This is a genomic window from Variovorax sp. CCNWLW225 (assembly GCF_037204045.1).
Taxonomy (GTDB): domain Bacteria; phylum Pseudomonadota; class Gammaproteobacteria; order Burkholderiales; family Burkholderiaceae_C; genus Variovorax.
This window is the reverse complement of record NZ_JBBCBV010000004.1, coordinates 171,063-397,879: the sequence shown is the minus strand read 5'-3', so window position 1 is coordinate 397,879 and position 226,817 is coordinate 171,063. Positions and strand designations below refer to the sequence as shown.

Below are 226,817 nucleotides of genomic sequence, written 5' to 3'. Positions count from 1 at the left end.
AACGGTTGCTCATCGAGAACCCCGCGCTGCCCGGCGACGATCCGTACCTGGCTTGTGCTGTCGGGGACGAGGCTGGCCTGCGTCGCGCGACATTGCAGGATCCCGCATGGGTCCACCGCGAGGGTGGGCCGCTGCGGCTGCCTCCGCTGGTGGCAGTCACCCATTCAGGACTGGCGAGCCGGCCCGGCTTTCGAGAGCGGTTGCGCAGTTGCGCGAGTTTCCTGCTGGCCGCCGGCGCGTCGCCCGGCCAGTCCGTCGGCAACCGTTGGCCTCCGGCTTCGCTCGAGGCGCCTTCGGCCACCGAGCGGCTGTCGGCGCTCTACGGCGCCGCGGGCAAGGCTTTCGATCCGGAGCTGACCCGGCTTCTGCTCGAGGCTGGTGCCGATCCGAACGACGGCGAGTCTCTCTATCACTCACTCGAAGCGCCCGCGTGCACCAAGCTGCTGCTCGATGCCGGCGCGCGGATTACCGGTTCGAACGCGATGTATCGCGCGCTCGATCTCGACGACGCCAGCGTATTGCAACTGCTGCTCGATCACGGTGGCGATCCCAACGAGCCACCGCTGGGTCCGCCGACATCCGATTGGGGATCGCCGCTGCTGTGGGCGATCCGCCGCCGCCGCTCGCCTGCTCATGTCCAGGCCCTGCTTGCGGCCGGCGCGAAGGCGGACGCGTGCACACCGGATGGCGTTCCGGCCCGCACACTGGCGCTTCGCTTCGGGCAAGCCGAGGTTGCCGCGCTCCTGGAGCGTGCAGGCGCGGACCGTGAGCCGCTTGCAATGGCTGAAGCCTTTGTGGCTGCCTGCGCGAGCGGCGACACGGAAACAGCTCGCGCAATTCAGGAGGCCCATCCGGGCGTGATCGACGCCCTTGACGATGCCCGGCTGCGCATGCTCCCCGAACTCGCTGCGCAGGGGTGCGTTGCCGCGGTCAAGGCGATGGTGACGTGCGGTTGGCCGATCGAGGTCCGCGGTGGCGACATCGACGCCTCAGCGCTCAACCACGCTGTTTTTCGTGGCGATGCGGCGCTCACGCACTTTCTGCTGGAGCATGGCGCCGATTGGCGGACGCTGCACGGCTTCGGCGACAACGTTTGCGGCAGCCTGTCCTGGGCATCGCTCAACGAACCGGTCGAAGGCGGCGACTGGGCCGGCTGCGCAAGAGCCTTGTGCGCACATGGCCTGCCGCCTGCGCGGCCGGACCCGACCGGCTCGGACATCGTGCTGATCGGGGAGAAGCGCTATCGGTTCGCGGACGACGTCACGGATGCGCTGCTCGGCGCCGCTGCTTAGCGCTCTTGGCGATTGCCGCAGAAGCAAGTAGCCGTTCTCACCGCAGAGGTGCACAGCAATCAGCGCCTTCGTCCCAAGCTCTCATTCCCCGCCTCGATCGTCCTCCGGCGCATCGGCGCGAGGAGGAGCTTGGCTGCAATGCCGGCGCCGATCGACACGACGGCAGCCACCAGGAATACGCGGTCCCAGTTGCCGCCCGCGGCGAGTACAGAGCCCAGCGGCACGAACAGCGACGCGGTGCCCTTGGCCGTGTACATGGTGCCGGCGTTGCTAGCGGCATTCTTGCCGCCGAAGGTGTCGGCCACCAATGCCGGAAAGATCGAGTAGATCTCGCCCCAGAACAGGAACACGAGCGCCGCAAAGGTCATGAAGGCCGCAGGTTCATGGCCGTACAGCTTCAAGCCGAGCAGCGCCAACCCTTCGCCGACGAAGACCAGCAGCATCGTGTTCTCGCGGCCGATCCTGTCCGAGACGAAGCCGCACAACGGCCGGGTGAAGCCGTTCGCCAGGTTGTCGATGGCAAGCGTCATGGTCAGCAGCGGCATCGACATGCCGAGAAAGTGCATGGGCAACTTGTCGATGTGAAAGTCTTTCGCAATGGGGCCGATCTCTGCCGTCGCCATCAGTCCACCGGCGGCCACCAGCACGAACAGCAGATAGGTGAGCCAGAAGACGGGCGTCTTCATCATCTGCGCGGGCGTGTAGTCGACCTTGGTCATGACCAGGCGGGTTTGCGCGGCCACGCCTTTGGGCGCGAAGGGCTTCGCCATGAACATCGCGAGCACGAAGATGCAGCCTCCCTGGAGGATGCCGAAGTACACGAAGGTGTGTTCGTAGCCCGTGCTCTGGATCATGTTCGCAATCGGGATCACGGTGAGCGCCGCGCCGGCACCGAACCCGGCCGCCGTGAGCCCCGCGGCCAGGCCGCGCTTGTCAGGAAACCACTTCAGCGCGTTGCCGACGCAGGTGCCGTAGACGCAACCGGCGCCAATGCCGGAGATCACGGCGGCCGTGTAGAGCATGGCCAGCCCGTCGGCATAGGCATTGAGAATCCAGCCCAGTGCGGCGAGCACGGCGCCCGCGGCTACAACAGGGCGCGGGCCGAAGCGATCGACAAGCCAGCCTTCGACGGGCACCAGCCAGGTCTCCACCACGACGAAGATCGAGAAGGCAATCTGGATCGCGCCCAGGCCCCAGTGATGCTTGGCTTCCATCGGGGCGACGAACAGGGTCCAGCCATACTGGACGTTGGCGATCATCGCCATGCAGACGATGCCCAGTGCGAGCTGCACCCAGCGCAACGAACTGCTCGGGGCGGTAGTGGTGGTGGTGGGAGTAGTGGCCGTGGCGGCCGCGTGGGGGGTGGTTGCGATGGCTGCGCGCGAAGGCGTGCCATCCCTGGTCTGAGGGATCATGACAAGAACCTTTCCTTTGTCTCTTTTGTGGAGTCTGTAGTTGTGGAAAGCCATCGAATCGCCGCACTTGCGTGCAATCGATCCGAAGGGGCAATGTCCGGGCGATCGCAGGAAAAACTCTTGACCTGCGTCAAGATTGCCGTCGCCTGTCACAAAACAATGTGCCCGCGCGTCTAAGAGGTGATTCCCCCAACCCTCAAGCTACAAGGAGCTCACAATGTCCTCAGCCCGACTCGACTATCACGCGCTCGCGCCCGCCGCAGCACGCGCCGGTGCCCAGTTTTCGCACGCCGCCGGCAGCACGCTGGACAAGCGCCTGCGTGAATTGGTGAACTTGCGCATCAGCCAGATCAACGGCTGCGCTTTTTGCATCGACATGCACTGGGCCGACCTGATCAAGCAGGGCATGGACCCACGCCATGTCAACGCTGTCGCCGGTTGGCGCGAGGCGGCGCGCTTTTTCAGCGAAGCCGAGCGCGCCGCGTTCAACTGGGCGGAGGCCGTCAATGCGGTGCCGCAGCGCACACCCAGCGACGCGGACTTCGAGGCCGTGAAGCGGCACTTCAGCGATGCGCAGATCGCGGACCTCACGTTCGCGGTCTGCGCCATTCGCTCGTGGAACATGCTCAATGCCAGCTTCCACATGCAGGTGCCCGAGATGCCGTACACAGCCGGTTGAATTCGCCCGGGCGGCGGCGACGGCCGACGCCTCCACCGCGCGGCAGAGGTGGCTTTCGCGGTAAATTGCGTTCAAACCACAGGAGACAACGCATGCCCGCCAATCCGCAGTTCAACCGGTTCGCCATGCGGGCCGCCTTGTACTCCTGCCTCGCGATGCTCGCGTTGACGAGCAGCGCCGCCGACTACCCGCCGCCCAAGGAGGGCAGCTGGATCGCGAAGGACTTTCGCTTTCACACCGGCCAGGTCATGCCGGAACTGCGCCTGAACTACGTCACCATTGGCGCGCCCAGCGGCGAGCCGGTGCTGATCCTGCATGGAACCACCGGCTCGGCAGCAAGCATGCTGACACCCGCATTTGCCGGCGAGCTGTTCGGCGTGGGCCAGCCGCTGGACGCCACCCGCTACTACATCATCATTCCCGACGGTCTGGGAACCGGCAAGTCGGCCCGGCCCTCCGATGGCCTGCGTGCCAAATTTCCCCACTACAACTACGACGACATGGTGGACGCGCAGTACCGGCTCGTGACCGAGCACCTCGGCGTCAAGCACCTCCGGGCGATCGTCGGCAATTCAATGGGGGGCATGCACGCGTGGATGTGGGGCGTGAAGTACCCGAACGCCATGGACGCGCTGGTGCCGATGGCGTGCCAGCCCACCGAGATGTCCAGCCGCAACTGGATGATGCGACGGCTGCTGACGGAGTCCATCCGCAGGGATCCGGAGTGGAATAACGGCAACTACACCGTCCAGCCTCGCAGCGCGCAGTTTGCCTCCGTGTTCTTCGCCACGGCCACCAACGGCGGCAACCTGGCGATGTACAAGGCCGTGCCGACGCGCGCCCAGGCCGACAAGCTGCTGGAGACGCGCCTGAGTGCACCTTTTGCCGCGGACGCAAACGACATCCTCTACCAATGGGAAGCGTCCGCCGACTACAACCCGTCACCCGGGCTGGAGCGCATTCAGGCTGCCGTGCTTGCCATCAATGCAGCCGATGATGAACGCAACCCGCCCGAGACCGGCATCATGGAACGTGAGATGAAGCGCGTGAAAAATGGCAGCTACTACTTGATCCCCGCCAGTGACCGGACGACCGGGCACGGAACCACAGGGCAGGCAACGTGGTGGAAGGCACAGCTTTCGGAACTGCTGCAAAAAGCGCCGAGACGAGGGCTGTAGTCAGTCTTGCTCCATGAGAAGCGCGCGGGACGCCTATCCGGCACGAACGCACTGGCGCAGTTTTTCGCGCGCGTCATGCCCGCCGTTCCATCCAATGTTGGAAACAGTCCTGCCGTCGATCAGCAGTTCGAAATGCTCGACATCGAGCATCGTATCGATGGCCTTGTCGATGTCGGGCACTGTGAGCGCGATGGCTCCGAAACGAAGTCCCGGCATTGAGTAGTTGACCGCTTTCACTGTTTGTGCCGGATAGCGCGACTGTTTCATCGTGACCGTGATCGTCTGGATATCCGCCGGCTGCGGAATATCCGCGCCCCAGAAGGTCAGCATTCCGCCGTCATGTTGGGGGCCTGGCCCCGAGATGCTCACCAGCTGCCCCTGTTTCTTCCAGGCGGCGGTGCAGGTCTTGCCGGGCCTTGCCTTCGGATCGACCCGGAAGACCTCCCACCCGCCCAAGTACATTCGCTTGAACGCCGGATCGCGCGCCATCTTCTCCTCGATCGCGGCCATTCGCGCCTTTTCAGTAACGACCGCGTTGTGCTGCGCCTTGATGCTGCGGACCATCCGCTCCATCTCCGCGTCATAGAAGGACGTGGTGTCGACCGATGCGGCATAGGCGTCGCGTGGAGCGCTCGGCGCGGGCGCGGGGCCCGCAACGCAGAGCGGGAACGGGCCGACGCCGTGAGAGCCGCCTGCCATGCCCACACGCCGCTCGCCTGGCGAGCCGTTGCACGGATAGGCCGCCGCCGCCAAGCCGGGCAGCAGGAGGATTGCCGCGGCCGCACCGGCCGAGGAGAGGAAGCGAAGGACAGCGTTCATCTTGAATTCTTATAACGTGTGGCGAAGCGCGAACGGGCAATGGCGGTTGCTGCCTTCACGGCGTCTCAAACGCAGCCCGGCGCCTGACGCGCCGCATTCTTGCATCAAAGCATGGCGCTACGATCACCCATCTACCGACAAACCCAAGAGAGACAACTCCTATGCCATTGAACCTCGACACCTCCTCGAGCCTCCCGCAAGACGCCGCGCGTGCCACGCTGGTCGGCCGCCTCTGGCAACCCGGCGTCGGGCCGGTGCTGGTGGCCGTCCATGAGGGCGGGCTGCACGACCTTTCCAAGCTCGCGCCCACGATGAGCGACCTGCTCGAAGCCAAGGAGCCGCCGTCCGATGCGGTGCGGCGCGCGCTGCAGGGCGGCCAGGCGCCGCGCATCGCCTCGCTTGACGACGCCATCGCCAACAGCGATGCAACGGCGCGCGACGAATCCAAGCCCTGGCTGCTCGCACCTTGCGACCTGCAGGCGATCAAGGCCAGCGGCGTGACCTTTGTCGAAAGCCTGCTCGAGCGCGTGATCGAAGAACAGGCGCGCGGCGACGCATCGCGGGCCGAGGCCACGCGCGCCGCGCTGGGCGGTGTGCTAGGCGACAACCTCGCGGGCATCGTGCCGGGCTCTGCCGAGGCCGCAAAGGTGAAAGAGGTGCTGCTGGCGCAGGGCGCATGGTCGCAGTACCTCGAAGTGGGCATCGGCCCCGACGCGGAGATCTTCACCAAGGCTCCGGTGCTCTCTTCGGTGGGCACCGGTGCCGACATCGGCATTCACTCGGCGTCGGTGTGGAACAACCCCGAGCCTGAAGTCGTGCTGGCCGTGAACAGCCGTGGCCAAACGCTGGGCGCGGCGCTCGGCAACGACGTCAACCTGCGCGACTTCGAAGGCCGCAGCGCACTGCTGCTCGGCAAGGCGAAGGACAACAACGCTTCCTGCGCCATCGGCCCGTTCATCCGCTTGTTCGATGCGCACTTCGGCATCGACGACGTGCGCCGCATCACGGTTGCGCTCGAAGTCACGGGCCCTGAAGGCTTCAAGCTCGAAGGCTCGAGCTCGCTGTCGAAGATCAGTCGCGATCCGCTCGACCTGGTGTCGCAAGCCATTGGCGTGCACCATGACTACCCCGACGGCCTCATGTTGTTTCTCGGCACGATGTTCGCGCCGACACAAGACCGTCATGGTCCTGGGCAAGGATTCACCCATGTCGTCGGCGATCGCGTCCGCATCGCCGCGCCGGAACTCGGCGCACTCGTGAATCGCGTGGTTCATTCGGACCAGGCGCCGCGGTGGACTTTTGGGTTAAGCGCGTTGATGCGCAATCTTGGTGGGCGCGGATTGCTGTAATCGTTCTTTCTACGCTTTAAAAGGAGTTGTACTCCTTTGTAATTCATAGGCAGCACGTAGCAATGTGTTGCTGTTGACCGCGCTTCGCGTTCCCCTCAAGATAACCATTGTTGATGGTTGTTAATAAAAGGGAGATGGCGTTGCCGCCAAGCGAGATCGAACTACTGCAGTCGCCTGTTGAAGGCCCGCTTCCGTGCGGCGAAGACCTCGAATACGACCCCGATTTCATGGCGTTGCAGCAGGCAACGACCGGAAAGCGGGAGCAGCAGTTCGGCTCGACCATCATTCCGGCCGAGCCGCCCGACTGGGCTCGCGTCGAGCGCATCGCAAAGCAACTGTGCCAACGCACGCTCGACCTGCGCGTACTGGTTCCGCTCACGCTGGCGTGGACCGAGAGCCGCGGGCTGCCCGGCTATGTCGACGGCTTGCAAGTGGTCGACGGCGTGCTGCAAAAATTTTGGGACGACGTGCATCCGCGCGTGGTCGATGATGGTTTCGAAGACCCGCTGCCGCGCATGAACGCGTTGGCCGCACTGGCCGAAGCCGAGGGATTGGGGCGCAGCGTGCGCGATGCGCGCCTGCTCGAAGACGCCGGCGTGTCGATGAGCCTGCGGCAGGTCGAGGCGCTGCTCGATTCGAGCAAGGCCGACCAGATCGACTACCCGGGCGGCATCGGCCGGCTGCGCGAAGTGGCGCGCCGTGCGCAGGAAAAGTCGGCCCCGCCGGTGCTGGCATTGCATGCGGCGCTGGAACTGTTGCAACGAATTCGCGAGACCTCGGAGCGGGCCCTGGGGCAAAGCTGGGCGCCCGATTTTTCCAGGCTCGAACGTTCTCTTCGCACCGTGGTGCAGCTGCTGCCTGAGCAGGCCCAGCAGGCACTGGCCGAAGCATCGGAAGTTCCGCAAGGCAGCGAGGCCGCGCCATCGGCCTCGCCGGGGCAAGGCTCTGCCAGTGCTGCCAATGGTGCGAGCGGCCAGCGCGTAGCGGGCATTAAAGATATTGAAATATCGAATCGTGATGATGTGCAGCTGTTGCTGGAAAAGGCGTGCCAATACATGGAACGCACCGAACCCAGCCACCCGGCACCCATGCTCATCCGAAGAGCGCAAAGACTGCTGGACCTCAACTTCTTCCAGATCATCGAAGAACTCGTACCCGAGGGCTTGCAGAAGATTGAAAGCCTGGCGGGGCGCTCGCTGAGTACCGGCACCGAATAGAAGTGCCGACAAAAAAAGTGGCAGGGCGACAAGCAGCGCGAGAACGCAAGGTCAGATTGGTCAGAGGCAACTCCGACCCACACGCATAGAGATTCAAGAGGAAGCTTATGGCAGACAACCGTGTCAGAAACAGTGGTCAGAAGTTCATTGCGCGCAACCGCGCGCCGCGCGTGCAGATCGAGTACGACGTCGAGATCTACGGCAGCGAACGCAAGATCCAGTTGCCCTTCGTGATGGGCGTCATCGCCGATCTCGCGGGCAAGCAGGTCGATCCGATGCCCGACCTGGCGGAGCGCGACTTCATGGCTGTGGACATCGACAACTTCGATGACCGCATGAAGGCCATCAAGCCGCGCGTGGCCTTCCAGGTGCCGAACACGCTCACGGGCGAAGGGCAGATGAACGTCGACATCACCTTCGACAGCATGGACGACTTCTCGCCCGCGCGCATTGCACGCCAGGTGGGCGCGCTGCAGCACCTGCTCGAGGCGCGCACCGAGCTTTCCAACCTGCTGTCCTACATGGACGGCAAGAACGGCGCCGAGCAACTGATTGCCCAGGCGCTGCAGAACCCGGAGCTGCTCAAGTCGCTCGCGTCCGCACCCAATCCCGCCGTTGCCAAGGCGGTGGAAGCGGCAAACGAGAAGTCCGGCGGCCCCGGCACCTCTCCCGAATAAGCAGCGCAAGCCGACAGGACGTCCATCATGAGCACCGCACCCAAACAGACAGCGCGCGCACAAGCCGCCACCATCGAAGCGCTCGAACCCAACGAGTTCTCCGACCTGCTGCAGCGAGAGTTCAAGCCCAAGACCGACCAGGCCCGCGACGCGGTGCAAAGCGCCGTCAAGACGCTGGCGGTACAGGCGCTCGAAAGCACCGTCACCATCTCGAACGACGCCTACCGCACCGTGCAGGCGATCATCACCGAGATCGACCGCAAGCTCTCCGAGCAGATCAACCAGATCCTTCACCACGAAGACTTCCAGCAGCTCGAAGGCGCATGGCGCGGCCTGCACTACCTGGTCAACAACACCGAGACCGACGAGCAGCTCAAGATCCGCGTGATGTGCGCATCCAAGCGCGAAGTGGCGCGCTCGCTCAAGCGCCACAAGGGCATCGGCTGGGACCAGAGCCCGCTGTTCAAGAAGATCTACGAGGCGGAGTACGGCCAGTTCGGCGGCGAGCCATTCGGCGCGCTCATCGGCGACTTTCACTTCGACCACAGCCCGCCCGACGTGGAAATGCTCGGCGAAATGGCCAAGATTGCCGCGGCCGCGCACTGCCCCTTCATTGCCGGCGCATCGCCCACGGTGATGCAGATGGATTCGTGGCAAGAGCTTTCGAACCCGCGCGACCTGACCAAGATCTTCCAGAACACCGAGCACACCGCATGGCGGTCGCTGCGCGAATCGGAAGACGCGCGCTACATCGGCCTGGCCATGCCGCGCTTTCTTGCGCGCCTGCCGTACGGTGCGCGCACCAATCCGGTCGACGAGTTCGAGTTTGAAGAAGAAACCGATTCGGCCCTGCACAACCGCTACACATGGGCCAACTCGGCCTATGCCATGGGCGTGAACATCAACCGCTCGTTCAAGCAGTTCGGCTGGTGCACGTCGATTCGCGGCGTGGAATCGGGCGGCGCGGTCGAGAACCTGCCCACCCACACCTTCCCGACGGACGACGGCGGCGTGGACATGAAGTGCCCGACCGAGATCGCCATCAGCGACCGGCGCGAGGCCGAGCTGGCCAAGAACGGCTTCATGCCGCTGGTGCACCGCAAGAACTCCGACTTTGCGGCCTTCATCGGCGCGCAGTCGCTGCAGCAGCCGGCCGAGTACTACGACGCCGACGCCACGGCCAACGCCAACCTGGCGGCGCGCCTGCCGTACCTGTTTGCATGCTGCCGCTTCGCGCACTACCTGAAGTGCATCGTGCGCGACAAGATCGGTTCGTTCCGCGAGCGCGAGGACATGGAGCGCTGGCTCAACGACTGGATCATGAATTACGTGGACGGCAGCCCAGGCACGTCGTCCCAGGATACGAAGGCAATGAAGCCGCTGGCGGCGGCTGAAGTCCAGGTGGAAGCCATCGAGGACAACCCGGGCTACTACGCCGCCAAGTTTTTTCTCCGGCCGCACTATCAGCTCGAAGGGCTGACGGTGTCGTTGCGGCTGGTTTCGAAGCTGCCATCCAACAAGAAGGACAGCAGCTAGTTCAACGGTGTCCCGAAATCGGGCATATATAACTTTGGGGGTTAATCATGGCAGTAGACATGTTCATGCGCGTCGAGGGCGCAAACGGCGAATCCAAGGACTCGAACCATAAGGACTGGACGGATATCAAGTCGTTTGCATGGGGAGCGACGCAGCCTGGAAACATGGTCAGCGGCGGTGGCGGCGGTGTGGGCAAGGCAAGCTTCAACGACCTGCAGGTTCTTGCGCGCATCGACAAGGCGGCCCCGTCCGTCATGAAGAACTGCGCCAGCGGCAAGCACCTGAGCAAGGTCGAAGTGTCGGTGTGCAAGGCCGGCGGCTCGCAGATCGAATACACCCGCGTCACGCTCGAAGAAGTGCTGGTCACCTCGGTGCAATACACGGCCGAGCAGGGCAGCGATGCGGTGCTGGTGCAGTTCGCCTTCCAGGCCGCCAAGGTGAAGCAGCAGTACTGGGAGCAGACGGACAAGGGCGGCAAGGGCGCCGAAACCGTTCTGGCCTGGAACATCAAGGAAAACCGGGAAGCCTGATTTCCGTTTTTGCCTGACCGAACCCGCGCGCGCCGCATGGCGGCGTGCCGCGGGGCTCCGGTCACCCGCAGATATTCACCGGCGGCCCACGGCCGCATGCGAGTCAATGAGGAAGTTTCATGGGCGATGGGTTTGCAGTGCTGGGCGAGCGCTCCGTGGCCGAGCACACCGAATGGGTACAGCGGCAGATTCGCGCGCAGCCCCAGAACGCCAGCCTACGGCTTGCTCTTGGCCACTTTCTTGCGTTGCGCGGCGAATGGCAGCGGGCTGAAGACCAGCTCAAGCTCGCCGCCAAGATCGATCCTTCTTTCGCTCCTGCCAGCGCCACTTGTGCGATGGCCCTGGCAGCCGAGCGCCACCGAACCGAATTCTGGAACGGCGGCCGTGCGCCGGCCGTCATTGCCGGCGATGCCGATTGGGTCGCGGGGCTGATTGCCGCCGCGGCGCTGCCGCCCGATCAGGCCGCGCAAGCGGCCGACCTGCGCGAAGCCGCGCGCCAGGCGGCGCCCGCCTTGCAGGGCACCTTGAGCGCTGTCGACCGGTCCGATTCGCGCGCTGCGCAGGCCATCGACGGCGAGCCGGTGCAAAGCATCGAGTTCGCATGGCTTTGCGACGGCGACGTGCGCATTGGCGCCGTGCTCGAACTGCTCACGCCTTCGGGCTACGCGTGGCTGCCGCTGCCGGCGGTGCGGCGCCTCAAGTTTTCGCGTCCGCAGCACCTGGTCGACCTGCTGTGGGCGCCAGCCGAAATCGTGCTGCACGACGGCCGCGGGCTCAACGGCCTGGTGCCGGTGCGCTACCCCGGCGCGCTCGAGGCGCTGGAAGACGAAGCGGCACTGGGCCGCCGTACCGACTGGCTGCAACTCGCCGGTGAAGAGCAGTACGCCGGCGTGGGCCAGCGCACGCTGATCAGCGAAGCCGGCGACCATTCGCTGCTCGACATTCGCCTGGTCGAGTTTGCCGCCGCGGAGAGTGTTGCCCAGTGAGTTCACTCCTGCCAGCCAGCCGCTTGCCCATGGAGGCCGAGGGCGATCACCAGCAAGAAAGCGTTGCACGCGACCGCCTGCAGCCGGTGCTGCTCGACCGCCTGACCGACAAGCAGCCGCAGACCCGCCAGGAGCGCGCGGGCGCGTTCCTGATGAGCGGCAAGCTGCTGCGCGATTCGGTGCTGCGCGACTTGCAGTGGCTGCTCAACACCACCAACTTCGGCGCTGACCACAACATCAACGCCATGCCGCGCGCGCGCCGCTCGGTCGTGAACTACGGCGTGCGCGGCTGGGCCGGCGGGCGCATGTCGGAGGTCGACTTTGCCGACGTCGAGGCCGCCATTCGCGCGGCCATCATCGACTTTGAGCCGCGCATCATGAAAGACAGCATCGACGTGCGCTGCGTCACCGACTCCACCGATCTGGAGCACCACAACCTGCTCGCGCTCGAGATCCGCGGCACGCTGTGGTCGGTGCCTTACCCCATCGAATTCATCCTGCGCTCAGAGCTCGACCTCGAAAGCGGCCACATGGTCCTTCGCCCGACGGGAGGGCTCTGATGGACGCGCGGCTGCTCGACTACTACAACCGCGAACTCACCTACATGCACGAGCTCGGTGCCGAGTTCGCGCAGCGCTATCCCAAGATTGCCGGCCGGCTGGGCATGCGCGGCATCGAGGTGAGCGATCCGTACGTGGAGCGCCTGCTCGAGGGCTTCAGCTTTCTTACGGCACGCATCCAGCTGAAGATGGATGCGGAGTTTCCGCGCTTCTCGCAGCGGCTGCTCGAAGTGGTGTACCCGAACTTTCTTGCGCCGCTGCCGGCCATGGGCGTGGTGCAGATCGACGGCAACCTGAACGAAGGTTCGCTGAAGGCCGGCTACGAGCTGCCGCGCCACACCATCCTGCGCGGCCGCATGATCAAGGGCGAGCAGACGGCCTGCGAATTTCGCACCGGCCATGCCGTCACGCTGTGGCCCATCAAGATCGCAGAGGCGAGCATTGGGCCCGTGCCGGCAGAGATTGCGCACGCGATGCCCGTGGTTGCGCGCCAGGCCAAGAGCGCCATCACCATCAAGCTCGAAGCGGTGGGCGGCGCCCGGTTTGCCGAAATGCCGCTCGACCGGCTCGAGTTCTTTCTTTCGGGCGCCGAGCTGCATGCGCTGCGCGTGCTCGAGCTGGCGGTTCACCACAGCGTGGGCACCGTGTGCCGCAGCGGCCCAGGCAGCACCGCGCGCATCGTGCCGCTGGGCGACGAGGCCATTCGCCACGAAGGCTTCGACCCCGACCAGTCGCTGTTGCCGTATGACGCGCGCTCGTTCCAGGGCTACCGGCTGCTGCACGAGTACTTCGCGTTTCCCGATCGCTACCTGTTCTTCAGCGTGAAGAACCTGCGCGCGGCGGCCGCCGCCATGAGCGGCAGCACGATGGAAATCGTCATCATGCTCGATCGTGCCGACAGCGACCTGGAACGTGTGGTCGATGCGCGGCACTTCTCGCTCTTCTGCACGCCCATCATCAACCTGGTGCCGCGCCGCAGCGACCGCATTCCGGTCGGGCCGGGGCAGCATGAGCACCATGCGGTGATCGACCGCACGCGTCCGCGCGACTTCGAGATCTTTACCGTCGAGCGCGTCACGGGCCACATGAGCAACGGCTCCGAGGAGCGGGAGTTCAGGCCGTTCCTAGGCTCCTTCGCCGCCGACGACGGCGACTTCGGTTCTTATTTTTCGCTGCGCCGCGAGCCGCGCCTGGTGTCCGACCGCGCCCGCGCGCAAGGCACGCGCACCAGCTACACAGGCAGCGAGGTGTATGTGTCGCTGGTCGACCAGCACGATGCGCCGTTTCCGCACAGCCTGCGGCACATCACCATCGATGCGCTGTGCACCAACCGCGACCTGCCGCTGTTGCTGCCCACCGGGCTCGAATCCGATTTCACCCTGCGCGTCTCGGCGCCGGTGCGCGCGGTGCGCATACTGCGCGGCCCGTCGCGGCCGTATCCCGCATTGGCGGAAGGCGCGCTCACCTGGCGCCTCATCAGCCACCTGGGCCTCAACTACCTGAGCCTGACCGACGTCGATGCCAACCAGGGCGCGGCCGCGCTGCGCGAGATGCTCGACCTGTACGGCAACCTGGCCGACCCCGCGGTGCGCCGGCAGATCCAGGGCGTGCGCTCGATGGCGCTGGCGCCCGTGTTTCGCCGGTTGCCCGAGCCGGGACCGATCGTCTTCGGCCGCGGCGTGGAGGTGGCGCTGAAGATCGACGAGGTCGCCTTCTCGGGTTCGAGTCCTTATCTTTTTGGTGCCGTGCTGGAGCAGTTCTTCAGCCGGCATGTGTCGCTCAACGCGTTCACCGAGTTCGCGCTCTCCAGCCTGCAGCGCGGAGAAATCGCGCGATGGGCGCCACGCATCGGACGCCGCCCCGCCGTATGAGTGCGCTGCACGTTACCGACGATTCATCGGCACCATCGGTCGTCCCCGATGAGCCGGCTGAGGTGGCCCCGCCCGCGCGGCGCGGTGCGCCGGAGGCCGATCCGGTGTTGTGGGCCGGCCTCGTCGACCAGCCTTTCGAGCATGACCTCTTCATGCTGCTGCGCCGGCTCGATGCGCAAGGCGGCCACCCTTTGCTGGGCCGCGCGCCGCGCCCGCTCGATGAGCCGCTGCGCCTGGGGCAGGAGCCCTCGATGGCGTTCGCGCCGTCGAACGTCTCGGGCGTGGATGTGGACGGCGATGGCCCGCCGCGCATCTCGATCTACGGCTTTGGCCTGTTCGGCCCCAACGGGCCGCTGCCGCTGCACCTGACCGAGTACGCACGCGAGCGCAAGCGCCATCACAGCGACAACACGCTCAGTGCGTTTGCCGACCTGTTCCATCACCGGCTGATCCTGCTGTTCTACCGCGCCTGGGCCGATGCGCAGTCGGTCAACAGCCTCGACCGTCCCGACGGCCACCGCTTTGTCGACTACGTGGCCAGCCTCATGAACATGGGGCAGCCGGGCCTCAAGGAGCGCGACCGCATTGCCGACCATGCGCGTACCTTCATGGCCGGGCACCTTGTGCGCCAGACGCGCAACCCCGAAGGGCTGATCCAGATCCTGAAGCTGTACTTCGGCGTGCCTGTGCGCGTCGACGAATTCGTGAGCGGCTGGGTGATGATCGACGACCGGCAGGTGAGCCGGCTCGGCCTCTTCGGGCGCAACCACCAGCTGGGCGGCGGCGCGACCATCGGCCTGGCGGTGCGCGATGCGCAAAGCAAATTTCGCCTGGAGCTGGGCCCGCTCTCGCAAGACGAGTTCCGCCAGTTCTTGCCAGGCAGCAAGCGGCTGCAGCAGGTGGTCGACTGGGTGCGCCAGTACGTCGGCATCGAGTTTGCGTGGGAGCTGCGGCTCGTGCTCAAGAAAGAAGAAGCCCGCGGCATGCAGCTGAGCGGCGGGCAGCGCCTGGGCTGGGGCAGCTGGCTCGGCACGCGCCTTTCAGACACCGATGCAGGCGACATGGTGTTCCAGCCCGAAGCATTGTTTTCCCGTCCCGCATCGGCAGCTTCCGTGGCGGCTGAAGTTTCTTCCATGGCCTTATGACCGATATTCGCCGCGTCTCTCTTTTTTCCAAACTGAACCCGATGCTCTACAAGGCATTGGAGACCGCCACCGCGTTTGCCAAGCTGCGCGGCAATGCCTATGTGGAGCTGGTGCATTGGCTGCACCAGATACTGCAGCTGCAGGACAGCGACCTGCTGCGCATCGTCAAGCGCGCGGGCCTCAACATCGATGCGGTCGAGCAAGACCTGGTGCGGGCGCTCGACCGCCTGCCGCACGGCGCCACGTCGATCAGCGACATTTCCGAGCACGTCGACAACGCGGTGGAGCGTGCCTGGGTGTATGCCAGCCTGCGCTTCGAGGCCACGTCGATCCGCGGTGCCTACCTGCTTGCGGGCATCGTGAAGACGCCGGGGCTGCGGCAAGTGCTTTCTGGCATTTCGCGCGAGTTCGACAAGATCGTGCCCGACGTTCTCATCGCCCAACTCCCCGCGTGGACCGAAGGTTCGCCCGAAGATGATTTCGACGCCGCACCGCAAGGGCAGGGCGCCGGCCATGGGGCCCCTGCGGCGGCTCACCAGGGCGACGGTGCGGCGGCCGGCGGCTCCGCGCTGGCCAAGTACGCAAGCGACCTGACGGCCAAGGCGCGCGCAGGCGAACTCGATCCCGTCTATGGGCGCGACGACGAGATCCGCCAGATCATCGACATCCTCATGCGCCGGCGCCAGAACAACCCGCTGCTCACCGGCGAGGCCGGCGTGGGCAAGACGGCCGTCGTCGAAGGGCTGGCGTCGCGCCTTGCCGCCGGCGATGTGCCGCCGTCGCTCAAGGACGTGTCGCTGTGGGTGCTCGACCCCACGCTGCTGCAGGCGGGTGCGGGCGTGAAGGGCGAGTTCGAACAACGCCTGAGGCAAGTGATCGACGAAGTCGAGAAGAGCCCCAAGCCCATCGTGCTGTTCGTCGACGAAGTGCACACGCTGGTCGGCGCGGGCGGCACCGCCGGCACCGGCGACGCGGCCAACCTGCTGAAGCCGGCGCTCGCGCGCGGGCGGCTGCGCACCATCGGCGCCACCACGTGGTCGGAGTACAAGAAGTACATCGAGAAAGACCCGGCGCTCACGCGGCGCTTCCAGACCATCCAGGTGCACGAGCCCACCGAGCCCAAGGCCGTGGTCATGCTGCGCGGCATTTCGGCCGAGCTCGAGAAGCACCACGGCGTGCTCATTCTCGATGCCGCGCTCGAAGCGGCCGTGAGCCTGTCGCACCGCTACATTCCCGCGCGGCAGCTGCCCGACAAGGCGGTGAGCCTGCTCGACACGGCGTGCGCGCGCGTGGCGCTGAGCCAGCATGCGCTGCCCGCCGCCATCGAAGACCTGCAGCGCCGCATCGAAGTGCTGGGCATCGAGCGGGGCATTGCGCAACGCGAAGCCGCCATTGGTGTCGGCGAGGCGAAGCGCGTGGACGACATCGCGGCCGAGGTGGCTGCCGCGCAGGCGGAACTCGACCTGCTGGAAAAGCGCCGCGTGGAAGAAGCGACGCTGGTCGAGCGCATCGTCGCGCTGCGCAAGCAGCTGTCGCCCGCTGCCGTGCCCGTGCAGGCAGAAGAGGCTGCGGCGGAAGACGTGGAGGGCGACGATGTCGAGGCAGCGGCACACGTCGAAGCCGCACTGGCCGAGCCCGAGCGGGCGCCCGAAGAGATTCGCGCCGAACTCAACCAGGCGCAGGACAAGCTCGCGCAGCTGCAGGGCGAGTCGCCGCTCATCCTGGCCGCGGTCGATGCGCAGGCCATTGCCACCGTGGTGGCCGACTGGACGGGCATCCCCATCGGCCGCATGGTGCGCGACGACGCGCAGTCGGTGCTGCGCCTGGGCGAGATTCTTTCGGCGCGCGTGGTCGCGCAGCCCGATGCGCTAGAAACCATTTCGCGCCGCATCCGCACCGCGCGTGCGCGGCTCGACAACCCGAACAAGCCGGTGGGCGTGTTCCTGCTCTGCGGCCCCTCTGGCGTGGGCAAGACCGAGACCGCGTTGGCACTTTCAGAGGCGCTCTACGGCGGCGAGCAGAACCTCGTCACCATCAACATGAGCGAGTTCCAGGAGTCGCACACCGTCTCCACGCTCAAGGGTGCGCCGCCCGGCTACGTGGGCTACGGCGAAGGCGGCGTGCTGACCGAAGCCGTGCGCCGCAGGCCCTACAGCGTGGTGCTGCTCGACGAGATCGAGAAGGCGCACACCGACGTGCACGAGATCTTCTTCCAGGTGTTCGACAAGGGCTGGATGGAAGACGGCGAGGGCCGGCACATCGACTTTCGCAACACCGTGATCATCATGACCTCGAACGTCGGTACCGACCTGGTCATGCAGCTGTGCGAAGACCCGACCCTGCGCCCCGACCCCGAGCCGCTGGCGGCCGCATTGCGCGAACCGCTGCTCAAGGTGTTTGCGCCGGCGCTGCTCGGGCGGCTGGTGGTGGTGCCTTATTACCCGCTGCATGCCGATGCGCTGCATCGCATCATCCGCCTGCAGCTAGACCGCATTGCCGCGCGGCTCGATGCGAACCACGGCATTGCCCTGCACTACGACGACAGCGCCGTCGAACTGGTGGCGCGCCGCTGCACCGCCATCGAGTCGGGCGGACGGATGATCGACGCCATCCTGACGCACACCATTCTTCCGCGCTTGAGCGAAGAAGTCATTGGTGCAACGGTCAGCGCGCGCAAGCTCGCAGAGGTGCGGCTGAGCGCGGCGAACGACGACTTTCACTACGAATTTTCTGAACGCTGAGCGAAGAAAGGGAGTAAGCCATGGCCACCCGAATCGTCAAAGCCCACACGCCGCTGGCGGAAGACCAGCTGATATTCCGCTCGATGCACGGCGCCGAGGGGTTGTCGCAGCTGTTCGAGTTCGAGGTGGATCTGTTGAGCCCGAGCGTGTCGCTCGACATGAAGTCGGTGTTGGGCAAGCCGCTTTCGCTCGAAATACAGACGGTCGGCGAACCGCGTTTTCTCAACGGCCAGATCGTGCGGTTCACCATGGTGGGCAGGGAGAGCAGCACGTCGCGCTACGTGGTGTACCGCGCCACCGTGCGGCCCTGGCTCTGGTACCTGACGCGCACCAGCGACTGCAAGATCTTCCAGAACAAGTCGGTCGTCGACATCCTCGAGGAAGTGTTTGCGGACTACAACTTCGCGTTCGAAAAGAAGCTCAGCGGAAGCTACCGGCAGTGGGAGTACTGCGTGCAGTACCAGGAGACCGACTTCGCCTTCGTGAGCCGGCTCATGGAGCACGAGGGCATCTACTACTACTTCAAGCACGAGAAGAACCAGCACACGCTGGTGCTCGCGGACGACATCGGCGCGCACGAAACCCTGCCGGGCTATCCCAAGATCAGCTATCTGGCGGCGGACCGCGACCCGGACCCTTTCCAGGAAGTGATCGACCAGTGGCAGGTGACAGAGGAAATCCGCCCCGGCACCTACGTGGTGGACGACTACGACTTCAAGAAGTCGAAAGCCGACCTGATGGGCATGCGAAGCCAACCGCGCGGCAATCCCCACGACACCTATGAGATCTATGAATGGCTCGGCGGTTTCAGCGAGGCCGAGCAGGGCGAGCATTACTCCCGCATCAGGCTCGAAGAGGCGCAGTCGCAGGCCGAGCGGGACATTGGCCACAGCAGCGTGCGCGGCATGGCGCCGGGTTATCGCTTCACGATGCAGAACTGCCCGCGGCAGGACGACAACCGCGAATACCTGATCGTGTCGGTGTCCTATGCACTGCGCGAAGGCGGCTACGAGAGCGGCGCCGCCGACAGCCACTACAGCTTCAGCTTTGCGGTGCAGCCGACCTCGTACCCGTTCCGTCCGCCGCGCGTAACGCCGATGACCCGCACCAATGGGCCGCAAACCGCCACCGTGGTGGGCAAGGCCGGTCAGGAGTATTGGGTCGATCAATACGGCCGCGTGAAAGTGCAGTTTCGCTGGGACCGCTATGGCAAGAGCGACGAGAACAGCTCCTGCTGGGTGCGCGTTTCCAGTGCCTGGGCCGGCTCGAACTACGGCGCCGTGAACCATCCGCGCAAGGGGCAGGAGGTGATCGTCGATTTCATCGGCGGCCACCCTGACCGTCCGATCATCATCGGCCGCGTCTACAACTCGGACCAGATGCCGCCGCTCGAGCTGCCCGCGAAGGTCACGGTGAGCGGCTTCGTGAGCCGCAGCCAGGACGGCACGCCGGCGAATGCCAACGAGTTCATCCTGGACGATGCGCCGGGCTGCGAGCTGGTGCGGATTCACGCCGAGAAGGATTTCGAGCTCGACGTAGAGGCGGACGAGCGCGACACCATCGCCGGCGACCGCACGACCACGGTCTCCGGGAACGACACGCTCACCGTCGGCAAGGCGCGCACAACCACGGTGAAGGCGGGGCTCGACCACGCGAAGTACCAGACCGGATCGAAGCTCGAGGTCTCGGGTGGCCTGACTGAGCATTTCTTCAACAACAGAATAGAGATCACGACCAAGGGAGGCGCGAAGGAAACCGTTGAAACCGGCACCTCCGAAGTCATCGTGACGGCCGGGCAGCGGCACGAGACTTTCAAGAGCGGATTCCTCGTCGAAGTCGGAGGCGGAATGGAGGAGAAGGTCAAGGGCGAGTCCAAGCTCACAGCCGTGGATTCGCTGCGCACCGAGCGCTACAACGCCAACTGGGATCGCAAGGTTACCGGCACGGCGGTCGACCACATCACGTCGACGCTCACCGAAACCATCGACGGCACGCACACCACCACTGTGACGGGCGGCGACTACGTCGGCAAGGCGAAGAGCGTGTACATCGAGTCGACTGCCGGCAACGTCGAGATCAAGGCGAAGGGCGATGTGATCATCGAGGGCGAGCACGTCAAGCGTATCAATCGGGCAAGCATCTGGGACTCGGCGCCGACGCGGTTCACCAGCTCGGGGCTGAACGTCGGGTTCAACGGCCTTCTCACCAGCAGCTCGGGGCTCGCCAACTTCAACAACGGCATCCAGATATCGACCAACGGTGCCAAGGGTGAACTGTTCGGCATCTCCTATGCCTTCGGCCTGTACACAACCACGCAGTCGATCGCCCATACCGGAAATGCCGGCTATGACGTCAACATGGGCGGCGTGCTGCTGTACTTCAAGATGCTGACGGGCATTGCCTGATGGGCCATGGCATCGAGCAACTTCTGGTTTCTCCTCATCCCTCTGGCCGCGCTGGTCGTGGTGGTAGCCGGCGGGCTTGGCATCCTCAAGCTGCAAAAGGCAGCGAATGCCAAGGCAGCAGGCACCGATCGGGCGGCCCATGTGTTGCGGGTCGGACTGCCGACCACCGGCAAGGTGCTGGACAGCACCGATACCAGGACACGCATCGATCGCATCTACATACTCACGCGCCTGCGCCTGCATGTCGATGCAGTGGGAGAGGTGCCGGATTTCGAGACGGAGCTCACTGTGCCCCTGTCGCCCGTGAAGATGCCGCAGTTCGCACCAGGCCGCATGGTGCGGATCAAGGTGGATCCGGCCACGCGCGACATCGCCATCGACGAGCCGAGGCAATGAAGAACCCGCGGTTCCTGCTTGCCGCCGAGGCATTGCCAAAGGGCCGCAGCACGCCATGAAAACGGTCAAGCCCTTTCGGCTCAGCGCTTTGACGCGTCCCTACCGTTGGCAGGGCCGAGATACGCTGGGCGTTTCAGTGCTTGGGCTTGTCAGTCTGGAAGCACAACCGATGCTGCTGCCCGAGCAGGAGCTCTGGCAGTTGGCGGCCGAGGAGATCGGGCCCGGCAACGTATTGGATCTCGGGGTTCCAAAGCTGGTGCCTGAAATGCTCGTGAGCGGCCACGCGTACACCGCTCACCAGCAGGAAAAGACAATCTGCGCCGTCAAGGTCCGGTTGGCCGAAAGGGAGAAGGCGCTGACTGTGTCCGGCGACCGTTTCTGGCTCGACGGCCGCGCCACTGCGCCGCAGCCGTTCGACAGCATGCGGCTCGACTGGGCGCATGCGTACGGCGGCCCCGATGTTCCAGAGAACCCATACGGCATGGGCCGGGTCGACGAAATCGTCAATGACGTGCCGGTGCGCCGCATGCCCAATGTGGAGGCGCCGGATGCACGCGTGGCCTCTCGCGGCCAGCACGTCCGCCCCGCCAGCATGGGCGCGATACCGCCCGATTGGCCGCAGCGCATGCGGCTGCTGGGCACAGCCTACGGAACGCAGTGGCTGCAGGAGCAATACCCCGGTTTCGCCGATGACATGGACTGGCGATTCTTCAACGCTGCGCCGCCCGACCAGCGTTGGCCCGATGCGAGCGAACTGCCGGCGGGCGCCGGCTATGAAATCTGGAATATGCACCCCACCGAGCCGGTGCTGCGTGGCGCCTTGCCGCGCTGGCGGGCGCGGTGTTTCGCGAGCTGGCGGAAAGACGGCGGCGACTTGCAGGAAGCGCCGCTGCGGCTGACCACCGCATGGTTCTTCCCCCATGTGCGGCGCGCAATCCTGATCTGGCACGGGAGCTTCGCGATTGCCGAGGACGATGCCGCGGATGTGAAGCACCTGATGCCCGCGCTCGAACTGGAGTCGGACCCGAGGCCCGTTGCACACTACGAAGAGGTGCTGCGGCTGCGCCTGAATCCCGAGACGGCGATTCACGCGGTGCGCGACAGCGACCTCGTACCCAAGGCGATCATGGGGGCATGGGCGGCGGACCAGATGCCCGATGTGTCGAATCGCCCAATGGTGCGCAATCAGCGCGCCGGCCAGCTTCGCGACTACGAGAGACAGCGCGCAAAGCTAGAAAGCGAAGGGCTCGACCCCTCGAAGTTCCTGCCGCCGCCGGTACAGATCGAAGGCACGCTGCAGCTGGAGGATCTGCCGGAATACAGTGCCCGGGTCGAGCAGGAGATTTCACAGGCGCGCGATGAGCTCAAGGCTCGCAGCGAAAAGGCGATGGCGGAATCGGGCATGGAAGGCTCGGATCTCACCGATGCGACGGGCCGCCGCCGATTTGATCCTGACCAGATGATCGAAGAGTTGGCCCGGCTCGAGGAATTCGGGCGTCAGGGCCGACCTGAAAGCGCGCTGGAGGCTGACCAGGCAGCGCTGGCGCGCGAGCGCATGGCATCGCAGATTCGCCAGGGACATCTCTATACGGCGCATCTGCTCGATCCGGCCCCGGCAATGACCACCTTCCGCGCTGCCAAGCTGCGCCGGCGCCTGGGCGCGGCCGAACCGGGGCAGCGGCGGTTTGCAGGCGCGAACCTCACAGGCGCCGATCTGTCGGACATGGATTTGAGCGGCTCCGACTTCTCGGGCGCAAATCTCGAGGATGCCAATCTTGCCGGTGCGCGCCTGGATGGATGCGACTTCACGCGGGCCGTGCTCGCACGCGCCAGGCTGGAACGCGCAACGCTCACCAACGCGCGGCTCGACTACGCAAACCTGGGTGGCGCGCAATGCGACGGCGCCAACTTCAGCGGTGCGAGCTTGCGCCATGCGAACTGCCACAAGACTGCTTTTCGCGCCTGCGTGCTGGCCGACGTGGACTTCGAGACGACGAATACCCATGAAAGCGCCTGGCAGCAATGCGACTTGCGGCGTTCCCGCTGGCAGCAGGTCGCAATGATGAAGATGATGCTGGAAGATGTCTCGTTCGACGACGCGCAGTTTCGACAGATGGGCTGGATCGAATGCACGCTGAAGGGCGTGTCCTTTGCACGGGCTGCCATGAACAGCTGCGGCTTTGTCGCAATCAGCGGGTCGGAGGGCCTGGACTTCACGGCCGCCACGCTCGCTGCCTGCAGCTTTTCGAGCGACAGCACGCTGGCCGGCGCGGTATTGCGCGATGCGACTTTCAAGCACTGCGGTCTGCGTGGTGTCACGCTGGCGGGCGCGGATCTGAGCGGCGCGCGACTCGAGGGATGCGATTTGTCGAACTGCGATCTGCGCCACGCGCGTCTCGATCGGTTGGAAGCCGGTGAAAGCCTCTTCGTGCGTGCAGACTTCTCGGGAGCCTCGCTGGCCGGCGCAAACCTCATCGATGCCAATCTGTCCAAGGCGGATCTGCGCATGGCGGATTTCCACAACGCGAATCTCTTTCGCGCGGACGTGTCGCAAGCCATGATCGATGGTTCGACTCTGCTCGGCAATGCCTATACCCAGAATGCCAAGGTGTGGCCCGCCCGGCGCACCGAGACGACTCGATGACGCGTGACGAACTGATGGACAACATTCGCCATGGTGTGGCTGTGACCGATCTGGACTGCAGAGGCTGGGACCTGCGCGGGCTCGATCTTTCGGGGGCGGTGTTGGAGCGCGTGGATTTCACCGACGCACAGCTCGCAGGCTGCAGCCTGGAAGACGGCATGCTGTCCAACTGCGCTTTCGTGCGCAGCGATCTGAGCCATGCGCGGCTCAAGGATGCGCGGTTTTTCCGAAGCCGCCTCGAGGCCGCGCGTTTCGATCACGCGCTGGTGCAGGACGCCTCTTTCATGGAGTCGGCCCTTGACGAGGCCATATTTGCAGACGCACGCCTGGAGCGGGTCGCGTTCTTCAAATGCCGCATGTTGCAGATGAACCTGCAAACACAGCTGTGCGACCGCGTCACGGTGGGCGAATCCCAGGTGGACCGGATGGACTGCTCGGGCGCCTCTCTCACATTTGCGACCTTCTTCCGGATTGATCTTCGCCAGGTGGCGTTGAGCAGCGCGCGATGCGATAGCACGACGTTCATGGAGTGCGAGCTGACGGACCAGCGCTTCGCGGGGCAGGAGTTCGTGCTCTGCCAGTTCACCGACAGCCGCATGGACGGCGTGGATTTCAGCGGTGCAGTGCTTACCCAGAGCAATTTCAAGGGCGCGTTGCTTCGCAAGGCAAACTTCTCCGGCGCCGATGCGTGCAACACCCTTTTTCCCGAAGCCGACATGAGCGGCGCGAACTGCAGCGGCGGGCGCTTCGACCAATCCATCTGGATCGACGCCAGAGTCGAAGGCGTCGACTTCGGTGCAGCCCGGTTGCCTTTGAGCGTCTTTCATCGTGCACGGTGTACCGATGCGAATTTCCGGGAGGCCGAGCTGCAGGATGCCGACTTTTCCTACGCGGAGCTTTTGAATGCCGACATGCGCGGCGCGCACTTTCTTCGCACGCGCTTTCACCGCGCGTTGCAGCAGGGAACTCGTTTCTCGGGGCGCGGCGGCATCATCGAGAACGATCCGGACCTGTTCAAAGCCCAGGCATGGAGCGATGCCCATTGAAGCGCAGCTCCGTATGCAACCCACATCGAAAAGGAAATAGATCATGAATGTCGTTTCACTGCGTGCAGCCATGAATGACTCGACTCCGGTCCATTTCATGGGGCGGCTCTCCGCGCTGATGCCAGACGGGCGGATCGCCGTCGAAGACGAGCAGGGCGCGGTCCGGCTTTGCCGTCGCGCTGCGAGCTGCCTGCTCAGGCCCGGTGTCGGAGACCTTGTGCTGGTGTCCGGGCCGGACAGCACCAGGGCCTACGTGATCGCGGTGATCGAACAGGCCGACGGGACGGTGAGCCACATCGACTCAGCCGGGGAGCTGAAGCTGGGCGGCGGAGCTGGCGTATCCATCGAGAGTGCCGGTGACGTCCGCATCCGCAGCGGTGCCACGCTGGACATGAAGGGCCTTCACTGGGGATTGCGAGCGGACAAGGCGCGCTGCCATGTGGACGAGATGCGCTATACGAGCCAGGAGGTCGATGCGACGGTGGGGCGTTTCCGCCTGGTCGGGAAGGTGTTCGAAGTAGTGGCCGATCGAATCGTTCAGATGGCGCGCAATGCGCTGCGGCTGGTCGACGAGGTCGACCAGGTTCGCGTCGGCCATCTGGACTGCAAGGCAACCGAGACGGTACGGATTCATGGAACCCACACCGTGGTAACAGGCAAGGACCTCGTCAAGGTCGATGCCGCGCAAATCCACATGGGCTGACAAGGGGGATCAAGCGATGTTTGCAAATTGCCAGCTGATGGGAATGGACCTGGCCTTTCCCGACGTGTGCAGGACACCGGTTCCCATTCCGTTTCCGAACATGGCCCTGGGGCCCATGGCCATACCCAATGCCTGGAACATCCTCTTCATGGCGATGCCGGCCCACAACATGGCAACCACCACGCCTATTACCTTGGGCGACCAACCTGGGGTGCTGGGAGGCGTGGTGTCGCAGACCTTCATGCAGCAGTCTCGCCATGTCACCGGCGCATTCACCGTGCTCCTCAAGGGAACGCCCGCCACGCGTGTGACCAGTCTCACGCTGCAAAACCGGTGCAACATGGTCGGCATGCGAATCGTGCCGAGCCAGTTCAAGGTGCTGATCCTCGCGCCCTGACTGGTCACCCTAGGCGGCAGCGCGCACCGTCGCCGTCCCAGCCAGCGTCACCTGCTGCGGAAACCCCACCCACACGGCCAGCGCCGAGTAGTTGTCGCGCGATTCGTCGGCCTTGGCTTCGGCCGCGCGCCGCAGCAGTGCGAGCCACTCTTCGGCGCTGTCGGCGAGCTGCAGCGAGCGTTCCATCACTTGCTGCGAAATAAGCTGCCACAACCCGTCCGTGCACAGCAGGAATGCATCGCCGTCGGCGAGCCGCTGCGGCGTCGACACAGTGGTTTCCGCCGTCGCCCTTGCGCCGAGCGCGCGGTACAGCAAATTGGTTTTCACCAGCCGCTCGCCGCCATTGGCTCCGTTGCCCAGCGCAGCCTCGCCGGAGCGCTCCGACAGGCTGTGGTCTTCGGTGCGCTGCATCAGCGCGCCGCGGCGAAACCAGTAGAGGCGGCTGTCGCCCACGTGGGCCCAGCAGGCCTGGCCGCTGGTGCGGTCGACGAAGAGCGAGACGATGGTCGCGCTCATCTTGCTCTGGTCGGCAAGCTCCCGCTGCTTGGCAAGGATGGCGTCGTTGGCGGCTTTTACCGCGTGCTGGATGTCTTCTTTTTCGACCGACGGGTTGTCGACGAAGGTGTTGAGCGCGGTGTCGACCGCAATGCGCGCGGCCAGCTCGCCGCCCGCGTTGCCGCCCACGCCGTCGCTCACGACGAAGCAGGCGTTGTATTCGTCGAGGTGATAGCCGATGGCGTCCTGGTTGCCGCTGCGTTCGCCCACGCAGGAGAACTGCGAGGTGGAAATTGGAACCGCGAAAGCACGGGTGGTTTCAAGCACGGCGTGCCTCCTTCAGTCGTTCCATTTCCTTGTCGTAGGCCTGCTGGAAGGCGCGGCCGAAGACGGCCTGGAAATCATCCTCGACCGCCGCCGTGGTTTCCGCATGCAGCTTTTGAAGCTGGCGCCACAGGCGCGCCTCGCGGCCACCGGGCAGCAGCTTTTCGCCAAGGCCGCCGTCGTGCGGCGTGGCGTCGTTCAGTGCGGTGGGGTCGAAGCGCTTGAGCACGGTGAGCAGCGCGGCGCGCATGCCAGCCACCATGCCGAGCTGGTGCGACTGCAGGTCGCCGAGCGCGTCGTGCACGGCGGCTTCGGGCGACAGGAAGCCGGGCATGCGGGCGCCGAACATCTGCATGAGCACGGCGCGGCCGTTGGGAAGAATCTTGAACGGGTTGTTTTCCTCGTCGACGATCATCGTGATCTCGGCACGCACTTCGCGCTTGAGCATGGCGCGCGACGAGAGCAGCTCGATGGTGCCGTCGGTGAACGCGCGCATGAGCCGGCCGAGTCGCCGCATGGCTTCGGCGTCCAGCGGCTGCTGGCCGGCGACGTCCGGGACGCCGGCGCCTTCGAGAAAGGCCCTGAAGAGATCGTCCGACGAGGATGACGGCGATGTGGGCGCTGCCAGCGGCGCAGCTGCGGTGGCCACCGGCGAGGGGACAGCCAGCGGGGGAGCGACAGGCTGGGGCGGCGGCATCGTCGCTGGCTCAGGCGGTGCGGCAGGTTTCGATGCCGATACTGCTGGTGCTGGTGGCGGTGGCGGTGGCGGTGGCGGCGTCTCCACCGGCACTGCAGCCACCTCCGCTTTCTTCGGCTTCGCGGCAGGCGGCGGATCGAAGGCCACCGGGTTCGGCGGCCTGAACTGCGCGGACACTTCGCGCGCATGGTTCGAATGGCTGTGTCCTTGCGGCGCGGCGACCGGCCTGGCCAGCAGGTCGAGTGCGGGATGCACCTCGCGCAGCGGGTCTTCTTGGGTCAGCGCGGTCGGGCGCGGATCGGAAAGCGGCGAGGGCGCGTTGCTGTCGGCGGCAAAGAAAGAGAGCGGGTCCACGCCGCGCTTCAGCGCCACGTCGGACATGTCGGTGGCCGCGTGGGGATTCAGTTCGGAGAGTGGATCGACCGGGTTCCGGCGCGCCTGCGAAGGCAGCTCGAAAGGTTCGTGCGCCATGGGGTCGGGCATGGGCTCGGGCGCAGTCTTTTCGCGGCGCGGCGCATTGGCGAGGATGGCGTCCCAGTCAGCCGCGGAGGGAATCTGCGAGGCGCTCGTGCGAGCACTCACCGGCGATGGCGATGGCGGCGGCACCGGTGCAAGCGGTGAAGCAAACGCAGGTGCGGCAGCAGGCATCGCCGGCAACGGCGCGGCCACAGGAGCCTCAGCGCGCGGCGGTGGCGGCGGTGGTGATGTGGGCGGCGGCATTGCCACAGTGACAGGTTGTGCATCGCCGATGGGCAGTGCGCCCGCGCCGAACAGGTCGGAGAACACGTCGGAAACCGGCGCCGCCGGCAGCAGCGAATCCATGGGCGCCTGCGCCATTGCACTGGGCGCGGGGACATCGCGCATCGGCGCGGCGGGTGGAGATGGCATGGGCACCGCGGCCGCGACAGGTGCGACTGCGGCCGTGCGATGGCCGCTTGCCGCTTCGAGCACGTAGCTCCCGATGGTCACGCGGTCGCCATCGGCCACTGGCGATTCTTCCTCGTGCTGCAGCGTGCGTCCGTTCACGCTGATGGGCAGCACCGCGCTCATGTTGCGAAGCACCTCGACGCCCTGTTCGTCGAAGCGCACGGTGGCCTGCAGGCGCGAGATCTGCCGCTGCTCGTCGGGCAGCACCAGGTGGTTGTCGGGGCTGCGCCCGATGGTTCCGCCCGGCGCAGCGAGCAAGGCCGAAGGCCCTGATGTCACCGGCTTGCCGGCATGTTCGATCACCGTCCAACGCATGGCATCTCCGTGTTCATGTCGAGCTGCGGTGTGCTGCCGCTCAAAGCGCTCCAGGCGCTCAACGCTTCATCCGCTTGGCAGCCTCGAACGCGGGGCCCCACACCGGGTGCTTGCGTTCGGCAACGCTCAGGTCGAAGTTGGGAAAAGCATCAAGCAACTTGCGGAACTGCGTGCGGCATTCAGGCACCTGGTTGGCCACGCAGTAGCTGAACGCCTCGAGCTTCATCGCGTCGAGCCGCGTGCCGGGCTCCGCCGCGTCGAACACCGAGACGCCGCCGCTCTTCAGCGTGGTCACGGCCTTGGCATAGTCGCCTTCGTCATACGCCTGCTGCGCGCGTTCGAGCGTGGTGCGCGCCACTTGCTGGCTCAGGCGTTCGGGTTGCGGCGGTTCGGGCGGAGGCGTGGTGGTGCAACCGGCAGCGACAAATAAGGTGAGCGCCAAAGCAGGCAGACATGACTTCAATCTTCTCTCCAACCTTGCGAAAGGCAATGAAAGGCAATGCTTGATAAGACTCGCGATGTTGCACGAGATATGCGACTCCGTTCGTGCGCACGACTTCGATAATATAGGCCGCGAACCATTGAGGGAGATCCCATGCATCGACGAACCTTGCTTCAAGGCGCACTTGCAACCGCACCGTTGTTTGGTGGCCTCAGTGGATGCGCCTCGACTGCGAAGTCATTGCCCACACCCTATGCAGTCACCATTCGCATCGACGATGGCGTCAACCCCGACGGACGCGGCCAGCCGGCGCCGATTCTCGTCAAAGTCTTCGAACTGAAATCTTCCGGTAACTTTGAGACGGCAGACTACTTTGCACTACAGGACCGTGACCGCGAAACGCTTCTGACAGAGCTCGTGAACGCCGACCAGGCCATCATGCGCAGCGGCGAAGAGCGTGTCTTCAAGCGCGAAGCGGGGCTCGACTCGCGTGCCATCGGCATCATTGCCGGCTACCGCAAGCTGGAGGCTTCGCGCTGGCGAATCGTCTTGCCGCTCAAGGAGCCGAAGCAAACCAATCTCTACAAGGTGTGGCAGTTTTCGCCGAGCGAGCAAAGCGTGCGCGTCGCCATTCGCAAGACGGGCATCGAGTTACTACCAAGTCGTTAATTTCTCTGCTTTGTAGCTAAAAAGTGCGAGCAATTCGCACGAGAAATTCGGTGCAAAACGTAAGAAGCGCCGTGTAGCATCAGAGAAAAATAATGATCAATCGGGAGGACGTCAGCAAGCGCCTCCCGCTTCAGTGTGGGCACTCCCCAGGAGGTTCTTTGGTGACAGTTCGCAATCCGGGCGCTGGCAGGCAGGGCGCCCACCCGCAGGCGTTGGCGAATCGTGTGGTGTGGTCCGAAGGCATGTACCTGCGGCCCCAGCACTTCCAGCAGCTGGAGCGCTATGTCGAGCAGTACGTCACTCGCCGCACGGCGGGCCTGCAAGGCGCCTATTGGGGATGGCTTCACCTGGACATCGACCGCGACGCCTATGCGCTCGGCCGCGTGTCATTGCTTGGCGGTGCCGGCGTGCTGCCCGATGGCACGCCGTTCTCGTTCGGCGCCGAAGATGCGCCGCTGCCTTATGAAGTGCCGAGCGACCTGACCGATGAACTCATCGTGCTCGCATTGCCGCTGCGGCGCACCGGCAGTGAAGAAGTCATCTTTTCCGAAGACGAAGGTTCTGCCGCGCGCTTCGGCGTGATCGAGCGCGAGGTGGCCGACGGCAACGCCGTGGCGCTCGGCCCCGCGGTGCTGCAGCTCGCAAAGCCGCGCCTTCGCCTGGCGCGCGCATCGTCGTTGTCGGCGGAGTGGCAGGCCATTGGCGCGGTGCGCGTGATAGAGCGCCGCACCGACCACAAGCTGGTGGTCGATGCCAACTACATTCCGCCGGTGCTCGATGCCTCGGCCCACGCCATGCTGCGCAGCATGATCGCCGAGCTGCATGGCCTGCTCACGCAGCGCTCCGAAGCCTTGGCATCGCGCCTTTCGCAGCCCGGCCGCGGCGGCGTGAGCGAGGTGTCCGACTTTCTTTTGCTCGAGCTGGTCAACCGCTATCTCGCGACCACATGGCATGCACAGCAGGCGGTGCAGGTGCACCCCGAGCAGCTGTTCACCGATTGGCTCAAGCTGGCGTGCCACCTGGCCACGCACACATCGCCCACGCGGCGCCCCGTGGTGTGGCCGGTGTACGACCACGACAACCTCAACGAAAGCATCCGGCCGCTGATGGAAGAGCTGCGGCGCTCGCTCTCGGCGGTGCTCGAGCAGAGCGCCATCGCCATCGAGCTCGAAGAGCGCAGCCACGGCGTGCGCGTGGGCCGCATGCCCGACCCGGTGCTGGTGCGCAACGCGGGCTTCGTGCTCGCGGTGCATGCGGACCTGCCCGCCGATGCCATCCAGCAGCGCTTTCCCACGCAGGTCAAGATCGGTTCGGTCGAGCGCATTCGCGACTTGGTGCAGCTGCAGCTGCCCGGCGTCACGGTGCGGCCGCTGCCGGTGGCGCCGCGGCAGATTCCATACAACGCGGGCTACCACTACTTCGAGCTCGACAAGACCGGCGACATGTGGCGCCAGCTCGAAAAATCGGGCGGCGTTGCAATGCACCTGGCCGGCGACTTTCCAGGCTTGGCCATGGAGTTCTGGGCCATTCGTCCGTGAGGGACCCTATGAACGGTGTCAACGACATGGCTGTCGGTCCGGGTGGCTTCGTGCCTCCGAACCCGGGCGGCGGCAACAACGGCAATAGCGGCCACGGTGGCGGCATTGGCAATGGGGACGCAGCGGGCATGTCCCCGGCATCGCGCGGCCTCGGCCAGCAGCCCCAGTCATTCACCGCATGGCACGACGCGCGGCGTCCGCATGCGGGCGACACGGCGCTCGCGGGCAACAACCCGCTCGTCGCGGCGGCCAACCCGCTGCTCGACCTGATTCCACAGATTCGCGCCACGGGCCACCACGACGCGCCCGCGCAACTGCGCGAGCACTTGGTCGACGAAGTCAGGCGCTTCGAAACACGCGCGCAGCAAAGCGGCATTGCGCCCGAGGTGATCATCGGTGCGCGCTACTGCCTGTGCACCGCGGTCGACGAGGCGGCCGCGCTCACGCCGTGGGGCGGCAGCATCTGGTCGTCGCAAAGCCTGCTCGTGATGTTCCACAACGAGACCTGGGGCGGCGAAAAGTTCTTCCAGTTGCTGTCGCGCCTGGTGCAGAACCCCCAGCAGCATCTGCAGCTCATCGAGCTCATCTACTTCTGCCTGGCCATGGGCTTCGAAGGGCGTTTCCGCGTCATCGACAACGGGCGCACGCAGCTTGAAACGCTCAAACAGCGCCTGCTGCAGATCATTCGGCAGACGCGCGGAGAAATTGCCGTGCCGCTGTCTCCGCACTGGCAGGACGCAAGCGCGCCGGTGCGCCGCACGCGCAACTGGCTGCCGCTGTGGGCCGTGGGCGCCGTGGCGGCAGTGCTGCTGGTGCTGGTGTTCGGTGTGCTCACCTTCAGCCTGGCCGGCCGCTCCGACGGTGCGTTCTCGGCCGTGAACGCGGTGCGCCTGCCGCAGACCGCGCGTGCTGTCGCCTTGCCGGCGCCGCAGCCGCGCCTGCAGCGTTTTCTCGAACCCGAGATCCGCGACGGTTTGCTGACCGTGCGCGACGAGGCCGACCGCAGCGTGGTGGTGCTGCGCGGCGACGGCCTGTTCGCATCGGGCTCCGACCGCGTGCTCGACCGTTATGCGCCCGTGCTCGCACGCGTGGCCGATGCGCTCAATTCGGTGGAAGGCAATGTGCTGATCAGCGGCTTCAGCGATGACCAGCCGATTCGCAGCGTTCGCTTTCCGTCCAACTGGCAGCTCTCGCAGGCGCGTGCCGATGCCGTCAAGAAGATGATTGCCACGCGTGTCACGCGGCCCGAGCGCCTGCGCGCCGAAGGCCGGGGCGATGCCGACCCGCTGGTACCCAACGACTCACCCGCCAACCGTGCGCGCAACCGGCGTGTGGAAGTGACGCTGCTCGTGGCGCCCGTGGCAGGCGGTGCCAACGCCACAGCGCCGCAGGGAGGAGCCCGCTGATGCTGCGCGCGATTTTCCGTTTTCTCGTGAGCCGCGACCTGTGGGTCTTTTTCGGTCTGCTGGCTGTCGCGTTCCTGATCTGGGTCATCGGCCCCGTCATTGCGGTGGGCCGCTACCGGCCGTTCGAAAGCGAGTTCGTCCGCATCGTGGTCATCGCGCTGATGTTCACGATCTGGATTGCGCGGGTGCTCTACCGCAAGTGGCGCGAGCGGCGGCTCAACGCGCAACTGCTCAACCAGCTGCGCACCCCCACCGCGAAAGAAAAGGCTGCCAAGCCCGAAGACGCACCCGAGATCAAGGAGCTGCAAAGCGGCTTCACCGATGCCACGGCCATACTGAAGAACATGCGCTTCGGCTCGGGTGCCGAAGGCAAGGCCGCGGGCCGCTTTGCCGTGTTCGACCGGCAGTACCTGTACCAGCTGCCCTGGTACATCTTCATCGGTGCGCCGGGCTCGGGCAAGACCACCGCGCTGGTCAACTCCGACCTCGACTTTCCGCTGGCCGACCAGCTCGGCAAGGCCGCGGTGCGCGGCATTGGCGGCACGCGCAACTGCGACTGGTGGTTCACCAACGAGGCGGTGCTCATCGACACCGCCGGGCGCTACACCACGCACGAGAGCAACCGCGAAACCGACGAGAGCGAGTGGAAGGGCTTTCTCGACCTGCTGAAGAAGTTCAGGCCGCGCCAGCCGATCAACGGCGCGATTCTCACCATCAGCATTGCCGACCTGCCCCTGGCCGACGACGCACAGCGCGCGCGCCACGCCATGGCGCTGCGCAAGCGGCTGCTCGAACTGCGCAACGACCTGGGCATCAACTTTCCGGTGTACGTGCTGGTTACCAAGACCGACTTGCTGGCTGGCTTCAACGAGTACTTCGGCTCGCTGGGCCGGGCCGAGCGCTCGCAGGTGTGGGGCTTTACCTTCCCCATCGATGCCAACCCGGCGGACCCGGCCAAAGCCGACCTGCGCGAACGCTTCCACCAGGAATACAAGCTGCTCCACCAGCGCCTGGACGAGCGCCTGCCCGAGTTGCTGGCGGCCGAGCCCGACCAGATGCGCCGCGCGCAGGCCTATCTGCTGCCGCAGCAGTTCGCAAGCTTCGAGGACATCCTGGGCACCTTCCTGGCCGACGTGTTCAACCCGTCCAAGTTCGAAGTGGCGCCGATGCTGCGGGGCGTGTACTTCACCAGCGGCACGCAGGAGGGCACGGCCTTCGACCGCGTGATGGGCGCCATCAAGCGCTACCTGCAGGTCAACGCGCCGCCGGCGCCGCCGCCGGGGCCGGGCAAGAGCTACTTTTTGAAGGAGCTGCTGCAGCAGGTGATCTTCCGCGACGCGGGCGTGGCCGGCACCAACCTGAGCTGGTATCGGCGCAAGCGGGCCATCGACCTGGCCGGCTACAGCCTCATCGGCGTGCTGCTGGTGGTGTTGCTGGGCGCCTGCGTGAACAGCTGGCGCAACAACAGCGACTACGTGGCCGAGGTCGACAACAACGCGAAGGCCTTCAACAAGGCCGCGGCCCGCGGCGAGCTGCCGACGGTGGTCGATTCGAACAGCGACATCGCCAGCTCGCTGCTGGTGCTCGACCGGTTGCGCGACCTGCCCAAGTCGAGCCGGTTCGACATCGGCGATCCGCCGGTGAGCTACCGCTTCGGCCTTTACCAGGGCGACAAGCTGCAGGCCGCAACCGATGGCGTCTACCAGCGCGCGCTCGAAAGCGTGCTGCTGCCGCAGGCGGCCCAGCGCGTGGAGCAGGCGCTGCGCGAAGCCTCGAAGACCGATGCCGAATACAGCTACGAGGCGCTCAAGGCCTACCTCATGCTGTATGACGCCGAGCGCTATGACGCCGATTTTCTGCAGGCCTGGCTGCTCACCGACGTCGACCGCAAGATCGGCGCTGCCCTCACGCGCGAGCAGCGCGCCAATCTCGAGACGCATCTGCAGGCGCTGTTCGCGGGGCGCGTGGTGACATCGCCCTTTGCCAAGGACGACCGGCTCGTGATCGAGACGCGCGACCGCCTGGCCGGCGTGCCGCTGGCGCAGCGATCCTATGCGCGGCTGCGGCGCATCCTGCTGCAGACCAGCCCGCCCAACGCGTTCAGCATTGCGGAGGCGGCGGGGGCCGAGTCGGCGCTGGTCATCAAGCGCGCAAGCGGCAAGCCGCTGACCGACGGCATCCCGACGCTGTTCACCTACCGCGGCTACTGGGACATCTTCGACAAGCGCATGGCGGAAACCACGCTTGCGCTCGAGCAGGAAGACCGCTGGGTGCTGCAGATCCGCGCACCGGGCATGACCGACATCACGTCGCGCGAGCTGCTGCTGCGCGAGGTGCGCCGGCTGTATCTCACCGACTACATCCGCATCTGGGACGAGTACCTGGCCGACGTCCGCCTGGCCGACAGCCGCTCGCTGCTGCAGAGCATCCAGATGACGCGCGTGCTCTCGACCTCGGAGTCGCCGATGTCGCGCCTCATTCGCGGCGCAGCGCGCGAGACCGACCTGCTGCGCAACCACGACGAAGCTGCGCGCAGCCTGCTCGACCAGGCGCAGAACCGCGTGGCCAGCACGCGCGAGCGCATCGAGCAGCTCATTGGCCAGCCCGACGGCAGCCAGCGCCGCAACACCGCGCCGGACCGGCCCGAGTCGCTGGTGGACAACCACTTTGCGCCGCTGCGCCGCATGGTGACCGCGCCCAAGGCCGGCGGGCAGGCGCCCATCGACGCCACCGCGGCGCTCATCAACGAGCTCTACACCTTCCTTACCGCCACCGACACCGCCTTGCGCAGCGGCAACATTCCGCCCTCGGGCGACGCGGTCACCAAGGTGCAGGCGGAGGCGGGCCGCCTGCCGGTGCCGTTCCAGGGCATGCTGAACGATCTCTCGGCCACCGCGTCGTCCAAGGCCGCGGCCGTGACGCGGCAGAACATCGGTCAGAGCGCGGCGGCCACCATCGGCCAGTTCTGCAACCAGGCCATTGCGGGGCGCTATCCGTTTTCGCGCGGCTCCAACCGCGATGTGGCGGCCGGCGACTTCGCGCAGCTGTTTTCGCCGGGCGGCATGATGGACGACTTCTTCCAGAAGAACCTCGCCTCGCAGGTCGATACGTCTGTCAACCCATGGGCCTTCAAGAAGGGCGTGGACGGCAGCTCGCCGGGGCGCTCGTCGTATCTCGACTCGTTCCAGAAGGCGCAGGCGATCCGCGATGTGTTCTTTACCGGCATGGCCGGCGGCCGCACGCCGTCGTTCACCATCGACATCCGGCCCGAGGACATGGACGCCGCGCTCACCCAGTTCACGCTCGACATCGACGGGCAGACGGTGCGCTATGCACATGGCCCGCAGGCGCCCAGCACTGTGAAGTGGCCCGGCCCGCGCAACAGCAACCAGGTGCGGCTGCAGGTGACCACCGCCAACGGCACGCCGGCCGGCGGCATCGTGACCGAAGGGCCGTGGGCGCTGCACCGGCTTTTCGACAAGGCCTCGGTTTCGGCCGGCCGGTCGCCCGAGTCGTTCAATGCGACCTTCGACATGCAGGGCAAGAAGGTGGTGCTGGCGGTGACCGCGAACAGCGTCTACAACCCGCTGCGGCTGAGCCAGATGAGCGGCTTCTCATGCCCGGGAAAGTCGTGAGATGAACAGCGGCTTTCCTTCGCCGCACGCGTGGGTGCCGGCCGACGAGCAGATCGGCTGGTACGGCAAGCTGCCCGCGGCGGGCGACTTTCTTTATCGGCGCATGCCGCGCGAGCTGCAGGCCTGGTGGGACCGCTGGATGCAGAACGGCCTTGGTTCCTTCAAGCGCTGGCCCGACGCCATGACGCGGCACTACGTTGTCGCGCCAGTGTGGAACTTTGCGATTCCGGCCACCCAGGGCGTGGACGCGGTGCAGTTCGGCTGCATTGCGCCAAGCTGCGACCGGGTGGGGCGCTACTACCCCGTGTGCGTGACGGTGCAGGTGGCGGCGTCGAGCTATCGGCCTTCCATGCTCGAAGGCTCGGCCGCCTGGTACTGGCAGTGCGGCACTGCCTTGCTGCAGGCCATTCGCCACAGCGTGGCGCCCGACCAGTTCGACCAGCAGGTGCTGGCTGCCGCACATGGCGGGTTCCAGACCGCGAGCGGCGGCTCGGACGACATCCTGTCGATCCTCGGGCCCGCGGCCGGCGGCGCCGGCGCGGCGGCGCAGCAGCGGCTGGGCTGGCCCGAGCTTCCGCTGTGCTTCGATGCCTTCGGAAGCACCAGCTACTGGTGGACCAACCAGGCGGATGGCTCGCCGCTGCGCACCGCCGCGCATGGCGGGGGCCTGAACACGCCATTGTTTTCGAAGTTGTTTTCACAGGGGCATGTGCCATGGGCATGAGTAATGAGACCCCCGCCGCGGGAGGAGATGCATGACGACCAACGCCAGCAGCAGCGCGCCGGCCGATCCACAGGAGCGGCCGCATCCGCTGGGCACGGGCCACAGGCTGGACGAGTTCGAGCTGCTCGAAGTGATCGGCGAAGGCGGCTTCGGCATCGTCTACCGCGCCTACGACCACTCGCTGCAGCGCGAGGTGGCCATCAAGGAATACATGCCTTCGATGCTCGCGCGCCGCGTGGGCGACGACAGCGTGCATGTGCGTTCCGACCGGCTCACCGCCACCTTCCAGGCGGGACTGCGCAGCTTTATCAACGAGGCGCGTACCCTCGCGCAGTTCAGCCATCCGGCGCTGGTGCGGGTGCATCGCTTCTGGGAGGCGAACAGCACCGCCTACATGGCCATCCAGTTGTATCGCGGCCGCACGCTGCGCCGCCTGGCCGAGGAAGAGCCGTCGAAGATCACCGAGGCCTGGCTGCTCGGCATGCTGGGGCCGCTGCTCGGCGCGCTCGAAACGCTGCATCGCAGCCAGTGCTTTCACCGCGACATCGCGCCCGACAACATCTTCATCCAGCAGGACGACCTGCCGGTGCTGCTCGACTTCGGCGCGGCGCGCAAGTCGATTGCCGACCTGGTCGACGAAGTGGCGGTGATGGTGAAGTCGGGCTATTCGCCCATCGAGCAGTACGCCGACGACAACACGTTGCTGCAGGGCGCGTGGACCGATCTTTATGCGCTGGGCGCCGTGCTGTACCGCGCGGTCACGGGGAATCCGCCGCCTTCGGCCGTGGTGCGCAGCGTGCAGGACGCGTATGTGCCGCTGTCTTCGCTCGGCCGCAGCGACCTGAGCCCGGCGTTCTGCGCCGCGGTCGATCACACGCTGGCGGTGCACAGCAAGGACCGCACGCAAACAGTGGCGGCGTTCGCGGCCGAGCTGGGCCTGGCCAAGCTCGGCGACACCTATGTGAGCGGGCTGGCGGCGCCAACAGTCATTGTTCCTCCACCTGCCAAGGCCGCGCCTGCGGTGGTGCCGCAGCCGCAAAGGGCCGCGCCCGCACCGGCACCCGCCGTTGTGAAGGAGACCGCTGCATTGGCCGGCACGGTACGCGCCGAAGCCGCCTCGCCGGAACCGGTCAAGCCCAAGCCACCGCAGCCCGAGGCCAGCCCGGAGCGGGCTCCCGTGCCCCCACCCAAGGCCGCCGCACCGCGCGAAACCGCCCCCGCGCGCGGGGCAACGGCCGCTGCCAAGCCGCCGTCTTCGCCCGCCAGGAAATCGTCGCAGCCGCCATGGAAGCTGGTCGGCGTGCTGGTGATCGCACTGGTGGCCGTGGGCGGCTGGATCGGCCTGCACCTGAGTTCCGGCCGGCAGGAAACATCGACCGCCATGGTGCCGGTGCCGCCGCCTTCGGGGCCGATGTCTGCCGACGCACCCCCTCCGGCCGTGCCGACAGGCGAAAGCGCGCCGGGTGGCAACGTGGCGACCGCACCTGGTGGCGCCGCGCCGCCCGCGCCGGCGGCCAGTGCGCCGGCCGGTTCGCTGACGCCGCTGGACAACGTGCCGGTGATTGCGCCCGTGCCTGCGGCGCCTCCCACGGCGGCCGTGCCGCCCACGGCCACCACACCGGCTACACCGACCACGCCGCCGGAGCCCGCTCTTGCCACCTCCGAAGTCGAAGACTGGAACCTGGCCCAGGCCGAGAACACGCGCGAAGGCTACGAGGCTTACCTGCGCCGGTACCGCCGCGGCCTACATGCACGGGAGGCGCGCAACGCCATCGCCGAGCTGAACCGGCTCTCGCCCACCATCCCCGCAGCCCCCGGCACCACGCCGACCAACGCGGTTCCCACCGTGGTGGCCGGTGGCGCCACGCCGCCTGCCCCGCCGGCCGCTCCGCCCGGCAACGGGCGCGTGGTGCTCAACATTCGTCCGTGGGGCCAGGTGTTCGTCGACGGTGCCGACCGCGGCGTGAGCCCGCCGCTCAAGTCACTGTCGCTGCGGCCAGGCATCTACAACATCGAAGTGCGCAACGGCGACCTCGATGTGTACCGGCAGCGCGTGACGGTGCAGGACAGCCGCTCGGCGCCTGTGGTCAGCCACGAGTTCAAGTAGCAGGCGTGCCCGGCACGCGGCGCCAGCGCTGCGCGCCGACCAGTGCCAGCACCGCGATGACGCTGGCCGCCAGCAGCACCCAGAGGCCCAGCGTGTAGCCGGTGCCCGGCTGCCACAGCACGCCGAGCATCAGCGGCGCCAGGGCGCGGGCGATGGCGCTCGGCAGCCCCAATGCACCGTTGAGCGTGGCGACGTGATCGCGGTTCACGTATTGCGCAATCGCGGTGCCCTTCACGATGGTGAGCATGCCGTTGCCCATGCCGTAGAAAAACACGAACAGCAGCGCCGCGCCCGGATGGCCCGCGCCCGCAAGCAATGCGAGCAGGCCGAGCGGAATCAGGCAGGGAATCAGCCGGTTCGCCAGATGCAGGTCGAAGTGGTGCTCGAAGAAATAAAGTAACGCGCGCCCCAGCACCTGCACCAGCCCGATGCTCGCGGGCACGGCAATGGCCCACGATTCGCTAAGCCCCGCGCCGCGCAGCAGGCTCACCATGTGCGGCGGCAACGCGGCCGTGACCGCCATCAGCAACACGGTGAAAACGCCCACCAGCAGGAACGGGGCGGTGCGCATGTAGTGGCTGGCGGGCGCAACGGCCGCGGCTTCGCCTGCGCGGGGCCGCCCGGCTTTCGAACCCGCCGCGGGAGCGGGCGCATGCCGCAGCACCCGCGCATGCAGCGGCGCGCAAATGAAAAGGTGAATGGCCGCGAGCACCCACAAGGCATGGCGCCAGCCGAGCTCCGCTATGAGCCAGGCCACGAGCGGAATGAACACAGTGCTCGCCAGCCCGCCGAGAAAAGTCAGCGTGATGATCGCGCGGCGAAAGTCATGCGGAAAGCGCCGCGTGACGATGGAGAACGCAGGGCTGTAGAGCGTGGCCGCCAGCCCCGCGCCGAGCAGCGTCCAGGCCGCGTAGAAGCCCAGGGCGCTGTGCACCATGCTCTGGAGCAGTAGGCCGGCCACGATGACCAGCGAGCCGCCCGTCATCACCGCCCGCTCATGGCCGCGGTCGATCCAGCGGCCCACCGGCCATGCCAGTGCGCCTTCGGCCAGCAGCGCAAGGCTGAACGCCAGCGACGACTGCGCCCGGCTCAATCCCAGCTCGCGCTCGACCGGCTCCATCAGCAGCGCGAAGCCATAGAAGACGCTGCCCCAGGTGATGAGCTGGCCGAGCGAAAGCCAGCCCACCATGCGGCGGTTGTAGAGCGTGGGGGCGGGTGGGTTCACTGCCTGTCAATTTCGCAAACCCCGACGGTACTGCACCGCCTCCGCCACGTGGGGGAGGATCACGGATTCGGAGCCGGGCACCTTGTCATGCACGGGCCGTAACCAGCCTGAAGTCTGGCCAATGCGGATCGCGAGAAACAGCTGGACCAGATGAGGGGCCTCAGGTTCGCAATTGCCGAACGTCAGGATCCGCGTGTCGCATTACGGCGCTCTTGTGCGCCCGCATCCGGGGCGCGTCCTATCGAGGAGATAGCTTGTGCGCCGCTTTCCGGAATCAAAGATCCTGTCGTCGCTTGCACGCTTTGCGACCAATCCACGCATCTCTGAATGCAGGCTCGAGCGGTAAAAGCGTTGATGAGCCTGCGGTTATTTCCGAAACCGTCAGCGCACACTGCATGCCTAGAACTCGCCCATTCAGCACGTATTGCGCACCTGCCGTCGTCGCATGAAATGAAGCAGACACATTGCACGTCATCACCCCGGAATCACGGGCGTAGCCGATGAGGATGTCCTTGTTTATCGGGATCTTGTACCTGACCTCACTGCGCTCTTGAGTGGCTGGCTCGGGTTTGACGAAGTTGCCGCAGCCTTGTTCGTTCGCGATTGCGAAATTCAATGTCGTGGAGCCGACGCTTCCTGGCCGCCAACTCGTGATTCTTGAAGGGACAACCAGTGTCGCGAATGGTTGTCCATCTTCGACAGGTACGTATGGTGCGAACGACGCGCAGCCACCCACCAAAGCGGCCATCACGGTGGTCAAGACTTGTTTCAAGCGATCTCCGCTAAGCAGTTGCATTCCATTTACACAATCGATTGTGGCGAATCATTATTGGGATCAGTTTTTCAACCCCCGACGGTACTGCACAGCCTCCGCCACATGCACAGCCTGCACCGATTCGGCGCCGGCCAGTCGGCGACCGTGCGCGCCACCTTGAGCGCGCGGTGCGTGCTGCGCGCCGACCAGCCGAGCTTGGCTGCGGCGTTGACCATGAACTTGCGCGCGGCCTCGTCCAGCGCGGCGTGCTGGTCGATGGCGCCGGCCTGCAGTGCCTGGTTCGGGCTGCCTTGGCGCTGCACCGCAAAGTTGCGCGCGGCGACCACGCGGGCGCGGATGCTGCCGGTCGCCTCGCCGGCCGGCGCACCGAGCAGTTGGTGCGCCGACACCGCGGGCACTTCGATGTGCAGGTCGATGCGATCGAGCAGCGGGCCGCTGAGCTTGCTCTGGTAGCGCGAAACCTGGTCTGGCGTGCAGCGGCAGGCTTTCAGTGCCGAACCCTGGTAGCCGCAAGGGCAGGGGTTCATGGCCGCAATGAGCTGGAAGCGCGCGGGAAACTCGGCGCGCCGGGCGGCCCGCGCAATGGTGATGGTGCCGGTTTCGAGCGGCTCGCGCAGCGCCTCGAGGGCGGACCTTGCGAACTCCGGAAACTCGTCGAGAAAGAGAACGCCGTGGTGCGCCTGCGAGATTTCGCCCGGTGGGCACCGTCACAAATAGCCGAAATTCTCGTCACAGTTAGCCGCAATTTTTGACTTTACCGGATGCGCCGACCGGTAGGTAGTCGGCCGGCCGCGCGCTTGATTCATCTCTCCGTAGAGCAGCTCATTTTCTGTTGATTGCCGCCGAAAATTGACCCGGCTAACGCACTAATTTCCGTCTAAGACTGACCCACGTAAAACTCTACCCTGCTCATTTTTAAGGCAGGGGATCCTAGGAGTGATAGACGTGGCGACATTGAGTGTCATCAGACGCTGGGCCCTGCGCGAGCAGATGTCCATCCGCGAGATTGCAAGGCGTACAGGCCTGTCTCGCAACACCGTAAAGAAGTACCTGCGAGCGGGCGACGAAGCGCCGCGCTACGCCAAGCGGGCGAGCTCGAGCAAGTTCGACCCCTATGCCGACAAGCTCGCGACCTGGCTCGCGATCGAGGCCACCAAATCGCGGAAACAGCGGCGCAATCTGCGGCAGATCCACACAATGCCACATTCTGGAGACCGGAAACGACAGCTTCCGGTTCAAAACCAGTTCCGCAAAGCCTCAATCTAAAAAGGAGAACATCAAGCACTTATCCACATCGTGAGGCCTTCGGGCTCACAAAGCGGGTGGGTCAGTATTCGATGGAAATCTCGGGTCAGAGTTCGGTGGAATCAAACAGGGAGGCTAAGCTATTGATTTAGTTCGTTTTGGCCTGCGTTTATTTATGACGCTGCCCACCCGGTCGCGGAGGGGAGCCGCCGCCCACCAGCGCCACCGCGCTTGACGTGTGGTGCGGCGCAGAAGTCGGCCGGCTCATCCAACGCTCGGTCGAGAAGCTGCCGCCCAGGCTGGCCACGGCGGCGGTCTCCAGCGCCTCGTCGATGCTCATCGGCGGCAGCAGCCCGGCAAAGCGCTGCGCCAGCATCGACTTGCCCGAGCCCGGCTCGCCGACCATGAGCAGGCTGTGCCCGCCGGCGGCGGCAATTTCGAGCGCGCGCTTGGCGCTCGCATGGCCTTTTACGTCGGACAGGTCGGCATACAGGGGCGCGGCCCCGGCCGCAGCGGCGTGGATGCGGGCCCAGCCGTCCGCGCCGGGCGGCCCGGCTGGCTCGGCCTGCTGTGCGGCGGCGTCTGCCGGCATGAAGCGCTGCACCACATCCAGCAGGTGCCTGGCGCCGTACACCTCGCCGCCGGGCACCAGGGCCGCTTCTTTTGCGCTTTCGGTAGGCAGCACCAGCCGTGTCGCGATGCCACGGGTGTGCAGTGCAAGCGCCATGGCCAGCGCGCCGCGCACGGGCCGAAGCTCGCCTGAAAGGGAAAGCTCGCCGGCAAATTCATGCCCCGCGAGGCCGGCGGCCTGGATCTGCCCGCTGGCGGCCAGGATGCCGAGCGCAATGGGCAGGTCGAACCGGCCGGAGTCCTTGGGCAGGTCTGCCGGCGCCAGGTTGACTGTGATCCGTTTGTTATTCGGAAACTCGAGGCCGGCGTTCTGGATGGCCGAGCGCACGCGTTCGCGCGCTTCCTTGACTTCGGTTTCGGCCAGCCCGACCAGCGTAAAACTGGGCAGGCCGTTCGCCAGATGCACCTCGACCGTGACACTGGCCGCTTCCAGCCCAAGCAAAGCGCGGCTTTGCACCAAAGACAAGCTCATTCTTATTACTCTCCCCATTATGGTGCGCCCGTTTTTGGTCGGGCTTGTGCACCGCGGCGCCCGGAAGGGCGTCGCACCTGAACACTCTTGTAACTTTTCAAGCAGATTGCGGATGACGGGGCCGCCGCCTCTCGGCTGGAAGAACGAGCACTTTGGCACGCTCCCTGCTATGAGACGGTGTCCCCCAACTATCCAACCAACTCCGAGGAGTCTCGATGATGCACCGTAAATTCGCCCAGGCAGTGGCCGTGGCCGGCCTTGCAGTCCTGCCGATGCTGGCGAGCGCCCAGCTCTCGGGGAATGTGGCCCTGACCAGCAACTACAAGTTCCGCGGCCAGGACCAGGACATGATCGGGAACAACGACTACGCCAAGACCAAGGGCTTCAAGCCCGCCATCCAGGGCGGCTTCGACTACGCCTTCGGCGAAAGCGGCTTCTATGTGGGCAACTGGAACTCCAGCGTCAACTGGCTCCAGGGCAACAGCATCGAGAGCGACCTCTACGGCGGCTATAAGTTCAAGGCCGGCCCGTTCGACCTGGACGTGGGCGCGCTGACCTACATCTACCCGGGCAACTCCATCGGCAACACCACCGAGCTGTACGGCGCGGGCACCTGGGCCGACGAAGCCATCGGCTCGTTCACCCTGAAGTACTCGCACACGGTCTCCAAGGACTACTTCGGCTACGCCGGCTACAAGTCGGGCTCGGGCCTGAAGGGCCGCAACACCGGCTACCTGAACCTGGCCTACAGCAAGGAAATCGTGCCCAAGCTCACGCTGAAGGCGGCCGTGGGCTACACGCACATGTCTAGCGACATCCGCAGCCTGGGCTACAAGAGCTACGTGGACTACAACGTGGGCGTGTCGTATGACTTCGGCAACGGCCTGGCACTGGCCGGCTCGGTGCAGGGCGCCAACAAGAAGAGCTCTTACCTCGCGCTGAGCAACCCGGGCGTGGACTTCGGCTTCGGCCCGATCGGCGAGCAGTACTACTCGCCCAACAAGGCGCGCTTCATCGTTACGCTCAGCAAGACCCTGTAAGCAGGCACAAGAACAAGGTGCGGCCCAAGCTGCCGCACCATTCATTCCATCCAAGAAGGAGAAAGTCATCATGAAGCTGGTCACAGCCATCATCAAACCGTTCAAGCTCGACGAAGTGCGCGAAGCGCTGTCGGCCATCGGCGTGCAAGGCATCACGGTCACGGAGGTCAAGGGATTCGGTCGCCAGAAGGGCCACACCGAGCTGTACCGCGGCGCCGAGTACGTGGTCGACTTCCTGCCCAAGGTCAAGATCGAAGCGGCGGTGTCCGACGACCTCGTCGACCGCGTGATCGAAGCCGTCGAAGGCGCTGCCCGCACCGGCAAGATCGGCGACGGCAAGATTTTTGTCTACAACCTCGAGCAGGTCGTTCGCATCCGCACCGGTGAAACCGGCCGCGAAGCCCTCTGATCAGCCCGGAAAAAAACAACCATGAAAAAACTGCTTGTTTCTCTTGCGCTCGGCTTGAGCGTGCTCGCTGCCGGCACCGCCTCGTTCGCACAGGCGCCGGCGGCTGAAGCGCCGGCTGCCACGGCACCGGCTGCAACCGCCCCGGCTCCCGCTGCAGCCCCCGCGGCCGCGGCACCTGCCGCCGCCCCCGCTGCTGCTGCCGAAGCAGCACCCGCCGCGGCTCCCGCTCCTTCGTTCAACAAGGGTGACACCAGCTGGATGATGCTGTCCACGCTGCTCGTCATCATGATGACCATTCCCGGCCTGGCGCTGTTCTACGGCGGCCTGGTCCGCAGCAAGAACATGCTGTCGGTGCTCATGCAGGTGATGGTCACCTTCTCGCTGATCGTCGTGCTGTGGCTCATCTATGGCTACAGCCTGGCGTTCACCGAGGGGAATGCCTTCATCGGCGGCTTCGACCGGCTCTTCATGAAGGGCGTGTTCGATCCGGCCACCGGCGTGTTCGCGCCCGGCGCCACCTTCAGCAAGGGTGTGTACATCCCCGAGCTGCTGTTCGCCGCCTTCCAGGCCACGTTCGCCGGCATCACCTGCTGCCTGATCGTGGGTGCCTTTGCAGAGCGCGCCAAGTTCTCGGCCGTGCTGCTGTTCATGGTGATCTGGTTCACCTTCAGCTATGCGCCGCTGGCCCACATGGTCTGGTTCTGGCTTGGCCCTGACGCCTACACCGCCGCCAACGTGGTGGATGCGAACAACGCCAAGGCCGGCCTGATCTGGCAATGGGGCGCGCTCGACTTCGCGGGCGGTACCGTGGTGCACATCAATGCAGCCGTTGCAGGCCTGGTCGGCGCGTACGTCATCGGCAAGCGCGTCGGCTACGGCAAGGAAGCCTTCACGCCTCACTCGCTCACGCTCACCATGGTCGGCGCCTCGCTGCTGTGGGTCGGCTGGTTCGGTTTCAACGCAGGTTCGGCCCTCGAAGCCGGCACCAGCGCCGTGCTCGCCTTCATGAACACCTTTACCGCCACCGCAGCCGCCGTGCTTGCATGGTGCATCGGTGAAGCGCTGATGCGCGGCAAGGCCTCGATGCTGGGTGCCGCTTCGGGCGCCGTTGCAGGCCTCGTGGCCATCACCCCGGCCGCCGGAAACGTCGGCCTGATGGGCGCCATCATCATCGGCTTCATCGCCGGCTTCGCCTGCCTCTGGGGCGTCAACGGCCTCAAGAAGCTGCTCGGCGCGGACGACTCGCTCGACGTGTTCGGCGTGCACGGTGTCGGCGGTATCGTCGGCGCGCTGCTCACCGGCGTGTTCAACACCCAGGCTCTCGGCGGCCCCGGCCTCGTGGGCGACTGGGTCACGGCCAGCATCGTCTCCAACGGCATCGGTGCGCAGGTCTGGATTCAGCTCAAAGGCGTGCTGCTGACCATCGTCTGGTCTGGCGTGGTGGCGTTCATCGCCTTCAAGATCGCCGACCTCACCATCGGCCTGCGTGTGTCGGAAGAAGAAGAGCGCGAAGGCCTCGACATCTCCTCGCACGGCGAGACCGCATATAACCGTTAACCCCCCAGTCTTCGCGCACTTCGTGTCGCTTCGCCAACCCCCCTGCTGGGGGCAACACCAGAGGCCCGGCAAAGCCGGTTCCTCGGTGTTCCACGAAGGGGGCATACGACGCGAAGACTGCTTATAAGAACTACACGGACAAATTTTTTCGGCAAGGTCTCCTTTGGATGTTCAGCCCGCGAGCGCTTCGGCGTCAGCGGGCTTTTTTTTGGCCTTCGGGGGAGCGGATGCACAATGCCGGGATCATGTGGACCACCCTCGAAGACAGCCTTTGCGAGCTCGGCGAATCGCCGTTCTGGCACCCGCACGAACGCTCGCTTTACTGGCTCGACATTCCGGGGCGCGCGGTGCTGCGCACGCGCGGGGAAATCGGCACGCCCGGTGCCAAGGTGGAGCGCTGGGCCCTGGCCACCGAGGCCGGCTGCATGGCTCCGGCGCGGAGCGGCGGGCTGGTGATTGCGTTGCGCGACGGCATCTACCGGGCCCGCGAATGGGGCGGTGAACTGGTTGCGGTGGCGCGTGTGGAGCACGACGCGCGCACCATGCGCTTCAACGACGGAAAATGCGATGCGCTGGGCCGTTTCTGGGCCGGCTCGCTCAACGAGGCCAAGGACAAGGCCAACGCCGCGCTCTATTGCTTCGATGCCCGCACCGACACCGGTGTGTCGCCCACGTTGACGCAAATGGCCAACGAGTCCACCACCGGCAACGGGCTCGCGTTCTCGCCCGACGCACGCACGCTCTACTGGGCCGACACCGCCGCGCATGTGGTGTGCGCCTGGGACTGGGACACCGAGGCCAATTCGCTTTCGCGTGCCCGCGTGTTTCATCAATTCGAGCACAAGCCCCAAGGCTGGACCCCCGACTCGCCCGTGCGCTACCAAGGCCGTCCCGATGGCGCGACGGTCGACGCCGAGGGCCACTACTGGGTTGCGATGTTCGAAGGTGCACAGCTGCTGCGCTTCGCGCCGTCCGGTGAAATCGTGGCTTCTGTTCCCGTTCCTGTTCAGTGCCCGACCATGCCGTGTTTTGGTGGGGACGACTTGAAGACGCTCTTCGTCACCAGCGGGCGCAAGGGCCGGCCTGCTGCAGAGATCGAGCGGTTGCCTGCATCGGGTACGGTGATTTCCATGCGCGTCGATGTGCCTGGATTGCCGGTCAGCTTCTTTGAGGACTGAGATGGGTCATTCAGGGGGCGCACCCGCCGACGGGATACCTTTCTCCGCGAATGTCCCCCGGCCTGCGGCCTCCTCCTTTATTTCGCTGCGCAAGGCACCCCATCGACGTGTGCGTCTTAAGCGGCGGTCGTTGATCGGCGTTGCACGAGCAGCGTGCCCAAGTGCACAGGGCATCGGGTGCTCCGCGCAGCGAAATAAAGGAGGAGCCGAAGGCGGGGGACATTCGCGGAGGGGAGTACCCGGTGGCCTGTGCACGCGCCCCGAACAGCAGCGCCAACAAAACCTCCAAGGAGGTTAGGCAAAAGTGGCCCTCCAGCACATCCCACCCATCCAGTGCCTCCTGACCTTCGAAGCCGTGGCCAGGCTGCGAAATGCCGGACGAGCTGCAGACGAACTGTGCGTCACGCCCAGCGCCGTGAGCCACCGCATCCGGCAACTCGAATCGCACGTCGGCTTCAAGCTCTTCGGGCGCAGCGACTTCAGCCTCACGGCCGATGGCGCCGCCTACCTTGCCAACGTGCGCACCGGCCTTGCGGCGCTGCAAGCCATGCCCACCGGCAATGCGGCGCAGCAGCGCGCCACACGCCTACGCATTGCCGTCACGCCCACCTTCAGCCGCCAGTTCCTTATGCCGCGGCTCGAACTGTTCCGCAACATCTACCCGGACATCGAACTCGTGCTGCAGGTGTCCATCCCGTTGCTCGACGTGACCGCCGAGCAGGCCGATCTCGAAGTGCGCTATGGCACCGGTGCGTACGCCGATTGCGAACACCGCCTGCTGCTCGAAGAAGAAGTGGTGCCCGCCTGCAGTCCGAGCTTCCTCAACGAGTTCGGGCCTTTCGACGGGTTTGGCACCGCGGCCGAAATTGCGAGCGCGCGCCTCATTCGCAGCCCGCTCGAGCCCTGGAGCACCTGGTTCGCAAGCTGCGGCATCGACCAGCCCGAACCGCACGTCGGCTCCCAGTTCAACGACCTGGGCCTGGTCTACGACGCAGCCGCCAGCGGATTCGGCGTGGCGCTCGTGCGGCTGAAAATGGGCGCCGCATGGTTCGAGTCGGGCCGGCTGGTGCCGCTTTCGGACCGGCCCGTGCCCTCGCCGCACCGCCACACCATCTGCTGGCAGCCCGGCACGCTCGATCGCTGGGAATGCGCTGCCTTTGCCGACTGGCTGGCGCAAAGCCTGCGCTGAAGAAAAATAAAAAGAAAAGGCGCCGAGCGGCAAAGTTCTCTCAAGCGCCGCGCAAAAAAGCTTCAACCCGGCGCCGCCGCATTTGCGTAGAGTGCGCTACACCACGAGACACTTTGCCCGACTAAAGAGGCTTGCCGCATGAACGCGCCGCTTACCCCTGCCCAGCACGATTCGCTGCAGAAATCCGAACGCCAGTCGCAGGTCGTGCGCGCCCTGCAGGCCCACCTGCCGGCGCATGCGCTCATCTGGCACGCCGAGGACACCACGCCCTACGAATGCGACGGCCTCACCGCCTACCGCCAGCGCCCGCTGGTGGTGGCACTGCCCGAAACCGAGGCCCAGGCGGCGGCCGTGCTCAAAACCTGCCACCAGCTCGGCGTGCCCGTGGTGGCACGCGGTGCCGGCACCGGACTCTCGGGCGGCGCCATGCCGCATGCGCTCGGGGTCACGCTCTCGCTCGCCAAGTTCAACCGCATCCTGAAGATCGACCCGGTGAGCCGAACGGCCGTGGTGCAGTGCGGCGTGCGCAATCTCGCCATCAGCGAGGCCGCCGCGCCTTTCAATCTCTATTACGCGCCCGATCCGTCGAGCCAGATCGCCTGCACCATCGGCGGCAACGTGGCCGAAAATTCGGGCGGCGTGCACTGCCTGAAATACGGCCTCACGCTGCACAACGTGCTGCGCGTGCGCGGCTTCACTGCCGAGGGTGAAGCCATCGAATTCGGCGGCGAGGCGCTCGATGCACCGGGGCTCGACCTGCTGGCATTGGTCATCGGCAGCGAAGGCATGCTGGCCGTGACCACCGAGGTCACCGTCAAGCTTGTGCCCAAGCCGCAGCTCGCGCGCTGCATCATGGCCAGCTTCGACGATGTTCGCAAAGCCGGCGACGCGGTGGCGGCGGTCATTGCTGCCGGCATCATTCCCGCGGGGCTCGAGATGATGGACAAGCCGATGACCGCCGCGGTCGAAGACTTCGTGCGCGCGGGCTACGACCTGGATGCGGCGGCCATTCTGCTGTGCGAATCCGACGGTACGCCCGAAGAGGTGGAAGAAGAAATCGGCCGCATGACCGCCGTGCTGCGCGGTTGCGGCGCCACCGCCATTGCGGTGAGCAACAGCGAAGAAGAGCGCATGAAGTTCTGGAGCGGGCGCAAGAACGCCTTTCCGGCGTCGGGCCGCATCAGCCCAGACTACATGTGCCTCGACTCGACGATTCCGCGCAAGCGGCTCGCGGACATCCTGCTCGCCATTCAGCAGATGGAGCAGAAGTACAACCTGCGCTGCTGCAACGTGTTCCACGCGGGCGATGGCAACCTGCACCCGCTGGTGCTGTTCGATGCCAACGACCCCGATGAGCTGCACCGCTGCGAGCTTTTCGGCGCCGACATTCTCGAGACCAGCGTGGCCATGGGCGGCACCGTGTCGGGCGAGCACGGCGTGGGCGTCGAAAAGCTCAACAGCATGTGCGTGCAGTTCACAGCGGCCGAGAACGAGCAGATGTTCGGCGTCAAGCGCGCCTTCGATCCGGCCGGCCTGCTGAACCCCGGCAAGGTGATTCCCACCCTGCAGCGCTGCGCCGAATACGGCAAGCAGGTGGTGCGCGGCGGGCAACTGCCGCACCCCGATCTGCCGCGTTTCTGAAAAAAACAAAAGAGACACATGGATCAAGCCCTCAGCCAGATCGTCGAGCGCGTCCACGCCGCCGCCTCTGACGCCACGCCGCTGCGCATTCGCGGCGGCGGCTCCAAGGACTTTTACGGTGAGTTGCTGCAAGGAGAAATCCTCGGCACCAGCGCCCTCGCAGGCATCACCAGCTACGAACCCAGCGAGCTGGTGGTTACCGTGCGCGCCGGCACGCCGCTCGCCGAACTCGAAGCCGCATTGGCCGAAAAAGGGCAGTGTCTTCCTTTCGAGCCGCCGCACTTCGAGAGCGGCGGCACGGTGGGCGGCATGGTCGCCGCCGGGCTCAGCGGCCCGGCGCGCGCGAGCGTGGGCGCGGTGCGCGACTACGTGCTCGGCGCCAAGCTCGTCAATGGCCGCGCCGAGCTGCTCACCTTCGGCGGGCAGGTCATGAAAAACGTGGCCGGCTACGACGTTTCGCGCGTGCTCGCGGGTTCGCTCGGCACGCTGGGCGTGATCGCGGAGGTCAGCCTCAAGGTGCTGCCCGTCGCACCCGCCGAAGCGACGCTCGCATTTGCCTGCAGCCAGGCGGATGCGCTGCGCCTGCTCAACGAGTGGGGCGGCCGTCCGCTGCCGCTGAATGCGAGCTGCTGGGTCGAGCAAGCCGGTGCGGGCACCTTGTACCTGCGCCTGCGCGGCGCGGTTGCGGCAGTGGAAGCCGCTTCCGCGCATCTGGGCGGCGAGCGACAAGACAATGCAAGTGCCGCCTGGTGGCAATCGCTGCGCGACCAGCAGCACCCTTGGTTTGCGGGTGATGAGGGCTCCACGGCGCTCTGGCGCCTGTCGGTGCCGCAGACCGCGCCGGTGCTCGCCATCGACGGCAACACGCCGCTCGTCGAATGGCACGGCGGACAGCGCTGGTACAAGGCGCCAGCCGAACAAGCCGCATACATCCGCGACATCGCGCATGCAGCCGGCGGACACGCCACGCTGTTCAGGATGCCCGCTTCCCGTGCAGCGGGTGGAGACGTTCCGCGCTTCGATGCATTGAGCGCCCCCGTGGCCCGCATCCACTGCGCGCTGATGCATGAGTTCGATCCGCACCGCATCTTCAACCGCGGCCGGCTCTTCGCAGCCGAATAAAACAAACGACACCCCACCCGCGATGCAAACCGAACTCGCCCCCGAATTCCGCGGCACCGACGAAGGCCGCGAGGCCGAAGCCATTCTGCGCAAGTGCGTGCACTGCGGCTTCTGCACCGCCACCTGCCCCACCTATCAGCTGCTGGGCGACGAGCTCGATGGTCCGCGCGGACGCATCTACCTGATCAAGCAGGTGCTCGAAGGCAAGGAACCCACGCGCAGCACGCAGCTGCACCTGGACCGTTGCCTGACCTGCCGCAACTGCGAAAGCACCTGCCCGAGCGGCGTGCAGTACGGCCACCTGGTCGACATCGGCCGCAAGATCGTCGACGAAAAAGTGCCGCGACCGGCGATGGAGTCGGCCACGCGCTGGCTGCTGAAAGAAGGGCTGCCGTCGCCGCTTTTCTCGCCCGCGATGAAGCTCGGCCAGGCGGTGCGCGGGCTCTTGCCCGATGCGCTCAAGGCCAAGGTTCCGGCCAGGCAGGAAGCGGGCGCCTGGCCCACCGCCACGCACGCACGCAAGGTGCTCATGCTTGCGGGCTGCGTGCAACCGTCGATGATGCCCAACATCAACACCGCGACCGCGCGCGTGCTCGATGCGGCGGGCATCCAGGCCGTGGTCGTGAAAGAGGCGGGCTGCTGCGGCGCCGTGAAGTTCCACCTCAACGACCAGGAAGGCGGCAAGGCGCAGATGCGCGCCAACATCGACGCCTGGTGGCCGCAGGTTGAACGCAACGAGATCGAAGCCATCGTGATGAATGCTTCGGGCTGCGGCGTCACCGTGCGCGAGTACGGCCACATCCTGCAGCACGACCCGGCCTATGCGGCCAAGGCGGCACGCATCAGCCAGCTGACGCGCGACCTGAGCGAACTGCTGCCCGACCTGGTCCCGGCGCTGAAGGCGCGCGTGCGTGCCCCCGAGGGCGTGGTGGCCTACCACCCGCCCTGCACGCTGCAGCATGGGCAGAAGCTGCGCGGCGGTGTCGAGACGCATCTGCGCGCGCTGGGCTTCGACGTGCGCGTGGCCATGAACGAATCGCACCTGTGCTGCGGCTCGGCGGGCACGTATTCGGTGCTGCAGCCTGAACTGGCGTATCCGCTGCGCGACCGCAAGCTCGGCCATCTGCGGCAACTGCAGCCGAGCGTCATTGCCTCGGCCAACATCGGCTGCATCACGCACCTGCAAAGCGGCAGCCAGGAAACGCCGGTGCGCCACTGGGTGGAACTGCTGGACGCCGCACTGGCGGCGGCCTGAGATCGCACACCGAAGAGCGCTCTGGTCCGACTCGCCCGCAAGTCACTTGCGCCGCATCATGGCGGCACCGATTCTTTCAAGGAGCAAGCCCCATGTCTTCCGTTCAAGCTTTCATCGTCCAGGCGGACTTGCGGCGTGCCATGCTGGCCCTTGCCTGCGCAGTGGTTGCCGTTGGCGCGCAGGCCCAGTCGGCCATGCCGCAGTGGAAGGGGGAGGGCGCGGTGCGCTACGTGTGCGGTGGCATCGGCTCGGACGAATCGAACGCCATGCGCGCGGCCATGAAGGAGCATCCGCTGGCCCTGCTTTTTGCGCGTTCCGACGGCGCTTATCTCGCGGATGTGCAAGTCGACATCAAGGGCACCGGCGGCGCGCCTTCGCTGGCATTGCGCGCCAGCGGACCGGTGTGCCTGGTCGATTTGCCCGCGGGCCGCTACACGGTGGATGCCGTCACGGCAGGCGGTAGCGCCCAGAGCCAGTCGGTGACGGTGGGCGGCAGCCCCAAGACCGCCAGCTTCCGGTTCTGACCGGGGTTCTTGCTGTGGGGGTCAGCCCGCCGCCAGCGCCGCCTCTATGTCCGGCGCGAGCGAAGCGGGCGTGTCCAGCGGCGCATAGCGCTTTTGCACCTTGCCGTCGCGCCCCACCAAAAACTTGGTGAAGTTCCACTTGATGGCGGTGCTGCCCAGGAGGCCCGGCTTCTCCTTGGTGAGCCACTGGTAGAGCGGCGCGGCGTTGCTGCCGTTGACGTCGATCTTCTCCATCATCGGAAAACTCACGCCGTAGTTGGTGGTGCAGAAGGCGCCGATTTCCTCGTTGCTTCCCGGGTCTTGCGAGCCGAACTGGTTCGACGGAAAACCAAGCACCACCAGCCCCTGGGCCGCATACTTTTCGTGCAGCGCCTCGAGGCCCGCGAACTGAGGCGTGAAGCCGCACTTGCTGGCCGTGTTCACGATCAACAGCACCTTGCCCCGGAAGTCGGAGAGCTTCACGCTCTTGCCGTCGATCTGCCTGGCTTCGAAGTCGTAGATGCCGGTCATGCGCGTACCTCAGGTGGTGGAAGACGAAAGGCGATCATCGCCCTGTGCCGGCGTTCGCGCAAACGCCGACCACACGGCCGCCAGCACGATCAGCGCGCCGCCGGCCAGGATGCGCGGGCTCATGTCGGCGGCGCCTAGCGCCACCGACGAAACGCTGGCGAACAGCACCTCCGACAGCATGATCACCGCGGTGGCGCTGGCCGCCAGCCGGGCCGCGCCGTACTGCAGGCAGAAGTTGGCCGCCACGAAGCCCACGCCCAGCAATGCGGCCCAGCCGATCCAGCCCGGCTGCACGGCGAGGGGAGACGCAAACGCACCAAGCAGGGTGCCCGCGGCCGCGGCAATGCCGGACACCAGCGCGCAGCCGCAGAACATGGCCAGTGCGCGCGATTCACCGGGCGCGCCGTGCAGGTGGCGCAGCAGGATGTTGGTCACTGCAAAGCTGAAGCCGGCCGCCACGCCCAGCCAGTCCGGCAGGCTGGAAGGCACGGGCCAGTCGACGCCCGGCGCCTTGAGCACCACCACCACGCCGATGAGGGCCAGCGCCACGCGCGCAAGCGCGCCGGCCGTGGGCCGCTCGCCCAGCACGGCCCAGCCCAGCAGCACGCTCCACAGCGGCATCAGGTAGAAAAGCAGCACCACCCGCACCACGTCGCCCTGCGTGACGGCCCAGTTGAAGCCCAGGTTGGTAAAGCCGGCCGCTAGGCCCAGCGCCACCAGCATGGGAAACGCCGCAAAGCCGCGCCAGGCGTGGCGGCGAAAGAGGGCCATCGCGAGCGAGATCGCCACGTAGATGAGGCAGGTGGTCCACACCGGGTGCAGCCCATGGCTTTCGATGTGCCGGAACGGAAACCACGAAACGCCCCATACAAAGGCGTTGAAGATGAGTGCAAGCGCTGGCATAGGGCGGAGTTATTCGTGGAACACCGTGGAACCGGCTTCGCCGGGCCACCGGTGTTGCCCCCGGTGAGGGGGTGGGCGAAGCGACACGAAGTGCGCGCAGCCTGGGGGAGGTCAATGATGCTTGTCGCTACGGGCGATGGCGAGCAGGTGCTCGACTTCTTCTGGGTATTTGCGCAGGTTGTGATGATGCCAGCGCTGGATGATCCACATGCAGCCCGCGACCACTCCGCCGAAAGCGCCGATGGCCGCATACGCCGACAGGCCCAGCCCGGTGCAGGCGCTGTAGAAGCCGCCGAGCAGCAGGATGCAGGCCTGTTCGTTGAAGTTCTGCACCGCAATGGAACGGCCCGCGCCCATGAGGTTGTGACCGCGGTGCTGCAGCAGCGCGTTCATCGGCACCACCAGAAAGCCGCCCAGCCCACCCAGCAGAATGAGGAACGGCACGGCGATCCACACGTTGCCGATCAGGTTCATGCTGATCACCAGCAGGCCCATGGCAATGCCCATCGGGATCACGCGGGTGGCCATGTCCAGGCGCATGCGCATCGACGCGACGATGGCGCCCACCGCCATGCCGATGGTCACCACGCCGGTGAGCGCGGTAGCCTGCGTGGTGTTGTAGTTGAGCGCGAGCGAGGCCCAGGCCAGCACGATGTACTTGAGGTTGGCCCCGGCGCCCCAGAAGAGCGTGGTGGTGGCCAGCGAAATCTGCCCCAGCTTGTCGCGCCACAGGCGTGCGTTGCAGTGCCAGAAATCAGGCAGCAGCGCCAGCATGTTGCGCGCGAGGCCGTGCTCCGGAATGGCGCGCAGCGGCCGCATTTCGACGCCGGTGTGCGGAATGCGGGTGTTGAACCAGGCCGCCAGCGCGTAGACGAAGATCAGCACCGCAATGGCCGCCTCGGCCGGCGAATCGATGCCGGTGTCGATGAGCGGCATGTCGAAGGACAGCAGCTGGGTGGACACTGCGTGCCCCACCAGCGAGCCGCCGAGCACGATGCCCAGCAGGATCGAGGCGATCGTGAGGCCTTCGATCCAACCGTTGGCTTTTACCAACTGCGAAGCCGGCAGCAGTTCGGTCAGGATGCCGTACTTGGCCGGCGAATACGCTGCGGCGCCAAGCCCCACGATCGAATAGGAGAGCAGCGGGTGCGAGCCGAACAGCATCATCAGGCAGCCGACCACCTTGATCGCGTTGCTGATGAACATCACCCGCCCTTTGGGCAAAGCGTCGGCAAAGGCGCCCACCAGCGGCGCCAGCACCACGTAGAAGACGGCGAAGATCGGCACCAGCGCCGCTCTCTGCCATTCGGCCGCTCCCGAGCTGCGCATGAGCTCGACCGCCACGACAAAGATCGCGTTGTCGGCCAGCGACGAAAAGAACTGGGCCGACATGATCGTGTAGAAACCGCGCTTCATCGATGGGCTGGCTGGCCAGTGGGGTGCTGGCAGTAGTGAGAAAGTGTCGCGTCTTTTTGGCGAATGGGCGGTTATAGCATGGGGGTACGACCGGGAAATCAGCGTTGCCACCCTGGACGTTTCTTCCCGGGAAGATGCTAAAACCCATCTATTACCAATCGACGTCCCCCATGCCGCGTCCCATCCTTGCTACCGTCCACACCGCCGCACTTCGCCACAACCTCGACCGCGTGCGCCGCGCCGCCGTCGATGCCCGCGTCTGGGCTGTGGTCAAAGCCAATGCCTATGGCCACGGCATCGAGCGGGTGTATGAAGGCCTTCGCGGCGCCGACGGCTTTGCGCTGCTCGACCTGGCCGAAGCCGAACGGGTGCGCGCACTCGGCTGGCGCGGCCCCGTGCTGCTGCTCGAAGGCGTGTTCGACGCGCGCGACCTGGAGCTGTGCTCGCGCCTCGACCTCTGGCACACGGTGCATTGCGACGAGCAGATCGACATGCTCGCGGCCCACAAGACGCTCAAGCCGCAGCGCGTGTTCCTCAAGATGAATTCCGGCATGAACCGCCTGGGCTTCGCGCCCGAGCGCTTCGGCTCGGCCTGGACGCGCCTCAACGCGCTGCCGCAGGTGGACGAGATTTCGCTGATGACGCATTTCAGCGACGCCGACGGTCCGCGCGGTATTGCGCACCAGCTCGAAGCTTTCGAGCGCGTCACGCGCGACCTGCCGGGCGAGCGCTCCATTGCGAACAGCGCCGCCACCTTGCGCCATGCCTCGCAGACCCGCGGCGACTGGGTGCGCCCCGGCATCGTGCTGTATGGCAGCGCTCCCGACTTTCCGCAGCACGACACCGAGCATTGGCAGCTGCAGCCCACCATGACGCTCGCGACCAAGCTAATCGGCGTGCAGCAGCTGAAGGCGGGCGACACCATCGGCTACGGCTCCAACTTCACGGCCGACGGGCCGCTCACCATCGGCGTGGCAGCGGTTGGTTACGCCGACGGCTATCCGCGCCACTGCAACACCGGCACGCCGGTGCTGGTGAACGGCGTGCGCACGCGCATGGTGGGCCGCGTGAGCATGGACATGATCACCGTCGACCTCACGCCCGTGCCCGACGCGAAGTTTGGCGCCGAGGTCACGCTGTGGGGCCGTTCGGCCGCAACCGGCGCCGTGCTGCCCATCGATGAGGTCGCTCAGGCGGCCGGCACCGTCGGCTATGAACTCATGTGCGCGGTGGCGCCGCGCGTGCCGTTCGCTCCCGCCGACGAATGAAGGTTCTCTCCGACTGGCGCTCGGTGCGCCTGTGGGAAACGCAGCTCGAGCGCGACCTTCATCGCAACTACAGCCTGCGCACGCACGGCATCCTGATCGGCACCTTCACGCTGCTGCTGATGTGGGGCGTGTCGGCGGTGCAGATGCACGTGCTGGATGTGCAGTCTCTGGCCGTGCGCTATTTCCTCACGCTGGGCGTGGGATATCTCGGCTACCTGCTGGTGCTGCGCTGGTGGGCCAGGCGATTGGTCGAGGGACGCCGCGCCGACTTCGACGTCGATGCGCCCGACGTCGACCTTGGCGGCGGCTCCAACAATCATCCATCCGCAACCGGCACCGCCGAGGACGGCGGCGCGCTCTCCGATGCCGCCAGCGGCGCGCTCGAGGTCGCGGGCGGGGCCGACGAAGGCGCCATCATCGTGGTGCCCGTGGTCGCCATCTTCCTGATCTGCGTGGCCGTCGTGCTCGGCGCCGGCTCGCTCGTGCTGCTTTACTTCAGCTGGGACGCGCTGCTGGCCGTGGCGATCGAACTGGCGTTCTCGTTCGTATCGGCCCGCGCCGCGGTGCGTGTGGCGCGCGAAGGCTGGCTGATGGCCGCCGTGCGGCTGACCTGGAAGCCGCTGCTCGGTGCCATGCTGTGCGCCGTGGTCCTGGGCGCGGCGCTCGACCGCTTCATGCCCGAGGTCGATTCGCTGCCCGAAGCAGTACGGGCGCTGCTGAAGAAAAAGAACTGAAGCGGCGGCTCAGTACAGCCCGAGCTGCCGCATCCGGAGCCGCGCCAATCCCAGCAGCGCGTCGGTGAACGGCGTGGCCACCGCGGTCAGTTCGCCCAGTTCTCGCACCACGGTCACCAGCGCATCGAGTTCCACCGATCGCCCGGCCTCCACGTCCTGCAGCATCGAGGTCTTGAACGCGCCGAGCTTCATCGTCACCGCATGCCGGTCTTCGGGGCTCTGCGTGATCTCGATGCCGATGCGGCGCCCGATTTCTTTCGCTTCGAGCATCACGGCCGAGATGAAGCCGCGCACGTAGTCGTCGCCCATGATCAGGTCGGTGGTGGTGCCCGTCAGCGCGCTGATGGGGTTCACGGTCATGTTGCCCCAGAGCTTGAACCACACGTCCTTCTGGATTTGCGGCGACAGCGTGGCGTCGAAGCCGCCGTTCTTGAGCAGCTCGACCAGCTTCTTCACGCGCGGCGTGGCTTCACCCGAGGGCTCGCCCACGATCAGCCCGTTGCCGAAGTGATGTCGCACCACTCCCGGCGCATCGAGCGAGCAGCTCGCGTGCACCACGCAGCCGATCACGTTGCGCGCAGGAATGGCCTTGGCAATCGCTCCGTCCGGATCGACCGCCCCCAGGCGGTGGCCGGTGATGGCGCCACCGAAGCCGCCTTCGAGAAACCACCAGGGCACGCCGTTCATCGCGACCAGCACGATGGTGTCGGGCCCGATCAGCGGGCCGATGCGCTCGGCCACGCCGGCCAGCGCGGGCGCCTTCACGGCAATGACCACCAGGTCTTGCGTGCCGAGCGATTCCGGGTCGGCCACCGCGTTGACGGGCATGCGCGTGCGCACGTCGCCGCGCATCAATGAGAGGCCGCCCTGCTGCAGCGCATCGAGCGTGGCGCCGCGCGCCACCACATTGAGCCGCTCGCCGGCCTGCGCGAGGCCGGCGCCGATCCATCCGCCGATTGCGCCGGCGCCGTAGATGCAAATCTTCATGAAAAAGGCCGCCTCAGTTCTTGTAGCTCGGGTCGATGCGGTCGACCTGGCGCACCAGCGCATCGAACACGTCTTGCCCCGCGCCATGCTCGGGACTGAACTGCAGCGCATCGCGCGTGCAGCGCTCGGCGATTTCCTCGCTCACGGGAATGGCTGCGCCCATCGAGAAGGTGGCCATCTGGACTTCGCAGGCGCGCTGCAGGGTCCACAGGATGGCGAAGGTCTGGGGCAGCGTTTGTCCCCAGGCCAGCAGGCCGTGGTTGCGCAGGATCACCGCGTTGCGGTTGCCGATGCTCTTCAGCAGGCGCGGACCTTCGTCGGCATGGATGGTGATGCCCTCGAAGTCGTGGTACGCCACCATGCCGTGCAACTGGGCGGTATAGAAATTGGTCTGCTGCAGGCCGCCCTGCAGGCAGGCCACGGCCACCCCGGCCGTGGTGTGGGTGTGCATCACGCAGTGCGCGCCGGGCAGGCCGTCGTGAATGGCGGCATGCACCGTGAAGCCGGCCGGGTTCACCGGGTAGGTCGAACCGTCGAGCACCTTGCCCTGCAGATCGATCTTCACCAGGTTGCTGGCTGTGACTTCGCTGTAGTGCAGCCCGAAGGGGTTGATGAGGAACTGCTTCTCCCCGCCCGTCACACTGTCAGGCAGCCGCAGCGTGATGTGGTTGTAGATCATCTCGGTCCAGCCCAGCATCGCGAAGACGCGGTAGCAGGCCGCAAGCTCTTCGCGCGCGGCGCGCTCGTCCGGATGGATCGAGGGATGGACCAGCGCCGAGGGCGCCACGGGGGTGGAGAGTGTGTTCATTGCAGTTCCTTCATATGGGTTTATCCCTCCGCGGTGAAGCCGACTTCCTTGACGATCGGCGCCCACTTGGCGGTGTCTTTCTTGAGCAGGTCGGTCAGCTCGCCCGGCGTGGAAGACATCGCCTCCAATCCGAAGTTGCCGAGGCCTTCGATCACGTCCTTGTGCGCCAGCGCGGTCTTCATGGATGCGTTCAGCCGCGCGACCACGTCCGGCGAGGCCTTGGCAGGCAGGAAGAAGGCGAACCATTCGCTGTGCGCCATGTCCTGGATGCCCTGTTCGCCGAAGGTGGGTACGTCGGGCGCGAAGCGGCTGCGCTTGGAACCCGAAACGCCCAGGATGCGCACCTTGCCCGAGGCCAGGTGCTGCGTGATGTCGCCGATGGGGCCCGACACGGCCGAGATGTTGCCGCCCAGCAGGTCGAGCATGGCCGGCTGCGTGCCGCGGTAGGCGGCATGCTTGAGCTCGACGCCGCCCTTCTTGCCCAGCAGCGCGCCGATGAAGTGCGGCGTGGAGCCCGCGGCGGGTGAACCGAAGTTGGCGCCGGTCGGGTTGGCCTTGGCCCAGGCGAGGAACTCGGGCACCGTCTTCACGCTGGCCGGCACCGAGGGGCCGACTGCAAAGCCGAAGTCGAAGATGCACGCGATGCTGACCGGCGTGAGGTCGACCATCGGGTCGTAGGGCAGCTTCTTGTAGATGTGCGGGTAGATCGTGAGGATGGAGGTCGGCGTCTGCAGGATGGTGGCGCCGTCGGCCGGGCGGCCCTTCACGTAGCTCACCGCGATCTGGCCGCCAGCGCCGGTGCGGTTTTCGACCACGGCCGACTTGGCGTAGTCGGGGCTGAGCTTCTGCGCGATGCGCCGGCAGGTGGTGTCCGAGGTGCCGCCGGCCGCAAAGCCGGTGACAATGGTGGCGGTTTCGAGCGACGCTTGCGCGAAGGCGTGCTGGCCCAGGCTCGCGAGCAGCGCCGAGGCGCCGGTGGTCTGCAGCATGTGGCGGCGGGTGAATGTCATGGTGTGTCTCCGGGTGTTGGTAATTGGTTGCGGTTCACGACTCGTCGCGCAGCCAGGTGACTGCGCCCGAATGGGTCACTGCGCCCTGATGGGCAGGACGCACCGTGAGCGCGTATTTTTCCAGCAAGCCGCGGTGCGCCACCCCCGCGTTTACCTCACGTTTGGAGAGCCGGAGCGCAATTTCTTCCGCCGTGAGTTCCACCGAAATGCTGCGCGCATCGGCGCGCGCGTCGATGGCCACCACATCGCCATCGCGCAGCACCGCGATCGGACCGCCGTCGGCTGCTTCCGGGCCCGCATAGCCGATGCACAGACCCCGCGTGGCGCCCGAAAAGCGGCCGTCGGTCAATAGCGCCACCTTGTCGCCCATGCCCTGGCCATAGAGCAGGGCGGTAATGCCCAGCATCTCGCGCATGCCGGGGCTGCCCTTGGGGCCTTCGTTGCGGATCACGATCACGTCGCCGGGCTCGTAGCGGCGGTTTTGCACGGCCGCCTGGGCTTCTTCCTCGGAGTTGAAGACGCGCGCCGGGCCGCGGTGCACCAGCGTCTGCAGGCCCGCGGTCTTGAGCAGCGCGCCGTCGGGGCAGAGGTTGCCCTTGAGCACCGCCAGCCCGCCATCGCGGGTGATCGGGTTGCCGGCTGCGCGCACCACGCGGCCGTCGGGCGCGGCGGCATCGGCCAGCTCCTCGGCCATGGTGCGGCCGGTGAAGGTGAGTGCGTCGCCGTGCAAGAAGCCTTGCTCCATCAGCGTGCGAAGAATGACGCCCGCGCCGCCGATGTAGAACACGTCTCGCGCCAGGTATTGGCCGCCCGGGCGCAGGTCGGCGATGAGCGGCGTGCGCGCGAAGATCTCGGCCACGTCGTCCAGGTGGAACTTGATGCCGGCCTCATGCGCAATGGCCGGCAGGTGCAGCGCGGCATTGGTCGAACCGCCCGTGGCCGAAACCACCGCGCAGGCGTTTTCGAGCGCCTTGCGCGTGACGATGTCGCGCGGCAGGGGGCTGTCGCCCATCACCGCCTTCATGAGGTTCTTCGCGGCGCGGCGCATCAGCGGCGCCCGCTCGCTGAACACCGCCGGCACCATGCTCGAGCCGATGGGCGCAAGCCCCAGCGCCTCGGACACCATGCCCATGGTGTTGGCCGTGAACTGGCCTGCGCAGGCGCCGGCCGTGGGCAGGCAGGCGCGGCTCATGGCGTCGAGTTCGCCGTGGGTGGCGGTGCCGGCCAGCACCTTGCCGATGGTTTCGTACGTATCGACCACGTTGAGGTCGCGGCCATCCGGTCCCGGCATCTGCCCCGGCAGCGCCGAGCCGCCATGCACGAATACGCTCGGCACGTTGCAGCGCACCATGCCCATCATCAGCCCCGGCAGGTTCTTGTCGCAGGCGCCAATAGCGAAGATGCCGTCCCACTGGTGGCCGCGCGTGGAAGCTTCGACGCTGTCGGCAATCAGCTCGCGCGAGATCAGCGAGAAGCGCATGCCCGAATGCGCCATGGTGAGCCCGTCGCTCACCGACACCACCGGGCATTCGTGCGGCGTGCCGCCGCCGGCGTAGATGCCGGTCTTGGCGTGCTGCGCCTGCTCGCGCAGGTTGAGGTTGCACGGGCTCATCTCGCCGCCGGTGTGGAACACGCCGATGTGCGGACGTTCGATGTCCTCGTCGTCCTGGCCCAGCGCATGCAGAAAGCTGCGCGTGGTCGCGCGGATCGTGCCTTCGCGGATGGTGGCGGAGCGGAAGCGCGGCGGGGAATCTTTGGGCGTGGTCATTCGGCTGGCGTGGGCTGGCTCGTGGATGAAGGATGAGGCGTCAGAACATGCCGTTCTTGTTGGCGGCGGTCTCGGGAACGGGCTGCACCACATCCCAGTGCTCGACGATCTTTCCGTTCTCCAGCTTGAAGATGTCGACGATGGCGCTGCCGCGCGTACCCGGCTCGCGAACCGCGTTCACGTGCAGGATCACGTAGTCGCCGTCGACAAAGCTGCGCTTGATGTCGCTGCGCGAATTCGGAAACTTCTCGCGCAGGAAGGCGATGAACTTGCGAAAGCCCTCGGGCCCGTCGGCCGCCGTGGGGTTGTGCTGCACGTAGCGGCTGCCCACGTACTGCAGGGCTGCGTCGGCGTCCTTCTGGTTCAGCCCCTTCTCATAGAAGGCGAGCACGGTCTGGCGGTTGGCTTCCTGCTGGGCGGGGATGGTGCCTTGCTTGCCGGCGCCCATAGGTGTGCAGGCGGGGAGTAAAAAGACGGCTGTGGCGGTGATAGCCAAGAGTGGGTAGCGTGGCATCGATGAGTTCAGGTACATAAATCAATCTGTCTTGAGGGTCATGACTAAGACGCGCTCCTCTCTTGGTAAAGCCAAGAGATACTTTTCATCGCCTGTTTTGCTCCAATCAGAAGCTGCTTGCATCACACGTTGAAAGACTTTGGCGAATTTAGCGGTCATTGTCCCGCTGCTTGTTAGGTCGGAAAGTGCATTGAATATCTGCTCGCCTGAGCGGATTGCTCCTTCGACACTCGTCGCGTCTGAAGCCGCGCGAAGTAGCGCGAGAGCTGCGTGTGCGGGAAATTTCACCAATTCCTTCGCGAGCGCAGCTGCTGCAAAGTTGCCTTTGGCCTCGTTGAGAAGAGTCAGTCCGAATGTGGCCTTCAAAAGCTGCAGGTAGATCGAGAAGGCATTCGATTTGGAAAGCCAGCGACCATCCTCTTCGATGGACTCGGCCAGCGCCTCTGAATATGCATCGAGCTCAACTTGGATTTTCGGCTCTAAGCTGGGCGCGAAGCTGAGAGTTCCTAGGAGGATCACTGCACGGAGCCTTTTGGACAAGCGATTGGATGGCTCGATCAATGCAATCTCACTCAGTATCCGCTCGAATTCACTCCTGTTTCCCGTATCCATACTTTCGACGAGGGCCTTGAATTGGGTCTCGAAGATGACGTCGATACGGTTGTCTTGCTTAAGCAAAACGAGTGCACGTTCGACGTAGCGTGCTTCGAGACTTCCTGTGCCAGCTGCTCTGTCGAGCCACTCCCGCAACTCTGCTTCGGTGTACCAGATGCGCAAAATTTCTACAAACAAGCCAATGGGCTCACCCCGCTGTTGCTTCACTTCCATGCAAAGACGCATCAACGGCTCAGTGAGCTCGTAGTAGCTTTCGCGTCCCTGCTCGATGGACCGAACGTAGCGCTTATCGCGCAGCTGTTTGAGTTGCCCCGAGCAGGTTTGATGCGTGATGAAGCAGGCTTTCGCGATCTGTTTGACCGGCGCCGCACCGCGATAGTTGACTAAGTACTCCACGATCTTTCGCTGTTGCCCCGACAGCTCTTTCATTCGCGCCTGGTAGTAGGGCGTCAGCTCGTCAAGCGTGTGCATCACAGCTTGTACCAACTCATCGAGCGCCTCGCGACTCAGGAACTGCGCAAAAATTACGTAGATACGTGGGTTGCCTTCCGCGAGGTGATGCACCGCTCGGATACGTGCATGCCCTTCAGGTGTTTCGATGAATTCCGCTAATGCACTGTCACCGCGTTCCATTGCGATTTTTGTTAATAGCTCGACGACGTCTTCAAGGCTGAATTCATGCAGCGCCTGAATATCGAAGAAACCATAAAACGGCGATTTCTGGAGGCTTACGCCAGCGAACAACGCAGGCGTGGTGGTGATCAAAACCACTTGCGGGTGATTCTGGATGAATGCTCTGAACTGCCGCTGCCCGGCATCGCCCAACTGATCGAACAGGTCGTCCAGGTTTTCAAGCAGTACGACCAGCGTCTTATTGCCCAGAATTTCCAGCAGTAGCGACGTGCCTTGTGCCTCTGCTTGCTTGAGCGTCAATTCATATAGTGGTGTTGTCTGGGCTGCAATGTCGAGTTCCGGGTTTTTCTGGTCCAGCGTGCGAAGAATGCGTAGCACCAGTTCGAAGAAGCTGGTCACGCCCCATTCTTCTTCGCGCATCCAAGCGATCAAGCCATGCGCACGAATGTCTTTCGACAGCGAAAGCCGGTGATGCAGCAGAGAGATCAAATGGGTCTTGCCGATGCCACGCGGCCCGACGAAGAGATAGTGGTGCTTGGCACTGGTTTTCACGCTGTGCACGATGTCGTCATAGCAAGCATCGATCAGAGGCTGTCGCTGCACTAGCATCTGCTGCAGCGTTTCGGGCGGCATCATGCTGGGCGTGAAATGCGAGAGGTACAGCGCTTTCTGCGCCATTGGCGTGGGCGCGGCGGATGGAGTCTTCTTCATGCGGTACCGCCTTTGTTCACCGAAATGCCGCGGTGCCAGCGCCACCAGCGTGCCACGATACTGAACTTGTAGCGAAGCTCGCCGCTCTCGGGGTCGCGCACGACGTAGTAGTCGCGTTCGAGCAGGTGCGTGAGTTCCAGCCAGCTTTCACTGTCCACCGTAGGGACGACGCTTTTGGCCCGGTTGATCGCGGACTGCATTGGCATCGAATCTACCGAGGACGCCACAGCATCGAGCAGCGCGTGGCATGCCGCGCGATCGCCAGCGTAGTACTCGCGCGTTCGCTCTTCGTAGTGCTTCAGGTTCCAGGTGTCGAGCGCGGACCGGATGGCATCGGCGACCTCCTTGTGTACGTCGTCGGCCGTTACGCGGTGCGTCGATCCTGCATGCTTCGACCTGAGCTTGCTCAGTACGTGGTGGATGTAGTAAGGGATGTTGTCGACCTCAGCCGCTACTACACCGGCTACGGCGTTTTCAGCCAGGGCAATGCGGTTGTCCTGGAACAGCCGCAGTGCGAGCGACACGGCGTCGGCATGCGCGAGGGGCGGCACTTCCATCGTGACCATGTCGTTGACCGGTGCATTGACATAGCCTTGCTGCTTCAGATGGCGCACGACGTGATGCAGCCCGATCGAGCCAGTGAAGACCATGCGTACCTTGGCATTTTCTTGGCGAATGCTGCGCAACACATCCAGCAGTTCCATGGCGTCTTGCGGCGACGTTTTGGACAGGTTTTGCAGCATCATGGGCAGCTCGTCCCATAAGAAGACAACACGTTCTGTCTGCGGTGAGTCCCCTAGATGCGCAAGGGTATCGACCAATCCCTGCTTCCAAGTCTTGGCCGTGAAGTTCGGCAGTGTGACCGGACCGATCTTCAGGCCTGCGGCTTCCGAGCCGATGCTCGCGAGCCAATCCCTGAACTTCTTGACCTTGCCGAGCACAGGATGCAGGTCGGCCATCACGTACTGAACGAATTCGTTCGCACTACGCACGCCTTCGAGGTCGCGCTTGACCATGATCCAACCGTCGCGCTGTTGTGCTTCGAGCTTGCTGAGCACATGGGTCTTGCCCATGCGTCGCTCAGCGACGAGTTGGAGACTCTGGATTTCGAGAGCGTCCATGATCTCGCCCACTAAGGAGTCTCTGCCCACGATGTCTTCGAGCGCCAGCGCTCCACCTGGATTGATTTTCATTATAGTACGATGTATTTAACGTACATCAAATCTATCATGTATTTCTATTGGGGCGGATCTGTATGCAGCTCAGTAGCCCGACGAGCCCGGGTTCTCTGCGCGGTTTTTGTACTTCGCACACAGCTGCTTCGCCGCCGCCGTGAGCAAGATGGTGTCCACACCCACGGCCACGAACTGCGCGCCGGCCGCCAGCCACTTGCGCGCCTGCTCCTCGGTGGTCGAGAGAATGCCCGGCGCCTTGCCGGCCTTGCGGATGCGCGCAATGGCGTCGGCGATCACGGCCTGCACCTCGGGGTGGTTCGGCTGGCCGACGAAGCCCATCGATGCCGACAGATCGGCCGGCCCGATGAACACGCCGTCCACGCCGGGCGTGGCGGCAATGGCGTCGAGGTTCTTCATGGCTTCCACCGTCTCGGCCTGCACCAGCAGGCAGGTCTGCGCGTTGGCTTCGTGCAGGTAGTTGGGATAGGCCTGCCAGCGCGAGGCGCGCGCCAGGGCGCTGCCCATGCCGCGAATGCCCTCAGGCGGGTAGCGCATGCCCCGCACCATGCGTGCGGCCTGTTCGGCGGTGTCGACCATGGGCACCAGGATGGTTTGCGCGCCGATGTCCAGGTATTGCTTGAGCAGCGTGGTGTCGCCCACCGGAACGCGCACCACGGGGTGCGAGCGCTCCGACTCGGGCTGCGCCGACCACGTACTGGAGATGCCCTGCAGCTGCGCGAGCACCGAACGCACGTCGTTGGGCGCATGCTCGCCGTCGACCAGCAGCCAGTCGAAGCCGGTGCCGGCCAGGATCTCGGCCACGTAGCCATCGGCCAGGCCGACCCAGAGGCCGATTTTCTGTTCGCCGGCCTGCATGGCCTGCTTGAAGGTGTTGAGCGGTGTTTGCATGGAAGTCTTTCAAGCGAAACGAAAGGCGATGTTGCCGAGCGGGCCGTAGTCGGCGTGGAAGGTGTCACCCGGCAGGGCGGTGGTCGGCCGGGTGAACGAGCCGCCGAGCACCACTTCGCCGGCTTCGAGGTATTCGTCCCACGGCGCGAGCTTGTTGGCCAGCCAGGCCACGCCCGTGGCCGGATGGTTGAGCACGGCCGCGGCCACGCCCGATTCCTCGATCACGCCGTTCTTGTAGAGCAGCGCGCTCACCCAGCGCAGATCGACCGCATCGGGCTTGACCGGACGTCCACCGAGCACGATGCCCGCATTGGCCGCGTTGTCGGCGATGGTGTCGAACACCTTGCGCGGCGCCTTGGTGTGGCGGTCCAACTGCTCGATGCGCGCGTCGATGATCTCGATGGCGGGCACCACGTAGTCGGTGGCAGCCAGCACATCGAAGATGGTCACGTTCGGACCCTGCAGCTTCTTGCCGAGAATGAAGGCCAGCTCCACCTCGATGCGCGGCGCGATGAAGCGCTTGAAGGGAATGTCGCCGCCCTGCTCGAAAAACATGTCGTCGAGCAGCGTGCCGTAGTCGGGCTCGTCGATCTGGCTGGACAGCTGCATGGCGCGCGAGGTAAGGCCGATCTTGTGGCCCTTGACGGTGCGGCCTTCTGCAATCTTGGCCTTGACCCATTCGCGCGAGATGGCATAGCCGTCTTCCACCGTCATTTCGGGAAAGCGCTTGGAGAAGTGCTCGACCTGCACGCGCGACTTCTCGCTCTCGTGCAACTCGGCCGCGAGCCTGGCGATGGTGTCGGAAGTGAGCATGACGTTATTTGTTGAAGAGGGGATGCAGGTTGCTGTGCTTGCCGTCGTACACCTGGCCCGGGCTTTCGTCGATCTGCAGCGTGATGCCGATGTGGCGCTTGTCGAAAATCGGTTCGAAATGCGCGCGCACGTCGGCCAGCAGTTCGTCGCCGGCCTTTTTCTTCACGGCTTCGGAGCGCCCGCCCGCCATGCGGATGTTGAGGTACACGAAGGCGTAGTCGGCCTTGCCGTCTGCCACCGCATAGTGCGCGGCCGGGTAGGCCAGCACGCGCGTGCCGCCGATGGGAAACACCGGCTTGCCGGCCTCGTCCTGCTGCTTCAGCATGGTGTCGGCCAGCGTGCGGCAAAGCGCCGACATGTCGGTTTCGGCTTCGATGTTGGGTGTGTACAGAATGACGAGGTGCGGCATGCCGGTGTTCCCTCAACTTATTCAATGGACATCGTCGCGGCGGTGCATGTCACCGCGAAGATGGGTATGGCCTTCATGTGCAGGATCTTGCCCTTGCCGCGCGCGGCGGCTGCCACGCTCAGGAAGGTGCGGATCTCGAAGCCGCCCTGGCCTGCTTCGCGGTAGGTGGCTTCGTCGTTGTAGTCGGCCTGCGAGAGCAAGGCTTCGCGGTCATTGGCGCACCAGCGGCGCATGAACTCGGCGTCCCACTCGGCATTCACCTTGCCCGAATCGGGCGTGGCGGGCCAGTGCGAAATGCCGCCGGTGCCCACCAGCGCAATGCGTTCGGGCGCCTTGTCGCAGGCACGGCGCAGTGCCTCGCCAAAGGCCCAGGCGCGGTGCAGCGGCGTGAGCGGCGGGCCCTGGCAGTTGATATTCACGGGGATGACCTTGGTGTCGAACTTCGGCGTGAGAAAGTGCAGCGGCACCATGATGCCGTGGTCGAACTTCCATTCTTCCGCATAGGCCACATCCACCGTCTGCATCACTTCGCGGATCAGGCGCTGCGAAAGTGCGGCATCTCCCAGCACCTTCGTTTTCTCGATGCCGAGCCACTTCGGGTCTTCGATCGGCCCTTCGTAGCTGTCGGCCATGCCGATGGCGTAGGCGGGCATGTTGTTCATGAAAAAATTTGCGAAATGCTCGGCCGCGACAACGATCACGGCATTGGGCCTGGTCGCGCGCATGGCTTCGCCGAAGCGGTGAAACTGCGCGTGAAATTCGTCTTTCACGGCCGGATCGGCCAGGTGGGCGCGTCCGGTGATGCCGGGGGCGTGGCTGCAAACGCCTGCAAATACAAGACTCATACGCCTGCCACCTTTTCGTCTGTGCCCGTTGTCATCGCGTAGATGCCTGCGCGCACGGGACCGTATTTGCGTACGCCTTCGCGCATGGCTTCGAGGTAGTCGGCCCATGCAATGCCCAAGAGCGGCGCGAAGTGCATGAGCAGTTGTCCGTTGCAGCCGAGCACGTAGAGCTTTCCGATGTCGCCTTTGTCTATGGCTTCACGCTCTTCTTCGTTGAAATCATAGGCTGCCAGCAAGGCTTTGCGCGTTTCGCCGGCTTCTGCGTAGCGGCGCTGCACGTCGGTGTCGCGGTTGAGGGCGAACAGGAATTTCTGCATGGCGTAGAGGCTCATTGCGATTGCTCTGCGTTGTGGTTCAGGGCGTGTGCAAAGGCCACCGGGCACTCCCCTCCGCGAATGTCCCCCGGGGCTGCGCCCCTCCTCCTTTATTTCGCTGCGTGGAGCACCCGATGCCCTGTGCACCAGGGCACGCTCTGGGTGCGCCCCCAAGAAGGTATCCCGTGTTCATCTCACATCCCCCAATGCGGAATATGGTGCGACCCCATCGACACCGCAACATTCTTCGGCTCGCAGAACACTTCGTAGCTCCATGTGCCGCCTTCGCGCCCGGTACCAGAGGCCTTGGTGCCACCGAAAGGCTGTCGCAGGTCTCTTACGTTCTGGCTGTTGACGAAGCACATGCCGGCCTCAACTGCAGCCGCCACCCGGTGCGCACGGCCGATGTTCTCGGTCCATACGTAGCTCGAGAGGCCGTACTCGATGTCGTTGGCCAGGCGGATCGCATCGGCCTCGTCCTTGAACGGAATCAGGCAGGCGACCGGGCCGAAGATTTCTTCTTGCGCAATCCGCATGCGGTTGTCGACGTCGGCGAAGACCGTGGGCATCACATAGTTGCCCTTCTTCACGCGGTCGGGCAGGTTGCTTGGGACCTCGAGTCCGCCGCACAAGAGCGTCGCGCCTTCCTTCGGGCCGAGCTCGATGTAGCTGCGCACCTTTGCCAGGTGCCCTTGCGAAATCATCGGGCCGACGATGGTCTTCTCGTCGAGCGGGTCGCCCACGGTGATGCGCTTCGCGCGTTCGGCAAACTTCGCTGCAAAGTCCGCATAGATCGACTGCTGCACCAGGATGCGCGAGCCGGCGGTGCAGCGCTCGCCGTTGTTGCTGAAGATCATGAACACCGCCGCGTCGAGCGCGCGGTCCAGATCCGCGTCATCGAAGATCACGAACGGACTCTTGCCGCCCAGCTCCATGCTGAATTTCTTCAGGCCCGCGCTCTTCACGATGCGGTTGCCCGTGGCAGTGGAGCCGGTGAACGAGATTGCGCGCACATCGGGGTGCGCCACCAGCGGCTCGCCCGCTTCCTTGCCGTAGCCGTGCACCAGGTTCAGCACGCCCGCCGGAATGCCCGCTTCGAGCGCGAGCTCGCCCAGCCGCGCAGCCGTGAGCGGCGAGAGCTCGCTCATCTTCAGCACCGCGGTATTGCCGAAGGCGAGGCAGGGCGCGACTTTCCATGTGGCCGTCATGAAGGGCACGTTCCACGGGCTGATGAGCGCGCACACGCCCACGGGATGGAACAGCGTGTAGTTCAGGTGCGTGGGCGTGGGGTAGGTGTGGCCGTCGACGCGCGTGCACATCTCGGCAAAGTAGTAGAAGTTGTCGGCCGCACGCGGAATGAGCTGCTTGCCGGTTTGCGAGATGACCTGGCCGCAGTCGTTGGTCTCGGTCTGTGCGATCTCGGGCACGTGCCTGGCAATCAAATCGCCGAGCTTGCGCACCAGCTTCGCGCGCTCGGTCGCGGGCAGCCCGGCCCACCTGGGTAACGCTTCCTTGGCCGCGGCCACGGCCGCATTCACTTCGGCTTCGCCGCCCGACGCAACCTCGGCCAGCACCTCTTGCGTGGCGGGATTGACGGTTTCGAAGTAGTCGGTGCCGGCAACGCTCTTGCCGCCGATGAGGTGATGGATCTGTTGCATGGGTTCCCTGCGAGGGTCGGTCAGTCGAGTTTGATATCGCGCGCCTTGATCAAGGCGTGCCATTTCTTGCGCTCGGCGTCGACGAAGCGCGCCATCTCGGCGCCGTCGACGGGGCGTGCTTCCCAGCCGGCATCGAAGAGCTTCTGGCGCACGCCGGCGTCGGCCATGGTCTTTTGCAGGTCGGCGCCGAGGCGGGCTTGCGCGTCCTTCGGCGTGGCGGCGGGCACCACGAGGCCCTGCCAGGTGTAGGCCTCGACGCCGGCGTAGCCCAGCTCTTTGGCGGTCGGCACATTGGGCAGCTGCGGAATGCGTTCGGCACCCATCGTGATGAGCGGCACCACCTTGCCGGCCTTGACCGCGCTCACGCCGCTGGGCAGGTCGAGCATCATCAGCGGCACCTGACCGCCCATCAGGTCTTGCAGGGCGGGTGCGCCGCCCTTGTAGGGCACGTGCAGCATCGAAACGCCGGCTTCGCGCTGAAAGAGTTCCAGCGCCAGATGGTGGGGGCTGCCGGTGCCCGGCGTGGCAATGCTGTATTTGCCCGGCGATGCCTTCAGTGCGGCGATCAGCGCCTTGGCATCGGCCAGGCCGGCATTGGGCGCGGCCGTGATGACCAGCGTCGAGCGGCCCATCATGCCCACCATTGCGAAGTCTTTCTCCGCGTCGTAGGGCAGCTTCTTGTAGAGCGCGGGGTTGTACACCAGCACGCCGTTGTCGGCCGAAAACACGGTGTAGCCGTCGGCCGGCGAGCGCGCCACGTTCTCCGACGCGATGATGGCGCCCGCGCCAGGGCGGTTGTCCACCAGCACCGGCTGCCCCAGCTGCTGCGAGAGTTGCGCGCCGGCGGTGCGCGCGAGAAAGTCGGTGCCGCCGCCCGCGGGGTAGCCCACCACCCAGCGCACGGGCTTGGCGGGGAAGGGCTGCGCCTGCGCATGAGGTGCGATGGTGGCGGCGGCGAAAGCCACCAGGGCTGCTGCGAGCCCGAGCTTGTTCCTGATCGTCATGTGGTTTGTCTCTTCTGTAGTTGGTATTTGGGGCGAAGCAGGCGGCGCGGCGGGTGCGGCGTTAGGTGGCTAGGTCACTAGGTATCGCCGGAAATGGTGTTGACCAGCGCGCCAATGCGCTCGATTTCGGTCACCACCACGTCGCCCGGCTTGCAGTCGACCACCCCGTCCGGCGTGCCGGTGAGGATCAGGTCACCTGGCGAGAGCGTCATGAACCGGCTGAAATATTCGATGAGGAACGGCGCATCAAAGATCATGTCGCGCGTGCTGCCCTGCTGCGCGACCGTGCCGTTGACCGTCGTCTTGAGGGCAAGCGACATCGGGTCGGGCACATCGGTCGCATCGACGAACCAGGGGCCGAGCGGCGTGCAGGTGTCGCGGTTCTTCACGCGCAGGTTGGGGCGGTACCAGTTCTCGAGGTAGTCGCGAATCGCATAGTCGTTGGCCACGGTGTAGCCGCCGATGAAGTCGTAGGCGTCATCGCGCCTCACGTTCTTCGCGGTCTTGCCGACCACGATGGCGAACTCGCATTCGTAGTGCATGAACTGCACGCCGCTCGGGCGGTGCGTGTGCTGCCGGTGGCCGATGAGCGTGCTCTGGCCCTTGACGAACACCAGCGGTTCTTCGGGTGCCTTGAACTCGAGTTCCTTGGCATGGTCGGCGTAATTGAGGCCGAGCGCGAGGATGGTGCGCGGGCGCGCCGTGGGTGCGAGCGGCGACAGCCAGGTGAGCTGCTCTTGCGGCACGATGCGGCCGTCGTCCAGACACACGGCCGCGTCGGGCTGGCCGCCGAATTCGTGGGCGACACCGGTGTGCTCGCGGCCTTCGAAGATGACGCGTGCGTGCTTCATGCGGTGGTCTCCTGCACCAGCGTGTTGATCAATGTCTCGAAGCCGGGCGAGGAAATCTCGATGCGGTCGCCCGCCCGCGCCAGCGGCCGGCCGGCGTCGCAACCCAGCAGCAGCACATCGCCGTGCGCGAGCGTCATGAATTCGCCCACATCGGCAAGCAGTTGCTGCGCCGGCCGCACGAGCTGCGAGAAATCGATCGATTGCTTGAGCATGCCGTTGATGCGCACCTCGACGCGAAAGTTTGCCGGGTCGGCCACTTCCTGCGCATCGCGCAGCGCCGGGCCGATGCCCAGGAAGCCGTCGATGCACTTGAACTTCACCGGTGGGCGAAAGAAGCTCGCATGCGGGATCGACAGATCGTTCATCAGCACAAAGCCTTCGATGTCGCTCTCGGCGCCGATCACCATGCCGATGCTCGCGCCGATCTCCACTTCGGGCACGGATGCAGGCACGGTGATCGCGCTGCCATGCGGACTCCAGGTGTTGGCGGTCTTCACATAGAGCACCGGCGCTTTCGGCGGTGCCTTGTAGGGCGGCTGCGTCATCTGCGGCGCAAGCGCTTCCACTTCCGCGCGAAAGTTCAGCAGCGTGCCGTACACCGTGCCGGTGGGCAGGAAAGGAGAAGGGGTCATTCGGGCTGCTCCAGCGCGATCAGTTCGTCGAGCAGCCCATACAGCTGCGTCAGCTTGGTCTTGCCCAGCGACTGCTCCAGCCACTGGTAGTGCGCCTCGATGCTCGAGGACAGCTTTTTCACCAGCTTCATTCCATGCGCAGTGGCTTCGACGACGGTGCGGCGCTGGTCTTCGGGATCGCGGCTTCGGGCGATCAGGTTGTCGCGCTCCATGCGCGCGAGCACACCGGTGAGGCTGGGCCCAAGAATGAACGCCTCGCGCGCCACGCGGCCGGTTTCCACCGCCCCGTGCTCGCCCAGCACGCGCAGCACGCGCCACTGCTGGTCGGACAGCGCGTGCTCGCGCAGGCTGGGCCGCGTGTGAGCCATGACGGCTTCACGGGCCTGCAGCAGCAGGCGCGGGAGGTTGCGGTGGGTGAAGGTGCTGGCCAAAAGCTCGTGCCTCTTTGAAATTAGTTAACATGTTAAATGAATGGCAAGAAAGCACGTCTGCGGGATAACCCTTGCGGGTCGTCGTCGGGTGCTCAGTCGATCGTTGTGCGCGAGGCGTGTATCGCCCCGCCGATTGTTCCGGCACGGTGGGCTCGAGGCCCTCGCTTTTCAGGTTTTGGGCGAAGCGCGGGCTGCGCCAGGATCGGGTGGCTGCCATGCCCGGCAGAGGGCACGGCTCCACGGGTCGGATACGCTGTCTAGCTACCAGCCGGAGGGCTCCCCGTCTTCGTCATCAATCGACAGCGGGGTTCTGCTTCTGAGCCAGGAAAACAGGAGCTTCAGATCGTGTTCGATGCTGGGAGGGTGCGCCGAAATTTCCAGGAATGCCGGTGATTTCTCTTTGATGAATATGCGCACATCGAATTGCCAACGGCCCTCCGAGACCCCGTCTTCCAGACCCCGCAGCCAGTATTCATCTTCATTGTTTTGCACATAGGTCGGGAGGGCTTTGATTTTTTCGATCAACGCCTCCTTTTGCTGGGCCACCCATGATGAATCCTTGAAATTTATATAGAACTCTGCAGCCATGATTCCTGATCAATCTCCATGGTTTCGCCCGGAAACAGCAGGGAAGTCCTGGGGATTTCTGATTCCGATGTGAGCTGGCCCCGAATGCGTGGATACCTGTGTCTTTCCATCGTCGGCCAGTTCGACAGTTCCCGCGTTGCCATGGCGGCCCAGCGATTTGTGGACATGCGCATTGTTGCCTGCCTTGTAGGGGCCCGTTGTGTTGTTCCCATAGGCGTGAATCTGCACTTCAGATCCATCGGGGTGCTTCCATCTTTGGTTCTTCGGGTTCGCCGGATTGGTTCGCGTATAGCCTTGGCTCGTCAGAGTTCGCACAACCTGCGCAACGGTTTTTCCCTTGAATCGGGGAAGTCCCGCCACATTGGGTGCACGAGCAAACCGCCCCCGTGCATCAATCCACTGGCCAGCGGAGTTCTGTCTCGTTGCGGGACCACAGCTCCAGCCCAGTGGGTCGATCCAGCCGTTCGGATTGGACCCATACTGATAGAGATTGGTGCCGCCCTCCAGGCCGATCGGGTCCTGACTTGCAAAGCATCCTAAGTCGGGGTCGTAGTAGCGGAAGGTGTTGTAATGCAGTCCCGTCTCCGGGTCCAGGTACTGTCCCTGGTACCGGATGGGGTTCTCGGTCTGCAGGTGTTTCAGCGCATCGACGGCTCCCCAAGCTGCATAGCTCGCGGACCAGACGGTCTGGTTGTTGCGGTCCGTCAAGCGCGTGGGGCATCCGTTGGGATCGACGTGGTAGTTCAGGACTTGTACCGACTTTTCGTCTGGCACCAGAAGCGCAAGTGGGACGAAGGTGCCAGGGTAATGAACATACTCCCTTGCTTTTTGATGCAAGGCCCTGGGTTGAAGGGTGCGCCTGCTTGCGGCATTGAAGCGCACCACGTTGCCTGTTGCCGGCGCCTCGTCGGTTGTATGCGTCTCTTGCACTTCACTCGCCAACGTAGTCCCATCCCAGAAGAACCAGTGAGTGTGTGTGGCGCTGCGTTTGAAGACGCGCCTTCCTAGTGGGTCGTAGCCGTAGGTCGTGGCGTGTCCGTTCCTGCTGCTCCGCGCCAGCCGATGATTGGCGTCCCAGGTCAGTTCCATTTCGGCGGGTTGCGGATCGTGGGGGGCGCTTTTGCGGATCAGATCTCCCGCCCGGTCGAAAATATAGTGCACACCGTCATGGACGCCCTCGCGCGTCCATGACACGACTTCAGCGGCATCTTGCCCGCCGACTGCACGCTTCATCTGCACTTGTTTGACGCGTGTTTGAAGCCGATCGCCTGCGGGGTCGCTGAGAAAGCGCTCGACGCGACCCTTCGGATTGGTGTGCTCCAACAGCCGGCCCAGCACGTCATAGCGGTAGTCGTCGATGCCTTGCTGGCTGTCGCTGCGCCGCGTGAGGTTGCCGGCGCGGTCGTAGTCATAGCGGGTATCAAACACGGGCCGGGCATCCGCGAACACTGCCTGGGCGGTGAGCAGGTCGCGCGCGTCGTAGTCGAACTGGCGTCGCATCCGCGGGTTGAGCTGCTCGTCTGTCGTCCGGCCCAATGCATCACGGGTGAAGACGATGGGCGTCTCGTCGTTGATGGTGATGCGCAGTACCTGATCGCGCAGATCAAAGGAGCAGGCCACGCGATTGCCGGCACTGGTCTCGCGCAAGATGCGATTGCCTGTTTCGTCGTAGTGGCTGACTACCTTGAATCCGTTGTGCACCTCCTCACGCAATCGCCCAATGGCATCGAAACGGCGCTTGATGTGGGCCGCGTTGTTGCGCATCTCTACCAACTGACCGAGGCGGTCGTATGCGAAGTGCTCCTGTACCTGCCGACCCGGTTGCAGCGCATCAGCAAGGGTCCTGCGCGTGATACGGCCCAGCTTGTCCGTATCGAAGGCAATGCGTTGGCCCAGTGGGTCGATGGTGGCGGCAAGACGTCCGGCCGCATCGTATTGATAGATGTTCGACTGCCCCCAGTAGTCGACCTCCTCGACGATGCGGCCCAGCGCGTCACGGCGTAGTTCGTAGCGTTCACCGCGCTGATTGGTCAGGCCTATGAGTTGCTCCTCTGTATCGTAGTGGTACTGCACCAGATGCCCGTCGGCCTGGATCCGTCTTTCGATGTGGCCGGTGCCCATGTACTGCATGCGCGTTGCGGTGCCGGCCTCGTCTACGTAGTGAACGAGCCGGTCTTCACCGTCGTAGGCGCAGCCAATGCAAGAGCCGTCGGGCTGCTCGACCCTCAGCAGCCGCCCCTTGGCGTCGTAGTGATAGCGGGTCTTCCGTCCCAGCGCGTCGACCTGCACGGCCAGTCGCCCGAGTGCGTCATGTTCGAAGCGGCTGACTTGGCCCAGCGGATCGGTCACTTCGTTCCACTGGCCATGTCTGTCGTAGCGCAGTTGAGTGATCGCGCCGCGCGCATTGGTGCGGCGAACCAGCTGGCCATGGTGGTCGTGCTCGAAACGGGTCACTGCGCCCAGTGGATCGGTTTCGCTAAGCGCCAGACCGCGCGCGTCATAGTCGTATTTCCAGCGATGGCCCAGCGGGTCAATCACGGCGCGCGGCTCGTCTGCATCGTCATACTCGCTGACTACGGTGCTCCCGTCCGGCCGCTGCACCCCCAGCAGATTGCCTCGCACGTCATACGTGAACTCCGTGCGCAAACCTCCGGGTGCGGTCACGGCCACGGTGCGTCCCACGTCGTCGTATTCAAAGGTGGTCACCCCGTCGAGCGGGTCGATCTCGGCCAGCGGCAGCCCGGCCTCGTCGAACTTGACCACCGTAAGGTGCCCCAGCGAGTTGGTGACTTCGGTCTGGCGCAGCACGGCGTTGTAGGCGAACCGGTAGTCGTGCAGCCCGCCGTCGCCCCAGGCGTGCACCACCCGCCATTGTTCGTCGTACGCGTAGTGAAACGACAGGCCCGTGCGATCCGTGTGGCGCGCCATGCGGTGCTGCAGGTAGGCAAACTCGCGCGCCGCGCCCAGCGCATCGATGGCCGCCAGCAAGTCTCCATCGAGGTGGCGGTAGCGCACCAGCGGATGGTCCTGTCCAGTGGCGGGGTCGCGCAGCGCCATGGACTCGATGTACCCCCCGCGCGATCGCACCTCGATGCTGCGGCCCGGGAGGCCGTCAACGCCGCTCTCGGCGATACGCACCAGATCGCCGCCCTGGCGCGCGAAGCGCCAGTGGTTGCCGCAGGCATCCTCGATGCGCGTGATCGGCAGGGTCGCGGCGAGAAGCTCTCCCTTGGTCGACAGCGCATCCTCGAAGTGATAGCGCAGGCCGCTCTTGAATCGCACCACCAGTTCGCTGCCCTGGCGCATCAGTCGCGCGCCGTCGACCACGTCGAGCACCTGCTGTCCCTCCGACTGCGGCAACGCAGGGAACAGCGCGAATTCCTCCGGCCCCTGCAGGCTGATCATTCCGTCGGCTTCGATCGCCAGGCGCACATCCGCCGGGGTTTGCCAGCCGTGGCCGCAATGGCCGGGAAGGGCGTGGTCGCGCGACGCGTAGACGCGTGTCCAGCTCAGCGGCAGCCGCCCCGGAACGTGAAAGTCCTCGTGCGTCACCGAGACGCTGCCGTCGCGGATGTCCACCGGTTCGGCGCGCAGCACCTGGCACTTGAGAAAACCCGGCGGCATGTTCTTGAACACGCGCCGCGCAATGCGCGTGTAGGCGCGGCCCAGGGCCTTGAAGAGCCCGCGCTGGATCATTGCGCCCCACGAAATGGTGGGCGGCCCGCCCACGAAAACCTGCGGCGGAATGGCGATGTTGAAGGTGGTCGGCAGCATCAGGCTCAGCCGCAGGGGCTTGACCGCCTTTTTCTTGCGAAACGGCGGCACCATGCCCACGATGTTGCAGGCCAGCACCGGCATGCTGATGCGCGAAAAAGGCTCGCCGTCAGTCAGCACGGTGCGGCTACCCATGAAGAGCTCGTCGTCGAACTGCGGGCCACCGGGCGCCTTGATTACCGGCATGGGCGCACCGATGAGGATGTGAAAGTCCACGCCACCCGTGCCGGCGTTGGCGCGGCGCACGCCCGCCACCTCGACGGTGGCGCCGAGCGGCAAAGGAATGCTCGCGGGCATCTCGCCGCCGCCGGCCGGTGCGCCCGGAGGCGGCGGGACCGCGGGGGCCGCAGTGCCCTGGTCGATGGCGTCCAGACCGGCCTGCATGGCGCCGTCCACGGCGGCCATGCCTTTCACGATCGGGTTGTCCGGCGAAACCTGGATGGTCGGCAGGTAATCGAACGGGTCCATCACGATGCCGATGTGCAGCGTGGGCCACACGCCGGGCGGTGCCAGGTAGGTGTGGGCGTCGATACCCAGCTGGGGGTCGAAGTGCTTGGCCGCGAAGAACAAGGTGCTTCTCTCTCTGTCTGGCGTGTGGCGTGTGGCGTATGGCGTGTGGCGTGTGGCGGGCCGGCGCGGCTCAGGCTGCCTGGACGAAGGGCTGCGGATCTGGCAAGCGGGCGAACTCGGGCGGCTCCCGCCATTCGTCGATTCCCTGGTCCAGCGGATGGCTCACGTGCGGCAGTCCGCTCCAGGCAGGGTCCAGCCATTGGCGTCCCAGGGCGATGACCGTGCGGAACACGTCCTCGCTGCTCCGCACCCACTTTTCGCGCTCGCGCAGTTGGGTCTGGAACGCCTGCTCGTAGCGCTGCGCGAGCCGCGCCTCGATGGCGTCGATCGCAGGCCGCGGCGGCCGGTCGCCCAGCCGATGTCCCGCCAGGTCCGCTTCGACCAGGGCCGCGCGCGCATCGCGCTCGTAGCCGGTGGCGCAGCGCGCGATGTGCTCGCAGCGCTTGGGGTCCTGCATGACGAGCATGTCGTGCAGCAGCTGCGGCACGGTGCTTTGGGGGCGGTCGGCATCGGCCATGGTGCGCGCCTCGCGGACGCCGGCCAGTGCCGCAGCCCATGCCTTGTCGCGCTCGCCGGCGCTGCGCCAGGCCTGGGCAGCGGCGCGATGCCCTTCGACGGCGAACATGCTGTGCGGCACGCGGCGGGCCGCTTCGGCGGCTTCCTCGAAGGCAAGGGCGGCCTGCTTCATGTCGCCCGCCGCCGCACAGGCGCCGCCTTCGGCCATCCAGCCCTGCATGAACAGCGTGGCACCCATCGGGTTGCCGGCTTGCGCTGCCTCTGCCGCCGCATCGCGGGCCCGTCGGTAGCGCGTGATCGAGGCGCCGAAGTCGCGCGCCTGCAGCCGGGCGCCGCCCACCATCATGTCGACCACCGCACGCTGGTCGGCCCAGCCGTTGCGGGTGGCCAGCCGCAGGGCGCGCTCGCCTGCGGCTTCCACCCCGGCCGCGTCGCCCTGGCGCAGCAGCGACAGCATGTCGGCATAGAGCTGCCGAAAAAGAGCCACGCCGCTGCCCCCGCCGCCGCTCTGGGCGGCGATCTCGCGCGCGGCGTCGAGGATGTCCAGCGGCGCATCGACCACTCGCATTGCGCCGGCATGCCGCTCCACCAGCGGCTGCCATGCGCGCGTGTCGCTGTCGTCCACCAGCACCAGCCGCAGCAGGCCGGCCTCCTGCTGCGGCATGGGCGTCTGCATCGCCGCATCGAACCAGCGCTCGAAGCATTCGGCGCTGCTCACGCTGCCGGGCTGCAGCACGACCGACATGCGCTGGCAGCGCAGATGCCGTGCGAGCGAACGGCCGGCTTCCATGAAGCCGGCGGCGCTGTCCCCGCCGGGCCTGGATTCTTCGTCCCAGGTTGCTGCGACGCCCTGTTTCACGAGTTGCGGGCGGTTGTGCCGGTAGGTGTCGACCAGCTGCTGCCGCAGCTCGCGGCTGTAGCGAAAGCCGGTCTCGAAGGCCGTGTCCAGCCGCAAAAACAGATCGGGCGTGCTGTATTCGCTGTCGAGCATCTGGAGCGTGAAGAAGGCCTCCAGCATGCGTTGCGAGTCGGGCGGCACGCGCAGCACGATGGCGCGCAGGGCGGGGTCATCGGTGCACTCCCACCACAGGTCATGCAGCTGGGCCATTCGCTTCTCGACGGGGTTGCGTGTCGACACGGCGGCCTCAGCAGTTCAGGAAGATCTTGGTGCCGTTGACCGTGACGCCGGCGTCGTCGAGCATGAGGGTCGCGCTGCCGGCGCGCAGCACAATGCGACCCGGCGTGACCTCCACCGTGGTGCCTTCGACGTTGAGCACCACGCTGGTCGGGCTCGCATGCGTCATGGCGCCGGAGGAGAAAGTGTCCAGCGTGCCGCCCTCGGCGCTTACTCCGACGTTGTCCGACGCCACGGCGGAAAAGTCCCCGGCCTGCGCGAACAGCCCCACGTTCAGCGCGGCCGTTCCATAAATGTTGGCAGCCGAGCTGGTCACGGAAAAGTCGCCTTGCGAGGTGGCCGAGGCCGGCCCCGCCGGCACGTTCAGCGTCATCGCGTCGTTGTACGTTCCGCTGTGCGACTTGGCGGAAACCGTGTAGGCCTGCCCGATGGTGGTGGTCTGCCCGAGCGTTACGCTCCATGTGTCGGTGTCTTGCGCCGTGACGGTGCGGGCCTTCGTCACCGTCAGCGAATCGGTGCCCATGACCGACGTGCTCTGGTTGCCCGTGACGCTGGCGGTGCGGTTGGCCTTGGCGGTGTGGGTCTGGTCGCCCGTGACCGTGAGGGCCTCGGTGCCGATGATCGAGTGGCTGCGGTCCGACTTGACGGTGACCGTCTCGTTGCCGTCCACCGTCTCCGTGCGCTTGCCGTGAACCGTGATCGTCTCGTCGCGGTCGACCGTTTCCGTGCGGTTGTTCTTGATGTGGTTGGTTTCGTCGTGGTCGACGGTCTTTGTGCGGTCGCGGCCCACCGTGTGCACTTCGTCGTTCTCGACTTCGATCAGCTGGTCTTTTTCCGCATGCAGCCAAAGCTGCTCTTCGCCTTTCTTGTCCTCGAAGCGAAGGGCGTTCGCGTTCTCGCTGGTGCCGCCTTCGGAACTGCGGGACAGCAGGCCGCTTTGCGTGGCATTGCCCGGCAATTCCCACGGAGGCATGTTGTCCGCGTTGTACACGCGGCCGGTAATGATCGGCCGGTCCGGGTCGCCGTATTCGAAGTCGACCACCACTTCCTGGCCGATGCGCGGAATCTGCATGCCGCCGAAGTTGGTGCCCGCCCATGGCGAGGACACCCGGACCCAGCACGAACTGTTTTCGTCCTTGGTGCAGTAGCGGTTCCAGTGGAAGCTGAGCTTTACGCGCCCGTACTGGTCGGTCCATATCTCACGGCCCGCGGGGCCTGTGACCACCGCCGTCTGCGGCCCGGCCGTCCGGGGTTTGGCCGAGTCGGGGTTCGGGCGGAAGATGTTGCTCGCGGGGATGACTTCGAACTCGACGTTGCACTGGAACTCCTCCTGCCCCGTCGTGTCGCCCGCCTCCTGCAGGAACAGGCGCGCCGCCGTGACGAGGTAGTCGGCGTTCGCGCTGTCCTGCGGATGATCGACCAGCGTGAAGCGATGGCCGGTCGCAACGCCCCGCAGGTTGCCCGCGCCGCTGGCCACCTGCCCAGGCGCGCCGGCTTCTTCCATTCGTGCACGCGCGAGCTGCTCGCCTTCGGATTCCACGACATAGTTGCCGGGCCACGCGAACACCTCCCGCGTGCTGTGCTGCGTGCGCCGCGGCATGGCGCGGGTCTGCATGAGGTTCGCCTTCGGCCGTGTGAAGTCGAAGTCGCCCGTGACCCACCTGCCGCTTTGCAGGCCTTCGGCCAGCCGGAAGCGGTGGCAGTGCTCCTCGTTGGACGATGCCTCCATGGCACTGAAGGGAATCCGCTGGTAGCCGCCCGCGGGAAAAGGCCGGTGCGACTGCATGTCATCGACGATCACCATCGTGTGGCTGCCCTGGCCGTGCTCGAAGTAGTAGTACAGCCCCCACTCGTGCAGCAGGCGGCTGACGAAGTCGTAGTCGGTCTCGCCGTACTGGACCACGAATTCGCGCGCGGGATAGCTGCCCGTGGTCCGCACCGAAAGCGGAAAGCCGTACGCGCCGAGCACTTCGTTGACGGTGTCGAGCACGCTGTTGTTCTGGAAGATCTTGAAGTCCCGCGTTCGCTGCGCCAAGCCCAGCCAGGGCTCGATGACGACTTCGTAGAGGGCGCGCTTGCCCTCCAGGCGCAGAAATCGGGCGCGTGTCACCAGGCCGGAGATGTGGCGCTCCTGGCCAGCCCCGCCGACGCGGCCGTCGAGCAGGATGTGAACGCTGAACTCCTCGCCGATCAGTGGCTTGAGCTTGACGTTCGCTGCCGAGCGGGCATCGATGTCCGCGGACTCCGGCGTGATCAGCGTGATGGTGTAGCTGTAGGGGCGGCTGAGGGCTTCTTCTCCCTCCACCCGCATCGGCTCGAGTGCATCCATGCCTGCAAACGTGGGCATGGCATTGGACGTCGCGGCGAGCTTGCGCCCGCGATTGAAGACGGACATGACGTTGAGACTCCCTGAATGGGCCCGGGCGGATGCGCCAAGGACCGAAGCCCCGCTCTTGTTCCGAGCGCATTTCGAAAGTCCCGGCAACGCGAAGCGGACCGGCGTTATCGAGCATTGCGCCGAAGGGGCGGGTGCTCGCAGATGCTATCGCGGCCTCTCCCGGTTTCGCAAGGCAGTCATTTTTATGACATTTCCCCTGGCTGGCGGACATTGCGCATGCCGTGCCTCCCTACACTTCGGCATGGCCAAGGAAAAATCTCTCTTCGTCTGCAGTGAATGCGGCGGCACCAGCCCCAAGTGGCTCGGCAAATGCCCGAGCTGCGGCGCCTGGAACACACTCATCGAGCAAGTGGCGGGCAGCAACAGCGGCCCGGCCAACAACCGCTTCGGCACGCAATACGCCGCGCTCGCGGGCGTGTCCGAACTCGCAACCCTCTCTGAAATAGAAGCAACCGACGTTGCGCGCACGCCCACGGGGCTCGACGAGCTTGACCGCGTGCTGGGCGGCGGCATCGTCTCGGGCGGTGTCACGCTCATCGGCGGTGACCCGGGCATCGGCAAATCGACGCTGCTGCTGCAGGCCGTCGATGCGCTGCAGCGCGCCGGGCAGAACGCGCTCTACGTTACCGGCGAGGAAAGCGGCGCGCAGGTGGCGCTGCGCTCCAAGCGGCTCGGGCTCGATCATTCGCAGGTGCAGGTGCTGGCCGAGATCCAGCTCGAAAAGATCATTGCCACGCTCGACGCCACGCGACCCGCCATTGCGGTGATCGACTCGATCCAGACGGTGTACTCCGACCAGCTCACCTCCGCCCCTGGCTCGGTGGCGCAGGTGCGCGAATGCGCGGCCCACCTCACGCGCTTCGCCAAGACCAGCGGCACGGCGGTGGTGCTGGTGGGCCACGTCACGAAGGAGGGCGCGCTCGCAGGTCCGCGCGTGCTCGAGCACATGGTGGACACGGTGCTGTATTTCGAAGGCGACACGCATTCGAGCTTTCGCCTTGTGCGGGCCATCAAGAACCGCTTTGGCGCGGTGAACGAAATCGGCGTGTTCGCCATGACCGAGCGCGGCCTGAAGGGCGTGGCCAACCCGAGCGCGATTTTCCTGAGCCAGCATGCCGAGCCGGTGCCCGGCAGCGTGGTGCTGGTCACGCTCGAAGGCACACGGCCGATGCTGGTGGAAATCCAGGCGCTGGTCGATAACGGCGGGCCAAGCCCGCGCCGCCTTTCGGTAGGCCTGGACCGCGACCGGCTCGCGATGCTGCTGGCCGTGCTGCATCGCCATGCGGGCGTGGCCTGCATGGACCAGGACGTGTTCGTCAACGCGGTGGGTGGCGTGCGCATCAGCGAACCCGCGGCCGACCTGGCCGTGATGCTAGCCATTACATCTAGCCTGCGCGGCAAGCCGCTGCCCAAGGGCTTCATCGCGTTCGGCGAAGTGGGGCTGGCGGGCGAAGTGCGCCCCGCCCCGCGGGGGCAGGAGCGCCTGCGCGAAGCGGCCAAGCTGGGCTTCAGCGTGGCCGTGGTGCCCAAGGCCAATGCGCCGCGCAAGGGCACGAAGGAGATCGAGGGCCTGACCATCCACGCCGTCGAACGCATCGAAGAGGCGATGGACGTGGTCCGCCGCCTCGACTGATCACCGGAGGAAAAAAATGCCCGGCGCACCACAGGCGCGCCGGGCCACCCTCCCTACCCCCCGATGTGCATCGTGAACGCCGGTCCGCCGTTGAGCACGCATTGGCCGCTGCCCAACGTGGCCGAGTTCATCGTGTACTGGCAACTCAGGTTGCCGCCGCGATTGCCGCTGGCATTCGCCAGGCCGGCACCTCGCGAGCCCGCAACCCGGGTCGCCTCTCCCTGAAACTGCTCATTGCCGATCACCGTATTGAAGCGTCCGCGTCCGTTCATGTCGTTGGTCACCGTGCCCGCAATGGTTCCGTAGCGCGCCGCTTCGGCGTTCGACGGATACAACCGCGCACTGAAGCTTTGCGCCACCGGGCCCGGTGCGACGGCATAGGCCTGCGAAGGCGGCGCCGCGGGAGCGGGTTGTCCGAGCGGCACCACGTAGCAACCGCTGAGGGCGGTGGCCGTGAGTGCGGCGCAAAGGCTGAGACGAACGAATGTGACGGATCGGGGAATGCTCATACGCTTTTCAGTGGCCCGGGCTGATGCCCGTGAGATGAAATGTGCCGCCCGGAGCCCCCGCGCCATGTGCTTTTCAGGGCGAGTACCGCGCCGCGCGCCCGGCGGTAGCCACGGCCGCTACTGCCGCCGGCCTTGCCAGTGCGGCGAAAAATCGCCCCCGATTCATATGCGTACTTTCGAATGACGCCCGCGGGGCTCAGGCCGCCGCGCGGCGACAATGCGCGCCATGAATTTCCAGAAATTGCTGGTGCCCGTGGGCGCCATCGTCCTTCTAGGGCTGGCTTGGCGCAGCGGCGGATGGGGCGGCGTCGCCCTGGCGGGCGGCGTGATCGTGATGTTCCTGCTGATGCACTTCACCCGCGCCATGCAGGTGCTCAAGCGCGCGGCCGATCGCCCGGTAGGCTATGTCGCAAGCTCGGTGATGCTCAACGCCAAGCTCAAGAAGGGCGTGACGCTGATGCACGTGATTGCGATGACGCGCGCGCTTGGCGAACTGCGCTCGCCGCAGGACGAGCAGCCCGAGCTTTATCGGTGGACCGATACCGGCGGCTCGTACGTCGACGCCGTGTTCAACGGCGGCAAGCTGCAAAGCTGGACGCTGACACGCCCTGAAGCGGAGCCCGACGCGGCCCCGCCTTCCGAAGAAAACACGGCGGGCTGAGCCGCCGCGCGGCGCCATCGGGTCAGAAGGGCGCGTCTTCCTCAACCTCGGCGTCCGCCGGGGTGGTGGTCGTGGGCGCCTCCGCAGCAGCCTTGGGGGCTGCATCGGTCGGCGCGCCGCTGAAGGCCGCTTCGCCGCCCAGAGCGTCGAGCAGCGCCGGCACCAGCTGGCCGAGCTCGCCGGTCGCAATGGCCACGTCGGCATCGAAGTTGTCTTCCTTCTTGCCGCCCGAGGCACCGTCGCCTGTGCCTTCGAGGAACACGATCTTGCGGATCAGCATGCCGTGCGTCAGCTCGAAGGACACGCGGTCGTCCCAGGTGAGCGCCAGGCGCGTGGGGCGCTTGCCGTCGGTGATGTGCTTTTGCACTTCCTCGATGTCGAGCGGATGCTTGGCGTAGCGCACCACGGCCTTGGAATCGTCCGAAGCCTTGAGCTCGCACTCGCGGTCGATGGTGAAGCCGGCCGGCGGCTCCTGCGTGAGCAGCCAGTTGGCCATGGCGGCGGCGGGCTCGATCTGCGTGTTGATAAGGGCCACGGCAAAGCCGTCGAGCGACTTCACGAGGCTGGTCACCACTTCGTCGGCGCGGGCGGCATTGGCGCTGTTGATCACGAGGCGGCGCTCGGCCTGGTCGATCCACACGGCCACGCGGGCGCTGCGGGTGAAGGCCATGGGCAGCAGCTCGAGGGTGATGTCTTCCTTGAGCTCTTTCTTTTCCTTCTTGCCGGGCTTGCGGCCGGTGGTGGCCTCGATCTGCGCGCAGCGCTCGTCGAGCTTGCGGCGCACCACGGAGCCGGGCACCTGCTTGCTCTCGATCATGTACTCGACCAGCCACTGGCCGCCGATGGATTCGACCAGCGGGCCGTTGGCCTCGCCGCGGGGCTCCACCCAGCCGGCGGATTTTTCCTGCGAAGGGCCGCAGGGTTCGAAGCGCTGCTTGCCGAGGCCTTCTTCGATCTCGGTCAGTGTTTGGGACCAGGCAGGTTCGATGCGATAGACGATGACGTTCTTGAATACGGACACGGAAACCCTTTTTCCACTGGTTTGGACAACCCGCCATTGTCGGGCACCCCGTTCCGCCGGGCGCCGTAAAATCGAAAGCTTTTGCGACTCCCGGGTCGCTCCCCACACAGCTGCCCCCCAAAGGAATCAGGAAATGAGCTCGATCCCCCCCTCGCTGGACGACCGTGACGGCAAGATCTGGATGGACGGCGAACTCGTGGACTGGCGCGACGCCAAGATCCACGTGCTGAGCCACACGCTGCACTACGGCTGCGGCGCCTTCGAGGGCGTGCGCGCCTACAAGACGGCCGAAGGCACCGCCATCTTCCGCCTGGCCGAGCACACTGAGCGCCTGTTCAACAGCGCCAAGATCCTGCGCATGAAGATCCCCTTCTCGCAAGAGCAGCTCAATGAGGCCCAGAAGCAGGTCGTGCGCGAGAACAAGCTCGAAAGCTGCTACCTGCGCCCGCTGATCTGGATCGGCTCCGAAAAGCTCGGCGTCAGCCCCAAGGGCAACAAGGTGCACGCCATGGTCGCGGCCTGGTCCTGGGGCGCCTACCTGGGCGAAGAGGGCATGAAGCGCGGCATTCGCGTGAAGACCTCGAGCTACACCCGCCACCACGTCAACATCACGATGACGCAGGCCAAGACGGTGAGCAACTACACCAACTCCATCCTCGCCAACATGGAAGCGCTGGACGACGGCTACGACGAGGCGCTGCTGCTCGACGCGAGCGGCTTTGTCTCCGAAGGCGCGGGCGAGAACATCTTCGTGGTGAAGGGCGGCGTGGTCTATACGCCCGATCTCTCGGCCGGTGCGCTGAACGGCATCACCCGCAACACCATCCTGCACGTGTGCAAGGACCTGGGGCTCGAACTGGTGCAAAAGCGCATCACGCGCGACGAGGTCTACATTGCCGACGAAGCCTTCTTCACCGGCACCGCGGCCGAAGTGACGCCCATCCGCGAACTCGACCGCGTGGAAATCGGCAACCGCGGCGACGGCGGCTCGCGCGGCCCGATCACCGAAAAAATCCAGGCTGCCTTCTTCGACATCGTGAACGGCAAGAACCCCAAGTACGCCCACTGGCTCACGAAGGTCTGAGAAACATGTCTACCAACGCAGTCGTCGAACTCCTGGCCAAGGAGCTCAACCACCAGGGCGGCGTGTTCTGCCCCAGCCCCAAGGCCGACATGAAGCTCTGGAACACCCATCCCAAGGTGTACCTCGACGTGGCGCGCACCGGCGAGGCCAAGTGCCCGTACTGCGGCACCGTCTACCGCCTGAAGGCGGGCGAGACGGTGTCGTCGCGGCACTGAGCGGGGCCGGCCGCTACCGGGTAGCTATCCGATAGCGAACTAGCTGGAAGCGGGAGCCTCGGGCACCGCTGCCATGCGGCTTCCCGGCAACAAGTCGTTCCAGGGCTGGACGCTTCGGGGTTCCTGCGCAAGCCGCAGGTACACCATTGCAATCCACAGCAGCGCCAGGCCGATCTGCGCGTCGCGCACGGCGGAGTTCACGCTGGACGCGATCAGCGCAATCAGCGTGGCCGCCAACGCGTAGCGGCCCGCAATGTCGGGCCGTTTCCATGCCTGCCAGACAGCGCCGACCATGATCACCAGCAGGCTCAGCAAGGCCGGCAGGCCGCCCTGCGCGCCGACCCACAGGAAGTCGTTGTGCGGCATGTTCGAATCCGCAAACATCGCCGGTCCGCGCTTGTGCCACTGGCTGGTCCAGCCGCCGATGCCCCATCCGGTGAGCGGCCGGTCGGCAATCATGAGGCCGGTGTCGCGGTACATGTAGTAGCGGATGACCCAGCTGCCCTTGAAGACCGCGCCGGCCTGCGCCTTTTCGATTTCCTCGATGCCGGTCTCGACCTTGTGCTGCAGCTGCGGCAACTGGTAGAGCGCGGCGGCCAGCACCACGGCGCCCAGCACCAGCGAACTCACCAGCATCTTCAGGTGGCTGCGCCATTGATGGATGCACACCACCGGAACCACCAGCATCAGCGCGAGCACCGAGGTGCGCGAGGTGAGCGGCAGCGCCACCACCAGGCCCAGGCCGAGCACCAGCACAAAGGCGGGAACGGCACGCAGCGGCCTGTGCGCGGCAATCTGCGCAATGCCCCACACCGCAGCGGTGGAGGCCACCACGCTGAAAAGCAGCGCGTTGCTGATCGACTTGTTGCCCACCTCCATGACCACCGCGCGCAGCGGCGACCAGATAGGAAAGCCTGTGGCGTAGAACGCGACGATCAGCACGATGTTCAGCGCCGCGATCAGCAGGAAGCCGCGCAGCGCCCAGATCGCTTCTTCGCGCGTGAGCGCCATCGCCATCAATATCGTGATACCGATGCGCAGGCCGTGGAACAGGTTGGAGCCGGTCTCGGGGTAGTGCGGCCCGATGGCCAGCACGATGAAAGTCCACCCCAGGTACGCCACCAGCGGCCACCACAGCGGGTTGGCGCGCAGCCGCTCATAGCGCTCGCGGTAGCTGCCGGCCACCAGCATGGTGGCGAGCAGCAGCAAGGCCGAAAGGTAGGTGACGCCGACGGGCAGGAACACCACCAGCCCCCAGAACGCGGCCGCGGGCCTGACGATGTGCGATCTCTGCATAGGGGCGGGATTTTAGGTGGGGCCGGGTGGCCCCGACCTGACTGGCCCCGGCCCGCCGCCGGGAGGCGGATTCAATGCGCGGGTGCGCCCGCCGGCAGGCGGATCACGAAGCTCGCGCCGCCTTCGGGACCCTCTTCGCAGCGCACGCTGCCGCCATGCCGCTCGGCAATCGACTTCACCAGCGCCAGCCCCAGGCCGACGCCGCCGTTGCGCTCGCTGGCGCCGGGCAGCCGGTAAAAGGGCTCGAAGATGCGTTCGCGCAGGGCTGGCGGCACGCCGGGGCCGCGGTCGGTAACGCGCACCGTCGCAAAGCCGTTGGCGCTGCCGAGCTCCACCCTGATGTCGCCGTTGCCATAGCGGCGCGCGTTCTCGAGCAGGTTGCGGATCGCGCGGCGCAGCAGGCGCGACACGCCGGGCACGGTGAGCCTGGCGTTGTCGGTGCCTTCGACCAGGTCGAGTTCGGCATTCACCTGCGAGCACTCCTCGGCCGCGAGCCCGGTCAGGTCGACCGCCTCGATGGTGCCCATGTCGGCCTCGCTCGCATCGAGCCGGCTGGCCAGCAGGATCTCGTCGATGAGCTGGTCGAGCTCGCCGATGTTGCGCGAGATTTCGTCGCGCGCCGCGGGGCTCGGGCGGTCGCCCATCAGTTCCAGCCCCATGCGGATGCGGGTGAGCGGCGAGCGCAGCTCGTGCGATGCATTGGCCAGCAGCGATTTGTGCGAGCGCACCAGTTTTTCAATGCGTTCGGCCGATGCGTTGAAACGTTTGGAGAGATCAGCCACTTCGTCCTGCCCTTCTTCGATCACGCGCACCGAAAGGTCGCCTTCGCCCCAGCGCTGCACACCGCGCTGCAGCGTCTCCAGCCGCTGGGTAAGGCGCCGCACGATGGGGTACACGCCCAGCGCCACGGCAATGCCCACGAGCGCAATCATCCAGCCCAGCCCGAAAGGCGTGCGCCAGGGCGCGAACCCGCCGGTGCCGGTGGGCCGGTCGCGCGGCGCCACGCGCAGCGTGATGGCCTTGCCGTCGCTCAGCGTCACATCGAACTCCAGCCCCTGGCCCGGCACGCGCAGCGCCTTGCCGCTGCCGATGGTGCGGTCTTGCGCATCGAGCACCACCACGTTGCGCGGCACCGGGGCGAGGCGCTCGCGCTCGGCCTCCGCGGCTTCGCGCACGATCCAGTTGGCCATCAGCGTGAGGATGACGACGCCGCCCACCACCGCGAGCCAGATGCGGACGTAGAGGTGCCGGGAGTACAGGCTGCGCAGCATCGGCCGGTCAGTCCTGCTGCTTGGCGAACACGTAGCCCACGCCGCGCACGGTAAGAATGCGCTTCGGGTTCTTGGCGTCGACCTCGATGGCCGCGCGGATGCGGCCCATGTGCACGTCGATCGAGCGATCGAAGGCCTCGAGCTCTCGGCCGCGCACGGCTTCCATGATCTGGTCGCGCGTGAGCACGCGGCCCGCGCGCTCGGCCATGGCCACCAGCAGGTCGAACTGGTAGGAGGTGAGGTCGGCCACCGCGCCGCCCACGGACACGGTGCGCGCATTGCGATCGATCTCGAGCGTGCCGAAGCGCATCACCGTGCTGGCTTCGGTGTCGGCGTTGTTCTCGCTGCGGCGGCGCAGCACCGCGCGGATGCGCGCCAGCAGCTCGCGTGGCTCGAAAGGCTTGGGCAGGTAGTCGTCGGCGCCGATCTCCAAGCCGATGATGCGGTCCATGGGGTCGCCCTTGGCGGTGAGCATGAGCACCGACACCTTCGAAGCCGGAGCGGGCAGCGAGCGGATGCGGCGGCAGATTTCAAGGCCGTCGGTGTCGGGCAGCATCAGGTCGAGGATCACCAGGTCGGGCGCGTGCTGCTGCAGCTGCTCGAGGCCGCTGGCGCCATCGCCGGCATGGGTGAAGAGAAAACCCGACTGCGTCAGGTATTCGCCCACCATCTGCGCCAGGCGGGCGTCGTCTTCGATCATCAGGAGTTGGGGGGTGCTCATGCGCTTCATGGTCGTGCACGGGGGGCAACGGGGCTTGAACGCTCCGTAAAGTTGGGTAAACGCGGCTCCCGATGGTCAACCGGAAGCGCTGCGAAAAGCATAGCGCCGCTTTCCGCGCGTGCGGGCGGCGACGACATGTTTTCTTCGAGTAGAGAGGGCAGGGGGCAATCGCCCAGGTCCGTATTGTCGGCCCGCGCCCGCTCGAGAATTTCGCGTGCGAGCTGCCGCAGCTGCGCCGTGGAGGCCCGGATGCGCGCCTTGAACCCGGCATCGTCCAGCCGCGGGTCCTTCAGGCTCCGGTTGAGTTCGGCGAACCACGGCATTGCGGCCTGGTCGAGCAGCACCGGGGCGTTGCGCCTGGCGCTTGCCGCGGACCATGCGCGCAGCAGCTGCTGGACCGCCAGGTTCAGGCGCTGGCAGTGCTGCAGTTCTTCCTTCAGGCTGCCGAGCAGCATCAGGTCGGTGAGCCGCTGCTGGAAGAAGATCTGCGACAGCACGCCCCAGTAGTAGGCGTAGTCCCAGATCACCTTCACCGGCAGCACCTCGGGGTCGCCGAACAGCGGGTACTGGTCCTGGTAGAGCGCCAGCGTGCTCTCGTAGAACGAGTGGTAGATCTGGTCGTACAGCTGCGCGCGCGCCTCCACCGAACGGCCCGCGCGGTCGTGCGCCACCAGGTCGGTGATGTAGGTGTTGCTCATCGCGATGAAGTCGCTGCCCGGCGAATAGAACGGATCGAGAAACAGCCCCGCCTCACCCGTCAGCGCCCACCGCTGGCCCGAGAACACCTGCTTGCAGCCGTGCGAGAAGTGCTTGAGAAAGGCAAAGTCCTGCAGCAGGTGCCGCTTGCCGTCGAGCGCTTCATACAGCCGCGGCTGGTAGGCGGCAAACCACTGCATCGCCTTCTCGAAGGTGTCGATGGTGTCCAGCGGATGCAGCTTGGGGTCCGCCACGATGCCCACCGAATGCGAACCCGAAGCCAGCGGAATCAGCCAGGCCCAGTACCCGGCGCCGCACAGGTGATTGGTCGAAAGCCAGCGCGCGCGGGGATCGCAGCGCGCCTGCCAGTCGGCGTTGTCGCTCCAGTCGTCGATGGCAATGCGCTCTCCGATGCGAAACCACACCGCGTTGACGTCATGCGCGTTGGGCTCGGCCAACCCCAGCTTGCGCTTGAGCAGCCCGGCCCGCCCGCAGGCATCGATGATCCAGCGCGCCTCGGCGCTGCGCGTCTGGTCGCCGCGCGTCCATTCGATGCGATGCGGCGCCTTGGCGTCCGAAGCCAGCTCGACGCGGCGCACCAGCGAGGCATCGTCGAAGCGCACGCCGCGCCGAACGGCCTCCTGGGCGAGATAGTTCTCGAAGATGCCGCGGTCGATCTGGTAGCTGGGCACCGCCAGGTAGCGGCTCGCGCCGATCTCGGTGACCTGGTCGATGTCGCGCCGGCCCTCGCTGAAGAAAAAGCGAAAGCCGAACTTGCGCAGTTGCGCGCTGTCCATGTGCGGCTTGAGGCCGAGCACCGTGTCGAAGTAGTGCGCGCCGATTTCCACCGACGACTCGCCCACCTTGTGGGCCGCGTGCGGCACCGGGTGCTTGCGCCGCTCCAGCACCAGCACGTCGATGTCGTCAAAGCGCTGCTTGAGCTGCAGCGCCAGAGTGAGGCCCGCGAGCCCGCCGCCCATGATCACTGCGTCACATGTATGCGCAGTGCCGGTCATGGAACTTCAGTCCCGGACCCGCTGCAGTTGCAACCGCAGCGCCAGGGTGGAAGAAAGCGGCAGGTCCAGCGGCCCGGGCGGGTCGTCGTCCGCCACGCGCGCCAGCGATTCGAACAGGCCGAGCGCATGCGCCATCGGGTTGATGTGCGCCAGCGTCTTTGCGGCGTCGGAAATAGGCGCCGGCGCGCTGCCGTCGCCGCTCTGCGTCGACCAGTCGAAAGATGCCACGGTGCGCTCGGTGCGCTCGGGCGCAATCACCAGCGCCACGGCCAGCAGGCCCTGGCTGTCGGTCACCGACGTCAGCGCGCCCACGGTGGGCGTGTCGTAGCCCACCAGCAGCACCGGCGAGTGGTCGGCCGCGCACTGCACCGCCGCTTCGAGCAGGCCGGCGGCAAAGCTGTTCTCGTAGGCCGACACCGAGTTGCTGGCCGCCATGCAGCCGGTGCCGATGGTCCAGTAGCCCACGGCCGCGTTGTGCACCGAGTTGTGAAAGCGCGTGGGCGACAGCACCGTGGGGTCGGTCGCGAGCGTGCTGCACATGTAGTCGTTGATCGAAAGATCGCCGTGCGCCGAGACGAACACGCAGGGCACGTCGGCCGCATTGCGGCCCGCGCCCGCCATCGATGCGGCGGCCACCTCGAGCGCGAGGGCGACGGTGTCCGGCGCGCGGCGGCGCTCGGCGGGCGCCAGCACCTGCGGCGAGGGGCGCTTGGCGGGCGGGTCGGTGAGCGTGCCTTCGCCGCGGAAGGCAGCGCGGGCGGCCTCCCAGCCTGGCAGCGTGGGCGTCCAGAAGGCGGGGCCTTCGATGTAGAGGGTGGGCGGCTTCGGAGCCTGGTTCGCGGCTGTCATTGAACAGCCTTGCCGAACACCAGCGAGCAATTGTTGCCGCCGAAACCGAAGGAGTTGGTCAGCGCGTAGCGAACCTCGCCGTGCGCGGGCTCCAGCTTGATCTGCGGCCCGAAGCCGGTATCGAGTTCGTTCGTGTTCACGGTGCCGGGCATCAGCCCGCGTTCGATGGCCAGCAGGCTGATCACTGATTCGACGATGCCCGCCGCGCCCAGCGTGTGGCCCATGAAGCCCTTGGTCGAACTGGCATGCGTGGTGGCCGGAAAGCGGCGCGCCACCAGCGCGCCTTCGACTTCGTCGTTCTTCTGGCTCGCCGTGCCGTGCATGTTGATGTAGTCGATGGCGTCGGGTGCCAGGCCCGCGCGCGCCAGCGCCTCGTCAAGCGCGCGTTCGGCGCCCAGGCCTTCCGGGTGCGGCGTCGACATGTGGTGCGCATCGCTGGCTTCGCCGTAGCCGAGCAGGCGCAGCGGCGCGCCTGCGTCGTCCTGCACGCGTTCCACCAGCGCAAAGCCGGCTGCCTCGCCCAGGCTGATGCCCTTGCGGCCGGCGTCGAAAGGCCGGCACGGTTCGCTCGACACCAGTTCGAGCGAATTGAAGCCGAACAGCACGCTGCCGCACAGCGTGTCGACCCCGCCCACCACGGCGGCGTCGGCCAGCCCGAGGCGGATCAGCCGCTCGGCCGAGGCAAACACCTTCGCGCTGGACGAGCAGGCGGTGGAAATCGTCTCGCTGGGGCCGGTGAGCCCGAGCACCTGCTGCACGAACATGGCCAGCGAATGCGGCGTGTGCACCGCAGGGCGGCGCTGGTTCTGGGGAAAGAGCCCGTCGGCGTCGAGCTGGGTGTAGGCCAGTTCGGTTTCGCCGATGCTGGACGTCGAGGTGCCCAGGATCAGCGCAATGCGCGAGGGCCCGTACTTGGCCCGCGCGGCCGCCACGGCTTCGGGGAACCCGTCAGCGTGCAGGCCGAGCCAGGCGAGCCGGTTGTTGCGGCAGTCCCAGGGGGCGAGGTCTTCGGGCAGGCGAATGTCTTCGAGCCCGTCGACCCGGCCGATCCAGGTGGGCAGCGGCGCATCGCCGAAATCGTTGGCGCGCAAGCCGCTGCGCGAATGCGCGAGCGCCTCGGCGAGCGGCTCCTTGCCGACACCGACGGCCGAAGTGGCCGTGAAGGCGCTGATCTGAAGGGGAGAAATGCGGGGCGGCACGTTGCTTGAGGGTTCGGGCGAAAGTAAACGCTTTGAAAGCGATGCGAAAGGTAACCGGAAAGTCGCAGCCTACCAGTTGTACGGGGGCTCCAGCGTCAGCTGTTTTCCTATAAGGCCCGTGCTCTATTGACGCTCGGCGGGGGCTGTGGTCGTGGTGATGCGGGCGGCCAGCGCCACCAGCAGCAGCACCGGCACCCCCAGCAGGGCGGTGGCGGTAAAGAACGGGGCGTAGCCGTAGGCATCCACAAAAACGCCCGAGTAGCCGGCAATGAACTTCGGCAGCAGCAGCATCAGCGAGCTGAACAGGGCGTATTGGGTGGCGGAGTAGCTGATGTTCGTCAGGCTCGAGAGATAGGCGATGAAGGCCGCCGAGGCGATGCCGCCCGCCAGGTTGTCGGCCGACACCACCGCAATCAGCGCCGTGAGGTCGTGCCCGCGCGAGGCCAGCCAGGCAAAGAGCAGGTTGCTCGCGGCGCTGAGCACCGCACCCAACATCAGCACGCGCATCACGCCCAGTCGCATCGACAGCACGCCGCCGACAAAGGCACCGGCCAGCGTCATGACCACGCCGTAGATCTTGCTGACCGTGGCTACTTCGTCCTTGGTAAAGCCCATGTCCACGTAGAACGGGTTGGCCATGATGCCCATCACCACGTCGCTGATGCGGTAGATGGCAATCAGCGCGAGGATCAGCGCGGCTTGCCACTTGTAGCGGCGGATGAAGTCGGCGAAGGGCTCGATGAGCACGCCCTGCAGCCACTCGGCCGCGTTCTTGGCCTTGGGCAGCACGCGCCGCGCGGGCTCGGGCGAGAGCAGCACCGTGAGCACGCCCACCGCCATCGACGCGGCCATGACCAGGTAGGCGGTTTTCCAGGCGCCGTTCTGGTACGCCGCCGCACCCGTGACGCCGGCCACCGGTGCGACTTCGGCCCAGGCCGCGACCCACAGCACGCCGGCGCCGGCCCAGATCATTGCAAGGCGGTAGCCCGTTTGATAGGCGGCCGCGAGCGCGGCCTGCTTGCGGGTTTCGGCCGATTCGATGCGGAAGGCGTCGAGCGAGATGTCTTGCGTGGCCGAGCCGAAGGCCACCAGCAGCGCACACCAGATCAGCGGCTGGAGCCCCTGGCGCGGGTCGTTCAGTGCCATGCCGACCAGCCCCGCGATCACCAGCCCCTGCGCCAGCAGCAGCCAGCCGCGCCGGCGGCCGAGCAGCGTGGTCAGGGGCGGTAGCGGCAGCCGGTCGACCAGCGGCGCCCAGACCCATTTGAAGCCGTAGGCCAGGCCCACCCAGCTCAGGTAGCCGATGGTGGTGCGGTCGATGCCGGCCTCGCGCAGCCGGAAGCTCAGCGTGCCCAGCACCAGCAGCAGCGGCAGGCCGGCCGAAAAGCCGAGCGCCAGCATGCGCAGGGTGGCAGGCTCGAGATAGACCTTCAGCGCGTCGCGCCAGGGCAGGGAAGAGGCGGTGGAGGTTTCGGCGGGCTGGGCAGACATGAACCCCGGATTGTCCATGAGGGCGCGACATGCGCCGAGCCGTCTTTTTGTCGGCAATTGTTCCTATGATCCGCGCATGTGCACACGATGCGAGCTCCTTCTTCCTTCCGCGGCTTCTTCAGTCTCCCGTTCTTCGGCCTGGCAGCCGCGGCGGGCCTTCCTGCTTGCCGCGGCGGGTGCGGCGTTTGGCGGGCCGGCGCTGGCGCAGGTCAACGTGGGCAATGCATCGGTGGCGCGCAACCTGGTGCCGGCCGACCGGATCGAGGCCGCCGGCGTTCAGCAGTACGGGCAACTGCTCGCGCAGGCGCGCGCCAAGGGTGCGCTGGCGAGCGACGGCAACGCCCAGCTGCAAAGGCTGCGCACCATTGCCAACCGCCTGATTCCCTTTGCCACGCCCTGGAACACGCGAGCGCGCGATTGGAAGTGGGAGGTCAACCTCATCGGCAGCAAGCAGATCAATGCCTTCTGCATGCCCGGCGGCAAGATCGCCTTCTTCACCGGCATCCTCGAGCAGCTCAAGCTCAATGACGACGAGGTTGCAATGGTGATGGGCCACGAAATGGCCCATGCGCTGCGCGAGCATGCGCGCGCGCGCATGGCCAAGAGCGCCGGCACCGGCGCTGCGCTCTCCATCGGCGCGCAGCTGCTGGGCCTGGGCCAGATGGGCGACCTGGCGGCCCGCGCCGGCACGCAGCTGATCACCCTCAAGTTCAGCCGCAGCGATGAGACCGAGGCCGATCTCGTGGGCCTGGAACTGGCAGCGCGTGCCGGCTACGACCCGCAGGCCTCGGTGTCGCTCTGGAAGAAGATGGCCACGGCGTCGAAAAACCAGGGTGGGCTGAGTTTTCTTTCCACCCACCCGAGCGGGCCGGACCGGATCCAGAAGCTCGAAGCCAACCTGCCGAAGGTGGAAAAGCTTTACAGGGAAGCCAAGCGCAGCTGAGGTATCGCCCTGTCCCTGGCAAAGGGCGGGGCTGGCGTGTATTACTCCCTCTCCCTCTGGGAGAGGGCGGGGGTGAGGGCAGCTGCCTTCATATAAGAGCCGCGCTTCATCGGCCGCACAGAGCCCTCACCCCAACCCTCTCCCAGAGGGAGAGGGAGCAAAACCCCCAATAAAACACTTCTCTGAATGGCCACCTCCGATCGCCTGGCACGCCGCTTGCATCTCATCTTGTACACAAGTTTGGATGCTTTGAAATGGTGCATGAAGAAAACGGATCGGCCGCAGCGGCGTGGATCGCGCGCTTCCCTCGGCCCGTACCCGGCGCGGCCCCCGGTAACAGCCCGCTCGCCGGCCTGCGCTTCGCAGTCAAGGACAACATCGACGTGGCCGGCGTGCCCACCACGGCCGCCTGTCCGGCCTTCGACCGCAAGCCCACCGCGCACGCGGCCGTGGTGCAGAAACTGCTCGATGCCGGTGCATCGCTGCTCGGCAAGACCAATCTCGACCAGTTCGCCTGCGGCCTGAACGGCACGCGCTCTCCTTATGGCGAAGTGCCCAATGCCTTCGACGCGCGTTATGTCTCGGGCGGCTCCAGCTCGGGCTCGGCCTATGTGGTGGCCGCGGGCGAGGTCGATTTCGCGCTCGGCACCGACACCGCCGGCTCAGGCCGCGTGCCTGCCGGGCTCAACAACATCGTCGGCATCAAGCCCTCGCGCGGGCTGCTGAGTGCCTTCGGCGTGGTGCCCGCTGCGCAGAGCGCGGACTGCGTGTCGATCTTCGCGCGCACAGTTGGCCTGGCTGTCGACGTGCTTCTTGCGGCCGCGGGCCCGGATGCGCGCGATCCCTATTCGCGCGAACTTGCCTTGCGGAGCGACCCCTTTCCGTCGGCATTCCGCTTCGGCGTGCCCGATACGCTGAGCTTCTTCGGTGACGTGGAGGCCGAAGCGGCCTTCCGCGACGCACAGGCGCGGCTCGTGGCGCTCGGCGGCACACCCGTGACGATTTCCTTCGCCCCTCTGGCCGAGGCCGCCGCGCTGCTCTATGAAAGCGCACTGGTGGCCGAGCGCTATGCCGCGGTGCGCGGGTTCTTCGATGCGCACGGCTCCCAGGTCATCGAACCGGTGCGTGGCATTCTCGAGAGCGGCCGCGGCTACAGCGCCGCCGACGTGTTCGAGGCGCAGACAAGACTGCGCGCGCTCGCACAACAGGTCGAGCCGATGTGGCGCGGCATCGACGTGCTGCTGGTGCCGACCGCGCCCACGCACTACACGCGCGACCAGATGCGCGCCGACCCGGTCGTGCTGAACCGCAACCTTGGCGCGTACACCAACTTCGTCAACCTGCTGGACTACGCCGCCATCTCGGTGCCGAGTTCCTTGCGCGCCGATGGCCTGCCATTCGGCATCACGCTGATCGCGCCGTGCGGCAGCGACCTTGCGCTGGCCGATCTGGGTCAGCGCTATCACCACGCCACAGGGCTGCCGCAGGGCGCGACCGGCTTGCCGCTGCCCGAGCCGCGCGCCATTCCGGGCCTGGGCGTTTCGCAAGCGCAGACCATGCCCATCGCCGTCGTCGGCGCGCACCTTTCGGGCATGCCGCTCAACAGCCAACTCACCGAGCGCGGCGCCACGCTGCTGCGGGCCACGACCACTGCGCCGCGCTACCGGCTTCATGCATTGCCCGGCACCGTGCCGCCCAAGCCGGGGCTGCAGCGCAGCGCAGGCGGCGGTGCCGCCATCGCACTCGAGGTGTGGTCGGTTCCGGTTGCGCAGGTCGGCAGCTTCCTGGCACTGATTCCGCCTCCGCTGGGGCTCGGCAGCGTGGAGCTTGCCGACGGCAGCTGGGTGCACGGCTTCATCTGCGAAGGCCATGCGCTGGCCGACGCCGAAGACGTGAGCCACCACGGCGGCTGGCGTGCCTACATCGCGAGCCGCACCGTTTCTTCTTCCCAAGCCATTTCAACCTGACCGATCGAGGAGTCTTCATGAGCATCCCTGAAAAATTGACCGCCGCCGCGTCGCGCCGCCACGTGCTGCAGGCCGGGGCAGCGGGCTTGGCCGTGCTGGCAGCGCCGGCCATCGTGCGCGCGCAAGCGGCCCCGAAGATCCGCATCGGCTTCTGGCCGGTGGCTGCGGGCCTGCCCTTCTTTGCCGCGGTGGACCGCGGCTACTTCAAGGAAGCGGGCCTGGACGTGGAGCCGCTCAAGTTCGCGGGCGCGCAGCAGGTCATGGAAGGCATGCTGGCGGGCCGCTGCGACGGCAGCTCCAACGGCACGGGCTCGGCCAACCTCGCCATCGGCGAGATCGCGCAGCCGGGGCTTTTCAAGATCTTCTGCACCAACCCGAGCAACGCCAAGTTCGTGCTCGACGAATTCATCGTCGCCAAGGACAGCCCGATCAAGACCATGGCCGAACTGGCCGGCAAGAAGATCGCTTCGGGCCCCGGCATCCAGAACGTGACCCTGTGCAAGACCATGCTCGAACGCGCCGGCGCCAAGGGCGCCACGGTGAGCGAGCTGCCCATCGGCCAGCACGTGGCCGCGCTCGTCGCGGGGCAGGTCGACGCCTGCTACACGCTGGAGCCCACCGGCACCGTGGGCCGCATGAACGGCACCACGCGCGTCATCGAGGCCGGCGTGGTCGCCAAGTACATCCTGGGCGATCCGATGGCGCCGTGGCACGGCGGCGCGGCCAGCCTTACCAGCGAGTTCATCAAAAAGAACCCGGATGTGGCCAAGAAGTACATCACCGCCTATGCGCGCGGCGTGGAGCTGGTGCGCACCAAGCCCGACGACGCCCGCCAGCACATGAAGGGCTACACCGCCATCGAAGGCAAGCTCACGGCCGAAGTGCCTCTCGCGTCGTACATGCTCTACAACGAGTTCAAGCCGAGCGACGTGGCGTACTTCCAGAAGTTCTACGACCTGTTCACCGAAAAGGGCATCTTCGAGAAGAAGGTGCTGGTGGACGGCCTGCTCTACAAGGCCTGACCATGGCCGACGCAAGCACGACCACGGCCGCGCCGTGGACGCCGCCGGCCGCCGGTGCAACGGCGGCGGCAATGCCCAAGCCCCCGCTGCGCGACCGGCTGCTGCCCTTCATCGGACCCGTGGTGCTGTTCATCGTGTGGGACCTGGCGGTGCGGCTCGGCTTCATCAAGCCGATCCTGCTGCCCACGCCCGCCGACACCGTTGCGGCACTGATCACCGGGCTTGCGGGCGGGCCCCTGCTCACCGACTTTGCGATGACCGTGTGGCGCACGCTGCAGGCCTTTCTGATTGCAGCGGTGGTCGGCGTGCCGCTGGGCGTGCTGCTCGGCAGCAATGAGAAGGCCTACCGCAGCGTTGAATTTCTGATCGACTTCTTCCGCTCCACGCCGTCGTCCGCGCTCATTCCGCTGTTCCTGCTGATCTTCGGTGTATCCGACGTCAACAAGGTGGCCATCGCGGCGTTCGGCGCGCTGCTGATCGTGGTGTTCAACAGTGCCTACGGCGTCATCAATGCGCGCAAGCAGCGCGTGATGGCGGCACGCGTCATGGGCGCCTCGCGCTGGCAGATCTTCAAGGACGTGCTGGTGTGGGAAAGCCTGCAGCCCAGCTTCGTCGGCCTGCGCTCGGCGGTGTCGATGGCCCTGGTGATCGTCATCGTGGCCGAGATGTTCATCGGCTCCGACACCGGCCTTGGCCACCGCATCATCGATGCGCAGCAGGTGCTCAACGTGAAGAGCATGTACGCAGCCATTCTTGCCGCCGGTGCGCTCGGCTATGCGCTCAACATTCTTTTTCTTGTGGCCGAGCGCCGCATCGTGCACTGGAGCGGCCGATGAAAGCCACGCAAGACATCGTCGTGAACGGCCCGGTGTATGCCGACGTGCCCAAGCCCGTGTTCAAGCCCGGCCCGGCCGGCACGCACATCACCATTCGCGGCCTGACCAAGTACTTTGCGGGCTGGCCGCTGTACGAGAACTTCGACCTCGACATACCCAAGCACAAGATTGTCTCGGTGTTCGGCCCGAACGGCTGCGGCAAGTCCACGCTCATCAACATGATCGCGGGGCTCATTCCCATCGATGCGGGCGAAATCCTGTTCGACGGCAAGCAGCGCAAGGACACCAAGATCGGCTACGTGTTCCAGAACTACCGCGAGGCGATGTTCCCGTGGATGCGCACCATCGACAACATCGCCTACCCGCTGAAGCTCGAGGGGCGCAGCAAGGCCGAGGTCGACCGGCGCATGGAAGAGCTGGTGGCGTCGTTCGACGTCAAGTTCGACCTGAAGCGCTTTCCGTACGAACTCTCCGGCGGGCAGCAGCAGACCGCGTCGATCATGCGGGCGCTTGCGCCCAACCCCGAGGTGCTGTTTCTCGACGAGCCGTTTTCCGCGCTCGACTTCGAGATGACGCTCTTCATCCGCGAGAAGCTGCAAGAGGTGTTCATGCAGACCGGCACCACCATGCTGCTGGTGTCGCACGACCTCGAAGAAGCTGTGTACCTGGCCGACGAGGTGCTGCTCCTGACCAAGCGGCCCACCAAGGTGGCCGAGATCCTGCGGTACGGCGATGCACGTCCGCGCACGGTCGAGACGCTGAGCACCGAGAGCTTTGTCGCGATGAAGAAGCTCAGCCTCGACATCTTTCAACGCGAGGTTCGCCGATGACCCTGGAAATCAATATCCCCGAAGTGCTTGCCGAAGTGACCGAAGTGTTCGCGCGGTATGAAGAAGCACTGCTCACCAACCGCCGTGATGTGCTCGACGAGCTGTTCTGGAACAGCCCGCACACGCTGCGCTACGGCTACGCCGAGAACCACTACGGCCATGCGGCCATCAGCGCCTTTCGCGCATCGCTGCCGGTGCAGAGCCCGCCGCGCGAGCTGCTGCGCACCGTCATCACCACCTACGGCCGCGACCTTGCGACCGCCAATGCCGAGTTCCGCCGCGAAGGCAGCGGCCAGACCGGCCGCCAGAGCCAGACCTGGCTGCGCACCGCCGATGGCTGGCGCGTGGCCGCCGCGCACGTGAGCCTCATCGGCTGAACACGCAGGCACATTTTTTGCACCCTACCTTGTATCCAAGACCGGAGAACGCCATGACCAGCCCCTTGAATCGCCGCGAGTCCCTCAAATCCCTGGCCGCGCTCGGCGCCGCCGGCACCCTTGGAAGCTGGAGCGCCCTTGCCGGCGCACAGGCCAAGCCGCTGACCGTCGGCGTGATCTACGTCGGCGCGCGCGACGACTACGGCTACAACCAGGCGCACGCCATGGCCGCGGCCGAGATCAAGAAGCTGCCTGGAGTGAAGGTGGTCGAAGAAGAGAACGTGCCCGAGACCGCCGCCGTGCAGAAGACCATGGCCGGCATGATCTCGCAAGACGGCGCCAAGCTGCTGTTTCCCACGTCGTTCGGCTACTTCGATCCGCACATCCTCGCCGTGGCGCCCAAGAACCCCGACGTGCGCTTCTCGCACTGCGGTGGCCTCTGGACAGAGGGCAAGCACCCGAAGAACGCGGGCAGCTTCTTCGGCTACATCGACGAGTGCCAGTTCCTGAACGGCGTGATCGCCGCGCACATGACCAAGAGCAACAAGATCGCCTTCGTTGCCGCCAAGCCCATTCCGCAGGTGCTGCGCAACATCAACGCCTTTACGCTCGGCGCGCGCTCGGTCAAGCCCGGCATCACCTGCAGTGTGATCTTCACCGGCGACTGGTCGATGGCGGTGAAGGAAGCTGAGGCCACCAATAGCCTGGCCGACCAGGGCTGCGATGTGTTCACCATGCACGTCGACGGCCCCAAGGTGGTGGTCGAGACGGCCGCCAAGCGCGGCAAGATGGTTTGCGGCTACCACGCGAGCCAGGCCAAGCTCGCGCCCAATGCGTACCTCACCGGTGCCGAGTGGAACTGGCTCACGGCCTACAAGGCGGCCATCGAGGCCGCGCAAGCCGGCAAGCCGCATCCCAACTTTTTGCGCGGCGGCCTGAAGGAAGGCTACGTGAAGATGTCCGCCTACGGCCCCATGGTGCCCGACGCCGCGAAGAAGCAGGCCGACGACATCAAGGCGAAGATGATTGCCGGCACCTTCGACATCTTCAAGGACGGCATCAAGGACAACAAGGGCGCCGTCGTGGTGCCGGCGGGCAAGGTGCTGAAGCAGACCGACCTGGAGCTCGAGAAGATGAACTACTTGGTCGAAGGCGTGATCGGCTCGGCCTGATACCGGCTTCATCCTCACCATGCGCCACGCGCTCAAGGAATTCGCCCTGCCGATGTTCGCCATCGCGGCGGCGCTGCTGTTGTTCGGCGTGCTGGTGGCCTTTGCCGGGGTCGATCCGGTGGAGGTCTGGGCGACGCTGTTCAAGGGCGCGTTCGGCGACTGGTTCTCGTGGCAGAACACCTTGCAGCGCGCCGCGCCGCTGATGCTCACGGCCCTGTGCGTGGCACTGCCTGCTCGCGCGGGGCTGATCGTCATCGGCGGCGAAGGCGCGCTGGTGCTGGGCGGCCTGGCCTCTGCGGCGCTCGCGCATGCGCTGCCTCTGCCGGGCAACATCGCGGGCACGGCGGCAGTGTGCATTGCGGGCGCGCTTGCCGGTGCGCTGTGGATCGCCCTTGCAGGCTGGCTGCGCCAGTACCGCGGCATCAATGAAACCATCAGCAGCCTGCTGCTGGCCTACATCGCGATCGGCATCTTCAAGCATCTGGTCGAAGGGCCGCTGCGCGATCCGGCGAGCCTCAACAAGCCGTCGACCTATGCGCTCGACACCGGCTTGCTGATCGGCGGGATCGGCGGCTCCGACGTGCACTGGGGCCTTGCCATCGGCGTGGTGGCTTGCCTGGGCCTCGGGTGGTGGCTGCGTGCCACGGCCTCGGGCTTCTCGGTGCGCGTGGTGGGTGGCAATCCGCGCACCGCGCAGCTCGTCGGACTGCCGGCCACGCGGCTCATCCTCGGCGCCTGCGCGCTCGGCGGTGCCTGTGCGGGGCTCGCGGGCGCGGTCGAGGTGGCGGCGGTGCACACCAACGCCAATGCCTCACTGATCGCGGGCTACGGTTATGCGGGCATCCTCGTGTCCTTCATCGCACGGCATAACCCGGTGGCCATCGTGCCGGTTGCCATTCTCTTCGGCGGCTTTGGCGCGGCGGGCAGCCTGCTGCAGCGCCGTCTCGGGCTGCCCGACGCCTCGGTGCTGGTGCTGCAGGGTATCGCCTTCGTGCTCATTCTTGCGAGCGAGGGGCTGCGCATGGTCGACTGGAAGGCGTTGATGAGCCGCAGGGCCGCTCCCAAGGCGGATGCCGCAGTGCGCGGCGCGGAGGCCGCCCCATGACCGCGGACCAGTGGATCGCCCTCGTGGCCGGCATCGTCGGCGGCGCCTTGCGCGTCGGCGCGCCATTCCTGTTCGTGAGCCTGGGCGAATGCCTCACAGAGAAATCGGGACGCATCAACCTCGGGCTCGAAGGCGTGCTGGTGCTCTCGGCCATGGCGGCTTTCGGCGGCGCGTATCTCACCGATTCGGCATGGCTCGGCGTGCTCATCGGCGCGGTGGCAGGCGCATTGCTTGCGCTGCTGCACGGCCTGCTGTGTTCGCTCGACCGCGTCAATGACGTGGCGACCGGCATCGCACTCATGCTGCTCGGTACCGGCCTGGCGTTCTACCTGGGCAAGCCGCTCATCCAGCCGCAGGCGCCGCAGATTCCCGCGATACCTCTCGGCTTCTGGAGCGACAACCCGGTGGTGAGCTCCGCCTTGCAGCTGAACGCGCTGGTGCCCTTGGGCGTGGTGCTGGCCGTGCTGCTCTGGTGGGGCTTTGCGCGCACACGCGCTGGCCTCCTGGTGCGCATGGCTGGCGATTCGGCGCAGGCCACGCGCGCGCTCGGCTATTCGGTGTCGGGCCTGCGCATTGCGGCGACGACGGCGGGTGGCTTCATCGCCGGGCTCGGCGGCGCATCGCTCACGCTGTTCTATCCGGGCAGTTGGAACGAAGGCATCTCGAGCGGCCAGGGCCTCATTGCGGTGGCGCTGGTGATCTTCGCGCGCTGGAGCCCGCTGCGCTGCGTGGGTGCGGCGTTTCTCTTCGGCGGCGCGGGTGCCATCGGGCCCGCGCTGCAGTCCATCGGCGTCGGCTGGGGCTACCACCTGTTCAACACCGTGCCCTACCTGCTCACGCTGGTTATTCTGGTGCTGACCTGCAAGCCGGGCACGGCAGCAGCCGGCAGCCCCGGCGAACTTTCATCGACAAGGAACTGAACGCCATGACAACGACACCTGGCCGCCACGTAGAGGCCGAGCCCTATGCCTGGCCCTACAACGGCGCGCTGCGGCCCGACAACACCGCGCTGATCGTGATCGACATGCAGACCGACTTCTGCGGCAAGGGCGGCTACGTCGACGTGATGGGTTACGACCTCTCGCTGGTGCAGGCGCCGATCCGTCCGATCGCGCGCACGCTCGCGGCGCTGCGGCCGCTGGGCTTTCACATCATTCACACGCGCGAAGGCCACCGGCCCGACCTGGCGGACCTGCCCGCCAACAAGCGCTGGCGCTCGCGGCAGATTGGCGCTGGCGGCGTGGGCATTGGCGACGACGGGCCGTGCGGACGCATCCTGGTGCGCGGCGAGCCGGGCTGGGAGATCATTCCCGAACTGGCGCCGCTGCCGGACGAGGTGGTGATCGACAAGCCCGGCAAGGGCTCGTTCTACGCCACCGACCTGGAGCTGATCCTGCGCACACGCGGCATCGAGAACCTCATCCTCGCGGGCATCACCACCGACGTGTGCGTGCACACCACCATGCGCGACGCCAACGACCGCGGCTTCGAATGCCTGCTGCTGTCCGATTGCACCGCCGCCACCGACCATGGCAACCACCTTTCGGCGCTGAAGATGATCACGATGCAGGGCGGCGTGTTCGGTGCGCACGCCACGTCGCAGGCGCTGCTGGCCGCGCTGGACTGACGAACGCATGGCCGACACGTCCCATGCCATCGGCGCACTGCCTGCGGGCAGCGGCGCCCTCGCGCTCGACACCTACGAACTGACCAAGCGCTTCGGCGCCTTCACCGCGATGGACCGCGTGACGATGCGCGTCGAGCCTGGGACGGTGCATGCGCTGCTCGGCGAGAACGGCGCGGGCAAGAGCACGCTGGTGAAATGCGTCGCGGGATTCCAGCGCGCGGAAGAAGGCAGCATCCTGATCGACGGCCGTGAGCAGGACATTGCCAACCCCATCGTGGCGCGTGCGCTCGGCATCGGCATGGTGTACCAGCATTTCACACTGGCGCCGGGCATGACGGTGGCCGAGAACCTGTTGCTCGCGGGCGGCAAGACGCCGGCATTGATCGACTGGAAGGCGAAGCGGGCCGAACTCAAGGCCTTTCTGGCGACCACGCCCTTCAGCCTCGACCTCGATGTGCGGCCATCGGAGCTTGCGGCGGGCGAAAAGCAGAAGCTCGAACTGCTGAAGCAGCTCTACCTGAAGCCGCGCCTGCTGATCCTCGACGAACCGACCTCGGTGCTCACGCCGCAGGAGTCCGACGAGGTGCTCGGCCACGTGCGCGAATTCGCGCGAAGCGGCTTGTGCACCGTGCTCATCATCACGCACAAGTTTCGCGAAGTGATGGCCTATGCCGACAGTGTGACGGTGCTGCGCCGCGGCAAGGCGGTGCACCACTGCCGCGTGGCGGACACGAGCCCTGCGCAATTGGCACAGGCCATGATGGGCGGCCAGGCTGCGATGTCGTCCGCGCCGGCTGCATTGCCTGCTGCCAGAAAGACCGTGCCCGAGGCGGCGCCCGTTGCGTTGAGGGTCGAAGGCCTCAAGGCGCAGGGTGACCGCGGCACGCTGGCACTGCACGATCTGAGCCTTTCCGTGCGCGCGGGCGAAATCCTCGGCGTGGCGGGCGTCTCGGGCAACGGGCAGCGCGAGCTGGTCGAGGCCCTGGTCGGGCAGCGCCCGCGGCTGGCCGGCCGCGTGACGGTCATGGGCCAGCCCTACAGCGCACGTCGGAGCGAGAACCGCAGCCTCAAGGTGCGCAGCCTGCCCGAGGAGCCGCTGCGCAACGCCTGCGTGGGCGACCTCAGCGTGGCGGAGAACATGGCACTGCGCGATTTCGACCGGCCGCCTTTGTCGCGCGGCGGCGTGTTGAACTTTCCCTTCTGGCGCAATCGGGCGCGCGATTGGATTGCCGAATACGGCGTCAAAACGCAAGGCGAGGGTGCGCCGATTCGCAGCCTCTCCGGCGGCAACGTGCAGCGCGCGGTGCTGGCGCGCGAACTCGCGGGCGACATCAATGTGCTGATCGCGGCCAATCCCGTGTTCGGCCTCGACTTCGCTGCGGTTGCCGAGATCCACGAACGCATCGTGCAGGTTCGCGAGAAGGGCGGGGCGGTACTGCTGATCAGCGAAGACCTCGACGAACTGCTGGAGTTGGCCGACCGCATCGTCGTGATGAGCGAGGGTCAGATCGTGTTCGAGACTTCAGCGGCGGGCGCCGAACGGCATGTGATCGGGGCACACATGGGTGGCGGGCACCATGAACCTTTGAAGGCTGTGGCATGAGTGCCCTGCTTTCCGTGGGGAGGCCGCCCGGTGTGCGGTGCGGCACGGTCGACCCCACTATGCCGGCCGCTTCGCGGCTTCCCTGCGGTGCTCGCGTTTCGCGGGGTCTCGCAGAACTCGCTTCGCTCAAACAGCTGCGAGCCCTGATCCGCGAAACGCTGCGCTCCTCGGCGGCACAGAGGGGCCGCCCGCCCCGCACCGCAAACCGGGCTTCGAGGTGGGGTGTTTGCCCCTGGTGCACCCGAGCCCTCTGAACAAGCGAGCAACAACATGCGCATAGAAGAAGCCATTCCCTTCCCCTACGAGTTCGAGATAAAAAACACTGCGCTGGTACTCATCGACATGCAGCGCGACTTCATCGAACCCGGCGGCTTCGGCGAAACGCTGGGCAACGATGTTTCGTTGTTGGAAGCGATCGTTCCTGCCACGAAGGTAGCGCTGCGGGCCTGGAGAGAAGCTGGCGGCCTCGTGGTGCACACGCGGGAGGCGCACAAGCCCGATCTTTCCGATTGCCCGCCTGCCAAACGCAACCGCGGCAACCCGGCATTGCGCATCGGCGACGAAGGCCCGATGGGCCGCATCCTTGTGGCGGGCGAACCGGGCAACCAGATCATCGACGCGCTGGCTCCGATCGAAGGCGAAATCGTCATCGACAAGCCCGGCAAGGGCGCGTTCTACGCTACCGGCCTGCATGAATTGCTGCAAGCGCGCGGCATCACGCACCTGCTGTTCGGCGGGGTGACCACCGAAGTGTGCGTGCAGACCAGCATGCGCGAAGCCAACGACCGAGGCTACGACTGCCTTCTGCTCGAAGATTGCACCGAGAGCTACTTTCCGGCCTTCAAGGCGGCCACGCTCGACATGGTTCGCGCCCAGGGCGGCATCGTCGGCTGGACGGCATCGAGCGCGGCGCTGCTGGCTGCGCTTCGCGGCGGGCAATGACAGCGACTAATATTCCCCACGTGTCTACTGTTCGTTCCCGCCCCGCCTCGCCCGTATCCGCCGTCCCCGCCGCCGGCGAAGCCGTTTTTCGCACCCGCGCGGACGAGGTGTACGCGCAGCTCAAGCGCGACGTGGCCGATTTCATCCTCGTGCCGGGGGACCGCTTCACCGAGAACGAGATCAGCGAGCGGCTCGGCGTGTCGCGCACGCCGGTGCGGCAGGCGCTTTTTCGTCTTCAGCAAGAGGGCTTTGTCGAGGTGCTGTTCCGCAGCGGCTGGCGCGTGCTGCCTTTCGACTTCGACCAGTTCGAGCAGCTCTACGATCTGCGCATGGTGCTCGAGACCACGGCCGTGCATCGCCTTTGCGAAGCCGACCGCCGCGTGGACCGCAGCCTGCTCGATACGCTGGCCGACATCTGGCTCGTGCCCGCGGCCCAGCGCAGCAGCGACACCGCCCAGGTGGCGCAATGGGACGAAGCCTTTCATTGCTCGCTGGTGGCTGCCGCGGGCAACGCCGAGATGGCGCGTGTTCACGGCGACGTGACCGACCGCATCCGCATCATCCGCCGCCTCGACTTCACGCAGCAGCCGCGCATCGACGCCACGTATGACGAGCACGCCAAGATCCTGAAAGCCGTTCGCGCCAACCGCGGCGACCAGGCCGCGATGCTGCTGCGCGCGCACATCGAGACCAGCCAGGCCGAGGTGCGCAAGATCACGCTGCACCAGGTGCACCTGGCGCGGCACGCGGGCAAGACAGCGCCGCGCTGAAGCGGGCAGGCGGGCAGGCGGGCAGGCGGGCTACAGCGTGAAGTCGTAGTCCACCGTGATCGGCGCGTGGTCGCTGAACTTGATGGTCTTGTAGATCTGCTCGTTGCGCGCCAGCGCGCCGAGCGCCGGCGTGGCCAGGTGGTAGTCGAGCCGCCATCCCACGTTGTTGGCATAGGCCTGGCCGCGGTTGCTCCACCAGGTGTAGGCCTCGGCCGTGGTCTCGGGCTTGAGCATGCGGTACACGTCCACCAGGCCCGCGCCGTCGGTGCCGGCGTCGAGCAGGCGGGTCATCCAGGCGCGCTCTTCGGGCAGGAAGCCGCTGTTCTTCTGGTTGCCGCGCCAGTTCTTGAGGTCGATTTCCTTGTGCGCGATGTTGATGTCGCCGCAGAGGATGAACTCGCGCTCTTTCTTGAGCGCAACCAGGTGCGGGAAGAAGCCCTTCAGGAAGCGGAACTTGGCTTCCTGCCGTTCCTCGCCCGAGCTGCCGCTCGGGAAGTAGCAGCTGATGATCGAGAGCTTGCGCTTGGGAGTGTCGAAGCGCAGTTCGAGATACCGGCCTTCGGCGTCGAATTCGGTGTCGCCCCAGCCTACGACCACGGCGCTTGGCGCATGCTTCGTGTAGATGGCGGTGCCGGCGTAGCCTTTTTTCTCGGCAAAGTGGAAATGGCCCTTCAGGCCGGCCATTTCTTCGAACCGCCCTTCGATGTCGCTGGCCTGCACCCGGATCTCCTGCATGCAAATACAATCCGGCGCAAGTTCGGCCACCCAGTCCGCCACCCCCTTCGTGGCGGCCGAACGCAGGCCATTGAGATTGAGGCTGGTCAGTTTGAACACAAGGAAATTCCGATGGCTGTAGATGGTGTGGAAAGCAGTGCGGTGGCGCAGGACTTCGTCCAGTTCGCACTCGACTCTGGCGTGCTGCGCTTCGGCGAGTTCAAGACCAAGGCCGGCCGCCTGAGCCCCTACTTCTTCAATTCGGGCCTCTTCGACGACGGCGCCAAGATCGCGCGTCTCGCCGGATTCTATGCAGACCGGCTGATCGAAAGCGGTGTCGAGTTCGACATGATCTTCGGCCCCGCCTACAAGGGCATTCCGCTGGGCGCCACGGTGGCGGCCGAACTGGCCCGGCGCGGGCGCAACTACCCCTTTGCCTACAACCGCAAGGAAGCCAAGGCCCACGGCGAGGGCGGCAACCTGGTGGGGGCGCCGCTCAAGGGCCGCGTGCTCATCGTCGACGACGTGATGTCGGCCGGCACCGCGGTACGTGAATCGATTGCGGCCATCGAAGCCGCCGGCGCCACCCCGCACGCGGTGTCCATTGCGCTCGACCGGCAGGAGAAAGCCACCGAAAACGGCGTGGACGTGGACCACAGCGCCGTGCAGTACGTGCGCAACCAGCTGGGCCTGCAGGTGGTGGCCATCGCCACGCTCGACGACCTGCTGAACTACCTGTCGGGCAACGCCGCCGCCGACCTGGGTGCGCATCGCGAGCGCGTTCTCGCCTACCGCGCCCGCTACGGCGCCATTTGAGGCCACTCCCATGCCCGTGCGCAAGCTCGACCAGCCGGCCCGTCCTTTCGCCACACCGGTGCTGCCGCTGCTGCTGCCGCTGATGGCGGCGCTGTTGCCCATGGCGGTGCCGGCGCAGCCCGCGCCGGCACCGGCCGCCATCTATTCGTGCACCGACGCCCGCGGCCGCACGCTCACAGCCGACCGGCCGATTGCCGAATGCATCGACCGCGAGCAGCGCGAACTGAGCCCGAGCGGCACCACGCGCCGCAAGATCGAGCCGACCTACACCGCGCGCGAACTGGCCGAACGCGAAGACCGGGCCCGCGAGGCCGCGCTGCAGGCCGCGCGCCTGATCGACGAACGCCGGCGCGAGCGTGCATTGCTGGTGCGCTACCCCAACGTGACCGTGCACGAGCGGGAGCGCAAGGAAGCCCTGGTGCAGATCGACGCGGTGATCCAGGCCGCGCAGAAGCGCCTGGCCGAACTCGCAGAAGACCGCAAGAAGATCGATGAGGAGCTTGAGTTCTACAAGCACGACATCAGCAAGGCGCCGGGCGCGGTGCGCCGCAAGCTCGAAGACAACGCGCAGAGCGTGGCGGTGCAGAACCGCTTCATCGGCGAGCAGGAAGACGAGAAGAAGCGCGTGAACGCGCGCTTCGACGAAGAGCGCGCGCGCCTCAAGCAGATCTGGTCCCCCCAGAACGGCGGCGGCAAGTAGCTCGCCGCCGGAGGGTGCCGGTCAGGCCAGCTTGGCCTTGAGCAGGTCGGTGACCTGAGCGGGGTTCGCCTTGCCGCCGCTCGCCTTCATCACCTGGCCCACGAGGCCGTTCAGGGCCTTTTCCTTGCCGGCGCGGTACTCGTCGACGTTCTTCTGGTTCTTGGCAATGACCGCGTCCAGGATCTTGTCGAGCGCGCCGGTGTCGTTCATCGGCTTCAGGTCCTTGGCCTCGATGATGGCGTCGACATCGTTGCCGTCGCCCGTCCAGAGCGCATCGAACACCTGGCGGGCCGCGTTGTTGGGCAGCGTGCCGTCGGCAACGCGTTGCACCAGTTGGGCGAGCTGCTGCGCCGAAACCGGTGCGGCCTCGATGCCGATTTCCTGCGCGTTCAGGCGGCGCGCCATCTCGCCGGTGATCCAGTTGCTTGCGAGCTTGGGGGTTGCGCCGGCCTTCACCGCGTCGTCGAAGTAGCGGGCGAGCGCCGGGCTCTGCGTGAGCTGCGCCGCGTCGTATTCGGACATGCCGTGGTCGCGCACATAGCGCTCGGCCATGGCGCGCGGTAGCTCGGGCATGGTGGCACGCACCCGCTCGATCCAGTCGGCCGCGATGACCAGCGGCGGCAGGTCCGGATCGGGGAAGTAGCGGTAGTCGGCCGAGTCTTCCTTGGCACGCATGGCACGCGTCTCGCCGGTGTCGGGGTTGAACAGCACGGTGGCCTGTTCGATCTTGCGGCCGTCTTCGATCTCCTCGATCTGCCAGCGGATCTCGTAGTCGATGGCCTGCTGCATGAACTTGAAGCTGTTCAGGTTCTTGATCTCGCGCCGCGTGCCGAGCTTTTCGCCGGGCCTGCGCACCGACACGTTGGCGTCGCAGCGGAAGCTGCCTTCCTGCATGTTGCCGTCGCAAATGCCGATCCACGTGACGATCTTGTGCAGCTCGCGCGCATAGGCCACGGCCTCGGCGGTGGAGCGCATGTCGGGCTCGGTCACGATTTCGAGCAGCGGCGTGCCGGCGCGGTTCAGGTCGATGCCGCTCTGGCCGATGAAGTCTTCGTGCAGCGACTTGCCCGCGTCTTCCTCGAGGTGGGCGCGCACCAGGCGCACCGTCTTCTTTTCTTCGCCCAGGAAGAACGACACCGAACCGCCTTGCACCACCGGAATCTCGAACTGGCTGATCTGGTAGCCCTTGGGCAGGTCGGGGTAGAAGTAGTTCTTGCGCGCGAACACGCTGCGCGGCGCAATGTGCGAGCCGAGCGCCAGGCCCAGCTTGATGGCGCGTTCGACCGCGCCCTTGTTCATCACGGGCAGCGTGCCGGGCAGCGCCAGGTCCACTGCGCAGGCCTGCGTGTTGGGCTCGGCGCCAAAGGCGGTGGAGGCGCGGCTGAAGATCTTGCTGTTCGTCGACAGCTGCGCATGCGTCTCGAAGCCGATGATGACTTCATAGCCGCGCACCAGCGGACCGGTCGGGCGGCCTTGTTGTTGTGCTTCGAAGGTGTTCACTGTCTCGCTCATTTCAGAAGCCCTCCGGCGTGCGCGTGTGCCAGTCGGTGGCCTGCTGGAAGCGGTGGGCTGCGTTCAGCAGCTTCGCTTCGCCGAAGTAGTTGCCGATCAGCTGCAGGCCCACGGGCATCGGCTTGCCGATGCCCTGCTTCGAGCCTTGCATGCCGCTGTCATCGAAGCCCGCGGGCACGCTCATGCCGGGCAGGCCGGCCAGCGACGCAGGCAGCGTGAAGATGTCGGCCAGGTAGTCGGCCACCGGATCGTCGCCATGCTCGCCGATCTTCCAGGCGGTGGTCGGCGCGGCAGGGCCGGCGATCACATCACACTGCTTGAAGGCCTGCTGGAAGTCGTCGGCGATCATGCGGCGCACCTTTTGCGCCTGCAGGTAGTAGGCGTCGTAGTAGCCGTGCGAGAGCACGTAGGTGCCAATCATGATGCGGCGCTTCACCTCGTCGCCGAAGCCTTCGGCGCGCGTGCGCTCGTACATGTCGCCCAGGTCCTTGTACTGCTTGGCGCGGTGGCCGAACTTCACGCCGTCGAAGCGGCTCAGGTTGCTCGACGCCTCGGCCGCGGCCAGGATGTAGTACACCGGGATCGACAGTTCGGTGCGCGGCAGGCTCACTTCGACGCGCTTTGCGCCGAGCTTCTCGTACTGCGCCAGCGCCGCATCGACGGCGGCGCGAACGCCGGGCGCCACGCCTTCGCCGAAGAACTCCTTCGGCACGCCGATGCGCAGGCCCTCGAGCGAGTCGTTCAGCGAACGGCTGAAGTCTTCGGCGGGCCTGTCGAGCGAGGTGGAGTCGCGGTCCAGGTCGGGGCCGCAGAAGGCCGACAGCAGCAGCGCGCAGTCTTCGGCCGAGCGGGCCATGGGGCCGGCCTGGTCGAGGCTCGATGCGAACGCCACCATGCCGTAGCGCGAGGCGCGGCCGTACGTGGGCTTGATGCCGGTTATGCCGCAGAACGAGGCCGGCTGGCGGATCGAGCCGCCGGTGTCGGTGCCGGTGGCCGCGGGGGCCAGGCGTGCCGCCACGGCCGCCGCGCTGGCGCCGGACGAGCCGCCCGGAATGCGCTCGCGGTTCCAGGGGTTTTGCACCGGCACGGCCTTGTCGTGGCCCACGGCGGGCACGGCCACGTTCTCGTTGGCCGAGCCCATGGCGAATTCGTCGCAGCTCAGCTTGCCGAGCGTGACCGCGCCGGCTTCGGCCAGGCGGCGCACCACGGTCGCATCGAAGGGCGAGCGGTAGCCCGCGAGCATCTTCGAGCCGGCGGTGGTGGCGAAATCGGTGGTGACGAAGATGTCCTTGTGCGCAATCGGCACGCCGGCCAGTGCCGGGGCATTGCCGGCGGCAAGCTGCGCGTCGGCCGCGCGGGCCTGCGCCAGCGTGACTTCCTCGTTCACATCCACGAAGGTGCCGAGCGATTCGTGGGCCTTCATGCGGCCCAGGAAAACCTGGGAGGCCTCGACGGCGGACACCTTGCGGTCGGCCAGGGCCTTGGCCAGGGCGACCACGCCCATCCGATGCAGTTCGCCGCTCATTCGATCACCTTGGGCACGAGGAACAGGCCGGCTTCGACGGCCGGGGCGCTCTTCTGGTTGGCTTCGCGGTTGTTGGGCTCGCTCACCACGTCGTCGCGTAAACGCAGCGTGATGTCCTCGATGGCGGCCACCGGGTGGGCCAGCGGCTCGACGCCGGTGGTGTCGACCGAACGCATACGTTCGACTAAATCAAAAAAGCCGTTAATCTGGCTGAGCATGCGCTCGCTTTCGTCGGAAGCAAGCTGCAGCCGTGCCAGCGAGGCAATGCGTGCAATATCTGAAGCGGAAAGTGACATGGGTCGAACCGGTTGGAAAAACCGGAAGTAATCGCACGCCGGAGGGGGTGCTAACACGGGATTCAGAGGGGGATTCAGGTATTATCCCGCCTTTGCCGCAACCCCCGCGAACGCGCCGGCTTTTGCGCCAAAAACGATCAATTCACCCCGTCAAACGACCAAAAACAGAGCGACGACCTGCCGACGCGCAGGCGTGCTCCAGAGGATTCCGCACATGTTTGGAGCTTTCCGTCGGTACTTTTCCACCGACCTCGCGATCGACCTCGGCACCGCCAACACACTGATCTTTGCCCGCAACAAGGGCATCGTGCTGGACGAACCGTCCGTCGTCGCCATCCGCCACGAAGGCGGCCCCCACGGCAAGAAGGTGATCCAGGCCGTCGGCCGGGAAGCCAAGGCCATGCTGGGCAAGGTGCCCGGCAACATCGAGGCGATCCGCCCGATGAAGGACGGCGTGATTGCCGACTTCGTGATCACCGAGCAGATGATCAAGCAGTTCATCAAGATGGTGCACCCGCGCACGCTGCTCACGCCGAGCCCGCGCATCATCATCTGCGTGCCCTGCGGCTCCACCCAGGTCGAGCGCCGCGCCATCAAGGACGCGGCCGAAGCGGCGGGCGCCACTTCCGTCTATCTCATCGAAGAACCCATGGCCGCGGCCATCGGCGCGGGCCTGCCGGTCAGCGAGGCTTCGGGCTCGATGGTGGTCGACATCGGCGGCGGCACCACCGAAGTGGGCGTCATCAGCCTGGGCGGCATGGTCTACAAGGGCTCCGTGCGCGTGGGCGGCGACCGCTTCGACGAAGCCATCATCAACTACATCCGCCGCAACTACGGCATGCTGATCGGCGAGCCGACGGCCGAGGTCATCAAGAAGAACATCGGTTCCGCCTTCCCCGGCTCCGAAGTGAAGGAAATGGAAGTCAAGGGCCGCAACCTTTCCGAAGGCGTGCCGCGCAGTTTCACCATTAGCAGCAACGAAGTGCTGGAAGCCCTGACCGACCCCCTGAACAACATCGTCTCGGCCGTGAAGAACGCGCTGGAGCAAACGCCGCCCGAGCTGGGCGCCGACATCGCAGAGCGCGGCATGATGCTGACCGGCGGCGGCGCACTGCTGCGCGACCTGGACCGCCTGCTGGCCGAGGAAACCGGCCTGCCGGTGCTGGTGGCCGAAGACCCGCTGACCTGCGTGGTGCGTGGCTGCGGCATTGCTCTCGAGCGCATGGACCGCTTGGGAAGCATCTTCACGAGCGAGTGAATGCGCCACTGCCATCATCGGCCGGCCCTGCTTGTGCAGGCCGGCCTTTTTGCCATCTGACGTTGCACACCCAGGCCTGAACCATGCCCTTGGGCACGCTCGATCGCACAGCCCCGCCCCTGTTCAACCAGGGGCAGTCGGCCCTGAGCAAGTTGATTTTCTTCGGTGCGCTCTCGCTCTTCCTGATGGTGGCCGACGCGCGCTTTCATCTGGTTCAGCCGATCCGCGCGGCCGTCGGCGCGGTGCTCTATCCGGTGCAGTGGCTGGCGCTCAAGCCGGTGCAGTTCGTGGTGGGCGGCAGCCGCTACTTCGAAGACCTGCAAACCGCCCAGCGCAACGAAGAAGAAGCCCGCAAGGCGCTCATGCAGCAGGCCGAGCGTGCGAGCCAGGCCGACACGCTCGCGCAGGACAATGCTCGCCTTCGCGCCTTGCTCGAACTGCGCCAGACCACCCAGGCGCCGGGCCGCGCCGCCGAGGTGCTCTACGACGCCGCCGACCCGTACACGCGCAAGATCGTCATCGACCAGGGGCTCACGCACGGCGTGGCGGCCGGTTCGCCGGTGATCGACGCGGACGGCGTGCTCGGCCAGGTGACGCAGGTGCTGCCCTTCACGAGCGAGGTCACGCTGGTGATCGACCGCGATCTTTCCATTCCCGTGCAGAACACCCGAACCGGCGTGCGCAGCGTGGCCTTCGGTGACGCGTCGGCGCACGGCGCGGGGCTGGAGCTGCGCTTCATGGCCGCCAATGCCGACCTTCAGGAGGGCGACCTGCTCTCCACCAGCGGCGTCGACGGCGTCTATCCGCCCGGCCTGCCGGTCGCGAAGATCGAGCGCATCGAGCGCCGTGCCGATTCGGCCTTTGCGCGCATCTACTGCGTTCCGCTGGCGCGCGTGACGGCCGCGCGCTACGTGCTGGTGCTGGCGCCCACGGGCGCGCCCGCGGCACCACCCGCGCCGCCCGCTCCCGCGCGCGGCAAGAAGCCCGAGCCCAAGCCGGCCGCCAAGGCGGACAAGGCCGACAAGAAAGCCGCGGAGCGCGCCCGATGATCAAACGCCCCGGCCAACAGCAGCTGCTGCTGCCCGTCAGCCCGCTCTTCATGTGGTCGAGCCTGGTGGTGGCGCTGCTCATCAACATGATTCCGATCGGCCGCGCCGCGTGGATGCCCGACCTGCTCGCGCTGGCCATCGTGTTCTGGGGCGTGCACCAGCCGATGCGCGTGGGCATTGGCGCAGCCTTCGTCTTCGGGCTGTGCATGGACGTGCACCAGGCGTCCATGCTGGGCCAGCATGCGCTGTCGTACACCACGCTGGGCTTCTTTGCGATCACCATCCACCGGCGCCTGCTCTGGTACCCCGTGGCTTCGCAGGCGCTGCAGGTGCTGCCGCTCTTTGCGCTCTCGCAGTTCATCGAGGTGGTGACGCGGATGATCGGCGGCGGCATATTTCCGGGCTGGTGGGTGCTGGCCTCCCCGGTGGTCGAGGCCGCGCTGTGGCCGCTGGCAACGGCGCTGCTGCTGGCGCCCCAGCGCCGCACGCCGGAACCCGACGAGAACCGTCCGCTCTAAGCCCTCACGCAATCTGCATCGCCCTGCGTATTTGCCAACGCACTTGCACGCGCCTAAGCTCACCCCGCCATGACCGAAATCCGCAACGTTGCCGCCGACCTCGCGCGCTTCAAGCGCCGCGTGATCGTGATCGGCATGGTGGTGCTGTTTGCCTTCGGGCTGCTGGGCGCGCGGCTGTTCTACCTGCAGGTGGTGCGGCACGACGACCTGGCCGAGCAGGCCGAAAGCAACCGCACGGCCATCGTGCCGGTGGTGCCCAACCGCGGGCTCATCCTCGACCGCAACGGCATCGTGCTGGCCTCGAACTACTCGGCCTATACGCTGGAGATCACGCCTTCCAAGGTGGGCGATGTCGAAGAGACCATCGACGCCCTGACCCAGGTGCTCGAGGTTTCGCCGCGGGACCGCCGCCGCTTCAAGCGCCTGCGGGAGGATTCGCGCAGCTTCGACTCCATTCCGATCCGCACCCGCCTGAGCGACGAGGAAGTGGCCCGCTTCGCGGCGCAGCGCTACCGCTTTCCGGGCGTGGAAATCAAGGCGCGGCTGTTCCGCAACTATCCGCATGGCGAGGTCGCCTCGCACGTGCTCGGCTACATCGGCCGCATCAACCAGCGCGAGAAGACCGCGATGGAAGACTGGGCCGAGGAAGACCAGGCCAACTACAAGGGCACCGACTACATCGGCAAGCTCGGCATCGAGCAGAGCTACGAAAAAACGCTGCACGGCCAGACCGGCGTCGAGCAGATGGAAACCTCGGCCGGCGGCCGCGCGGTGCGCCGGCTTGCCAGCCATCCGGCCACCCCGGGCAACACCGTGATGCTGTCGCTCGACATCAAGCTGCAGAAGCTGGTCGAAGACATGTTCGGCGACCGCCGCGGCGCGCTGGTGGCCATCGACCCCAAGACCGGCGAGGTGCTGGCCTTCGTGAGCAAGCCGACCTTCGACCCCAACCTTTTCGTCGAAGGCATCGACACCGAAAGCTGGAAAGAGCTCAGCGAATCGCTCGACAAGCCGCTGCTCAACCGGGCCCTGCGCGGCACCTACCCGCCCGGCTCGACCTACAAGCCCTTCATGGCACTGGCCGCACTGCAAACGGGCAAGCGCGGCGCCAGCGTGGTGGTGAACGACCCGGGGTACTTCAACTTCGGCGGCCACCGCTTCGGCAGCCCCGAAGGCAACTTGGGCGGCGTCGACATGCGGCGTTCCATTCAGGTGTCGAGCAACATTTATTACTACTCGCTGGCCAACGAGATGGGCGTGGACCTGATCCACGACTTCATGAAGCCGCTGGGCTTCGGGCAGCTCACAGGCATCGACCTGGGCGGCGAGGTGCGCGGCGTGCTGCCCAGCACCGAGTGGAAGCGCAACGCCTACAAGCGGCCCGAGCAGAAGAAGTGGTACGCGGGCGAAACCATCTCGCTGGGCATCGGCCAGGGCTACAACACCTTCACCATGCTGCAGCTCGCGCAGGCCACGGCCATCGTGGCCGATGGCGGCCTGAAGCGCAAACCGCATCTGGTGCTGGCCACGCGAAACACGGTCAGCGGCGAGGTGGCCCCGCTGCCGCAGCCGCCGGCCGAGAACCTGGGCTACACCGCCGCCAACGTCGCGGTGATTCGCGAAGGCCTGACCAGCGTGGTGACCAGCGGCACCGCGCGCAGCGTGTTTGCCGGCGCGGGCTACCAGGCGGCCGGCAAGACGGGCACGGCGCAGGCGGTGACGCAGGCGCAGAACACCAAGTACAACGCCCGCGCGCTCGAAGAGCACCAGCGCGATCACGCACTGTTCATGGCGTTTGCGCCCGTCAACAACCCGAAGATCGCCCTGGCGGTGATCGTCGAGAACGCCGGCTGGGGCGCCGGCGCCGCGGCGCCCATTGCGCGCCGCGTGTTCGACTATGTGTTGATGGACCAGTACCCGAGCGAGGCCGACCTGGCCGCCGTCAGGATCGGCAAGGCCGGTGCGCCGATCGGCAAGCCGCGTGTGGCGAGTGAAGTGGCTTGGCCGGTGGCCGGCACCGCTGCGGCCGCGCCCTGATGGTTTTTCTCCCTCTCCCTCTGGGAGAGGGGACAACACGCAGACCTCAGGCGATCACGGTTCCGGCAACTTCACCCAAGCCGATGCGCACCGCGCCCTCCCGCTCGCAGTAGCCGCGGATGACCAGCGTGTCGCCGTCTTCAAGGAACGTGCGCTTCTCTCCATTGGGCAGCGTGATCGGCTGCTTGCCGCCCTGCGTGAGTTCTATCAGCGAGCCGGCTTCGTCGGGCCTGGGGCCCGAGAGCGTGCCGGAGCCCAGCAGGTCGCCCGGCTGCAGGTTGCAGCCGTTCACCGTGTGGTGCGCGACGAGCTGCGCGGCCGTCCAGTAGGCGGCTTCGGTGGTGTTGCCGCGCGTGAGCCGCGTGGGCGCTTCGCCCGCGGCGCGCATCTTCGCGGTCTGCAGCAGCACTTCGAGCGTGATGTCCAGCGCGCCGCTTTCTCGGTTCGAGGGCGCATCGAGGTAAGCCAGCGGTTGCGGGTCTCCCGCGGGCCGCTCGAACCTGGCGCGGAACGGCGCCAGCGCCTCCATCGTCACGATCCATGGCGACAGCGTGCTCGCGAAGTTCTTCGAGAGAAACGGGCCGAGCGGCTGGTATTCCCAGGCCTGCAGGTCGCGCGCCGACCAGTCGTTGAGCAGCGCCACGCCGAACAGATGCTCTTCGGCCTTGCCGATGGCAACCGGCTCGCCGAGCGCATTGCCGCGGCCAATGAAGAAGCCCAGCTCCAGCTCGTAGTCGAGCCGCTTCGAAGGGCCGAAACTCGGCTCGGCCGCATCCGGTGCCTTGGTCTGCCCTTGCGGACGCTTGAAGACCTGGCCGCTCACGCCGATCGACGACGCACGGCCGTGATAGCCGATGGGCACCCACTTGTAGTTGGGCATCAGCGGCTGGTCGGGGCGGAACAGCTTGCCGATGGTGGTGGCGTGGTGAATGCCGGTGTAGAAGTCGGTGTAGTCGCCGATGCGGCAGGGCACGGTGAGCTCGGCCCTGGCCTGCGGCAGCAGCGCCTTCGACCATGCGGCCTCTTTGCCGCTGCCTTCCGCAAGGCCCGCCGAGATGGCCGCGCGAAGTGCCTGGCGGTCTTTCACGCTGGCGTTCATCAGCGCGTTCATGTCGTCGGTATCGACCAGGCCTGCCGCCTTCAGGTCGAGCACCTGGTCGCCGATGGCCACCCCGATGCGAAAAGCCTCGCTGCTGCCCGCCGCGCGAAAGCGGCCGAAGGGCAGGTTCTGGATCGGGAAGTCGCAGCCGGCTTCATTGGCCGAGGCAACCCAGCTGCGCAGCTTCGGGTCATGGGTGGCGTTAAGTGCGGTCATGGAATGTCTTTCTTTGGATGTGGCGTCTGCTCGTCGGCCGTCAGGGCTTGAAGTGGTCCTTGAGCCCGGCCCAGCAATCGGCGTAGTCGGTGTCGAGCGCGGGGCTCTGCAGCGCGAAGTTCGTCGGAATGAAGCGGTAGCGGCTCTCGAACATGAAGGCCAGCGTGTTGTCGAGCTTGTGCGGCTTCAGGTCGGTGTGCGTGGCCTTGTCGAAGGCTTCCTCGTCGGGCCCGTGCGGCACCATGCAGTTGTGCAGGCTTGCGCCGCCGGGCTTGAAGCCGCCCGGCTTGGCGTCGTATTCGCCGAGCACCAGGCCCATGAACTCGCTCATGAGGTTGCGGTGGAACCATGGCGGACGGAAGGTGTTTTCCATCACCATCCAGCGCGGCGGGAAGATCACGAAGTCGCAGTTCGCGGTGCCCGGCGTGTCGCTGGGCGAGGTCAGCACGGTGAAGATCGACGGATCGGGATGGTCGAAGCTGATGGAGCCGATCACCATGAAGTTGGCCGTGTCGTACTTCACCGGCGCCAGGTTGCCGTGCCATGCGACCACGTTGAACGGCGACTGCTTGGTGGGCGCCTTCCAGAAGCGGCCGCCGAATTTCTTTACCAGCTCGTAGGCGCCGCCGTCTTCCTCGAAGGCCGCCACGGGCGCCTGGAAATCACGCGCATTGGCCAGGCCGTTCGAGCCGATAGGGCCCAGTTCGGGCAGGCGGAAATGCGCACCGTAGTTCTCGCAGACATAGCCGCGCGAGATTCCATCGGGCAATGCCACCTTGAACACCATGCCGCGCGGCAGCACCGCAATCTCGCCAGGCTTCACGTCGAGCACGCCCAGCTCGGTCGTGATCACGAGGCGGCCCTGCTGCGGCACGATGAGCATCTCGCCGTCTGCATTGACGAAGGCGCGCTTCTCCATCGAGCGGCCCGCAAGGTACATGAGCGAGCCGATGCCGACTTGCGATTCCGCATCGCCGTTGGCCGCAATGGTGTGCATGCCGTCGATGAAGTCCACGTCGGCCGCGCCGTCGAGCGGCATTGGATGCCAGCGCAGCGGCTCGGGCGGCAATGCGATCTCGCGGTCGGCGCCGGTGCTCCAGTGCGGCTGGGCATACGGCTGGTAGCGGCCGGACACCACCGAAGGCTGGCGGCGGTACAGCCAGGTGCGGCGGTTTTCATGGCGCGGTGCGGTGAAGGCGGTGCCTGAAAGCAGCTCGGTGTAAAGGTCGAAGGGCGCGCGCTGCGGGTTGTTGCGGCCCTGGGGCAGCGCACCGGCCACGGCTTCGGAGGCGTACTCGTTGCCAAAGCCGCTCTGGTAGCGCCGCTCGGCATCGGGTTGGGTGTCAGTGGATGGATTCGTCATGGTTCTCTCTTCCGGAAATCGCGATGAAGTTGACGCGCGTGTTCAGCTGCTGCTGCGCGCGGCCTCGAAAGCCTCGCGCAACACGGCCAGCGAGCCGACGTGGTTGGCCAGCACCAGCACGAGCCGTGCGTTGAAGGCATGGCTCTCTTCGGTGGAAAGCCCCTGGTGGGCCTCGATCAGCGCCTCGTAGAAATCGTCGGGCGCTTCGAGGTTCGGCGTGGTGATCAGATGTGGTTGCATGGTGCTGCTCATCCCTTTGCCAATGCACGGTCGATCGCCGCGCGGATGTTCGCCGCCGTGGGTTGCCGCCAGCGCGCGCACACATGCTGGTCGGGCCGCAGCAGGTAGACGGTGCCGGGTAGCGCGTCGTAGCGTTGCGTCGCGAGTTCGCCTTCGCTTGTAGCGGCTTTCACGCGCACCACGTGCAGCGGAAAGTCGAATGCCATCAGCGCCTGCAGGCTGCGCTCGGCCGCTTCGCCCTGGCCGAAAACCAGCGCCGTGAACTGCGCCACATGGCATTCGCGCAGCAGCCAGCCGCTGCTGCCGTCGGCGCGCACCACGGGGGCGTCGGCCGCTGCGGCGCCTGGGACCATCGCGCCTTCAAAGGAGTCAGTGTCGGGAGTGTTGAGCGGCGAGTCACGCAGCACCGCCGGCACCGAGAGCCGACCGCTGTTGACCAGCGTGCGCGCAAAGGCGTGGCGCTTGGTGAGCTCCAGCACCGCGTCGCGGAACAGGCGGCTCACTTCGCTCTTGGGCGTGATGAAGTCGGTCGCGCGCGTGGAGTTGCGGATGTTCTCGTCGGCCGCGAATTCGCGTTCGCTCGCGTAGCTGTCGAGCAGCGCATCGGGTGCCTCGCTCCGGAGCACTGCCGCGAGCTTCCAGGCGAGGTTGTCCGCGTCCTGCACGCCCGAGTTGGCGCCGCGCGCGCCGAAGGGCGACACGCCGTGCGCCGAGTCGCCCACGAACAGCACGCGGCCATGGCGAAAGCGCTCCATGCGCTGGCACGCGAAGGTGTAGACGCTCGCCCAGCCGATGGTGAACTGCACGCCCTCGAATCCGATGCTGTCGAGCAGTGCGCGCACGCGCGGCGTGATGTTCTCGGGCTTGCGCTCCTCCACCGGATCGGCGTCCCAGCCGAGCTGGAAGTCGACACGCCACATGCCGTCGGCCTGCTTGTGCAGCAGCACGCTCTGGCCGGGATGGAACGGCGGGTCGAACCAGAAGCGCCGCTCCGTCGGCAGTTGCGCATCCATCGTGATGTCCGCAATCAGGAAGCGGTCGCGAAAGGTGCGGCCCTTGGCTTCGAGGCCCAGCATCTGGCGCAGGTTGGAGCGCGAGCCGTCACAGGCGGCAACGTAGCCGGCTTGCAGCTTGTAGTCGCCTTCGGGCGTTTCCACGGTGAGAACGGCGCCGCCGTCGTTCTGCTCGATGCCTGTGACCTTGTTGTTCCAGCGCAGGTCGATCAGCGGCAGAGCCGCAGCTCGCTCGACGAGGTAGCCCTCGACGTAGTACTGCTGCAGGTTGATGAAGGCCGGGCGCTCGTGGCCGGGTTCGGGCAGCAGGTCGAAGCTGTAGACCTGCTCGTCGTGGAAGAACACCCGGCCCACGTGCCACGACACGCCCTTGCCGACCATGCGGTCGCCGCAGCCGAGGCGGTCGAACACCTCGAGCGTGCGCTTGGCAAAGCAGATCGCGCGCGAGCCGCTGGAAAGGGTGTTGTCGTTGTCGAGCAGCACCACGGGAATCTCGCGCAGCGCCAGGTCGATGGCCAGCGTGAGGCCGACCGGGCCGGCGCCGACGACGACCACCGGGTGGCGGGCGGGCGTGGCCGCGTCCTGGTCGGTGTGGCGCTTGTAGTCGAAGCGCAGGCTTTGATAGTCGATCACGTTTGTCTCCGTGTCTTTTGTCTTGCTCCTTCCCCCGCTGGGGGAAAGCTGGGATGGGGGCTCGGCAGCGCTCGAAACTGGCGCTCTGCCTGCCCCCACCCCACCCCTCCCCCGGCGGGGGAGGGAGCAATACGGGTCAGCCTTCGAGCGCCTTCCACATCTCGATGTCCCGCTCCGCCGTCCACACGCGCGGATCGGCATGGCCCGAGGCTTCGTCGTACGCGCGGCTCACGTCGAACGGCATGCAGTGGTCGAAGATCACCCACTGGCTGTACTTGGGCTTGAGCTTGGCGTAGGTGTCCTTGTAGACCGTGTTCAGGTCGCGTCCCGCCTTCACGCCCTCTTGCACGCTCGCATACACGTCGGAGATGAAGTTGCGCGTGCCGGTCAGGCCTTCGGCCACTTCGGCGGGCGTGGTGAGCGCGGCACCGCGGCCCGGCACCAGCGCCGCGGGCTTGAGCGCGGCAATGTTGTCGAGCGTTTGCGGCCAGTCCTGGAAGTAGGCGTCGCCCGCGTACGGCGTGGCGCCAAACTCGACCAGGTCACCCGACAGCAGCGTGCGCTCCTCGGGCAGCCACACGACCGTGTCGCCCTTGGTGTGGCCGCGGCCCAGCTGGATCAGCTGCACTTCGAGCTTGCCGAGCCACAGCGTCATCTTGCCGGTGAAGGTCATGGTGGGCCAAGTCAGGCCCGGGGGCACCGTTTCCACGTTCTGGAACAGGCGCGGAAAGCGGCCGATTTCGCTGGCCTTGTCGGCCTCGCCGCGCTCCACGATCAGGTCGCGCGTGTCCTGGCTGGCCAGGATGTGCTCGGCACCGTAGCCAGCTGCGCCCAGCACGCGCACCGCGTGATAGTGCGTCAGCACCACGTACTTGATGGGCTTGTCCGTCACCTCGCGGATGCGGCGCACCACGTCGGCCGCCATGGCGGGCGTGGCCTGGGTGTCGGCCACCAGCACGCAGTCGTCGCCAATGACGATGCCGGTGTTGGGGTCGCCCTCGGCCGTATAGGCCCAGGCGTGTTCCGAGATCTGGCTGAAGGTGATCTTCTTTTCTTCCATATCGGCCTGGCTGGCGAACTTCTTGGCTTGGCTCATCGTGTGTCTCCGTCGGATGGATCGAAATTTGATTCGTCTAAAGCAAACGAATTTGCGGTTAACGAATTTCTGAAGTGTAAGCCCGAGATCAGTTAATGTCTAATCCCTTCTTCATGAACGAACAATCAGACGCCAAGGCGGCCATGGCAGCCAATGAGACCGACCGCGCCGCCCAGCGCGGCATCCAGAGCATCGAAGTGGGCGGCCAGCTGCTGCGCGCGCTGGTGCACCACGGCCGGCCGATGGCCCTGAAAGACCTGGCGCGGGAAGCCGACATGACGGCCGCCAAGGCCCACCCGTACATGGTGAGCTTCGGGCGGTTGGGCCTGATCGAGCAGGACCGCGCCAGCGGCCACTATCTGCTCGGCCCGCTGGCCTTGCAACTGGGGCTCATCAGCCTTCAGCAGGCCGACCCGGTGCACATTGCGACGCCGCTCATCGCCGGGCTGGCGCAGCGCATCGGCCACACGGTGGCGCTGGCGGTGTGGGGCGCACGCGGCGCAACCATCGTGCGCACCGCCGAATCGCCCTCGCCGGTGCATGTGAACATGCGCCACGGCACGGTGTTCTCGCTCACCAACACGGCTTCCGGCCGCGTGTTCGCCGCCTACCTGGAGGCCGAAACAGTCAAGCAACTGCTCGACGCCGAACGCCAGCGGCAAAAGCAGCGCAAGGCGGGCGAGCAGCCGCCGCCGGCGGGCATGCCGCCGCAGCCGCCCCTGCCGTCGTGGAGCGAGTTCGAGCGCCAGCTGCAGGAGGTGCGCGTGCACGGCATCAGCCGCTCGGAAGGCGAGGTGATCGAAGGCGTGAGCGCCATGGCGGCACCGGTGTTCGACCACACCGGCACCATCGTGCTGTCGGTCACGGCCATCGGCCCGGCCGCCATCTTCGACACCGCCTGGGACGGCGAAATCGCACGCGCGCTCAAGGCGTGCGCGGGCACGGTCTCCGAGCGGCTGGGCGCAACGTCGGCCGGAAGAAACGCTTCCGCACACCTGGATCCATGAGCCTGGACATCACCGCTTCGTCTTCCACTCCCCCGATCGAATCCGCCATTGCCCTGCTGAGCGCCGCCCGGTGCATCGTCGTGTTTTCGGGCGCCGGGCTTTCAAAGGCCTCCGGCATTCCGACCTACCGCGACAGCGACGGACTCTGGATGAACCAGAACGCGCTGCAGTACTCGCATGCCGAAGACCTGCAGCGCGACCCGGCGGGATTCACGCGCTTCTGGTCGCGGCGGCTGTCCGCGGTGGAGGACGCGCAGCCGAACCCCGGGCATACGGCGCTTGCGCTGCTGCAGCGGCTGCGGCCTGCCACGCGCCTCATCACGCAGAACGTCGACGGGCTGCTGACGCTGGCCGGCGGGCTGGACGTGCTCGAACTGCACGGCTCGCTGCGGCGCTGGCGCTGCGACCACTGCGGCAACCGCCAGGGCCCGTGGCCCTTTCACCGCTGCATGCGCTGCGCCTCGCGCGCCCGGCCGGACGTGGTCATGTTCGGCGAAATGCTGAACCAGGGCGTGCTGCTCGATGCGCAGGCGGCCGCGCAGGAGTCGGACGTGTTCATGGTGGTCGGCAGCACGGCCGTCGTGTATCCGGCCGCCGAGCTGCCGCAGATGGCGGCGTCGCACGGCAGCCGGCTGATCACGCTCAACATGGAGCCGTTGCCGCATCTGGACGATGCGGCGGCAGTGGTCTTGCGCGGGGAATCCGAGGTTTTGCTGCCGCAGTTGCTGGCGGGGCTCGGCGGCTCGCCGGCCTAGGGTCGATCAGCTCTTCTTGCCGCCGAGCAGCACCAGCGCGCCGCCCACAACAATCGCGGCGACGCTCGCCCAGGCCGGGAAGTTGACCTGCTGCTTCTCCTTCACCGAAAACTCCAGTGGGCCGAGCTTGGCCTGGTGCGTTTCCTTGGTAAAGCTGAAGCCGCCGAGCCCGAGGCCCGCGATACCCGCCACGATGAGCAGGATGCCGGCGATGCGTGTTGCGTTCATGGTGAGTTCTCCTCGGGTTATTGGTAGGGTGGCGTCGAGCCGAAGCAGAGCTTACTGCCGCGGCTGCTGGTCGACCCACTGCACGATGTCGGCCACCGCGGCATCGGTGGCCGCGGCCAGCGCCTTCACGCCGCCGGGCGCGTCGGCGCTCGGTGCCGGCCGGCGCACGGTGAAGGTGCGCTGGCCGAGCACGCGGTCGCCGCCCGTGGTGCCGCGGATCAGCGTGGCGCGCAGGCGGACCAGGCCCACGCTGCTGCCGGCCGATTCGAAATAGTGGCTGAACTCGTCGAGCGAAATGCGCAGCGTATCGGGCACGCGGCCCTCGGTGCGCGCGATGGTGGCACTTTCTTCAGGGCCGAGTACCGTGCGCCGTTCGGACAGCGCATCGCGCAGCCGCTGGCGCAGCAGCTGTGCCGGCGGCAGGCTCCAGCGCGACTGGCCGTAGGGGCGCAGCTCGTTGGCATCGGCATAGCCGAGCCGGTAAAGAATTTGCGTGCCGTCGAGCCGCGCGTTGCTCTCGATTTCGGCGAGCGCCAGCGTGGGCAGCGCGGCGGCGGGTGGATTGCCGGCCGTGGCCGATGCGGCAATGCCGGGGCCGAAGTCGTACAGCGTGGCGCGCGCTGGCTTGTCGGGCAGGGCGCCGCAGCCGGCAAGCAGCAGCGCAAGGCCAAGTGTCAGGCCGGGACCGAGGCCGGAACCCAAGCTGAAACCAAGGGATGGACGGGAGTGCATGGCGTTCTTGTTCATGGTCATCACTTCAGGGGCGTCCCAGCGAGTTGGTGGCGGGCGGCGCGGAGAAGCCCGGTTCGCCCGGGCCCGCGGCGGTGCCGCCGTTGCCGAACAACAGTGACTGCGGGTTGTCGTTGATGCCGTCGGCCGCGCGGCCGAGCCGGCGCACCGCGCGCGAAGTGTCGTCGGCCACCCGGTTCACGCGCGGCAGCGTGGCCGAGTTGAAGGAATCGACCGCCTGCGCCAGCGCCTTGGTGCCGTCGCCCAGGCGTTCGATCGGGCCTTCGGGCGCGTTGAGGCGGCTCACCGTGGTGTTGAAGTTGTTGGCCACGCGCGAGACATCGCCGGCCGCCGTCTTTACCGACGACAGCGTGCCGGGCAGCGCCGCGAGCGTCGGGTTCAGGCCCGTCTTCACCGTGTTGTCCAGCTGCTTCAGCAACGTGTTGGCGCTGGACGATGCCGCCGCAATGTTCTCCAGCGCATCGGCCACCCGCTTCTGGTTGCCGTCGCCGAGCAGTTGGTTGGCGCGCTTCGTCGCTTCGTCGATCTGGTTGATGATGGCTTCGCCGCGGTCCTGCAGCTGCGCAAGCATCGAGGGCTTGAGCGGAATGCGCGGCGGGTCGTCGTTGTTGGGCGCAAGCGCGACGCTCGACTCACCCTTGTCGTCCAGCGCGATGAAGGCCAGGCCGGTCACGCCCTGGTAGCTCAGCGTGGCAAAGCTCGACGTGGTGAGCGGCACGCGCTGGTCGACCGTGATGCGCACGCGCACGTTGCCCTTGGTCTTGGGGTCGAAGTCGATCGAGGTCACCTTGCCGACCGCGATGCCGCGGTAGCGCACCATGGCCTGCGGCTGCAGGCCGCTGACCGGGTCGCGCGTGGAGAGCTCGTAGATGTTGCGCACGGTGTTGTCGCGCGTGAACCAGACCACCAGCCCCACGAGCACGGCAATGAGGCCGAGCACGAAGGCGCCGGCGGCGAGGGCATGGGCTTTGTTTTCCATGTGTGGCTACCTTTCAGTGGGCCGCGCCGGCAGTTGGCGGCGCGGCGTTGGAGGGTTTGTCATGCAGGGCCTCCAAGGCGCGTTGGCCGCGCCCTCCCAGAAAATATTCATGAATGAACGGATGCGGATACGCGATGACTTCGCGCGCCGAGCCGCTGACGATGACCTTGTGGTCGGCAAGCACCGCAATGCGGGTACTCAGGTCGAACAGGGTGTCCAGGTCGTGCGTGACCATGACCACCGTCAGGCCCAGTTCGCGGTGCAGGCCGCGCAGCAGGTCGCAAAAGCTGTCTGACGCCTCGGGGTCGAGTCCGGCCGTGGGCTCGTCGAGCAGCAGCAGCGGCGGGTCCATGATGAGCGCGCGCGCCAGCGCCACGCGCTTGATCATGCCGCCCGACAAGTCGGCCGGGCTCATGTTGGCGTGCCGCGGCTGCAAGCCCACCATTTGCAGCTTGACCAGGGCCGCATTGCGAATCAACTCGTCGGGCAGCAGCTTGAGCTCTCGCAGCGGAAAGGCAATGTTCTCGAGCACGCTGAAGGCCGAGAACAGTGCGCCGTGCTGGAACAGCATGCCCACGTTGGCCGCGCCCTGGGCGCTGAGCTCGCCGGGCGCCTGGCCCAGCACCTCGACGGTGCCCTTCGACGGCTTTTCGAGCCCGAGGATCTGCCGCAGCAGCACCGTCTTGCCGGTGCCCGATCCGCCAACCAGCGACAGCACTTCGCCTCGCGCGATGTGCAGGTCGAGGTCGCGATGAACCACGTGCTCACCCTCGGCATTCTTGAATACCGTCCAGAGCTTGCTGATGTCGACGACGTTGCTTGAATCGCTCATGCCCTGAACCCGATTCCCTTGAACAGCACCGCGAACAGCGCGTCAACCAAAATCACCGCGGTGATCGAGGTCACCACCGACGAGGTCGTGCCGCGCCCCAGGCTCTCGGTGTTGGGTTTCACCTTCATGCCGAAGTAGCAGCCGATCAGCGCAATCAGGATGCCGAACACCGCCGACTTCGCCAGCGCGAGCCAGAGGTTGGCAATGGGCACCGCACGCGGCAGCGCCGAAAGAAAGTAGGCGGGCGAAATATCGAGCGCCGCATCGGCCGCGAGCATGCCGCCCGCAAGCGCCGCCATCGATGTCCACAGGCTGATCAGCGGCATCGCAATGGCCAGCGCCAGCACGCGCGGCATCACCAGCCTGAAGCCGTGGGGAATGCCCATCACGCGCATGGCGTCGAGTTCTTCGGTCACGCGCATCACGCCGATCTGCGCCGTGATGGCCGACCCGGAACGCCCCGCGATCAGCACGGCGGCAAGCACCGGCCCGAGTTCGCGGATCAGCGACAGCCCGAGGATGTTGACCACGAAAGCCTCCGCCCCGTACTGGCGCAGCTGCTGCGAGATCAGGTAGGCCAGCACCACACCGATCAAGAGGCCCACCAGCGCCGTGATGTGCAGCGCCGTAGCGCCGAACTGGTAGAGATGGCCCGAGAAATCGCGCCAGGGCGCGCGGTGCGGCGCGCGCAGGAGCGTGCCCACGTCGAGTGCGAGCTGGCCGACCAGCCCTACGAAATCGCGCATCACCTCCAGCGCGCGCGCGCCGGTGTGCGAGAAATGGCGCACCCGCTCGGCCAGCGTGGGCGGCGGCTCCTCGGGCGTTCCGACCGTGTACTGGGCCACCTGGTCGAGCACCGCCTTGTGCTGCGGCGACATCTCGAGCGTGGCCGGCCAGTCGTGGCGCCAGTGTTCCCACAGCAGCTGCGCGCCGATGTGGTCGAGCTGCTCGATGGGGCGCAGGTCCCAGGCGCGGTCGACCGCGGGCGGTGCGCCCGCGAGGTCCTTTTCAAGGGACTGCCACGCGGTGCGCGACGACATGGCCAGCGTGGTCCAGCGGCCGTGCGCCACGGTCCAGCTGCGGCCGTCCTGCTCGCGCTGCTCGACGCGCGGCAACACGCTGTCGGCGGCGGATGCGTCGTCGGCAGGCGAAGTTGCTATGGGCATGGTGCGGCGGGGCAGGGCGAAGTAAGAAAAAAGAAGCGGTCGGAAAGGGCGCATCGTAACCGGATGAATCGGCTTTTCCCGTACGCCGCGCCGGTGCTTTGCGTAGGGCGGAACGCCGTCCGAATAGCCACGCGTGCCCTTTTTCCGGTCAGTTCCAGGCCCGCGCCAACGCGTTCCACGCGCTCGCGATCACGGGCTCGTTGCGCCGGGCCGCCAGCGAGACGAAGCGCAGCGCGCAGTCGAGCTGCACGCGGTCGGCCATCACCAGGCCGTGCGACTGGCTCTCGCGGATGGCAATGGAGTCGCGCAAGAGGCTCAGCCCCACGCCCGACTTCAGCAGGTCGAGCATCGAGGCTTCCTGGTCCACCAGCGCCGCGCGTCGCGGCGAAAGCCCGAGCGGGCCGAACACTTTATTGAGCAGCCTGTGGTGCGCGGATTCCGGCGGCGTGGCGAGCCACGGCAACGCGGCCAGCGCCTTCCAGTCGCGGCCCAGCACCTGCGGACCCCAGCCCGCGGGTGCGACCACGCGGTAGGTAAAGCGCGTGAGCGTGCGCGCCGCCAGCGGAGCCGGCGCGGCGGCCTCGCCATCGTCATCCGTGTCGAGGTGAAAACCCACATCGAGCTCGCCGCGCAGCACCTGGGCCAGCACCGTGCCGCTCATGCCGTGACGCAACTCGGTCTCGATCTGCGGCGCGGATTCGACGAGCTCGCGCAGGAACACGCCAAGCCGGGTGAACTCCGGGTCGAGGATGGTGCCGATGCGCAGCGCCCCGCGCACCGTGCCCTGCAGGTTGCGCGCGGCCTGCTGCAGGTCGCCCACTGCCGCGAGCACGCGCTCGGCTTGCGGCAGCAATGCGGCCCCGTCGGCAGTGAGCGCGAGCCCGTGCGGCGTGCGCGTGAAGAGCTGGAGTCCGGTCTCTTCGGCCAGGCGCTTCAGTTGCAGGCTTACCGCGGGCTGTGTCAGGTGCAGCCGCTCGGCCGCGCGCGACACGCTGCCCTCGCGCGCCGCAAGCACAAAGGCACGCAAGATCTGGAGGTCCAAGGCGGCGGCAGTCATATAAGAGCGATTTATAAGCCAACAATGCCGAAATCATTGGCTTTTTGCCGGCAGCTTGGGCGAAACTTGCTCATCAGGCCGCACAGGGCCCATGAGCATCAAAAATATCGTTCCCCGGAGACAAGCAGGCGCCATGAGCGACAACACATTCGACTACATCGTCATCGGCGGCGGCACGGCCGGCGCGCTGATGTGCAACCGGCTGACCCGCAAATCGCAACAGCGCACGCTGCTGATCGAGGCCGGCCGCAAGGACGACTACCACTGGATCCACATTCCGGTGGGCTACCTGTACTGCATCGGCAATCCGCGCACCGACTGGCTCTACAGCACCGAGCCCGACGCGGGCCTCAACGGGCGCACGCTGCGCTACCCGCGCGGCAAGACGCTGGGCGGCTGCTCCAGCATCAACGGAATGATCTACATGCGCGGCCAATCGCGCGACTACGACCAGTGGGCGCAGCTCACGGGCGACGACGGCTGGAAGTGGCAGAACGTGCTCCCCGACTTCAAGAAGCACGAGGACTACTACCTCGGCGCCGACGAGCTGCACGGCGCCGGCGGCGAATGGCGCGTGGAAAAACAGCGCCTGCGCTGGGACATCCTCGACGCGTTCGCTGAAGCCGCCGTGCAGGCCGGCGTGCCGCACAGCACCGATTTCAACCGCGGCAGCAACGAAGGCGTCGGCTACTTCCAGGTCAACCAGAAGAACGGCTGGCGCTGGAACACGGCAAAGGCGTTCTTGCGGCCGGTCTGCTATGGCCGGCCCAACTTCGAGATGTGGGTCAATGCGCACGTCACCAAGCTGATCATCGAGACCCAGCCCGACGGCAGCCAGCGCTGCACCGGCGTGCAGGTGTGGGACGGGCACGAGATGATCACCGCGCACGCCACGCGCGAAGTGGTGCTGTGCGCGGGCAGCATCGGCTCGCCGCAGATCCTGCAACTCTCGGGCATCGGCCCGGCCGAGCTGCTGCGCCAGCACGGCATCGATGTGGTGGTCGATGCGCCGGGCGTCGGCGCCAACCTGCAAGACCACCTGCAGATTCGCGCGGTCTACAAGATCAACGGCGCACCTACGCTCAACGTGCTGGCGTCGTCGATGTACGGCAAGGCAAAAATCGGCCTCGAATACCTGATGAAGCGCAGCGGTCCGATGAGCATGGCACCGTCGCAGTTGGGCGCCTTCACGCGCAGTTCGCCCGAGCATGAGTGGCCCAATCTCGAATACCACGTGCAGCCGTTGTCGCTCGACGCATTCGGCGAGCCGCTGCACAGCTTTCCGGCCTTTACCGCGAGCGTGTGCAACCTCAACCCGACGAGCCGCGGCACCGTGCGCATCAAGAGCTCGCGCTTTCAGGACGCGCCGGCCATTGCGCCCAACTACCTGAGCACCGATGAAGACCGCAAGGTGGCTGCCGATTCACTGCGCGTGACGCGCCGCATCGCATCGCAGCCCGCGCTCGCCAAGTACAAGCCGGAGGAATGGAAGCCGGGCGTTCAGTACCAGAGCGACGAAGACCTGGCGCGCCTCGCCGGCGACATCGCAACCACTATCTTCCATCCGGTGGGCACAACCAAGATGGGCGCCGACGGCGACCCGATGGCGGTGCTTGACTCGAAGCTGCGGGTGCGTGGCGTGCAGGGGTTGCGTGTGGTCGACGCGGGTGCGATGCCGACCATCACCAGTGGCAACACGAACAGCCCGACGCTGATGATGGCCGAGAAGGCTGTGGGGTGGATTCTGGAAGCGAATCGCTGAGAACTTTTGCTCGGGGCTGTTGCTGGTTCGGGGCGCAGCTGTTCAGGGTGTGTGCAAAGGCCACCGGGTACTCCCCTCCGCGAATGTCCCCCGCCTTCGGCTCTTCCTTTATTTCGCTGCGTGGAGCACCCGATGCCCTGTGCACTGGGGCACGCTCGTGGTGTACCGCTGATCAACGACCGCTCTGAATCACGCTCACGTCGATGGGGTGCCTTGCGCAGCGAAATAAAGGAGGAGGCCGCAGGCCGGGGACATTCGCGGAGCAAGGTGCCCCGTCGGCGGGAGCTCCGCCCCGAATGCCTCCCGTTCAAAATCACTTCTCGATCGTCTTGTTCCACCGAGCATTCCACGCAGGACGGTTCGCATTGATGCTGTCCCAGTCAATGGTGACAGCAGTCTTCATCCACTGGTTGATGTCTGCCACCTGCTTTACGCCATCGCCCACGGCCGGAGCCTTGGGGTTGGTGGGAATCTGCGCACCGTACTGCAACACATTGGCCTGAGCCAGCGGGCTCAGCAAGAACTCGGCGAGCTTTTGCGACAGCTCGGGTTCGCTGTTGTTCGCAATCACGCACTGGCCCACCATCAGCACCACGGCGCCTTCCTTCGGCGGCGCGTATTCCACCGGAATGCCCTTGGTCTTGAGTGCTGCCACGGCCGTGGGCGTGAGCGGGAAGATCGCGGCCTCGCCGGTCTGCACCATTTCCGACAACTTGGCCGAACTGGGGATGTACTCGAGCACGTTGGGGCCGATGGTGGTGGGCCAGGCCTTGAAGCCGGGCTCCACGTTCTTGTCGTTGCCGCCCTGGATGCGGTTGAACATCAGGAAACCGTGCAGTCCAAAAGATGATGACGACATCGACTGGAACACCACCTTGCCCTTGTACTTGGGATCGGCCAAGTCCATCCACGAGGTGGGCGGCGCCCAGCCCTTGTCCTTGAACATCTTGGCGTTGTAGGCCAGGCCCGTCATGCCCAGGCTCACGCCGCTGGCCATGTCGTCCTTGAAGCGCGCGGCCGGATAGATTTCCGAGAGCGACGGATTGGGCCGTTGCTTCTGGCACAGGCCCATGCCGATGGCGCGCACCATGATGCCGTCGTCCAGGAACATCACGTGCATCTGCGGGCGGTCCTTGTTGGCCTGTGCCTTTGCAAGGATGTCGGATGAAGTGCCCGGCACCACCACCACCTTGGCGCCGTAGAGCTTTTCGAAGGCCGGGAACACGTACTGCGTGTAAGCCTTCTCCATGGTGCCGCCGTTCATGCCGATGTAGAGCGTCTTGGTCTGCGCGCCGGCGGTGCCGCCGGCCGCGAGCGCGGCCACCGCCGCCACACCGAGCAAGCTCCGGCGAGGGGAGAAAAAGAAGGGCTTCTTCTGAAAACGGGACATGGTGTTTTCCTTTCAGGGGGAGGTGGGGGTGGGGGTCTTGTCTGCTGCTGCGTCTTCTGCTGCTGCGGCCGCAGCAAAGAAGCGTTCGACCGAGAAGCTCTCGATCGGCGTGCTGCTGCGTCCGTCGCGCACGAGTTCGGCCAGCACTTCGCCGGCTGCGGGGCCTATCTGGAAACCCGCGCCCGAAAAGCCGAAGCCGTGGAACAGCCCGGGCGTGGTGCGGCTCGGCCCGAGCACCGGCTGGTGGTCGGGCAGGTTGCCTTCGGTGCCGCTCCAGGTGCGGATGAAATGCGCGTGCCGCAGCGTGGGCAGCAGTTCGACGGCTTGCGCCGCGAGCGTGGCAATGGCGTCGCGGTCGGCGCGGGCGCGGTCGGCATCGAGCGCAATGCCCCTGCCGCCGCCGAGCACCAGGTTGCCGCGCGCCACCTGCCGGCAATAGATGCCGCCGCCCTCCACGCCGAGGCTCCAGTCCATGAAGTGCGGCACCGGTTCAGTTACCGCCATCACCGGGTGGCTCGAGCGCAGGGGAACGGCTTCGCCGAAATACTCGGCAATGGGGCCGGACCATGCGCCTGCGCAATTGAGCAGCGCCGGCGCACGCACTTCGAGCGCATTGCCCGAACGCAGCAAGAAGCCCTTGCCGTCGTGCGCCACCTCGTCGACCTTGTGGCGCTCGAAGATCTGCGCGCCCGCGCGCTGCGCTGCGAGTGCGAAGGCCGGCGACACCAGCCGCGGGTTGGCCTGCCCGTCTTCGGCGCACAGCGAGCCGCCCACCGCGCGGGTGCCAAGCCAGGGGCAGCGCTCGCGCAGGCGGGCCGCCGAGATCAGTTCGAGCCCGAGATCGAAGTCGCGGCTTTTCGTGCGGTACTGCTCCAGCGATGCCATGTCGGCTTCGCTGCGCGCGATCTTGAAGTGGCCCGAGCGCAGGTACTCGCCGTCGGTGCCGATGGTTTCGCGCAGGTTGCCCCAGATGCGGTGTGCACGCTGCGCCAGCGGCAGCTGGCTCACCGGACGGCCTTGGCGCCGCACGCCGCCGTAGTTGACGCCGCTCGAACGCGAGCCGCACAGGTCGCGCTCCAGCAGCACCACGCCGATGCCCATCTTTCGCAAGGCCAGCGCGGCGGATGCGCCGACGATGCCACCGCCGACGATGGCGACGTCCGTGCGCAATGTCTTGCGATTGGTCATGCGCCGGCTCCTTCGGTCGAAGGCGCCGGGGTGGCCAGGTGAATCGGAATCGGCTTGATCGGCGCCTGCCCGCGCAGCCGGCCGACCTGCTGCACCGGCTGCGCCGTGGCGTGCGCAAGGACCTCTGCCGCCGCCACGCCGCACATACGGCCCTGGCAGCGGCCCATGCCCACGCGCGAGAGCGCCTTGAGCCGGTTAATTTCATCGGCGCCTTGCTCGGCAACGGTCTGGCGCAGCGTGCCCGCCGTGATGTTCTCGCAGCGGCAGACCACCAGTTCGTCGGGCGCATGCGCGGCCCAGTCGTGCGGCACCGGAAAGGCGCGCTCCAGCCCCTGGCGGAAGGCGCCGAGCTTGTGCAGCTTGCGTTCGAGCATTGCGGCGCGCGCGGTGTCGACGGCCACGCCGCCGTCGGCCAGCAGCGCAAGCGCGGCGCGTTCGCCGGCCCACTCGGCGGCATCGGCACCCATGATCCCGGCGCCATCGCCCGCGAGGAACACGCCCCGCACGCTGGAGCGGCCGGCCGCGTCGCGCACGGGCAGGTGCGCACGGTGCAGCGGCGCAAATTCGAAGCGGCAGCCCAGCAGGTCGGCCAACTGCGTTTCGGAGCGCAGCGCATAACCGAAGCCGACGGCATCGCAGGCGAGCGTGCGCTCTTCGCGTCCGTCGTGCCACGCCACGCCGGTCACGCGGCTCTCAGTTGCATCGCCGAGCACGCGCAACGGCCGCACGCCACCATGCAGCGCCACGCCATGCGCGCGCAGCCACGCAACGTAGTACACGCCCTTGGCGAACACCGCCGGTTGCCGCAGCATCGCAGGTGTGGCGGCAAGCTGGTCCGCGAACCGCGATGTGTCCAGAACCGCAGCAACCTTCGCTCCGGCCTTGGCGTATTGGTACGCGACGAGGTAGAGCAGCGGACCGGTGCCCATGAACACCACGCGCTGCCCGATGGCGCAGCCCTGGAACTTGAGCGCCACCTGCGCGCCGCCGAGTGTGTAGACGCCGGGCAACGTCCAGCCAGGGACCGGCAGCACGCGGTCGGTCGCGCCTGTGGCGACGATCAACTGACTGTAGGGCACGCTGGAGGTGCTGCGCGTGGGGCCGTGCAGCACGTCGAGCCGACCGCCTTGCGCGTTCCACACCAGGCTGTCGGGGCGGTAGTCGATGCGTTCGCGCAAGGTGTCGAAGGCGGTGTGCACCGCATCGGCGCGGCGGGCCTCGAAGCCGTAGAGCACGTTCGCGCTGCGCTCCGCCAGGTTCGCAGGTGGGCGCCGGTAGATCTGCCCGCCGGCGCGCGACGCTTCGTCGATCACCACGGGCCGGAGCCCATGCGCCACCAGTGCCTGTGCGGCGCGCACCCCCGCAGGCCCGGCGCCGACGATCACCGGCTGCAATGCGAACGAAGAAGAAGGAGTCGTCATGCGCCGCTCCTTCCCGTGACCAGCGCCATGCCCGGCGCAATGAAGGTGGAGCAGGCGCGCAGGCGCTCGCCTTGCTCGGTGGCAATCCAGCAGTCCTGGCAGGCGCCCATCATGCAGAAGCCGGCGCGCGGTTCGTCGCTGAACTCATTGCGGCGCAACTGGGCGGCTTGCGTGAGCACGGCGGTGAGCACGGTGTCGCCCGCGAGCGCGGAGGCGGGCTCGCCGTCGAGCGTGAAGGGCACCGCGGCGCGGCCGGTCTCGGCCACGCGATGCAGCAGCGGACGGATGGTCGGCAGGCTCATCTATCGGCGCCCCACCAGCACGCGGTCCAGCCCATAGACGCGGTCGAGCACCACCATGGCGACGGCCGTTACCGCCACCATCAGCGCCGAAACCGCCGCCATCAGCGGATCGATCGACTCGGTGGCATACATGTACATGCGCACCGGCAGCGTGACCGTGCTGGGCGAGGTGACAAAGATTGACATCGTCACTTCGTCGAAGCTGTTGATGAAGGACAGCAGCCATCCGCCCGTGACGCCCGGCAGGATCATCGGCAGCGTGATGCGCCGGAACACCGTGGCCTGGCTCGCGCCCAGCGATAGCGCAGCCTGTTCGGCGCTGCGGTCGAAGCCCACGAGCGCAGCCACCACCAGGCGCAGCGTGTAGGGCGTGACGATCAGTGCATGCGCCATCACCAGCCAGCCGAAGCTGCCCGTGCCGCCAACCAATGCGAACAGCCGCAGCAGCGCCACGCCCAGCACCAGGTGCGGAATGATCAGCGGCGAAAGAAAGAGGCCGTTGAGGAAGTCGCGCCCCGGAAACGCATACCGCGTGATCGCCATGCCCGCCGGTACCGCGAGCAGCGTGGCAATGGTGGCCGAAGCCAGCGCAAGCCACAGGCTGTTCCAGAACGACTGCATGAAGTCCGGGTGCGCAAACACCGCCTTGAACCAGCGCAGCGAGAAGTGCGTGGTCGGAATGGTCAAGGTGTTTTCGGGCGTGAACGCCACGATGCACACCACCACCAGCGGCGCCAGCATGAAGGTGATGACGAGCGCGTTGAACGCGAGGGCGAGAGGGCCGTTCTTGCTCATCGGGTCAGCCCAGCGCTTTCTTGTAGCGGCCTTCGACGAGCCGGTTGTAGCTCAGCATCACGATGAGGTTGGCCGCCAGCAGAGCCAGCGCAACGGCGGCGCCAAGCGGCCAGTTGAGCTCGTGCAGGTATTCGTCGTAGACGACGGTCGCGACCATCTTCAACCGGCGACCGCCGAGCAGGCCCGGTATGGCAAACGAGCTTGCGGCCAGGCCGAACACGATCAGGCTGCCCGAGAGAATGCCCGGCATCACCTGCGGCAGCACGATGCGCCGCAACGTGGTGAAGTGCGAGGCCCTGAGCGAAAGCGCGGCGTTCTCCACGCCCGCGTCGAGCTTCTGCAGCGAAGTCCACACCGGAATCACCATGAACGGCAGCATCACGTGGACCAGCGCCACGATCACCGCAATCTCGGTGTAGAGCATCTTCACCGGCCCGATGCCCGCCAGACCCAGCAACGCATTCACGGCGCCCTCAGGCCCCAGCAGCATGCTCCAGCCGAAAGCGCGCACCACCACCGAAACCAGCAGCGGCGCCAGCACCACCAGCAGCAGGATCGATCGCCACGGGTTGCGCATGCGGCTCAGCACATAGGCCTCGGGCGCGCCGACCAGCACGCAGATCAGCGTGACGAGCCCCGAGATCCAGAAGGTGCGCCAGAAGATGCCGTGGTAGTACGAGTCGGTGAACACGTGCGTGTAGTGCTCGAGCGTGAACTCGCCCGTCTTCGGCCCGGTGGCCGGGTCGTACACATTGAAGGACAGCACCGCCGTGAGCGCGAGCGGCACCACCAGCAAGGCCGCGAACAGCAACAGCGCGGGCGCCGAAAGCCACCAGGGCGTGGCCTTGTGCGTGGCACCGCTCATGCCGACACCGTCTCTTCGGCCGGCAACAGGCGCGTGCAATGCGCGGGCCAGTCGATGCCGGCCGGGCTGCCTTCGTCCAGTGCCTCGCGGCCGTCGTTAGGGCTCAGCACCATCAGGTCGCCGGCGGGCGTGCCCAGGCGGTAGAGCCATTGGCTGCCCAGGAAGAAGCGCTCCCGCACCGTACCGTCGAGGCGGCCACGGCCGGCCTCCACCAGCTGCAGCTTTTCGGGGCGCACGCTCATCAGCACCGGGTCGCCCGGCTTGTAGCCGGTGTCTTCGACCTCGACGGTGAGCGAGCCGATCTCGACACGGCAGCTGCGTGCGCCGCAGGCCGTGACGCGTGCGTCCAACAGGTTGGCCTTGCCCACGAAGGTGGAAATGAAGCGCGTGCTCGGATGCTCGTAGACGCGGTGCGGATGGTCGATCTGCGTGGCGCAGCCGCCTTCCATCACCACCACGCGGTCGCTGATGGACATGGCCTCGCTCTGGTCGTGCGTGACCATCACGGTGGTGGTGCCGACCTTGCGCTGGATCTGGCGCAGTTCGAACTGCATTTCTTCGCGCAGCTTGGCATCGAGGTTGGAGAGCGGTTCGTCGAGCAGCAGCACCGGCGGTTCGATGACGAGTGCGCGCGCCAATGCCACGCGCTGTCGCTGGCCGCCAGAGAGCTCGCGCGGGTAGCGGGTGGCATGCGCTTCCAGGTGAACCAGCGCAAGGGCCTGCTTCACCCGTTCAGCGCGCTCGGCCTTCGGCATCTTGCGCATCTCGAGGCCGAAGCTCACGTTGTCGGCCACGGTCATGTGCGGAAACAGCGCGTAGGTCTGGAACACGATGCCAAGGCCCCGCGTGTTGGCCTTGGCATGGGTGATGTCCTTGCCGGCAAGTTCGATGCGCCCGCTCGACACCGCCTCGAAGCCCGCAATCATCTGCAGCGTGGTGGTCTTGCCGCAGCCCGAAGGCCCGAGCAGCGAAACGAACTCTCCCTTTTCCACCGCAAGGTTCATGGCCGACACGGCGCGCGTGGCGCCGTAGAACTTGGTCACGTCGGTGAGCCGGAGGAATGACATGGAAGAGCCTTTCTGCGCGGTGTCGTGAACGGCGTGCCGCACCTTGGTGCGCGCCATGGACAAGAGAGAACTTTCAATTCACTCTATTGCAACGATTGCGCCAACTTGCCTCGGGTATTCCATTAATCAGAATTTTTCTTTCATTTATTCCGTTCATCGGAATATGATGCGAGCCATGGACCCAAAGAATTCCACAGGAGAAGCCGCGGAAAGCCCCACGGCCGCGAGCGGCGGCGTGCCGCGCGTGTTTTCAGTGCTTCGCGCGCTGGGTGCGGTGCAGGCCGAAGGCGGGCGCGTGACGCAAATTGCACGTTCGGTGGGCCTCACGCAGGCGACCACGCACCGCCTGCTGCAGTCGCTCATGGCCGAGGGCATGGTCGAGCAGGACGAGCGCAGCAAGCTCTACCGCCTGAGCATCGATTTCTTCGCGCTCGCGGCCAGTGCCGGCAACCCCGGTGACCTGCGTTCCATTTGCCGCCCGGTGCTGCTGCGGCTGTGCGCGAGCCTTGGCGACAGCATCTTCTTGCTGGCGCGCAGCGGCTTCGACGCGGTGTGCCTCGACCGCAGCGAAGGGCCGTTTCCCATTCGCTCGTTCACGGGCGACATCGGCGGGCGCATTGCATTGGGCGTGGGGCAGGGCGCGCTCGCCATCCTTGCCTTTCTGCCGGAGGCCGAGCGCGAGGAAGTGATTCGCTTCAACCTGTCGCGTGTGCGTGAGTACGGCGTGTACGACGAGGTCTATCTGCGCACCGAGATCGAGCGCGTGCGCCAGGCCGGTTATGCGGGGCGCAACACCGGCCTGCTCGAAGGCATGGCCGGCGTGGCGGTGCCCATTCTCGATCGCGAGGGTCGCGCGGTGGCCGCGCTGAGCGTGGGCACGATCGCGGACCGGCTCAACGCCGACCGCATGCCCACCGTGGTCGAGCTGCTCAAGCGCGAGGCGGCAGCCATCGGGCCGAAGATCAACCCCTTCGATGCAACGCTCAGAAGGCCCGCGCAGAGCCTGGCGGGGTCGCCGGCAGGGCAGAAGATTCCCTTGCCGGACGCGCCGGAGCCCCGATAGGCGCCGCGTTCATTTCAGCTTCTTGTCTTCGCTCTTGGCTTCTGCCATGGCCTCGGGCTCCAGTTCCTCGGCGTAGCGGTTCAGGCGGATGAAGATGCCCCAGCCCGCCATGAGCAGGCCGACCGAGCCCAGCATCGCGGCGGCATGCAGCATCAGCTCGGGCGCTTCACGCGCCTTGAAGGTCGCGACCAGCCCCTCGACCGCCACGGCAACCACGATGACGACCATGAACCTGGACAGGAAGCGGCGTACCCGCGTCGGCGCGCCGATGTGTGCGTCGCGCACCACTTCTTCTTCGAGCACGGTCTGCGAGATCTGCAGCGCCACCACGCCCGCCGCCAGCAGGCCCACCGCTTCGATGACCGCCTCGGCTGCTGGAACATCGAGCCCCTGCATGACCGCGCCCCACCCGGCCCGCGCCGCAATCACGACGAGGACGAGCGACGCGGCGGCAAATGCGAGGGCCATCAGGGCATGGATTGCGGCGTACAGGGTGAGGATCGACTTCATGGCGCTACCGGGGTTGAACGTGCGGCGAGGCGAGGCCCCGGGGCAGCGCACGGGACTGCGCCGGGGTGCGGAATCTTCGGCGCAGCCCGGTGGTTTGCGCGTAGGCGCGAAGCCCGTCCCGCACCGGGCGCATGCCGAGTTCATTCGGCAAACGCATCAAGTCCTTCCTTTTTTTCACTAGGCAAGTGCGCGGGATTGGAAGATATTGCGCCGGTCCCGTCTCGCCGTTTCCTTTTTCTCTCTCCACCCTCCTACCCGGAGCGCGCCCATGTCCCAAGCACAAGCCCTTGCCCCCCTTGCCGCCGAAATCGAACAGCTGCTGCAGCGCCTGGGCGTGCCCCGCAGCGCCTACACCGGCGGCGAATTGACGGTGCGCTCGCCGGTGACGGGCGAGGTGATTGCACAGGTGCCGCAAACCACCCCGGCCGAAGCGACAGCCGCCATCGGCCAGGCGCATGAAGCGTTCAAGGCCTGGCGCAGCGTTCCGGCACCGCGCCGCGGCGAGCTGGTGCGGCTGCTGGGCGAAGAGCTGCGCGCCGCCAAGGCCGACCTTGGTCGCCTGGTCACGCTCGAGGCCGGCAAGATCCCGACCGAAGGCGCGGGCGAGGTGCAGGAAATGATCGATATCTGCGACTTCGCGGTCGGCCTCTCGCGCCAGCTCTATGGCCTGACGCTGGCCACCGAACGCGCCGAGCACCGCATGATGGAAACCTGGCATCCGCTGGGCGTGTGCGGCGTGATCTCGGCTTTCAACTTTCCGGTGGCCGTGTGGTCGTGGAACGCGGCGCTGGCGTTGGTGTGCGGCGATCCGGTGGTGTGGAAGCCGTCGGAAAAAACGCCGCTCACCGCGCTGGCCACGCACGCCATCGCGCAGCGCGCCGTTGCGCGCTTTGGCGAAGACGCACCCGAGGGCCTGCTCGGCCTGCTGCTGGGCCAGCGGGACATCGGCGAAGTGCTCGTCGACGACCACCGCGTGCCGATTCTTTCGGCGACCGGTTCGACTGCGATGGGCAAACAGGTAGGACCCAAGCTGGCCGCGCGTTTTGCGCGCGCCATTCTTGAACTCGGCGGCAACAACGCCGCCATCGTCACGCCGTCGGCCGACCTGGACCTTACGCTGCGTGCCATTGCGTTCTCGGCCATGGGCACGGCCGGCCAGCGCTGCACCACGCTGCGCCGGCTCTTCGTGCACGACAGCGTGTACGACGCGCTGGTGCCCAAGCTGGCCAAGGTGTACGGCAATGTGCGTGTGGGCGATCCGCGCGAGGCGGGCACGCTCGTCGGGCCGCTGATCGACCGCGCCGCGTTCGACGGCATGCAGAAAGCGCTTAGCGAAAGCCGCGAAATCGGCGCCACGGTGCATGGGGGCCAGCGCGTTGAAGGCATAGGCACGCAAGACGCCTTCTACGTGCGCCCCGCATTGGTGGAACTGAAGTCGCACGACGGCGCGGTGCTGCGCGAAACCTTTGCGCCCATTCTTTATGTGGTGCGCTACAGCAAGCTCGACGATGCCATCGAGTGGCACAACGCGGTGGGCGCGGGCCTGTCGTCGTCGATCTTCACGCTCAACGTGCGCGAGGCCGAGCGCTTCTTGTCGAGCGCAGGCTCTGACTGCGGCATTGCCAACGTCAACATCGGGCCGAGCGGTGCCGAGATCGGCGGTGCGTTCGGTGGCGAGAAAGAAACCGGCGGCGGCCGCGAAGCCGGCTCCGACAGCTGGAAGGCGTACATGCGCCGAGCGACGAACACCATCAACTATTCGACGGCATTGCCCCTTGCACAAGGCGTGACCTTCGATATCGGCGATTGATCACCCCAGGCCCTTGCTCTTGCCGCGCAGCGTTCGGCTGCGCCGGCAAGGCAGCGGCTGCCCGAGCCCAAGAAAACCATAGGAGACAGAGAAAATGAAGATGCAATCGAAAACCCTCGCCACCGCCGCAGCGCTGCTTGCGCTCGCATTCGGCGCTTCGGCGCAGCAAGCCCCCGCCGGCGGCACGCTCGACAAGATCAAGAGCAGCGGCAAGGCCGTGCTCGGCGTGCGCGAGGCCTCGCCGCCCATGGCCTACATGCTGGGCGCGAACGACAAATACGTGGGCTATCACGTCGAGCTTTGCGAGCGCGTGCTGAAGGATATCGCGCCTTCCGCGAAGCTCGAATACATGGCCGTCACGGCGCAGAACACCATTCCGCTGGTGCAGAACGGCACGCTGGACATCGGCTGCGGCCCCACCACCAACAACACCGCGCGCCAGCAGCAGGTGGCCTTTGCGCTCACCACGTATGTGAGTGAAGTGCGCATGGCGAGCAAGGTCGATTCGGGCATCACGTCGCTCGACCAGCTGGCCGGCCGCACCGTGTCGGCCTCCACCGGCACCACTGCCGTGCAGTTGCTGCGCAAGCGTGAGCGCGCGCAGAACATCACCATCAACACGATGCTCGGGAAGGACCACCTCGAGAGCTTCCTGCTGATGGAGTCGGGCCGCGCCGATGCCTTCGTGCTCGACGACAACTTGCTCGCGGGCATCATCGCGAACTCGAAGAACCCCACGGCCTATCGCATCACCGGCGAAGCGCTGGGCTCGGAGCCGATTGCGCTGTTGTTCCGCAAGGACGATCCGGCCTTCAAGGCCGCGGTGGACGATTCGCTGCGCAAGCTCATGAAGAGCGGCGAGCTCGAGAAAATCTACACCAAGTGGTTCGTCGCGCCGATTCCGCCAAAGAACACCAGCCTGAACCTGCCGATGAGCACGGCGCTGAAGCAGCTGATTGCCGAGCCCAACGACAAGCCGCTCGAGGCCTACGCCAAGTGATGTCCGCCGTGCTCGATTCCGCGCTTTCTTCGGCTTGCACGTTCGAGCCCGCGCAGCGCGTGCGCGCCATCGGCGTGTCGGAAATCCTGCGCATCACCGACCATGCCAATGCGTTGAAGCGCGCCGGCCGGCCGGTGATCGTGCTGGGCGCGGGCGAGCCGGACTTCGACACGCCCGAGCACATTCGCGCCGCCGCGGCCCGCGCCATGGAGCGTGGCGACACGCGCTACACGGTGCTCGACGGCAGCCCCGCCATGAAGGCCGCGGTGCAATTCAAGTTCAAGCGCGACAACGGGCTGGACTTTGCGTTGAATGAAATCAGCGTGGGTGCGGGCGCCAAGCAGGTGATCTTCAACGCGTTGATGGCCAGCCTGAACCCGGGCGACGAGGTGATCTTGCCGGCGCCGTACTGGACGTCTTACGCCGACATCGTGCAGATCTGCGGCGGCGTGCCGGTGAGCGTGCCGTGCAGCGAGGCGCAGGGCTTTCGGCTGGATGCCGCGCAGCTCGAGGCGGCCATCACGCCGCGCACGCGCTGGCTCTTTTTGAACTCGCCATCGAACCCGAGTGGCGCGGCCTACAGTGCGGCGCAGCTCGCGCCGTTGTGCGAGGTGCTGCTGCGGCATCCGGCGGTGTGGGTGCTGGCGGACGACATCTACGAGCACATCCTCTATGACGGCCTGGCGTTTGCCACGCCGGCGGCCTTGGAGCCGCGGCTGCGTGAACGCACGCTCACCGTGAACGGCGTGTCGAAGGCTTATGCAATGACGGGCTGGCGCGTGGGCTACGGGGCAGGGCCGCGCGCGCTGATCGCGGCCATGGCGGTGGTGCAGAGCCAGTCGACCTCGTGCCCGTCGTCGGTGAGCCAGGCGGCCGCGATCGAGGCGCTCACGGGGCCGCAAGACATCGTGGCCGAGCGGTGCGATGACTTCCAGGCGCGGCGCGACTTCGTGGTGGCTGCATTGAACCGCGCCCCCGGCCTGCATTGCCGCGTGCCCGAAGGCGCTTTCTATACTTTTGCGAGCTGTGCCGGCGTGCTCGGCCGGCGCACGCGCAGCGGCATGCTGCTGCAGACTGACAGCGACTTCTGCAGCTACCTGCTGCAGGATTTTGAAGTGGCGGTGGTGCCGGGCAGCGTGTTCGGGCTGGCGCCGTATTTCCGCATTTCGTATGCGACGTCGATGGCGCAGCTCGAAGAGGCGTGTGCACGGATTGCCGCGGCATGCGAAGCTCTCACATGAATTTTTTCCTCCCCTTCCGGGGGAGGGCAGGGGTGGGGGCAAGCGGCGTATCAATCGCTGTCGACGTGACTGGCGCCGTCTGCCCCCATCCCAACCTTCCCCCGGGAGGGGAAGGAGCGAATACCAAGACCTTCATTGCATTGGACACAGCATGACTTCTCCCCGCACCGGCGGCCAGATCCTGGTCGATCAGCTCATCACCCACGGCGTCAAGCAACTCTTCTGCGTGCCCGGCGAAAGCTTTCTGGCCGTGCTCGACGCGCTGCACGATGCATCCATCGACGTGACCGTGTGCCGCCAGGAAGGCGGCGCCGCGATGATGGCCGAGGCGCAGGGCAAGCTCACCGGCCAACCCGGCGTGTGCTTTGTCACGCGCGGGCCCGGCGCCACCAACGCGGCGGCCGGTGTGCACATCGCGCACCAGGATTCGACGCCGATGCTGCTCTTCGTGGGCCAGGTTGCGCGCGAGGCATTGGGCCGCGAGGCCTTCCAGGAGCTGGACTACGGCGCGGTGTTCGGCACCATGGCCAAGTGGGTGGTGCAGATCGACGATCCGGCGCGTGTGCCCGAGCTGGTCTCCCGTGCCTTCCATGTCGCCACTTCCGGCCGGCCGGGGCCGGTGGTGATCGCGCTGCCGGAAGACATGCTGACCGAAGCCGCCACGGTGGCCGATGCGCAGCCTTATGCGGTGACCGAAACCTATCCGGGCCCGACGCAAATCGCGCAACTGCAGCAACGGCTCGCACAGGCACAGCGGCCCGTCGTCATCCTCGGCGGCAGCCGCTGGTCCGAAGCTGCGACGCAGCAGTTCGCGGGTTTTGCGGAGGCGTTTTCGCTGCCGGTGTACTGTTCGTTCCGCCGCCAGATGCTGCTGTCGGCCGAGCATCCCTCTTATGCGGGCGACCTGGGGCTGGGAGCGAATCCGCGCATGCTGGAGCGCATTCGCAATGCGGACCTGGTGCTGCTGGTCGGCGGCCGGCTGTCCGAGGTGCCGTCGCAGGGCTATGAGCTGCTCGCCATTCCGCAGCCCAGGCAGGCGCTGGTGCATGTGCATGCCGACGCCGACGAGCTCGGCAAGCTCTATCGTCCGGCGCTGGGCATCCACGCCACGCCGCAGGCTTTTGCCGAGGCGGTGGCTGCGCTCCGCCCAGCTTCGCCGCCCGTCTGGCAAGACGAAACGAAGACCGCGCGCGAAGACTTTTTGCGCTGGAGCGATCCGGCCCCCATCCGCATTCCGGGCCCGCTGCAGATGGGCGAGGTGATGCAGCACCTGCGCGAGGTGCTGCCGCCCGACACCATCTTTTGCAACGGCGCCGGCAACTTTGCCACCTGGGTGCATCGCTTCTGGCCGTTCCGCTCGTTCGCGAGCCAGCTGGCGCCCACCAGCGGATCGATGGGCTATGGCTTGCCGGCGGGCGTAGGCGCCAAGCGCCTGTGGCCGCAGCGCGAGGTGGTGGTGTTTGCGGGCGACGGCGACTTCATGATGCACGGCCAGGAGTTCGCAACCGCCGTGCAGTACGGCCTGCCGATCATTGTGGTGCTGCTGGACAACGCCATGTACGGCACCATCCGCATGCACCAGGAAAAGCACTACCCGGGCCGCGTGAGCGCCACGCAGCTGAAGAACCCCGACTTCCGCGGCTATGCCGAAGTGTTCGGCGGGCATGGCGAGCGCGTGACCCGCACGGAGGAGTTCGGCCCCGCGCTGGCGCGCGCCCGTGCGAGCGGCAAGCCCGCGGTGCTGCATTGCCTGCTCGATCCGGAAGCCATCACGCCCGCCAGCACGCTGCAAAGCATCCGCAAGGCGGCCCTGGCTGGCAGCTGAGCGCCTGGCGTATAAAAAGAATCAGCCCAGGCCGCCCGCAAACCGCGGCCGGGGCTTCGGCGGATTGCCGTCGGGCATGCGCGCGGCCAGCCGTGCGGCGCGAGCCAAGGGCTCCATGGCCTGCTCGAGGCGGGTGGCGAGCAGGTAGAGATCCTCGTCCTTGGTTTCGGCGGCATGGGCGCGCGTCATGCGCACGATCTCGGCGGCGTATTCGGCATTGGTGGCCATCCATTCGGTGTCGGTCACGCGCCCGTGCTTTCGCCGCAGTGCCACGTGCAGCCGTGCGGCAAGGGCGATGCGTTCGCTTTCGGACATGGACATGGTTCGAGGGGCTCCATGAATGGCTCGAACCCGCTGCGTGCACAAGTCGTGCCATGTCGGATCCGCGCTGTTAACGCTCCGAAACACTTTTGTTTGCCGAGAGCCCCTGGAACGTAAGGCAAAGCGGGTAATTCCCAATGCACTGGCCCGGTGCACCGCCTAAAGTCTGCCCACTCGCGAACGGGCCAAGCTCGTGCTGCCGAGGGTCCGAGGAGACAAAATTCGGTCTACAAGAAAAATTCTTCAAGGCTTCCGTTCGAGAAGCCGTGTTTGAACTTGAAAGGCGCCGCTGGTCGGCGCCTTTTTTATTGCCCGACGCAGCCCCTTCGCCTGTCGATTCCTGACTGGCGCAAGCGCGCTTGCAGGCCCGCCCTGCCTTTCATCGAAGCTCCTCTTTTGGTAGCGCCTCGGGTGCGACAATCCAGGTATGGAAATGCTGGTGGTCACGGGCGCTTCGCTGCTCGCGGGGTTTGTCGATTCGATCGTGGGCGGCGGCGGTTTGATCCTTGTGCCGGCGCTCTTCGCCGTGTTTCCGGGCGCACCGCCGGCCACGTTGCTGGGCACCAACAAAAGCGCTTCTATTTGGGGCACGGCTGCCGCGGCCGCCCAGTTCAGCCAGCGGGTGCAGATGCGCTGGGGTGCTTTGTGGCCGGCCGCCGTGCTCGGATTCGCGGGTTCGATGCTCGGCGCCTGGGGCGTGACCTTGTTTCCGGGCGACTTCCTGCGGCGGGCGCTGCCCATCGTGCTGCTTGGCGTGCTGCTCTACACGCTGGCGCGCAAGGACCTGGGCCGCCACCACGTACCGCGCTTCAGCGGCCGCGCCGAAACGCTGGCCGCCTGTGCCATCGGCCTGTCGATCGGCTTTTACGACGGCTTCTTCGGACCCGGGGCGGGCAGCTTTCTCGTCTTTCTGTTCGTGCGCTGGATGGGCTACGACTTCCTGAATGCCTCTGCATCGGCCAAGATCATCAACACGCTCACCAACGCCGCGGCCCTGCTGCTGCTCGCGCTCAAGGGGCATGTGTGGTGGCACTATGGGCTGGTGATGGCGGTGGCCAACGTGGCGGGCAGCCTGCTGGGCACGCGTGTTGCGCTGAAGCATGGAGCGGGCTTCGTGCGGGTGGTGTTCATCGTGGTGGTGAGCGCGCTCATCCTGAAGACCGCCTATGACGCATTCCTGAAATAGCACAACGAGAAAGTCTCATTCATGGCATTGCCAGAGTCCGCTGTACCCGTTGAACGCCCCGCAGCCGTCAGCTTCTGGCAGGCCTTCGCCTATTGGCTCAAGCTCGGCTTCATCAGCTTTGGCGGCCCGGCGGGGCAGATCGCGCTCATGCACCAGGAGCTGGTGGAGCGCCGGCGCTGGATCTCGGAAAAGCGCTTTCTGCATGCGCTCAACTACTGCATGCTGCTGCCCGGCCCCGAAGCGCAGCAGCTTGCCACCTACATCGGCTGGCTCATGCACCGCACCTGGGGCGGCCTTGCGGCGGGCGTGCTCTTCGTGCTGCCTTCGCTCTTCATCCTGATCGGGCTGTCGTGGGCCTACATGGCCTACGGCCACGTGCCGGCGGTGGCGGGCTTGCTGTACGGCGTGAAGCCCGCGGTCACGGCCATCGTGCTGTTCGCGGCGTGGCGCATCGGCTCGCGGGTGCTCAAGAACCCGTGGCTCTGGGCGATTGCCGTTGCCGCCTTTGTCGCGATCTTTGCGCTGCAGTTGCCGTTTCCGCTGATCGTGCTGTCCGCCGGGGCCATCGGCTACTTAGGCAGCCGGTTCGCGCCGGCGTACTTCTCGCCGGGCGGTGGGCACGGCGCCGCGGCGGGCTCGGCCGGCCCGGCGCTGATCGACGACGACATGCCCACGCCGCCGCACGCCCTTTTCAGCTGGGGCCGCTTCGCGCGCGTGCTGGCGGTGTTCTTCCTGCTGTGGCTCGGCGCGCTGGGCGCGCTCACGGCGCTGTACGGATGGAGCGGCGCGCTCACCCAGATGGGCTGGTTCTTCACCAAGGCGGCACTGCTGACCTTCGGCGGCGCCTATGCGGTGTTGCCCTATGTGTTCCAGGGCGCGGTCGACCACTACCACTGGCTTACGGCCACGCAGATGATCGACGGCCTCGCGCTCGGAGAAACCACGCCCGGCCCCTTGATCATGGTGGTGTCGTTCGTGGGCTTCGTCGGCGCGTGGGGCCAGGCGCTGTTCGGCCCCCATGCGCTGTTCGCGGCCGGCGTGGCGGGCGCGACGGTGGTGACCTTCTTCACCTTCCTGCCGTCGTTCCTGTTCATTCTGCTGGGTGGCCCCTTCATCGAGTCGACCCACGGCAACCTGAAGTTCACTGCCCCGCTCACCGCCATTACCGCGGCCGTGGTCGGCGTGATCGTCAACCTGGCGGTCTTCTTCGCCTACCACGTGCTTTGGCCGAAGGGCTTGTCAGGGCCCTTCGAGTTTCCCTCCGCCGTCATCGGCGCGCTCGCGGCCATCGCGCTCTTCCGCTTCAAGGCCGGCGTGATCCCGGTGGTGCTCGCATCGGCACTCGCGGGCATGGCCTGGCAACTGTTGCACTAGGCTCGCCCCCAGTCTTCGCGCACTTCGTGTCGCTACGCCAACCCCTACCGGGGGCAACACCAGAGGCCCGGCAAAGCCGGTTCCTCGGTGTTCCTGGAATGTCCCGTCTCACGTTCCGGGTCATTCCTCGACGAAGGCTTCTTCGCGCTTGGCCTTGATGGATGGGAGCAGCACGATGCCCAGCAGCAGCGCAGCCGCCACCAGCAAGCCCGCCGACAGCGGCCGCGTGACGAACACGCTCCAGGTGCCGCGCGAAAGCAGCAGGGCGCGCCGCAGGTTTTCTTCCATCATCGGCCCGAGGATGAAGCCCAGCAGCAACGGCGCGGGCTCGGTCTTGAGCTTGATGAACAGGTAGCCGATGAAGCCGAAGGCCGCCACCATCCAGATGTCGAAGGTGTTGTTGTTGGTCGAGTACACGCCAATCGCGCAGAACAGCACGATGGCGGGAAACAGGAACTTGTAAGGCACCGTCAGCAGCTTGATCCACATGCCGATCAGCGGCAGGTTCAGCACGATCAGCATCGCGTTGCCGATCCACATCGAGGCAATCAGCCCCCAGAACAGTTCCGGGTTGCTGGTCATCACCTGCGGGCCCGGCTGGATGTTGTGGATGGTCATCGCACCCACCATCAGCGCCATGACCGCGTTGGGCGGAATGCCCAGCGTGAGCAGCGGAATGAACGAGGTCTGCGCGCCCGCGTTGTTCGCCGATTCGGGCGATGCCACACCGCGGATGTTGCCCTTGCCGAAGGCGACCTCTCCCGGGCGCATCTTGATCTTCTTTTCGAGCGCATAGGCCGCAAAGGCCGCCAGCAGCGCGCCGCCGCCGGGCAGGATGCCGAGCGCCGAACCCAGCGCCGTGCCGCGCAACACCGCGGGCGTCATGCGCTTGAAGTCGTCCTTGGTGGGCCACAGGCCCTTCACCTTGTGCGTGAACACCTCGCGCTCGTCGTCGGGTTGCGAGAGGTTGCCGATGATTTCGCCATAGCCGAACACGCCCATTGCAATCACCACGAAGCCGATGCCGTCGGTGAGTTCGGGGATGTCGAAGCTGAAACGCGCCACGCCCGAATTGACGTCGGTGCCGACGATGCCAAGCAGCAGGCCGAGCACGATCATGGCCACCGCCTTGAGCAGCGAACCCGAGGCCAGCACCACGGCGCCGATGAGGCCCAGCGTCATCAACGAGAAGTACTCGGCCGGGCCGAACTTGAAGGCCAGTTCGGTGAGCGGCGGCGCAAAGGCAGCCAGGATCAGCGTACCCACGCAACCCGCAAAGAACGACCCCAGGCCCGCCGCGGCGAGCGCGGGCCCCGCGCGGCCCTGCCTTGCCATTTGGTATCCGTCGATGCAGGTGACCACGGAGGACGATTCCCCGGGCAGGTTCACCAGGATCGCAGTGGTCGAGCCGCCGTATTGCGCGCCGTAGTAGATGCCTGCCAGCATGATCAGTGCCGATACGGGCGGCAGCGCATACGTTGCGGGCAGCAGCATCGCGATGGTCGCAACCGGACCGATGCCCGGCAGCACGCCGATCAGCGTGCCCAGGATGCAGCCGACCAGGCAATACAGCAGGTTGGTGAAAGTAAAGGCGACGCCGAAGCCGGTCGCAAGGTTGTGGAACAGTTCCATGGCGGTGTGCTCCTCAACCCAAAATGAAAGTTGGCCAGACCTGGATCTGCAGCTTCAGCGCCCAGATGAAGGCCACGTAGCTGCCGGCCGCCAGGATGGTGGAGAGCACCAGCACGTCGCGCAGCTTGAAGTGTTCGCCCGCCATGCTCGAGATGATGGTGAGCGCGTAGATCGCGACGATCATCCCCATGGCGGGAAGGCCGATGCTCGGCAGTCCGCCGAGCAGCACGCCGAAGGCCAGGTTGGCGCCCAGCACGAAGGCCAGCGGCTTCCAGGCCCATTTGCCGATCGGGTCGCCGCCGGCGGTTTCGACCACCATGGCCTGGAACATGATGGCCCCGCCGAGCACCGCCAGCAAAATGCCCAGCATCAGCGGAAAGTAGCCGGGGCCCATGCGGGCCCCGTCTCCGATGGTGTAGGTGGTGGCGCCGATGGCGAAAGCGCCGCCGACACTTGTGAACATGACTCCTGAAAAGAAGTCAGCCTGACTCTTTATGCGCATTGTCTCGACCCTCTTGATTGGACGGGTGAGGGTCGTCGCCCGCGGCTGACCTTGGGCTGACCGGCGCGGTAAGGACAAATGCGTACAAGGGTGCCCAGGCCTTTGCGCGGAACTCAGGCGGAGCGTGGGGCGCAGAAACGAAAAAAGCTCCCGAAGGAGCTTTTTTATTTGAGAGCGAGGTCTCGGGGGAAGGGCTTAGTAGCCGCCGCGACCACCGCCGCCGTAGCCACCGCCACCACCGCTGCGGCCACCGCCGCCGCCACCACCACCGTAGCCGCCGCCGCCACCACCGCCGTAACCACCACCGCCGCCGCCGCCGTAGCCGCCGCCACCACCGGTACGGGGGGGACGAGCTTCCATCGGACGTGCTTCGTTCACGGTCAGGGCGCGGCCCTGGAGCGAATGGCCGTTCATGGCTTCAACGGCTGCCAGCGCTTCAGCGTCGGTGCCCATTTCCACGAAGCCGAAGCCCTTGGAGCGGCCGGTGTCGCGTTCCATCATGACCTTGGCGCTGACGATCGAGCCGAACTCGCCGAAAGCCTGTTCCAGGTCGTTGTCACGCACAGAGTAGGCGAGGTTGCCTACGTAGAGTTTCTTGCCCATTGAGGGACTCCTAATTCAAACCAACAAAACAAAGCGATGGAGTCCCAGAATCACAACAAACAAATGCGCTGTGGCGCGAAACTGACCGATCACCGAATTACGTGCACGGGAGGCAAGCTCACAGACACGTAGGCACGATTATCAATGCGATCTGGAAAAAGGGTGATGAAATTCGCTCTTCTTACGAAACATCACGCCTTGGAGGGCGGTTTCGCAACGGTTGCAGAAGGCCGGAGAGCCCGTTGTGGTCTATTTCATGCATCAAATGGAGCAGCCGCCCGATTTCACCTGCGGGAAAACCCTCGCGTGCGAACCAATTCAGATAATTGCCGGGTAAATCGGCAATCAAGGTGCCCTTGTGCTTGCCGAAAGGCATTTCGAGCGTGACGAGGCGCTGCAGGTCTTCGGGTTTCATGAGGTTCAGCCCCCGGCGCGCTTGACGACGTGGCCTTGCTTGGTGAGGGCCGCGATCACCAGGTCGCGGTGGTCGCCCTGGATTTCGATGGTGCCGTCCTTCACCGTGCCGCCCGTGCCGCAGGCCGTCTTGAGCTGTTTGCCCGTGGCCGCGAGCGCGGCCGCATCGAGCGCCAGGCCCTTGACCACCGTCACGCCCTTGCCTTTGCGGCCCTTGGTCTCGTGCGATACACGCACAATGCCGTCAGTGGCCGGAACGCGCGCCTTGAGCTCCTTGCAGCGGCACTGCGCGATCGGCGCGCGGCACTCGGGGCACATGCGGCCTCCGGCTTCGGTGGAATACACCAGGGCTGTGGACTGATTGCTCTTCATCGTCATTCGGTCGATCTCTTCTTCAACGCTTCGGTTCCTGTTGGTTCCCGGTTCATCTTTCTCTGTCTGCTCACATGCCATTCGACTCACTGGGCCTGGCCCCCGCGCTCGTGCAGGCTGCCGCCGAAAGCGGCTATGCCGCCCCGACCGCCATCCAGGCCGCGGCCATTCCCGCAATTCTGCAAGGCCGCGACGTGCGGGGCTCGGCGCAGACCGGCTCCGGCAAGACCGCCGCATTTTCCCTGCCGCTGCTGCAGCGCTTGGCGGCCGAACGTGCCACGTCGCCGCGCCGCGTGCGCGCGCTGGTGCTCGTGCCCACGCGCGAACTCGCCGCCCAAGTGGGCGAAACCATGCGCAGCCTTGCGCAGCACCTGCCCGAGCGGCTCAAGATCGCGATTGCCTTCGGCGGCGTGTCGATCAACCCGCAGATGATGAGCCTGCGCGGCGGCGCCGACATCGTGGTGGCCACGCCGGGCCGGTTGCTCGACCTGGTGGACCACAACGCGCTCAAGCTCAATGCGGTTTCCATGCTCGTGCTCGACGAGGCCGACCGGCTGTTCGACCTTGGCTTTGCCGAGGAGCTGGGCCGCATCCTCGCGCTGCTGCCGGCGCAGCGCCAGAACCTGCTGTTCTCGGCCACCTTCCCGGCCGCCATCCAGGCGCTGGCCGACAACGCACTGCGCGACCCGGCGGTGATCGACGTGCAGGGCGAGCCCGGCACCGAGCCCGCCATCGTGCAGCGCGTGATCGAGGTCGACGCCAACCGCCGCACGCAGCTGCTTCGTCACTTGCTGAAGGAGAACGAGTGGGACCGCGTGCTGGTCTTCGTCGCCACGCAGCATGCGGCCCAGACCGTGGCCGAGAAGCTCTACAAGAACGGTGTCTATGCGGTGCCCTTCCACGGAGACATTGCACAGGGCACGCGGACCGGCATCCTCGCGCAGTTCAAGGAGAGCCGATGGGACGTGGTGATTGCCACCGACCTGGCCGCACGCGGCATCGACATTGCACAGCTGCCGGTCGTCATCAACTACGACCTGCCGCGCTCGCCCACCGACTACATCCACCGCATCGGCCGCACCGGCCGTGCCGGCGAAAGCGGGCTGGCGATCAGCTTTGTGAGCGCTGCGACCGAGGCGCACTTTCGCCTGATCGAAAAACGCCAGGGCCTTAGCCTCCCACGCGAACGCATCGAAGGCTTCGAGCCGACTGAAGCCCCCGTGCCGATGGTCGATGCCTTGGGCACCGGCGGCATCAAGGGCAAGCGGCCGAGCAAGAAGGACAAGCTGCGTGCCGCAAACGCACTGGCCGCGACGCGGCAGGGCGACGGCGAGCAGAACGACTGAAGCCCCGGGGCCTAAAGCCAGCCCAGCTGCCGCGCAGCCAGCTCCTTCATGATCTCTTCGGCGCCGCCGCCGATCATCATCACCTTCACTTCGCGGTAGATGCGTTCACTGACGGTGCCGCGCATGAAACCCATGCCGCCCAGGATCTGCACGGCCTGGTCGGCACAGAACTGCATGGTCTGCGTCGCGTGATTCTTGAGCATGCAAACCTGCGCGACCCACTCGGGCGCGTTGAAGCGGCCCTCCGCTTCGCACGCATCGCCTTGCGCTGATACAGCCTCGATCCAAGTCTCGGTGGACGCAATGCGCATCTGCATGTCGACCAGCTTGTGGCGCACCGCCTGGTGCTCGATGAGCGCGGCGCCGAAGGTCTTGCGCTCCTGAGACCAGGCCAGCGCCTCGTCGAGGCAGGCCTGCGCAAAGCCGAGCGCGCCCGCCGCCAGACCGATGCGTTCGCCGTTGAAGTTGCCCATGACCATGCGAAAACCCGCGCCTTCGCTGCCGAGCAGGTAGCGCGCAGGCACGCGCACGTTGTCGAAGTACAGTTGCGCGGTGTCCGAGCACAGCCAGCCCATCTTCGCGAGGCGAGTGCGCGTGAGGCCGGGTGTGTCGCCGGGCACCAGCAGCATCGAGATGCCGCGGGCGCCGCGCTCTTCGCCGGTGCGCACCGCCACCGTGATCCAGTCGGCCCGCATGCCCGAGGTGATGAAGGTCTTTTCGCCGTTCACCACGTAGTGTTCGCCGTCGCGGTGCGCCGTGGTGTGCAGCGCCGCCACGTCGGAACCACCGCCGGGCTCGGTGATGGCGAGCGCGGCGATCTTCTCGCCGCGCAGCACCGGCGGCACGACCTCGCCGCGCACCGCATCGCTCGCATGCAGCACCACGGGCGGCAGGCCGATGTTGTGCGAGAACAGGCTGGCGAGCACGCCGCCGCTCTTGCCGTGGCGCGCGAGCGCGATCCACGCCGGCAGCTTGAGTGCATAGGACGCCGGTGTGCCGCCCAGCGACTCGGGGTAGCCGAGGCCCAGCAAACCCAGCTCCGCCGCACGCGCATACAGCGCGCGGGGAAACTCGCCCGCGTCTTCCCAGGCCTGCACGTGCGGCGCGATCTCGTCTTCGGCAAAGCGCCGCACCGTGTCGGCGAGGGCCGCGCGGTCGGCTTGCAGTTCGGCGTCCATGTGCGCTTCAGCCGCGCGGTGGTCGCTTGGCGATGCCCATCGTCTTGGCGAGGATGCCGAGCATCACCTCGTCCGCGCCCCCGCCGATCGAGCCGAGACGCCCGTCGCGGTAAAGGCGGGAAACGCGGTTCTCGAGCGTGAAGCCCATACCGCCCCAGAACTGCAGGCAGGTGTCGGCCACCTGCCGCGTGAGCCGGCCGGTCTTGAGCTTGGCCATCGATGCCAGCTCGAGCACGTCCTGGCCCTGCACATGCAGGTCGCAGGCGCGGTAGGTGAGGGCGCGCAGCGCCTCCACTTCGGTCTTGAGTTCGGCGAGCTTGAACTGCACCCACTGCTGGTCGGCCAGCGTGGCGCCGAACATCTTGCGCTCCTGCGCCCATCCGATGGTCTGCGCAATGCAGTCTTCCATCGGTTCGAGCGAGCTCGCGGCAGCCCACAGCCGCTCTTCCTGGAACTGCTGCATCTGATAGACGAAGCCCTGTCCTTCCTCGCCGATGCGATAGCGCTGGGGCACGCGCACGTTGTCGAAATAGATGAGCCCCGTGTCGCTCGAGTGCATGCCGATCTTGCGGATTTTTTTCGCCTTCTCGATGCCGGGGCTGTCCATCGGCACCATCACGAGCGACTTGTTGCGATGCACGGGTCCATCGCCGGTGTTGACCAGCATGCACATCCAGTCGGCCTGCAGGCTGTTGGTGATCCACATCTTCTGGCCGCTGATGAGGTAGTCGCCGCCGTCCTTGCGCGCATGGCTCTTCAGGCCCGCCACGTCGCTGCCCGCGCCGGGCTCGCTCACGCCGATGCAGCCGACCATGTCGCCCGCGATGGCAGGTGCCAGGAACTCGCGCCGCAGTTCGTCGCTGCCGAAGCGCGCGAGCGCGGGCGTGCACATGTCCGTCTGCACGCCAATCGCCATCGGCACGCCGCCGCAGTTCACGTGCCCCAGCGCCTCGGCCATGGCCATCGCATACGAATAGTCGAGCCCGGCGCCGCCGAAGGCTTCGGGCTTGTTCAGGCCCAGCATGCCCAGGTTGCCGAGCTTCTTGAAGACCTCGTGTGCGGGAAAAATCTCGGCTTCTTCCCATGCGTCGACATGCGGATTGATCTCTTCGTCGATGAAGCGGCGCAGCGTCTTCTGAATCTCGAGGTGCTCGTGGGTGTACTGCATGCGGTTGTCTCCAGTCAGTCGGTCAGTCAGTCGTTCGGTTCGTCGGCGTTCTTGAAGACACGCGGCGTCTGCGCCCGGTGAAAACCGTCGAAGGGCCGCACCGCCACACGCTGCTGCGTCTCTTTGTCCGGCAGTGCCATCGGCCAGCCCATGCGCACCTGCGGCCGTGCGCCATCCACGCGAAGCACGCTGCCGCTGATGAAGCTGGCGGCGGGGCTTAACAAAAAGGCGATGGCGGCGGAGGTCTCGGCCTCGTTGCCGAAGCGGCCCGCGGGCACCGTGCCGCGCATCGCGCGCAGCATGTCGCCTGCTTCGGGCGGGTAGTGGTCCATGCCGCTCGATGCGATGTAGCCCGGCGCCACGGCATTCACGCGCACGCCGCTCGCGGCCCATTCGAGCGCGGCGGTCTCGGTAAAGCTCACCATGCCCGCGCGCGCCGCGCCGCTGTGGCCCATGTTGGGCATGGAGCCCCACATGTCGGCCACGATGTTGACGATGGCGCCACCGTGCGCCTGCATGCTCTGCAGAAAGCATTCGCGTGCCACGAGAAAACCGCCCGTGAGATTGGTATGGATCACCGCCTCCCATCCCTTGGCCGAAATGGCCGCGAGTGGCGTGATGTACTGGCCGCCCGCGTTGTTCACCAGCCCGTCGATGCGTCCGTGCGCGGCCACGATCGCAGCCACCGCGCTGCGCACGGCCTCTTCCTGCCGGATGTCGAAGGGCTGCGTGCTCGCCTTGCCGCCGTCATCGATGATTTCGGCCCGCACCGACTCGAGCTTCTCTGCATTGCGGCCGACCAGCACCACCTGAGCGCCGAGCGAAGCGAGTTCATGCGCAGTGCAGCGCCCGATGCCGGAGCCGCCGCCGGTGACGACGATCACCTGGCCGGCAAAAACGCCGGGCGAAAAAACGGAGCGGTACCGGGAGGGCGAGTTCATCGGACGGCTTTCAACAAAATCTGCGCAGAAGCAGCCGCGTCAGGCATCGGCTATTTCCGCCACCACATGGCGCGCGGCCACCTGTGCGCCGACGGCCACATGCAGCGCGGCCAGCCGGCCGGCGCGCGGCGCGCAGTGCACGTGTTCCATCTTCATGGCCTCGAGCGTGACGAGCGGCTGGCCGGCGGCCACGGTGTCGCCCTCCGCCGCCAGCAGCGCGATGACGCGGCCGTTCATCGAGGCGCGCAGCAGCCCGTCGGCGGAAGCGGCACCCTCGCGCGTTACCGCAACGTGGGTGAGGTTGTCGAGCTGAAACGGCCGCCCGCGAACGTGAAAGAAGAGGCGGCCCGCCGGTCCGTGCGCCACCACCGCTTGTTCGGCCAACCCGTTGCAACAGAAGCGCACATGCCCTTGGCCAGGCAGTGCAAGCAAGTCGATACGTACGGGCGCCTGGTCGCCGATGCGAATGTCGAAGCGGGCCGCGCCAAGAGGCTGCACGCGCGCCTGGCAGTTCATTCCGTCGAGCGCGAAGCGCAATGCATTCGGCAACCGGTGGGCGAGCGGCGAGGGCCAGCCGTGCTCTCCGAGCTGGAGCAACAGCGCAGCGAGCAACCTGGCGCGCGCTTCGGCCGCGTCATCGGGTGCGAGCAAGCCGTCGAGCTGTTCGGCGATGAATGCGGTGGTCGCCGCACCGCTTTCGAACACCGGATGCGCCAGTGCGCGCTGCAGCAGCTGCTGGTTCGTGGCAACGCCCAGCGCCACCGTGTCTTGCAGGCCGGCGAGCAGCCGTTGCCGGGCTTCGTCGCGCGTGCGGCCGTGCGCCACCAGCTTGGCAATCATCGAGTCGTAGAAGGGCGGCACCGCAGCGCCATCGCGCAGCGCGTGTTCGGTGCGCAAGGCGGCTGACGGACGCCACGCGGCGAGCGTGCCGCTTTGCGGCAGAAAGCCTTGCCGCGGATCTTCGGCGCACAGGCGCACTTCGATCGCGTGGCCGCTGATGCGCACATCCTGTTGCGCAAGTGGTAGCGGTTCCCCGGCCGCGATGCGCAACTGCAGCTCGACCAGGTCGAGCCCCGTCACAGCCTCGGTCACCGGATGCTCCACCTGCAGCCGCGTGTTCATTTCCATGAACCAGTAGCGGCCGTCGGCATCGAGCAAGAACTCCAGCGTGCCCGCACCTTCATAGCCGATGGCCTTTGCTGCGGCGACCGCCGTTGCGCCCATGCGTTCGCGCAAGGCTGCGGAAACGGCCGGCGAAGGCGATTCCTCGATCACCTTCTGGTGCCGCCGCTGCACCGAGCAGTCGCGCTCGCCCAGGTGAATGGCGTTGCCGTGCCGGTCGGCGAACACCTGGATCTCGATGTGGCGCGGCGCCACGATGGCGCGCTCCAGGATCACGGTCGCATCGCCGAAGGCATTGAGCGCTTCCGATTGCGCGCTCTGCAGCAGTTCGGCAAAGGCCGCGGCCGAGGGCACCAGGCGCATGCCGCGTCCGCCGCCTCCGGCCGTTGCCTTGATCATCACGGGCCAGCCGATGCGCGCGGCTTCGGCGGCGAGCCTGGACTGGCTCTGGTCTTCCCCTTGGTAGCCCGGAATGCACGGCACGCCGGCCGCCTGCATCAGCCGCTTCGCGCCGGCCTTGTCGCCCATTGCGCGAATGGCTTCGGGCGAGGGGCCGATGAAGACGAGGCCCGCATCGCGGCAGACCTGTGCGAACGCCGCGTTCTCGGCGAGAAAGCCGTAGCCCGGATGCACCGCTTGCGCGCCGCTCGCACGCGCGGCATCGACGATGGCTGCAATGTTCAGGTAGCTCTGCGCGGGCAGCGATTCGCCGATCAACACCGACTGGTCGGCTTGGCGCACATGCTCCGCGTCGGCGTCGGCCGTCGAATACACAGCCACCGTGCGGCAGCCCATGGCACGCGCGGTGCGCATCACGCGGGCCGCGATCTCGCCGCGGTTGGCTACCAGAATCTTGCTGAAGCTCATGGCCGCGCCACCGAGAACTGCATGGCCTGCAGCATGCGCGCATCGGCATCGCGGCAGACGGAGAGCACTTCGGCCAGCACCGCCCGCGTGTCGCGCGGGTCGATCACGCCGTCGTCCAGCAGCAGCGCGCTGGTGGTGAACACGCTCATCTGCCGATCGAAGCGCTCGACGATCTGCTGCTGCATCGCATCGATCTTCGCGCGGTCGACAGCACCTTTGCGCGCCATGCCCGCTTCCATCACGATGGCCATGGTTCTTGCCGCCTGCTCGCCGCCCATCACGGCAGTGCGCGCGTTGGGCCAGGAAAAGCAGAAGCGCGGCGCGAAGCCGCGGCCGCACATGCCGTAGTTGCCCGCGCCGTAAGAAGCGCCGCAATGCAGTGTGATCTGCGGCACGGTGGCGCTGGTCACCGCCTGGATCATCTTGGCGCCGTGCTTGATGATGCCGGCCTCCTCATGCGCGCGGCCCACCATATAGCCCGTGATGTTCTGCAGGTACACGATGGGCGTGCGCGACTGGCAGCAGGCCTGGATGAAATGCGTGGCCTTGGCGGCGCCGTCGGAGTCGATGGGGCCGTTGTTGGTGACGATGCCCACGGCATGGCCTTCGAGCCGGATGTGCCCGCACACCGTCGCGCTGCCGTAGTGCTCGCTGAATCCGAGGAACTCGGAGCCGTCGGCAATGCGCGCAATCACCTCGCGCATGTCGACCGGCCGGCGCCCGTCGCCCGGCATGATGCCGAGCAGTTCTTCGGCTTCATAGAGCGGCGGCGCAAACTTGCGCGGGGCTTCGTCGCGGGTCCAGTCGATGCCGCCCAGGATGGAGCGGGCGATGCGAATGGCGTCGCGGTCGTCTTCCGCCAGGTAGTCGCCCAAGCCCGAGATGTGCGTGTGCATCACGGCGCCGCCCAGCTCTTCCTCGGTGGCAATTTCGCCGGTGGCGGCCTTGAGCAGCGGCGGGCCGGCCAGGAAGGCACGGGTGCGGTCCCGCACCATCACGATGTAGTCTGAAAGGCCCGTCTGGTAGGCGCCGCCCGCGGTCGAGGAGCCGTGCGTCACCGTCACCACCGGAAGCCCGGCGGCCGAGAGCCGCGCCAGGTTGCGGAAGATGCCGCCGCCGCGCACGAAATCCTGCACGCGGTATTGCATGAGATTGGCGCCCGCGCTTTCCACCAGCTGAACATAGGGCAGCTTGTTTTCGAGTGCGATCTCCTGCATGCGCAACTGCTTGTCCAGGCCCATCGGCTGCAGCGCGCCGGCGTCGATGCCGGAGTCGGAAGCGCTCACCATGCAGCGCACGCCGGCCACCCGCCCAATGCCCGCGATCACCCCGCCGCCGGGCACGCTCCTGCCGAGGTCCTCGTGGTCATGGCCCAGGCCGGCCAGCGAGGCCAGCGGCAGAAAGGGCGCGCCGGTGTCGAGCAGCAGCGCCAGGCGCTCGCGCGGCAGCAGCTGCCCGCGCCTGGCAAAGCGCTCGGCCGAGGCATTCGAGGCCGCCGCCGAGCGGGCCTCGTGCGACCGCACCTCGGCAAGCAGCGCGAGCATGCCGGCGCGATGGGCCTGGAAGGATTCGCTGGCCGCGTGCAGCCGGGATTCGATGGCGGGCATGAGGAGTCAGTGCAGATCGCTTTCGCTCTGCACCGACTCTAGGGCGCCGATTCGCGCCCGGCTTGCGCCAATTAGCTGGTGCGGACCCGCCGCGCCGCAGCGGGGGCGTCCAGGCTGGTACCCGTGATCACCCAGTAGATGAAGATCAGCACCGCGCCGGCCGTGCCGAACACCGACAAGCCCATGTAGTTGCCGCCGATGGCGAGCGCATCGGTCGGAGCGGCAGCAGTGCAGATCATGTTGGCGGCGCTCATGCCCACGTAATGCATGGTGCAGACCGCCACGCCCATCACCGCGGCGGCGGCCACCTTGTGGGTCAGCCGGCGCAGGTTGAAGGCCAGCCACAGGGCCGCGCCTGCGGCGGTGATGGCAATGGCCACGGACAGGCCGACGATGTTGAGATCGAAATCCATCGAGGCGCGCATGTTCATGGCAAACATGCCCATGTAGTGCATCACGCAAACGCCCAGGCCCGCCAGCAGGCTGCCGGCCAGCCAGCCCGGCTTGCTGAATTTGCTTCGCCCGCCCGCCAGTACAGCGCAATGCCGGAGATGAGGATGGCCGCCACCAGGGACACGACGGTCAGCGGCACGTTGTATGAAATGCCCACCGGCAGCCGGTAGGCCAGCATGCCGATGAAATGCATCGACCAGATGCCGATGCCGCCCAGCGCCACGGCGGCGCAAGCCACCACCGCCAGGTTCGGTTTACCGTCCGCCCCGACCATGCGCCCTGCGCAGATCAGCGCCACCAAAGAACCCGCGAACGAAATGAGGAACGAGAGCGCCACCAGGCCGAGCGAATACTCGGGCGATAGCAACTGGCCGACAACGAGGGGGGTCATGCTTTGTTCTCCTGGAAAAAAGAACGACTCACCGCCGTGGGATCGGATGTGGAAAGGGTTGTAACGAGTCGTTCGCGGACGAGTTTGTAATAGTTGTTTTTAAAAGTAAACAGAATTTGGTGCGGTTTTGTTTACCTTCTCACACCTCATCGTTGGGGCCGAATCCGGTAGATCGCATTGTTCCGGTCGGCCGCCACGTAGATGCTTCCGTCACCGCCCACGGCAACGCCTGTCACCACATAAGGCGGCGGCAATCCGGGGCCCGCGGCCAAGCCGATCGGCAGGTTTTCCGCCACGGTGCGGCGTGAGCCGTTCGCAGGGTCGATTTCCACCAGCCGGCGCGCCGCGCTCTCGGCCACGATGAAGCTGCCCCAAGGCGTTTGCGCCAGGCCTTCAGGCAACGCCAGCCCCTCGGCAATCGCACGGAGCGGCGCGCTCGCGTCGAGCGGAATGCGGGTCAGCTTGCCGGCCGCCTCGGTCACATAAAGAGCGCCGTCCTGGCCGATGATCATTTGCACGGGGCCGCTCAGCCCGCTAGCGAGCACTTGCTTGTCTGCAAACTTGGCACCGCGGGCGCGCGTGATGCTGCCGGTGGCGATCTCGGCATAGATCACGCTGCCGTCGGCCATGGGCAGGGCGTCGAAAGGCGCCTTCAATCCGTGAATGGTCTCGACGGTTCGCAGCGTCTGGCGGTCGACCAGCTGCACCGTGCCTGTGAACCACGAGGTCAGCGCAAACAGCTTGCCCGAGAGACCGATGGCGAAGGGATAGTCGAGGTCCGGATCGCGCTGCATGCGGAACACGTCGCGCACTTCGCCGGTGCGCACATCCACCTGGCGAAAGCCGAACACATCGGCCACCCAGAGCGTGTGGCCCTCGATCTTCAGACCCGCCGGCGCCGCGAGCTTGCCGCTGCTGAGCGTGCGCAGCGCACCGGTGGCGGGGTTGAAGGCCTGCACCTCGTTGTTGGCCATGTTCGAGATGTAGATGGTGCCGTCGGGCGTGTCGCGTGCAATGGCCAGGTTATCGAGCGACGGGCGCAGCTGCTTCGCGACGGTCTTGCGGCCAGTGGCCAGGTCCACGCGCACCAGCTCGCCGCTGCGCGCATCGACCACCCAGAGGTTGCCCTTGCCGTCCAGATTGGCCGCGGCGGGAATCTTGAAGCCGTCGGCAATCACGGTCATCTGGCCGTTGGCCGGGTCGATCTTCACGACCTGGCCCTTGAACCAGAGCGGCCCGTAGAGCATGCCGTCCGGGCCGACCTCGAAGCCGTTGAAGCCGCCCATGTCCTTCTTGATGAGCCGCGGCGGCTTCTGGCCTTCGCGGTCGATCTCCCAGAGCGCATCGCCCAGGAACACCTGCGAGGCATAGAGCTTGTTGTTGCGGCGGTCGAAGTCGAGCGAGTTGAGGCCGGGCAGGTCCTTGGCGAGCACGCGCATCGGTGCGCCGTCGCTCTCGCGGTAGCGCAGCATGCCCATGAGGTAGTTGGTCCAGGCCAGCTCGCCCTTGGGGCCGACCGCGATGTCGTCCGCCTGGCCCTCGGGCGCGTCGATCAGCACCTTGGCCGCGCCGGTGGTGCGGTCGACCTCCCACAGCGTGTTGCCGAGCACGGAGCCGGCAAGCAGCCGGCCCTTCTGGTCGATGGCCAAGCCGTGCACTCCCGAGAAGGAGGACGGCGGCACCAGCGCCTCGGGTGCGGCCCATGACGCGGGCCGGGTGGTGGGCGGCGGTGCGACAACGGTGCTGCAGGCGCCCAGCAGGGCGAGCGTGGCGGTCAGCGCGGCGGCAGCGCGCAACAGGCGACGGGGCATGCCTTCTCCTTCTTGTGGTTGCGCGCGCAGTCTAGAAGGAGGAGGGGGATGCGGCGCAGTCGCTACTGCGACATGTGCGGCAACATGCGGACTTTCTTCCGCTGTGGATTACCCGCGCAGCAGCTGCGTCGCCGTGTGGATCAACAGCCCCACCAGGCCGCCCACCAGCGTGCCGTTGATGCGGATGAACTGCAGGTCGCGGCCGATGTTGCGTTCGAGCTCCACGGTCATCTCCTCCGCATTCCATTCGGCGACCCGCTCTTCGATGTAGCGCCGGATGTCTTCGCGGTAGCGTTCGATGGCCAGCGGCGCGGCCGCCTCGATCTGCTCGTTGATCCAGCGGCGGATCGCTTCGTCGGCCTGCAGGCGCGCACCCAGCGCACCGGCCATCGACGCGATGCGGCGGCGGATCGTCGAATCGCCTCGGCCCAGGTCGTCATGCAGCCACGCGAGCAGCTCGCCCCACAACCCATGCAGGTAATCGCCCAGCGCGGGGTGGGCCATCAGCTCGGCGCGGATCTGTTCGCCGCGCTGCTGGAACTCGGGGTCGAGCTTCAGCCGCACCACGAAGTCGTCGACAAAGTGGTCAAAGCGCTTGCGCATCGGGTGGCCGGGTTCGGCCGCCAGCTCGGCAATGGTGCGCGCCACGGCGGCCACGATCTTGCGCGTGGCGAGCTTGGCCGCCACCTGGTCGAGCCCCACGTAGCGCAGCGTTTTTATCTCGCGCGCAATGGCTTCGGTGATGTGCGCCTGAACCTCTTCGCCTTCGAGCAGGCCGGCCACCTGCTGCAGCACATCGTCGAGCAGGGCCTGGTGGCGCCCGCCCGCGGTGAGTGCGTCCAGCGCCTGGCCGGTGAGGCGCGAGAGGTCGATCTTCTCGAGGCCCGCAGCCGCGGCACGCCCCATGAAGGCGCGAACCCGCTCGTCGTCGAATGCCGAGAGGCCGTAGCGCGTGGCGGCCACGCCCCATTCGCCCAGCTTCTCGCCGCTGGCGGGGCGCGCCAGCCACTCGGCAATGCGGCCGGCCGCGTCGAACGCCCGGAGCTTGGCCAGCACCTGCTCGGTGCCGAGAAAGTTGTTGCAGATGAAGCCGGCCAGCTTGGCGCCGATGCGGTCCTTGTTGCTCGGGATGATGGCCGTGTGCGGAATCGGCAAACCCAGCGGGTGGCGGAACAGTGCCACCACCGCGAACCAGTCGGCAATGGCGCCGACCATCGCCGCCTCTGCAAAGGCGGCCACGTAGCCCCAGGCCGGGTGCTGGCCATGCAGCGCGCTGGCCAGCGCATACAGCAGCGCCGCGGCGCACAGCAGGCCCAGCGCGACGCGCTTCATCCGTTGCAGCGCGTCGCTGCCGTGGTGGTCTTCAGCCAATGGTCGGCGTGGCCGCGAGGCGTTCCATGAACAGTTCGCAGCGCGCCAGCTGCTCCAGGCTCACGAACTCGTCGGGTTGGTGCGCCTGGTTGATGCTGCCCGGGCCGCACACCACGGTGGGGATGCCGGCGTTCTTGAAAAGGCCCGCTTCGGTGCCGAAGGCCACCAGCGTGGTGCGATCTTCGCCCGCGAGGCGCTGGGCCAGCAGCGTGATCGGGTCGTCGGCCGCGCCAAGGAAGCTCGGGATCTCGCAGATCGTTTCAAACTTGAAGCCTGCATCGGGCGCCACCTTCTTCATCGCGGGCTCGATGCTCGCGGCATAGGCCAGCACGTCGGCCTGCATGCGCTTTGCATCGGCGGTGGGAAGGTCGCGGAATTCATAGCGGAACTCGGCGTCGCGCGGCACCACGTTGTCGGCAATGCCGCCGTGGAACTGGCCCACGCTCGCGGTGCTGAAGGGCACGTCGAAGCCTTCGTAGCGCGGTTCGCTGCGCTCGAAGCCCTCGGCCATGTCGCGCACCTTGCCGACCACGCGCGCCGCCATCTCGATGGCGTTGACCGAATGCGGCGTGAGCGACGAATGCGCCTCCTTGCCGCGCACGCAGCACTTGTAGCGGTACACGCCCTTGTGCGCGATGGCCGGCACCATGCTGGTGGGCTCGCCCACGATGCAGGCCAGCGGCTTGATGTTGGCGTCGCGCATGTCGGCAATCAGTTCCTTCACGCCGAAGCAGCCTATTTCTTCTTCATAGCTGAAGGCGAAGTGCACCGCGTAAGGCGAGTCGCTTTCGAGAAAGCGCTTGGCGTTGGCAAGGGCGATGGCAATGAAGCTCTTCATATCCGCCGAGCCGCGGCCGTAGAGGCGCTCGTTCTGCACCACGGCCGAGAGCGGGTCGACGCTCCATTCCTGCCCGTCCCAGGGCACCGTGTCGGTGTGGCCTGAAACGATGACGCCCGCCGGCTTGCCTTCGCCGAGCGTGGCGAACAGGTTGGCCTTTGTGCGTTCGGCGTTGTAGGTGATGCGGCTTTTGACGCCCAGCGCGGCCAGGTGGCTCTGCGCAAGGTCGATCAGTTCGAGGTTGCTGTTCGCGCTGATGGTGTTCATGCGCACGAGCGCCTGGGCCAGGGCGAGGCTTTGAGGGGAAAGCGTATGGAGCATGCAACATATTGTCCAAGAAGTCGGCGCCGCGCGCCGCGGTTGCCGGCGCTGTCATGCGAAGCGGGTACCCTGCGCCTCTTTTGGATGGAGAAAAAGACGATGCGCAACCTTCAGCTGGCTCTCTCTGCAACCGCTGCCCTCTGCCTTGCCGCCTGCGGTACCACCGGCCCCGGCGGTTCTCCCGGAAAGCTGCTGACGCTCGACGGCCAGCCGCCGCTGGTCATTGCGCACCGCGGTGCCTCGGGCTTGCTGCCGGAGCAGACGCTCGAGTCTTATGCGCGCGCCATCGAACTGGGTGCCGACGTGATCGAGATGGACCTGGTCTCCACCAAGGACGGCGTGCTCATTGCCCGCCACGACCCCAACCTGGCCATCAGCACCGACGTGGCCAAGCACCCGCGTTTCGCCTCACGCAAGAAGACCATCAAGGTCGACGGTGAAACCCAGACCGGCTGGTTCAGCAACGACTTCACGCTGGCCGAGATCAAGACGCTGGGCGGCATTTCGACCGACGCAGAGCGGCCGCAGGAATTCAACGGCAAGTTCAAGATCGCCACCTTCCAGGAGATCATCGACTTTGCCAAGGCCAAGTCGAAGGAAACCGGCCGCACCATCGCGATCTACCCCGAGACCAAGAACCCGACCTACTTCCGCGACCTGGGTCTGCCGATGGAAGACAAGGTCATCGCCGCCATCAACGCCGCCGGCTGGAACAGCAAGACCGCGCCCGTCTACGTGCAGTCGTTCGAGCCCGGCAGCCTCAAGTACATGAAGAGCAAGGGCCTGAACACCCGGCTCATCCAGCTGATCGACGGCGACGGCATCGACATGAGGACCGGTGCCATGACCTACGCCGTGCCGGTCGACCGTCCCTACGAATGGACCAAGGCGGGCGACAAGCGCAACTTCGACGTCATGGTCACGCCCGCGGGCCTGGCCGAAATCAAGACCTATGCCGACGGCATCGGCCCGTGGAAGCGCTACATCGTGAGCATCAAGGGCAGCATCGGCTCCGACGGCAAGCCGCTCGACGTCAACAAGGACGGCAAGATCAACGATGCCGATGCCACCTCGGTTTCGCCCACCACGCTGATCGCCGACGCCCACAAGGCGGGCTTGTTCGTGCACCCGTTCACCTTCCGCAACGAGTCGCGCCGCCTGGCCGCCGACTACAACAAGGACGGCAAGAACGAGTACGCGATCTATTACAAGCTCGGCGTGGACGGCGTGTTCACCGATTTCACGGACACCGCCGTGGCCGCCCGCGCCGAGTACCTGAAGAGCCTCGGCCGCTGACCGGTTTCCTGAACGCAGCCTGAGGGTTTGCCCGGCACGGTCTTTGCGGGGATTTCCGCAAAGCCTAGACTGTGCCCCATGAAACTCATCGATTCGCTCGTCACGCAGGCGGCCGGCATCGCCGCCGTGCGACGTGACCTTCACGCCCATCCCGAACTCTGCTTCGAAGAAGTCCGCACCGCCGATGTGGTGGCAGGCAAGCTCACTGAATGGGGCATTCCCATTCACCGCGGCCTGGGCACCACCGGCGTGGTGGGCATCGTCAAGAACGGCACCAGCAACCGCGCCGTCGGCCTGCGCGCCGACATGGACGCGCTGCCGGTGACCGAGCTCAACACCTTCGCCCACGCCAGCAAGCACCACGGCAAGATGCACGCCTGCGGGCACGACGGCCACACCGCCATGCTGCTGGCCGCGGCGCAGCACCTGGCGAAGCACCGCAACTTCGACGGCACGGTGTACCTGATCTTCCAGCCGGCCGAAGAGGGCGGCGGCGGCGCGCGCGAAATGATCAAGGAAGGGCTCTTCGAGCAGTTCCCCATGGACGCCGTGTTCGGCATGCACAACTGGCCCGGCATGAAGGCCGGCCAGTTCGCGGTGAGCCCGGGGCCGGTGATGGCGTCGGGCAACAAGTTCTATGTGAACGTGATCGGCAAGGGCGGCCATGCCGCGCTGCCGCAGACCGGCATCGACCCGGTGCCGATCGCCTGCGAGATCGTGCAGGCGTTCCAGACCATTCTCACGCGCAAGATGAAGCCGACCGATTCGGCCGTGATCTCGGTTACCACCATCCACGCGGGCGAAGCCAACAACGTGATTCCCGACAACTGCGAGTTGACGGGCACCGTGCGCACCTTCTCCATCGAGGTGCTCGACATGATCGAAGCGCGCATGAAGAAGATTGCCGAGAGCATCTGCGCGGCGCACGACGCCACCTGCGACTTCCGCTTCGAGCGCTACTACCCGCCGACGGTCAACACCGAGGCCGAGGCCGACTTTGCGCGCCGCGTGATGGGCGGCATCGTCGGCGCCGAGAACGTGCTGCGGCAGGAACCCGCCATGACCTCGGAAGACTTCGCCTTCATGCTGCAGGCCAAGCCCGGCGCCTATGCCTTCATCGGCAACGGCGACGGCTCGCACCGTGACGTGCACCACGGCGAAGGGCCGTGCACGCTGCACAACGCGAGCTACGACTTCAACGACGACCTCATTCCCCTGGGCGCCACCTGCTGGGTGCAACTGACCGAGCAGTTCCTGAAGCCCGGAGGAAACGCATCTTGATCGGCATCGGGGAGGCGTTTTCGCCGCGCTACGCCCAGGCGCGCCAGAAATTCCTGCAGGCCTGCGTGAGCGCGGGCCTCACAGTCGAGCCGCATGCGCATCCGGCCAAGGGGCAGGACGGCGAAGAGCTTTCGATGGACGTGGCGCTCGACGGCGATGCCAACGCCGAGCGCCTGTTGATCGTCTCCAGTGCCTGCCATGGCGTGGAGGGCCATTGCGGCAGCGGCGTGCAGGTGTTCGCTCTGCACGACGTCGAATGGCGCGAGAAGGCCAAGGCGCAGGGTGTTGCGGTGCTGTACGTGCACGCGCTCAATCCGCACGGCTTTTCATACGGGCGGCGCGTCACGCACGAAAACGTCGACCTGAACCGCAATTTCGTCGATTTCTCGCAGCCGCTGCCGGTCAACCAGGCCTATGCCAAGCTGCATCCGCTGCTATTGCCCGACGCCTGGCCGCCCACGCCCGAGAACCAGGCCGCGGTCGATCAATGGATCGAGAAACATGGCGTTGCTGCTTTCCAGGCGGCCGTCACCGGCGGTCAATACCAGTTCGACGACGGGCTGTTCTTTGGCGGCAAGGCGCAAAGCTGGAGCAACAAGACGCTGCGCAACGTGCTGCGCCGCCACGCGGCCGGCACGCGCCGGCTGGGCTGGATCGACCTGCACACCGGGCTCGGGCCGAACGGCATCGGCGAACGCATCTTCGCTGGCAGGGACGACAAGGCTGCCTACGCGCGCGCCAACGCCTGGTGGGGCGCGCCCGCGGCGCCGGTGACGTCGATCTACGACGGCTCGTCGACCTCGGCGCTGCTGAGCGGCCTCATCAGCGAAGCGGTGTACCAGGAATGCCCGCAGGCCGAATACACCGGCATTGCGCTCGAATACGGCACGCTGCCGATGCTCGACGTTCTGGGCGCCCTGCGCGCCGACCACTGGCTGCACAAGCACCCTGAAGCGCCGGCCGAGCTGGCCGACGGCATTCGGGCGCGAATGCGCGATGCCTTCTATACCGACACCGACGCCTGGCGCGGCCAGATCGTCAGCCAGGCCCGCCAGGCCATGTTCCAGGCGGTGGACGGCCTGAGCGGCTGACGCAAGAAGCAAGAATTGGGGCGCAATGCCCCTGCGGTCAGGTCCGGATCTTGCCGTCGGCGGTGATCATCGACAGCTCGACGAACTTCGAGCCGACGTGGTTCTTGGGAGAGAACGACACCTCGAAGCCGCCGAACTGCTGGCGGTCGATGCTCTCCAGCCCTGCAATGAGGCCGTCGCGCGAGGCCTTGCCCGGCGCGCGCCGCAGGCCCTCGGTCAGCACCTTGGCGGCAAGGTAGCCTTCCATGCTCGAGAAATTGGCGCTCGCCGCGGCACCGGCCTTCTTGACCGCGTCGCTGAATTCGCGCGTGATCGCGTTGGCGGGGTTGTAGGGCGAGGGCACCACCTGGGTCACCATCACGCCCGCGCCGCCCTTGCCGAGCTCGTCGGCCAGCGCCTGGGTACCCACGAAAGACACATTGAAGAAGGTGCCGCCGTAGCCGGCCTTGCGGGCCTCGCGAATGAAAGCCGCGCATGCCTTGTAGGCGCCGACTTGAACCACGGCGTCGGGGCGCGCCGCCACGATGCTCTTCACGGCCGAGGCCACGTCGACCGAGTTGCGCTCCACCGTGGCCAGCGCCACCGGCTTGAGGTCCTGCTGCGACAGCGCCAAGGTCACGCCGTCGAGTCCGGCCTTGCCGTAGGCGTCGTTCTGATAGAAGACCGCGATCTTCTTCAGGTGCAGGTGGGTGAGCTGCTTGACGATGAGCGCGGTCTCGTCGTTGTACGAGGCGCGCAGGTGGAACACGTTCTTCTGGAACGGTTCGCGCAGCGACATGGCGCCGGTGAACGGCGCGATGAAGGGCACCTTGTCCTTCACCGCGAGCGGCAGCGCCGCCATGCTGGTGGGGGTGCCGATGTAGCCGAACAGCGCGAACACGTCTTCCTCGATCAGCTTCTGCGTGTTGGCCGCGCAGCGGTCGGGCTCATAGCCGTCGTCCAGGTTCTTGATCACCACCTGGCGGCGGCCGGGCTGGGCGTTGTATTGGTCCAGGAACAGCTTGGCACCCTGGTGAAACTGAATGCCGAGCTGAGCGGCCGGGCCGGTGAAGGGGGCCGATTGACCCAGAACCAGCGGCGTGTCGCCTTGGGCCCTGGCCAGCTGGAAGCCACCCAGCGCCGCCGCGCCGGTGGCCAGTGAAAAATGTCTGCGATTCATCATGGTGAAAACCTCTTTTGCGCAATGCCGCGCACTACCTGGAAAACTTTAGACTTGCCGGATGGACGATGCCCCGGTCTCTACAACTGCTGTTCTCCCCACCGAAACTTCCACGGTCCTGGGCGCTTGCCCGCACGACTGTCCGGACACCTGCGCGCTGGTCACCACCGTCACAGACGGCGTGGCCGTAAAGCTGCAGGGCAATCCGGCCCATTCGCACACCGGCGGCGTCCTTTGCACCAAGGTTTCACGCTACATCGAGCGCAACAGCCATGCCGAGCGCCTCGTGCAGCCCATGAAACGCGTCGGTCCCAAAGGCAGCGGCCAGTTCGAACCCGTAAGCTGGGACGCCGCTCTTGACGACATCGCCGCGCATCTCCGTGCATTGCAGACAGATCCAGAAACAATTGTGCCTTATAGTTACGCAGGCACCATGGGTCTTGTGCAGGGCGAGTCCATGGACCGTCGTTTTTTCCACAAGCTGGGCGCGACGCTGCTGGACCGCACCATTTGCTCCATGGCCGGCGGCGAGGCCATGGTCTACACCCTTGGCGCCAAGATCGGCATGCGGATCGAGTTTTTCGCCGAGGCCAAGCTCATCCTGATCTGGGGCAGCAACTCCATTGCGAGCAACCTGCACTTCTGGCGCCACGCCCAGGCCGCCCGGCGCGCCGGGGCGCGGCTGGTGTGCATCGACCCGCGAAAGACCGAAACCGCCGACAAGTGCGACGAGCACATCGCCCTGCTGCCCGGCACCGACGCCGCGCTGGCCCTGGCGCTGATGCACGAACTCATCGTGCACGACTGGCTCGACCACGACTACATCGAAAACCACACGCTCGGCTGGGAGCAGTTGCGCGAGCGCGCCCTGCAATGGCCGCCGTCGCGCGCCGCCGCCGTGTGCGGCGTGCCCGAGGCGCAGATCGTGGCGCTGGCGCAGGCCTACGGCACCACCAAGCCCGCCGCCATCCGCCTGAACTACGGCATGCAGCGCGTGCGCGGCGGCGGCAACGCGGCGCGCGCCATTGCCTGCCTGCCCGCGCTGGTGGGCGCCTGGCGCGACCGCGCGGGCGGGCTTCTGCTGAGCAGTTCGGGCCACTTTCCGGCCGACCGCGCCGCGCTGCAGCGGCCCGACCTGCTTGCCGGGCGCCAGCCGCGCACCGTCAACATGAGCACCATCGGCGACGCGCTGCTCGACGAGGCCAAGCCGGTGAAGGCCATCGTGGTCTACAACAGCAACCCGGTCGCGGTGGCGCCCGAGTCGGGCAAGGTGGTGGCGGGCTTTGCGCGCGAAGACCTCTTTACCGTGGTGCTGGAGCAGTTCCAGACCGACACCGCCGACTACGCCGACTACCTGCTGCCCGCCACCACCCAGCTCGAGCATTGGGACATCCACTGCAGCTATGGCCACACCGACGTGCTGCTGAACCGCCCTGCGGTGGCGCCGCGCGGCGAGGCGCGCAGCAACGCATGGATTTTCCGCGAGCTGGCGCGCCGCATGGGCTTCGACGAGCCCTGCTTCTCCGAAGACGACGAGACCTTGTGCCGCACCGCCTTTGCGCCCGGCGCCATCGACTACGAAGAGCTGCTCGCGCAAGGCTTCACCAGCCTGCCGCTGCCCGAAGCGCCTTTTGCCGACGGCAAGTTTCCGACGCCTTCGGGCCGCTGCGAATTCTTCAGCGCACGGCTGCAGGCGCAGGGCATGGACGGGCTGCCTGACCACGTGCCCAACTACGAACCCGCGGGCGGCTCCACCGAATTTCCGTTGGCAATGATCTCGCCGCCGGCTCGCAATTTTCTCAATTCAACCTTCGTCAACGTGACGAGCCTGCGCGCCATCGAAGGCGAGCCGCTGCTCGAGATTCACGAGGCCGACGCCGCCGCGCGAGGCATCGAGAACGGCGCCACGGTGCGCGTGTTCAACAGCCGCGGCGAGCACCGCTGCCGCGCCGAAGTCTCGCGCCGCGCGCGGCCCGGCGTGGTGCACGGCATGGGCATCTGGTGGCGCAAGCTCGGCATGGACGGCACCAACGTCAACCAGCTCACCAGCCAGCGACTGACCGACATCGGCCGCGGCCCGACTTTCTATGACTGCCTGGTCGAAGTGGAGCGTATTGCTCCCTCTTCCGCTGAGAGTGGGTTGGGGTGAGGGCTGCTCCCGCATTCGCGCTGGCCGGCGCGCTGTTGCTGCTCGGCGGCTGCGCCGACCTCGGCTACTACTGGCAGTCGGCCAGCGGCCACATCGGCATCATGCGGGCCGCCAAGCCGGTGCCCGAGTGGCTGGCCGACCCGGCCGTTTCCGAGCCGCTGAAAGCCAAGCTCGAACTCGCGCAGCGCATCCGCCGCTTTGCCGTGACCGAACTGGCGCTGCCCGACAACCCCAGCTACACCTCGTACGCCGACCTGCGCCGCCGCGCCGCGGTGTGGAACGTGGTGGCTGCCCCGCCGTATTCGCTCACGCTCAAGAACTGGTGCTTTCCGGTGGCCGGCTGCGTGGGCTATCGCGGCTACTACGACGAGGCCGCGGCCAAGGCCGAAGCCGAGGCGCAAAGCGCCAAGGGCCTGGAAACCGCCGTCTACCCCGTGCCTGCATATTCCACGCTGGGCTGGATGAACTGGGCCGGTGGCGACCCGCTGCTTTCCACCTTCATCGGCTACCCCGAAGGCGAGCTGGCGCGGATCGTGTTCCATGAGCTCGCGCACCAGGTGCTCTACGTGCCCGGCGACACGGTCTTCAACGAGTCGTACGCCACGGCGGTGGAGCGCATCGGCGGCGCCCTGTGGCTGCAGCGCGAGGCCAGCGACGCGGCGCGCAGCGAATACGCGCGCTTCGATGCGCAGCGCCAGCAGTTCCGCGCGCTGGCCCTCACTACGCGACGTGCGCTCAACCAGGTGTACGAATCCACGCAGGCCAAGGCCGGCGACTGGGCGACGGTCGACGCCATGAAGAAGGCAGCGATGGACGACTTCCGCGAACGCTACGCCAGGCTGCGCGCAGAATGGCTGGGCCCGCGCCAGGGTGCCTACGACCTCTGGGTGGCACGCGCCAACAACGCGACCTTCGCAGCCCAGGGTGCTTATGACGACCTGGTTCCGGGCTTCGAGGCGCTGTTCGAGCGCGAGGGCCGCAACTGGCCGCGCTTCTACAAGGAGGTGCGCCGCATTGCCGCGCTGCCGACGATGGAGGAGCGGCGCCATGCATTGCAAACGGCCACCGGTATCCTGCAGACGAACAATTCCATCCACAAGAACCAAGACAACCACGGAGATCACGGTGCCTGACATCCTTATCGAACGAAACCACGCGCTGGGCATTGCCGGTGCACGCGAAGTCGCACGCCAATGGATGCAACAAGTCGAGCAGGACTACGGCCTGGAATGCATCTATACCGAGGGCGAGACCAGCGACGTCGCGCAGTTCAGCCGGGCCGGCATCGACGGTACCGTGGAGGTCACGGCCAACACGTTGACGCTGGAGGCCACGCTGGGTTTTCTGTTCAGCAGCTTCAGCGACCAGATCGAGCAGAAGATTGCGAAGAACCTCGACGCGCTGCTCGATGCGCCGGGTGGCAAAAGCCGCTTTGCCTGACGGTTCTTCGCCGCAGCGGCTTCAGACGATGGTGTAGCCGCCATCCACCGGCAGCGCCGCGCCGCTGATCATCGATGCGCCATCGGAGAGCAGAAACAAGATCGGCGCCACCACTTCGTCGACCTGCGCAAACCGCCCGAGCGGAATGTTCCTGAGTGCCGCAGCGCTCTTTGCAGGATCGGCCCAGGCCTGTTCGGCCATGGGCGTGAGCGTGACGGTCGGGTTCACGCTGTTCACGCGGATGCCGTGCGGCCCGAATTCAAGGCAGAGCGAACGCGTGATCGCATCCATGGCGGCCTTCGAGGCGCAGTAGCAAAGATGCGCATCGAGCGCGACCAGCGAAGCCTGGCTCGACACATTGACGATGCTGCCGCGCACGCCGGCCGATGCCATCGCCTTGCCGCAGCGCGAGGCCACCAGCGCCGCGGCGCGCGCGTTGACGGCCATCACGGCGTCGAAGTTTTTGGGCTGGAAATCGAACGCCGATTCGAGCAATGCGATGCCGGCGCAGTTCACCACGAGGTCGAAGGCCGGCAACGTTGCGAGTTCTCGTTCCAGAGTGGCCGCATCTTCGACGTCGATCACCAGTGGGGTGCAGCCGGCTTCTGTGTGCAGGGCGTCGAGTGCTGCGGCGTTGCGGCCCACGGCCGTTACCGATGCGCCTGATTGTGCGAGCCGTACTGCGACGGCGCGGCCGATGCCGCTGCTGGCGCCGGTCACTAGGGCGCGTTTGGCGGAGAAGTCGAAGGAGGTTTTCATGTCAGTTGTTTACTGTGGTGGGCATGGCGTGTGCTGGAATGCATTCGGGGCGCGTGCAAAGGCCACCGGGTACTCCCCTCCGCGAATGTCCCCCGGCTTCGCCTCCTCCTTTATTTCGCTGCGGGGAGCACCCGATGCCCTGTGCACTGGGGCACGCTGCTGGTGTACGGCTGATCAACCACCGCTCTGCCCAACGCTCCCGCTGATGGGGTGCCTTGCGCAGCGAAATAAAGGAGGAGGCCGCAGGCCGGGGGACATTCGCGGAGCAAGGTACCCCGTCGGCGGGTGCGCGCCCTGAATGAGCCCCAACGCAGCGAATCGAAGAGCAAGATTTCACGTCAGCCCATGCATCGCATCACGCAATGCGGGGTAAAGAGACTTGTAGATATCGAAGCGCTTGCGATAGATAGCCTGCGCTTCAGGTTGCGGCCGCGCGCGTTCCACCAGTGTGACCCATCCCCGCTCCGCAGCCGCGGCATCCACCAGCCCCGCACCAAGCGCCGCGAGCATTGCAGCGCCGAGGGCCGCCTCGACTTCTTCCTCGATGGTGAACACCGGGTAGCCCGTGATGTCCGCCACGATCTGCATCCAGAGGTTCGAATGCGCGGCGCCACCGACCACGATCAGGCGGTCGTCCAATGGTTGGCCGCTTTGCCGTCCCGCTTCGATGTTGTGCTGCAGCGCGAAGCTCACACCCTCGAGCACCGCGCGGTACAGGTGTGCGCGGCTGTGCGCGAGCGAAAGGCCGATGAACGCGCCCTTGGCTTGTGCATCCCAGATGGGGCTGCGCTCGCCCATCATGTAGGGCAGGAAGACCAGGCCTTCCGCACCGGGTGGCACGTCGACGGCCTTGCGTTCAATGAGTGCATGTGCGTCTTCGCCGGTGCGCGCGGCTTCGGCCATTTCGGCCTGGCAGAAGGTTTCGCGAAACCACGTGACGGCTGCGCCCGCGGCGATGGCGCCGCCGAACACATAACTGCGGTCTGCGCCCCGGTACACATGAGGCATGGTGATGAGCTTGTGGCGCGCGTCGACCGTGGGGCTCACAAAGCCCCAACACATGCTGGTGCCGATCATCGCCACATGGTCGCCGCTGGCGGTGACGCCGGCGCAGAAGGTGGCCACGGCTGCATCCACGCCGCCGGCCATCAGCGGCATGCCTTCGGCGAGGCCCAGCTTGGCGGCCCATTCGGCGTTCAGGCTGCCGACCACGTCGCTCGATTCGACCAGGCGCGGCGGCATCATGCGCGCCGGAATGCCGAGCATGCAGAGCGCTTCTTCCGACCAGCTGCGCTGCGCCGCGTCGTACACGCCGCCGATGTTGCCGGCCGAGCTGTGGTCGACCGCGAGCTCTCCGGTGAGCCGCCAGTTGACGTAGCTGTTGGGCGGAAGGAAGTAGCGTGTCTTTGCCCACACATCGGGCAGGTGCTCGCGGATCCACAGCATCTTGGTGAAGCCGTAGTAGCTGTCGATGCCGTTGCCGGTAATCGCTTGCAGCCGCGCCACGTCGACGGTCGCGTTCACTGTATCGACTTCTGCGGTGGCGCGGCGGTCCATCCAGATCAGGCACGGGTGCAGCGGCTGCATCGCCTCGTCTACCGGGATGCCCGCGCCGCCGTAGAGGCTGCTCACGCACATCGCGCCAATATCGGTTGTTGCGATGCCGCTCTTTGCGACGCAGGCGCGCACGCTCTCGCAGACTGCATCGAACCACACTTCGCAATCTTGCTGCGCCCACAGCGGCTTCGGCGTCTCCGGCTGGTAGGCCACGCTGCTTTGCGAAAGCACCTTGCCGTCGATGCCCACCAGCAGGCACTTGGTGCTCTGCGTGCCGATGTCGACGCCGATCACGTACTTCATGGCAACACCGTCTTTCAGGACCTGGGCTGCGGCTTGAGCAGCACCTTGATCGAATCTAGGGAGTTGGCCAGTGTGAAGGCGCGCTCCCACTCGGTCAACGGAAAGTCGTGCGTCACGATGCCCTTGGACGTGACGAGCCCGCGCGCCAGCAGGTCGATGGCAATCGGGTAGCAGTAGGGCCCCAGGTGCGCGCCGCGCACGTCGAGCTCCTTGCGGTCGCCGATGATCGACCAGTCGGCGCTCGTCTCCGAGCCGAACACGCTGAACTCGACAAAACGGCCGAGCTTGCGGATCATGTCCAGCCCCTGCGTCACGCCGATGGGTGCGCCCGTGGTCTCGATGTAGACGTCGCAGCCGTAGCCGTCGGTCAGGCCCTTGACGACCGCATCGGCGTTCTCGGTCTTGGGGTTGATCGTCACGTCGGCGCCGAACTGCTTCGCGAGCGCGAGCCGTTCGGGCACGAGATCGATCACGATCAGCTTCTTCGGCGTCTTGAGCGCCGCCGCCTGCACCATCATCAGCCCGAGCGGGCCGGCGCCTGCGATCACCACCACGTCATCGAGCTGGATGTCGCCGCGGTTCACCGTGTGGATCGCGCACGAGAGCGGTTCGATGATGGCCGCGTCTTCCAGCGAAATGCCATCGGGAATCTTGTGCACGCGCGAGGTCGGCGGCAGGCGCATGTAGTCGGCCATGCCGCCGTCGGCCACGATGCGCTGGAAGCCGAAGATGTTGTGCACCTCGCACATCCAGTACTTGCCCGAAGTGCAGAAGCGGCACTTGTCGCAGGGCACGATCTGCTCGGCGATCACGCGGTCGCCTTTCTCCACGCCAAAGTGTTCGGCTGCGCCTTCGCCGAGTGCCTCCACGTAGCCGAAGAATTCATGGCCGGGAACCACGGGCGCCTTGACCCAAGAGGGCTGGCCGTCGCCGCCCCAGAACATCTTTGCGCCCGAATGGCATTTGCAATCAGAGGCGCAGATGCCGCAGGCCGCGATGGAGATCAGCAGCTCGTTCGGGCCGATGGCGGGCACCTCGACGGTTTCGAGCCGGTAGTCCTTCGGGCCGTGGCAGACGACGGCCTGCATGGCGGCGAGCCTTCCGATCGCGCCCGATGCGCCGGGCTGGAGTTTATGGTACGACATGGGTTCCTTGTGGTCAGGGTTGTGTTGGGTTTGGTTTTTCTCCCTCCCCTTCCGGGGGAGGGCAGGGGTGGGGGCAAGCAGCGTCACCAATGGACACGCCCTGCCAGCCCCCATCCCAGCCTTCCCCCAGAGGGGGAAGGAGCAAGACGAAGCCGTCAGCGCTTGGCTTCCCGGCTGATGAAGATGGCAAGCAAGACAATGCCGCCCTTGATGATCAATTGCAGGTACGGCGACACGCCGATCATGTTGAGCCCGTTGTTCAGCACGCCCAGCAGCAGCGCACCGACCAGCGTGCCCACGATGGCGCCGCGCCCGCCGGCAATGGACGTGCCGCCCATCACCACCGCTGCAATGGCGTCGAGCTCGAAGCCCACGCCCACGCCGGGCTGCCCGCTCGTGACGCGCGCCGCCTGCACGATGCCGGCCACGGCTGCGGTGAAACCGCTCAGCGCATACACCAGCAGCTTGTAGCGTGACACGCGCACGCCCGAGAGCCGCGTCGCCTCCTCATTGCCGCCGATGGCATACACATACCGGCCAAACGGCGCCATATTGAGCAGCACATACGCAACCAGGTAGGTGGCCAGCATGATGAGGATCGGCACCTTGATGCCCGCCAGCACGCCGCCGCCGAGAAAGGCGAACGACTCGGGCAATCCGTCGATCGGATAGCCGCCGGTGTAGATGAGTGCGATGCCGCGTGCAATGCCCATCGTGGCCAGCGTCACGATGATCGGCGGCATGCGCAGGTAGGCCACGCAATAGCCGTTGAAGAGACCGATCACCACGCCCACCGCCAGCCCGAGCGGCACCGCAAGCATCGGCGGCAGCCCGAACTGCACCATCATTCCCGAGGCCAGCGTGCCTGAGAGCGCCACCACCGCGCCCACCGAAAGATCGATGCCGCCGGTGAGGATGGCGGCGGTCATGCCCACGGCGATGATCGCGTTGATCGACGATTGCAGCGCGATGTTCTGCAGGTTGCCCCACGATAGAAAGTTGTCGGTCGCAACGATCATGAAGACCGAGATCGCAACCAGGCCGACCAGCGGCAGAAAAGCCGTGGAGCGGCGCAGCTGCGTGAACAATCCGCCGTCGGGCGTGGGCGGTGTGGGGTGGATGGCGGTTGCATTCATTGCGAGCCCCCTGTGGTTGCGTGGCGCATGATGTCGCCGGAGTTGATGGAGTCGCCCTCGAGCGTGGCCACGATGGCTCCGCCTGAGAACACGGCGACGCGGTCGCACATGCCCACGATCTCGGGCAGCTCGCTCGAAATCATGATGATGGCCTTGCCCTGCTGCGTGAGGTCGCGCATCAGGCTGTAGATCTCGGCCTTCGCGCCCACGTCGATGCCGCGCGTGGGCTCGTCGAAGATCAGCACTTCGCAATCGTGGTCGAGCCAGCGCGCAATCACCACCTTCTGCTGGTTGCCGCCCGAGAGCGTGGCCACGCGCGTCTCGACGCCCGGGGCCTTCACACCCACGCGCCTCGAGAGCTCATTGGCCGACTGCTTCTCCGACTTCTGGCTCACGAGCCCGGCGCTCTTGTGCTTGCCCAGGTTGTTCATCGAAATGTTGAAGCGGATCGTGAAGTCGGTAATCAGCCCTTCGACCTTTCGGCTCTCCGGCAACAGGCCGATGCCGTTCTCCAGCGCCTGCGTCGGGTCGTTGAGCCGCACGGGCTTGCCGTTGCGCAGCACCGTCTTGCGGTGCACGCGGTCGGCGCCCATCATTCCCAGCGCGAGTTCGGTGCGTCCCGAGCCCACGAGCCCCGCAAAGCCGAGGATCTCGCCCTCGTGCAGATCGAAGCTGTTCACCGGCCCGCCCTTGGCAAGCTGGATCTCCGGCACTTCGAGCACCTTGCGCCCGCGCGGCGCGGGCACCGGCTTGGGCGGAAAGTTGTGTTCGATCTTGCGGCCGACCATCATCTCGACCAGCGCATTCACATCGGTCGCGCCCACCTCCGCATGCCCGGCATTCGCGCCGTCGCGCAGCACGCTGATGCGGTCGCACACCTCGAAGATCTCATCCAGGTGGTGCGAGATGAAGATCATTGCCACGCCCTTGGCGCGCAGCTCCCGCATGATCTTGAACAGGTGCCCCGCCTCGTTGGGCGTGAGCGTGGCGGTCGGTTCGTCGAGCACCAGCAGCCGCGCCTTCAGCGACAGCGCCTTGCCGATTTCCACGAACTGCTGCTGCGCCACCGAGAGCCTGCAGATCGGCACGCCGAGGTCGATCTGCACGCCCAGCTCCTCGAAGATCGACTGTGCGGAGCGCTTCATGGCGGCCCTGTCGAGCAGCCCGAACCGGTTCTTCAGATAGCGGCCGAGAAAGATGTTCTCCACCGCGTTCAGGTACGGAATGAGGCTGAACTCCTGGAAGATGATGCCCACGCCCGCCGCAATCGCATCGCCGTAGCCCGCGAACTGCCGCTCGCGGCCGTCGATGAAGATGCGGCCCTCGTCGGCCTGGTAGATGCCGCCGAGGATCTTCATCAGCGTCGACTTGCCCGCGCCGTTCTCGCCGAGCAGCGCGTGCACCTCGCCCTTGCGGATCGAAAGGTCGATGCCCGAGAGCGCCTTCACGCCCGGAAAGCGCTTGGACACGCCTTCCAGCCGGAGCATCTCTTCTGCGGAGGAGGTCATGGCCAATGCGGGTTACCAGGTGAAGGTCTTCGCGCCTTCGGCGTCGATCAGCTTCACGTCCACCGGCACCGCGGCCGGCACGTTGGCGCCCCACTTCTTGGCCAGCGCAATGCCGATGGCCAGGCGGATCTGGTCGCGCGGGTATTGCGCGGTGGTGGCAATGAATTTCGAGTTGGGCTTCTGCATGGCCTTGATGGCTTCGGGTGCGCCGTCCACGCTCGCGAGCTTCACGTCCTTGCCGCTGGCCTCGATGGCGGCGAGCGCGCCCATCGAGCCGCCGTCGTTCACGCTGAAGATGCCCTTCAGGTCCATGTTGGCCTGCAGGATGTTCTCGGTCACGGTGAGCGCGGTGGCGCGCTCCTGCTTGCCGTTCTGCGTGCTCACCACCTTGATGCCGGGGTACTTGGCCAGCGCTTCGCGGCAGCCCTTCACGCGCTCCAGGATCGGCACGACCGGAATGCCGTCGAGAATGGCCACGTCGCCTTTCTCACCGATGTTCTTCGCCAGGTATTCGCAGGCCAGGCGGCCTGCATCGAGGTTCTTCGAGCCCACGAATGAGTCGACCGGCCCCTGCGCATTGGCATCCACCGCCACCACGATCACGCCTGCCTTCTTGGCCGAGCGCACCGCCGACTGCACGCCGGTGGAGTCGGTCGGGTTCAGCAGCAGGATGTCGATCTTCTTCTGGATCATGTCTTCCACGTCGCCGATCTGCTTGGACACGTCATGCCGCGCGTCGGTGGTGACCACGGTTGCGCCGATGCTGGCCGCGGCTTCCTCGAGCGCCTGCTTCATCGTCACGAAGTAGGGGTTGTTCAGCTCCTGGAAAGTCATGCCGATGCGCAGCGGCTGCTTGGGGGCTTGCGCCTGCGCGGCGGAGGCGCCGCAGACCAGCGCGGCAAGGACGGCGGTGGCTTTGAAAAAATTCTTCATGGTGCTGTGTCTCCTGGTTTGTGATGGCTGTCGAAAAACTCGGGCAAAGGCGCCCCCACGCGGCGCTCGGAGCGCCGCGCCGAGAGGGCACGGAAACAGGGGAAAAAAAGCCGGCTACGGCGGATTTGCCGCACGCGAGGCCGCGGCCTGCATGCGATGGAAACTGCGGAACTTCGTCGGCGGCATGCGCTTGTGCAGCAGGAACTGGCGGTTGAAGTTCGACACGTTGTTGAACCCCACGTCCATGCAGACGTCGAGCACCGGTTTTTCGCTGCTGGTGAGCAGCTCGCAGGCGCGGCTGATGCGCAGGCGGTTCACATAGCGCACGAACGACTGGCCCGTGTGCTTGCGGAACGAGCGGGAGAAAGCGCTCGGGCTCTGGCCCACCAGCTCGGCCAGCATCGGCTCGCGCAGGTCGTCGCCCAAGTTGGCCGCGATGTGCGCCAGCACGTTGTTGATGGCGTGCGACATGAACGCCTTGGGATCGGGCTTGAACGCCGGGCTCGCGAGCCGCTGGCGGTCGTTGCTGCCCTCCAGCAATTCGAGCAGCGACAGCAGTAGGATCACCCGGCGCAGTCCGCGTGCTTCGAGCAGCGCTTCCATGATCGGCTTGGCCGTGACCGCTGTTTCCGCCGAGAAGAGAAGGCCCGAGCCGGCCTCGGCCAGCAGCGGGCCGATGCGGGCGAACTCCGGAAAGGTGCCCGCCATGCGGTCCACCAGCCCGGCCGGAAACTGGATCACGATGCCGCGCCGCTCGACGCTCTGGCCCGCGGGCACGTCGCTGATCCAGTTGTGCGGCAGGTCGGGGCCCATCAGCACCAGGTTGCCCGGCTCGAAGTGCCCGACGTGGTCGCCCACGAAGTACACGCCGCGCGTTTCCACGATCAGCTGGATTTCGTACTCGGGATGAAAATGCCAGCGCACCGTGCGATACGGATAGCCGTGGGCCCAGGCGGTGAACGATTCGTCTCCGCGGACTTCGACGATTTCCAGATCGGGTTGCATGGCGTTTTCTCGTCTCCTTGTTGTGGCTTGCAGCGTATGGCAGTGGGCGGACTGTACGAATCGCCCCGGACGTCCACAACCAGAGATAGAAGCCGAGATTGATACTTTTTTGACTTTCAAGCGAGCCGCAACGAGAAGGCATTGCGGTGCAGCAAGCCCCTTTCTCCTCGGGGGAGAGCGCTTCTTGCGGTGCGATTGCTGCACTGCGGAAAACACGGGAGAGGCCGTGTCAAGAATTCATAGGTGTTTTCCCGCCCCACGAGCGCTGCCCGGCGCCACGGCACACTCGGGCGTCATGACCAACACCTCTTCTTCGCCCGCCGGGCCAACAGCCGCCGGCCCCTTGGCCGGCCTCAAGGTCGTCGAGCTCGGGCAGCTCATCGCCGGGCCTTTCGCGGCACGCACGCTGGCCGATTTCGGCGCCGAGGTCATCAAGATCGAGCCGCCCGGGGCGGGCGATCCGCTGCGCACGTGGCGGCTGCTGAAAGACGGCACCTCGGTCTGGTGGCAGGTGCAGTCGCGCAACAAGCGCTCGCTGGCGCTCGACTTGCGCCAGGCCGAGGCACAGGCCATCGTGCGACAGCTTGCGGCCGAGGCCGACGTGCTGATCGAGAACTTCCGTCCCGGCGCCATGGAAGGCTGGGGCCTGGGGCCGGACGAGCTCCTGGCCGCGAACCCCGCGCTCGTGATGCTGCGCATCAGCGGCTACGGCCAGACCGGCCCCTACCGCGACCGCCCGGGCTTCGGCGTCGTGGCCGAGGCCATGGGCGGGCTGCGCCATCTCACGGGCGAGCCCGGCCGCGTGCCGGTGCGCGTGGGCGTGTCCATCGGCGACACGCTGGCTTCATTGCACGGCGTGATCGGCGTGCTCATGGCCATGCAGCACCGCCATGCCACAGTGAGCACCGAATATCCGAAGGGCAGGGGGCAAGTGGTGGACGTGGCGCTCTACGAGGCCGTCTTCAACTGCATGGAAAGCCTGCTGCCCGAGTACAGCGCCTTCGGTGCGGTGCGCGAGGCGGCCGGCAGCGCGCTGCCCGGCATTGCGCCCACCAACGCCTACCGCTGCGCCGACGGCGGCTATGCCATCGTGGCGGGCAACGGCGACAGCATTTTTCGTCGGTTGATGGAATGCATCGGCCGGCCCGACCTTGCCGCCGATCCGGCGCTGGTCGGCAACACGGGCAGGGTGGCGCAGGTGGAAATGCTCGATGCCGCCATCGGCGACTGGACCGCCGCGCATACCGTGGACGAAGTGCTTGCCGCGCTCGATGCGGCGCACGTACCGGCCGGCCGCATCTACACCATCGCCGACATTGCGGCCGACCCGCACTACGCCGCGCGCGGCATGCTGCAGCAAGTGCGGATGGCGGACGGCAGCACGCTGGTCGTGCCGGGCTTCGTGCCCAAGCTGTCGCTCACGCCGGCCGGCCACCGGCACGACGCGCCTGCGCTAGGCGCGGACACCGATGCCGTGCTGAAGGAGATCGGCCTGAGCGCAGAGCAGATCGCCGCGCTCCACGAACGCGGGATCGTCGGATCTCCTTCGTGAAACATCGCGGAACCGGCTTTGCCGGGCCGCTGGTGTTGCCCCCGGTAGGGGGTTGGCGAAGCGACACGAAGTGCGCGAAGACTGGGGGAGAGCCTAGTTCCGCAGCGACTCGATCAGATCGATGTACTTCTGCTTGGCCTCATCGGCACTCAAGCCCTTTTGCGCGGTCCATGCGTCCCACTTGGCGCGGGCGACGATGTCGCTGAAGCTGGGCTTCTTGGCGGTGTTGTCGCCTTCGGTGGCCTGCTTGAACAGGCCATAGATCTTGAGCAGCGTCGGGTTGTCGGGGCGCTCGGCCAGCAGCTTGGAGTTGGCCTGGGCGGCTTCGAATTGGGCGTTGAGGTCGGACATGGGCGGTCTGTTGAAAAGCGAAGAGTACGCATCTTAAGTGGCGCGGTACCTGTGGGTACCAACCGTCCGCCGCGTCAGTCCGAGAGTCCCGCCCGCGCCAGTTCCACGTCCAGCCGTTCCTTCGCATCCACCGGCTCCAGCGCCGCGGCCTTTTCGTACAGCTGCGTGGCCTCGCCCATGCGCGCGTCGCCATGCAGCATGAGCAGCGCGCGGCCGTATTCCATCAGCGCGCTGGCTGAATGGGGGTTCAGCGCAAGGCCGCGCTCGAACAGCTCGACCGATGCTTCGGCCCGCACGCCGTAGGTCATGCGCCCGACCAGCGCGCCCACCTTGTCGATCACCTCGGCATGGAAGGCGGCCAATGCGATGTGCGCGTCGGCGTGGTCCGGCTGCAGCTCGATCACGCGTTCGAGCGCGCCCTTGAGCTTGCTGCCCAGGCCCTGCGCCAGCGCGCGCGCCACGCTGATGCCCTGGCTGTAGCGGCCGAGCGCGTAGGCCTGCCAGTAAAGCGCCTGGCAGTTGTCGGGCTCGGCGGTGGCCTGCGCGCCGGCGCGTTCGATGACCTGGCGGAACATCGAAAGCCGCACCGATTCGCGGGGCTCGAGATAGTTGGCGTAGATGGCGGTGGCCTGGTTGGCCAGCACCAGCCCCTCGGGTCCGTGCAGCAGGCCGAGCGCGGCGGCGCGCTCGAACTCCCCGCTGTGGTACAGCGCCCAGCCGTCGGCGAGCGGATGTTCCCTCTCCGGCGGCGGCAAGGGGTGCCCCGCATGAAGGCGCGGCCACTGCGCCAGCGCCGTGCTCGCGTCGTAGCGCGGCACGTCGGCGTAGGGCAGCGGCGTCCAGGGTTCCGCCGGTGCCGCCGCGGCCACGGGGCCGGCGGACATCAGCGAAAGCGGTTTGAAGTCTGGGTGGGGCATGGTCATCTAGGCCGCCAGATCGATGGGTGCAACCGACGGCGCGTCGCTTGCCGGATCTTCGCCGCTGTAGGCGTTGCTGAGTGTCAGCAAATGCCTCCGCTGGTCTCTCCCGAGGTAGGGCGCGAGCAGGTGGAGCGTGTGCTGGCCGCCGCGCATCAGCGCGCCCTGCGCATGCGCGGGTTCGAGCGCCTCGCGCGGATTGCGCACGTATTCGTAGCTCAGCCAGTAGGTCAGCACCACCACCATGCTCTGCGCCAGCGTGTCGACCTCGTGGGCGTCGATGTCGAGGTGGCCGGCCCGGCTCAGCCCCGCGATGAGCACGCGGATGGCGCGCGCCTTGTTCTTCAGCACCAGCTGGAACTGCGTCTCCAGGTGCCGGTTCTTGCTGAGCAGGTCGTTCAGGTCGCGGTAGAGAAAGCGGTAGCGCCAGATCAGCTCGAACAGGCTGTGCATGAAAAACCAGGCGTCTTCCACGTCGTGCACTCCCTCGCTGGCATGCAGGAGCTCGTTGAGCTCGGCCTCGTAGCTCTCGTAGAGCTTGTTGATCAGCTCTTCCTTGGCGGGGTAGTGGTAGTAGAGATTGCCGGGACTGATGTTGAGCTCGCCCGCCACCAGCGTGGTGGAGACGTTCGGCTCGCCGAAGCGGTTGAACAGCTCCAGTGCGGCTTCGAGAATGCGTTGCGCTGTGCGGCGTGGCGCCTTCTTGGCCATGTCAGTCCCCGTTTTGTCTCTTGTGGGGACACTCTAGCTTATGTACACCGCACCTTGAACTGAGCAGGGCAAAGTTTTGCGGCAGCGTGCGTTGTGCAGTGCCGCAAAAAGAAGGGGGGCTACCCCGCGATGGCCGGCTGGGCTTGCCTAGCCGGCCTTGGTGCTGCGCCGCACGGTCTTCTTGGGGGCGGCAGCGGGCGCCGCACTGCGGCCCGCGGTCTTGCGGCTTGCCCGCGCGGGGGCGGCGGCCGGTTTTTTCTCGCTGCGCTGCAGCTCGGCCTCGAGCGCCGCCACGCGGGCCTGCAGCGCGGCATAGTCCGCAGCCGAAGGCAGGCCCAGCTTTTCAAGGGCGCGCGCCACGCGCTCTTCGAAGATGTTTTCGAGCTTGCCCCACTGGCCCGCGGCCTTGGTGCCGAATTCGCTCGCAAAGCCGGCCATGCGCGTTTGTGCCTGCGCAAGCGTTTCCTCGGCGGCGGCCTGGGTCTTCTTCTGCATGCCGGCGCCGTCTTTCACCAGCGCCTCAAAAGCCTTGCTGCCTTCCTGCTGCATCTTGGCAAAGGCACCGAGCCCCGCCAGCCAGATCTGCTGCGCGGAATCCTTGATGCGGTCGGCGCCCTTGTTGTTGCCGTTTTCGTCGTCCTGGGTAGCCATGCGAAATGTTCCTGTGAAAACAATCGGGCTACTCTAGCCGCAAGAGGCCTCTGCCTTTAGAGCTTCACGTCTATGAGCGCAGCCTTGGCGGGGCTACGCTTTTCCGGCTGCGCGGCTTGCGTCCAGGTGGGCCTTGGCCCGTTCGGCCAGCGCCATTTCGCCCGGGGTGCCCGGCACATACGCCTGCACCGGCAGCGGCCGGCCGTGCGAGTCGACCGAGACGAAGACGATCAGGCATTCGGTCGTCTTGTCCATCGTGCCGCCCTTCATGTCGCCGCTGCGAACCTCCACCGAGATGTTCATGCTGGTGGTGCCGGTGTAGGCCAGGCGGGCCTCCACCTCGACCAGGTCGCCGATCATGATCGGGTGGTGAAAGCGGATGCTGCCGATGAAGGCCGTCACGCAGTAGCGCTTGGCCCAGCTGGTGGCGCAGGCGTAGCCGGCTTCGTCGATCCACTTCATGACGGTGCCGCCATGAACCTTGCCGCCGAAGTTGACGGTGCTGGGCTCGGCCAGAAATCGAAGTGTGATGGAGGACATGCGCCGCCTTTTCGTGGGCTGTGTTGTGGGAGCCCCGATTATGCGAGCGCCCGGCCCCGCAAATGCGCGCCGCCGGTCGGCGCGGCGCGCACGCTCAGCCCCCGCCGAACAGCTCTGCCAGCGTGCGCCGGAGCCATGCGTTGCCCGCGTCCGCATGGAACCGCTCGTGCCAGTGCTGCTTCACGGCATAGGCCGGTAACTCGAAGGGCGGCTCCAGCAGCTTCACCGGCTCCTGCGTGGCCAGCACCTTTCCAAGGATGCTGGGCACGATCACGATGAGTTCGGTGTGCGCCACGATGCGCGCCACGCTCAGGAAGCTCGAAAGGCTGGTCACCACGTTGCGCCTGAGGCCCAGTCGCGCAATGGTCTTGTCGACAATGGCGTGGCCGGTGCCCGACGAGGCCACCACCGCATGCGCCTCGGTCTCGAAGCGCCTGCGCGTGAGCCGCTCGCCGATGCGCGGATGGTTGCGCGCCGCCAGGCAGACGAAGTTCTGCATGAAGAGCGTCTGCTGGTAGAAGCCCGCGTCGAGCTGCGGCATGAAGCCCACGGCCAGGTCGACCGCGCCGTCTTCCAGCCGCCGGCCGCTGTCGGTCGAGATGATCTCGGTTTCGATGCGCACCCCCGGCGCCGCATGCCGCAGATGGTCGAGCAGGCCCGGCAGCAGCACCACCTCGCTGATGTCGGTCATGCAGATGCGAAAGCTGCGCGCCGCGGTGGCCGGGTCGAAGCTGGCGCGGCCGCCCTTGGCCCGGTTCAGCCGGTCGAGGATGCCCAGCACCAGCGGCTGGATCTGCCGCGCATAGGGCGTGGGCTCCATGCCGCGCGAGGTGCGCACGAACAGCTTGTCGCCGAAGTGCGTTCGCAACCGGGCCAGCGCCGTGCTGGCCGCCGATTGGGAAATGCCCAGCCGCTCGGCCGCGCTCGACACGTTCGCCGTCTTGTAGACCTCGTCGAAAACCAGCAGCCATTCGAGATCGAGCTGGGCCATGAAACATCTCCTTGGCGGCCAATGAAGCCACCACTATCGAAAAACAGGATCGCAGCTATCGGCTCGGCTGCCTTGCGCCAATAGTAGTGCCGGCGGAAGATAACCGCTCCCCCGGAGACAAAAGGCCGCGCCAAGGGCCGAACCGCCATGAATCCACCAGCCCAGAAACCAGCCGCCCCGGCCCACGCCAACGCCGCCGAGCGCCGCGACTACTACGAGCGCATCCGCCCGCTGAATCTCACGCCGCTGTGGGAGTCGCTGCACGCCCTGGTGCCGCGCGAGCCCACCACGCCGTGCGTGCCGGCGCTCTGGCGCTACGACGAAATCCGCCCGCTGCTGATGGAATCGGCCGACCTCATCACGGCCGAAGAAGCAGTGCGCCGCGTGCTCGTGCTCGAAAACCCGGCGCTGCCCGGCAACTCGTCCATCACCCAGTCGATCTACGCGGGCCTGCAGCTCATCATGCCGGGCGAGGTGGCGCCTTCGCACCGCCACGTGCAGTCGGCGCTGCGCTTCATCGTCGACGGCAAGGGCGCCTACACCACGGTGGGCGGCGAGCGCACCACCATGTACCCCGGCGACTTCATCATCACGCCTTCATGGGCCTGGCACGACCATGGCAACGAGGGCGTCGGCGGCACGGTGGAGCCGGTGGTGTGGCTCGACGGGCTGGACATTCCGATGCTGCGCTTCTTCGACGCCGGCTTTGCCGAGAACGACGACGCCAAGGTGCAGCACGTGGCCCGCCCCGAGGGCAACAGCCTCGCGCGCTTCGGCCACAACATGGTGCCGGTGCGCCACGACCACGTGTCGCCCACCTCGCCGATCTTCAACTACCCCTATGCCCGCAGCCGCGAGGCGCTGGCTCTGCTGCAGAAGCAGGAAGCGCCCGATGCCTGGCTGGGCCACAAGCTGCGCTACATCAACCCGTTGACCGGCGGTGCGCCGATGCCCACCATCGGCACCCACCTGCAACTGCTGCCCAAGGGCTTTGCAGGCAAGACGCACCGCGCCACCGACGGCGCCGTCTACAGCGTGGTCGAGGGCCGCGGCACGGCACACATCGCCGGCCAGCGCTTCGAATTCGGCCCGTGCGACACCTTCGTCGTGCCGTCGTGGGCGCCGCTGCGCCTTTCGGCAGCAGGCGAAGACGTGGTGCTCTTCAGCTTCTCGGACCGTCCGGTGCAGCAGGCCATGGGCGTGCTGCGCGAAGCCTTTCTCGAAGACGCCTGAAAGCCGGCCTCACTTCTCTTCCTTTTCTTCTTTCTTTTTCTCGACACGTGCCGCCCCGCGCGGCAGGAGCCCTCATGTCCTTCGTCTTCACGCCTCCTTCCATTGTCGGCCTGCCCATCGTGGGTTCGAGCGACCTGTTTCCGGTGCGCCGCGTCTACTGCGTGGGCCGCAACTACGCGGCGCATGCGCGCGAGATGGGCTTCGACCCCGACCGCGAACCGCCGTTCTTCTTCTGCAAGCCCAACGACGACGCCTCGGTGGTGCCAGTGGCCGAAGGCGAAACCGGCGCCATTCCGTATCCGCCGCTCACCAGCAACTACCACTACGAAGCCGAACTCGTCGTGGCCATCGGCAAGGGCGGCAAGAACATCCCGGTGGAACAGGCGGCCAGCCATATCCACAGCTATGCCGTCGGGCTGGACATGACCCGCCGCGACCTGCAGATGAAAATGCGCGAAGCCGGCCGGCCGTGGGAAATCGGCAAGGCCTTCGACTTTTCGGCGCCCATTGCGCCGCTGCGCACGCTGGCCGACGTGGGCGAGATCAATGCCGGCGCCATCACGCTCGAGGTCGACGGCCAAGTGCGGCAGAACAGCGACATCACGCACCTGATCTGGTCGGTGAACGAGGTGATCGCCAATCTCTCGACGCTCTTCGCGCTGCAGCCCGGCGACCTGATCTTCACGGGTACGCCCGAAGGTGTGGGCGCGGTCAAGCCCGGTCAGACGCTCAAGGTGAGCATCGACAAGCTCCCCTCGCTCACCGTGCGCATCGATTGACGGAACGCCGCGCAGAAGAGGTCTTGCAATGAGCACATCTCCCACGAAGAACCCACCCCGCATGCTGCTCGTCGGCGGCGGCATCGGCGGCATGGCGGCCGCGCTGGCGCTGGCGCGCCTCGGTGTTTCCATCGACCTGCTCGAGCAGAGCGCCACCATCGGCGAGATCGGCGCCGGCCTGCAGCTCGGGCCCAATGCCTTTGCGGCGCTCGATGCGCTGGGCGTGGGCGAGGCGGTGCGCCGCAACTCGGTGTTTACCGACCGGCTGGTGATGATGGATGCCGTCGATTGCGCAGAGGTCGCTTCGGTGCCCGTGGGCGAGGCCTTCCGCGCGCGCTTCAGGAATCCGTATGCGGTGAGCCACCGCGCCGACCTGCATGGCGCCATTCACGAGGCGGTGAAGCAGCATCCGCTCATTCGCTTTCACACCTCGGCGCAGGTCGAGTCGATCGACATCGGCGGTGGCAAGACGCAAGGCGCGGTCGCCGTCACGCGCGACGGCCGGCGCTTCACGGCCGACGCCATCGTGGGCTGCGACGGCGTGAAATCGGTGGTGCGCGCCCAGCTCGTCGGCGATGAACCGCGCGTTTCGGGCCATGTGGTGTACCGCGCGGTGGTGCCGGTGGCCGACATGCCGGCCGACCTGCGGTGGAACGCGCCTGTGGTCTGGGCAGGGCCCAACTGCCACCTGGTGCACTATCCGCTGCGGCATGGTGAGCAATACAACCTTGTCGTCACCTTCCACAGCCGCGAGCAGGAAGAGTGGGGGGTTTCCGACGGCAGCAAGGAAGAAGTGCTTTCGTACTTCGAGGGCGTGCATGCGCGCCCGCGCCAACTGCTCGACCGGCCGACCTCGTGGCGGCGCTGGAGCACCGCCGACCGCGACCCTGTGGAGCGCTGGAGCGAAGGCCCCGCCACATTGCTCGGCGACGCCGCCCACCCGATGATGCAGTACCTTGCGCAGGGCGCCTGCATGGCGATCGAAGACGCGGTGACGCTCGGCGCCGCGGTGCAGGCCTGCAATTTCGACATGCCCGCCGCCTTCAAACTCTACGAGGCCGCGCGCATTCCGCGCACCGCCCGCGTGGTGCTGTCGGTGCGCGAAATGGGGCGCCTGTATCACGCCAAGGGCGTGGAGCGGCTGGTGCGCAACAGCCTCTGGGTAGGCCGCACGCCCGAACGCTTCTACGATGCGGTCGAATGGCTCTACGCCTGGCGGCCCGAGCACTGCCTGGACGATGCGCCGGAACGGCTGCGACCGATGGCGATAGCGGGCGCCGACGCCGCGGCCGTGCTTTCGCCGCACTGACTGACACCGACGATCAACCGATTTTTTCCGCGTCATCACTATTCGAGGCCACAGGCCCAGGAGACAACCGACAATGAACTTTTCTTCACGCGCATTGCTGGCAGGCGTGCTTGCCGCGGCCACCGCCGTTCTCGGCACCGGCGCCCTGGCGCAGGCGAGCGACTATCCGAGCAAGCCAGTGACGCTGGTCACACCCTTTGCCGCCGGCAGCGGGCCCGACGCGGTGCTGCGCCTCGTCTCCGACAAGCTCTCTCGCCTGTGGAACCAGCGCGTGGTGGTCGATAACCGGCCGGGTGGCGGCGGCTTCATCGCCATCGACCAGGCGCGGCGCGCGGCGCCCGACGGCTACACGCTGCTGCAGCTCGACAGCGAGCACGTCGCCGCGCTGCCGCACCTGTACAAGTCGCGCAACTTCGTCACGCTGCAGCATTTCGACCCGGTGGCTTCGCTGTTTCGCACGCCGTTTTTCGTGGCGGTTTCGAGCGAATCGAAGCTGAAGAACATGGGCGACCTGATCGCCGAAGCCAAGGCCAACCCCGAGGCGATGGTGTATGGATCATGGGGCGTGGGCAGCCCGGGCCACCTGGGCGCGCAGCAGCTCGAGGCGCTCACGGGCATCCGCATGCGGCATGCGCCGTACCGCGAGGTGTCGCAGCTGTATTCGAACGTGGGCACCGGCGAAGTGCCGTGGGCCTTTGCGAGCATTCCGTCGAGCCAGGGCATCTACAAGGCCGGCAAGCTGCGCTACATCGCCGTGGCGGCACCGAAACGCATTCCCCAGATGCCCGATGTGCCCACCATGGCCGAGGCGGGCGGGCCGGCGTCGCTCGAGGTGAACTCTTTTGTCTCGCTGCTCGCGCCCAAGGGCGTGCCGGCGGCGGTCAAGGCCAAAATCAACGCCGACGTGGCCAAGGTGATTGCCGACCCCGAGATCCGCGCCCGCTTCGACACCTTCGCCTTCGAGTCGCTGGCTTGGTCGCCGGAAGAAATCGAGCGCAACGCCGAGGCCAAGTCCAAGGTGTATGGCGACCTGGTCCGCCGGGGCAACATCAGCCTTGAGTAGCTGTCATCATTACGTTTTTTCACATTCTCCTTTGTCACCTTCCATGCAAGCAACCAAGAGAGCCCTCCTGATCGCCTGCGGCCTGGCTGCCGCCACCGCGCTGCCGCTGGCGGCCCGTGCACAGACCAATGCCTGGCCGACCAAGCCGATTCGCCTGCTCGTGGGCTTTCCGGGCGGCTCCACGCCCGACATCGCCGCCCGCACCATCGCCGAGCCGCTGGCCAAGGCGCTCGGCCAGCCCGTGGTGGTAGACAACAAGCCCGGTGCCTCGGGCAACATCGCGGCCGACATCGTGGCCAAGGCCAATGACGACCACACACTGGGCATCGTCATCAACGGCAATCTCACCTCGTCGAAGATGCTGTATCCGCGGCTGCCCTACGACCCGGCCAAAGACTTCACCTACCTCTCGCTGATTGCCACGGCGCCGCTGGTGCTGGTGGCGCAGAACAGCCTGCCTTCGGGCACCGCCTTCTTCGATGCAGCCCGCAAGGGCGGCGACAAGTGGAACTACGGCTCGGTGGGCGTTGGCTCGGTCGGCCACCTGGGCATGGAACTGCTCAAGAGCCGCGTGCCCGGCTTCAACGCCGAGCACGTGCCTTACCAGGGCAACCCGCAGGTCGTGACCGCCATGCTGGGCGACCAGGTCCAGATGGCCCTCATTCCCCCGGGTGTGGCCATGCCCCAGGTGCGCGCCGGCAAGCTCAAGGCCATCGGCCTCACGGGCGGCCGCAGCACGCTGGTGCCCGAGCTGCCGCCGCTGGCCGACGCCGGTGTGCGCGACTTTTCGCTCGAAGTGTGGGTGGCGCTGCTCGGCCCCGCCAACCTTTCCAAGACCGCGCAGGCCCGCCTCAGCCGCGAGGTCGAAACCATCATGAAGCAGCCCGAAGTGCGCCAGAAGCTCTTCGAGCAGGGCTGGCAGGCAGTCGGCACCTCGCCGGACGGCATGCGCCTGCGTGTGAAGGAAGAAGCAGCGATCATGACCAAGATCATTTCGGCCCGCGGCATCAAGATCCAGTGATGACAGCAGCCAAGCAGAACACCCTCACTGAACCGGCGCGCGAACTGCCGGTCTTCGGCGAATACGACGTGGTGGTGGTTGGCGGCGGCCCCGCCGGCATTGCCGCCGCCGTGAGCGCGGCGCGGCGCGGCGCCAGCACGCTGCTGGTGGAGCGCTACGGCTTTCTCGGCGGCATGGGCACCGCGGGCGGCGTAACCAACTTCGCGGGCCTGTACGGCAAGCGCAACGGCGAAATGACGCTGCTGGTGCGCGGCGTGGTCGACGACCTGCTCGCGCGCATCGACGCGCTGGGCGGCCTCAACAAGCCGCAGGACGGCATGCAGGGCCGCATCCGCGTGCGTTCGTATGACACCTCGGCCTACAAGATCGCGGCCGACCAGTTGCTATTCGATGCCGGCGTGAACCTGCTGTTCCACGCATGGGCAGCCGCGGTGGTGCGCGACGGCGACCGCATCGCGGCGCTGGTGGTCGAAACCAAGTCGGGCCGGCAGGCCATTCGCGCCAACGCCTTCATCGACGCGAGCGGCGACGCCGATGTGGCCGCCTTTGCGGGCGTGCCCTTCGAAGTGGGCGACGGCCACGGCAGCGGCCTGTTCCCGACCACGATGTTCCGCGTCGGCCAGGTCGATGCCGAGCCGGCCCTTGCGGCCGTCGGCGAGTTCAAGGCCATCAACGACCTGATGGCCGCGGTGCAGCAGCAGAAGCCCGGCAAGTACAAGTTTCCGCGCGAAGGCGCGATCCTGCGGCCCAACATCGATCCGCGCGAATGGCGCGCCAACGTCACGCAGATCCGCAATGCCGCGGGCCGCGCGATGAATGGCGTGGATGCACGCGAACTCACCGAAGGCGAGCTCGAAGGGCGGCGCCAGATTGCCGAGTACTTCAAGTTCATGAAGGCCGAGGTGCCGGGTTTTGCAAAGTCGGCCATCGTCGAGATTGCGCCGCAGGTCGGCATCCGCGAAACGCGCCGCATCGAAGGCCTCTATGCGCTGACCGGCGAGGACATCCTCTCTTCGGCCGCGTTCGACGACAGCATCGGCATCAATGCATGGCCGATGGAAATGCATGCCGACGGCCGCATTGAATGGGCCTTTCCGCGCGACGAAAACCGCACCTACAACCAGCTGCCCTGGCGCATGCTCGTGCCGCGCACTGTCGATAACCTGCTGGTGGCCGGCCGCTGCGCCGCCATGACGCACGAGGGCCAGTCGGCCGCGCGTGCGAGCGGCGGTTGCTTTGTGATGGGGCAAGCCGCGGGAACGGCGGCGGCTTCGCTGGGCAGCGGTGTCCGGTTTGCGGACGTCGATGTGCCGGCATTGCAAGAGAAGCTGGCGGCCGACGGCGTCGATCTCGACCGCTGAGCCTGCGGGGCGCGGACTCGCGCTGACCGGCCCGCGACAGCCCGCGGGCCCGGGCTTTGCTATGGTTGCGGGTTGATTCTTTTTGCTGACGCCTGCAGCCCTTTCTTCAGATGACCACCGACCCCGCCACCGCCGCCCGCCTTGTCGACGAACTCGTCGCGCTCATGCAGCTCGAGCCGCTGGGCGGCGACAAATTCCTGGCCCAGAGCGAAGACATCGGCACACCCGCCGTGTTCGGCGGCCAGGTGCTTGGCCAGTCGCTGGCGGCTGCAAGCCTCACGGTCGGCGCCGACCGGCCCGTGCATTCGATGCATGCCTACTTCCTGCTGCCGGGCGAGCATGCGCCCATCGAATACAGCGTGGACCGCGTGCGCGACGGCCGCAGCTTCACCACGCGGCACGTGGTGGCGCGCCAGCAGGAGCGCATCATTTTCGAGATGTCGGCGTCCTTCCAAACAGTGGACGAAGGCGTTGAACACCAGTTCACCATGCCAACGGTGCAAGGCCCCGAAGGCCTGGTGAGTGAACTCGACCAGCGTATCGCGCTCGGCGACCGGTTGCCCGAGCGTTGGCGCATCAAGGGCCTGGAGCCGCACGGCATTGAATACCGCCGCGTGGAGGCCGACGACCTGTTGACGCCGGAAGTTCGCCCATCGGAAAGCGCGATCTGGATGCGCGCCATTGCGCCGCTGCCCGACAACCCGGTGGTGCACCGCGCGCTGCTCGCCTATGCCTCCGACCACGGCCTGCTGCGCGCCGCCATGCTGCCGCACGGCCTGAGCTTCATGAGCGGCCAGGTGCGCCCCGCAAGTCTCGACCACGCCATGTGGTTCCACCGAGATTTCCGCATGGACGACTGGCTGCTGTACGTCCTCGACTCGCCGAGCGCGAGCGGGGCGCGCGGCCTGTGCCGCGGCAGCCTGTATTCGCGCGATGGGCGGCTTGTGGCTTCTACGGCGCAAGAGGGGATGCTGCGGGTCAAGCGCTGAGGCGCTGTTGTTCAGGGCGGCGCACCCGCCGACGGGGTACCTTTCTCCGCGAATGTCCCCCGGCCTGCGGCCTCCTCCTTTATTTCGCTGCGCAAGGCACCCCATCGACGTGTGCGTCTTAAGCGGCGGTCGTTGATCGGCGTTGCACGAGCAGCGTGCCCATGTGCACAGGCCATCGGGTGCTCCGCGCAGCGAAATAAAGGAGGAGGGGCGCAGCCCCGGGGGACATTCGCGGAGGGGAGTACCCGGTGGCCTTTGCACGTGCCCTGAACAAGAGCCCAGCCTGCGCGCCCCCGCTACATGGTTGCGTGTGGCTAGTCGCCAGTTGCGCTCTCTACAATTGCATGCATGTGTCCCAGGATGCCCCGCTTTCCCATTCGTCGCCGGCAGTCGGGCTGCTCGCGACCGACGCCTCCCTGACGGTTGCGCATTGACGCGCGGCGGCCACCGGCTCCCGCGACACCCATCGGGCTGACAGCCGGCCCGCCTTTCTGCTCGTGTCTTGTCCCTATCGCCCAGCGGAAGGAGACGGGGCCGTTCTACTTTTCTCATGTCTTCTTCACACAGCCGCTTGCGAGCCGAATGGTTCCCGAGCATTCCGCGCGAGTTGATGGCCGGCGCCGTCGCCACCTTCGCCCTCATTCCCGAAGTCATCGCCTTCTCTTTCGTGGCCGGTGTCGATCCGGCCGTCGGGCTGTTTGCTTCGTTCGTCATCAGCATCGTCATTGCCTTTGCCGGGGGTCGGCCGGCCATGGTTTCGGCCGCTGCAGGGTCAGTGGCGCTCGTGGCTGCGCCGCTGGTGCATGCGCACGGGCTGCCTTACTTGCTGGCAGCCGGCGTGCTGGCCGGGGCCATACAGATCGTGTTCGGCCTGTTGCGGCTCGGCGTGCTGATGCGCTTCGTTTCCACATCGGTGCGCACGGGCTTCGTCAACGCGCTGGCCATCCTGATCTTTGCGGCGCAAATGCCGCACTTCATCGGCGCCAACACGGCCACCTGGGCCATGGTGGGGCTGGGGCTTGTCATCATTTACCTGCTGCCGCGCATCACCACTGCCGTGCCTTCGCCGCTGGTGTGCATCGTGGTGATCACGCTGGTGGGCCATTGGCTGGGCTTGCCGCTCAAGACCGTGGCCGACCTGGGCCACTTGCCCGATGCACTGCCCGCCTTTGCGTGGCTGTCGGTGCCCATGTCGCTCGACACGCTGCGCATCATTGCCCTGCCAGCCTTCGCCATCGCGATGGTCGGCCTGCTCGAATCGATGATGACCGCCAGCGTCGTGGACGACCTTACAGACACGCCGAGCTCCAAGAATCGCGAATGCAGCGGCCTGGGCATCGCCAATGTGGCAGCCAGCTTCTTCGGCGGCATTGCGGGCTGCGGAATGATCGGCCAAACCGTGAGCAACGTGCGCTACGGCGGGCGCGGCCGGCTGTCGACGCTGTTCGCCGGGGTCTTCCTGCTGATTCTCATGGTGCTGCTCAAACCTTGGGTGTCGCAGGTGCCGGTAGCGGCGCTGGTGGCCATCATGGTGATGGTGTCGGCCTCGACCTTCGACTGGAGTTCGCTGCGCACGCTGGTGCGCCATCCGCGCATGTCCAGCGCCGTCATGCTCGCGACGGTGGCCGTCACGGTCGCCACCGACAACCTGGCCGCGGGCGTGGCGACCGGCGTAATGCTGAGCGGCGTGTTCTTCACCTTCAAGGTTGCGCGCCTGCTGCACGTGCATGCGGAGGCCGTTGATGAAGGCGGCATGCGCCTCTACCGGGTGAGCGGCCAGGTGTTCTTCGCATCGGCCGACATGCTGGTGGATGCCTTCGACGTGCGCGAGATCGACGGCGCGCCGGTGCACATCGATGTGTCGCAGGCGCACTTCTGGGACGTGACCGCGGTGGCTGCACTGAACAAGGTGGTCGAGCGCCTGCGCAAGCACGGCAGTGCGGTCGAGGTCGTGGGGCTCAACCAGGCCAGCCGCGATCTGATCCTGCGGCTCGACGCGGCGCCCGAATGAGCTGCCAACGCTAGGTCCGCGCATCACGTGATGGGTGTAATGCATGGGTCCTAGGCAATTTTCCCCATGAGCCGGATGGCGCCTTGGACCTAGACTTTCCATCCAGGTCCCGCCGGATGTCCGATGGGCCGGAAAGGCTTCCATGAAGATTTCAGACTCGGCGCTGAAGAACATGCACCGCACCATCGAGTCTTACGAAGCGTCCGCCCGCGAATACAACGCGATCGTGGCGGGCCACCGGCCGCCCGAGATCGAGGATGCGCTGCGCCGCATGATGCAGCTCGTGCCCGCCGGCGGCACCGTGCTCGAGATCGGTTCCGGATCGGGGCAAGACGCCGACTTCGTCGAGGCGCTGGGCGGTGTCGTCAGGCGCACCGATGCGGTCCAGGCGTTTCTCGACCTGCAGGCGGAGCGCGGCAAGAAGGGCGAGCTGCTCAATGTCGTCACGGATGCGCTGGGCGGGCCGTATAGCGCAGTCCTCGCGATGTGCGTTCTGATCCATGTCGATCGCGCGCAGATCGCGCCGGTCCTGCGCAAGGTGTTCAACGCACTCGAGCCCGGCGGCGTCTTCCTGGTGGCCATGCGCATCGGCGAAGGCGAGACGAACGACGACTATCACACCGTGTACTGGGCGAAAGACCGGTTCGCCGAAGCGCTTGCAGCGGCGGGCCTGCACACGCAGTGGAGCAGCCAGTGGATCGGCCGCGACAACGTGACGTGGGCCAACTTCCTGGCGTGCCGTCCGCTGTAGCGAACCGAAATCTACACGCCCAGGTAGCGCGTCCAGAGCGAACGGTCGGCGTCGAGTGCGGCCGAATCGCCCTGCCACACCACGCGCCCGCGTTCCAGGATCACATGGCGGTCGGCCAACGGCAGCAGGCGCTGCACGTACTTGTCGACCACCAGGATCGCCTCGCCTTCGGCCTTGAGCGTGGCGATGCAATGCCAGATCTCCTCGCGGATCACCGGTGCCAGGCCCTCGGTGGCCTCGTCGAGGATCAAGAGGCGCGGATGCGTGGAAAGCGCGCGCGCAATCGCCAGCATCTGCTGCTCGCCGCCGGAAAGCTGGTTGCCCGCGTTGGCCTTGCGCTCTGCGAGCCGCGGAAACAGGCTGTACAGCGCCTCGACGGTCCAGCGCGGCGCACTGCCCGGGCGCGGTCGTGCGAAGGCGCGCAGGTGCTCGTCCACGCTGAGGTTCGGAAACACGTGCCGCCCCTCGGGCACGATGGCCACGCCGCGCCGTGCGATGGCGTCGGGCTTGTGGCCACCGATGGCATCGCCGCCGAAATGCACGCTGCCGCGCATCGGCGCGAGCGTGCCGGTCAGCACCTTCAGCAGCGTGCTCTTGCCCATGCCGTTGCGTCCGAGCAGCGCGAGCACTTCGCCCGCGCCGATCTTCAAGTCGATGCCGAACAGCACCTGGCTGGCGCCGTAGCCGGCCTCGACGGATTTCGCGTCGAGCAATGTGGTGGCGGCGTTCATGCGTGTCCCTCTGCTTCCGTACCGAGATACACCGCCTGCACGTCGGGATGCCCGCGCACTTCGTCGGCGGTGCCGCTCATCAGCACGCGCCCTTGCACCAGCACCGTGAGCCGGTCGGCCAGGCGGAACACCGCGTCCATGTCGTGCTCGATCAGCAGGATGGCCATCGACTCGCGCAGCGATTCGATCAGCTCGACCATGCGCGCCGATTCGTCAGGCCCCATGCCGGCCATCGGCTCGTCGAGCAGCAGCAGCTTGGGCTCGGCCGCAAGCGCGAGCGCCACGTCGAGCGCGCGCTGCGCGCCGTGCGGCAGGGTGCCCGCGATGCGGTGGCGTTCGCTGCCCAGGCCGACACGTTCGGCCAGCGCCACGGCACGTTCCACCAGGGCGCGCTCGTTCGCTCGCGGCGCCATGAAGCGCAGGCTGCTGCCCGCATGGGCCTGCGCCGCGAGCATGAGGTTGTCGTGCACGGTTTCCTTGGCAAACACGCGCGTTACCTGAAAGCAGCGCGACATGCCGGCCGCCACGCGCTGGTGGTCCTTGAAGCCGGTGATGTCCTTCTCGTCGAGCAGGATGCGCCCGGCATCGGCCTTGAGCAGCCCGGTGATCAGGTTGACCAGCGTGGTCTTGCCCGCACCGTTCGGCCCGATGAGCGCATGCACTTCGCCGCGCTCCACGGTCAGGTTCACATGGTCGGTTGCGAGCAAGCCGCCAAAGCGCTTGACCAACCCTTCGATTCTGAAAAGGCTCATGCTTTACTCCCTCGCCCCTCTGGGGAGAGGGCCGGGGTGAGCGGCAAGCGGCGCTTGTACAAAGCTGCGAGTCCTTTGGGCGCCCACAACGCAACGGCAATCAAAAGCAATCCGAGCGGCATGTGCCAGTGCTCGGTGTGCTGCTTCAAGAACTCCTCGAGCAGCAGCCACACGATGGCGCCCACCGGCCCGCCCCAGCTGCGCCCCAGCCCACCGATCACCACCATGACGAGCAGCGTGGCCGATTGCGTCCAGTGCATCGTCGCCGGGCTCACGAACCCGTTGCCGCCTGCAAGCAGCGCGCCCGCCAGCCCCGCAATGGCGCCGGCAATCGTGAAGGCCACGAGTTGCAGACGGAACACCGGGTAGCCCAGCGCCCGCATGCGCGTCTCGTTGTCGCGAATGCCCATGAGCGCATGGCCGAAGCGCGACTGCGTTGCGCGCTGCAGCCACCAGAGCGCCAGCGTCACAATCACCAGCACCACCCAATAGAAGTTCGACTCGTTGCCAAGGTCGAGCCCGGGCAGCAGCGTCGGACGGCTCATCAGCGTGTAGCCGTCGTCGCCGCCATAGCGCCGCAGCGACACCACCACGAAGTAGAGCATCTGCGCAAAGGCCAGCGTGGTCATGATGAAGTACACGCCGCGCGTGCGCAGCGCCACCGTGCCGATCAGCGCCGCAACCAAGCCGGCGACCAGCGCGGCCAGTGGCCACATCACCCATGCCGACATCACGCCCGTATCGCTGAGCGCCACCACCGTGTACGCGCCCATGCCGATGAAGCCCGCATGCCCGAGCGCCACCATGCCGCCGAAGCCGAGGATGAAATTGAGGCTCGCGGCGGCCAGCGCCACCACGAGCACGCGCCGCACGAAGCCGATGTAGAAGTCGAGCCCGAGCAGCGGCGCCACCAGCGGAAACGCCGCGAGCAGAACAACGAGCAGCCCGAGCCCGATATAGCGCGAGGAAGACTTCATGTCACGACCGTGCGGAGAAAAGGCCGGAGGGCCGGAAGATGAGGACGACCACCATCAGCGCATACATCGCCACTTCGGCGAACAGCGGCCCCAGGTCGGCGGCCGTGGCCGGTGGCAGCGTGGCACGCAACAGCATCGGCACGAAGGCGCGGCCGATGGTGTCGACCACGCCCACCAGCAGCGCGGCCACGAAGGCGCCGCGCACCGAGCCGATGCCGCCGATCACCAGCACCACCAGCGCCGGAATCAGGATGGCTTCGCCCATGCCCACTTGCACCGCGACGATGGGCCCCATCAGCGCGCCGGCCAGTGCAGCCAGCGCCGCGCCGAGCAGGAACACGCCGTTGAAGATGCGGCCCACGCGCACGCCCATCAGCTCGGCCATCGGCCGGTCCGAAGCGCCCGCGCGAACCCGCATGCCGATGCGCGTGTGGTTGACCAGCAGGTAGAGCGCGAGCGCCACCAGCAGCCCGCCGGCCAGGATCACGAGCCGGTATGCCGGGTAGGGCAGGCCGTCCACCAGCTCGATAGGCCCGGAGAGGGCGGCCGGCGTCGAAGCCATCACCGGCGAAGGGCCCCAAGCCATCTTGACGATGTCGTCCGCCACCAGAATGACGCCGAAGGTCGCGAGCACCTGCGCCAGGTGGTCGCGCGTGTAGAGGCGCCGCATCAGCAGCACTTCGAGCAGCAGCGCCACCACCACCGTCACGGCGACCGCAATCACGATGGCCGCGGTGAACGAACCGGTGCGCGTGTGCGCCTCTGCCGCCACGTAGGCGCCCGACATGAAGAGCGAGCCGTGCGCCAGGTTCAGCACGTCCATGATGCCGAACACCAGCGTGAGTCCCGCCGCCAGCAGGAACAGCATCAGCCCATAGCCGAGGCCATTGAGCAGCTGCTCGAGAACGAGGATGCCGCTCACTTGAGGGGGCACTTGTCGGCGTACGAGTCGCCGTAGTTGGTCAGGACCGTGTTGATCAGCTTGTTCGTGACCTTGCCCTGTGCATCCTTGCCGATCACGCGCAGATAGAAGTTCTCGATCGGAAAGTGATTGTTCGCATACTTGAAGTTGCCGCGCGTCGAGGCGTAGTTGGCCTTCTTGAGAGCCGCCACCACGGCTTCGCGGTTTTGCGCGTTGCCGCCGGCCTGCTTCACGGCAGCGTCCATCGCAAGAATGGCGTCATACGCCTGCGCCGCGTACACCGACGGATAGCGGCCGTTGTACTCCTTGCGGAAGGCGGCCACGAAAGCCTTGTTGGCGGCGTTGTCCAGGTCGTGCGCCCAGTGCGATGTGTTGAACAGGCCGAGCATCGGCTCGCCCACGGCGCCGATCACGTCTTCGTCGGCCGAGAAGCCGCTGGTCACGAGCGTGATGTCCTTCGAGAGACCCGCGCCCACGAACTGCTTGATGAAGTTGATGCCCATTGCGCCGGGCAGGAAGAAGTAGATGGAGTCGGGCTTGGCCGCGCGCAGCTGCGCGAGTTCGGCGGCGTAGTCGATCTGGCCGAGCTTGGTGTAGAGCTCGTCGGCCACCTGGCCCTTGAACTGGCGCTTGAAGCCGCCGAGTGCATCTTTGCCGGCGGGATAGTTGGGAGCGATCAGCACGGTCTTCTTGAAGCCGCGGTCCTGTGCGAACTTGCCGGCGGCCTCATGGAACTGGTCGTTCTGGTATGCCGTGCCGAAGAAGTACGCATTGCACTGGGCACCCGCAAACTGGCTCGGGCCGGCGTTGGCCGAAAGGTACGGCACCTTGGCGTTGAACAGCGTCGGGCCGACGGCCAGAGCCACGTTCGAGCCGATGGGGCCGCTGAAAATATCGATCTTGTCGCGCTGGATCATGCGGTCGACCAACTGCTTGGCCTGGTCGGGGCTGCCGGCCATGTCGGCTTGCACAAACTCCACGTCTTGTCCGCCGAGCTTGCCGCCCAGCTGCTTGATGCCGAGCGCAAAGCCGTCGCGCGCCTCGGCGCCCAATGCCGCGAAGGGGCCCGAGATGTCGAGCGCCAGGCCCACCTTGACGGGCGCGGCCATGGCGGATGCCGCACCGCCAAGGGCTGCACCGCAGAGCAGCAGCGAAAGCAGGGTGCGCGGCAGCGCGGGCAACTTCGGGGACGGGTGGCTCATGGGTTCTCCGGGCAAAGGAAGGGTGAAACGATGCACCGGCACCGCGCCATGCGGTGCCAGGAACATCGAACCGTTGATAGCTAAATACTTTAACCATAAACAATTCGGTGTCAACGGTGCTAGCACGAATGGTGCCAGTGAATCGTGTCACTTCCTGGTGCGCGGATCGCCTCAGCCGAAGGGGCTGGCGGTGGCAAACCACAGGCCGATGCCGGTGGCGATGATGAACGCGCCGTCGGTCACGCCGGCCACCAGGAAGAACTTGGTCTGCAGCGCGTCGATCATTTCGGGCTGGCGCGCGGTGCTTTCGAGAAACTTCTGGCCGACGAGGGCAATGCCCAGGCAGGAGCCGAGCGCCGCGATGCCGATCAGCAGGGCCACTGCGAGCGGAAGGATGTTGAAGCCGGTCATGGTGTTTTCTCCTGGTTGGTTGATCGATGGAGGTACTTTCTCAAAGCGGGTGCGTGCGGTCCATGACGCCGGAGGTCATCGGCAGGACGAAAAAAAGCCGGCCGCGAAAGGCGGCCGGCTTTTCAGGGGAGCGTCAGGGCGTCAGGGCAGTTGGGTCCAGCTCTGGTTCGTGCCGCCGTTGCAGGTCCAGGTGATGAGCGCGGTGTCCTGCGCCGTGGAAGCGTTCGGCACGTCCAGGCACGAGCCCGAGGCGCGGTTGCGGATGCTTCCGCCCACCAAGCTCCACTGCGCCGTGTTGCCGGCCGAGCAGGCCACCTGCACCACCGGCGCGTTGGTGGTCGCCGTGCCGTTCTGCGCCAGGCACAGGCCGCTGTGCTCGGCCACGAGCTGCACGTAGCCCCCGGTGATGCTGTTCACCGTGAACTTCTCGTTGCCCGCGTTGCCGCAGGGCCATTGCACCGCCGTTGTGCCGCTGGTGGTGAGCGCGCCCTTGATGTTCACGCACATCGTGGGGTTCAGGTCCGAGCGCAGGCGCGTGACCACGGCCGGGGCCGTGTCCAGCGATCGCACGTACTCGCGCAGCGCGACCACATCATTTGCCGGCAAGCTCGACGCATTGCCGTGGCCGCCGCTCAACACGTCCTGCAAGGTGGCCGCCTGCCCGTTGTGGAAGAAGGCCGTGGTATTCCAGGTGCCCGAGAGCGTGGGCGTGTCGAAGCCCAGGCCCGCCAGCGGCTGGTTGATGCCCTTGCCGGAGGAGAGCTGGATCGTGCCCACGTCGTGCCTGAGGCCGTCGCGGAAGGTGCCTCCGGTGTGGCAGGTGGCGCACTGCGCCGTGTTGAACACCGTCTGGCCTCGCGCCGCCTCCACGCTCAGGCTGCCGTCCGCCGCACGCGCCGGGCTGCGCATGTACTTGTTCAGCGAACCCAGGTAGGCCGCAAGGTCGTCCAGTTGCGCGTTCTTGCCGGCCTTGGGCGCGCCCAACGGATCGGAGGTGGCCGCGAAGTCGGCATTGCTCAGGAAGCCCGTTCCGCCGAATTCGTTGCGGATGTCGTTCTCGAAGTCCTGCACCTCGTCGAAGTTGGCGGTCCAGTGCATCTTGCCGTGGCCGGCGCCGCGCTTGCCCATGAGGCTGATGGTGCGTCGCAGGCCCTCGCCGCGCTGCGTGAAGTCCCACACCATGCCGTCGTCGCCGGCGTCGGCGTGGCAACTCGCGCAGGAGATGTAGTTGTCCTTGCTCATGCGCCGGTCGGAGGCGTTGTAGAACACCTGCTTGCCGCGCAGGGCCGCGGCCGCCATGGGCTCCTGCGCCACCGTCGACACGTTCTGCAGGAAGGTTGCGGCATTGGTCTCCGAGCTCAGCACCGAGGCCACGTCGTGCACCGACACCGAGCGCGCCAGGAAGTTGTTGACGAACAGCCGCTTGCGTGCCGCGTCCAGGTACAGGCCGTGCGGCGCGCTGCTGGCGTTGATCTCGCCGCGCACCGCGCGGCTGTAGGGGTCGACGATCGCCACGCGGTTGCCTTCCATCTGCGCCACGAACAGGTAGTCGCCCGATGGAGAGAACAGCGCGGCGCGCGCGGGCGCGCGGTCGTCGAAGTCGATCTGCTCGTCGAACACTTCCGCGGCGGTCTGGAGGTTGACCTGCGACAGGATGGAGCGCACCGTCTGGTCGTGCAGCAGGTTGTTGCCGTCCCTGAACTTGCCGCGCACGATGTTGTCCTTCTTCGAAGGCAGCACCGCGCGCCGCCCGTCGGGCGAGATCACCACCTGGCTTAGATAGTTGGCCACGCCGCGCGCGCGGCTCTCGGTGTCCACGGTGGTGGTGTCCACCGGCAGCGCAATGGTGCTCATGGCGCTCATGCTCTGCAGGTTCACCTTGTGCAGCTGGCCGCCGGTCATCTGCGACTTGAAGCGAGTGACATACGCCACCTGTGCGTCTGAACTTACTGCTATTCCTCGCAGATTCCCCGCGAGCGCGACCGCGCCGGTGGTGGCGCCGTTGCTCGGGTCGAAGCTCATCAGCACCGACTTGCTTTCCAGCGTCAGCAGGCCCTTCGCGCCGTCGGGGGTGAAGGCCACGCCGTAGGGGCCGCTGCCGTAGGCCAGCGGCACGGTCGCCGAGAGGCTGCCGTCGGCCGCGCTGAGCGCCACCAGCTTGTCCTCACCCTGCACCGTGACCCAGATGCGCCCATCGGGGCCCACGGCCAGCGTTTTCGGCTCGTCGCCCACGCGCACTTCCCAGCGCTTGGCCAGGGTCTGCGCGTCGATGGCGGCGACCGTGCCGCTGTCGGGGTTGACCGAGTAGACCGAATTCGCGTCGCCCGCGATGTTGGTGGTGTGCGTGGGCGCCCGCGGCGTGGTAGGGACGATCACCGTGAGGTTGTAGGTGTAGAAGGTCTCGCGCCCGCTCGCGTCGCGGACCGTCAGCGTCACGGTGTAGTGGCCCGGCCGCGTGTACGTGTAGGTATAGCGCGGCTGGGTGGAATAGGCCGTCTGCGTGCCGTCGCCGAAGTTCCAGCGGAACTGCGCGCCGCTGCTGCCGAGCGTGGCGGGGTCGAACACCAGCTGGCCGTTGACGATCTTCGGCCCGCCGCCGATGCCCGGGTCGCCGATGACGGCCTGGCCGCGCAGCGTGGCCACTTCGCCGTCGGTGAGCACGCGGCTGTACACGCGCACTTCCGCCAGCGTGCCCTTGAACAGGTCGGTGTTGCCCTGGATCTGGCCCATGACCTGGAACTTGTTCGCCAGCCCCTTGGTGCCGGTGAGGCCGGTGGAACTGGTCTTCACGCCGTCCACGTACATGGTCTGCGCGCCCGAGGCCGCGTCGCGGGTCATCACCACGTGGTGCCAATTGCCGTCGTTCACGGCCGCCTGCGAACGTGTGCCCGGGTTGTTGGTGGCCTTGTTGGCCACCGAGAGATTCATGAAGCCGCTGCCGTCGATCCAGCCCCAGAACACGTCGTCCGCGCCGTTGGCCTGGTCGCGCCCGAAGATGCCGGGCGCGGTCCATGGGTTGGCACTGCCGGCCTGCGTGGTCTTCATGTAGAAGCTCAGCGAGGCGGTGCCGCCGAGCACCGTGGCCACGGTGTCGTTCTTCAGCGGCACGCCGGCGGTGCGCGCCGCAAAGTTCATGCCGATGCTCTCGAACGCGTCGCCCGAGGCCGGCGTGCCGTTGTTGCTGCCGATCTGGTCGGAGAGGTTGCCCGCCAGCGTCCAGTAGTGCTGCAGGTTGATGTCGGTCGCGTTGCCGGTGTTGAAAACCGACTTGAAGTCGGCGCCTATGGCGTTGCCCGCATAGTCCTTCACGCCGTTGGCGGGCAGGAACACTTCATAGCTGGTGCCCGGCTGCAGAGGCTGCTCGGGATGGAAGTTGATGATGCCCAGCTGCACGCTGTAGGTGCCCGCGAGCGTGTTGCCGCCCACCGCGCGCACGACGAAGGTGTTGGCATTGACGCTCTCGGGGCGGATGCTGTCGGTCATGCCGACGCCGATGCGCGAGGTGAGCGCCTGCTGCTTCGCGCCGTTGGCGGGTGACACCTGTTTCACTTCAGGCTTGGTGATGTCCGGGTCCACCGCATGCACGATGAAGCCGCTGCCCGAGCCGTGGTCGTTGCCCACGAAGACGAGGTTGCCGAACATCGCGACCTGGCCGTTGTCCGAATGCGAGAAGTTCGGGTCATCTTCGCGCAGGATGCTGCCGCGGCCCACCTCCACGTGGTTCAGCGGGTTGCTCACGTCGACCTTGTGGATGCGCGTTTGCGCGCCCTGGATCACGTAGTTGTCCTGCGTGGCGCAGTACAGCTGCTCGTCGATGACCAGCCGGTTGTCCTCGGCCACGAAGCGCGAGCGGTCGCCCAGGTCGTAGCTGTACATCTTGGCGCCGCCGCCGCGCGTCGAGACGTGCAGGCTTTTGCCGTCGAAGCAGGTGGCGTAGTAGAACGGCGTGGTGCCCACGATGGAATCGAGCACCTTGGGGTTGAGCGGGTCGGAGATGTCCAGGCTCGCGAACCCGCCGTTGCTTTCCATCGCGGTCAGCACCATGTGGTTGCCCATGGTGAAGATCGGGCCGATCCGGAAATTGCCGAGCTCGCCCGTGGGCACCGGGTTGGGCTTGCCCGCGCCGCGGTTCGCAACCACGGCGTTTGCGGGGTCGGTGGCGTCGACGATGAACATGCCGCGTCCCGCGGAGGCCACGTACAGGTAGGGCGCCTGCCACCAGAGCTGCCAGGCGACGTTCTCGTAGTCGCCGGAGTTGACGCCGGGCAGCGCCAGCTTCTTCACCTGCTTGATGTCGTTGATGTCGGTGAAGTCCCAGAACTCGACACCGTTGATGCTGGGCAGCACCACGTACGTCTTGCCGCCGATCTTCGCGGTGCCGAAGGAGTGCGTTTCGCGGAACTCCTTGGTGCGGGCCTCGGGTTCGTAGATCTTCTTGACCAGCTGGATCTGGCGCGGGTTCGACACGTCGTACAGCAAAAAGCCGCCCGGGCCCAGGCCGCTGTCCGGCGCGAACGAGGTGAGAAAGTAGCCGTTGATCATGATGCCGGCGTTCATGCCGTAGTCCTTGCGGCCCGGGTACGTGGCGGGCACCTCGCGCGACTCGTAGGCGCTGCTGTGCGCCGGATCGAGCGGGTGGTTGGGACTGGTGATCACCGACACCGGCTTGAACAGCTCGGCCGATGTGTAGGTGAGATTGCCGAGGCCCGGCCCCTGCAGCGGGAGCGGATCGGCCATGGCTTCGGCGACGGCCGTCGCCATGTTGTCGAGGGTGGTCATCGGGCTGACCCCGGTGATGGCCGCATGCGTCAGCAATGTGACGAGCGGAGCCAGGAACGCCATCAAGAAATACCGGATCTTCATCGTCGCCTCCAGATTGTTAGAAGTTCGCAGGGCAACCCGTTGCTCGACCCTCTCCAGTGCGCGCGCAGGACGCACCCCGGCGGGCGACGGGTGCATCGCCTGCCGTGCTGACTTCTTCTTGGTTTCTTGCGCCGGCGCTCGCTCTTTGTCTTACTTGGCGCCGCTCGATTCGTAGAGGGCCCACGCCTCCTTGGCGCTGGCGCCGCGGTGGATCATGGCCATCAGCGCACTCACCACCGCCGAGGGGTTGGCGTGCTGGTACACATTGCGCCCGTACACCATGCCGACGGCGCCCTGGTCGAGCAGTGCGCGCGAGCGCGCAAACACCTGCTGCAGGTCTTCGCGCCCACCGCCGCGCACGAGCACGGGGCAACGCGCCGCCTGCACCACGCGGTGGAAATCGGCGGGGTCGCTGGTCGGGTCGGCCTTGACGATGTCGGCGCCCATCTCGCGCGCAAGGCGCACCAGCGCGACGATCTTCTCGGCGTCGCCGTCGACCTGGTAGCGGCTGCCCGGCGTGGGCGACTGCATCACCAGCGGCTCGATCATCAGCGGCATGCTGTAGCGGTCGCAGTCGGCGCGCACGCGTGCGATGTTCTGCACGCACTGGCGAAACAGGTCGGGCTCGTTCGGCAGCATGAAGAGGTTGACCACCACGCAGGCCGCGTCGCGCTGCACAGCCGGCAGCACCGGGTCATGCTCGTTCTGCAGCTGGGCCCACATCACGCGGTGCAGCGTGGCGTTGTAGGGGTTGCCCATGTCGATGCGCATCACCAGCGCGGGCTTGTTGCGGCCCGGGCGGTCCTGCAGCAGGTCGGACTGCCCGTAGTTGAGCTGGATCGCGTCGGGCCCGGCGGCCAAGAGCTTGTCCATGACCTGGGGCATGTCCTCCAGGCCGTCGAGGAACGAGGGCTCGTTGCACACGCCGTGGTCCAGGGCTATGTCCAGGCAGCGGCCATTGGTCAGCAGCCGGTTGAGCCGCGCTGTCTTGTCTTTCGACATGGAAAGAACTCCTTGTTGGGATCGGAAAAAAGAAGGGGGAAGGTCAGGCGAGTGCGCCGAGGTGTCGCTTGGCCGCGACATCGATCTGCCGCAGCGCGTCGTCGCCCAGCTCGACCGCGCCGGCACCGGCGTTCTCGATGGCCTGCTGGCGCACGCGTGCGCCGCACAGCGCGACGGCCACGGTGCCTCGCGCGACGGTCCACGCGATCATCAATTGGCCGAACGAGCAGCCCAGTTGCGTGCGCAGCGGGTCGAGCTCTTCGAAGAAGGCCTTGAGCTTGGAGCGGTTGGCTTCGCTGAAGCGCGGGTTGGTGGCGCGTTGGTCGTCACCCTTGAACTCGCGCTCGGGGTCGATCGGGCCGGCGAGCAGGCCGAGCGCGAGCGACGAATAGCCGAGCACCGCTACGTTGTGCTCGCTGCACAAGGGCGCGAGCGTGGTCTCGATCTCGCGGTCGATCAGGCTGTAGCGCTCCTGCGCCGCATCGACCGGGCCGTGGCGAAGGTATTCGGAGAGCGTCTCGGGGCTCACGTTGCTCACGCCAATGGCGCGGATCTTTCCCTGCTTCTTCAGGTCGAGCAGCGCGTCCATGGTTTCGGCCACGGGCGTGGTGCTGTCTTGCCAATGCGTGATGTAGAGGTCGATGTAGTCGGTCTGTAGGCGCTTGAGGCTCTCTTCGCATTCATGGAAGATCGAATCGCGGCCAAGATAGCGGTACACCGGGTGGCCGTCTTCCTCGAAGAAATGCGTGCCCTTCTGCGTGTGCCACACCAGGCCGCACTTGGTGGCGATCACGGCCTCGTGGCGGCGCCCCTTGAGCGCGGCGCCCACGATGCTCTCCGAGCGCCCCAGGCCGTAGGCCGGCGCGGTGTCGATCAGGTTCACGCCTGCGTCCAGCGAGGCCTGGATGGCCACCACGGCCGCCGCGTTGTCCCCGCCGCCCCACATCCATCCGCCCATCGCCCAGGTGCCCAGGCCGATGGCCGAGCATTCGATGCCCGACGGGCCCAGCGTGGTCTGCTTCATCTCGCTCTTCATCTTGTCTTCTTCCTCGTGTTCAACAGGTGGTCGATGGTCACGGCCGCGAGCAGGATCAGGCCCTTGATCACGTCCTGCCAGTAAGGCGAAACATCCAGCAGGATCAGCGAGCTGGTCACCACCGACAGCAGCGCCAGGCCGAGCACCGCGCCCAGCACCGTGCCGGAGCCACCCTTGAGGCTGGCCCCGCCGATCACCGCGGCGGCGATCACGTTGAGCTCCATGCCCACGCCGAAGGTGGGCGTGGCCGCGCCGAAGCGCGCCGTGTAGATCACGCCCGCAAGCCCCGCCGAAGCGGCGCACAGCACCGTGACCCAGAACTTCACCCGGCCCACGCGAATGCCCGAATACAGCGCCGCCTTCTCGTTGCTGCCGGTGTAGAACACGCGCCGCAGCAGGGTCGAGCGGCGCAGCACGAAGTCGCTCACGACGACGATGGCAATGAAGATAAGGATGACGGCGGGAACGCCGAACAGCGTGCCCTGCCCGATGAACTTGAACTCGGGCGGCAGCGAGAACAGCGACTGCGGCGTGCCCTGCGTGAGCGCGAGGCACAGCCCGCGCACGATCACCATGAAGGCCAGCGATGCAATGAAGTGGTTGAGCCCGATGCGGGTGACGCAGCCGCCGATCATTGCGCCGATGAGCCCGCTCGCGCCAATGGCCACCAGGCTCGCGATCCACGGGTCCACGCCCATCAAAAAGAGCTTGCCAGTGACCACCATCGCAAAGCAGACCACCGAGCCCACCGATAGATCGATGCCCCCGACGATCAGCAGGATGGTCATGCCGACCACCACGATGCCTTCGATGGAAAACGACAGCAGCATCGCGCGCACGTTCTCCCAGGTAAGGAAGTAGGGCGACGCAAAGCTCATCGCCACGCAAAGCACCGCAATGATCAGCAGCAGGCCCATCTCGCGCATGCTGGTGAGCTTGTTGGTGGGCTTTGCGGGGCCGCCTCCTGACTGCCTGGGCGCGATGCCCGCATCGAGTTGTGCCGGATAGTTCATGCCATCTCCTGTTCGCAGAGTCCGGAGGCGAGCCGCAGCAGGGCTTCCTCCGTCATTTCGTTGGAATTCAATTCACCGGCCAGCCGCCCGTCTCGGATCACCAGCGCCCGGTCGCACAGGCCGATGATCTCGGGCAGCTCCGAAGAAATCACGATCACGCCCACCCCCTGGTTCGCGAGCTCACGCAGGATGTGGTGAATCTCGGACTTCGCGCCCACGTCCACGCCGCGCGTCGGCTCATCCATCAGCAGCACCGAGGGGTTGGTGGCCAGCAGCTTGGCAATGGCCACCTTCTGCTGGTTGCCGCCCGACAGGCTCGAGACCTCGATGGCCACGCCGTCCGACTTGAGGTTGAGCTTGGCGCCCAGCTCGCGTGCCAGGCGGTGTTCGGCCGAACGCTGCAAGAGGCCCCAGGCGGAGCTCACGCGCCGCAGTGCCATCGAAGAGATGTTCTGCGCAATCGGCAGGTCGAGGTACACGCCCGCGGCCTTGCGGTCTTCGCTGAGATAGGCGATGCCTTCGCGCAGCGCATCGCTGTACTTGCGGATCGAGAGCGTCTTGCCGTGCAGTTGCACCGTGCCGTGCGTGGCGGCGCGCAGGCCGCACACGGTCTCGGCCAGTTCGCTGCGGCCGGCGCCCATCAGCCCGGCAATGCCGAGGATCTCGCCGCGCTTCAGAGCAAAGGAGATGCCGTGCACGCGCTCGCCGTCGGCGATGTCGCTCACTTCGAGCACCGGGCCGGACGACTCGGTGCTCTCTTGCTTGGGCGGGTAGTAGTTGCCGAGCTCGCGGCCCACCATGCGGCGCACCAGCTCGTCGGCCGTCAGCCCGGCCAGCGGCCCGCAATGCACGTTGCGCCCGTCGCGCAGCACGGTGACGCGGTCGCAGTGCGTGAATATTTCAGCCATGCGGTGGCTGATGTAGATGATGCCGATGCCTTGGGCCTTCAGGTCGTGCAGCACGCGGAAGAGCGCGGCCGATTCGTTGTCGGTGAGCGCGGCCGTGGGTTCGTCGAGGATCAGCACCTTGCAGTCCAGCGTGAGCGCCTTGGCAATCTCCACCAGCTGCTGGCTTGAAATGCTGAGTTCGCTCACCGGCGCGGCAGGGTCGATGTCCTGCCCGAGCCGCGCCAGCACTTCGGCGGCGCGCGCGTTCAGGCTGGCGTAGTTCATCCACGCCTGCTTGCCCGCGTTGATCTCGGGCATGAAGATGTTCTCGGCCACGGTGGCGTCGCCGCACAGCGCGATCTCCTGGTGCACCAGGCCGATGCCCAGGCGCATGGCATGCGCAGGGCCGTCGATGGCCACCTTCTCGCCGTTGAGAACGATGTCGCCTTCGTCGGGCCGGTGGATGCCGTCGATGATGTTCATCAGCGTCGACTTTCCCGCGCCGTTTTCGCCGCACAGGGCGTGGATCTCGCCCGCATGCAGCGAGAAGTCCACGCCCGAGAGCGCGCGCGAAGCGCCGAAGCGCTTGCTGATGCCGCGAAGCTCGAGCAACGTGGTCACTCGGCAACCTCCGCGCCATGCGCTGCGGTGCGAGCTTGCTTGGGGCGGCCCGGCGCTGCGCTCATTCGCCGATTCCCTTGGTGCCGCGGCGTGCGAGGTACTTGTCCCAGTAGAAGTCGTCGGCGTTGGCCTTGCTGACCACCGACAGGCCGTTGTCCAGGAACGGCACCGACATGGGATTGGTGCCGTTGCGCTTGGCGTCGTTCATCGGGTCGATGAGCGAAGGGTTCTTGGCCAGGAACAGCATCATCATGCCCATGTAGCCCTGCATGCCCTGGTTCGGGTTGATGGCGCCGAACACGTCGCCGGCCTTGATCATGTCGAGGATCTTGGCGTTCACGTCGCAGCACATCACGCGGATGTTCTTCTTCGATTCGATCTTGGCCTGCGCGGCACCCAACGCCGAGTTGGCTTCGGGCATGAACAGCGCACCCAGGTTCGGGTTGGCCTGCGCCAGGCTCAGCACCGCCTGGTAGGCCTTGCTCGGGTCCTGGTTGCTCGCGGCGCGGCCCACCAGCTTCATGCCGGCGTGCTTGGTCTTCATGCGGTTGATGAAGGCTGCGATGCGGCGGTCGTGGTTGTCCTGGCCAGGGTTTTCGAGCACTGCGTACTCTCCCTTGCCGCCCAGCGCTGCGGCAATCGCGTCGGCCGCCTGCGTGCCTTCGCGGTCGTTGTCCGAGGTGACGAACGAGGCGCGCTTGGAGTTGGGCGAGTCGGCCGCGAAGGTCACGACCGGGATGCCCATGGCCACCGCCCGGTTGATCGGCTCGATGAACGGATCGGGATTCATCGGGTGCAGCAGGATGCCCGCGGGCTTGCGCGCGAGTTCCTGCTCGAACGAGGCCAGCTGCTTGTTCACGTCGTACTCGGGCGTGCCGGTGTAGCGCGTGCGCACGCCCAGCGTGCGGCCGAGCTGCTTCATCATTTCGTAGACCGGAAACCAGTATTCGACGCCCGACACCATCACGTTCATCACGTACACGTCGCTGGCGTTGCCGCGCAATCCGGTGGCGGCGGCCGTGGGGGTGGACTGCGCAAATGCGCTGGTGCCGGCCAGGCCGATACCGGCGGCCGCAGCGGACTTCAGGAAATTTCGCCTCATCTTGTGTCTCCTCGCGTTGACTGGCAGAGCTTGCGACCTGCCTTTGGAGAGCAGATCTTTGGGACCTCGTTGTCACGACAGTTGTTATGACAGGTAGAATGTAATCGCGGGTTGTTTGCCGCGATAACTAGGGGAAACGCTACTGGCGAGTCGCTTTCAAGTCGCAGAAGCTGTTATGACATGAAGCCAAACATATTGATCGGCGTCGACATGGGCTCGAGCAGCCTGAAGGCGCTGGCACTCGAAGCTGCGAGCGGCCGCACCGTTGCGTTGTCCCGCATGCCCTTGCCGCACGACCGGCTGGCCGGCGGCGGCTGCGAGGTGGGCGCACCTGCCATCCGCGCCGCGCTGACGCATGTGCTGCGCGATGTTGCCCAACAGCTCGGCCCGCGCATGGCCGAGATTCGCGCCATGGCCTGCACCGGCCACGGCGCCGGCCTCTATGCACTCGATGCCGACGGCCAGCTCGTCGGCGGACGTGCCGTCGCCTCCACCGACCAGCGTGCCGATGCGCGTGCGCGCGCCCTCGCGGCAAGCCGCGGTGCGCAACTGTTCGAGGACGTGGGCTGCAGCCCCTGGCCCGGGCAGCCGACGGTAATCGCCGCCGAGTTGCTGGGCGCCGATGCCGTGCAGCGCGGTGAGCTGCGCCGCTTGCTGTTCGCCAAGGACTACCTCGGCTTTTTGCTCACCGGCGAGATTGCCACTGACGCGAGCGATGCAAGCACTGCCGGGCTGGTGTCGCTCGCCACCGGCAACTGGTCGCAGGCGGCCTTCGATGCATCGGGCATTGCGGAGCTTGGCGCACATGCCTTCGGCCCCATCGTGCCGAGCGGCACTGTCATCGGAAAACTGGGGCCTTCGGAGGCGGCGCTGTGCGGGTTGCCGGCGGGCATTCCGGTGGCGATGGGCGCCATCGACCTGCTCGCCTCCATGACGGCGATTGGCGCGGAAGCGCGCGGCCGTGCGGTATCGGTGTTCGGCACCTGGTGCGTCAATGCCGTCATCGGGCCGGTGCTGGAGCCGAAGCCTTCCGTCGCCGCCATCGTGAATTTCGGCCGCACCGACGAGCGGCTCTACATGGAGAACAGCCCCTCGTCGATGGCCAACATCGCTTGGCTGGCCGGCGTGCTCGCACTGCCCGATTCGCGCGCGGTGGTCGACCTGGCCATGACGGTGCCGCTCGGCGCTGGCGGCTTGCGCTTTCTTCCTTTCGTCAACGGTGGAGGCGGCGTGACCGGCGGCTTCGTGGGCCTCAAGAGCCATCACACACGCGCCGACATGGCACGCGCCGTGGTCGATTCCGTTGCGGCCCTGCATGCGCGGCACACGGCCCGCCTTGCCGCGGCCGGCCTCGCGGTTGGCGAAACGACGGTCCTCGGCGGCGGCGCCAGCGATGCGCGCCTAGTGCGCCTGCTGGCGGCTTTTCTCGGCCGCCCGGTCGAGCGCTGCGCCGACGACGAGACCGGCGCGCGCGGCGCCGCAATCTACGCGGCCATGTCGCAAGGTCTCGACGACGCGCGCCAAGGCAGCCCATTGCTCGCGCCCTGCGAAGTGGTCGAACCCGATGCACGGGACGCCAGCGCTCATGCGGATTTCAACGCCGGTTTCAACGAACTGATCGACAGCATGTCACCTGTATTCACCCACATCTCGGGAAGCGAGAGATGAGCGCCTGGCAACTTCCCTTCGTGCGTCCGGCCTCGCTGGCGGGGCGGCATTTCTCCACCGTGATCGTGGGCGCCGGCATCAACGGCGTCGGCGTGTTCCGCGACCTTTCGCTGCAGCGCGTCGACTGCCTGATCGTCGACAAGGGCGACTTTGGCGCAGGCGCCAGCAGCGCACCCTCGCGCATGATCCACGGCGGCCTGCGCTACCTGGAGAGCGGAAGCTTCTCGCTGGTGGCCGAAGCCACGCGCGAGCGCAACCTGCTGCTGCGCAACGCGCCCCACCTGGTGCGGCCGCTCAAGACGGTGGTGCCGCTCGCCAACTTCTTCGGCGGGCTGATGAGCAGCGCGCTCAAGTTCTTCGGCCGCACGCCGCCGCAGCGCACGCGCGGCCTGCTGGCGGTGGCACTGGGCCTGCGGCTTTATGACCTGCTGGGGCGGCGCCAGCGCGTAATGCCTGGGCACCGCATCAGCCGCGTGCCTTCGGCCGACCGCGGTTTGTTCCGTGCGGCCATCCGCTGGACCGCCACCTTCTTCGATGCGTGGATCAGCCATCCCGAATGGCTCATCCTCGAACTGATCGGCGATGCCTGCCGCGACCAGCCGCGTTCCGCGGCCTCGAACTACTGCCGCGTGATGGGCTGTGCGGGCAACATCCTCACGCTGCGCGACGAGATCACCGGCGCACTCGTGCGCGTGACGGCCGACACGGTGGTGAACGCCACCGGTGCATGGCTCGACCGCAGCGCGGCGGTGCTCGGCGGTGCCGGCCCGCGCGTGATGGGCACCAAGGGCTCGCACCTGGTGCTCGACCACCCGGCGCTGCGCGATGCGCTCGACGGCCGCATGGCCTACTTCGAGGCGGTGGATGGGCGCGTGTGCATCGTCTACCCGTTTCTGGACCGCGTGCTGGTGGGCTCCACCGACATCCCGGTGGAAGACCCGGACCAGATCGTCACCGAGCCGGCGGAGGTCGACTACCTGATCGACGTGCTGCGCGAGGTTTTTCCGAACATGGCCTTCGGCCGCGGCGACGTGGTCTACACCTACGTTGGCGTGCGGCCCCTCGCGCGCTCCGATGCCGACAAGCCGGGCCAGATTTCGCGCGACCACTCGGTGGTGGTCGATCCGCCCAATGCAACGCGCGACATTGCCATCGTCGGCCTGGTCGGCGGCAAGTGGACCACCTTTCGCTCGCTGGCCGAGGAAGCCACCAACGAAGTGCTGCAGCTGCTGGGCCGCTCGCGCACCGCATCGACCGAGCTGCTGCCCATTGGCGGCGGTGCGGAACTGCCGGCCGATCCAGCGGCGGCCGACCGCTTCATCGAGAAGATGATGGCGGCCTCCGGCATGGGCCGCACGCGCGCGCTGAACCTGCTGGCACGCTACGGCTCCAAGGCGCTGCCGCTGGCCCAGCGCCTTGCGGCGTCGGGTGATGTGCCGCTCGCGCATGCGCCGGATTATTCGGCGGCCGAGCTGTCGTACCTGTGCCTTGAAACCGGCGTGGTGCACCTGGACGATCTCGTGATTCGCCGCACGCTGCTGGCCATTCGCGGCCTGGTCACCGACACAGCCTTGGCCGAGATTGCGGGCGTTGCGGCCGAGGCGCTGGGCTGGGACGCCGTGCATGCCCATAACGAGCTGTGCGCCTGCACCACGGCGCTGCGCGAGCGGCACAACGTACGCCTTCATGCCGTGCCGGCAGGCGAACAACCTTCTTTCGATGCATCATTGATGGCCAACCCAGTGCTTGGCCAAGCCTAAAAGTGAACAGTCCCAACGACATGTCGACCGTGCTCGACCGCAACTCCGAATCGCCGCTGTGGGCGCAGTTTCGCGACACCATTCGCCTGCAGATATTGCAGGGTGTGCTGCCCATCGGCGCCAAGCTGCCTTCCGAGGCGGAGCTTGGCGAGCAGTTCGGCATTTCGCGCATCGTGGTGCGCGAGGCTCTGGCCGACCTGGTGCGCAACAACCTCATCTACAAGATCAAGGGGCGCGGCGCCTTTGTGTCGGCGCGCGAGCGCGACGAAGACTTTGTTTCCACCGTGCTGGGCTTCTCCGACGAGATGGAGCGCAAGGGCCGCTCGGTGCGCACGCAAATCCTCACGCAGGAACTGCGCGCGCCCACTGCGCAAGAGGCCTCGTCACTGGGCCTGGCCGACGACACGCAGGTGGTGGCGCTCAAGCGCCTGCGCAGCGTGGACGGCGAGCTGCGCCTGCTGGTCGAAACCGTGGTGCCGGCCGACCTGGCCCCCGGGCTGCACCGCGCACGCCTGGAAGACCGTTCGCTGTACGACGTGCTGCGCCGGCAATACGGGCTGCGCCTGGTGCGCGCCGAGCGCTGGATCGATGCGGTGCTGCCCGATGCCGAAACCTGCAAGCTGCTCGACCTGCCGCAGCCCGAGCCGCTGCTGCGCATCGAGTCGATTGCCTACGGCGCCAACGGGCGGCCGCTGGAGCACTACCGTGCACTGCACCGCTGCAAGACGAGCCGGCTGCACGTGCAGACGACGACCTGATTTTTCTTCGTCAGGCCTTGGCGGTGCTGCGCGAAGGCCAGAGCACCGAGGCAATCGCCACCATCATCAGCGCGACGGCCACCCAGTCCTGCCAGTGCACGACCTCGCCGAGCCACACCGCGCCGCTGAACACGCCGAGCACGGGAATGAACATCACGCTCAGCGTCGATGCCACCGGCGGAAGGCCGCGCGCCAGGTAGAACCACGCCGCGTGTGCAAAGCCGAAGATCAGCACCGCGTTGTAGAGAATCGAACCCCAGGTCACGGGGCCGGGCCAGCGCCACTGGTCGCGCTCGAAGAGAAAAGTGAGCACCGTCATCACGACGGCCGTCATCGCCGTCATCCAGAACGAAAGCGTGAGCGTGGGCAGCCCGATGCGCGTGTGCCGCAGCAGTTGCGTGCCCAGCGCCCATGTGGCGGCAGCCGCCAGTGCGAGCGCGACGTAGCCGGGCCGCCCCGCAAAGTCGGTGAGCTCGTGCCAGAGCAGCAGGCCCACGCCCACCGCGCAGGCACCGACGCCGATCCATGCACGCCGCGTGAGCACGGCAGAGAACAGCAGCGCGCCGATCACCGCCGAGAACACCGGCATCGTGTAGCCGAGGATTGCCGCGCGGCCGCCCGAGAGCGCCTTCACCGCAAGGATGATTGAGGCATGCCAGACGAACATGTTGGTGGCGCCCAGCCACACCAGTTCGGGCCATGCGCTTCGCGGCACGCGAAAGGGCACCTTCATCCACACCAGCGCGAGGCCCAGTACCGGCAGGCCGAGCCAGATGGAAATGGCGCGGAACGCGAGCGGCGGATAGTCCGCCACGCCGATTTTCATCACGGGCCAGTTGAGGCCCCATGCAAGGGTCAGGAGAACGAGCAGGACGAACTGGCGCGGCGTGAAGGAAGGCATGGGCCGCGATTGTGGCGCGGCTTGCGCATTCGTGCAGGGAGCCGGTGCGGCTACTACAGCAGCCGCTTGAGGTAACGCCCTGTGTGGCTGGCTTCATTCGCAGCGATATCTTCCGGCGTGCCTTCGCCCACCACCGTGCCGCCGCCCGCGCCGCCTTCGGGCCCCATGTCGATCAGCCAGTCGGCCGTCTTGATGACGTCCAGGTTGTGCTCGATCACGACGATGGTGTTGCCCGCGTCGCGCAGCTGGTGCAGCACTTTCAGCAGCAGCTCGATGTCGGCAAAGTGCAGGCCGGTGGTCGGTTCGTCCAGGATGTAGAGCGTGCGGCCCGTGTCGCGCTTGCTGAGCTCCAGCGCCAGCTTCACGCGCTGCGCCTCGCCGCCCGAGAGCGTGGTGGCCGACTGGCCGAGCTTGATGTACGAAAGGCCCACGTCAAGCAGCGTGCGCAGCTTGCGCTCGATGGTCGGCACGGCCTTCAAGAATTCGTGCGCCACCTCGACCGTCATCTCGAGGATCTGCGCGATGTTCTTGCCCTTGTACTGAACCTCGAGCGTCTCGCGGTTGTAGCGCTGGCCGTGGCACACCTCGCAGGGCACGTACACGTCAGGCAGAAAGTGCATCTCGACCTTCACCACGCCGTCGCCCTGGCAGGCTTCGCAGCGCCCGCCCGCCACGTTGAAGCTGAAGCGCCCCGGGCCGTAGCCGCGTTCGCGCGCGGTGTTGGTCTCGGCCATCAGCTCGCGAATCGGCGTGAACAGGCCCGTGTAGGTGGCCGGGTTGCTGCGCGGCGTGCGGCCGATGGGCGATTGGTCGACGTTGATGACCTTGTCGAAATACTCGATGCCTTCAACCGATTCATGCGCGGCCGGCTCTTCGTGCGCACGGTACAGCGTGCGCGCCACCGCGGTGTAGAGCGTGTCGTTCACCAGCGTCGACTTGCCCGAGCCCGAAACGCCCGTAACGCAGGTGAGCAGGCCGACCGGGAAGGCCACGCTCACGTTCTTCAGGTTGTTGCCGGTGGCGCCCACCACGCGGATTTCCTGCAGGGCGGTCTGCGAAGCAAGGTGCGCTGCTTCGCGCGCGGCGCGCCGTTCGGCCGCGGGGCTCGGCGGAAAGCGCGAGGCCTTCTTGCCTTCGTTGAAGGCGGGCTTCTTCACGACCGGCAGCCAGGCGGTGCGGTGCTTGGGCACTTCGATCTTCTTCGTGCCCGAAAGGTACTGGCCGGTGAGCGAATCGGGGTTGGCCGACACCTCTGCATAGGTGCCCTGCGCCATCACGCGGCCGCCGTGCACGCCGGCACCGGGGCCCATGTCGATCACGTGGTCGGCGGCATGGATCATGTCTTCGTCGTGCTCGACCACGATCACGCTGTTGCCGATGTCGCGCAGGTGCTTCAGCGTGCCGATGAGCCGGTCGTTGTCGCGCTGGTGCAGGCCGATGCTGGGCTCGTCGAGCACGTACATCACGCCCGTAAGGCCGGAGCCGATTTGCGAGGCCAGGCGAATACGCTGCGCCTCGCCGCCCGATAGCGTCTCGGCGCTGCGGTCCAGGCTCAGGTAGTTCAGGCCCACGTCGTTCAGGAACTTCAGGCGCAGACCGATTTCGCGCACCACCTTGTCGGCAATGTCGGCCTTGGCGCCGCGCAGCTTCAGGTTCTGGAACCAGGCGAGCGAATCGCGCAGCGTGAGATGGCTCAGTTCGAAGATCGCCATGCGCGGCGGTTCGCCGCCATCGGCAGGGCGATTGGCCTCGTCCACCAGGAACACGTTGCGCGCCTCGGGCCGGAGGCGCGAGCCGCCGCAGTCGGGGCAGGGCTGCAGGTTGCGAAAGCGCGCAAGGTCTTCGCGCACCATCACCGAATCGGTCTCGCGGTAGCGCCGCGTCATGTTCGGGATGATCCCCTCGAAGGGGTGCTTTTTCGTGAGCTTCTTGCCCGCGAAGTTGCCCGACTCCATGGTGTAGTTGAACTTGATCTCTTCGGCCGCCGAGCCGTGCAGCAGCACCTGCTGCACCGAGGCGGGCAAGGTTTCGAAGGGCGCGTCGACGTCGAACTTGTAGTGCTTCGCGACGCTCTCGATCATGCTGAAGTAGTAGCTGTTGCGGCGGTCCCAGCCCTTGATGGCGCCACTGGCCAGCGAGAGCGAAGGGAAGGCCACCACGCGCGCCGGGTCGAACACCTCGCGGTGGCCGAGGCCGTCGCAGCTCGGGCAGGCGCCCACGGGCGAGTTGAACGAGAAAAGGCGCGGCTCCAGCTCCGACAGCGAGTAGTGGCAGATCGGACAGGCGAACTTGGCGTTGAACAGGTGCTCCTTGTCGGGCGCGCCCTCGGTGCCCAGCTCCAGCGCAATGGCGCGGCCTTCGGCCAACCGCAGCGCCGCCTCGAAGCTCTCGGCCAGGCGCTGCTGCATGTCGGGGCGCGCGCGCAGGCGGTCGATGACCACGTCGATGTCGTGCTTCTCGGTCTTCTTGAGCTTGGGCAGGTCGTTGTATTCGTAGGTCTGCCCGTCGACCCTGAAGCGCACGTAGCCCGCGGCCTGCATCTCGGCAAAGAGCTCGAGGAACTCGCCTTTCTTCTCGCGCGCCACGGGCGCCAGGATCATCAGGCGCGGCTCATTGGCAATGGCGAGCGTGGCGTCGACCATCTGCGACACCGTTTGTGCCTGCAGTGGCAGGTGGTGCTCGGGGCAGTAGGGTGTGCCGGCGCGCGCATAGAGCAGGCGCAGGTAGTCGTGGATCTCGGTCACCGTGCCCACGGTGGAGCGCGGGTTGTGGCTGGTGGCCTTCTGCTCGATGCTGATGGCGGGCGACAGGCCCTCGATCACGTCGACGTCGGGCTTGTCCATGAGCTGCAGGAACTGCCGCGCATAGGCCGAGAGGCTTTCCACGTAGCGCCGCTGCCCTTCGGCATACAGCGTGTCGAAAGCCAGGCTCGACTTGCCCGAGCCCGACAGGCCGGTGATCACCACCAGCTTGTTGCGCGGAATGTCGAGGTCGACGTTCTTCAGGTTGTGGGTGCGCGCACCACGGATGCTGATGCGCTGTTGCGCAAGCACCGCGCCGAGGTAGGTGTCGCGTTCGAGTCGCGCGTCGCGTGCGCTCTCCTCGTTGGCGGCGATGTCTTCAATGGCTTTGGAATTCAAGGGGGCGATCGTCCGAGGGCAACCGGACATGATAGTCCGAGCGGCATTTCATGGCGAGGGGGCGGGTTGAGGCCGGTTTCATGAGGCGCTCCTCGGCCGGTGCTTCCGGGGCGCCAGGCGGCGGCACCCAGGCGGCCGCCATCGGGCACAATGTCGGGTTCTACTTTTCCTTCTCCTCCATCTACTTATCAGGGGCAGTGCATATGGCATCGGTCAATAAAGTCATCGTCGTCGGCAACCTGGGGCGCGACCCAGAAATGCGTACCTTCCCGAGCGGCGACCAGGTCGCGAACGTCACCGTGGCCACCACCGATCGCTGGAAAGACAAGCAAAGCGGCGAAATGCGCGAAGCCACCGAGTGGCACCGCATCGTTTTCAACGGCCGCCTGGCCGAAATTGCCGGCCAATACCTGCGCAAGGGCTCGCAGGTGTATGTCGAAGGCAGCCTGCGCACGCGCAAGTGGACCGACAAGGACGGCATCGAGAAATACACCACCGAAATCCGCGCCGACCAGATGCAGATGCTGGGCAGCCGCCAGGGCCAGGGCGGCCCGTCGGGCGGTCCGGAGGACGACGGCGGTTATTCGCAGGGCGGCGGCGGCGGTGGCGGCTACTCGCAAGGCGGCGGTGGTGGCGGCGGCTACGCCCCCCGTGCACCCGCCGCGGCACCGCGCGCTCCTGCGGCGGCGCCGCGCCAGGCTCCGGCCAAGTCTTCGTCGGGCTTCGACGACATGGACGACGATATTCCGTTCTGAAATCGTTTCACCGGAATTCGCCGATCGAAAGCCTGCAGTTCATCGCTGCAGGCTTTTTTTCTGGCGCGCGGTCAGTAGGTGACCGTCACCCGCATCGCATTGCTGCCGTCGCCGGCCGGAGCGGCAGTTTGCGACGGGGCGGAGCCCGTGGTCGCCGCCATTGCACCGATGACGCCTTGCCAGGCGGAAGCGAGGCTATCGCGGCCATCGGCATCGTTTCCGGCCACCATGAGCGTCGTTTCGCCGATCTTGTCGAACCGGTACTCGCGGCCCTTGATGACCACCGACTTCATGTTGGTCCACACGCGGTATTCATGTCCGCCCTTGACCGGTGTGACCTCGAGCACCTTGAAGGTCGGCAGAACGACCATCGAGATGGTGAAGCGGGCCGTGGAACTGTTCATGCCGTGCGTCGGCTCCGCGGAACTGAGCCGCAGCGGCAGCGGCAGCAAGAGCAGCAGCATGCCGGCGGCAGCCAACGGTGGCGCTATTCGCGTCGGGCGCAGGGCAGTTGCACCTGCAGCGG

198 protein-coding genes and 3 pseudogenes (1 of these 201 only partly in view) are annotated in these 226,817 nt (G+C 66.4%); 91 read left to right on the top strand and 110 right to left on the bottom strand.

Going from position 1 to position 226,817, the window contains the following annotated elements:
• On the top strand, positions 1 to 1,292 hold a 1,292-nt coding region (locus tag V9L20_RS11395), incomplete at its 5' end, for an ankyrin repeat domain-containing protein (RefSeq protein ID WP_337296670.1).
• 59 nt (positions 1,293 to 1,351) lie between these two features.
• Here the strand turns inward: V9L20_RS11395 and oxlT are convergent.
• Positions 1,352 to 2,707 (bottom strand): oxalate/formate MFS antiporter, encoded by a 1,356-nt coding sequence (oxlT, locus tag V9L20_RS11390; RefSeq protein ID WP_337296669.1) that lies wholly within the window; start codon positions 2,705 to 2,707, stop codon positions 1,352 to 1,354.
• A 217-nt stretch (positions 2,708 to 2,924) separates the two neighbouring features.
• Between oxlT and V9L20_RS11385 the strand changes: the two genes are divergently transcribed.
• Both V9L20_RS11385 and V9L20_RS11380 read left to right on the top strand, forming a co-directional pair.
• The gene (locus V9L20_RS11385) at positions 2,925 to 3,386 is read left to right on the top strand and encodes a carboxymuconolactone decarboxylase family protein (protein WP_337296668.1); all 462 of its coding nucleotides are present in this window, start codon (positions 2,925 to 2,927) and stop codon (positions 3,384 to 3,386) included.
• Positions 3,387 to 3,478: 92 nt separating this feature from the next.
• The gene (locus V9L20_RS11380) at positions 3,479 to 4,564 is read left to right on the top strand and encodes an alpha/beta fold hydrolase (protein WP_337296667.1); all 1,086 of its coding nucleotides are present in this window, start codon (positions 3,479 to 3,481) and stop codon (positions 4,562 to 4,564) included.
• Positions 4,565 to 4,597: 33 nt separating this feature from the next.
• Here the strand turns inward: V9L20_RS11380 and V9L20_RS11375 are convergent, their stop codons facing one another.
• Positions 4,598 to 5,383 (bottom strand): hypothetical protein, encoded by a 786-nt coding sequence (locus V9L20_RS11375; protein WP_337296666.1) that lies wholly within the window; start codon positions 5,381 to 5,383, stop codon positions 4,598 to 4,600.
• Between the two features lie 161 nt (positions 5,384 to 5,544).
• Here V9L20_RS11375 and V9L20_RS11370 point away from each other — a divergent pair, with 161 nt between their 5' ends.
• The 16 genes from V9L20_RS11370 (at position 5,545) to V9L20_RS11295 (ending at position 25,586) form a co-directional block, all read left to right on the top strand.
• Positions 5,545 to 6,732: a fumarylacetoacetate hydrolase family protein gene (locus V9L20_RS11370; protein ID WP_337296665.1), complete on the top strand. Its 1,188-nt coding sequence runs from the start codon at positions 5,545 to 5,547 to the stop codon at positions 6,730 to 6,732.
• Positions 6,733 to 6,866: 134 nt separating this feature from the next.
• Positions 6,867 to 7,949 (top strand): type VI secretion system protein TssA, encoded by a 1,083-nt coding sequence (gene tssA / locus V9L20_RS11365; protein ID WP_337296664.1) that lies wholly within the window; start codon positions 6,867 to 6,869, stop codon positions 7,947 to 7,949.
• A gap of 107 nt (positions 7,950 to 8,056) precedes the next feature.
• Positions 8,057 to 8,626, top strand: a complete 570-nt coding sequence (gene tssB / locus V9L20_RS11360; RefSeq protein WP_337296663.1) for a type VI secretion system contractile sheath small subunit — start codon at positions 8,057 to 8,059, stop codon at positions 8,624 to 8,626.
• A 27-nt stretch (positions 8,627 to 8,653) separates the two neighbouring features.
• The gene (tssC, locus tag V9L20_RS11355) at positions 8,654 to 10,162 is read left to right on the top strand and encodes a type VI secretion system contractile sheath large subunit (protein ID WP_157611312.1); all 1,509 of its coding nucleotides are present in this window, start codon (positions 8,654 to 8,656) and stop codon (positions 10,160 to 10,162) included.
• Positions 10,163 to 10,209: 47 nt separating this feature from the next.
• Complete coding sequence (locus V9L20_RS11350; RefSeq protein WP_126746719.1) at positions 10,210 to 10,692, top strand: Hcp family type VI secretion system effector; 483 nt, start codon at positions 10,210 to 10,212, stop codon at positions 10,690 to 10,692.
• Between the two features lie 119 nt (positions 10,693 to 10,811).
• Entirely contained in the window at positions 10,812 to 11,678 is an 867-nt protein-coding gene (locus tag V9L20_RS11345) for a type VI secretion system accessory protein TagJ (protein ID WP_337296662.1), read from the top strand.
• Positions 11,679 to 11,707: 29 nt separating this feature from the next.
• Positions 11,708 to 12,238, top strand: a complete 531-nt coding sequence (gene tssE, locus V9L20_RS11340) for a type VI secretion system baseplate subunit TssE (protein ID WP_258508188.1) — start codon at positions 11,708 to 11,710, stop codon at positions 12,236 to 12,238.
• Positions 12,238 to 14,109, top strand: coding sequence for a type VI secretion system baseplate subunit TssF (tssF, locus tag V9L20_RS11335; protein ID WP_337296661.1), 1,872 nt, complete (start codon positions 12,238 to 12,240; stop codon positions 14,107 to 14,109). Before tssE ends, tssF begins: the two co-directional genes overlap by 1 nt.
• Positions 14,106 to 15,254, top strand: coding sequence for a type VI secretion system baseplate subunit TssG (tssG, locus tag V9L20_RS11330; protein WP_337296660.1), 1,149 nt, complete (start codon positions 14,106 to 14,108; stop codon positions 15,252 to 15,254). Before tssF ends, tssG begins: the two co-directional genes overlap by 4 nt.
• Complete coding sequence (gene tssH / locus V9L20_RS11325) at positions 15,251 to 17,995, top strand: type VI secretion system ATPase TssH (protein ID WP_337296659.1); 2,745 nt, start codon at positions 15,251 to 15,253, stop codon at positions 17,993 to 17,995. The genes tssG and tssH overlap by 4 nt, the downstream gene beginning before the upstream one ends.
• A gap of 20 nt (positions 17,996 to 18,015) precedes the next feature.
• Positions 18,016 to 20,400, top strand: a complete 2,385-nt coding sequence (locus V9L20_RS11320) for a type VI secretion system Vgr family protein (RefSeq protein ID WP_337296658.1) — start codon at positions 18,016 to 18,018, stop codon at positions 20,398 to 20,400.
• Between the two features lie 6 nt (positions 20,401 to 20,406).
• The gene (locus tag V9L20_RS11315) at positions 20,407 to 20,796 is read left to right on the top strand and encodes a hypothetical protein (RefSeq protein WP_337296657.1); all 390 of its coding nucleotides are present in this window, start codon (positions 20,407 to 20,409) and stop codon (positions 20,794 to 20,796) included.
• A gap of 55 nt (positions 20,797 to 20,851) precedes the next feature.
• A complete protein-coding gene (locus V9L20_RS11310; RefSeq protein ID WP_337296656.1) occupies positions 20,852 to 23,440 on the top strand; it encodes a DUF2169 family type VI secretion system accessory protein in 2,589 nt (862 codons plus the stop codon).
• Positions 23,437 to 24,486 (top strand): pentapeptide repeat-containing protein, encoded by a 1,050-nt coding sequence (locus V9L20_RS11305; protein ID WP_337296655.1) that lies wholly within the window; start codon positions 23,437 to 23,439, stop codon positions 24,484 to 24,486. Before V9L20_RS11310 ends, V9L20_RS11305 begins: the two co-directional genes overlap by 4 nt.
• 43 nt (positions 24,487 to 24,529) lie before the next feature.
• Positions 24,530 to 25,189 carry a DUF3540 domain-containing protein gene (locus V9L20_RS11300; protein WP_258503389.1) on the top strand — a complete coding sequence of 220 codons (660 nt, stop codon included), beginning with the start codon at positions 24,530 to 24,532 and terminating at the stop codon, positions 25,187 to 25,189.
• Positions 25,190 to 25,205: 16 nt separating this feature from the next.
• Positions 25,206 to 25,586, top strand: a complete 381-nt coding sequence (locus V9L20_RS11295; protein WP_258503390.1) for a DUF4150 domain-containing protein — start codon at positions 25,206 to 25,208, stop codon at positions 25,584 to 25,586.
• A 9-nt stretch (positions 25,587 to 25,595) separates the two neighbouring features.
• Here the strand turns inward: V9L20_RS11295 and V9L20_RS11290 are convergent, their stop codons facing one another.
• Genes V9L20_RS11290 through V9L20_RS11280 form a run of 3 tightly spaced genes read right to left on the bottom strand, consistent with a single transcriptional unit; the run spans position 25,596 to position 28,807 of the window.
• A complete protein-coding gene (locus V9L20_RS11290; RefSeq protein WP_337296654.1) occupies positions 25,596 to 26,408 on the bottom strand; it encodes a PP2C family protein-serine/threonine phosphatase in 813 nt (270 codons plus the stop codon).
• The gene (gene tagH / locus V9L20_RS11285) at positions 26,401 to 28,344 is read right to left on the bottom strand and encodes a type VI secretion system-associated FHA domain protein TagH (protein WP_337296653.1); all 1,944 of its coding nucleotides are present in this window, start codon (positions 28,342 to 28,344) and stop codon (positions 26,401 to 26,403) included. Before tagH ends, V9L20_RS11290 begins: the two co-directional genes overlap by 8 nt.
• Before the next feature lie 58 nt (positions 28,345 to 28,402).
• The gene (locus V9L20_RS11280; protein WP_337296652.1) at positions 28,403 to 28,807 is read right to left on the bottom strand and encodes a TssQ family T6SS-associated lipoprotein; all 405 of its coding nucleotides are present in this window, start codon (positions 28,805 to 28,807) and stop codon (positions 28,403 to 28,405) included.
• A 132-nt stretch (positions 28,808 to 28,939) separates the two neighbouring features.
• Here V9L20_RS11280 and tssJ point away from each other — a divergent pair, with 132 nt between their 5' ends.
• The 6 genes from tssJ (at position 28,940) to V9L20_RS11250 (ending at position 38,865) form a co-directional block, all read left to right on the top strand.
• Positions 28,940 to 29,455 (top strand): type VI secretion system lipoprotein TssJ, encoded by a 516-nt coding sequence (tssJ, locus tag V9L20_RS11275; RefSeq protein WP_258503396.1) that lies wholly within the window; start codon positions 28,940 to 28,942, stop codon positions 29,453 to 29,455.
• Between the two features lie 158 nt (positions 29,456 to 29,613).
• Entirely contained in the window at positions 29,614 to 30,993 is a 1,380-nt protein-coding gene (tssK, locus tag V9L20_RS11270; RefSeq protein WP_157611342.1) for a type VI secretion system baseplate subunit TssK, read from the top strand.
• Between the two features lie 8 nt (positions 30,994 to 31,001).
• Entirely contained in the window at positions 31,002 to 32,399 is a 1,398-nt protein-coding gene (locus tag V9L20_RS11265; RefSeq protein ID WP_337296651.1) for a DotU family type VI secretion system protein, read from the top strand.
• Positions 32,399 to 36,034, top strand: coding sequence for a type VI secretion system membrane subunit TssM (gene tssM / locus V9L20_RS11260; RefSeq protein ID WP_337296650.1), 3,636 nt, complete (start codon positions 32,399 to 32,401; stop codon positions 36,032 to 36,034). Before V9L20_RS11265 ends, tssM begins: the two co-directional genes overlap by 1 nt.
• 1 nt (position 36,035) lies before the next feature.
• Positions 36,036 to 36,758: a type VI secretion system-associated protein TagF gene (tagF, locus tag V9L20_RS11255; RefSeq protein WP_337296649.1), complete on the top strand. Its 723-nt coding sequence runs from the start codon at positions 36,036 to 36,038 to the stop codon at positions 36,756 to 36,758.
• Between the two features lie 31 nt (positions 36,759 to 36,789).
• The gene (locus V9L20_RS11250; RefSeq protein ID WP_337296648.1) at positions 36,790 to 38,865 is read left to right on the top strand and encodes a serine/threonine protein kinase; all 2,076 of its coding nucleotides are present in this window, start codon (positions 36,790 to 36,792) and stop codon (positions 38,863 to 38,865) included.
• Here V9L20_RS11250 and V9L20_RS11245 read toward each other — a convergent pair.
• The 3 genes and pseudogenes from V9L20_RS11245 to V9L20_RS11235 all read right to left on the bottom strand — a co-directional run.
• Positions 38,858 to 40,090, bottom strand: a complete 1,233-nt coding sequence (locus V9L20_RS11245; RefSeq protein ID WP_337296647.1) for an MFS transporter — start codon at positions 40,088 to 40,090, stop codon at positions 38,858 to 38,860. The two genes, V9L20_RS11250 and V9L20_RS11245, sit on opposite strands and share 8 nt — an antisense overlap.
• Positions 40,091 to 40,364: 274 nt before the next feature.
• Positions 40,365 to 40,862 carry a hypothetical protein gene (locus V9L20_RS11240; protein WP_337296646.1) on the bottom strand — a complete coding sequence of 166 codons (498 nt, stop codon included), beginning with the start codon at positions 40,860 to 40,862 and terminating at the stop codon, positions 40,365 to 40,367.
• Between the two features lie 63 nt (positions 40,863 to 40,925).
• Positions 40,926 to 41,563, bottom strand: a pseudogene (locus tag V9L20_RS11235) (ATP-binding protein); the annotation flags it as partial.
• Between the two features lie 238 nt (positions 41,564 to 41,801).
• Between V9L20_RS11235 and V9L20_RS11230 the strand changes: the two are divergent.
• A pseudogene (locus V9L20_RS11230) lies at positions 41,802 to 42,059 on the top strand (helix-turn-helix domain-containing protein); the annotation flags it as partial.
• A 238-nt stretch (positions 42,060 to 42,297) separates the two neighbouring features.
• On the opposite strand, the pseudogene V9L20_RS11220 reads toward V9L20_RS11230, so the two are convergent.
• Positions 42,298 to 43,212 (bottom strand): annotated as a pseudogene (locus V9L20_RS11220) (YifB family Mg chelatase-like AAA ATPase); the annotation flags it as partial.
• 215 nt (positions 43,213 to 43,427) lie between these two features.
• Here V9L20_RS11220 and V9L20_RS11215 point away from each other — a divergent pair.
• The 9 genes from V9L20_RS11215 (at position 43,428) to V9L20_RS11175 (ending at position 53,127) form a co-directional block, all read left to right on the top strand.
• A complete protein-coding gene (locus V9L20_RS11215) occupies positions 43,428 to 44,252 on the top strand; it encodes a TorF family putative porin (RefSeq protein WP_258503407.1) in 825 nt (274 codons plus the stop codon).
• Positions 44,253 to 44,322: 70 nt separating this feature from the next.
• Positions 44,323 to 44,661 carry a P-II family nitrogen regulator gene (gene glnK, locus V9L20_RS11210; RefSeq protein WP_007833403.1) on the top strand — a complete coding sequence of 113 codons (339 nt, stop codon included), beginning with the start codon at positions 44,323 to 44,325 and terminating at the stop codon, positions 44,659 to 44,661.
• A gap of 21 nt (positions 44,662 to 44,682) precedes the next feature.
• Entirely contained in the window at positions 44,683 to 46,218 is a 1,536-nt protein-coding gene (locus V9L20_RS11205) for an ammonium transporter (protein ID WP_274708775.1), read from the top strand.
• Between the two features lie 245 nt (positions 46,219 to 46,463).
• Complete coding sequence (locus V9L20_RS11200) at positions 46,464 to 47,396, top strand: SMP-30/gluconolactonase/LRE family protein (protein ID WP_337296645.1); 933 nt, start codon at positions 46,464 to 46,466, stop codon at positions 47,394 to 47,396.
• Between the two features lie 304 nt (positions 47,397 to 47,700).
• A complete protein-coding gene (locus V9L20_RS11195) occupies positions 47,701 to 48,585 on the top strand; it encodes a LysR substrate-binding domain-containing protein (protein WP_337296644.1) in 885 nt (294 codons plus the stop codon).
• Positions 48,586 to 48,723: 138 nt separating this feature from the next.
• Complete coding sequence (locus V9L20_RS11190) at positions 48,724 to 50,226, top strand: FAD-linked oxidase C-terminal domain-containing protein (RefSeq protein WP_337296643.1); 1,503 nt, start codon at positions 48,724 to 48,726, stop codon at positions 50,224 to 50,226.
• Between the two features lie 18 nt (positions 50,227 to 50,244).
• A complete protein-coding gene (gene glcE, locus V9L20_RS11185) occupies positions 50,245 to 51,348 on the top strand; it encodes a glycolate oxidase subunit GlcE (RefSeq protein WP_337296642.1) in 1,104 nt (367 codons plus the stop codon).
• 22 nt (positions 51,349 to 51,370) lie between these two features.
• The gene (glcF, locus tag V9L20_RS11180; protein ID WP_337296641.1) at positions 51,371 to 52,603 is read left to right on the top strand and encodes a glycolate oxidase subunit GlcF; all 1,233 of its coding nucleotides are present in this window, start codon (positions 51,371 to 51,373) and stop codon (positions 52,601 to 52,603) included.
• A gap of 92 nt (positions 52,604 to 52,695) precedes the next feature.
• Entirely contained in the window at positions 52,696 to 53,127 is a 432-nt protein-coding gene (locus tag V9L20_RS11175) for a carboxypeptidase regulatory-like domain-containing protein (RefSeq protein WP_337296640.1), read from the top strand.
• A 21-nt stretch (positions 53,128 to 53,148) separates the two neighbouring features.
• Here V9L20_RS11175 and V9L20_RS11170 read toward each other — a convergent pair whose 3' ends face one another.
• The 3 genes from V9L20_RS11170 to lplT all read right to left on the bottom strand — a co-directional run bounded on the left by V9L20_RS11170 (position 53,149) and on the right by lplT (position 55,956).
• Positions 53,149 to 53,637 carry a glutathione peroxidase gene (locus V9L20_RS11170; protein ID WP_337296639.1) on the bottom strand — a complete coding sequence of 163 codons (489 nt, stop codon included), beginning with the start codon at positions 53,635 to 53,637 and terminating at the stop codon, positions 53,149 to 53,151.
• Between the two features lie 9 nt (positions 53,638 to 53,646).
• The gene (locus V9L20_RS11165; RefSeq protein ID WP_337296638.1) at positions 53,647 to 54,540 is read right to left on the bottom strand and encodes a DMT family transporter; all 894 of its coding nucleotides are present in this window, start codon (positions 54,538 to 54,540) and stop codon (positions 53,647 to 53,649) included.
• 111 nt (positions 54,541 to 54,651) lie between these two features.
• The gene (gene lplT, locus V9L20_RS11160; RefSeq protein WP_258503423.1) at positions 54,652 to 55,956 is read right to left on the bottom strand and encodes a lysophospholipid transporter LplT; all 1,305 of its coding nucleotides are present in this window, start codon (positions 55,954 to 55,956) and stop codon (positions 54,652 to 54,654) included.
• Between the two features lie 170 nt (positions 55,957 to 56,126).
• On the opposite strand from lplT, the gene alr reads away from it, so the two are divergent.
• Together alr and V9L20_RS11150 are read left to right on the top strand one after the other, a co-directional pair.
• Positions 56,127 to 57,224 (top strand): alanine racemase, encoded by a 1,098-nt coding sequence (alr, locus tag V9L20_RS11155; protein ID WP_337296637.1) that lies wholly within the window; start codon positions 56,127 to 56,129, stop codon positions 57,222 to 57,224.
• Entirely contained in the window at positions 57,221 to 57,958 is a 738-nt protein-coding gene (locus V9L20_RS11150) for a hypothetical protein (protein WP_337296636.1), read from the top strand. Before alr ends, V9L20_RS11150 begins: the two co-directional genes overlap by 4 nt.
• A gap of 9 nt (positions 57,959 to 57,967) precedes the next feature.
• Here V9L20_RS11150 and V9L20_RS11145 read toward each other — a convergent pair whose 3' ends face one another.
• From V9L20_RS11145 to V9L20_RS11045, 21 genes are all read right to left on the bottom strand, one after another.
• A complete protein-coding gene (locus V9L20_RS11145) occupies positions 57,968 to 58,945 on the bottom strand; it encodes a 2-dehydropantoate 2-reductase (protein WP_337296635.1) in 978 nt (325 codons plus the stop codon).
• Positions 58,946 to 58,958: 13 nt separating this feature from the next.
• Entirely contained in the window at positions 58,959 to 59,753 is a 795-nt protein-coding gene (locus tag V9L20_RS11140; protein WP_337296634.1) for a class II aldolase/adducin family protein, read from the bottom strand.
• A gap of 20 nt (positions 59,754 to 59,773) precedes the next feature.
• The gene (locus V9L20_RS11135) at positions 59,774 to 60,763 is read right to left on the bottom strand and encodes a Bug family tripartite tricarboxylate transporter substrate binding protein (RefSeq protein WP_337296633.1); all 990 of its coding nucleotides are present in this window, start codon (positions 60,761 to 60,763) and stop codon (positions 59,774 to 59,776) included.
• A gap of 34 nt (positions 60,764 to 60,797) precedes the next feature.
• Positions 60,798 to 62,531 carry a dihydroxy-acid dehydratase gene (gene ilvD, locus V9L20_RS11130; protein WP_337296632.1) on the bottom strand — a complete coding sequence of 578 codons (1,734 nt, stop codon included), beginning with the start codon at positions 62,529 to 62,531 and terminating at the stop codon, positions 60,798 to 60,800.
• A gap of 40 nt (positions 62,532 to 62,571) precedes the next feature.
• Positions 62,572 to 62,979 (bottom strand): nuclear transport factor 2 family protein, encoded by a 408-nt coding sequence (locus tag V9L20_RS11125; RefSeq protein ID WP_337296631.1) that lies wholly within the window; start codon positions 62,977 to 62,979, stop codon positions 62,572 to 62,574.
• An 87-nt stretch (positions 62,980 to 63,066) separates the two neighbouring features.
• On the bottom strand, positions 63,067 to 65,004 hold the full coding sequence (locus V9L20_RS11120) for a hypothetical protein (protein ID WP_337296630.1): 1,938 nt from the start codon (positions 65,002 to 65,004) through the stop codon (positions 63,067 to 63,069).
• Positions 65,001 to 66,197, bottom strand: a complete 1,197-nt coding sequence (locus tag V9L20_RS11115; protein WP_337296629.1) for a hypothetical protein — start codon at positions 66,195 to 66,197, stop codon at positions 65,001 to 65,003. Before V9L20_RS11115 ends, V9L20_RS11120 begins: the two co-directional genes overlap by 4 nt.
• A gap of 69 nt (positions 66,198 to 66,266) precedes the next feature.
• Positions 66,267 to 67,088, bottom strand: a complete 822-nt coding sequence (gene hpaI / locus V9L20_RS11110) for a 4-hydroxy-2-oxoheptanedioate aldolase (RefSeq protein WP_337296628.1) — start codon at positions 67,086 to 67,088, stop codon at positions 66,267 to 66,269.
• Positions 67,089 to 67,097: 9 nt separating this feature from the next.
• Complete coding sequence (gene hpaH, locus V9L20_RS11105) at positions 67,098 to 67,901, bottom strand: 2-oxo-hept-4-ene-1,7-dioate hydratase (RefSeq protein WP_337296627.1); 804 nt, start codon at positions 67,899 to 67,901, stop codon at positions 67,098 to 67,100.
• A 4-nt stretch (positions 67,902 to 67,905) separates the two neighbouring features.
• The gene (locus V9L20_RS11100; RefSeq protein WP_337296626.1) at positions 67,906 to 68,310 is read right to left on the bottom strand and encodes a 5-carboxymethyl-2-hydroxymuconate Delta-isomerase; all 405 of its coding nucleotides are present in this window, start codon (positions 68,308 to 68,310) and stop codon (positions 67,906 to 67,908) included.
• Positions 68,311 to 68,327: 17 nt separating this feature from the next.
• A complete protein-coding gene (locus V9L20_RS11095) occupies positions 68,328 to 69,155 on the bottom strand; it encodes an extradiol ring-cleavage dioxygenase (RefSeq protein WP_337296625.1) in 828 nt (275 codons plus the stop codon).
• Entirely contained in the window at positions 69,152 to 69,487 is a 336-nt protein-coding gene (locus V9L20_RS11090) for an aromatic ring-opening dioxygenase subunit LigA (protein WP_337296624.1), read from the bottom strand. The genes V9L20_RS11095 and V9L20_RS11090 overlap by 4 nt, the downstream gene beginning before the upstream one ends.
• 176 nt (positions 69,488 to 69,663) lie before the next feature.
• Positions 69,664 to 71,127 carry a 5-carboxymethyl-2-hydroxymuconate semialdehyde dehydrogenase gene (gene hpaE, locus V9L20_RS11085; protein ID WP_337296623.1) on the bottom strand — a complete coding sequence of 488 codons (1,464 nt, stop codon included), beginning with the start codon at positions 71,125 to 71,127 and terminating at the stop codon, positions 69,664 to 69,666.
• 20 nt (positions 71,128 to 71,147) lie between these two features.
• Positions 71,148 to 72,131, bottom strand: coding sequence for a Bug family tripartite tricarboxylate transporter substrate binding protein (locus V9L20_RS11080; protein WP_337296622.1), 984 nt, complete (start codon positions 72,129 to 72,131; stop codon positions 71,148 to 71,150).
• Positions 72,132 to 72,208: 77 nt separating this feature from the next.
• Positions 72,209 to 72,982 carry a fumarylacetoacetate hydrolase family protein gene (locus tag V9L20_RS11075; RefSeq protein ID WP_337296621.1) on the bottom strand — a complete coding sequence of 258 codons (774 nt, stop codon included), beginning with the start codon at positions 72,980 to 72,982 and terminating at the stop codon, positions 72,209 to 72,211.
• The gene (locus V9L20_RS11070) at positions 72,979 to 73,614 is read right to left on the bottom strand and encodes a fumarylacetoacetate hydrolase family protein (RefSeq protein WP_337296620.1); all 636 of its coding nucleotides are present in this window, start codon (positions 73,612 to 73,614) and stop codon (positions 72,979 to 72,981) included. Before V9L20_RS11070 ends, V9L20_RS11075 begins: the two co-directional genes overlap by 4 nt.
• The gene (hpaR, locus tag V9L20_RS11065; protein ID WP_258503442.1) at positions 73,611 to 74,045 is read right to left on the bottom strand and encodes a homoprotocatechuate degradation operon regulator HpaR; all 435 of its coding nucleotides are present in this window, start codon (positions 74,043 to 74,045) and stop codon (positions 73,611 to 73,613) included. The genes V9L20_RS11070 and hpaR overlap by 4 nt, the downstream gene beginning before the upstream one ends.
• Positions 74,046 to 74,306: 261 nt before the next feature.
• Positions 74,307 to 74,633, bottom strand: coding sequence for a hypothetical protein (locus V9L20_RS11060; RefSeq protein WP_258503443.1), 327 nt, complete (start codon positions 74,631 to 74,633; stop codon positions 74,307 to 74,309).
• A 9-nt stretch (positions 74,634 to 74,642) separates the two neighbouring features.
• Positions 74,643 to 78,977, bottom strand: coding sequence for an RHS repeat-associated core domain-containing protein (locus tag V9L20_RS11055; protein WP_337296619.1), 4,335 nt, complete (start codon positions 78,975 to 78,977; stop codon positions 74,643 to 74,645).
• A gap of 70 nt (positions 78,978 to 79,047) precedes the next feature.
• Complete coding sequence (locus V9L20_RS11050; RefSeq protein WP_337296618.1) at positions 79,048 to 80,631, bottom strand: hypothetical protein; 1,584 nt, start codon at positions 80,629 to 80,631, stop codon at positions 79,048 to 79,050.
• Between the two features lie 7 nt (positions 80,632 to 80,638).
• Positions 80,639 to 83,023: a type VI secretion system Vgr family protein gene (locus V9L20_RS11045; RefSeq protein ID WP_337296617.1), complete on the bottom strand. Its 2,385-nt coding sequence runs from the start codon at positions 83,021 to 83,023 to the stop codon at positions 80,639 to 80,641.
• A gap of 244 nt (positions 83,024 to 83,267) precedes the next feature.
• Between V9L20_RS11045 and radA the strand changes: the two genes are divergently transcribed.
• Positions 83,268 to 84,659, top strand: coding sequence for a DNA repair protein RadA (gene radA, locus V9L20_RS11040; protein WP_337296616.1), 1,392 nt, complete (start codon positions 83,268 to 83,270; stop codon positions 84,657 to 84,659).
• A gap of 53 nt (positions 84,660 to 84,712) precedes the next feature.
• Here radA and V9L20_RS11035 read toward each other — a convergent pair whose 3' ends face one another.
• Complete coding sequence (locus V9L20_RS11035) at positions 84,713 to 85,168, bottom strand: hypothetical protein (protein ID WP_157611410.1); 456 nt, start codon at positions 85,166 to 85,168, stop codon at positions 84,713 to 84,715.
• Positions 85,169 to 85,385: 217 nt separating this feature from the next.
• On the opposite strand from V9L20_RS11035, the gene V9L20_RS11030 reads away from it, so the two are divergent.
• A complete protein-coding gene (locus V9L20_RS11030) occupies positions 85,386 to 85,829 on the top strand; it encodes a glycerate kinase (protein ID WP_337296615.1) in 444 nt (147 codons plus the stop codon).
• 22 nt (positions 85,830 to 85,851) lie between these two features.
• On the opposite strand, the gene V9L20_RS11025 is transcribed toward V9L20_RS11030, so the two are convergent.
• Positions 85,852 to 86,850 carry a recombination-associated protein RdgC gene (locus V9L20_RS11025; RefSeq protein WP_258503453.1) on the bottom strand — a complete coding sequence of 333 codons (999 nt, stop codon included), beginning with the start codon at positions 86,848 to 86,850 and terminating at the stop codon, positions 85,852 to 85,854.
• A 133-nt stretch (positions 86,851 to 86,983) separates the two neighbouring features.
• On the opposite strand from V9L20_RS11025, the gene V9L20_RS11020 reads away from it, so the two are divergent.
• On the top strand, positions 86,984 to 87,934 hold the full coding sequence (locus V9L20_RS11020) for a branched-chain amino acid transaminase (protein WP_337296614.1): 951 nt from the start codon (positions 86,984 to 86,986) through the stop codon (positions 87,932 to 87,934).
• A gap of 5 nt (positions 87,935 to 87,939) precedes the next feature.
• A complete protein-coding gene (locus tag V9L20_RS11015; protein WP_126747864.1) occupies positions 87,940 to 88,149 on the top strand; it encodes a zinc-finger domain-containing protein in 210 nt (69 codons plus the stop codon).
• A gap of 39 nt (positions 88,150 to 88,188) precedes the next feature.
• On the opposite strand, the gene V9L20_RS11010 is transcribed toward V9L20_RS11015, so the two are convergent.
• The 7 genes from V9L20_RS11010 to V9L20_RS10980 form a co-directional block, all read right to left on the bottom strand.
• Positions 88,189 to 89,445: an O-antigen ligase family protein gene (locus V9L20_RS11010; protein ID WP_337296613.1), complete on the bottom strand. Its 1,257-nt coding sequence runs from the start codon at positions 89,443 to 89,445 to the stop codon at positions 88,189 to 88,191.
• A 71-nt stretch (positions 89,446 to 89,516) separates the two neighbouring features.
• Positions 89,517 to 90,716, bottom strand: coding sequence for an ATP-binding protein (locus V9L20_RS11005; protein WP_126747862.1), 1,200 nt, complete (start codon positions 90,714 to 90,716; stop codon positions 89,517 to 89,519).
• 7 nt (positions 90,717 to 90,723) lie between these two features.
• Positions 90,724 to 91,446 (bottom strand): response regulator transcription factor, encoded by a 723-nt coding sequence (locus V9L20_RS11000; RefSeq protein ID WP_258503459.1) that lies wholly within the window; start codon positions 91,444 to 91,446, stop codon positions 90,724 to 90,726.
• Positions 91,443 to 93,149 carry an NAD(P)/FAD-dependent oxidoreductase gene (locus V9L20_RS10995; RefSeq protein WP_337296612.1) on the bottom strand — a complete coding sequence of 569 codons (1,707 nt, stop codon included), beginning with the start codon at positions 93,147 to 93,149 and terminating at the stop codon, positions 91,443 to 91,445. Before V9L20_RS10995 ends, V9L20_RS11000 begins: the two co-directional genes overlap by 4 nt.
• 6 nt (positions 93,150 to 93,155) lie before the next feature.
• Positions 93,156 to 93,998 carry a beta-ketoacyl synthase chain length factor gene (locus V9L20_RS10990; RefSeq protein ID WP_337296611.1) on the bottom strand — a complete coding sequence of 281 codons (843 nt, stop codon included), beginning with the start codon at positions 93,996 to 93,998 and terminating at the stop codon, positions 93,156 to 93,158.
• Positions 93,995 to 95,197 carry a beta-ketoacyl-[acyl-carrier-protein] synthase family protein gene (locus V9L20_RS10985; protein WP_337296610.1) on the bottom strand — a complete coding sequence of 401 codons (1,203 nt, stop codon included), beginning with the start codon at positions 95,195 to 95,197 and terminating at the stop codon, positions 93,995 to 93,997. Before V9L20_RS10985 ends, V9L20_RS10990 begins: the two co-directional genes overlap by 4 nt.
• 123 nt (positions 95,198 to 95,320) lie before the next feature.
• Positions 95,321 to 96,706 carry an AmpG family muropeptide MFS transporter gene (locus V9L20_RS10980; RefSeq protein WP_443098565.1) on the bottom strand — a complete coding sequence of 462 codons (1,386 nt, stop codon included), beginning with the start codon at positions 96,704 to 96,706 and terminating at the stop codon, positions 95,321 to 95,323.
• Positions 96,707 to 96,764: 58 nt separating this feature from the next.
• On the opposite strand from V9L20_RS10980, the gene V9L20_RS10975 reads away from it, so the two are divergent.
• From V9L20_RS10975 to V9L20_RS10915, 13 genes are all read left to right on the top strand, one after another.
• A complete protein-coding gene (locus V9L20_RS10975) occupies positions 96,765 to 97,631 on the top strand; it encodes a M48 family metallopeptidase (RefSeq protein ID WP_337296608.1) in 867 nt (288 codons plus the stop codon).
• Positions 97,632 to 97,885: 254 nt separating this feature from the next.
• Positions 97,886 to 99,598 (top strand): allophanate hydrolase, encoded by a 1,713-nt coding sequence (atzF, locus tag V9L20_RS10970; RefSeq protein WP_337296607.1) that lies wholly within the window; start codon positions 97,886 to 97,888, stop codon positions 99,596 to 99,598.
• Between the two features lie 17 nt (positions 99,599 to 99,615).
• Positions 99,616 to 100,620, top strand: coding sequence for an ABC transporter substrate-binding protein (locus V9L20_RS10965; protein WP_337296606.1), 1,005 nt, complete (start codon positions 99,616 to 99,618; stop codon positions 100,618 to 100,620).
• A gap of 2 nt (positions 100,621 to 100,622) precedes the next feature.
• Complete coding sequence (locus tag V9L20_RS10960; protein ID WP_337296605.1) at positions 100,623 to 101,456, top strand: ABC transporter permease; 834 nt, start codon at positions 100,623 to 100,625, stop codon at positions 101,454 to 101,456.
• Positions 101,453 to 102,286 (top strand): ABC transporter ATP-binding protein, encoded by an 834-nt coding sequence (locus V9L20_RS10955; protein WP_126747852.1) that lies wholly within the window; start codon positions 101,453 to 101,455, stop codon positions 102,284 to 102,286. Before V9L20_RS10960 ends, V9L20_RS10955 begins: the two co-directional genes overlap by 4 nt.
• The gene (gene hpxZ / locus V9L20_RS10950) at positions 102,283 to 102,663 is read left to right on the top strand and encodes an oxalurate catabolism protein HpxZ (RefSeq protein WP_258503470.1); all 381 of its coding nucleotides are present in this window, start codon (positions 102,283 to 102,285) and stop codon (positions 102,661 to 102,663) included. The genes V9L20_RS10955 and hpxZ overlap by 4 nt, the downstream gene beginning before the upstream one ends.
• 53 nt (positions 102,664 to 102,716) lie before the next feature.
• Positions 102,717 to 103,835, top strand: a complete 1,119-nt coding sequence (locus V9L20_RS10945; protein ID WP_337296604.1) for a BMP family ABC transporter substrate-binding protein — start codon at positions 102,717 to 102,719, stop codon at positions 103,833 to 103,835.
• A gap of 19 nt (positions 103,836 to 103,854) precedes the next feature.
• Entirely contained in the window at positions 103,855 to 104,940 is a 1,086-nt protein-coding gene (locus tag V9L20_RS10940) for an ABC transporter permease (protein WP_337296603.1), read from the top strand.
• Positions 104,937 to 105,860: an ABC transporter permease gene (locus V9L20_RS10935; protein ID WP_337296602.1), complete on the top strand. Its 924-nt coding sequence runs from the start codon at positions 104,937 to 104,939 to the stop codon at positions 105,858 to 105,860. The genes V9L20_RS10940 and V9L20_RS10935 overlap by 4 nt, the downstream gene beginning before the upstream one ends.
• A 5-nt stretch (positions 105,861 to 105,865) precedes the next feature.
• The gene (biuH, locus tag V9L20_RS10930) at positions 105,866 to 106,567 is read left to right on the top strand and encodes a biuret amidohydrolase (protein ID WP_337296601.1); all 702 of its coding nucleotides are present in this window, start codon (positions 105,866 to 105,868) and stop codon (positions 106,565 to 106,567) included.
• A 7-nt stretch (positions 106,568 to 106,574) separates the two neighbouring features.
• The gene (locus tag V9L20_RS10925) at positions 106,575 to 108,170 is read left to right on the top strand and encodes an ABC transporter ATP-binding protein (protein WP_337296600.1); all 1,596 of its coding nucleotides are present in this window, start codon (positions 106,575 to 106,577) and stop codon (positions 108,168 to 108,170) included.
• A gap of 270 nt (positions 108,171 to 108,440) precedes the next feature.
• The gene (locus tag V9L20_RS10920; RefSeq protein WP_337296599.1) at positions 108,441 to 109,112 is read left to right on the top strand and encodes a cysteine hydrolase family protein; all 672 of its coding nucleotides are present in this window, start codon (positions 108,441 to 108,443) and stop codon (positions 109,110 to 109,112) included.
• Positions 109,109 to 109,882 carry a GntR family transcriptional regulator gene (locus V9L20_RS10915; protein WP_337296598.1) on the top strand — a complete coding sequence of 258 codons (774 nt, stop codon included), beginning with the start codon at positions 109,109 to 109,111 and terminating at the stop codon, positions 109,880 to 109,882. Before V9L20_RS10920 ends, V9L20_RS10915 begins: the two co-directional genes overlap by 4 nt.
• A gap of 30 nt (positions 109,883 to 109,912) precedes the next feature.
• Here V9L20_RS10915 and V9L20_RS10910 read toward each other — a convergent pair whose 3' ends face one another.
• Positions 109,913 to 110,716, bottom strand: a complete 804-nt coding sequence (locus V9L20_RS10910; protein WP_337296597.1) for an exodeoxyribonuclease III — start codon at positions 110,714 to 110,716, stop codon at positions 109,913 to 109,915.
• Positions 110,717 to 110,728: 12 nt separating this feature from the next.
• Between V9L20_RS10910 and pyrE the strand changes: the two genes are divergently transcribed.
• Both pyrE and V9L20_RS10900 read left to right on the top strand, forming a co-directional pair.
• Positions 110,729 to 111,412 carry an orotate phosphoribosyltransferase gene (gene pyrE, locus V9L20_RS10905; RefSeq protein WP_126747842.1) on the top strand — a complete coding sequence of 228 codons (684 nt, stop codon included), beginning with the start codon at positions 110,729 to 110,731 and terminating at the stop codon, positions 111,410 to 111,412.
• An 82-nt stretch (positions 111,413 to 111,494) separates the two neighbouring features.
• Positions 111,495 to 112,112, top strand: a complete 618-nt coding sequence (locus V9L20_RS10900) for a DUF4124 domain-containing protein (protein WP_443098567.1) — start codon at positions 111,495 to 111,497, stop codon at positions 112,110 to 112,112.
• 21 nt (positions 112,113 to 112,133) lie between these two features.
• Here the strand turns inward: V9L20_RS10900 and gatB are convergent, their stop codons facing one another.
• From gatB to gatC, 3 genes are read right to left on the bottom strand one after another with little or no spacing between them, the layout of a single operon-like run.
• Positions 112,134 to 113,624, bottom strand: coding sequence for an Asp-tRNA(Asn)/Glu-tRNA(Gln) amidotransferase subunit GatB (gatB, locus tag V9L20_RS10895; RefSeq protein WP_337296595.1), 1,491 nt, complete (start codon positions 113,622 to 113,624; stop codon positions 112,134 to 112,136).
• Between the two features lies 1 nt (position 113,625).
• Positions 113,626 to 115,149, bottom strand: a complete 1,524-nt coding sequence (gatA, locus tag V9L20_RS10890; protein WP_337296594.1) for an Asp-tRNA(Asn)/Glu-tRNA(Gln) amidotransferase subunit GatA — start codon at positions 115,147 to 115,149, stop codon at positions 113,626 to 113,628.
• Positions 115,146 to 115,445, bottom strand: a complete 300-nt coding sequence (gene gatC, locus V9L20_RS10885) for an Asp-tRNA(Asn)/Glu-tRNA(Gln) amidotransferase subunit GatC (RefSeq protein WP_337296593.1) — start codon at positions 115,443 to 115,445, stop codon at positions 115,146 to 115,148. The genes gatA and gatC overlap by 4 nt, the downstream gene beginning before the upstream one ends.
• Positions 115,446 to 115,659: 214 nt before the next feature.
• On the opposite strand from gatC, the gene V9L20_RS10880 reads away from it, so the two are divergent.
• The 4 genes from V9L20_RS10880 to mrdA all read left to right on the top strand — a co-directional run bounded on the left by V9L20_RS10880 (position 115,660) and on the right by mrdA (position 120,307).
• Complete coding sequence (locus V9L20_RS10880; RefSeq protein WP_007833435.1) at positions 115,660 to 116,703, top strand: rod shape-determining protein; 1,044 nt, start codon at positions 115,660 to 115,662, stop codon at positions 116,701 to 116,703.
• Positions 116,704 to 116,786: 83 nt separating this feature from the next.
• Complete coding sequence (gene mreC, locus V9L20_RS10875; protein ID WP_337296592.1) at positions 116,787 to 117,752, top strand: rod shape-determining protein MreC; 966 nt, start codon at positions 116,787 to 116,789, stop codon at positions 117,750 to 117,752.
• Complete coding sequence (gene mreD, locus V9L20_RS10870) at positions 117,749 to 118,270, top strand: rod shape-determining protein MreD (RefSeq protein WP_126747836.1); 522 nt, start codon at positions 117,749 to 117,751, stop codon at positions 118,268 to 118,270. The genes mreC and mreD overlap by 4 nt, the downstream gene beginning before the upstream one ends.
• 69 nt (positions 118,271 to 118,339) lie before the next feature.
• The gene (mrdA, locus tag V9L20_RS10865) at positions 118,340 to 120,307 is read left to right on the top strand and encodes a penicillin-binding protein 2 (protein ID WP_337296591.1); all 1,968 of its coding nucleotides are present in this window, start codon (positions 118,340 to 118,342) and stop codon (positions 120,305 to 120,307) included.
• A gap of 46 nt (positions 120,308 to 120,353) precedes the next feature.
• Here mrdA and fahA read toward each other — a convergent pair whose 3' ends face one another.
• The 5 genes from fahA to V9L20_RS10840 all read right to left on the bottom strand — a co-directional run bounded on the left by fahA (position 120,354) and on the right by V9L20_RS10840 (position 125,967).
• Positions 120,354 to 121,622, bottom strand: coding sequence for a fumarylacetoacetase (gene fahA / locus V9L20_RS10860; RefSeq protein ID WP_337296590.1), 1,269 nt, complete (start codon positions 121,620 to 121,622; stop codon positions 120,354 to 120,356).
• A 40-nt stretch (positions 121,623 to 121,662) separates the two neighbouring features.
• A complete protein-coding gene (gene hmgA, locus V9L20_RS10855) occupies positions 121,663 to 122,985 on the bottom strand; it encodes a homogentisate 1,2-dioxygenase (RefSeq protein ID WP_337296589.1) in 1,323 nt (440 codons plus the stop codon).
• 42 nt (positions 122,986 to 123,027) lie between these two features.
• Entirely contained in the window at positions 123,028 to 123,225 is a 198-nt protein-coding gene (locus V9L20_RS10850; RefSeq protein WP_258503494.1) for a DUF2783 domain-containing protein, read from the bottom strand.
• A gap of 8 nt (positions 123,226 to 123,233) precedes the next feature.
• Positions 123,234 to 124,871 (bottom strand): FAD-dependent oxidoreductase, encoded by a 1,638-nt coding sequence (locus tag V9L20_RS10845; protein WP_337296588.1) that lies wholly within the window; start codon positions 124,869 to 124,871, stop codon positions 123,234 to 123,236.
• 136 nt (positions 124,872 to 125,007) lie between these two features.
• Complete coding sequence (locus V9L20_RS10840) at positions 125,008 to 125,967, bottom strand: MBL fold metallo-hydrolase (protein ID WP_176660650.1); 960 nt, start codon at positions 125,965 to 125,967, stop codon at positions 125,008 to 125,010.
• A gap of 143 nt (positions 125,968 to 126,110) precedes the next feature.
• On the opposite strand from V9L20_RS10840, the gene V9L20_RS10835 reads away from it, so the two are divergent.
• Both V9L20_RS10835 and V9L20_RS10830 read left to right on the top strand, forming a co-directional pair.
• Positions 126,111 to 126,974, top strand: a complete 864-nt coding sequence (locus V9L20_RS10835; protein ID WP_337296678.1) for an IclR family transcriptional regulator — start codon at positions 126,111 to 126,113, stop codon at positions 126,972 to 126,974.
• Positions 126,971 to 127,729 carry an SIR2 family NAD-dependent protein deacylase gene (locus V9L20_RS10830; protein WP_337296587.1) on the top strand — a complete coding sequence of 253 codons (759 nt, stop codon included), beginning with the start codon at positions 126,971 to 126,973 and terminating at the stop codon, positions 127,727 to 127,729. The genes V9L20_RS10835 and V9L20_RS10830 overlap by 4 nt, the downstream gene beginning before the upstream one ends.
• Before the next feature lie 6 nt (positions 127,730 to 127,735).
• Here the strand turns inward: V9L20_RS10830 and V9L20_RS10825 are convergent, their stop codons facing one another.
• The 6 genes from V9L20_RS10825 to V9L20_RS10800 all read right to left on the bottom strand — a co-directional run bounded on the left by V9L20_RS10825 (position 127,736) and on the right by V9L20_RS10800 (position 132,741).
• On the bottom strand, positions 127,736 to 127,957 hold the full coding sequence (locus V9L20_RS10825; RefSeq protein WP_126747828.1) for a hypothetical protein: 222 nt from the start codon (positions 127,955 to 127,957) through the stop codon (positions 127,736 to 127,738).
• A gap of 51 nt (positions 127,958 to 128,008) precedes the next feature.
• Positions 128,009 to 128,704: an ABC-type transport auxiliary lipoprotein family protein gene (locus V9L20_RS10820; RefSeq protein ID WP_443098564.1), complete on the bottom strand. Its 696-nt coding sequence runs from the start codon at positions 128,702 to 128,704 to the stop codon at positions 128,009 to 128,011.
• A gap of 10 nt (positions 128,705 to 128,714) precedes the next feature.
• Positions 128,715 to 129,686, bottom strand: coding sequence for an MlaD family protein (locus V9L20_RS10815; protein WP_337296586.1), 972 nt, complete (start codon positions 129,684 to 129,686; stop codon positions 128,715 to 128,717).
• A gap of 13 nt (positions 129,687 to 129,699) precedes the next feature.
• Entirely contained in the window at positions 129,700 to 130,518 is an 819-nt protein-coding gene (locus V9L20_RS10810) for an ABC transporter ATP-binding protein (protein ID WP_337296585.1), read from the bottom strand.
• Positions 130,515 to 131,684 (bottom strand): MlaE family ABC transporter permease, encoded by a 1,170-nt coding sequence (locus V9L20_RS10805; protein WP_337296584.1) that lies wholly within the window; start codon positions 131,682 to 131,684, stop codon positions 130,515 to 130,517. Before V9L20_RS10805 ends, V9L20_RS10810 begins: the two co-directional genes overlap by 4 nt.
• Positions 131,685 to 131,832: 148 nt before the next feature.
• Positions 131,833 to 132,741, bottom strand: coding sequence for a LysR family transcriptional regulator (locus V9L20_RS10800; RefSeq protein ID WP_337296583.1), 909 nt, complete (start codon positions 132,739 to 132,741; stop codon positions 131,833 to 131,835).
• Between the two features lie 133 nt (positions 132,742 to 132,874).
• Between V9L20_RS10800 and V9L20_RS10795 the strand changes: the two genes are divergently transcribed.
• Entirely contained in the window at positions 132,875 to 134,503 is a 1,629-nt protein-coding gene (locus V9L20_RS10795) for a GMC family oxidoreductase (protein WP_337296582.1), read from the top strand.
• Positions 134,504 to 134,816: 313 nt separating this feature from the next.
• Here the strand turns inward: V9L20_RS10795 and V9L20_RS10790 are convergent, their stop codons facing one another.
• From V9L20_RS10790 to V9L20_RS10760, 7 genes are read right to left on the bottom strand one after another with little or no spacing between them, the layout of a single operon-like run.
• Entirely contained in the window at positions 134,817 to 135,893 is a 1,077-nt protein-coding gene (locus V9L20_RS10790) for an ABC transporter substrate-binding protein (RefSeq protein WP_337296581.1), read from the bottom strand.
• A gap of 12 nt (positions 135,894 to 135,905) precedes the next feature.
• Entirely contained in the window at positions 135,906 to 137,081 is a 1,176-nt protein-coding gene (locus V9L20_RS10785; RefSeq protein WP_337296580.1) for an NAD(P)/FAD-dependent oxidoreductase, read from the bottom strand.
• Entirely contained in the window at positions 137,078 to 138,502 is a 1,425-nt protein-coding gene (locus V9L20_RS10780; protein ID WP_337296579.1) for an FAD-dependent oxidoreductase, read from the bottom strand. The genes V9L20_RS10785 and V9L20_RS10780 overlap by 4 nt, the downstream gene beginning before the upstream one ends.
• Positions 138,499 to 138,804 (bottom strand): (2Fe-2S)-binding protein, encoded by a 306-nt coding sequence (locus V9L20_RS10775; protein ID WP_337296578.1) that lies wholly within the window; start codon positions 138,802 to 138,804, stop codon positions 138,499 to 138,501. The genes V9L20_RS10780 and V9L20_RS10775 overlap by 4 nt, the downstream gene beginning before the upstream one ends.
• Positions 138,805 to 139,599: an ABC transporter permease gene (locus V9L20_RS10770; RefSeq protein ID WP_157611506.1), complete on the bottom strand. Its 795-nt coding sequence runs from the start codon at positions 139,597 to 139,599 to the stop codon at positions 138,805 to 138,807.
• Between the two features lie 4 nt (positions 139,600 to 139,603).
• Positions 139,604 to 140,464, bottom strand: coding sequence for an ABC transporter permease (locus V9L20_RS10765; protein ID WP_337296577.1), 861 nt, complete (start codon positions 140,462 to 140,464; stop codon positions 139,604 to 139,606).
• A complete protein-coding gene (locus V9L20_RS10760; protein WP_337296676.1) occupies positions 140,461 to 141,531 on the bottom strand; it encodes an ABC transporter ATP-binding protein in 1,071 nt (356 codons plus the stop codon). The genes V9L20_RS10765 and V9L20_RS10760 overlap by 4 nt, the downstream gene beginning before the upstream one ends.
• A 175-nt stretch (positions 141,532 to 141,706) precedes the next feature.
• Here V9L20_RS10760 and V9L20_RS10755 point away from each other — a divergent pair, with 175 nt between their 5' ends.
• Positions 141,707 to 142,594: an IclR family transcriptional regulator gene (locus V9L20_RS10755; RefSeq protein ID WP_258503522.1), complete on the top strand. Its 888-nt coding sequence runs from the start codon at positions 141,707 to 141,709 to the stop codon at positions 142,592 to 142,594.
• Between the two features lie 9 nt (positions 142,595 to 142,603).
• On the opposite strand, the gene V9L20_RS10750 is transcribed toward V9L20_RS10755, so the two are convergent.
• Positions 142,604 to 143,104 (bottom strand): hypothetical protein, encoded by a 501-nt coding sequence (locus tag V9L20_RS10750; RefSeq protein WP_258503523.1) that lies wholly within the window; start codon positions 143,102 to 143,104, stop codon positions 142,604 to 142,606.
• A 268-nt stretch (positions 143,105 to 143,372) separates the two neighbouring features.
• On the opposite strand from V9L20_RS10750, the gene amaB reads away from it, so the two are divergent.
• The 4 genes from amaB to V9L20_RS10730 all read left to right on the top strand — a co-directional run bounded on the left by amaB (position 143,373) and on the right by V9L20_RS10730 (position 148,980).
• The gene (gene amaB, locus V9L20_RS10745) at positions 143,373 to 144,914 is read left to right on the top strand and encodes an L-piperidine-6-carboxylate dehydrogenase (RefSeq protein WP_337296576.1); all 1,542 of its coding nucleotides are present in this window, start codon (positions 143,373 to 143,375) and stop codon (positions 144,912 to 144,914) included.
• A gap of 94 nt (positions 144,915 to 145,008) precedes the next feature.
• Complete coding sequence (locus tag V9L20_RS10740) at positions 145,009 to 145,914, top strand: amino acid ABC transporter substrate-binding protein (protein WP_337296575.1); 906 nt, start codon at positions 145,009 to 145,011, stop codon at positions 145,912 to 145,914.
• Positions 145,914 to 147,155, top strand: coding sequence for a pyridoxal phosphate-dependent aminotransferase (locus V9L20_RS10735; protein WP_337296574.1), 1,242 nt, complete (start codon positions 145,914 to 145,916; stop codon positions 147,153 to 147,155). The genes V9L20_RS10740 and V9L20_RS10735 overlap by 1 nt, the downstream gene beginning before the upstream one ends.
• A 151-nt stretch (positions 147,156 to 147,306) precedes the next feature.
• Positions 147,307 to 148,980 carry a thiamine pyrophosphate-binding protein gene (locus V9L20_RS10730; RefSeq protein ID WP_337296573.1) on the top strand — a complete coding sequence of 558 codons (1,674 nt, stop codon included), beginning with the start codon at positions 147,307 to 147,309 and terminating at the stop codon, positions 148,978 to 148,980.
• A gap of 21 nt (positions 148,981 to 149,001) precedes the next feature.
• On the opposite strand, the gene V9L20_RS10725 is transcribed toward V9L20_RS10730, so the two are convergent.
• Positions 149,002 to 149,301, bottom strand: a complete 300-nt coding sequence (locus V9L20_RS10725) for a hypothetical protein (protein WP_337296572.1) — start codon at positions 149,299 to 149,301, stop codon at positions 149,002 to 149,004.
• Positions 149,302 to 149,728: 427 nt separating this feature from the next.
• Here V9L20_RS10725 and V9L20_RS10720 point away from each other — a divergent pair, with 427 nt between their 5' ends.
• The gene (locus V9L20_RS10720) at positions 149,729 to 150,487 is read left to right on the top strand and encodes a TSUP family transporter (protein WP_281149232.1); all 759 of its coding nucleotides are present in this window, start codon (positions 149,729 to 149,731) and stop codon (positions 150,485 to 150,487) included.
• 21 nt (positions 150,488 to 150,508) lie between these two features.
• The gene (gene chrA, locus V9L20_RS10715; protein ID WP_337296571.1) at positions 150,509 to 151,861 is read left to right on the top strand and encodes a chromate efflux transporter; all 1,353 of its coding nucleotides are present in this window, start codon (positions 150,509 to 150,511) and stop codon (positions 151,859 to 151,861) included.
• A 120-nt stretch (positions 151,862 to 151,981) separates the two neighbouring features.
• Here chrA and V9L20_RS10710 read toward each other — a convergent pair whose 3' ends face one another.
• The 5 genes from V9L20_RS10710 to V9L20_RS10690 form a co-directional block, all read right to left on the bottom strand.
• Positions 151,982 to 153,493: a tripartite tricarboxylate transporter permease gene (locus tag V9L20_RS10710; protein WP_337296570.1), complete on the bottom strand. Its 1,512-nt coding sequence runs from the start codon at positions 153,491 to 153,493 to the stop codon at positions 151,982 to 151,984.
• Positions 153,494 to 153,506: 13 nt separating this feature from the next.
• Positions 153,507 to 153,995: a tripartite tricarboxylate transporter TctB family protein gene (locus V9L20_RS10705; protein WP_337296569.1), complete on the bottom strand. Its 489-nt coding sequence runs from the start codon at positions 153,993 to 153,995 to the stop codon at positions 153,507 to 153,509.
• 195 nt (positions 153,996 to 154,190) lie between these two features.
• Positions 154,191 to 154,598: an RNA recognition motif domain-containing protein gene (locus tag V9L20_RS10700; protein WP_337296568.1), complete on the bottom strand. Its 408-nt coding sequence runs from the start codon at positions 154,596 to 154,598 to the stop codon at positions 154,191 to 154,193.
• Between the two features lie 181 nt (positions 154,599 to 154,779).
• The gene (locus tag V9L20_RS10695; protein ID WP_126747804.1) at positions 154,780 to 155,013 is read right to left on the bottom strand and encodes a DUF3820 family protein; all 234 of its coding nucleotides are present in this window, start codon (positions 155,011 to 155,013) and stop codon (positions 154,780 to 154,782) included.
• Positions 155,014 to 155,018: 5 nt separating this feature from the next.
• Positions 155,019 to 155,384 (bottom strand): translation initiation factor Sui1, encoded by a 366-nt coding sequence (locus V9L20_RS10690; protein WP_258508194.1) that lies wholly within the window; start codon positions 155,382 to 155,384, stop codon positions 155,019 to 155,021.
• Positions 155,385 to 155,458: 74 nt separating this feature from the next.
• Here V9L20_RS10690 and V9L20_RS10685 point away from each other — a divergent pair, with 74 nt between their 5' ends.
• A complete protein-coding gene (locus V9L20_RS10685) occupies positions 155,459 to 156,730 on the top strand; it encodes a DEAD/DEAH box helicase (protein ID WP_337296567.1) in 1,272 nt (423 codons plus the stop codon).
• Between the two features lie 11 nt (positions 156,731 to 156,741).
• Here the strand turns inward: V9L20_RS10685 and V9L20_RS10680 are convergent, their stop codons facing one another.
• The 10 genes from V9L20_RS10680 to argE form a co-directional block, all read right to left on the bottom strand.
• Entirely contained in the window at positions 156,742 to 157,908 is a 1,167-nt protein-coding gene (locus V9L20_RS10680; RefSeq protein WP_337296566.1) for an acyl-CoA dehydrogenase family protein, read from the bottom strand.
• 7 nt (positions 157,909 to 157,915) lie between these two features.
• The gene (locus tag V9L20_RS10675) at positions 157,916 to 159,076 is read right to left on the bottom strand and encodes an acyl-CoA dehydrogenase family protein (RefSeq protein ID WP_337296565.1); all 1,161 of its coding nucleotides are present in this window, start codon (positions 159,074 to 159,076) and stop codon (positions 157,916 to 157,918) included.
• 26 nt (positions 159,077 to 159,102) lie between these two features.
• Positions 159,103 to 160,017 (bottom strand): SDR family oxidoreductase, encoded by a 915-nt coding sequence (locus V9L20_RS10670; protein ID WP_337296564.1) that lies wholly within the window; start codon positions 160,015 to 160,017, stop codon positions 159,103 to 159,105.
• Between the two features lie 39 nt (positions 160,018 to 160,056).
• Complete coding sequence (locus V9L20_RS10665; protein WP_337296563.1) at positions 160,057 to 162,006, bottom strand: acetyl/propionyl/methylcrotonyl-CoA carboxylase subunit alpha; 1,950 nt, start codon at positions 162,004 to 162,006, stop codon at positions 160,057 to 160,059.
• Positions 162,003 to 163,613, bottom strand: coding sequence for an acyl-CoA carboxylase subunit beta (locus tag V9L20_RS10660; protein WP_337296562.1), 1,611 nt, complete (start codon positions 163,611 to 163,613; stop codon positions 162,003 to 162,005). Before V9L20_RS10660 ends, V9L20_RS10665 begins: the two co-directional genes overlap by 4 nt.
• Before the next feature lie 71 nt (positions 163,614 to 163,684).
• Complete coding sequence (locus V9L20_RS10655) at positions 163,685 to 164,068, bottom strand: MHYT domain-containing protein (protein ID WP_337296675.1); 384 nt, start codon at positions 164,066 to 164,068, stop codon at positions 163,685 to 163,687.
• Positions 164,068 to 164,457 carry an MHYT domain-containing protein gene (locus V9L20_RS10650; protein WP_337296561.1) on the bottom strand — a complete coding sequence of 130 codons (390 nt, stop codon included), beginning with the start codon at positions 164,455 to 164,457 and terminating at the stop codon, positions 164,068 to 164,070. The genes V9L20_RS10655 and V9L20_RS10650 overlap by 1 nt, the downstream gene beginning before the upstream one ends.
• Positions 164,458 to 164,603: 146 nt before the next feature.
• Positions 164,604 to 166,268, bottom strand: coding sequence for a hypothetical protein (locus V9L20_RS10645; RefSeq protein ID WP_337296560.1), 1,665 nt, complete (start codon positions 166,266 to 166,268; stop codon positions 164,604 to 164,606).
• Positions 166,269 to 166,376: 108 nt separating this feature from the next.
• Positions 166,377 to 167,639: a DUF445 domain-containing protein gene (locus tag V9L20_RS10640; RefSeq protein ID WP_337296559.1), complete on the bottom strand. Its 1,263-nt coding sequence runs from the start codon at positions 167,637 to 167,639 to the stop codon at positions 166,377 to 166,379.
• Positions 167,632 to 168,798, bottom strand: coding sequence for an acetylornithine deacetylase (argE, locus tag V9L20_RS10635; protein WP_337296558.1), 1,167 nt, complete (start codon positions 168,796 to 168,798; stop codon positions 167,632 to 167,634). Before argE ends, V9L20_RS10640 begins: the two co-directional genes overlap by 8 nt.
• Positions 168,799 to 168,897: 99 nt before the next feature.
• On the opposite strand from argE, the gene V9L20_RS10630 reads away from it, so the two are divergent.
• The 3 genes from V9L20_RS10630 (at position 168,898) to V9L20_RS10620 (ending at position 172,466) form a co-directional block, all read left to right on the top strand.
• Positions 168,898 to 170,094: a glycerophosphodiester phosphodiesterase gene (locus V9L20_RS10630; RefSeq protein ID WP_337296557.1), complete on the top strand. Its 1,197-nt coding sequence runs from the start codon at positions 168,898 to 168,900 to the stop codon at positions 170,092 to 170,094.
• A 78-nt stretch (positions 170,095 to 170,172) separates the two neighbouring features.
• Positions 170,173 to 171,375: a M20 aminoacylase family protein gene (locus tag V9L20_RS10625; protein ID WP_337296556.1), complete on the top strand. Its 1,203-nt coding sequence runs from the start codon at positions 170,173 to 170,175 to the stop codon at positions 171,373 to 171,375.
• On the top strand, positions 171,372 to 172,466 hold the full coding sequence (locus V9L20_RS10620; protein ID WP_337296555.1) for a M14 family metallopeptidase: 1,095 nt from the start codon (positions 171,372 to 171,374) through the stop codon (positions 172,464 to 172,466). The genes V9L20_RS10625 and V9L20_RS10620 overlap by 4 nt, the downstream gene beginning before the upstream one ends.
• A 37-nt stretch (positions 172,467 to 172,503) precedes the next feature.
• Here V9L20_RS10620 and V9L20_RS10615 read toward each other — a convergent pair whose 3' ends face one another.
• Positions 172,504 to 173,628 carry an ABC transporter substrate-binding protein gene (locus V9L20_RS10615; RefSeq protein WP_337296554.1) on the bottom strand — a complete coding sequence of 375 codons (1,125 nt, stop codon included), beginning with the start codon at positions 173,626 to 173,628 and terminating at the stop codon, positions 172,504 to 172,506.
• A gap of 58 nt (positions 173,629 to 173,686) precedes the next feature.
• Between V9L20_RS10615 and V9L20_RS10610 the strand changes: the two genes are divergently transcribed.
• The 3 genes from V9L20_RS10610 to V9L20_RS10600 are packed head-to-tail and all read left to right on the top strand — an operon-like array spanning position 173,687 to position 177,214.
• Positions 173,687 to 175,774: a molybdopterin-containing oxidoreductase family protein gene (locus V9L20_RS10610; protein WP_337296553.1), complete on the top strand. Its 2,088-nt coding sequence runs from the start codon at positions 173,687 to 173,689 to the stop codon at positions 175,772 to 175,774.
• Complete coding sequence (locus V9L20_RS10605; RefSeq protein WP_337296552.1) at positions 175,771 to 176,907, top strand: aminopeptidase; 1,137 nt, start codon at positions 175,771 to 175,773, stop codon at positions 176,905 to 176,907. Before V9L20_RS10610 ends, V9L20_RS10605 begins: the two co-directional genes overlap by 4 nt.
• Complete coding sequence (locus tag V9L20_RS10600; protein ID WP_337296551.1) at positions 176,900 to 177,214, top strand: polyhydroxyalkanoic acid system family protein; 315 nt, start codon at positions 176,900 to 176,902, stop codon at positions 177,212 to 177,214. Before V9L20_RS10605 ends, V9L20_RS10600 begins: the two co-directional genes overlap by 8 nt.
• 21 nt (positions 177,215 to 177,235) lie before the next feature.
• On the opposite strand, the gene V9L20_RS10595 is transcribed toward V9L20_RS10600, so the two are convergent.
• From V9L20_RS10595 to V9L20_RS10565, 7 genes are all read right to left on the bottom strand, one after another.
• Positions 177,236 to 177,973 carry an SDR family oxidoreductase gene (locus V9L20_RS10595; RefSeq protein WP_337296550.1) on the bottom strand — a complete coding sequence of 246 codons (738 nt, stop codon included), beginning with the start codon at positions 177,971 to 177,973 and terminating at the stop codon, positions 177,236 to 177,238.
• A 333-nt stretch (positions 177,974 to 178,306) separates the two neighbouring features.
• Positions 178,307 to 179,833: an FGGY-family carbohydrate kinase gene (locus V9L20_RS10590; protein ID WP_337296549.1), complete on the bottom strand. Its 1,527-nt coding sequence runs from the start codon at positions 179,831 to 179,833 to the stop codon at positions 178,307 to 178,309.
• A 14-nt stretch (positions 179,834 to 179,847) separates the two neighbouring features.
• Positions 179,848 to 180,978: an alcohol dehydrogenase catalytic domain-containing protein gene (locus V9L20_RS10585; protein ID WP_337296548.1), complete on the bottom strand. Its 1,131-nt coding sequence runs from the start codon at positions 180,976 to 180,978 to the stop codon at positions 179,848 to 179,850.
• A 155-nt stretch (positions 180,979 to 181,133) separates the two neighbouring features.
• Positions 181,134 to 182,114 carry an ABC transporter permease gene (locus V9L20_RS10580; RefSeq protein ID WP_337296547.1) on the bottom strand — a complete coding sequence of 327 codons (981 nt, stop codon included), beginning with the start codon at positions 182,112 to 182,114 and terminating at the stop codon, positions 181,134 to 181,136.
• On the bottom strand, positions 182,111 to 183,622 hold the full coding sequence (locus V9L20_RS10575) for a sugar ABC transporter ATP-binding protein (protein ID WP_337296546.1): 1,512 nt from the start codon (positions 183,620 to 183,622) through the stop codon (positions 182,111 to 182,113). Before V9L20_RS10575 ends, V9L20_RS10580 begins: the two co-directional genes overlap by 4 nt.
• A 12-nt stretch (positions 183,623 to 183,634) precedes the next feature.
• Positions 183,635 to 184,555, bottom strand: a complete 921-nt coding sequence (locus tag V9L20_RS10570) for an ABC transporter substrate-binding protein (protein WP_337296545.1) — start codon at positions 184,553 to 184,555, stop codon at positions 183,635 to 183,637.
• 114 nt (positions 184,556 to 184,669) lie between these two features.
• On the bottom strand, positions 184,670 to 185,560 hold the full coding sequence (locus V9L20_RS10565; RefSeq protein WP_337296544.1) for an AraC family transcriptional regulator: 891 nt from the start codon (positions 185,558 to 185,560) through the stop codon (positions 184,670 to 184,672).
• Positions 185,561 to 185,855: 295 nt separating this feature from the next.
• Here V9L20_RS10565 and V9L20_RS10560 point away from each other — a divergent pair, with 295 nt between their 5' ends.
• Positions 185,856 to 187,112: a CaiB/BaiF CoA transferase family protein gene (locus V9L20_RS10560; protein ID WP_337296543.1), complete on the top strand. Its 1,257-nt coding sequence runs from the start codon at positions 185,856 to 185,858 to the stop codon at positions 187,110 to 187,112.
• A 93-nt stretch (positions 187,113 to 187,205) separates the two neighbouring features.
• Here V9L20_RS10560 and V9L20_RS10555 read toward each other — a convergent pair whose 3' ends face one another.
• The 6 genes from V9L20_RS10555 to V9L20_RS10530 all read right to left on the bottom strand — a co-directional run bounded on the left by V9L20_RS10555 (position 187,206) and on the right by V9L20_RS10530 (position 191,273).
• A complete protein-coding gene (locus V9L20_RS10555) occupies positions 187,206 to 187,463 on the bottom strand; it encodes an acyl-CoA-binding protein (protein ID WP_258503563.1) in 258 nt (85 codons plus the stop codon).
• Positions 187,464 to 187,537: 74 nt separating this feature from the next.
• The gene (locus V9L20_RS10550) at positions 187,538 to 188,380 is read right to left on the bottom strand and encodes a hypothetical protein (RefSeq protein WP_258503564.1); all 843 of its coding nucleotides are present in this window, start codon (positions 188,378 to 188,380) and stop codon (positions 187,538 to 187,540) included.
• Positions 188,381 to 188,386: 6 nt separating this feature from the next.
• On the bottom strand, positions 188,387 to 189,091 hold the full coding sequence (locus V9L20_RS10545) for a TetR/AcrR family transcriptional regulator (protein WP_258503565.1): 705 nt from the start codon (positions 189,089 to 189,091) through the stop codon (positions 188,387 to 188,389).
• 147 nt (positions 189,092 to 189,238) lie between these two features.
• Positions 189,239 to 189,742, bottom strand: coding sequence for a phasin family protein (locus V9L20_RS10540; RefSeq protein WP_157611632.1), 504 nt, complete (start codon positions 189,740 to 189,742; stop codon positions 189,239 to 189,241).
• Between the two features lie 93 nt (positions 189,743 to 189,835).
• Complete coding sequence (locus V9L20_RS10535; RefSeq protein ID WP_258503566.1) at positions 189,836 to 190,282, bottom strand: acyl-CoA thioesterase; 447 nt, start codon at positions 190,280 to 190,282, stop codon at positions 189,836 to 189,838.
• Positions 190,283 to 190,376: 94 nt separating this feature from the next.
• On the bottom strand, positions 190,377 to 191,273 hold the full coding sequence (locus tag V9L20_RS10530; protein WP_337296542.1) for a LysR family transcriptional regulator: 897 nt from the start codon (positions 191,271 to 191,273) through the stop codon (positions 190,377 to 190,379).
• A gap of 147 nt (positions 191,274 to 191,420) precedes the next feature.
• Between V9L20_RS10530 and gtdA the strand changes: the two genes are divergently transcribed.
• From gtdA to V9L20_RS10485, 9 genes are all read left to right on the top strand, one after another.
• Positions 191,421 to 192,506, top strand: coding sequence for a gentisate 1,2-dioxygenase (gtdA, locus tag V9L20_RS10525; protein ID WP_258503569.1), 1,086 nt, complete (start codon positions 191,421 to 191,423; stop codon positions 192,504 to 192,506).
• Positions 192,507 to 192,580: 74 nt separating this feature from the next.
• Positions 192,581 to 193,285: a fumarylacetoacetate hydrolase family protein gene (locus V9L20_RS10520; protein ID WP_258503570.1), complete on the top strand. Its 705-nt coding sequence runs from the start codon at positions 192,581 to 192,583 to the stop codon at positions 193,283 to 193,285.
• 28 nt (positions 193,286 to 193,313) lie between these two features.
• Positions 193,314 to 194,594 carry a 3-hydroxybenzoate 6-monooxygenase gene (locus tag V9L20_RS10515; protein WP_337296541.1) on the top strand — a complete coding sequence of 427 codons (1,281 nt, stop codon included), beginning with the start codon at positions 193,314 to 193,316 and terminating at the stop codon, positions 194,592 to 194,594.
• 73 nt (positions 194,595 to 194,667) lie between these two features.
• A complete protein-coding gene (locus V9L20_RS10510) occupies positions 194,668 to 195,657 on the top strand; it encodes a Bug family tripartite tricarboxylate transporter substrate binding protein (protein ID WP_337296540.1) in 990 nt (329 codons plus the stop codon).
• Positions 195,658 to 195,700: 43 nt separating this feature from the next.
• Positions 195,701 to 196,678: a Bug family tripartite tricarboxylate transporter substrate binding protein gene (locus V9L20_RS10505; RefSeq protein WP_337296539.1), complete on the top strand. Its 978-nt coding sequence runs from the start codon at positions 195,701 to 195,703 to the stop codon at positions 196,676 to 196,678.
• Positions 196,678 to 198,039 (top strand): FAD-dependent oxidoreductase, encoded by a 1,362-nt coding sequence (locus tag V9L20_RS10500; RefSeq protein ID WP_337296538.1) that lies wholly within the window; start codon positions 196,678 to 196,680, stop codon positions 198,037 to 198,039. The genes V9L20_RS10505 and V9L20_RS10500 overlap by 1 nt, the downstream gene beginning before the upstream one ends.
• Positions 198,040 to 198,149: 110 nt before the next feature.
• On the top strand, positions 198,150 to 199,028 hold the full coding sequence (locus tag V9L20_RS10495; protein WP_258503576.1) for an acyl-CoA thioesterase: 879 nt from the start codon (positions 198,150 to 198,152) through the stop codon (positions 199,026 to 199,028).
• A gap of 550 nt (positions 199,029 to 199,578) precedes the next feature.
• Complete coding sequence (locus V9L20_RS10490) at positions 199,579 to 201,039, top strand: SulP family inorganic anion transporter (RefSeq protein WP_337296537.1); 1,461 nt, start codon at positions 199,579 to 199,581, stop codon at positions 201,037 to 201,039.
• 142 nt (positions 201,040 to 201,181) lie between these two features.
• On the top strand, positions 201,182 to 201,790 hold the full coding sequence (locus tag V9L20_RS10485; protein WP_337296536.1) for a class I SAM-dependent methyltransferase: 609 nt from the start codon (positions 201,182 to 201,184) through the stop codon (positions 201,788 to 201,790).
• Between the two features lie 11 nt (positions 201,791 to 201,801).
• On the opposite strand, the gene V9L20_RS10480 is transcribed toward V9L20_RS10485, so the two are convergent.
• From V9L20_RS10480 to V9L20_RS10425, 12 genes are all read right to left on the bottom strand, one after another.
• Positions 201,802 to 202,521, bottom strand: a complete 720-nt coding sequence (locus V9L20_RS10480) for an ABC transporter ATP-binding protein (protein WP_337296535.1) — start codon at positions 202,519 to 202,521, stop codon at positions 201,802 to 201,804.
• Positions 202,518 to 203,273, bottom strand: a complete 756-nt coding sequence (locus tag V9L20_RS10475; RefSeq protein ID WP_258503581.1) for an ABC transporter ATP-binding protein — start codon at positions 203,271 to 203,273, stop codon at positions 202,518 to 202,520. Before V9L20_RS10475 ends, V9L20_RS10480 begins: the two co-directional genes overlap by 4 nt.
• Positions 203,270 to 204,250, bottom strand: a complete 981-nt coding sequence (locus V9L20_RS10470; protein ID WP_337296534.1) for a branched-chain amino acid ABC transporter permease — start codon at positions 204,248 to 204,250, stop codon at positions 203,270 to 203,272. Before V9L20_RS10470 ends, V9L20_RS10475 begins: the two co-directional genes overlap by 4 nt.
• 1 nt (position 204,251) lies before the next feature.
• Positions 204,252 to 205,172, bottom strand: coding sequence for a branched-chain amino acid ABC transporter permease (locus V9L20_RS10465; protein ID WP_337296533.1), 921 nt, complete (start codon positions 205,170 to 205,172; stop codon positions 204,252 to 204,254).
• The gene (locus V9L20_RS10460) at positions 205,169 to 206,374 is read right to left on the bottom strand and encodes an ABC transporter substrate-binding protein (protein ID WP_258503586.1); all 1,206 of its coding nucleotides are present in this window, start codon (positions 206,372 to 206,374) and stop codon (positions 205,169 to 205,171) included. Before V9L20_RS10460 ends, V9L20_RS10465 begins: the two co-directional genes overlap by 4 nt.
• 171 nt (positions 206,375 to 206,545) lie before the next feature.
• On the bottom strand, positions 206,546 to 206,785 hold the full coding sequence (gene atpE, locus V9L20_RS10455; protein ID WP_337296532.1) for a F0F1 ATP synthase subunit C: 240 nt from the start codon (positions 206,783 to 206,785) through the stop codon (positions 206,546 to 206,548).
• Between the two features lie 141 nt (positions 206,786 to 206,926).
• Complete coding sequence (locus V9L20_RS10450) at positions 206,927 to 211,648, bottom strand: LamG-like jellyroll fold domain-containing protein (RefSeq protein ID WP_337296531.1); 4,722 nt, start codon at positions 211,646 to 211,648, stop codon at positions 206,927 to 206,929.
• 150 nt (positions 211,649 to 211,798) lie between these two features.
• The gene (locus V9L20_RS10445) at positions 211,799 to 212,650 is read right to left on the bottom strand and encodes a class I fructose-bisphosphate aldolase (protein WP_337296530.1); all 852 of its coding nucleotides are present in this window, start codon (positions 212,648 to 212,650) and stop codon (positions 211,799 to 211,801) included.
• Between the two features lie 43 nt (positions 212,651 to 212,693).
• Positions 212,694 to 213,686 carry an aldo/keto reductase gene (locus tag V9L20_RS10440; protein WP_337296529.1) on the bottom strand — a complete coding sequence of 331 codons (993 nt, stop codon included), beginning with the start codon at positions 213,684 to 213,686 and terminating at the stop codon, positions 212,694 to 212,696.
• The gene (locus V9L20_RS10435; protein WP_281146416.1) at positions 213,683 to 214,699 is read right to left on the bottom strand and encodes an ABC transporter permease; all 1,017 of its coding nucleotides are present in this window, start codon (positions 214,697 to 214,699) and stop codon (positions 213,683 to 213,685) included. Before V9L20_RS10435 ends, V9L20_RS10440 begins: the two co-directional genes overlap by 4 nt.
• Positions 214,696 to 216,207 (bottom strand): sugar ABC transporter ATP-binding protein, encoded by a 1,512-nt coding sequence (locus tag V9L20_RS10430; RefSeq protein ID WP_337296528.1) that lies wholly within the window; start codon positions 216,205 to 216,207, stop codon positions 214,696 to 214,698. The genes V9L20_RS10435 and V9L20_RS10430 overlap by 4 nt, the downstream gene beginning before the upstream one ends.
• A 61-nt stretch (positions 216,208 to 216,268) precedes the next feature.
• On the bottom strand, positions 216,269 to 217,309 hold the full coding sequence (locus tag V9L20_RS10425) for a substrate-binding domain-containing protein (protein ID WP_126747754.1): 1,041 nt from the start codon (positions 217,307 to 217,309) through the stop codon (positions 216,269 to 216,271).
• A gap of 180 nt (positions 217,310 to 217,489) precedes the next feature.
• Between V9L20_RS10425 and V9L20_RS10420 the strand changes: the two genes are divergently transcribed.
• Genes V9L20_RS10420 through V9L20_RS10410 form a run of 3 tightly spaced genes read left to right on the top strand, consistent with a single transcriptional unit; the run spans position 217,490 to position 221,495 of the window.
• Positions 217,490 to 218,977: an FGGY family carbohydrate kinase gene (locus V9L20_RS10420; protein ID WP_337296527.1), complete on the top strand. Its 1,488-nt coding sequence runs from the start codon at positions 217,490 to 217,492 to the stop codon at positions 218,975 to 218,977.
• On the top strand, positions 218,974 to 220,737 hold the full coding sequence (locus V9L20_RS10415; protein WP_337296526.1) for a glycerol-3-phosphate dehydrogenase/oxidase: 1,764 nt from the start codon (positions 218,974 to 218,976) through the stop codon (positions 220,735 to 220,737). Before V9L20_RS10420 ends, V9L20_RS10415 begins: the two co-directional genes overlap by 4 nt.
• A gap of 20 nt (positions 220,738 to 220,757) precedes the next feature.
• Entirely contained in the window at positions 220,758 to 221,495 is a 738-nt protein-coding gene (locus tag V9L20_RS10410) for a GntR family transcriptional regulator (protein ID WP_443098566.1), read from the top strand.
• Between the two features lie 10 nt (positions 221,496 to 221,505).
• Here V9L20_RS10410 and V9L20_RS10405 read toward each other — a convergent pair whose 3' ends face one another.
• Together V9L20_RS10405 and uvrA are read right to left on the bottom strand one after the other, a co-directional pair.
• Positions 221,506 to 222,396, bottom strand: coding sequence for a DMT family transporter (locus tag V9L20_RS10405; RefSeq protein WP_337296524.1), 891 nt, complete (start codon positions 222,394 to 222,396; stop codon positions 221,506 to 221,508).
• Between the two features lie 53 nt (positions 222,397 to 222,449).
• Positions 222,450 to 225,566 (bottom strand): excinuclease ABC subunit UvrA, encoded by a 3,117-nt coding sequence (gene uvrA, locus V9L20_RS10400; RefSeq protein WP_337296523.1) that lies wholly within the window; start codon positions 225,564 to 225,566, stop codon positions 222,450 to 222,452.
• 173 nt (positions 225,567 to 225,739) lie between these two features.
• On the opposite strand from uvrA, the gene ssb reads away from it, so the two are divergent.
• Positions 225,740 to 226,291, top strand: a complete 552-nt coding sequence (gene ssb / locus V9L20_RS10395; protein ID WP_337296522.1) for a single-stranded DNA-binding protein — start codon at positions 225,740 to 225,742, stop codon at positions 226,289 to 226,291.
• A gap of 71 nt (positions 226,292 to 226,362) precedes the next feature.
• Here the strand turns inward: ssb and V9L20_RS10390 are convergent, their stop codons facing one another.
• Positions 226,363 to 226,817, bottom strand: the 3' portion of a protein-coding gene (locus tag V9L20_RS10390; RefSeq protein ID WP_258503601.1) for a hypothetical protein. The gene runs 16 nt beyond the window's last position; only the last 455 of its 471 coding nucleotides appear in the window; its start codon lies off the right edge, out of view — the gene reads right to left on this strand; it ends in the stop codon at positions 226,363 to 226,365.

Bases quoted from the DNA above. Each gene is read 5' to 3' on its own strand.
- V9L20_RS10810 (WP_337296585.1), bottom strand. From the start codon at position 130,518: ATGAGCGATTCAAGCAACGTCGTCGACATCAGCAAGCTCTGGACGGTA.
- tssH (WP_337296659.1), top strand. From the start codon at position 15,251: ATGACCGATATTCGCCGCGTCTCTCTTTTTTCCAAACTGAACCCGATG.
- V9L20_RS11005 (WP_126747862.1), bottom strand. From the start codon at position 90,716: ATGCTGCGCAGCCTGTACTCCCGGCACCTCTACGTCCGCATCTGGCTC.
- V9L20_RS10440 (WP_337296529.1), bottom strand. From the start codon at position 213,686: ATGAAGAGCGAGATGAAGCAGACCACGCTGGGCCCGTCGGGCATCGAA.
- V9L20_RS10900 (WP_443098567.1), top strand. From the start codon at position 111,495: ATGGCGGCGCTGTTGCCCATGGCGGTGCCGGCGCAGCCCGCGCCGGCA.
- V9L20_RS11380 (WP_337296667.1), top strand. From the start codon at position 3,479: ATGCCCGCCAATCCGCAGTTCAACCGGTTCGCCATGCGGGCCGCCTTG.
- V9L20_RS11010 (WP_337296613.1), bottom strand. From the start codon at position 89,445: ATGCAGAGATCGCACATCGTCAGGCCCGCGGCCGCGTTCTGGGGGCTG.
- gtdA (WP_258503569.1), top strand. From the start codon at position 191,421: ATGAATCCACCAGCCCAGAAACCAGCCGCCCCGGCCCACGCCAACGCC.
- V9L20_RS10475 (WP_258503581.1), bottom strand. From the start codon at position 203,273: ATGAGCCTTTTCAGAATCGAAGGGTTGGTCAAGCGCTTTGGCGGCTTG.
- V9L20_RS10585 (WP_337296548.1), bottom strand. From the start codon at position 180,978: ATGTCGTACCATAAACTCCAGCCCGGCGCATCGGGCGCGATCGGAAGG.
- V9L20_RS10790 (WP_337296581.1), bottom strand. From the start codon at position 135,893: ATGTCCCGTTTTCAGAAGAAGCCCTTCTTTTTCTCCCCTCGCCGGAGC.
- atzF (WP_337296607.1), top strand. From the start codon at position 97,886: ATGGTGCATGAAGAAAACGGATCGGCCGCAGCGGCGTGGATCGCGCGC.
- lplT (WP_258503423.1), bottom strand. From the start codon at position 55,956: ATGAAGCGCGGTTTCTACACGATCATGTCGGCCCAGTTCTTTTCGTCG.
- V9L20_RS11165 (WP_337296638.1), bottom strand. From the start codon at position 54,540: ATGCCAGCGCTTGCACTCATCTTCAACGCCTTTGTATGGGGCGTTTCG.
- V9L20_RS10410 (WP_443098566.1), top strand. From the start codon at position 220,758: ATGTCGACCGTGCTCGACCGCAACTCCGAATCGCCGCTGTGGGCGCAG.
- gatA (WP_337296594.1), bottom strand. From the start codon at position 115,149: ATGAGCGGCGAACTGCATCGGATGGGCGTGGTCGCCCTGGCCAAGGCC.
- V9L20_RS10530 (WP_337296542.1), bottom strand. From the start codon at position 191,273: ATGGCCCAGCTCGATCTCGAATGGCTGCTGGTTTTCGACGAGGTCTAC.
- V9L20_RS10630 (WP_337296557.1), top strand. From the start codon at position 168,898: ATGCGCAACCTTCAGCTGGCTCTCTCTGCAACCGCTGCCCTCTGCCTT.
- V9L20_RS11205 (WP_274708775.1), top strand. From the start codon at position 44,683: ATGAAAAAACTGCTTGTTTCTCTTGCGCTCGGCTTGAGCGTGCTCGCT.
- glcF (WP_337296641.1), top strand. From the start codon at position 51,371: ATGCAAACCGAACTCGCCCCCGAATTCCGCGGCACCGACGAAGGCCGC.
- V9L20_RS11095 (WP_337296625.1), bottom strand. From the start codon at position 69,155: ATGAGTCTTGTATTTGCAGGCGTTTGCAGCCACGCCCCCGGCATCACC.
- V9L20_RS11030 (WP_337296615.1), top strand. From the start codon at position 85,386: ATGCGCGCCATGAATTTCCAGAAATTGCTGGTGCCCGTGGGCGCCATC.
- V9L20_RS10825 (WP_126747828.1), bottom strand. From the start codon at position 127,957: ATGAACGCAACACGCATCGCCGGCATCCTGCTCATCGTGGCGGGTATC.
- V9L20_RS10560 (WP_337296543.1), top strand. From the start codon at position 185,856: ATGACCAACACCTCTTCTTCGCCCGCCGGGCCAACAGCCGCCGGCCCC.
- V9L20_RS10760 (WP_337296676.1), bottom strand. From the start codon at position 141,531: ATGTCATTCCTCCGGCTCACCGACGTGACCAAGTTCTACGGCGCCACG.
- V9L20_RS10425 (WP_126747754.1), bottom strand. From the start codon at position 217,309: ATGAGGCGAAATTTCCTGAAGTCCGCTGCGGCCGCCGGTATCGGCCTG.
- V9L20_RS10515 (WP_337296541.1), top strand. From the start codon at position 193,314: ATGAGCACATCTCCCACGAAGAACCCACCCCGCATGCTGCTCGTCGGC.
- V9L20_RS10915 (WP_337296598.1), top strand. From the start codon at position 109,109: ATGACAGCGACTAATATTCCCCACGTGTCTACTGTTCGTTCCCGCCCC.
- V9L20_RS10705 (WP_337296569.1), bottom strand. From the start codon at position 153,995: ATGCGCATAAAGAGTCAGGCTGACTTCTTTTCAGGAGTCATGTTCACA.
- V9L20_RS11200 (WP_337296645.1), top strand. From the start codon at position 46,464: ATGTGGACCACCCTCGAAGACAGCCTTTGCGAGCTCGGCGAATCGCCG.
- hpaH (WP_337296627.1), bottom strand. From the start codon at position 67,901: ATGCTCACTTCCGACACCATCGCCAGGCTCGCGGCCGAGTTGCACGAG.
- V9L20_RS10720 (WP_281149232.1), top strand. From the start codon at position 149,729: ATGGAAATGCTGGTGGTCACGGGCGCTTCGCTGCTCGCGGGGTTTGTC.
- V9L20_RS11090 (WP_337296624.1), bottom strand. From the start codon at position 69,487: ATGAGCCTCTACGCCATGCAGAAATTCCTGTTCGCCCTCAACCGCGAC.
- V9L20_RS10765 (WP_337296577.1), bottom strand. From the start codon at position 140,464: ATGAGCGGTGCCACGCACAAGGCCACGCCCTGGTGGCTTTCGGCGCCC.
- V9L20_RS10820 (WP_443098564.1), bottom strand. From the start codon at position 128,704: ATGAACAAGAACGCCATGCACTCCCGTCCATCCCTTGGTTTCAGCTTG.
- V9L20_RS11120 (WP_337296630.1), bottom strand. From the start codon at position 65,004: ATGAAGAAGACTCCATCCGCCGCGCCCACGCCAATGGCGCAGAAAGCG.
- V9L20_RS10780 (WP_337296579.1), bottom strand. From the start codon at position 138,502: ATGACGACTCCTTCTTCTTCGTTCGCATTGCAGCCGGTGATCGTCGGC.
- V9L20_RS11350 (WP_126746719.1), top strand. From the start codon at position 10,210: ATGGCAGTAGACATGTTCATGCGCGTCGAGGGCGCAAACGGCGAATCC.
- V9L20_RS10675 (WP_337296565.1), bottom strand. From the start codon at position 159,076: ATGCAGTACACCCACGAGCACCTCGAGATTCAGAAGACGCTGCGCCGC.
- V9L20_RS11135 (WP_337296633.1), bottom strand. From the start codon at position 60,763: ATGACATTCACCCGCCGCCACATGCTGCAGACCACCGGCGCCTCGGCG.
- V9L20_RS10495 (WP_258503576.1), top strand. From the start codon at position 198,150: ATGACCACCGACCCCGCCACCGCCGCCCGCCTTGTCGACGAACTCGTC.
- V9L20_RS11265 (WP_337296651.1), top strand. From the start codon at position 31,002: ATGAACGGTGTCAACGACATGGCTGTCGGTCCGGGTGGCTTCGTGCCT.
- V9L20_RS10835 (WP_337296678.1), top strand. From the start codon at position 126,111: ATGGCAGCCAATGAGACCGACCGCGCCGCCCAGCGCGGCATCCAGAGC.
- V9L20_RS10655 (WP_337296675.1), bottom strand. From the start codon at position 164,068: ATGCACTACATGGGCATGTTTGCCATGAACATGCGCGCCTCGATGGAT.
- V9L20_RS10935 (WP_337296602.1), top strand. From the start codon at position 104,937: ATGACCGCGGACCAGTGGATCGCCCTCGTGGCCGGCATCGTCGGCGGC.
- V9L20_RS10805 (WP_337296584.1), bottom strand. From the start codon at position 131,684: ATGCCCATAGCAACTTCGCCTGCCGACGACGCATCCGCCGCCGACAGC.
- V9L20_RS10570 (WP_337296545.1), bottom strand. From the start codon at position 184,555: ATGAAGAATTTTTTCAAAGCCACCGCCGTCCTTGCCGCGCTGGTCTGC.
- V9L20_RS10545 (WP_258503565.1), bottom strand. From the start codon at position 189,091: ATGGCCAAGAAGGCGCCACGCCGCACAGCGCAACGCATTCTCGAAGCC.
- V9L20_RS11070 (WP_337296620.1), bottom strand. From the start codon at position 73,614: ATGACCCCTTCTCCTTTCCTGCCCACCGGCACGGTGTACGGCACGCTG.
- V9L20_RS11320 (WP_337296658.1), top strand. From the start codon at position 18,016: ATGGCCACCCGAATCGTCAAAGCCCACACGCCGCTGGCGGAAGACCAG.
- V9L20_RS10665 (WP_337296563.1), bottom strand. From the start codon at position 162,006: ATGAGCTTCAGCAAGATTCTGGTAGCCAACCGCGGCGAGATCGCGGCC.
- V9L20_RS11295 (WP_258503390.1), top strand. From the start codon at position 25,206: ATGTTTGCAAATTGCCAGCTGATGGGAATGGACCTGGCCTTTCCCGAC.
- V9L20_RS11305 (WP_337296655.1), top strand. From the start codon at position 23,437: ATGACGCGTGACGAACTGATGGACAACATTCGCCATGGTGTGGCTGTG.
- glnK (WP_007833403.1), top strand. From the start codon at position 44,323: ATGAAGCTGGTCACAGCCATCATCAAACCGTTCAAGCTCGACGAAGTG.
- V9L20_RS10625 (WP_337296556.1), top strand. From the start codon at position 170,173: ATGAAACTCATCGATTCGCTCGTCACGCAGGCGGCCGGCATCGCCGCC.
- uvrA (WP_337296523.1), bottom strand. From the start codon at position 225,566: ATGTCCGGTTGCCCTCGGACGATCGCCCCCTTGAATTCCAAAGCCATT.
- V9L20_RS10755 (WP_258503522.1), top strand. From the start codon at position 141,707: ATGGACCCAAAGAATTCCACAGGAGAAGCCGCGGAAAGCCCCACGGCC.
- V9L20_RS11150 (WP_337296636.1), top strand. From the start codon at position 57,221: ATGAAGGTTCTCTCCGACTGGCGCTCGGTGCGCCTGTGGGAAACGCAG.
- V9L20_RS11370 (WP_337296665.1), top strand. From the start codon at position 5,545: ATGCCATTGAACCTCGACACCTCCTCGAGCCTCCCGCAAGACGCCGCG.
- V9L20_RS10800 (WP_337296583.1), bottom strand. From the start codon at position 132,741: ATGACTGCCGCCGCCTTGGACCTCCAGATCTTGCGTGCCTTTGTGCTT.
- V9L20_RS10520 (WP_258503570.1), top strand. From the start codon at position 192,581: ATGTCCTTCGTCTTCACGCCTCCTTCCATTGTCGGCCTGCCCATCGTG.
- V9L20_RS10610 (WP_337296553.1), top strand. From the start codon at position 173,687: ATGGACGATGCCCCGGTCTCTACAACTGCTGTTCTCCCCACCGAAACT.
- tagF (WP_337296649.1), top strand. From the start codon at position 36,036: ATGAACAGCGGCTTTCCTTCGCCGCACGCGTGGGTGCCGGCCGACGAG.
- hmgA (WP_337296589.1), bottom strand. From the start codon at position 122,985: ATGACGAATCCATCCACTGACACCCAACCCGATGCCGAGCGGCGCTAC.
- V9L20_RS11250 (WP_337296648.1), top strand. From the start codon at position 36,790: ATGACGACCAACGCCAGCAGCAGCGCGCCGGCCGATCCACAGGAGCGG.
- V9L20_RS11115 (WP_337296629.1), bottom strand. From the start codon at position 66,197: ATGAAAATCAATCCAGGTGGAGCGCTGGCGCTCGAAGACATCGTGGGC.
- V9L20_RS11170 (WP_337296639.1), bottom strand. From the start codon at position 53,637: ATGACCGGCATCTACGACTTCGAAGCCAGGCAGATCGACGGCAAGAGC.
- tssJ (WP_258503396.1), top strand. From the start codon at position 28,940: ATGCATCGACGAACCTTGCTTCAAGGCGCACTTGCAACCGCACCGTTG.
- radA (WP_337296616.1), top strand. From the start codon at position 83,268: ATGGCCAAGGAAAAATCTCTCTTCGTCTGCAGTGAATGCGGCGGCACC.
- V9L20_RS10565 (WP_337296544.1), bottom strand. From the start codon at position 185,560: ATGCAACCCGATCTGGAAATCGTCGAAGTCCGCGGAGACGAATCGTTC.
- V9L20_RS10490 (WP_337296537.1), top strand. From the start codon at position 199,579: ATGTCTTCTTCACACAGCCGCTTGCGAGCCGAATGGTTCCCGAGCATT.
- V9L20_RS10450 (WP_337296531.1), bottom strand. From the start codon at position 211,648: ATGAAGATCCGGTATTTCTTGATGGCGTTCCTGGCTCCGCTCGTCACA.
- V9L20_RS10595 (WP_337296550.1), bottom strand. From the start codon at position 177,973: ATGAAAACCTCCTTCGACTTCTCCGCCAAACGCGCCCTAGTGACCGGC.
- V9L20_RS10920 (WP_337296599.1), top strand. From the start codon at position 108,441: ATGCGCATAGAAGAAGCCATTCCCTTCCCCTACGAGTTCGAGATAAAA.
- V9L20_RS11345 (WP_337296662.1), top strand. From the start codon at position 10,812: ATGGGCGATGGGTTTGCAGTGCTGGGCGAGCGCTCCGTGGCCGAGCAC.
- tssF (WP_337296661.1), top strand. From the start codon at position 12,238: ATGGACGCGCGGCTGCTCGACTACTACAACCGCGAACTCACCTACATG.
- V9L20_RS10725 (WP_337296572.1), bottom strand. From the start codon at position 149,301: ATGTCCATGTCCGAAAGCGAACGCATCGCCCTTGCCGCACGGCTGCAC.
- V9L20_RS11145 (WP_337296635.1), bottom strand. From the start codon at position 58,945: ATGAAGATTTGCATCTACGGCGCCGGCGCAATCGGCGGATGGATCGGC.
- hpaI (WP_337296628.1), bottom strand. From the start codon at position 67,088: ATGCAAACACCGCTCAACACCTTCAAGCAGGCCATGCAGGCCGGCGAA.
- fahA (WP_337296590.1), bottom strand. From the start codon at position 121,622: ATGACCGCACTTAACGCCACCCATGACCCGAAGCTGCGCAGCTGGGTT.
- V9L20_RS10650 (WP_337296561.1), bottom strand. From the start codon at position 164,457: ATGACCCCCCTCGTTGTCGGCCAGTTGCTATCGCCCGAGTATTCGCTC.
- V9L20_RS11075 (WP_337296621.1), bottom strand. From the start codon at position 72,982: ATGAAGCACGCACGCGTCATCTTCGAAGGCCGCGAGCACACCGGTGTC.
- gatB (WP_337296595.1), bottom strand. From the start codon at position 113,624: ATGAGCGAGACAGTGAACACCTTCGAAGCACAACAACAAGGCCGCCCG.
- biuH (WP_337296601.1), top strand. From the start codon at position 105,866: ATGACAACGACACCTGGCCGCCACGTAGAGGCCGAGCCCTATGCCTGG.
- tssM (WP_337296650.1), top strand. From the start codon at position 32,399: ATGCTGCGCGCGATTTTCCGTTTTCTCGTGAGCCGCGACCTGTGGGTC.
- V9L20_RS11385 (WP_337296668.1), top strand. From the start codon at position 2,925: ATGTCCTCAGCCCGACTCGACTATCACGCGCTCGCGCCCGCCGCAGCA.
- V9L20_RS10990 (WP_337296611.1), bottom strand. From the start codon at position 93,998: ATGACAGCCGCGAACCAGGCTCCGAAGCCGCCCACCCTCTACATCGAA.
- V9L20_RS11045 (WP_337296617.1), bottom strand. From the start codon at position 83,023: ATGTCCGTCTTCAATCGCGGGCGCAAGCTCGCCGCGACGTCCAATGCC.
- V9L20_RS10965 (WP_337296606.1), top strand. From the start codon at position 99,616: ATGAGCATCCCTGAAAAATTGACCGCCGCCGCGTCGCGCCGCCACGTG.
- V9L20_RS10460 (WP_258503586.1), bottom strand. From the start codon at position 206,374: ATGAGCCACCCGTCCCCGAAGTTGCCCGCGCTGCCGCGCACCCTGCTT.
- ssb (WP_337296522.1), top strand. From the start codon at position 225,740: ATGGCATCGGTCAATAAAGTCATCGTCGTCGGCAACCTGGGGCGCGAC.
- V9L20_RS10830 (WP_337296587.1), top strand. From the start codon at position 126,971: ATGAGCCTGGACATCACCGCTTCGTCTTCCACTCCCCCGATCGAATCC.
- V9L20_RS11015 (WP_126747864.1), top strand. From the start codon at position 87,940: ATGTCTACCAACGCAGTCGTCGAACTCCTGGCCAAGGAGCTCAACCAC.
- V9L20_RS11300 (WP_258503389.1), top strand. From the start codon at position 24,530: ATGAATGTCGTTTCACTGCGTGCAGCCATGAATGACTCGACTCCGGTC.
- oxlT (WP_337296669.1), bottom strand. From the start codon at position 2,707: ATGATCCCTCAGACCAGGGATGGCACGCCTTCGCGCGCAGCCATCGCA.
- tssE (WP_258508188.1), top strand. From the start codon at position 11,708: ATGGAGGCCGAGGGCGATCACCAGCAAGAAAGCGTTGCACGCGACCGC.
- argE (WP_337296558.1), bottom strand. From the start codon at position 168,798: ATGCTCCATACGCTTTCCCCTCAAAGCCTCGCCCTGGCCCAGGCGCTC.
- V9L20_RS11375 (WP_337296666.1), bottom strand. From the start codon at position 5,383: ATGAACGCTGTCCTTCGCTTCCTCTCCTCGGCCGGTGCGGCCGCGGCA.
- V9L20_RS10785 (WP_337296580.1), bottom strand. From the start codon at position 137,081: ATGACCAATCGCAAGACATTGCGCACGGACGTCGCCATCGTCGGCGGT.
- V9L20_RS10770 (WP_157611506.1), bottom strand. From the start codon at position 139,599: ATGAGCAAGAACGGCCCTCTCGCCCTCGCGTTCAACGCGCTCGTCATC.
- V9L20_RS10840 (WP_176660650.1), bottom strand. From the start codon at position 125,967: ATGAGCCAAGCCAAGAAGTTCGCCAGCCAGGCCGATATGGAAGAAAAG.
- tssG (WP_337296660.1), top strand. From the start codon at position 14,106: ATGAGTGCGCTGCACGTTACCGACGATTCATCGGCACCATCGGTCGTC.
- mreD (WP_126747836.1), top strand. From the start codon at position 117,749: ATGATCAAACGCCCCGGCCAACAGCAGCTGCTGCTGCCCGTCAGCCCG.
- V9L20_RS10510 (WP_337296540.1), top strand. From the start codon at position 194,668: ATGAACTTTTCTTCACGCGCATTGCTGGCAGGCGTGCTTGCCGCGGCC.
- V9L20_RS10435 (WP_281146416.1), bottom strand. From the start codon at position 214,699: ATGAACTATCCGGCACAACTCGATGCGGGCATCGCGCCCAGGCAGTCA.
- V9L20_RS10700 (WP_337296568.1), bottom strand. From the start codon at position 154,598: ATGGGCAAGAAACTCTACGTAGGCAACCTCGCCTACTCTGTGCGTGAC.
- V9L20_RS10955 (WP_126747852.1), top strand. From the start codon at position 101,453: ATGAAAGCCACGCAAGACATCGTCGTGAACGGCCCGGTGTATGCCGAC.
- pyrE (WP_126747842.1), top strand. From the start codon at position 110,729: ATGGCTGTAGATGGTGTGGAAAGCAGTGCGGTGGCGCAGGACTTCGTC.
- atpE (WP_337296532.1), bottom strand. From the start codon at position 206,785: ATGACCGGCTTCAACATCCTTCCGCTCGCAGTGGCCCTGCTGATCGGC.
- V9L20_RS10695 (WP_126747804.1), bottom strand. From the start codon at position 155,013: ATGAAACCCGAAGACCTGCAGCGCCTCGTCACGCTCGAAATGCCTTTC.
- V9L20_RS10505 (WP_337296539.1), top strand. From the start codon at position 195,701: ATGCAAGCAACCAAGAGAGCCCTCCTGATCGCCTGCGGCCTGGCTGCC.
- V9L20_RS10750 (WP_258503523.1), bottom strand. From the start codon at position 143,104: ATGAAGTCGATCCTCACCCTGTACGCCGCAATCCATGCCCTGATGGCC.
- tssB (WP_337296663.1), top strand. From the start codon at position 8,057: ATGGCAGACAACCGTGTCAGAAACAGTGGTCAGAAGTTCATTGCGCGC.
- V9L20_RS10680 (WP_337296566.1), bottom strand. From the start codon at position 157,908: ATGGACGCCGAACTGCAAGCCGACCGCGCGGCCCTCGCCGACACGGTG.
- V9L20_RS11080 (WP_337296622.1), bottom strand. From the start codon at position 72,131: ATGACGATCAGGAACAAGCTCGGGCTCGCAGCAGCCCTGGTGGCTTTC.
- amaB (WP_337296576.1), top strand. From the start codon at position 143,373: ATGTCCCAAGCACAAGCCCTTGCCCCCCTTGCCGCCGAAATCGAACAG.
- V9L20_RS10485 (WP_337296536.1), top strand. From the start codon at position 201,182: ATGAAGATTTCAGACTCGGCGCTGAAGAACATGCACCGCACCATCGAG.
- V9L20_RS10470 (WP_337296534.1), bottom strand. From the start codon at position 204,250: ATGAAGTCTTCCTCGCGCTATATCGGGCTCGGGCTGCTCGTTGTTCTG.
- V9L20_RS10540 (WP_157611632.1), bottom strand. From the start codon at position 189,742: ATGGCTACCCAGGACGACGAAAACGGCAACAACAAGGGCGCCGACCGC.
- V9L20_RS10690 (WP_258508194.1), bottom strand. From the start codon at position 155,384: ATGAAGAGCAATCAGTCCACAGCCCTGGTGTATTCCACCGAAGCCGGA.
- V9L20_RS11175 (WP_337296640.1), top strand. From the start codon at position 52,696: ATGTCTTCCGTTCAAGCTTTCATCGTCCAGGCGGACTTGCGGCGTGCC.
- tagH (WP_337296653.1), bottom strand. From the start codon at position 28,344: ATGCGTTGGACGGTGATCGAACATGCCGGCAAGCCGGTGACATCAGGG.
- V9L20_RS10975 (WP_337296608.1), top strand. From the start codon at position 96,765: ATGTGCACACGATGCGAGCTCCTTCTTCCTTCCGCGGCTTCTTCAGTC.
- V9L20_RS11315 (WP_337296657.1), top strand. From the start codon at position 20,407: ATGGCATCGAGCAACTTCTGGTTTCTCCTCATCCCTCTGGCCGCGCTG.
- V9L20_RS10880 (WP_007833435.1), top strand. From the start codon at position 115,660: ATGTTTGGAGCTTTCCGTCGGTACTTTTCCACCGACCTCGCGATCGAC.
- V9L20_RS10415 (WP_337296526.1), top strand. From the start codon at position 218,974: ATGAGCGCCTGGCAACTTCCCTTCGTGCGTCCGGCCTCGCTGGCGGGG.
- V9L20_RS11100 (WP_337296626.1), bottom strand. From the start codon at position 68,310: ATGCCGCACCTCGTCATTCTGTACACACCCAACATCGAAGCCGAAACC.
- V9L20_RS10775 (WP_337296578.1), bottom strand. From the start codon at position 138,804: ATGAGCCTGCCGACCATCCGTCCGCTGCTGCATCGCGTGGCCGAGACC.
- V9L20_RS10660 (WP_337296562.1), bottom strand. From the start codon at position 163,613: ATGCCCGCCATCGAATCCCGGCTGCACGCGGCCAGCGAATCCTTCCAG.
- V9L20_RS10740 (WP_337296575.1), top strand. From the start codon at position 145,009: ATGAAGATGCAATCGAAAACCCTCGCCACCGCCGCAGCGCTGCTTGCG.
- mreC (WP_337296592.1), top strand. From the start codon at position 116,787: ATGCCCTTGGGCACGCTCGATCGCACAGCCCCGCCCCTGTTCAACCAG.
- V9L20_RS10730 (WP_337296573.1), top strand. From the start codon at position 147,307: ATGACTTCTCCCCGCACCGGCGGCCAGATCCTGGTCGATCAGCTCATC.
- V9L20_RS10850 (WP_258503494.1), bottom strand. From the start codon at position 123,225: ATGCAACCACATCTGATCACCACGCCGAACCTCGAAGCGCCCGACGAT.
- V9L20_RS10535 (WP_258503566.1), bottom strand. From the start codon at position 190,282: ATGTCCTCCATCACACTTCGATTTCTGGCCGAGCCCAGCACCGTCAAC.
- mrdA (WP_337296591.1), top strand. From the start codon at position 118,340: ATGACCGAAATCCGCAACGTTGCCGCCGACCTCGCGCGCTTCAAGCGC.
- V9L20_RS10960 (WP_337296605.1), top strand. From the start codon at position 100,623: ATGGCCGACGCAAGCACGACCACGGCCGCGCCGTGGACGCCGCCGGCC.
- V9L20_RS11310 (WP_337296656.1), top strand. From the start codon at position 20,852: ATGAAAACGGTCAAGCCCTTTCGGCTCAGCGCTTTGACGCGTCCCTAC.
- V9L20_RS10685 (WP_337296567.1), top strand. From the start codon at position 155,459: ATGCCATTCGACTCACTGGGCCTGGCCCCCGCGCTCGTGCAGGCTGCC.
- V9L20_RS10590 (WP_337296549.1), bottom strand. From the start codon at position 179,833: ATGAAGTACGTGATCGGCGTCGACATCGGCACGCAGAGCACCAAGTGC.
- V9L20_RS10555 (WP_258503563.1), bottom strand. From the start codon at position 187,463: ATGTCCGACCTCAACGCCCAATTCGAAGCCGCCCAGGCCAACTCCAAG.
- V9L20_RS11020 (WP_337296614.1), top strand. From the start codon at position 86,984: ATGAGCTCGATCCCCCCCTCGCTGGACGACCGTGACGGCAAGATCTGG.
- V9L20_RS10550 (WP_258503564.1), bottom strand. From the start codon at position 188,380: ATGCCCCACCCAGACTTCAAACCGCTTTCGCTGATGTCCGCCGGCCCC.
- V9L20_RS10670 (WP_337296564.1), bottom strand. From the start codon at position 160,017: ATGAACTCGCCCTCCCGGTACCGCTCCGTTTTTTCGCCCGGCGTTTTT.
- gatC (WP_337296593.1), bottom strand. From the start codon at position 115,445: ATGTCACTTTCCGCTTCAGATATTGCACGCATTGCCTCGCTGGCACGG.
- V9L20_RS11140 (WP_337296634.1), bottom strand. From the start codon at position 59,753: ATGAACACACTCTCCACCCCCGTGGCGCCCTCGGCGCTGGTCCATCCC.
- ilvD (WP_337296632.1), bottom strand. From the start codon at position 62,531: ATGACCACGCCCAAAGATTCCCCGCCGCGCTTCCGCTCCGCCACCATC.
- V9L20_RS10575 (WP_337296546.1), bottom strand. From the start codon at position 183,622: ATGACCTCCTCCGCAGAAGAGATGCTCCGGCTGGAAGGCGTGTCCAAG.
- V9L20_RS10500 (WP_337296538.1), top strand. From the start codon at position 196,678: ATGACAGCAGCCAAGCAGAACACCCTCACTGAACCGGCGCGCGAACTG.
- V9L20_RS10795 (WP_337296582.1), top strand. From the start codon at position 132,875: ATGAGCGACAACACATTCGACTACATCGTCATCGGCGGCGGCACGGCC.
- hpaE (WP_337296623.1), bottom strand. From the start codon at position 71,127: ATGCAACAGATCCATCACCTCATCGGCGGCAAGAGCGTTGCCGGCACC.
- V9L20_RS10480 (WP_337296535.1), bottom strand. From the start codon at position 202,521: ATGAACGCCGCCACCACATTGCTCGACGCGAAATCCGTCGAGGCCGGC.
- glcE (WP_337296642.1), top strand. From the start codon at position 50,245: ATGGATCAAGCCCTCAGCCAGATCGTCGAGCGCGTCCACGCCGCCGCC.
- tssA (WP_337296664.1), top strand. From the start codon at position 6,867: ATGGCGTTGCCGCCAAGCGAGATCGAACTACTGCAGTCGCCTGTTGAA.
- tssC (WP_157611312.1), top strand. From the start codon at position 8,654: ATGAGCACCGCACCCAAACAGACAGCGCGCGCACAAGCCGCCACCATC.
- hpxZ (WP_258503470.1), top strand. From the start codon at position 102,283: ATGACCCTGGAAATCAATATCCCCGAAGTGCTTGCCGAAGTGACCGAA.
- V9L20_RS10735 (WP_337296574.1), top strand. From the start codon at position 145,914: ATGTCCGCCGTGCTCGATTCCGCGCTTTCTTCGGCTTGCACGTTCGAG.
- V9L20_RS10980 (WP_443098565.1), bottom strand. From the start codon at position 96,706: ATGGACAATCCGGGGTTCATGTCTGCCCAGCCCGCCGAAACCTCCACC.
- V9L20_RS10405 (WP_337296524.1), bottom strand. From the start codon at position 222,396: ATGCCTTCCTTCACGCCGCGCCAGTTCGTCCTGCTCGTTCTCCTGACC.
- V9L20_RS11060 (WP_258503443.1), bottom strand. From the start codon at position 74,633: ATGGCTGCAGAGTTCTATATAAATTTCAAGGATTCATCATGGGTGGCC.
- alr (WP_337296637.1), top strand. From the start codon at position 56,127: ATGCCGCGTCCCATCCTTGCTACCGTCCACACCGCCGCACTTCGCCAC.
- V9L20_RS11125 (WP_337296631.1), bottom strand. From the start codon at position 62,979: ATGGGCGCCGGCAAGCAAGGCACCATCCCCGCCCAGCAGGAAGCCAAC.
- V9L20_RS10815 (WP_337296586.1), bottom strand. From the start codon at position 129,686: ATGGAAAACAAAGCCCATGCCCTCGCCGCCGGCGCCTTCGTGCTCGGC.
- V9L20_RS10615 (WP_337296554.1), bottom strand. From the start codon at position 173,628: ATGATGAATCGCAGACATTTTTCACTGGCCACCGGCGCGGCGGCGCTG.
- chrA (WP_337296571.1), top strand. From the start codon at position 150,509: ATGGCATTGCCAGAGTCCGCTGTACCCGTTGAACGCCCCGCAGCCGTC.
- V9L20_RS10925 (WP_337296600.1), top strand. From the start codon at position 106,575: ATGGCCGACACGTCCCATGCCATCGGCGCACTGCCTGCGGGCAGCGGC.
- V9L20_RS10580 (WP_337296547.1), bottom strand. From the start codon at position 182,114: ATGAATGCAACCGCCATCCACCCCACACCGCCCACGCCCGACGGCGGA.
- V9L20_RS10445 (WP_337296530.1), bottom strand. From the start codon at position 212,650: ATGTCGAAAGACAAGACAGCGCGGCTCAACCGGCTGCTGACCAATGGC.
- V9L20_RS10995 (WP_337296612.1), bottom strand. From the start codon at position 93,149: ATGACCGGCACTGCGCATACATGTGACGCAGTGATCATGGGCGGCGGG.
- V9L20_RS10940 (WP_337296603.1), top strand. From the start codon at position 103,855: ATGCGCCACGCGCTCAAGGAATTCGCCCTGCCGATGTTCGCCATCGCG.
- V9L20_RS11000 (WP_258503459.1), bottom strand. From the start codon at position 91,446: ATGAAGCGCATGAGCACCCCCCAACTCCTGATGATCGAAGACGACGCC.
- V9L20_RS11190 (WP_337296643.1), top strand. From the start codon at position 48,724: ATGAACGCGCCGCTTACCCCTGCCCAGCACGATTCGCTGCAGAAATCC.
- V9L20_RS10645 (WP_337296560.1), bottom strand. From the start codon at position 166,268: ATGCCCCGTCGCCTGTTGCGCGCTGCCGCCGCGCTGACCGCCACGCTC.
- V9L20_RS11035 (WP_157611410.1), bottom strand. From the start codon at position 85,168: ATGAGCATTCCCCGATCCGTCACATTCGTTCGTCTCAGCCTTTGCGCC.
- V9L20_RS11215 (WP_258503407.1), top strand. From the start codon at position 43,428: ATGATGCACCGTAAATTCGCCCAGGCAGTGGCCGTGGCCGGCCTTGCA.
- V9L20_RS10420 (WP_337296527.1), top strand. From the start codon at position 217,490: ATGAAGCCAAACATATTGATCGGCGTCGACATGGGCTCGAGCAGCCTG.
- V9L20_RS10945 (WP_337296604.1), top strand. From the start codon at position 102,717: ATGACCAGCCCCTTGAATCGCCGCGAGTCCCTCAAATCCCTGGCCGCG.
- V9L20_RS10710 (WP_337296570.1), bottom strand. From the start codon at position 153,493: ATGGAACTGTTCCACAACCTTGCGACCGGCTTCGGCGTCGCCTTTACT.